Raw genomic sequence first — 177,247 nt, 5'->3', positions numbered from 1 at the left:
CCCCGGGGGGGGGCCCGCACCGAAGGCCGAAGCGCGAGCGGAGGACGGCGCAGCCGTTGCGGCCGTGACGGGGACGTGGCAGGGGTCGCCTCTCGGGCAGGCCGCGGGCGCGGCCTCTCCGGCGAACAGCTGCCAGGCCGGCGGGTCTTCCGGTGACGCTGCCCTCCACGCCTAACTACCCGTACCGCTCATCTTGATGGCAGGAACAGACGCGCATCCTCGGGGTCGAGCTGACCGCTGAGCCATGCCGCGAGGTGGGCCGGGCCGAGATGGCGCAGATCGTCGTTGAAATCGCCAAGCTGCGGCCGCAGCGCCAGAGCGAGAATCCCGGCCTCGCCGGCGCGCTGGCTGAGACGGTAGATGCCTTGGCGCCCGGCGGCGTCCGCGTCGGCCGCGATGTAGAGGCGGCGGCAGCCTGGCGGGAACGTCAGGCCGGCGAGGTGATTGGCGGAGGTGGCGGCGGCCACCGGCAAGGCCGGCATCACCGTCCTGAGCGAGGCCATCGTCTCAAACCCCTCGCCGGCGGCCATGACGGGAACAGGCTCCTCGGGCTGGTGGCCAAGCCAAATGGCGTTGCCCAGGAGATCCCCGAGCGAGCGGCGGGGATCGGCGAGCTGCGCCTTGCCGTTGCCCGCCGGGTCGAGCCAGGTGCGCTGCAGGCCGGTGATGCGCCCGTCGAGGCTGGTGACAGCGGCGATCAGCGCAGGCAGCGTCTGCGTCTCGCCGGTAGTGAGATCTCGATAGTAGCAGCCGGGATGGAAACGCAGGGCGCGCTCATGGGCGGAGAGCAGAATGCCACGGCCAACGAGATAGCGTTCCGCGAGCGTGCCGGCGATCGGCCGCGACATGGCGAAAAGGCGACGCGCGGCATCGGGCGAGCCGCGGGCCGCGGCGGGTTGACGCTCGGCGCCATGGCTTTGCGGCGGTGGCAGCGGCATGGCGAGGAAGCGACGTGCTTCGTCCGCGACTTTGCGGAAGTCGACGAGGCCGCAGCTTTCTCGGATGACATCGAGCAGATCGCCAAATTCGGACGTCGCCTCGTCGACCCATCGACCGGCCGGGCCCTTCGCGTTGGCCTTCAGCCGCACATGCATTGAGCGGCCGCGCGTGTTGCGGACATCGCCGACCATCCAGTGATTGCCGGAGCGATGGCCATTGGAAAGATACTCGCGGCACACCGCCTCGGCATGTTCACCAAGGCGGCGTGCCAGCTCGGAAGCTGAGCCGGCCATGACCGCCTCCTTCAAGCCGCTGCGGTACGAGCGGTGACCCCTACGATCGCATGGCGGTCGAGCAGCGAGGCGAGGATGACCGAGCCTTGCGCGGCTGTCGGAATGAACAGCCTCAGCTTCCAGGAGATGATTTCGGAGATCAGCCCCAGCGTCTTCAGCCGGGGGACGATGGCTTCGTTGAAGCCGACCAACTCGACACGGTAGTCGTTCATGACCCGGCTGCGGCGCAGGATCAGGCCGTCGGCAAGTTGCAGTCCGACTCGGCCTTCAACAAGCCCGGTCCAGGCATCTTCCGGCGCGAGCCTCGGCACGTCGTCGAGGCCCAGATTTCGGAACATGGTCGCGACCAGCGTCGGCGCTATGTGACGGCCGATGATGCGCTCGCCGGCATCGGTCTGGATGCGGTAGACCTGGCAATCATGGTCCGGCAGGCGCCGCCAGATCGGCAACAGCAGACCCGTCACGATGTGAAAGGTGCTGGTAGTGAACTCCGAGACGGCGGCGACTTCGGCCTGCCAGAACTCGCAAAACAGCTTTCGGTCGGTGGGCTGCCAATGGGTTTCGGCAAGGGCGTTCAGGCCGAAGCGCAGCTCGTCGGTCGGACGAAGCAGACGCATCCGATGCTCGACGGTGCCGTCGTCGAGCATAAGGCTCGCCGTCGGAAGCTGGATTGCGGCGCGGTTCGACCGCGTGTTGACGAGCAGGACCCCTTGCGGCTCCGCCCGGGCAATGGCCAGCGCATCGATAAGCCCGAGCGGCCTGACACGGTCCTTACGAGCAACGGTCAGCACATGCGACTGCGCGCCCGAGACCGGATGCGTGTAGACTGTGCGCCTGTCGGTGACGATGATGCTCTCCGCCGTGATCGTCTCCAGCCCCTTGTCGTAATTGCCGGCGGCGATCGCGCCTTCTATTTTTCCCGCCATCAGCTGCTCGAACACTTCGAACAAGAAATTCTGGGTCTCGATGCGCAGTGCCAGCAGCCGGTTGAGCCAGGTCGTGATCGGCGGCAGCTCGTCACGCAGGCCGCCTTCGTCGGTGGTCAGCGAAAGGCCGGTGACGGTCTCGAATGTAGAAAGAGAACAACCTTCGATCCTGCCCTGGTGGAGCAGCATATAGAATTGGCGAAGTGCGGCCCGCGCGTAGGGGCTTTCGAGATTGTCTTCTGCACGGAAGAGCCCTGCCCCGCCGGTCTGGCGCTGGCCGCGTGTGATCGCGCCGAGCGTGTCGAGCCGTCGCGCGATGGTCGACAGAAAGCGTTTTCCCGCCTTCACATTAGCGGCCATCGGCCGGAACAGCGGCGGTTGCTTCTGATTTGTGCGATGCGTCCGGCCGAGCCCCTGGATGGCATTGTCGGCGCGCCAGCCGGCCTCGAGCAAATAATGCTTGCGCAGCCTCTGGTTCTTCGCGCCGAGATCGGCATGGTAAGAACGGCCGGTGCCGCCGGCATCCGAAAAGATCAGCACGCGCTTGTCGTCGTCCATAAAACTCTGGGTCTCGGCGAGGTTGGCCGAGCCCGGACGGTTCTCAACGGCGAGCCGGTCCATGCCATCGCCGCCGGTCTTTTTGACGATGCGCCGCGAGCGGCCGGTCACCTCGGCGACGGCCTCGGTGCCGAAATGGTGGATGATCTGGTCGAGCGCACTGCCGACCGGCGGCAACAACGCGACCCTCTCGATCATGTCGTCGCGTCGGCGAACCGCTTCGCGGCATTGGACGGGATTGCCGTCCGCGTCATGCACCGGCCGCGAATAAACATTCCCTTCGGCGTCCGAATATTCCTCAAACAACTGGGTCGGGAAAGAGTGCATCAAATACCCGCCGACATATTCGCGTGGCGTGACGTCGACGTGGAGGTCCGACCATTCCTCGGTTGGGATTTCTGCAAGCCGGCGCTCCATCAGCGCCTCGCCGGTCGATACGATCTGCACCACGGCCGAGTGGCCACCGGCAAGGTCCTGTCCGATCGCACCGATCAGCGTCGGCGTCATCATCGAGGTGATGAGGTGGCTGAAGAAGCGCTGCTTGGTGCTCTCGAAGGCCGAGCGCGCCGCGGCCTTGGCGTTGCGGTTCAGCGTACCGGAATCGCTGGTGATGTTGGCCGCCTCGAGCGCGGCGGTCAGGTTGTTGTGGATCACCTGGAACGCATCTGCATAGGCGTTGTAGATGCGGATCTGTTCCTCGGTCAGCGCGTGCTCGAGTAGATTGTATTCGACACCGTCATAGGAGAGCGAGCGCGCCGTATAGAGGCCGAGGGATTTGAGATCGCGTGCCAGCACCTCCATGGCCGCGACGCCGCCGTCCTCGATCGCCGCGACGAACTCAGCGCGGTTGGCGAACGGAAAATCATCGCTGCCCCAAATGCCGAGCCGTTGCGCATAGGCAAGATTCTCGACGGCCGTCGCACCGGTGGCCGAGACATAGACGACGCGAGCGTCGGGCAGCGCATGCTGCAGGCGCAGGCCTGCTTTGCCCTGCTGCGAGGGTGAGACGTCGCCGCGTTCGCTTTTGCCGCCGGCGGCATTGGCCATGGCGTGGGCCTCGTCAAAAACGATGACGCCATCGAAAGCTTTCCTGGTCCCCGTCGCGCCTTCGGCGCTCCCCGCCTCTTGGCCGACCCAGTCGAGGATCTGGGCGATGCGGGATTTCTTGCCCTCGCGTTCCTGGGAGCGCAGGGTCGCGTAGGTCGTGAACAGGATGCCTTCGGCAAGACGAATTGACGTCCCCTGCCGATAGCGCGAGAGCGGCTGGACGAGGAGTTTTTCCTGGCCAAGCGCTGCCCAGTCGCGCTGAGCATCTTCGAGCAGCTTGTCCGACTTGGAAATCCAGATCGCGCGGCGACGGCCCTGCAGCCAGTTGTCGAGGATGATGCCGGCGACCTGGCGCCCCTTGCCGCAACCGGTTCCGTCGCCCAAAAACCATCCACGCCGGAAGCGGACCGCGGCCTCTGCACCTTCGGGCGCGGCTGAGACGACGTCAAAGGTCTCATCGACCGTCCAGGCGCCGGCGAGATGGCCGCTATGCGCCTCGCCGGCATAGATCACGCTTTCGAGCTGGGCGTCCGACAGCAGGCCATCGTCGATCGTCGCGTCAGGGAGAAGCGGCCGGTAAGACGGCTTCGGCGGCGCGACCGCGGCCATGGCGGCCGACTGGACCAGCGGTGTCGGATGCGGCTTGGCGCGGGGAATCTCGATCGACTGGAGCGCATAGGGTTCGTAGATCGCGTCGGTGAGCCGGCCGCCCTCCTCCGGCATCCAATCGCGCAGCTCATAGGCAAGCGGAGCGGCAGGCGTGCTTGCTAGGCCGGGCCGGGTGGGCTTTTCCCGGGCGACCTGACGGGCTGCTGGTCGAATGACCCGCGCGGCTGTCCCGACCGCGGCGATCGGTGCGGCTCTTGCCGCGGTTTGCGCGCCAATGCGCATGGCGGCATTGCGCAGGATGCCGTTGGACAGGGCGCCGATCGAGTCCAGGAAGCCGCCCGGTGTACGGGGCTGAAGATCGGTGATCCAGGAGAGCAGCGTTTCGACGTCAGCCGCCTTGCCCGGCGATCGGACGAAGCCGCTCGGGTCGGCGGCCGGCACCTTGTCGATGATCGTCAGTCGGGTTTCGGCGGTGGTGCCATGGCGGGCGTAGACACGGCCGTCGATCGCCGCGGTGAAGACGACTGTGCCCTGCTGCTGCAGCCGTTCGAAAGCCGGCCGCCACTTGGGGTTTTCCGGAGAGAGCCCGGTCCCGGTGATGGCGACGAGACGGCCGCCGGCGCGCATCCGCGCGAAGGCCGAAGACAAGTGTCGCCATGCCGCATCGGCGACATGGCCCTCGACATAGGCGCCGACGCTCAAGGGTGGATTCATCAGCACGACTGACGGCTCTATAGCCGCATCGAGATGATCGTGGATATGGGCGGCGTCATGCCGCGAGACCGCCACGCGCGGAAACAGCAGACCGAGCAGACCGGCCCGTGTCGCGGCAAGCTCGTTGAGGGCGAGCGAGGCCCGGGCGACCTCGGCATGGACGGCGAGCAGGCCGGTGCCGGCCGAGGGTTCGAGTACGTGGTCTGAAAAGGTGAGCCCTGCGGCGTGAGCCGTGACGAAGGCGAGCGGCAGCGGCGTCGACAACTGCTGCATGGCCTGGCTCTCGTCAGACCGTCGCGTGTGGGTGGGAAGAAGTTCGGCGATCCGCTTCATCATTGCCAGGGCCGCCCGCGGCGATGCTGATCGCGACAGGATCGCCGGTCCGAAGCTGCGCAGGAACAGCACCTGCGCAGCTTCAAGCGCTTCATAGGCGTCCTTCCAGACCCAGAACCCTTCCGCATCGCTGCCGCCGAAGCTGCCCGTCATGGCAACGCGGAGCGCGCTGGTAGTGATCGCGTTGCCTTGCTCGAGGAATGGCAGAAGCTGCATTGCCGCCTGGTAGATCGCCTGTCCGTTGTCGATGGCGGCCGGTGCGGGCGTGGCGAGTGGAGCGGCCGTCCGGGCGGCGGCCGATGTGGTCGAAACGATGTTCATGGAGATGTCCTTCGCGAAAGGTGAGCACGCCCCGCGCCGACACTCTCTCCGCGCCGGCTGGGCCGCACTCCTCCCGCTCCCCTCTCCCTCTGGCGCCGATCCGGGTTGCGCTCGGCGCAAAGCCATGGCTTGTATGCGCGCACAGGGATGCGGCGGCGACCTGGAGCTAGCGGAGGTGATGCGACGGTTTCGTATTGGAAGTGCGGTCTACGAGGAGGGAGCGCCTGATCTGCAGGCCGCACTGGCGAACGCCTATGCCCGCAGGGAGCGTCCGCTATGCTTGTGCCGCGAACCGGGCTGTCCGATGTATGTCGCCCGGATCGGTGCCCTGCATCTGATCAAGCGCATGCCGCTCAGCGGCAGCGAGCACGATCCGTCCTGCGAGTCACATGAACAGCCTTATGATCTGTCCGGGCTAGGCGCCTTGATGGGCAGCGCGATCCAGCTCGATCCGCAAAGCGGGATGGCGACGCTGAAGCTGGACTTCAGCCTGTCGAAGACGGGGAGCCGGGCAGCTTCCGTACCTGCTGGCGAAAACTCCGCCGGCGTAACCGCAGATCCCAGGAGGATGTCGCTGCGTGGCCTCCTTCACTACCTCTGGCACGAGGCCGAACTGACAATCTGGACATCGCGATGGGCCGGCAAGCGCCATTGGTGGAATGTCCGTTGGCATCTGGTCGAGGCAGCCGGTCAAATGACGGTGCGCGGCGGATCGCTGGCGGACATCCTGTTCGTGCCCGAGCCATTTCGCGCCGAGAACAAAGAAGCGATCGAGCAACGCCGCAACGCGGTTCTCGCTGCGGGGCTACCGCCGAAGTCCGGTCCACGGAAGTTGCTGGTGCTGGTCGGCGAGGTCAAGGAGATCGTGCCCGCAAGATCGGGTCAAAAACTTGTCGTCAGGCATTTACCCGGTTTTCCCTTCATCATCGACGATGCGTTGCATCGGCGTTTGCAGGCACGCTTCGAGAAGGAGCTGTCACTGTGGGAGGCGGATTCGACGTCACATCTGATAGTGATCGCGACTTTTGGACTGAACCGGGCCGGCCTCGCCATTGTCGAGGAGATCGCGTTGATGGTGGTGTCCGAGAACTGGATTCCTTATGAGACGGTCCCTGAGAAGAGGCTCGTCGATGGGCTGGCCCGTCTTCGCGAGAAGAGCGTGAAGGGATTGCGCTACGACCTGCAACCCGACCAGCCGATCGCTAACGCATTGCTCCAGAACAGGAACGAGCCGGTCGCGCTGTTTGTCGTCCCGGCCGGAGCGGACGAGAGCTTCGCAGCCTCGCTCGACGAAATGATCGCCGCGCGACCTGAGATCGGCGCCTGGGTGTGGCGAGTCGGCGAGGGTGATATGCCCCCGCTACCGCTTTGAGCGTCGTTGCTGGCGCTCCTCAGCAAAGTGTTTCGCATGCCACGCCATCACCGTCCCGATCCAGTTTCCGGCCCCACGGGCAGTTGTGCAGATACCATTGGGCCTCGTCGCACGAGCCGATCTGTGAGCAATACCGCCGCGGCTCGCACGAATAGCCGCTCTGGGCTACCAGCTTACGGCTGAAGATGCCGAGCGGCTGGCTCGACGGCGCAGTGCCATCGCCGTGCGATGCACGCCAGTCCCACGGCGCTTGAAAACTGCCGACCCATAATCCGACCTTAGCCGCTTGCGCCCTGGTCTGCTGCACCGCATAAACCCCGTGGCTGTAACGGGGCCAGTCCAGCGCCTGACCGTGCTCGACCATCCACGCCGCAACGCTGGCGCCGTCGGCGCGCCGGCAGTCGCCGACGAAGCGGTGATAGCGATCCCAGGTCACGAACGTGCACTGCACCGGCCTCGAGGCGGCCATGAAGCCGTCCAGCGCTTCGGCCGATCGGCGGCCGCACGGATATTCAAAGCCCTTGGCGTCGTCGCAATACTGCTTGCTCTCCGGCGCGTCGATGCCGTTGAAGCGGATGCGTTGGCCGTGGATCTCGATCGTGTCACCATCGATGACGGAGGCGACGCCGGTGATCGGCTGCGGCTTCGGTCCGATCCAGTTCGAAAGGTTGAGCTCGGGTAGACCGTCGCTGTGCTGCATGGCTGTCTGCGCGACCAAGGTTCCGGCCGCGGCGACCGTCACGAAGATCAGCCGTCGTGGCACGCTCGCCCACCGCAGAGCGCGCGAACGTCTGGCGCCGGTGCGATTGCGCCACTGGTCAGCCCGATTATTGTGCCGAGACCTGTCCACCCCCATCTCCCCGGCGGGAGAATGCTCCCAAATGTGCCGGAGGTCAGGCATCCGTTTCCAAGGGCTTGTGTCCTGACTGCTCGTGCCAAATGACTTGTCGAAGGTCGCGCCAGTCGACTGCCTGGCCACACACAGGGCATTTATGGAAATGGTCGCGCTCGTCGGTATGCTCTTTCCCATGCCGGCGGCCGATGATCGGCGGCCCCAAATCGGAAAGCTTGGTCACCCCCGGAGTTTCCTGGCCTCGCGCTCCAAAGTCTTGCGGTCGCTGCCGTGCTCGCCAATCAGTTCCCGAACCTGATCGGGCGTGATGCGGTGCTGCTTGGCGAAGTAGCGCACCTCATAGTCCTCGTCGGCGGACACGCGGTCGCGGTCCCGAAAATCGCGCTTGGTCTTGTCGTCTGTCATAGCTGTTCCTCCCGGTGGTGAGGGAGAACAGCGACGGGGCGGGAATGTTCCGGAGCCTGCCGGCGGGAGCCGGCTGTCGTTCATTCCTCCATTGATGCCGACCCTGGTGGAGAAGCCGCCCGAGGGTGAAGGGTGGATTCACGAAGTCAAATTCGACGGCTATCGATCCCAAATCGTCATCGACAGTCAGGGCGTACGCATTTTCACCCGCCGCGGGCTGGACTGGACGGCGAAGTACCGGGACCTGGTAAAAGCGGCCGGCGAGCTCGGCGTCGACAACGCCATCATCGATGGCGAAATCATCGTGCTCAACGACAAGGGCCTGTCCGACTTCGGCGAGTTGCGCAAGGCCATCACCCGGCGCCAACACGATCTCTATTTCGTCGCCTTCGATCTCCTGCATTTGAATGGCCACGATCTCCGCGACATGCCGGTGATCGATCGGCGCGAGGTCCTGCAGGCGATGATCCCAATGGGCGGTCGCATCCAGTTCAGCGAGGCGCTGCCAGGCACTGGCGCGGCCGTCTTTCACCTTGTCGAGCAGGCCGGGCTAGAAGGCGTCGTTTCGAAGCGTAAAAACAGCGTCTATCGCAGTGGCAACTCGACCGCTTGGCTGAAGGCCAAGGCATACAGTATTGACGAATACGAACTGCTTGGCGTCGAGCGGGAACCGGGCAAGCCGGCATTTGCTTTGATGGCCGAACGCGACACAGGCCGGTATGTCGGATCGGCTTTCATCACCCTAAATCGCGAGATGCGAGAACGGCTTTGGCAGCGTGTGCAGGAGCACGCCGGGTCGGCGCCGAAAGGTATGAAGCGTCCGGCGACACAATGGGTCAAGCCGGGGCTGATCGGACGTGTGAAGCACCTGCGTGGCGAGGAAGACCTCCGGCATGCTTCGCTGCAGGATTTTCGGGAGGAGGAGAGCCAGTAGAGGGCAGAGATGTGACTGAAGAGGCTATGGCTGCCGCGTTGGCCGCCAGGAATAGGGACGCCCAGATCATCGGTGTGCTGGACACCACCACCAAAGCCGATGCTGCGATCGACTGCTGCTCTTTGGGCGAAGCCATTCGGTTTGTCGCCAATGCTTCGATCTTGGGCTACGACGTCCGAGCCGCGATGGTTATCTACGGCGAACGAGGAACGCCGAGCCTCAGGGCCAGAGATTGCGAGCAGCTGTGGAAGAAATATGGGGAGGCTCTCCTACAACGATCTGAGTCAGACCTCAGTCCGAGCTAATTGACTCGAAGCTGACTTTTTTTGGGTGTATTTTCCGCTCGTCGTCCTAACGAGTAGAGGCACGCGGATGCTAGGGAGCGACGATTACACTTCGGTTCCGGAACAGCCGGCGGCCATGTTGCCATACGGCGTGGCGGATTCCGACGATCTGGCTGTCTTGGCGAAGGTATTCAACGACTACTGCGCAAAGTATCGGGTGGTCAACGAGCAGGACCGCGAAGCCATTGCGCTCAAGATCATGTGCCTTTTCAGGCGCGGCTTGATCGACCCTGACCAGCTATCGGCAGAACTGGAAAGGGTAGGCTAGCACCAGGCAACGCTAGCCATACTGGGCTGCCCGACCGGCAAATCCTGTGTCACCTCCATAGCTTGCCGGGCTGCTCAGCCTGTTGTTCCCAAGTGGCCGGCGCCCTCTCGTTGGGGAGAATTGCCTGAATAGACGCCGGCCTGGCGAACCGTGGTCCGCCATATATGCAGATCGGCTAATCTACCTCGAAAGGACATGGTGTGATCGCGTAAGGGCTAGAGCGCCTTGCCTGCCCGGATCATCGCCCTTGCAAGCGCAAGCTCAGTCTCGACCCTGGCGTTTTCCTTCTGAGTCATGTTGTCGGCCGCGATCAGCCGCCGCACAGAGCGCATTATCTCGCCGCGTGCCCAGCCGGCCGCTAACATGCAGTCGACGATCACCTGGAAACCCGGCTCCATTGCTTCCTGACAATCGACCTCGCGATCGGCGTACTCGCCCTCATGCCTTGGCGCGCTGATCATGCGTTGCCTCCCACACTGCTCTCATCGTCCAGCACATGCGGCACGGGCAGATAAGCATTCGCAACGAGCCACTCGCCGACGATCATCTCCACCAGGTCCGGTTTCGCCACTCCCATCTCAGCGGCGAGGCTGGTCAGCGCGTCGTCTGTTCTCGGGTCAAGACTGAGCCCGCCCACGTTCCTGAGCAGCAGCGCAGCCCTTCGCAGCAGTACCTGCAAATCGGGCCGCGACGTGTCTGCAATATGGTCTGCGGTGCTTTCCAGTTCCTGCACGAATTGATGGCGGGACATCGGCCATGCTCCCCTAGAGGAATTTCTCACCTTCGCCGCGATGCTCGAAACAGAACCAGTGCGACGCCTGCTTCGGCTTGGCGAAACCCCAACCTGCATCCTTGCTGCAGCCGTCGTGCTCGCAAACGTGATGCTGCACGCCGACCGACGTGGCGTAATCGGGCTTGGGCAGTCTGATTTCGTCGCTCATGAGCAATAGTGAACAAAATGGGAACAAAAGAGTCAAGAGACCCCTTGACCGTATGGGAATATGTTCTCAATTCGAATGCATGCCCGAGCAACCGGAAAAGTGGCCGCGAGGCGCCGCCTGGACCCTGACGCATGCCCATGACGCTGGGCAGGTGGCGGGCATCCGCTGCGCCCACTGCAACGTCACGCGCTATTATAAGCCGGCCGAGCTGCGGGAAGTGATCGGCAACGTCACGATCGACGAGGTGAGGGACAAGGTGCGCTGCCAACAGTGCAAGAGCCGGGAGTGGATGAGCGCACAGCTATTCCACCCAAGCGGCGAGCAAGCCCACACGATCCGCTATCGCCGCTTAGTGCAAATTCGCTGGGAGAAGCGCGTGATTTGGCGCGATGAGTGATGGCGGGATCCTTAGTCCCAATCCTGGTCAGGTGGGGCGGGTCGACGATTCCAGTTTCTAACGGCGCTTAATTCGTCGATGCAGACCGGATCCGATGCGCCGCAGTTTTCGCATCTGATCGCAACGCGGCCCAGCCGTCACATACGGCCTTACCTCCGAGCCCGTGCAAAACGGGCAAGGCTCCGTGGTCATCGCGTCGGACGCTTTTTGCCCGTGCTCTTGGACGATTTCGCCGAAGCCTTCCGGCCAAGCCCGCTCGCCTTCGCCAGCGACGACCGCTGCGCCGCGTAGTTCGGCGCCACCATCGGGTAGTCGGCCTTCAATCCCCACTTCGCCCGGTACTCGTCGGGCGTCAGCCCGTAGTGCACGTTGAGATGGCGCTTCAGCGACTTGAACTTCTTCCCGTCCTCAAGACAGACGATGTAATCCGGGAACACCGACCGCTTCGGGTTCACCGCGGGAGCCTGGGCCGGCTTCTCGGGTTCGGCGGCCTGCCCGATTTTCGCGAGCGACGAATTCACGCTTTCGATGAGATCCGGGAGAGATGCGACAGGTACGGGGTTGTTGCCGACGTAGGCAGAAACGATATCAGCAGTTAACTCTATCAGGTTGGTCGTCTCGTCGGCCAAGATGAATCTCCTTGTCGCAATTCCTCGCCGTAGTAGCTTTTGGTGACGAACTAATCAACTACACTGGTTGCTGAGATAAAACCCGACATGTCTGATGAGTGTCGGCACCCTCCATGTTCGACAAAGGACATATCCTGCATCGAGCGCCGTCATTCGCCGCCAGACAAATGCACCAGTCACTAACAGCCGGCGGCTTCCGATGACTGTGCACAAACCGACTGCGTCAATTGCAATCTCGGGCTTCTTGGGGGCAAATCTTGCCGATGGCGGCGGATGAGCTGGACGCGTTTGTTTTCCGGATGGCGGTCGAAAGCGTCCTGGCGCTTCCTCTTGGCTTCACGGAAAAAGTCGCGGAAATCGCCACCAGGAGCCACGGCGTGCTGCTTTTCGATTTGCGGATCGATGGCGACATGGAACTGCAGCGGATCGCCGCCATCCGGTATCCAAGCAACCAGACGGGCGTTCTGACGCTCGACAAGCGGGGCGCGGTGACCAACCATTGCTTGGTCAATGGCACGTTCTCCAGCTTTATCGCTCCTCTGAAGGACTGGAACACCCTGCCTCTGGCGAAGCAGGCCAGGACGAGTATCGCCGGCCAGACTGGCCTCTTCATCGGCGCGTTACGCGACGCCGGATACATCCCGCGCTGCAGTTCCTGATGGGAAGTGTGTTCAGCGACTGGTCTCCATCGCCGGCTGCCAACAACAGGACACGGGAATAGTCCGTATCCGGTCTGCCCTTGATGCGTGGCTCGCTCAATTCCGACGCAATCGGGCTGCGGACAGGAGTTCATCGATCTCGCGATCCGACAGATCGTCGAGCAGCTTGAGGGCAGCGCCGTCCCCCTTAGCGTTCACGAGAATGGTGCGCTTATGGCGACGATCGGCCGCCTCGGCTTCGGGAGGAGCATTGCCGGCGCCCCCCTTTAGGTTGGCAGGGTTAGCATTCCAGATTGCCTCGAGCTTCTCCTCGCGCGTCATGCTGTCGACCGCACCCGTCTCGTAGGCCGCGATGGCGGCCCGCATGACGTCCGGACTGTTTTTGTTTGAGAGGTCGCAGAAGCCGTGGAACCAGCGTTCGCGGCCGCGGATGCGGATCGAGAAGAAGACGCTGGTCACATATCCGGACTTATATTCGGACAGGCCGAACATCCCTGTGCGCTGGAAGAGCGGCGGCAGGAGCGCGAGCATGAAGCGATATTCGCTTTCAAGAATCTCGAACCATTCCCCGGCGTAGATGGCGCCGCAGAGAGCATCGACGCCGACATCGTTGCGGTGGCGGTTGAACAGTGAAAACATCTCTTCGCGGGTCGCGGCCCCATCGAAGACTTTTCGGAAGGTGGGATGGTCGGACATGCCAGATTTCCTTTGGGCACAAGCCTTCGGCTCCGGCGGGGTCGCTCCCGACGGCCGATAGGCTGTTGACGATGGCGTTTTGGCGGTTGCAACGAGCGTTGCGGCCGGTCAGGCGGCGCGGGACCGGGATGGATCATGATGACCTACGCCGGTGATGGCGCGGACGGCCGCGGCAAGGGCCGAAACATCGTCAAGCATGGCGAGCGCGACGAAGTGGTTTGGGCCGCCGGTGTAGTCCTTGCGGCCCTTGCAGGTCCGTATGAGAATGCCGTGACCAGAGGAAAGCCCGAACTGGCTGGCCTGGATATAGACGCGGGCGTGATGCAAGGTCACCTCGCCCGAGACAGCCACCCCGGCCATATTGGACCGCAGGTCGTAGCTGCCCGGCGGCAGGTTAAGTTCGGCGGCGAGCCTCCTCAGCCTTGAACGTGCCGTCGTGTGAAAGCGTCTTTTGTGCTGCTCGTCATAGGAGCAGCTCTTGTCCCACTGGAACATATCGACCTCCATGAAAGGAAAGCGCCCGGAATCGCTGTGGCGATCCCGGGCTTGTGAATTTTGGAACTGAGCCCGGCAGGGGTACCGGACCGATGCCGAGCGGGAGCCTTCTATTCGGCGGCCTGGAGGTGGTCCGTCTCCACGCCGTCGTTCGTCGCCGGCTCATCGGAGGACGGGTCCGCATCGCCGGCGAGGAAGGCCGGCAGTTCGGCTGTGTCGCCGTCGAGAGCCGCTTCGTCCGAGACGCCGCCGACGCCGGCATCGCCAGCCGCCTCACTGACCTCGAGGCGCAGCGGCTCGGGCAGCCAGTTCGATCCTTCGAGAAGACGGGCGGCTTCGCGGGCCATGATGTCCTTCTTCATGTGGTCGATCAGCTGCGCGGAATCCGCGCCACGGGCTTCGCGGACAGCCTGCAGGATCCTCGCCTTGGTAAGGCGCCCGAGGAACTCGACCGTGGGCGTCCAGCCGGCGTCGACCATATCGAATTGGAGCGAACGGCCGAGCACGTCGGCGTGCGCAAGCGCCTTCGATCGCCTGTTCCAGGGTTCCACCACGGCGTTGAGGGTCAGCGAGACGCAGTGCGCGAACAGCGCCTTGCGGCTTGCCTCGTCCAGGGTAAGAAGGAAGTCCCACAGGCGTTCCGCCTCATCGGGAAGATCGCGATCCCAGGCTTCGTGCCGCTCGGTGATTTCCTTTGCCCAGGACGTCTCGGCAAGGCCATCGACCTGGCCGAAGCTGCCGCTCTTCAGGCTGATCTCGAGGCAGGTGTCCTGCGCGAAGCGATAGAATACCTGCAGGACGAAGGCATGGAGTGCGGCGACGAAGGCGATGTCGACGTCACCGGCGAGCGCATTGCGGAGCGCCAGCGTCCGCTGCGCGGTCAGGTCGAAGACGAGCCGATCAGGCAGCGGCTTGATTGAGTCGTCCTCACCGTCATCACCAGAACCGTCGTTCACCGGTTTGCCGTTGACGACAACACCATCGCGTTCACCGTCAAACTGAGCTTCACCTTCGCCCTCGCCGATGTCGCCGGTCTCAGCCCGCGGCTCGTCCTCGGAGCGCACGAATCCGGGCTCGACCTGAAGCTCACCGTTTGCGGCAAGTGTTACGAACACACCGGCAATGGCCTTTTGTGCCGGGTCGTAGCTTCGAGGACGATCGTCGATCGCGTCGAGCTCGGCACCCAGCTGGTCGAGCTTCGCCTCGATTGCCTCGTCGGCTTCCTCGGCCGCGGCATAATCCGCGTCGAGCTTGTTGTATTCGGCTTTCAGCGCGTCGTGACGTTCAAGCTCCTCGGCGCTCAGCTCCTGCGCCTCGGCATAGATGCGCCGCATGCCGGAGCTGTGTCCGTAGGGAAAGCTGATCGCCGCCTCGACCCATTTCCAGCCTTCGGTGCGGATCGTCTCGGCATCCACCTTCAGCTTGTCGAAGACGAGCTGCTCGAGCAGAGCAGCATCCTGGAACCAGCCGCCGGAATCCTGCTCGAACAGGTCGCGAAGAATGACGCCGCCGGCTGCCTCATAGGCTTCCGCGCCCACATAGACGGCCCGGCGATCATCGGCCCGCACCGTGGTCTCGGTCAGCAGGCGCCTGATGTAATAGGGTTCCTGCATGTGCGAGCTGGAAACCCGGTTCCAAACCTGCTCCTGGCGCGCATGGTCGTCGGTGATCGAAAACGCCATGATCTGCTCGAGCCGGACCTCGTCCTTCTCGTAGAGGTCGAGCAGCTTCGGGGACACGGAGGCGAGCCTGAGGCGTTGCCTCACCGTCGCGGGCGATACGAAGAAGCGGGCGCCGATCTCGTCGGGATCGAGGCCCTGATCGCCGAGCGTCTTGAAGGCACGGAACTGGTCGAGCGGATGCAGGTCGGCGCGCCGCAGGTTTTCGGCGAGCGAATCCTCCTCGGCCGAGGTCTCCTGCCCTCTGTTGACGATGCAGGGGATCGGCTCGTTCTTCGCCAGCCGCTTCTGCTTGATGAGGATGCCCAACGCGAGATAGCGGCGGCCGCCGGCGGGCACTTCGAACGTGCCGGTCTCCTCGCCCTCGCCGTCAAGCACGGGACGGACGTTCAGGCTCTGGATAAGCTTTCGCCGTCCGACGTCTTCAGCCAGTTGCTCAATAGACACGCCGTCCTTGATGCGCCGGACATTCTTTTGCGACAGCATCAGCTTGTCATAGGGAATGTTCTCCGCGCCGTTCATCGCGATCTTCTGAATGGCCTTTGCCATGGTCAGCTTCTCCATGACGGGCGGCCCGGGGCCTCTCCCCGAACCTCCAAGCCCGTCACCGCCTCCCCTCCCCCCTCTGCCTCTCCCGGCTCGCGCCGGCGCCGGCTGCCTGCCGGTCGAGGTGACGCCCCCGGTTTGAAAAGCCATCGTCCCGGCACACGGCCCGTAACTGAAAAAGGAAAGAACGCCGTCCTCGTGCTCTCGAGGACGGCGCTGGCTTGACGGAGACGACAGACGCAAGACCGGCCCTCCAAGCCGGCATCGGAAGGATCAGGCGGCGAAATCGAGAAGCTTCTTGGCCTTGCCCTCCATGTCCAGGCGAACGTCCTGATGCGACTTGTCGCGCGCGACCCGCGTGATGCCCTGTACGAAGTCGAAAATCGATTCTGGCGGCCGCCCTTCCTCAAGCAGGACAGTATCGATGATCTTTGCGGTCTCGGACTTGGAGAAGCCGCGCTTGCGCAGGAAGCTCTGGCGATCTTCGTCGTCCCGAGCGACGATCCGTTGCCGTGCCGCCTTGATGCCGTTGACGAACGGCATGGGTGAGGAATCGGCGAACTGGATTAGGGCCGGCTCGGCTTCCAGGGCGAAACGCGAGGCCGCATACTTTGAATGGCGGATGGTGATTTCTTCGAAATCTTCCACGCCCCACAGATTTCGGTTCTGACACACCGCGCGCAGATAAAAGCTGGCGATCCCGAGGGTGCGGGATCCGACTTCGGAATTCCAGCAGTAGAAGCCGCGAAAATAGAGATCAGGTTCCCCGTTCGGCAGCCGACCGGCCTCGATCGGGTTCAGATCGTCGACTAGGAAAACGAAGACATCGCGATCAGACGCGTAGAGCGTCGTGGTGTCTCTGGAGATTTCGACGTTCGGATTGTAGATCCCCGTCGACCAGTCGAGCACACCGGGCACCTTCCAGCGCGTGTCGCCGGTGCCGTTGCCTGCGATCTTCTGAACGGCTGCGACCAATTCTGAGTCGAATATTCTGCCATAGTCCGGGCCAGTTACGGCCCGCAGCTCGAGGCGCCCGTTCTCAATCTCCAGCGTCTTCACCTGCTCGCCGCGGTGGTTAAGGAGACCATGCTGGAGGTTGATCGCCGCGAGCGGCGCCGGAAGCTGGCGCAAATAGGCGGACGGCGCGCCGACAAGGTTGGCGAGCTGGCCAAAGCTCCAATGCGTCGGCGCCACAGGGACAGGTGCATCGGGCAGCATTAGCCGCAGGCGCTCCGGATCGTCGCGGCTAGCCTCAACGCGAATGAGCTCACTTTCGACGATGCGCGTCTTGCTGCGTTCGGACCGGCGCTTCACCGCATTGTGGAGATCAGTGAGCGACAGGTAGCGTTCGTCCGCCGGTCGGTTGAACCATTCCGACGACACGCGGCCGATGCGCCGGCCGCGGCTGACGTCGACCCTATACCCGGCTTGATTGCTGCGCGTGGGCGTGTGGATTTCCATCTGTGTCATGCTATTAGCTCCGCGGCGAGCGCCGGAAGTCTCTCTCCCGGACCTCCGCCCGCCACCGCTAGCCCGCCCACCCTCTACCTCTGTTCGCCTCCGCGCCCGCTACAAGAGCCGCGGCAGCGCCCCCACCAGTCGATACCCCGGGAAGGCTGGTGCCCCCGGCGGAACGCTTGGCCGAAACGCCTCGTGTGGGCCAAGCACCGCTAACCCGCCGGGCCTACAGGCCATTGCTGGTGCATGTATGAATGACTGGTGTCATGGTACGCAGAGACGTACCGAGGTCGGATGAAAGTGTGATGGCATGTCGAACAGGTTCGTCCGACCCGTGGTCGTGCAGGTTGGCCGACATGAGCGTGAGCGCGTCATAGTTGACGTGAACGACGCCGCGACGATCTTGCTGCGAAGTTTCCCTCATCAGACGAAGAAGCGAAAACTGGCTATGGATGCATGTCTTCAAGTTCTACGCGGCGAAGCCCAGACACCAGTTGCCCGACGGGCCTTCGTTGCGGCGGCGTTAGAAGCGAGGATGCTACGCAGCGACTGAGTTCCTCGTGAAGCTTAGCTGGCTCCCATGTGACCACCGTCGCGGCCTTACCGACACTTTTGCAGCCTATAGCGACACCGACGACGAGCAGCGGCATCAGGTCTAATCGTCGTGGTGCACGGAAGCCTTGCTCTTCCGTCCAATTGGCAATTCAGGCTGCCCAGTTCGCTTAGCTGCGGTCGTTCTACGTCGCCCCCATTTGCTCGTCACCATGCTTTTGCGACGGTGTCCCGCATCTTGAAGACCGGGGGTTCCGAACGCATATTTTCCACCTGCGCCGGCCATGCTGATGGGCCAAGCGCAATGTCGACCAAGGTGGAGGATGTCATGAACGATAAGATTTTTGAGAGTCCCATCTTCGTCAAGGATGGACCGTTTACGATTGCGGAGATCGCTTCCATAGACGATGCGATTGATTTTCTCGACGAATGGCCGATCGAGCTGCAAGACGTCCTCCATGAGACGACCATGCGGGTCTGTCATTCGGCTCATGATGGCCGCCACCCGCTTTCGTCGGCCCGCGCTGCCTTTGTCGAATGGGCCAAGTCCACCAATATCCTGGAGGACATCGCTACGATCCCCGCTTGGATGACCGGACCGAAATCCGGCCCTGGGGGCGTTCTGGCGTAATACGCCGATGGCATCGTGTGAAAGTGAAAACAACAGCTCCCCCATCATTGAAGGCCAACCTTCAGGTCGCGCAATACTTTGGCAAGCCCGATCTCTGAGAGAAGCTCCCCGTGCGCCACCGCCCGAAGCTTCAGGATCGCACGATCGTAAACCGCCACATTTGTCTCCCCTTCAGCCGCGACGGATAAATGATCCCATCTGCCTTGGAGGGGTGCTCGTGAATGGCCAGCGACCAACGCCGCGCCAAGCTCTGCTTCGATCCGCGCGCGACGTCACTGGGGATTCCCATCCGCAAAGGCCCGTCGTCGCGCAGATCGACGAGAGATAGGGCCTTGGTCACCTCAATGGTGGCGTAGCTCCGGATGGTCAGGTCCCGTTCGTCGAGCAAAAGATCGTCGATGCGACCGTCACCCTGATCGCGCATCACCGCCTCGACGAAGCACACTTTCAGACTGCTGCCGAGGTAGACGACGCCGAAGCGATTGCCAGGCAGGCGGCGCCGAGGATCACTGAACCGGGTGGCGCTCCGAAGCCTAGCGGATCTTTGAATCGGGTGAAGAAGATGCGTCCAAACTGCGAACCAACGTCGACTGTCGCGATATCGAGCACGACAGTCGCGAACCCGGATGGAGGATCCAGCCCTGGCACTCAGACGAAAGCGCCGTCGGCAATGCTGTCGGCAACGGCGAGCGCCTCATCCGTTTTGCCGCGCCGCAACGCCTCGCGGCCGGTCATCCCATCGAGCTCGGGATGAGCCTGGACAAGAAAGCGATATACCGACCACGGGCCACCGCCGAGCCGCTCGAAGAGACGCGGCAGCGCCGCAAACGGCTTCCCGTCCTCGCCGATCTGCCAGGCCGGAAAGCGAAAGCCCCGCTTGGCGCCCTCCAGACCCAACACCTGGTGGTTTTGCCGCTTGGTATTGACCGTCATCCTGGTCGTGCCCAGCAATGCGGCAAACTGGTCAGCACTCAGCATGTCGTCGCCTACGAGGATTGTCGCGGCGCGGACTTTACCTCGCGCACGCGCTTCATCAAGTGCTGCAGCCAGATCGTCCGCACTGCCAGCGGGCTTCTCCAACGGAGACACGGCCGTGTCTCCTGTGGGGTCAACCTCAACGCGGAAACTTACCGTCCGCCCGGCCGCTTGGCTTTCTGCCATCGCCTTGCCATAGCCAGCCAACAACGCCTTCACGTTGCCCGGCTTTGCCGAAATGAGGTCAACAACATTGCGGGGCGCACGGAAAGTGACACCGGCCGCGCCCTTGGGCAGCGCTACGCCTGCTTTCGTGATGAATGCGGTGGTCAGCATTGCCTGGGCGGAACGTCCGGCCGGCCGTTTGGAACCGCGCTGACTCGATTTGCTTTTGACGTTGGCCATATCGCACCTTTGTAACCAATATGGTTCCATGCGCCAGTCTCGTCAAGTTCGTAAAACAGGGGCTGCGTGGCCAGTTGCATCCGACAATCGACGCGAAGCTGTTCAAACGACCCCCCAGGCGCGAAATCTTCCCCGGCCCGTCATCTCGCGCAAGCCGAGCTCGCTAATCAGATTGAGTGCCCCCTGCTTCGAGACCTTCAAGCGCGCCTGGATTATTCCCGTTGAGACGAGGGGGCGCGACAGAACCAGTTCGACAAGGTCGGGCAATCTGGAGCTTACTCGTCGCTCACGCAACCGCCGCTCCATCTGGCTCTTCGCCAGGACCAGACGGTCGTGCTCCCTCAATCCAGTCAGCGCCGCGTCCTGGATGGCGTCGACAAAAGCCAGCAATCGATCGTTACGCAACCGTGCCCGCCGACGCTCCCGCGGAATGTTTTTGGCCCCTGTATGCAGGCAGACGAGATGGCTGGCGCAGAGCCCTTCTTGCCGAAGCAGCGCAGCCACCAGCAGCGGTCCGAGCCAGGTGGCATGCTGCAGCACCTCGATTTCGAACCAGGCGTCGAGCAGGATCGCCGCGCGCAGAACCACCGGCAGCTGGCGCGTTGCGGCGAGCACGTCCTGCCACTCGGCGAGCCGTGCGTCCTCATCCCAGTCGAGATCGTAGACCAGACCCGGTCGGTCAGACTGCGACGCGGCCTCCCTGCGAGCTGGCACTCCCCCACCTTCCAGCACTTTGGAGGTTCGCTCGAGCACCGCGTCGATCGCCGCAAACTCCTCGCCCAGCGGATCTGGATCGTCCGCCTCCATGGACTCGTCAAGGCCGACTGCCAAAAGCGGCCCTCCGTCCCCTTCCCGACCATTCTCCGCCGGCGCCGCCAGGCTGCCCCGTCCCGTCAGCTGCCGCAGCCCTTCGCGGCCGAGCGCCCAGTCGGCGGCGCGGGCAAGAATCTGGCGGCGGGCGCGCAGCACGGCATGCGCGCGGGTGAGCTCGTGGGTGGGCGCGCGGACGTCCATGTGCGCGTCGTGCAGGACGAGGTCTTCCAGATGCACGAGCTCGCCCTCGAGCCAGAGCACTGCCGCCGCATCGGCAAAATTCTGCCGCTCGAGCCAGCCGTCTCGGACGGAAGAACGCGCCAGCCGCTCGTCGAGGCGCGCCAAAACCTCTGTCGCGCGGGCAACGGGCGCGAAAAGGCTCTCCAGAGGCAGTGCGGCGGCGTCATAAACCATTGATTTACCTTAACATGATTCGCGAGAGTCCAGCTATCTCGCAGTTAAGTTGACTCGCAGGGGGTCTGCCCTCGCGGCCTTCTCACTACCGATAAGTACCTCTTATCGATAGTGATTGTTTTTGAGGCGCAAATCGGCCAGAATCCATGCTGTGATGCCGAAGGAACCCACGGAATGCGGGCAATTCGAACGATTTCAAGCGCGGCTGACGTCCTGCGCCGCGCCGAGGCGCTCGATGCGCTGGATGCTGTGCTGCCGTTCGATCGCCGCGAATTCCTGGCCGAGCTCCTGTCGGACGACGACGTCGAGACGCTGCGGCACCTGGCGCGCGAAGGCATCGGCGAGAACTCGATGCGGGCGCTCGCCTCCGACCTCGCCTACCTTGAGGCATGGTGCCAGGCTGCCACGGCAAATCCCCTGCCCTGGCCGGCCCCGGAGGCGCTGTTGCTCAAATTCCTGGCGCACCATCTGTGGGATCCGGCCCGGCGCGAGACTGATCCGGCGCATGGCATGCCCGACGACGTGAGCGTGGCATTGACGCAGGCCGGCCTGCTGAGGAGCAGTGGACCCCACTCCCCCAGCACGGTGCGCCGGCGCCTGTCGAGCTGGTCGACCCTGACGCAATGGCGCGGGCTGCAGGGCAAGTTCAACGCGCCGCGGCTTCTCAATGCGACGAAACTCGCTGTGCGAGCGAGTTCCCGGCCGAGGCATAGAAAAAGCGCCAAGGCCGTCACGGTCGACGTGCTGAGCGCGCTGTTGAAGGCCTGCGCTGGCAACCGTCTCGTGGATGTGCGCGATCGAGCGCTGCTGATGGTCGCCTTCGCCTCCGGGGGCCGTCGCCGCAGTGAAGTTTCGTCGTTGCGCATCGACCAACTGGTCGAACAGGATCCTGTCCCGGCCGACCCGGACAATTCAGATACCGCCTCGCTGGCGTGCCTCAGTATCCATCTTGGCCGGACCAAGACCACTGAGGCCGATGACGGCGCGTCCGTCCTGCTGATAGGCAAGCCGGTATCGGCCTTGAAGGATTGGCTGGCGCGCGCAGCCATCACCGAAGGCGCCGTCTTTCGCCGCATCGACCGCTGGGGCCACCTCGAGCGCAGGCCGCTCACCCCGCAGGCCGTCAATCTGATCCTGAAACGGCGTATCCTCCAGGCAGGGCTCGATCCACGGGAGTTCAGCGCCCATGGCCTGCGTGCCGGATTTCTCACCGAGGCTGCACGGCGCGGCATCCCCCTGCCCGAAGCCATGCAGCAATCGCAACATCGTTCCGTGCAACAGGCCTCTCGCTATTACAACGACGCCGAGCGGCGGCATGGAAAGGCCGCGCGGCTGATCGTGTGAGGAGAAGAAAATACAGAATCGGCGAGCAGCCCCTCACCGCTCCCAGCCTTTCTTCTTCATGCTTTTGCGCAGCGCATCGCTGATTTCCACCGGTTCGACCCCGCCACCAACCGCATGATCGGTCCCCGGCTTCGCACCGGGACCGGCTGACTTGGCGTGCGCATCGAGCTTTTCGCGCAACAGTGCCATGACCATGGGCCACACGGAGAACTTCTGATCGCGCGCCCGCTCCGTCAGATTGCGAAGATAGCCACCACGACTGCCGATCCGATCGGACCGCTGCAGGATCGCCGCCACCGTAACGGCCGCCTTTTCCGGACCCATGACCTCGACCGCTTCCTGCCAGGCACTTGGGCTGATGCCCATGAACGGCCGAGCCTGTTCGGCCGCCGCCACAAAATCGCGCCAGGTCCGGATATGCCCGTCGCGGGCCAGCGTCAAAAGCTCGGGGCAGGCGTCCACCACCATGCCCAATGGCAAATCCCGGTTCGGCAAGGCGTGTACGTTGTCGATTTTGGCGTCAACGCCGCTCGCTTCATTCCTTTGTCTAAAGCCGTGTTCAGATTCATCGGTAGAAGAAACATCTGGGTTTGAATTTTGTATATGACGCTCAGATTGAGACTCATTGGCGTTCAGATTCTGGGAATTGATGAACGATTCCAGCGTCTGATGGACGTCGACCCAAAGGTCTTCCAGTTCGTTACAGATGGCTTCGACGACCGACCGCGCCGCCGTGCGCGGCAACCTGGCAATGACTGCCTCATAGCGGCGCTGGAAGCCATCCCAATTGCCAGGAGCGGCTTCGTTGATGCCGGCATCGATCATCTTGACGACGTCGCGCCGGCAGATCGTCAGGCGCTCCTTGGCCAGGCGATATGCCTTGTGCTCGGCCTTCAAATCGGCGGCCAAGGCCTTGAATTCCTCGGCGCGGGCCAGGATCGGCGAGAGATCGAAGCCGTAGGCCTGGTCGATTGCGCCGCCCTCCCCCTTGCGAGCGAACCGCTTGCCGTTCGGACTATCGCGCCGGATGACGAGACCTGTTTCGACCAGATTGGCCAGATGCCGCCTCAGCGTCGCCGGCGACATGCCGTTGGCACGACGGATGAGCTGCTCATTGGAGGGAAATACGATCAGACTGCCCTCGGCCGAGAGTTCGTCCGCGCGATGAAAAGATAGCAGCGCATTGAGGATCGCCAGCGCGCGATCGGTCGCGCCCAGCGCCTGCTTTGCCTCTCGGATATCCCGAAAGACCTCCCATTTCGAAGCACGTGCTTCCTGGTCGATCTGACTGGCCGTGACTTGGCTTGCAAGCAAGCCAAGCGTCATCGGCCGCCGCCCAAAGGGCGTCGTTACGGTATGCGTCCCCATTTTCCTTCCACCTATCGCTAGGCAAAAGAAATCAACTCGCCAATTCGGCGCCTGGACTCTTGACAGTGATTCGTGGATTTGCGATTCTCAGACTGCTTAGATCATGAGAGAGGCTTCCACGACGGCGACGTCTGGGGGCCTTTTTCTTTTGCGGTTCAGTGCTCCTTAGTCCGTTATCTTCTGGCGGAACTCGTCATAGAGCGCTTGCAGGCGCTCCCGCACGAAGCTGGCAAATTCCGGTTCGATGCGCTTGTCGAAGGCGAAGGTCATCTTCGCTTCGCTTTCGTTGATTGTGACCAGCCGAGATCCGTTGGCGGCGGTCCACACCGTCCGGTCCGGCTTCTTTGCCGCGGTCTTGACGAGGTCGTATATGGCCTGAAAGCGCTCATCGCTGGTACGCGCAGCGAATTCCGGCTCCTGGATAGCCTTCAGCGCCTTGGTCCGCTTGCCCTTTTCCTCCAGCAGTTCGGCAAGCTCGGCCCATTTCTGGCGTCCAACAGATTCCGCGGTGCCGATCGCCTCAATGATCTCGGCTGGCAGTCGCGCAACCAACGCAATCATTCTCGACAGCGCCGCCTTGTCGACGCCAAGTGAGGCCATGATGATGTCTCGCGAAAAGCCCTTGGCCTCAAGCTTCGCCGCGAAATAGCAGCGCTCGATGTAGGAGAGGTCGCTGCGACTGTTGTTTTCCTGCCCCTGGCTAACGACGAGCTGCTCGTCCGTCAGGTCCCTGACGACAGCGCGGACCAGGCGGCCGAGTTGCCTGACCGCGGCCAGTCTGCGATGGCCGTAGGCAACCTGGTAGTGCCCACCCTTCTCAGGATGCGGGCGCACCAGGATAGGTACCTGCTGTCCGTGCTCGCGGATCTGGTCGACGAGAGCCACTCGTCTTTCGTCGCTCACGCCCAGACGATCGACCACTATGGATTGATCTATGACGCTGGGATCGAGCTCGACGACCGCCTGCCCTTCCGAGAGCTTGCGTTCGATCTCCTCGGCCCGCTGAGCGCGTGAATTGATGTTCTCTAGCGATTGCGAGATGGCGCCGACCGGCCGGCCCGGCTGGAGCGGTCGGTCCAACCCCATTAGAGGCCGCACCAAAGCCGTCCTGGCGGCATCCGGAGGCGTTTGCTCACCAGTGGGTTCGGAGACTTCGAAGAGGTTCTTGCGGGCCATCGCTACTTACGCCCCCAGGTCTTGCGGATCAGTTCCTCGATCTCGCCGTTGACAAGGGTCAGGCTCTCAAGCGCTCGATCGTATGTTCCGCGCGTGAACTGCCCGCGCTCGACCTCGTAGAGGGTCTGCTTGGTCAACCCGGCGTCGGAGATCGCGGTGGACTTGAGCATGGCGTTTTCAAGGACCCGATTGCCAAAGATCGAGCGCATGAACCCGGCCATCTGGCTTTGCGGACCATCGTTCGGCTCGAACCGCGTGACCAGGTAACGCATCCAGTCATAGTCGGTGTTGCCGCCGGCGTTTTCCACGACCGAGAGCAAGTCCGAGGTCATGAGCAGGAACTGGGACATCGACATGACGTCAAGCATCTGGGGATGCACGGTGATGATGACGGCCGTGGCCGCGCACAGGGCCGACAGCGTCAGGAAGCCGAGTTGCGGCGGGCAGTCGATGACGACGACGTCGTACGCGCTTTCTACCTCGGCCAGGCATTCACCCAGGCGAGCGAAGAACATCGTGCCCGGCTGCCGACTGGACAAAACCTTCGGCGTCTCGTGCTCGAACTCCATCAGTTCGAGATTGCCTGGGATAAGGTGCAGGTTGGGCGTATAGGTCGAGCGCACGATCTCCAGGATGCTGCGGCATTCGGAATCGTAGCGGATCGCCCCGTAGATGGTCTCGTTGGCGCCGACATCGAGTTCAGGCTGGTGGCCGAACATGGCCGACAGGCTGGCCTGTGGATCGAGGTCGATGGCGAGCACCCGGTAGCCGCGAAGAGAGAGGAACTGGGCAAGGTGGGCAGCCGTCGTGGTCTTGGCGCTGCCGCCCTTGAAATTCATCACCGAGAGGATCTGAAGCTTCTCCCCTCCCCTGCGATGTCTGATGTATTTCCCAGGCCCTTTCGAATTCGCCTCGTCGAGCACCTGGCGGAGCCGATCAATATCTTCCACGGAATATAGTCGCCTACCGTTTGGCTGCGGTTGCGGACCATGTCCCTCGGAAACGATCTGTCGAAGATAACCTTCATGGATGCCGATGAAGTCAGCCGCCTCGCCCGGCGTGAACAGGCGCATGCCCTTTTGCGACGTCGGCGGGAATATTCTCGCCTGGTGCGCCTGCAGCTGTCTTGACAGTTCCGCGGCATCCGTGGCGATGAGTTCGCGGAGGCTTTCGCCCGCGGGACTGCTTTGGCTGACCTTGTCCAACACCGGCCTCTCCTGATCTGCGCATTTTGGCCAAGAGGCGACTGAAATGCGCTGATCAAGATGGACTGATTCTTGATGGCCGACAAACCCTTTTTGGTTAACGAAAGATTAACGCGGCAAAGCCGCTGAGCGAGTCTCCGTCCGCTTGCAAATTGTAAAGAATCAAAGCTGCGCACTACTATGTCGGCCAGGTATTGTTTTCATGGGACCGGCATACGGGTGCGTTGCAAGGCTCTTCAAGCCGCCCTTCCCCGTCGATAAGATCCCGTCGAGACCGCGAGTGCGTTTTCGGCTGCTGCGACCTACCCGGCGCTCAGCATGACGTGACTCGGATCGTTTGCTGTGGTTGTACGTGCAACACCTGTCCTGGTCGATCGCGGGAATTGCGCCACCGCCGCCGGCTCCTCGGAGGCATCCGCATCGGCCCTGAAGCGGTAAGGTGGTCTTCAGTTGTACGTGTGCAACTTCGACATTTGCCAACCGTGGAAGCATTTCAATGTGCGAGTGGGCATCCGTACCATTCTCGGTCTGGTGTGTTCCGCGACGCCAGGCGTCGATGCGTCGAATGCATGCGAACGCGCCTGCACCAGTTCCGACACGGTAACTCGGGGGCTCGGTTCGCGGTTGTGACGCGGCACGGATTGAGTTGGCGTCGACCAGGGAATAGCCGCCTGGTCGAGCGAATCAAATCGGCGATCCTGATACATCGCCCTTTCCCCGCTTCCATATCCGTCAGTTGCACGTGCACAACTAAAGGCTCGCGATTAGCCACTGGGAAGAGAGTTGCACATGTACAACCGAGCTCGCGATTTCTTGCTATCCTACCCAGGCTTCCCGCTGCCCAAAGTGCGCGTTTGTGCGAGCAGATGTTAACCTCAATGCCCCTCAAAGATCTCGCGTGGGCAATGGCGCCTTCTGTTTTCTGCCTGCGGGCGTAGACGGCCATGCGGGGCCCGATAATCCCCTCCAATCACGGAATACCGCTCTAATTATCCAGGCAGACTTGTGGAGCCGGGCGTCAGAGCCCGCTCGCCTTCGTGAGGTTTACTCTAAAGCGGTCCCTGCGGCGCTGATATTTGCGGGTCATCTCGGCCGAGGCATGCCCGAGCTGTTTTTGCACATAACGCTCGTCGACCTCGGCCGACGAAGCGAGGCCGGCGCGCAGCGAATGGCCGGCAAAGAGCTTTCTGCGCTCGCCTTCCGGCAGGTCGCCGCGCACGCCGGCGGCAAGCGCGGTCCGCTTGACGAGCCGCGCCACCTCCTGATCATTGAGCCGCTCGGCGCCGACGGCTTTGCCCTGGGCGGTGACACGCCGGAACAGCGGGCCGTGGCCGATGCGCGCGATCTTGAGCCAGTTCTCTAGCGCCACGACCGGACAGGTCGTGTCGGACGAGCCGCGGCCGATCTCGACCTCGCGCCAGCCGGTCTTGCCGCGCAGGCTGACCAATGCACCTTTGTCGAGGATTTCCACCCAGCCGCGGCCATCCTCGGTCTGGTCGCGGCCGACATCGAGCGCGACGATCTCGGAACGGCGCAGGCCGCCGGCGAAGCCGATGAGCAGCATGGCGCGGTCGCGCAGGCCGCGTAGCGTTCCGTGGTCAAGTGTCTCCAGCATGGCGATCAGATCCTCGGGAAGGATCGCTTCCTTCTGCCGGGGAGGGATGGCATGGCTATTGCGGATCCCGGCCATGACCGTGGCGATGTGGCGGTCCTTCCTGTCCAGCCGCTGGCCGCGCTGGGCAAAATTCCAGGAAAGCGAGGAGAGGCGGCGCTCGATGGTCGACACGGAATTGGGCTTCTTGTCACCGTTTCCTTTGCCGGATGCGCAAGCCGTGATGTAGAGGCCGACGATCTGTGGATCCGGCGGTAGCACCTCGATGCCCTGCCGTCGCGCCCAGGCGCAAAAATGCTTCCAGTCGGCGGCGTAGGCGCGACGGGTGTTGGCCGAACTCGCCGCCTCGACATAATCGCGCGCGCGATCGGCGAGGTGCTCGAGGTGGCCGGGCAACCGCTGTCGGTCGACAGGATTTGGCTCCGGCAGGGCAGGGGAGGGATCATTCCTGGCGGCCGTCAACCGCGCATTTGACCCTTCAGCGGTATCTCGGCCCATGGCGTGGACGATCTCCACGATATCAGGCAGGTCACCTTGTTCGGTCAATCGCGCGGATCCTCAACTGCTATTCGCAACATACCATGTCAGGGACGATTAGCTGGAACGTCTCATCCTCGAAGCCGAAATATGCCCTAAATCAGAAAAATCAGGCCGCGGCGGTGATGATGTTCAACGGCTTTCATTTTCGTTGAACATGGAGTATGCTCAACAAAACCGTATTTCGTTGAGCATCATGATCACGCGCCATTCACCGCTCGCTCATTCGGCCTACCACGATCTGCTGTCGTCTCTGCGCGACGAAGTCGCGGCGGAGATTCGCGGAACGCCGACGCGGATCGACCGCAACGGCCGCGTCTACTGGTACGACACCTACCGCGTCGGTTCGGACGTCAAGAAGACCTATATCGGAGAAGATGGCGAAGAACTTCGCCTTCGGATGCAACGCATCGAAGCACTGCGCGACGACCGCGATAATCGTCGCCGCAATCGCGCTCGACTGGTCCGCCTGCTGCGCGCGGAACGGTTCCTTGGCGTCGATGCAGCGACCGGCAGCCTTCTGCATGCATTCGCTTCCGCCGGAGTTTTCCGTCTCGGCGGGACGGTCGTGGGAACTCAAGCGTTCCGCCTCTACGAGGGCGAGCTCGGCGTCCGCTTCACCCTTGACCAGACTGCCCAAACGAACGACGTCGATATCGCCAGCTTCGAGCAACTCTCGATCGCCCTGGACGACAGTGTGTCGGCGCCGCTCGAACGGGTTCTCAAGGATTTCTCGTTCGAACCGGCGCCGACGCTGGACCCCGGTAAGACCTGGCGCTGGAAACAAACGCGGAGCGAGACGCTGGTCGAGTTCCTGACGCCGTCTTTCGCCGAGGAAGAGGGACTGCGTCCACTACCGGCGCTCGGCGTCCATGCCCAATCGCTACATCATCTCAACTATCTCCTGGCAGAGCCAATGCTGGCAGCCGTTACCTATCGCGACGGCGTGCTCGTGCAAATTCCGCGGCCGGAACGCTTCGCAATCCATAAGCTCATCGTTGCCGATCGTCGCCGCGACGGGCCAGACAGCCTAAAATCCATCAAGGACCGGCTGCAGGCCGAATTCCTGGTTGATGTGCTGGCTACGGACAGGCCGGACGACCTGCGCGAGGCTCTTGAGGACGCTCTGGCGCGCGGCAAGCGCTGGCGGGACAGGATTGCGGCCACCCTGAAGCGATCGCCATCGCTGCAGGCTGCCCTTGGCGACATGATGTGATAGCTGCCGCACCAGAAAATGCTTGGCGATGAACAAAATGCGCGTTCTCAATGAACGCGAATTCTCGTCGATCTGACGCCTGAACAAGCCCGTCCGCCGGTGAAAAACGAGCCACAGAGGCCATTTTCCCAAAACGAGCGATAAGGCAACATTATCATTCGTTTTATCGCGCCGACAGGCTGTGCGTTTTGATGCGAAGATCATGGCATAAAGCGCACCGGCATTTTACCCTCGAAAGCATGATTCGCCTCGATCCCGCGACCGCCAGCCCCGCCGCGCCGCCGACCGTTCCCGCCTGGGCACTCGCCGCCGGCGGCGCGTTGCAAGAGGCCGACGCCGCCTTCCAGGCCGGCGCCGCCTCGGCTTCGCTAGACATGCTTGCCCGCGCCCAGTCAGCGTGGGCCGGCGCGTGGCGCCAGCGGCTGGCACTCAACTGCGCGACCGCCAGCATGCGGCTCGCCGGCCGCGCCGAGGACGCGGCCGCCTTGCGCGATGCCTGGCACCTCTGCCCGGCCGGCGCCGATCCCGGTCCCGCCGGCGCCATTTTTGCCGCCTGGCGGCAGCTGGCGCTGCAGCCGCCCGTCGCCAGCGCCGATCGGCTTGCAAAGATCGTCGTCCAGCTTGGCCTCCATTGGGACGGCGCGGCTCTCGCTGACCTCTATACGGAGATCGAAGAAGTAGCGGCTTCGCGGCAGTCGGCGCCATTCGCCGCCGCGGCGATCGCCGCCCGCGTCGTCGCCATGCGCCCCGATGCCGAGCTTTTGGCCTGGTGGCTCGCCGACCTAGTGCTGGCGCGAAGCCTGCGCTGGCCGCGGCCGCTGCCGCTCCTGATGGCGCAGGCTTTTTCGCCGGCCTTCCGCGCCCAGGCTGGCGGCGGCAAGCGCATCCGACCGGGCGAAAAGAATTTTGAGCGGGCGGTCTGCGTCGCCCTGGTTCAGGCGGCGGCCGATGCCTGCCGGCTGGCCACCGAGCTGTCGCGCCGCGCCGAAAGACTCCTGGCGGTGGCGCCGAAACTGCGCGCCAAAGGCGCCGGCGACGTGATTTTTCTGCTCCTGAATGAAGATGCCGTCGCCGGATCGCTGGTGACAAAAAACCTGTCGCGCTTTGCGGCGCGGCGGCTGTTCGAGCGGCTTCAGCAGCTTGAGGCCGTGCGCGAGCTCTCCGGCCGTCCCACCTTCCGGCTGTTTGGGCTGTAGCGATGAGCCAAGCGTCCGTCCGCCGAAAGCCGAACGAGCAGCCGGCGCTGCTGGACACTGAGCTTGAGCACCTGCCGCCGGAATTGCGCTGGCGCGAGTGGATGGGCCGCGTCGAAGCGGTGATCTTTGCGGCCAGCGAGCCGGTACCGCGCGAAGTGCTCGCGCGGGTGGTGGGAAAAGACTGCAATCTCGAACTGGTCATCGATGACATTCGCGCCGAGCTCGCCGGCCGCCCCTACGAACTGGTGTCGGTCGCCGGCGGCTGGCAGCATCGGACCAAAAAGGTTTTTGGAGACGTCATCCACGCCGCGTTCGGGACAGCCGCGGGACAGGGGACAAAAGAACTGTCGCAGTCGGAGGCTCTTGTCCTCATGTGCATCGCTTATTTCCAGCCGATCACGCGTGGCGAGCTGTCGTCCTTCTTTGGCAAAGAGGTGTCGCGCGACCTGATCGGCGTGTTGCGCGCGCAGGACCTCATTGCCTCGGGGCCGCGCAGCCCGCAGCCGGGCGCGCCCTACACCTATGTGACGAGCAAGAATTTTCTGTCGCAGTTCGGGCTCGACACGTTGCGCCAGCTGCCGGATTTCGAGGCGCTCGAGGACGCCGGGCTGCTGTCGAAAGAAAAGCTGCTGGCCGGCGGTATTGGCTAACGGGGAGGGCGACATCGTTGAGGAGCTTGTGCCGTGAGCGGAGCGTTGTCACGTTGCGGCCACATGCAAAATGCAACGTAAGCGAACAGAGGCTTACGCTTTATAACGCACGGCTTGTCCTTCCTCATCGTCGTATCGGTTGCCTAGCGGCAGCTCTGCGCCGCAGGCTATCCGTTCGCGCCTCACTGCCATTGTCCCGAAAGCTGCTGGCCTGCTCTGGCGGCGGGGCCGCATTAGGGGGTTCTCACCTATCGCGCAACGCCGACGCGGACCCGAGAGCAAGGTATTTCAATCACGTGGACCGAGGTCGCGTCAGATGGACCTGGCGTCGGTGTAGGCGACGGCGGCAAGGTCGTCGCCGTTGTACTGCGACCAGGTCACGTCAATACCACTGGCAATCGCCCCCAGCCGCACTTTGAGGTTCTCGATCCTGCCTCCATCGTGCAGCACCCTGAGGGCATCGGCCAAAACCATCGTTGCTGCAGTCATCCCTACGAACGGCACCGCCACCGACTTTCCCGCGTGCTGGATCAGGCCGCAGGCCTGGCGCTTTAGGCGGCGGTACCCGGGGTTGGCTTCTGCCGCCTTCTCAATCGCCGCATTGATTGCTTGCTGTTCCGCGCCCGAGACCAACGGCCAAATATCGTCTGGGCGGCGGGCGTTCGGCCAGGTTCGCAGGCTAATTGAGTCGAAATTGGTCGCAGTCCCGCCAAGCCCGCTATCCACCACGCGGCCGAACCCTGCGCCGACCAACTGATGGCGCGCCTCGTTGTTGTCGAATCCGCTGAACGCGAGCGCGGGCTCATCGTCGCGCCTGCGAAGATGCTCATCGACATGGCGCTCGATCAAGCGCGTCTCGATGCCCATGTCCTCGAGCCAGCCTGCGCATACGCGCGTCTTCAGTTGACCGATGTGTCGACGACGGAAGAGGACGCCCGTCTCCGTGTTCGCGAGTTCGACTTTATCAAAATCGAGCAGATACAGCAGGAGATCCTGCGGTCGCGCGTAGGGCAGCGTTGAGATGGCCCACAGATATGCGTTGCCAAGATGCCCGAGGCCCAGAAGCCATGCCTTCCTCGGCAGAAAAGTGACACCGGGCCCGACGGCGTCCGGGTCAGTAGGCGAAAGGTCCGGTCGCCACAGCGACATCCCGATGACCCGCCGCCCGGCTTGCAGATCAAGGCGGGCGAAAGCGAGAAACACTTCCGATACCGACAGCGCTGCTGCAAGGACTGGCGCAAGGGAGCAGTGTTCCCGCTCCGCATACCGGCTCAACAACGATGCCGGTCCAGCAGCAGCGGCCCAGCCATCGAACGTGATGCGGGTCGCCAATCCGTCATGCATGGCATCGCCAATGAGGAGGACGTGCCCGGTGCTTCCGGCTTTCCAGCCGTTCTTGCCGACCTCGGCATTCAGCGCCTCGCGCAACGGGGGCTTTCCAACCACGCCGACGACGGCCACGGCATCCAACACCTTCTGTGGGGCCTCGATGCGCACTGCGCCCGGAAAGCAACGCACGGCGAGGCGGGCGGCTGTCAGTGCTGCCAACTGCAGCGAGCGTGAACCGGCGACGTCTTCGCCGAGACGAAGAGTGACGGTGAACCCACGCCGACGCGCAAGCACGTTTTCGGGATCGTCGCCATTGCGGTCGACCAGCAACTTGGAGATGCGCGAGATGCCCTGTGCCATTGCTGGCCTCCTACCAAAGCAAAAGACGGATGCGATCCGACAGTCCGTCCTTGTCGTGACGGCACCACCGGAAGCTGCCGAGGTACTGATGCACACCGACTCCCCGCGCCGTCCAAGGAGCCATGTGCGCGAAGTGCGGAAAGATGAGTGCGACATGACCGACTTCGGGGATCATTGGGTTGCGCTGGTCAGTCACGCTCTGCCCCGTGTTCTGGTTGCCGTGGGTGTGGCAGTCGGCGAGAACTTCGAGGCCGGTGTTCCGGCAGATTGCCCACAACGCGGCAAGGCCGTGGCCGTGAAACGTGATGATCCCGTGCTGGTAGGCGTTCGGGTCGAGGTCGTCATAGAACACGACCCGCTTCACCCTGCCGGTTGAACCATTCCATTTGCCTAACAGAAACGCTCCGCTTTCACGACGGCCTTGGCCGCGACTGCGCAGCCCGAGTACCAGCCACATCCAGGTCCACACGCTGATATTGATGCGTCTCGCGCCTGCGTTACTGGCCGATATAGTCTTCCCCCACCAGCAGCGTCTGAAATTCGTCGAGATAGTCAGTGATCGTGTTCCGGTCCTTCCATGCGAGGTGCGGTATGGTGGTGGTCCAGTCGCCGTGCGAGCTCAGGGTGAAGCGGTCGTAAGGGTGGTAAAAGGCCTTGCACAGGCCGGGCTCCCAGTCGGTCCGATAAACCTGGGCGAACCGCGATCCTGGCCGCCCCTTGGGGAACATGCCTTTCGGCAGCATGGTTTTTGCTACCGGGTCCCAGAAAGACCCGGTTGGAGAAACCGCCCGGTATCCGGCAACGTCGATCATGATGTGGTAGCGTGTCGGTGCGCCCGGACGTTCAGCCGCCTGAAGCCAGAAACAGGCACGCGGCCATGTCATCCCCTCCGGCAGAACCTCTTCCTCGGCAATGCCCCAGCGCCCGGCGAGGACGCCGGTACGAAACCCGGCGTCCTTAAGATCAATGTTGAACAGCTTCTGATCCGGCGTCATCTCGACCTCAGCCCTGAGGCGTCACTTCCTTGATGAGGTCAAACGACACCGCGCAAACCGGTGCAGTCGTCAGTTCGCCGATATGGGTATCGCCACGGGGCTGCGTCGTGGTGCCGGTGATCTGCAGCACGTACTCGGCAGCCGAAGCCGGATCGAGCTTGAACGCCTTGCGCGCCCAGTTCGTCAGCGTATTCACCGTCGTGGAGGGGGCAACCTTGCGGTGCTTAGTCTTCGCGCCGTAATTCACCTCCACTTTCACGCGCGTGCAGCGCGCCAAATGAACATGGCGGTGCTTGGTAAGGCCGAGTTCGCCGATCGACTTCTTCTTGTCGATGGCCTCGACCGTGTCCTCGGCATCCTCCGCTTCGATATCCTTCAGGACATCTTCGCTCTCGCCGACAAATACCGGCGCATCGGCAGACTCCTTGTCGCCAAGCCCCAGCCGCTCCAGCACGTCAGCTAGCTTATCCGTGTCTTCGACGGAGGCCACCACGGGATCGCGTCCGTGCGCATGAACAAAAATATCGAAAGCCATTTTGCTCTCCTTGGATTCGTCGCAGGGCCATCCCCACGGCGACAACCATAGCGTCGATTCCAAAATGCGTCAAATACAAACATTTATAATGTCTGTTATGCAAACAATGTTGGTGACGTTGACATTTTGTCGGTTTGCATTTAGAACAAGTCATGAACCACGATTGGGTATATCGAGAGATCGGCGGCCTGATCCGCCAGCGCCGCAAAAAGCAGAATCTGACGCAGGAAAAGCTTGCGCCGCTCGTCGGACTCTCAAGAACATCATTGGCAAACATCGAGAGCGGCAGGCAGAAGCTGCTGGTGCATCAACTCTTCGCCTTCGCCTCGGCGCTTGGCTTGGAGCCGCCCGACCTTCTGCCGAGGCCCGCAAGGCCGGTGGTTGGGCAGAACGACATGAAGTTCTCGCAGCAGCTCAGCGCGAGCCAGCGCGCACAACTCGCGCAGATGCTCGCGGACAAGCCAATAGTGCCAGCAGAGGGAGAGACAGGTGCCAAGCAGAACAAGCGCTGACCAGCCAGAAAAAGCGGCGGCGGCCGTTCTCGAAAGATTCAAACTGGGAGATACAGCGCCCATACCCGTCGACAAGATAGCCAAGGGCCTCGGCGCCCTTGTCCGATACTCGCCGCTCGATGACGAGCTTTCAGGGATGATCTACATCAAGGATGGGACGCCGATCATCGGGGTCAACGCACTCCACCATGTCAATCGGCAGCGGTTCACAATCGCCCATGAGTGCGGGCATCTCGAACTGCACCGCGAACTGTTGTCCAGCGAGGTTCACGTCGACAAGGAATATGAAGTGCCGCTGCTGGTGTTCAACCGCGATCACCGGTCCTCGCTCGGCACGCAGCCGATCGAAATCCAGGCCAACCGTTTCGCCGCGGCACTCCTGGTTCCGCATACGTTACTGCAAAAGACCCTCGATGGTCGCCTCGCCTCGGCGGACATAGACGACGAGAGCCCGCTGGACGAGCTGGCGCGAAAGTTCCGCGTCAGCAAATCGATGATGGAATACCGACTGAAGAGTTTGTCAGCGACGAATTGAGGTCTCATGGCCTTCGTATTCTACGACACCGAGACGACCGGGACGAACTGGCAGTTCGATCAGATATTGCAGTTCGCCGCGATCAAGACCGACCATGATCTGCATATCGTCGACGAGTTCCAGCTCCAGAGCCGGCTATTACCTCACGTCGTGCCAAGTCCGGAGGCCATGAAGGTCAACGGCCTCAAGCCCTCCCACCTGACCGACCCGTCACTGCCGTCGCACTACCAGATGATGCAGTCGATCAACTCCCGGCTTCGCGGCTGGGGCAGATCGATGTTCATGGGTTTCAACAATCTCGGGCTGGATGAAAATATCCTGCGCGCCGCCTTCTACAAGACGCTGCATCGCCCCTACCTGACGGTGATGGACGGCAATTCGCGAACCGATCTTCTGAAGCTCGCGCGCGCTGCCCACCTCCTTGCGCCGGGTGCTCTACGGCTCAATACCGGTGACTACGGAGCGCCTGTGTTCAAGCTTGGCGACCTCGCCCGTGCCAACGGATACAACAATCTCAACGCTCACAATGCCCGTGCAGATCTTGACGCGACCCTGCATGTCGCGCGCATTCTCATGAACGAGGCGCCCGCAGTCTGGAACGACTTTATGCGCTTCGCGCAGAAATCGGCAGTTCTTCAGCATATACACGACGAACAGATTTTCGGGCTGGCGGAGTTCTACAAGGGCAAGGCCTACACGTGGCTCGTGACCCGGATCGGGATATCAGTTCGCGACAGGAATATTCATTACGCCTTTGATCTCCAGTTCGATCCTGCAGAGTTTGCCGCGCTCTCGGACGAAGAGCTTGTCGAGCGGCTTGCCACCCTCCCGCGCCCGGTAAAGAAGCTCAAGGTGAATGGCTGCCCGGTCCTGTTCGCTGTTGAAGACGCACCAGCGGGCACCGAGGCGCGGGCACTAGATGATGCGGAGTTGGAGCTCAGAGTGCGACGCCTGCGCGATGATCCCGGTCTGACCGCCAGGCTGGTGGCTGCGAGAGATGCGTCTCTGCCGATCTACCCGCCATCGCCCCATGTCGAGCAGCAGATATTCGACGCCTTTACGGCCGATAATGATGTCGCCGTACTGGAGCAGTTCCACGCTGCTCCGTGGGAGAAACGCTACGCAATCCTATCCGCGCTTCAGGACGGACGGCTTTGTTTTCTTGGCGAAGAATTGATTTACTTGGAAAGTCCCGGTGCACTGAGCACCGAGCGGCGAGCCTTTCACGCAGTCCGCCATCGTAATCGGGTACTTGGCCTTGAGGCGCCTTGCCCGTGGCTGACGCTGCCGGCGGCGATAGAACTCGCTGACTCCATGATTGCCCTCGCAGGCCCTGGCGATTTGGCACATCTCCAGTCCCATCGGGCCCACCTTGTCGGCTGGCGTGACAGTCTAGCGTCCGTCGCGGCGTAGATTTACAACCATACCGCTATTCTGCTCAGTCACTAGGTGCTGGTCCGAGCCTCAGCCATATGTACCGACGCTAATAATGCCCATGCAATCTCTCCCGCCTAGTTGCGACGAGGTCAAATTGGCCTTGCGAGCTCTAGGTAGCGGCAAAGCGCATTGGCAAGCTGCATCTGGCGAGGTGTTCGGCACTCGGCTTGGAAAAGCATAGGCGACGACACCAGAACGCATACGCATTTCGCCCGGGACGTTGCCACATTCAAACGGTTGAGACTGTACAGGAACTCCATGCCGCGCGGCGCGTCGGCGGGACTTGAGGTCGCGGTGGAATAAATGGCGATCGGCGCCTCCTGCCCCTGAAACTTGTCCACCGTACCGACCCGGGCACCTGGCAGGCGCTTCTGGATCTCAAAAACCTGCGCATTGAAAGGCGCGATTATGAGGATGTCATCGAGAGTCAACGGGCGACTGGCCCCTTCGCGATCCGTCCAGCTAACGCCCGCCGCAATGACTTCGTTCACCAGGTCCGCGATCGCCTCAGCTTCTTCCGGCGAATTGCTCTGGTTGCCATTGTGCGCAACGGGCATCCATCGGAGGCCGGCGCCGGACATGGGTGTCTCGCCACCGATTAACTGGCTCCCTAGCCCTTCGCGCGGATGGAGTTCCCCTGCGTAGAAGAGCTCGGACGTGAAACCGCAGATGTCGGGGTGAAGCCGCCATGTTTCGTCGAGGAACAGGCCGCGATCTGGCGGGATGGTTTGGGCGCCATCGAGGATGTGGTGGAGGGCGGATACGTCGCACCCGTCAGGGTGGCTGCCCTGGATCGGCTGGTCGAGCTGCTGAGGATCACCCACGAGGACAAGCGTCTTCGCTGCCTGCGAGACGGCGAGCACGTTGGGGAGGGCCATCTGTGCCGCCTCGTCGACGAAGATCACATCGACCCCTTCAAATGCGTCGGGACGAGACCAGAGCCAGGCCGTCCCACCGCCAACGTTCACGTCGTGGCCCATGGCCGCGATTAGGTCTTCACTCCGGCGGGCAAACGTCAGCCGATGCTGTTGTTCGTCTTCTTCATCGGCCTTGTGACAGCACTGGAGATCGACGCCGAGACTGTCCGCTTCCTCAATGACCTTGTCGATGAGGTTCCGGATGACCTTGTGGCTGTTCGCGGTGATCCCGACTGTCTTGCCCTGTCGGACGAGGGCGCAGATCATTCGCGCTGCTGTAAAGGTCTTCCCAGCGCCCGGCGGTCCCTGCACGGGGAGGACGCCTTCGCCGAGATGCTCCGCCAGTCGTAACGCGGCATCAAGCGTGCTCTCTCCTGCCTCCCTCACAGAGTGGTCACCGATGGGAGGCGGGCGCCTTAACAGCAAATCTCGCGCCGCCTGGTACGGGCCGGGGCCTTCAACTCCGTTCGCCACGACATGTTCTCCGATGCGGAGGAGAGCCTCCGCAATGACCTCGGCGCCGACGACTTTATGCGCGAAAACTGCTTCAGGATGAACGGTGGCGGTGTCCTGGCGCTTCTTGATATCGACGGTCCGTTCTTCAAGCGAAATAGCTTCAACCTTTCCGAACTTGTCGCCGCCGCAATTGCGGAGGTCTTCGCCGCCGCGAAGTGAGGTCTCCTGCTTTGGGTAACTGTAGCGATGGATGGGCGCGCGAGCCGTTCCGCCGGCTTCCCCGACGAATGTAAGGCCTGACAGCCCCGCCCGCTCGTCGAGCAACTCTTCGGCGGACACCGCAGCAAGGCGAAAGAGCTCCCACCATGCAGCCTTGAGTTCCCGCCGATGCCAATCCAGCAGATTGGCCAGCAACCAACGCGCCTGCTGCTCTTCCGAGCGATCGGCAGGATCGTCGGGGATGCCTTGCAGAAGCTGCTCGATAACGGGAGCGATGCGCGCAAGCCAGGCAGCGACGTTCTCGTTCGGGGCACCATCATCACCGCCTGCGGGCCGTGGGACATCCACGCCGGCGGCGATGAATTCTGCCCGCCGATCCTCGAGCCATGAGCGGAGGGCGGCCGTCGAGAGGCAGTCGTCTTCATTGTAGCCGCGCACTGTCTCGAGGGTCGCTTCGCTGACGGATGCGACGTCGCCGAGCTCGAGATTGGCCTGGAAGTTCGTGAGCGCGCTGTTCGCGTCCGGCAGCGACACCTGCCTTGCGAAGCCATAGAAAGGTTCGAGACGCTTGATGGAGTAACTCTCGACGCTGGCACGAACGGCATGCCGAACGACTGAATAGAGGTCGACGAAGAGCTCCGCGCGCAGCATCCGGTCGATTTCGTCTTCTCGCGTGCCGTACTTTCCCATCAAGCGCTCGAGGGCTGCCTGCTCATAGGGCGCGTAATGGTAGATGTGCAGGTCCGGATACGTCTCCCAGCGCGCCATGACGAAATCGACGAACCGCTCGAACGCTTGCCTTTCTTCGGCGCGGCTTAACGCCCATTCGCCGCGGTAAACGCTTTGGCCCTGACCGTCGTTGAACAGGTAGCCAAAGAGGTATTCGAGGCCGTGCTCTCCCACGAATGGATCTCCTTCGAGGTCCAGGAAGATGTCGCCGGCGGAAGGTTCAGGCAGACGTGCGAGCCCGAACCCGGGTTCGATCTCAAGCATCTCGAATCTTCGCGCCCCGGTTTCCCGCGCCTCGACCTGTATGCGCGCCTGTTCCCGCACACGACCATACGAGCCGACCGACCCGCGTTCAGGACGCCAGGGAAAGGGAAGGGCGAGCGCTGCGATGCCAGCCATCGTCGAGGCGCCGTGCTGCGCGAATTCGTTGATCTGGACTTTCGTCACGCCGGCAATCAGGCAGGGGTGGTCGTCCTCCCGCCTCTTGCGATCGCAAGTGTCATGCCAGCGGCAAACGTCGCAGTGCGGGGTCGGGTCGGGATACGTGGCCGGAGCATTCTCTTGCTCCAGCGACTGCTCGAAGCGACGCTTCACCTGCCGATAGTAGGCTGCGTAGTCGGCGAAGCGGAACGTCTGCGGCATGAAGTCGGACCAAGGGGCGACTACATGCATATGATCCGGCGCAAGGCCTTGCGCGTGATCCAGCAGGTCCGAATAGAGGCAGAGCTGAAGCACCGTTCCGGCCTTCGTCTCCCGTGCGAGCTTCGTATCGAGCGCCTCATACGACCAGGCGCCGAGATTGCTTGGCTTCTCGACACGCCGCAGGACGTCGGCCCGGCCGCCCCAGCGGCCATGACGCAATGCGCCTTGCACGATGACCTCGGTGCCGGATGCCATCGACTGGAGGGTCGCTGCAACGGCCGTGTCAGAGATATCGACGCCGTCGATCCGCGTTGTCTCCAATCCGCTGTCGGTCAAATGCTGCACGAAGTTCCGTTCATGCACGGCTCCGCGCTCCCGGAGGACCTCCAGCTGCGGGTCCCAGTAGATTGGCTTTACGAGCTGTCCCTGTGCGACAGCTCGGTCAAGAACGCTCAGATGATGGCAACTTAGATGCCCTACCAAGTCGCTCGCACTAAGGCGCAGTTCGCCCGCAACTACCTGCATACCAGTGTCCCCCCATTTCTGCTGCCGCAGCCTATTTCCATTCGCTGCCGTTAATAAACTCTGCGGGAGAACTTTCGCCGTCTAGCGGCACCCGGCGCCGCAAGATAATGGGATGAGTGGTGCTCGCATGGCCGCCACGCAACCCTATTGTCCGGCTCTCTTTAGCGGCGATGACCAAGGAAGGTGCTCTTCGTCATCGAAGTTGTTTGCTGTGGGCGGCAATCTTTGTTCGAAGATTGTCCGATACCCGCAGACCATGCCATGATGTCAACGGAATATCCTGAGGGTCCGGGGGGACGACTATGGAATGGTTCCTGATCGGCGCGGCGTTGGTTGCGTGGCTGATCTATCTAGGACGCAAGCAAAGTCTCGCAGAAGAGGCGCCGCAGCGCTCACACCGATCTGTGCAGGACCGGTCTGCGCCGACGAGCGAACGGATTGCGTCGCCGCAGCAGCCTTGGCAGGACCCGCGATCTCATCCTGGCGGGCGTTTCACCGAAGGAAGCAATCAGTGGGAGCGGCGCCCGGTCACGCCCAGCATGCTCGCAGGCGATAGCGGTCGTCAGTCGAAGGCTCCGGCAAAATGGATAGCTTCCGGAGAAAGCGTTCGGGTGGCGGGAGTCTCAATCAACTCGGGCATGTTCTATCTCGGCGCGTCCTTCGCCGGAAAATCCGGTGCCGAGAACTGCCTGGTTGATCCAACATGCCACGTCGGCTCCGTAAGAGGTGATCCCGAAGGCAGGACGTTGCCCTACTGGCCATCATACCAATCGATCTCCCCCGGGGCGCGCCGGACGTATCTCGAATGGCTTGCAGGAAGCAGGAACGATCCTTCGATCGGCATAGGCTACGTCTTCATATTCTTCTATGGCCTCGAACGTCGTCTCTTCGTCGACGAGGCCAGGAACGAGGCGCCGGCGATGGCAGCGGAGGTCCGGCGCCTTCTTGCGCTCCATGGCGAGAACTACTCCTTCAAGGGCTACGTTTCGAAGTTCCTGGACGTGGCGGATTTGATGGCGAACCCGGATATCTCCCGGCCGGCACTCTCGCCAGATTTGAGGAGCGGCTACGAGATGCCGTTGTCCGTAAGGCTGCATCTCGGACGAAAGCTAGGTTCCAAGCTTCCTTTCGACAGCACTGATGCGCTTCTGTGGGTATTGTCCCTTCCGGACACGCAGCTCCGTAAGCCTGCAGCTAGATGCTTCGAGGAACTCGCCGAACTCTGGCATGTGCGGTTCGCGTCGCGGTATCCGGACGGGCTGAAGGTCAATTCGCCGAGGACGAAGATCAAAGTCGAATACCGGGCGGCGAGCGGAGGCTTCGGGGGCAGGGTGGACCTGTCGGATAGCGAGCTCGGACCGCTTCCCGACGTCGCTGCCCTTTCCGCGCCAATCGATGGACTGAGAGACCTTCTCAACGCGTGTACAGACGAGCTTGCCGCTTACAGCCGTCTTCTTGGAAAGAAACCTGAGGCCAAGGATACCGTTGAGGCCGCTTTCCTCTTGCCCAAGGAGATTCTGATGTCCGGCTCGAGGACCGGAGCCGCAGCGCTCAAGCGCGTTGACGATCTTTTTGGCGATCACAGGATCGCCGGGGTCAAGGTGACGCGGCTGGCGCAAGCCCTGGGAATGGAAATCCCGCCCAAGGGAAAACTCGGCGCAGTCCTATGCAACCAGATCGGCGCCTTGATGGACAAGCTGGATGTTGGCTTCGAGCCGGACCGCAGGTACGGCTCGCGCGGCTTGGAAGCCGACGGCTACATTCTGCTGTTCAAGGCGAAGGAAGGGGCTCCCGTGGACGGCGAGTTCTCCGCCTATGCTGCCGCCAGGGCGATGGTAGAGGTGGCGGCACTGGCGGCCGTTTCCGATGGAAAGGTCGAGCCCAGCGAATTCGAATCGATCAAGGCGGACATCCGTTCGTTTCCAGGCGTGGGAGGCGTCGAGCGCGGCAGGCTGATGGCGTACGCCAGCACGCTTCTCAGGGACCCGGCGGCGCAGCAATCCGCCATCAAGAAATTGGGCAGCATCGGTGCGGATGCCCGCGCCAGCGCCGTCCGATCGGCCACGTCGGCCGTCCTGGCGGATGGCCACGCGGCCCCTGACGAGGTGAAGTTCCTCGAGCGGCTGTACAAGGCGCTCGGCTACCCGGTGGAGGATCTGTATTCCGCCCTCCATCGCGGGTCGGTCGCGCTGGACGAGCCCGTCGCCGTCGCTCCGGAGACGCGTGCGATCGGCATTCCGATCCCGGCGCAGCCTCCTGCACCTCCCTCGGGCGGTGTCAGGATAGATCGCGGTCGCCTGGAGCGGATCAAATCGGAGACCACGGCCGTGTCGGAGCTTCTCGCGGGCATCTTCATCGAAGAGGAGCCGCCAGCCTCTCCCCCTCAAATCAGGGAACCTGTAGCTGCGGAAGGGAAGTTCGCCGGTCTCGATGGCGCTCACGCCAAATTGCTGAGCCTTCTGGCCGAGAGCGGCGAACTTGACCGGCAAGAGTTCGAAGACGAGGCACGGAAGCTTCGGCTGTTGCCCGACGGAGCGATCGAAACGATAAACGAATGGGGTTTCGACAGGTTCGACGAACCTATAGTCGATAGCGACGAGCGCGTTTCAGTCGGCGAGCATCTCAGGGACAAGCTGCAGCAAGCGAGGGTGGAAGCATGACGACCGTGACGACTATCAAGACGCGCGATCGCGACGCCATTCTGCAGGCGCTCGCCGCCGGAGTCGTCCCCAAGACGGGACTTCGTCATGTGCAGGTCGGCCGTGCCGCCGAGGTGGGAGCGTTGGTCCGGGATATCGACCGCATCTGCGACGGTGGCGCGGCGATCCGTTTCGTGATCGGCGAATACGGTGCCGGCAAGACCTTCTTCCTGAACCTCGTGCGCCTGGTCGCACTCGAGCGCAAATGCGTCACGATCCACGCCGACCTTGCGCCCGACCGCAGGATTCATGCGACGGCAGGCCAGGCGAGGGGACTCTATGCCGAAGCCGTCCGGAACATGGCGACGCGGACCCGGCCCGACGGCGGCGCACTGCCGAGCGTGGTCGAGCGCTTCGTGACGGACTGCATCCAGGAGGCGGGACAAGCGGGCGTGCCGGTCGAGAGCATCATCGACCAGCGTCTCGCGCACCTGCAGGAACACGTCGGCGGCTATGACTACGCGACGGTCCTGAAGGCGTACTGGAAAGGAAGCGAAGAGGGCGACGAGGTTCTCAAGGCCTCGGCCCTCCGGTGGCTGCGCGGGGAATACTCCACGAAGACGGAGGCGCGCCAGGCGCTTGGCGTCCGAAACATCATCGATGACGACAACCTCTATGATTCCCTCAAGCTGCTGGCAGCGTTCGTGAAGCTTGCAGGATACGCCGGGCTGTTCGTCGTCTTCGACGAAATGGTGAAGCCAGTCGCGCTCGACCTCATCGCCGACCATATGTTCGCGACGCTTCGCGGAGCGAACAACCTTGTATTCGCCGGGTCGCGCAGGCGCGTGGAGGCCCTGGCAGACAGGCTGCGGACGCGATCCGAAAATGGCGGTGTTCCGAACGAGTTCTTTCCCCATCATGGCAGCCTCTCGAAGGAATTGCGGGAGGAGCTCGAAGACAGGCTGAAGCAGTCCAACCTACCCACGACAGAGGTCGCGACGACGACGCTGGAACTCGGCATCGATATCGGATCCATCAAGTCCGTGGCCCAGGTTGGGGCGCCGCGGTCGCTCGCGTCGCTTCGCCAACGTCTGGGGCGCAGTGGCCGGCGGCGCGGCGTTCCTGCAATCCTTCGCGTGTATGTGCGAGAACGAAATCTTGGACAGGATTCCGACCCACTCGACCACCTGAGACTGGAGACGGTGCGTGCCGTTGCCGCGGTGCGCCTGCTCGTCGCCAAGTTCGTGGAACCACCATCCATCGTCGACGCCGTTGCGACCGTCGCGCTTCACCAGACTGTTTCCTTGATCGCTCAGGAGGGCGGACTACGCGCTGATCGTCTTTTCGAGACGATATGCTCGGCTGGCCCGCTTTCCGTGTTGGGAAAGGACGATTACATCGAGCTGCTGCGCGGCATGGCTTCGGCAGACAACCGGCTGCTGGAGCAGGCGCCGGATGGTACGGTCATGCTCGGCGAAATCGGGGAGCGGCTTACGGCTGGCCGCGACTTCTACGCCGTGTTTTCGACGGACGAGGAGTGGCGGATCGTCTGCGGCGGGCGGACGCTTGGCGCCATCCCGATCTCGAACCCGGTCGCCGTTGGAGTGGTAATCGCGTTCGCCGGGCAGCGCTGGCGCATCGCATCGGTGGACGACCGCAGCAAGGTGCTCGAGGTCGAGCGGCATCGGTCCGGAAAGATTCCTCAGTTCGACAACGTGATGAGCGAACCTGTACACGACAGGCTTTCGTCCGAGATGCGAGCGGTCCTGGAAGGTGACGACGTTCCAGCCTATCTCGACATGGCCGCCGCCGACTTCCTGGGGCAGGGGAGGGAAGCCTATCTGGAGCTCGGGCTGCAGCGGACCAGATTCCTGCCGGCGGGGAAGGATACGCACATCCTGACCTGGAGAGGTACCGAAGCCAATGCAGTTCTCGCCTTCACGTTGGTTTCGGCGGGCCTTGAATGCGCGGTGCACGACGTCGGCGTGACAGTTCTGGAGACTACGCCTTCAGAAGCCGAGGCGGTCCTTCGTCAAGTAGCTGAACGCCCACCGGATATTCAGTCCATTTCGGAGTTCGTCGAGAACCTCGAGACAGCGAGGTTCGACGGTATGGTCCCTGAACCACTCTTGAGAAGGCTGTGGGCCAAGGCGCGCGCGAACATAGGGAAAGAGATCGGCGCTGTCGCGACCGAACTACTCAATCCGCGAGGCTAAGCGGTGCTTGGAGAAGAAATTGTTGCAAAGCGAGGCAATCGGACCGCCGGGCAAATGCGGTTCAGCCGCACCCTAAACAGGAGGAATGACGCATGGCGAGGCAGCATTCAACGCCTCTGGTTATCTCCGGCGATGGAGCTTCGGTAGTGACTGCAAGGCTCCTCGAGCTTGGCCGAGGGGGACATGGCGTGACCGAGGCGGCGATCCAGGACCTCATTCATCGCTTTCCATCCTGCCTGCCCATCGCCGAGATCGATCCGTTATTCGCTAATCCGGTACCCATTTGCCGAGAGCTTTCGACGCCGGCTGGTCCAATCGACAACTTCATGGTCACGCCTACAGGCCTGCCAGTGCTCGCTGAGTGCAAGCTTTGGCGCAACCCAGAAGGCAGGCGGGAGGTAGTTGGGCAGATTCTCGACTATGCGAAGGAACTAGCGCTGTGGACCTCATCCGACCTGCAACGCGAGACCAGCCGAAGAGTAGGCAGAGAAGGAAATGTCCTCCTCGATCTGGTGCGGGCAGCAGGAAACGATGTGGACGAGATCAGCTTCAATGATGCGCTGACACTGAACCTGAGGCGAGGACGGTTCCTGCTCCTGATTGTAGGTGATGGTATTCGCGTCGGGGTAGAGACGATCGCGGAGTATCTACAAGGCCATTCCGGCCTTCATTTTACGTTGGGCCTCGTCGAAATGCCGATCTACGAGCTGGCAGACGGGACTCGGATCGTCGTGGCGCGTGTTCTCGCGAAGACGCAGACAATTGTGAGGAGCGTTATCGCCCTGCCGGATGGCCTCGCTCTGTCTGAGGACGAAGAAGAGGAATCCTCTGGTCCCGTCGAGACATCGGAAAGAAGAGCCGGGCGGGAGCGGCGCAACGCCATCAGGCAGAGCTTCTGGCAAGATTTCCTGTCGGGACTCCATCTCGACGATCCGGATCAGATGCGGCCGCCACCTGCCCTTGGCGGCCATATCGTCTTCAAGTTCGGAGCGCCCGGTGGTTCGAGTTGGTTGACGGTCTACCGTGATATGCGCGCCAACCGCGTCGGTCTGGACCTATCTTCCAACCGTAACTCTGTGGGCGAGCGCGCGTCGAAGGCCCTGGCCCCTCAGGCAGAGGAGTTGGCTGCGGAATTGGGTCCAGGGGTGACGATCGATTTTGCGGGCGACAGGCCAATCATTGCTCAGGACTACACCCGTGCAGGACCTGGAGAATCCAGAAGACCGGGCACGGGCCCTGAACTGGCTTCAGGAGCGGACAAACGCGTTTGTAAACGCACTTCGGCCGCGCATCCGATCGGCGCTTCGCGATTTAGTGGAGGAATGAATTTGGCCGCGCACTCACTGTAAATACCCATTGCACACCATCGCTGGCCCACCCCTCATACCGCACTGATAAAGCCAGCTGTGCGCTGAGCGACAGACGCTCAGAAAGGCATTCTGGTCGGTTGAAGTCGACGTCGATGGCGCTTGATCGGGCAAGTGCAGATGTTAGATATTGCACGAAGTAAGTCGTCGACTATTGAGAAAAGCCACCGACGTCATGCGCCGTAATGCCGCGCTAGCTCGGTAGTTGCGTTTCGTTCAGTAAAAATGGAGACCTGTGTCCGGTCATTAACAAGCCTTGGCGAATGGTTAATGGGTAGCCTTCGGTTGATCGTTCTTGTTTTGTCCGATGAATTTGGGTAAGGCGAACGGATAACTCTATTCGCTTACCAGCCTTGCAAGCTCCGGCTCGCGTATTTTAAGTAGAGTGAAATCGTATGTGTCGGGGGGCACTTTCATGTCGAGCGCCATAAAGAAAAAGACTGCTGCGAATATTTCTGTCTTGGACACGTTGAAACTACTGGATGGTGAGTTTCACGAGGTGGCCGAAGGCGTTGCCAAGGGCGAATATGCCCTCTGGCTTGGTTCCGGAATATCTCGCGAGCGCGTGCCCGATCTGCGCATCGTGGCGCGACGCGTCCTCGACTACCTGTCGAAAGAAGCGCGCGCAGAAGCTGATGACGGTCCGTTCAAGCGGGCACTTAGCAAGGCCTTGGACTACGCGCTCACTACTGCGGAAAAGGTCGGGGTCGATCAATCTGTTGAGCCCGCGCAGTGGCCTAATGTTGACACCATCGTCGACCGATTGGTCGGAAAATATGCGCTGCTTCTGGACCTGCGGATCGCAGGGAAACGGTCGGATCACTTGGTGTGGGACATCGTGGATGTTCGTAACACCTACGCCAACGACAATCTTGAGCCCGACTGCGAGCATATTGCGATTGCGGTGCTTGCACTTGAAGGAGTCATTCCGAAGGTGGCGTCGGCGAATTGGGATGGGTTGGTGGAAAAGGCCGCTGCGTCTATTACAAACGGAAATCAGGATATCGTCGCCATCATGGTGCGGGCCGATGATATTCCCGGCGCAAACGGCAGGACGCACCTTCACAAGTTTCATGGCTGCGCGGTTCGTGCTAAGCAAAGCGAGGAGCTGTACCGCGAGTACATCGTGGGAAGAGATCAGCAAATCACGGACTGGCCGAACGACCCGAAGTTCGCGCTGATGAAAAATCAACTCGACGGCATGAGCGTAACGTATCGCACGCTCATGATCGGGCTGTCAGCGCAAGACTCTAACATCAAGGATATTTTCTCGGCCGGGCGCGCGATGCTGAAACGCGCGTGGCCCGCTCATCCTCCTGCTTATGTTTTTGCCGGCGACGAATTGGGCGCTGAGCAGGGTACGATGATCAAGAGCGTCTATCAGGACGACTACGACAATCATCAAGAGGAAATCGAGAAAGGCGCGAAAATACCCGCGTATGGCAAGCCACTCCTGTCCGCGCTGGTATTAAGCGTGCTCAGTCAGAAGTTGGCTAGTTTCATTCGCCTTGCCAACGCACCGTTGCTCCTCGCGCCAGAGCGGAAGAGAATCGCCGACGGCGCGATGGAGATACGTGATCTGATCGCCGCGTTAGCGGGCGATAGCAGTGACGACAAGCGCAATTTCGTCAACGGGCTTGTCGCGGGCATCACACGCAATCTCGCGATGTTTAGAGGCGACAACCATGCTCTCGTCAACAGGGTATATGGGCCTGTTGGCACCGTTCCAATTGGCCAAATGGGGAACGATCCCAATCTTCAGAACTCCGGCATGCCGGAGCTGGCGATGTTTGTGGGAGCAGTCGGGCTAGGAACGGCAGTTGAGGGATGGACTCTAACGCAGCCTGTCGGTGGTCCAGATGTTGGAAGCTTCTCCATTTCGACGCCTGCGTCGGTTGCCCCGCAGAAGGTCTTCGTGGTTTCAAACAATGAAACAGTATCGAAGCTAGTCGGCGAGGGCGTTCTAGACGAGAGTGACACGAACACGATCGTCGCCGTTTGCTCCGCGCCAGTCCCTCGCCGCCAGACAAACCCGTCGGCGACCTACGGTCGGGCAGGTAAGGATGATGCCCCGTCGGGGTGCCGTGAATTCAGCTTCAAGAGTCTCGTGGAGAATGCCACCGGCGCTGACCATTTGCTGGCGCGCCTGAAAGAGGAGGCAACGCTGTGAGCTTATCGACACAAGCGCCTGTCGAGCGGATCGTTTCGATCCTAGAAGCATCGAATGCCTTTCGGCGCGTCCCCACACCGATCAAGATCGGCAATGTCCCATTCGACTTCGCCGCGGTGTTGATCGGCAAGGACAAGAATCCTGACTTGGTCGTAATTATCGACACGATCAACGAGGAGATTCAGCGAACGCGCCAGAAGATCGGCGGTCTCGGCCGCGCAATGGATGTGGTAGGCTCGCGTCGTCCGGTAACGGCGATTCTGACAGGACCGCGGCCTGATGAAAACACGCTAGAGTCGATCGCTCGCGTTTGCCGCGTTCTGCCAGTAGGCACACCTACGGGAACCAAGGACGACGAAGTGCTCGAAGACTGGCTTTCGGTTCTATTGCCGCTGCCGATCGCCCCACAATCGGGGATCGCGGCCGATCCGATTGGCGAAATAAAGAAGCTTCTGCCAACGACTCTGGATCATTCGCTCGCGGACGTCGTGCTGCAGGTTTCGCCGCGGGGCCCTAAGGCTGTCCAGCAGGAATTGAAGCGGAGGCTCACCGTTCCTTTCGCGATTGCGGCGAAGAAGCTCGGCGAGGACGAATGAGCAATCTCGATGATGCCCTCCAGCTATCTGTCACTGATTTCCGCAGTATCGCGGGAACGGTCACCGTTCAGCTCGACGCTCCGATTATTCTGATCCACGGGCCTAACGGGACCGGAAAGACTAGTTTGCTCTCCGCGCTTGAGTTGGCCCTTACCGGCGACATCAGGTCGATGCGCGACGACGACACGAACTTTGCTCGTCATATCGTTCATGAGGGCGCGAGCGAGGCTAAGGTCGCCCTCACGGGACGACACGCGCCGACGCCGGCGGTTGGCAATTTTGTCATCGGGGGCGGCGTTTTAACCGGAACTCCGTATCTGGATGCACGCGATCGGAAGTTTTTCGCCGAGCGATGCTATCTGGCCCAGTCGATGCTTGGGCGACTGCTTGACATCTACCAAAAGTCTAAGGTCGAAGATGGCGAAAGCGCGCTTACGCAGTTCGTCAAGGATTTGCTTGGATTAAACCAGCTAGATGCGCTGGTAGACGGTCTGCATGATGCTGGTCACAAAAGCCGAACCAAAACGCTCGTTCCGGAGTACCGGGCCTTCGAGACGAGGATCGAGCGGACGGCCCAGGACATCGTTCAGCTCACCTCAGAGCTTTCCGAGCTGAACCAAAGCCGGGCAACAGCTCTTGCCCCAATGAACGTTGCCCTCGCGGCACTCTTTCCGGGCGAGACGCCGGATACTTTTGACTTCGGAACCGTGGGCGATCGTCTTCGAGCTCTTTCGAGTGACAATGGTCTTGTCGAGGCAACGCGTCGCCTTACGGAGCTACGGTCGCTCGATAGCGCCTGGGCGAAGTTGCCAAAGGATGCGGAGGCCAGCGAGCGGACCGACGTGGAGGCCGCAGAACTTGCCGCTGTCCAGGCAGCCGATGGTTGGCGCGCCTCGACTGGCTTCCAACTCGAAGAAGTAATCGTATCCCTCCGCGCCACGTTCCCGGATTTGCCATCTTGGTCGTCAACCGATCCGGCATCGGCGGCCGAGACTGCCGGTCAGCGTGTCGCTAACGAATTGACTCGCATCAAAGGCCTGCTCGATAGGGACGACGCCGCCGGAAAACGCGAAGATGAACTGAACGAGTCGGTCTCGAAGGAAGAGGCGCGCGGTCAGCTTATTGACAGTCAGCTGGCGGGTGTCGCGAAGGACGCCGGTGACTTTGCGGGTGCGCTCGCCGCGCTCCTTCCGCACGTCCACACCGAGGACTGCCCGGTTTGTGGCCGCGATTTTTCACAGATATCGCCCACCGAGCCTCTTTCGGTTCACTTGCAAAAAACCATCGCGCAGTTGACCGCGGACGCAGGAAAACTGTCGGAACTGTCGAACGAAAAGTCGTCCTCCGGTGGTCGGTTGGCGCAGCTGCGTCGCGAACTTGGCTCGCTGAAATCGCAACGAATCGCGGACGATGCCAGAGCTTCCATGATAATGGTGCAAGCGAATATGTCGGAGGCGAAGGTAGCGTTGGACCGCTTGGCCACTTCGGCCGCGAGCGGCACGGCGCTGCTTACGCACGAGGCGTCATTACGCGGGCGGCTTGCCAGTTTCCGAGAGCGAGATCGCTCGGCGTCTGATCTACGCAACTCGCTTATTCGCATTGCCGACGAACTGGCGCGCCAAGACTTGGCCAACGAGCCATTCGACTCAATGCTTAAATCGTTGGTCGAGCAAGTTCAGGCCAATGTGACGCGCCTAAACGCGTTGCAGTCGCAAAAGTCGGTTGCGTTGCAATCATTGCAGACGGTTCTATCCATCGATCAACGTCGTGCAATTGTTTCGGGCGAGCTCTCAAAGGCACGCGACACGCTTGTCATACTGAAGGCGGCTGTTGCCGAGCTTGAGAAGCTCAAGGCGCAGGCAAAGATACTAGGGGAGACCGCTCAAAGTGCCCGAACGTCGATCGTGCGGCGTGTGTTCAACGACTCGCTCAACAAGTTGTGGCGCGACCTGTTCATCCGGCTTGCTCCGACTGAACCATTCGTGCCTGCATTCAAGGTTCCCGAAACGGATTCTAAGGATTTTGCCAAGCTCGAGACTGTGCACCGCAACGGCAAAAAGGGAGGCACGCCGGGCTCCATGCTCAGTGCTGGAAATCTGAACACCGCCGCGCTGACGCTGTTCCTCGCGTTGCATTTCTCGGTCGGTACGAGATTGCCATGGCTGGTACTGGATGATCCGGTGCAGAATATGGACGAGGTCCACATTGCACAGTTCGCGGCTTTGCTGAGAACGATTTCCCGCGCACACGGTACGAAAGTAGTCATAGCCGTGCATGAACGGACGCTCTTCGACTACCTGAAATTGGAGCTAAGTCCCGCATTTGAGAAGGACCGTCTTCTGGCGCTTGAGCTTCGTCGGACAGCGGGAGAATCCACCCGAATCGTGCCTGACCTAGTCACCTACTTGGTGGACGCTGTGGCGGCGTAGCAGACTGCAGCGAAAACTTATAACCGCTCGCACGTTGGAAGCGCAAACCGCGGACGCCTTGCTCCGGCGAAATGCGGCCGACCCGACGCTGCAGCCAGTGCCCAACGAACGTCGCGGCGCCAACTCGAGGTCGACGAAGGAACGGCCGCTCGACCCCATGCTGCCATCCGTTCTCGGCCCCAACCTTCACAGTGGTTGCCCGTCACCGAACTAAGCCACAGCTGCTGGCTTCGAAACACATAAGCCGCTACTCCATGTTCACGCTTCGTGCTTCGAAAGTCGCATTAAGGGCAATGTGGAACTGCTCAAGATCAGGCTTCGTTACCGCGATTGCAACCATGGCTGTGGCCAGCAGTACCTGCAAGGTGCTTCACAGGCCTGTGTGCGAGCGTGATCTTTGCCGACACCGAGAGCGCCCTTGACAGGGATATGACAAGGGCACCGTCAGCCTGTTGCATCGCGCAACCGGCCGCATTGAACCCGAACTTGACGACAGAGATCGCACAAAGGCGGCTTCATGCTGAACAGGTCATGGCGGCGGCCCCGAAGACTTCCGAACTAGAAGTTGAGGTTCGATCGAGACATCCTTGCGAACCTTGCGCCCGCCCTCAAGCTGTTCAGTGATGCAGCCTATCGCCTCTCTGGCGCTCAGCTCCAGCGGCTGCCGCACGGACGTAATCGTGGGCGCGAGCAATTCGCCGACGCTGATGCCGTCGATACCAACCACGGAAATCTGGTCGGGAACCGAGATTTGGCGCTCTTTCAACGCCTCGATCGCTCCGAGCGCGGTCATGTCGTTGAAGGTCACTATAGCGGTCGATTTCGGATGTTCGAGAAGAATGGTGTTCACGCCCGCTCTTCCCAGTTCCGCCAGTTCCTTGCCGGAGAACCTGGGAACGCCTTCTGATGCGTCAGGCATCACCAGATGGCAGTCTTCAAGTCCATGGCTAGCCACGGCCTCCAGGAAGCCTTCGGCCTTGGATCTGCGGCTGAAGGTCGTCGTGCTGAAATCGGCTATGTAGGCGATGCGGCGGTGCCCCAGCATCACCAGGTGGTCGACAGCAAGGCGGATCGCCTTCCGGTGATCGATCGACACGAAATCCACAGACGGAGGAAGCTGGTCCAACTGCTTTTCGTCGACGGCGACAACGCAGAGACCCATCTTCACGTAGCCGGCCAGTTCGTCGTTCGTCACCAGGGCTGACGAGCAAATTACCCCACGCACGCCCAGCGCAGATAGGCCGACCCAAAAATCCCGCTCGTTCGAGGCATCCTGCAACGTGTTGCAAAGGATAATCCGGAATCCCTGTTCCTTTGCGGCCTGCTCCATGGCCACCGCAAGCTCTCCGAAGAACGCGTTCGCCACAGTCGGGACGAGCAGGCCGATCATCGGTGTCTTGCCGGTCTTCAACTGAAGTGCCGCGTGGCTTGGAACATAGCCCAACTGTTTGATCGCCTGCTCTATCCGCTCCTTCGTCTCTGGGCGCATGTGATGAAGGCGGTTGTTGAAGAAATTTGAGATGCTGGTGGCGGATACGCCAGCCGTCCTTGCTACGTCCTGGATCGTGACTCTTCCCATGCCGCCTCCTGCACACACCATTTCGATCAGGGCAACTGATTTCATCGTCTGAGAGTGCGGTTCAACGATATATCAATATTCTGTTGACACCGACAGGTGGTTGTGTATCGATACACAAGAGGCCGCTGCAGAGACAGCTAAAGACGGCCGCGGACCTCAAAGGTTCAACCGCTAGAGGGAAAAACGATGAAAAACCAGCGTGATAGCCGGACGTCGCGTGTCCGCAGCTTGCTTGCCGTCCTGCCAGTCGTCCTGACGGCCGCGTTTTCGCTCACCTCAACAACTTCGGCGGCCAACGCCGAGGACAAGCAGCTAGTGTTCTACGAGGCGAGCCACGCCTGGCTCGGCCATCCTTTCTGGAACGTTCTCAACAAGGGAATGCACGACGCCGCCGACAAGTACGGCGTCAAAGTCGTCAGCCTTCAGGAAAACTCGCCACCGAATTCGGCCCAGCAGTCGGAGAAGATCGACCGCGCCATCGCCGCCGAGCCCGATGGTCTCATCGTTTCCCTCCCCGACGCCAAGGGCGTCCAAGCGAGCCTGAAGCGCGCGACTGAAAAGGGGATTCCGATCATCGCCATGAACGTGGGCGATACCCGTCCGGTCGGTGAGCGTATCCCTTACCTGTTCTACATCGGCGGCGACGAAAGACTGGGCGGCGAAAGGGCTGCGGAGTACATTCTCAGCCACAAGAAGCCGACGTCGGGCATCTGCGTGAATACCAACGCGGGCCAGTCAGGCCTGGTGGCGCGCTGCGAAGGCTTCACGGACACCTACAACAAGGCCGGCCTCAAGGCCGACACCATCGTGGTGCCGCCCGACAGTCCGACCCAGGCCGCCGAGCAGTTCCGCGCCTACCTGACCGCCAACCCCGACATCTCTTCCGTCTTCGTCGTGGATCCAACCTACACCATCGAGATCATGAAGGTGCTTCAGGAGGCCGGAAAGATCGACAGCGTCACCCTCTTTTCCTACGACATGTCGAACGACGTCATCAATGCGATCGAGAAGGGCCAGATTCTCGGCACAATCGACCAGCAGCAGTACCTTCAGGGCTACCTGGCGGTCGAGTTCCTCTATCTGAACAAGAAGTACGGGTTTACGCTCGCCCAAGACGTGCTGACTGGTCCGGCCATCATCGACAAGGACAATGTCGCGACCGTCAAGGCGAACGTCGCCGCCGGCTATCGGTGAGGCGAGAAGGGTGAGCGCGCTCCCCGCTCACCCTTCAATTCGGAGGAAAGTATGCAAACGTTGAAGACGACGGCTGTCGCACCCGATGTCGGGCCGCGGCCTGGCCACAAATTCCGCCGCTTGATCTCGCAAACGCCTTGGGTAGGTGCGGCCATTTCCGCCTTGGTCGTCTTCGTCATCTTCCTGACGGTGGCGCCTCATTTCAGCTCGGCGGAATCGCTGACTTCAGTGGCCATCGTGGCGGCTCAGCTCGGGATCGGGGCCGCGGGCGTGACACTGCTGATGATCGCCGGAGAATTCGACCTCTCCATCGGGTCGGTGCTTGCGCTGACGTCTATTATCGCTGCGTTCCTGACGTCGGTCGCGGGCGTGAGCGTTCCCGTCGCCCTATGCGGCGCGCTGGCAAGCGCAGTTCTTATCGGCCTGCTGCACGGCACGCTTGTGCTCTATGCGTCCATACCGTCGTTCATAGTGACGCTCGGCGGCCTCATGTTCTGGCGCGCCATGGTCTATCTGATCTCGGGCGGATATCCTGTTTCGGCGCCCGCCGATTCAGCCGTCCTGACGTGGATGTCCCAGCGTTTCGCGAACGGCCTCAGCATGGGGCTTCTGTGGTCGCTCGTCGTTCTCCTGATCGCGCACTGGGTCCTGACCAACACCAAGTTTGGCAACTGGATATATGCCACCGGAGGCAATGTCGCCGCCGCCCGGTTGAAGGGCGTGCCTATAAACCAGTTGAAACTGACCCTGTTCGTGATGACAGCGGTTTTGGCCTGCTTCTCCGGGCTTGTCCAACTCGGCCGTTTTGGAACCGTCGACGCCAACCGCGGCTCCGGCCTGGAACTCGAAGCCATCGCCGCGGCCGTCATCGGCGGCAGCAGCCTTCGCGGCGGTGTCGGCAGCGTGCTTGGGACCCTGCTCGGGTGCTTGACGATCGCGATGATCCGGCAAGGGCTTGCCCTGATAAACATGCCGCCGGCAGTCTACCAGGCACTGCTCGGCGCGCTGCTTGTTTCCGCAGTTCTTATCAACCGGGCGATCGAGAAGAGGAGCCGCTCATGAACTCGGCGGAGGTACTCCTCGACGTTCGCAACGTCGCAAAAAGCTACGGACATATCGAGGCAGTCAAGGACGTTTCCTTCGCTGTCGGCAAGGGCAAGGTGCTTGCCCTTCTGGGCGACAACGGCGCCGGGAAGTCCACCCTAATCAGCATGCTGAGCGGAGTGGTTTCGCCAGATCGTGGCAGCCTCCACTGGGAGGGCCGCCCGATCGACTTCCGTTCGCCGCAAGCCGCCCAGGACGCAGGCGTGGCGACGCTGTTCCAGAACCTTGCCCTCGTCGACGAGCTGAGCATCGCCAGGAACATGTTTCTTGGGCGCGAGGACTCCGTGACCAAGGGCTGGGGGCCGTTCAAACGTCTGGATCACGCAAAAATGCGGCGCGAAACTGAACAGGCCGCTATCTCGATGGGGCTTCGGCTGCGTAGCGCCGATGATCGTATCAGCGAACTTTCCGGTGGCCAGAGACAGAGCATCGCCATCAGTTGCGCGATCCACTTCAGCGCGAAGCTGATCATCCTGGACGAGCCGACCGCCGCGCTTTCCGTCCGTCAGCAGGAGCAGGTCCTGGACACGATCCGGGCGGTCCGGGACCGCGGGATTTCCGTAATCTTCATCACCCACAACGTGCACCACGTGCGGCCAGTCGCCGACGACATCGTCGTGCTTCGCAACGGCAGGTCGATCGCCGCCTTCGGGATCGACGAGGCGGATCCCGAACACGTCTCCGCGCTCATCCGAGGCAACGAGGAGCCGCGCCGGCATTAAGCGCGGCCAGCAAGGATCTGGAACATTGAGAGGATGGCCAGGGGAATATGCGTATGTCTGACCCAAGCCAAACTCTCGACCAGCTGACCATGGTCGTCCTTCAGAAGCGCTTCGAGGCGATCAACCGGGAAATGGCATATACGCTGGCCCGGACAGGCCGATCGGGAGTGCTGAACACCGCGCTCGATTTCTCGTGCACTATGACGGATGCCCGGCATCGCACTGTGAGCGCGGGGCAGGGTCTTCCCATACACACCGGCGCAGCCCATCTGGTGCCGAAGGCCGTTCGTGACCGATACGGTGACAACGTCCGCGAAGGCGACTGCTTCATCAACAACAGCAGCTACCTGGGCAATACACACTGCGCCGACGTGACGCTATGCGCTCCCGTCTTTTTCGACGGCAGGCTCATGTTCTTCTCGATCGCCCGCGCGCACCTCAGCGATATCGGGTTTCCGACCCCTACGACCTACGGATCCCTCTGCAGGGACTACTATGCCGAGGGTCTGACGCTTCCCTGCCTGAGAATCCAGGCCGACTATCGAGACAACTTCGAGCTGGTGGAACTCTGCAAGGCTAACATCCGCGCTCCCGAGCAGTTCTATGGCGACTACCTCGCGATGGTCGGAGCGGTGCGTACCGGGGAACGCCGGGCCCGGGAGATGTGTGAGCGGTCCGGCGTCGAGACGGTGCTGGCGTTCCTGGACCAGTATCAGGAATACGCGTCCATGATGGCGAAGAGCGCAATCTCGCGGCTGCCGGCGGCCACGTTAAGCAAGCGCGCGATGCACGACGGCGTCAGCGAGGGTTTCGAGAGCGGTTTGCCCATTTCGGCGACGATGACGGTGGACCCGACGGCCGGCGAGATCACGATCGACCTTACGGACAACATCGACTGCCTTCCGATCGGCCTGAACATGACCGAGGCGACCGTCACCGCCAGCTGCCTGACCGCAGTGCTCAACATGCTGGGACCCGACGTGCCCAGGGCATCGGGTTCGTTCGACCGGGTGCGGATCAAGATGCGCGAGAACTCCGCGATCGGACTGCCGAGGTTCCCCGCGGCGACCAGTTCGGCGACCACCAATCTCGCTCACATCCTGATCGATCACATCCAGGCTATGTTCGCCGAGGTCACCGACACGCGCGGCACCGCTTACGGGACCGTCGGAAATCCCGCCTCCGCTCCCTGCGTCAGCGGTTTCGATTCCCGGCGCCAGGCGCCCTTCGTGAACCAGATGGTGCTCGGATACTGGGGCGGCCCCGCACTCGCCGGCCACGACGGTTGGCTCACATACGGAAGCGGAACGACGCAAGGCATGCTCTCCCAGTCCTCGGTCGAGGTCATGGAGCAGCAGCAGCCTCTGATCATCGAGAAGCTCGAGCTCCGTCCGGACTCAGGAGGTGCCGGCGAGTGGGAAGGCGCGCAGGGCTGCGACTGCGTCATCCGGGTGAGAGACGACGCGGTGACCTTTTCGGTCAACAGCGGCGGCGAGCAGTTTCCACCGGCCGGAGTAGCAGGCGGGCTGCCAGGCGGACAGACCAGAACGTGGAAGCGAGACCTGTCAGGCGCGCTGAGCGAGCTCCCGATCTTTTTCGACGTCACCCTTCGTCCCGGTGAGCGCCTGATCGCCCACGGAAGCGGGGGCGGCGGCTTCGGTGATCCAGGCAAGCGATCGCGGGAAAAGATCGAGAAATCGATTTCGGAAGGTCTGCTGACCGAAGCCCACGCGGCAAGGCTTTACGGCTATGCCCGGGCCGACCCAACGGCGGGAAGCCGTCCCTGCTCGGGAGATGCACTATGAATCTCACCATCTCCGTGGATGTGGGCGGTACGTTCACCGACATCGTGGTGGACGACCACGGAGCGCTCCGCTTCTACAAGTCGCTCTCGAACCACGACGACATTCCGCAAGGGATAATGGACGGGATTCAATACGTCGCATCCGACCGCGGCACCAGCGTCAGGGATCTTCTGAAAGCTTGCGCGACGTTCTCGTGCGGCACGACGGCGGCCACAAACGCCATTCTCGAACGCCGCACTGCCAGGACCGTCCTGATCTGCACCACGGGGTTCCGCGACGTGCTGCGCATCCGGGAAGGAGGCCGGGAAAACAGCTATGAGATATTCGAGGACTATCCCGACCCGCTAATCCCGAGACAGCTGACGTTTGCCGTCTCGGAAAGGATCAATGCGGAAGGCGGCGTCGAACTCTCCCTGGACGATAGAGAGGTTCGAGAGGTTCTGGCGCGCGTCAAGAAGACCGAACCCGAAGCCGTCGCAGTCGCCTTGATGTGGTCGGTGATGAATCCTAGGCACGAGCTGCGGGTCGGCGAACTGATCTCCGAGACATTGCCGGGTGTTCCATTTAGCTTGTCGCATCAGGTCAATCCCGCCGTGGGCGAATACCGCCGGACGTCCGCCACAGCACTCGACGCTTCGTTGAAGCCAGTTATGAAGGACAGCATCGGCACCCTCGCTACCCGGCTTGCCGATGCCGGATTCGAGCGAACGCCGCTCTTCGTCTGCTCCAACGGAGGAAGAACTTCCGGTGAGGTCATCGTCGACAAGCCTGTTTTCCTGTGCCTGTCCGGCCCTTCCGCCGCCCCGGGCGCTGCGATCCGCCTTGTCGGACACGCCGGCCTGCGCGAGCGCAACGTGATCTCCATGGACCTCGGGGGGACGAGCCTCGACGTCTGCATGGCGATCGACGGCGCGGTCGCGATGCAACGACAAGGAACGATCGCGGGACATGTCTTCGGCGTACCCTCGGTCGATATTTCGACGATTGCCGCCGGCGGAGGCTCGATTGCGAGGGTCGACGCCGGAGGCTTCGTACACGTCGGGCCGCAAAGTGCAGGATCCAAGCCTGGACCGGCTTGCTATGGCTTGGGTGGGGAACGGCCGACGCTTACCGATGCCAATCTGGTTCGCGGCCTTCTCGAGCCGGGTCGGTTCGGGGGCGGCCACCTCACGCTCGACCGCCAACGGGCTGTGGCTGCGATTTCGAAGCATGTGGCCGATCCGCTGGGAATTGGCGTCGAGGATGCTGCCGCGATCATCTCAGCCGTCGCCGAGCAGAACATGGTGTCGGCCATTGAAGACATGACTATGCGCAAGGGATTTGACCCTCGCGACTTCGTCCTCGTCTCCGGTGGTGCGGCAGGCGGTTTGCATGCTGCCAATCTGGCCAAGGAACTCGGCATTCGTAAGGTTCTGATACCGCGTGCGGGCAGCGTCTTGAGCGCGTATGGCATCTCGACGGGCGACATCAAGTTCGATTTCGGCAGGATCGCCCACAGCCGAAGCGACGCTTTCGATTTTGGTCTTGTGAATTCGACGCTCGCCGCACTGGTGGCCGAAGGAACTGCGTTCCTCGATTCAATGGGTATCGACGATGACAGGCGGGAGCTCCTGCTCGCGGCCGAGTGCCGCTACAATGGACAGGTCTGGCAGATACCCGTGCCCGTCGGTAGGCAGAGCCTCGACGCGCAAGCTCTCACCGAACTCGTCCTGGATTTCCACCGCTTGCACGAGCGGCTCTACTCGGTTGCCTCGCCTGCCGAGCCGGTCGAGTTTCTCGAATGGCGCATCCAGGCGGTCGGTCGGGTGCAGGTGCGGGCGCCAACGGGCGCCGCGATGGCCAATTTCTCGCGCCGGGTTTCCACGAAGAGACAGGTCTATCTTTCGCAAAAAGGAGGGTGGTCCACGATCGCCGCCTTCGATGCCGGCACGCTGCCAGCCGGAAGCGAGTTGTCGGGGCCGGCCATCGTTTCAGATTTGCTCACGTCAAACTTCGTGCCCGCGGGCAGTCGAGCAAGCACTACAGCCGAGGGCGGGCTGCTGATCTCGTTTGACTGACTGAGGCCGCGGGATATCGACGCAACACGCCTGCGACAGTCATCGATATTGTAATATTCTGATATATTGCTAAATGTCCGCTGGCGCGCTGGAGCTGACAAAATGAACGTATGCATGGTAGGCCACGGCATGATGGGCACGTGGCATTCGGACAGCCTAAAGGACTTCGGCTGCACACTGCATACGCTTGTCGGCCGCGAAGCGCCTAAGACGGAAGCCTTCGCCGTCGACTATGAATATCGCAAGTGGACGACCGACTACTCCGCCGCCGTTTCCGATGACGAAATCGACATCATTATTATCGCGGGGCCTAGCGCCACCCATGCCTCGATGGCGATTCAGGCTCTCGAGGCGGGCAAGCACGTTCTGGTCGAGATTCCGCTGGCATTGAATTATCCGGACGCGCTCGAAGTGGTGGAACTCGCCGAGCGGCTGGGCCTCACTCTCGGCGTCGTCCATCCGATGCGTTTCAGGCGCGAGCACGTCGAACTGTGCAAGCGCGTTGGCGCAGGCGAGGAGAATGTACGTCATGTCCATTCCAGGCTCTTCCTTCATCGGCTGGAAAACGTAGGCTCCACAGGTCTGCATCGCAGTTGGACTGACAACCTGCTCTGGCACCATGGTGCGCACTTGGTCGACGTGGGGCTCTGGCTTGCAGGCGGAGGCGTTCCGCAGCGCGCGGCCGCGCGCATCACGCGCTCTTTCGCGATCATGCCGCCGCCTTTGCCCAAGACCGGCATCCCGATGGAACTGGCGGCGATGATCGAGACCGATCGGCAGCAGACGATAGTGTGTACCGGATCCTATCACTCGCAGGAAAGGATGTTCGACATCTTTGTCGTCACGGACCGGGAGGCTTATCGGCTCGATATCCTCAAGGGCACGCTGTCGCTGAGCGGCCGCGAGCAGCCCGTGCAGTCGGAAAAGGAAAACAATGCCCAAGTGAGCCGCGATTTCGTTTCGGCGGTTCGTGGCGGCAAGGCCCCGCTCGTCACCGGGCGGTCCGTCCTTCCGGCCATGAGCATTCTCCAATCCATTGAGGACGAGCAGGCCAAATGGTGGGACGCGCATCCCGATGCCGAGGCGCGCCAATGACACCGGAGCCGATCCTGGACGTCGTGCACAGCACTGTCGGCACGGACATGCCACGGGGCGCATGCGATTGCCATGTGCATGTTTTCGGGCCGCGCAAACAGTTTCCGCTGTGGAACGGACGCTCCTACACCCCCCCGCCGGCCCCGGTCGAGGCTCTTGCCGCCCACCAGGCGGCGTTGAATCTTGACCGCGTCATCGTCGTCCAGCCCAGCATTTACGGCACGGACAACACGTGCACTCTCGATGCCATTCGGATGATGGGTCCTGGCGCGCGCGGGGTGGCCGTCGTGGATCGTCATGCGAGCCCAAAGGGAATGGAGGAATTGGCCAGCGGGGGAATCGTGGGCATCCGTCTTAACCTCGCGGCTGGCTCCGTGTCCGAGTTGGATCGAATACGCGATGATGTCCGATGGGCATTCGCGCTGACGGAAAAGCTCGGCTGGCATGTGCAGATATTCACGGAGTTGGGCATCATCGCTGCTCTGGAAGCGGAATTGAAGCAAGCGCCCGTCCCGGTGGTCATCGACCATTTCGGCCGTGCCGATGCCGACAGGGGTTTGGATCAACCAGGCCTCGATACGCTCATCTCGCTTGTCTCGTCCGAGAAGGTCTACGTGAAGCTATCGGCGCCCTACCTAGTTTCGGCCGATCCCCAGTCGACCGCTGTCGGGCACTTGGTCCGCGCCTTCGTCAAAGCCAACCCCGACCGTCTTCTCTGGGGTTCGAACTGGCCCCATCCGGGCGGGGGCACGGGCGCGTCCAGCCCGCATGGAGTCACTCCTTTCCGCCCAGTCGACGACGCAAAGGCCCTCGACCGCATCGCCGCTTGGGTTGATAGTTCCGACGCCCTGAGAAGCATTCTGGTCCGAAATCCAGCGAAGCTGTTCGGCTTCGCTGACGAGGATGGCTTGAAATGAAAAAGGTTCCCAACACGCTGAGAAGCTCTCGGTGGTTCGCTCCGGACGACTTGAAGGGATTTGGCCACCGCTCCCGCATCATGCAGATGGGATATTCGGCAGATGACTGGGTGGGAAAACCCGTCATCGCGATCCTAAACACCTGGTCCGACATCAACCCGTGCCACGCGCACTTCAAAACTCGCGTCGAAGACGTGAAGAGAGGCGTTTTCCAGGCAGGCGGCTTCCCCATCGAACTTCCGGCGCTCTCGCTCTCCGAAAATTTCGTCAAGCCGACGACGATGCTCTACCGGAACATGCTCGCCATGGATACCGAAGAGCTGATCCGATCCCATCCGGTCGACGGGGTCGTCCTGATGGGCGGTTGCGACAAGACCACGCCTGGATTGATCATGGGGGCGATCAGTGCGGGGCTGCCGGCCATCTACGTGCCGGCCGGACCGATGTTGCGAGGCAACTGGAAGGGAAAGACGCTGGGCTCCGGTTCGGATGCATGGAAATTCTGGGACGAACGCCGCGCCGGGAATATCTCCGACAAGGATTGGCAGGATATCGAGGCCGGAATCGCCCGCAGTCACGGACACTGCATGACCATGGGAACGGCATCGACCATGACGGCGATCGCCGAAGCGATCGGAATGACTCTTCCGGCGGCCTCGTCTATCCCGGCCGCCGACGTCAACCACATTCGCATGTGCTCGGAGGCGGGGAGGCGGTGCGTGGATATGGTCTGGGAGGACCTGGTGCCCGCCAAGGTGCTCTCTCGCCAGGCGTTCGACAACGCGATCGTCGTCTCGATGGCAATGGGATGTTCGACCAATGCCGTGATCCATCTCATTGCGATGGCTCGACGCGCTGGGCACAATGTGACGCTCGACGACTTCGACAAGGCAAGCCGGGTTGTCCCGGTGATCGCCAATGTTCGCCCCAGCGGCGACACATACCTGATGGAGGACTTCTACTACGCTGGCGGACTGCCAGCCCTCATGAACCGTCTCGCCAGCCGGCTTTCCATGTCGGAGATGACCGTGAACGGGCAAACGGTGGGGGAAAACATCGCCGGTGCCGAGGTCTACAATCAAGACGTTATCCGGCCGCTCGACAACCCGATTTACCCCGAAGGGGCGCTGGCTGTCCTCAAGGGCAACCTTGCGGAGAACGGCGCCGTCATTAAACCGAGCGCATGCAGTCCACGATATCTTCGCCATACCGGGCCTGCGCTTGTCTTTGACGACTTCCCTTCGATGAAAGCGGTGATCGATAGCGACGACCTGGACGTCACCGCCGATCACGTGCTGATCCTTCGGAACGCCGGCCCGCAAGGTGGGCCCGGCATGCCCGAGTGGGGAATGCTGCCGATACCGAAGAAGCTCGTGAAGCAGGGCGTGCGCGACATGGTTCGCATATCCGACGCCAGGATGAGCGGGACGAGCTACGGGGCCTGCATCCTTCACGTCTCGCCGGAGGCCTTTGTAGGCGGAACGCTCGCCCTCGTCAGGACTGGCGACCTCGTCTCGATCGACGTTCCAAACCGCGAGATCAGGTTGGAGATATCCCCGGAGGAACTCGCGGATCGCCGGGCGGCGCTGAAGCCTCTGGCTCCCCGGTTTACCCGCGGGTACGGCGCCATGTTCTCCCAGCATATCCAGCAGGCGGACAAGGGTTGCGACTTCGACTTCTTGGAGACGAGCTACGGTGGGGTAACTGATGAGCCGGCGATATTCTAACGGCCGAGACATCGTCTTATCGGGGTGCCCGGCTACCGGATGTCCTCGACCGAAACGGCATCCGTGTCGAACATATGCGGGAAGCTGGTCTTCACGACCTTGATAGTAGGGAAGATGCTATCGATCTGAGCCTGGAACGCTTTCTCGGCACCGTCCTCGTCATGATTCTTGATCCGGTCGTAGATTTGACGGTGCTCGTCAAGCACGAGGTCGAATGTGTTTTCGGTCGGGAACGCATGCCGCCGGATTCGATCCAGTTGCCCGGTCGCCATATGAATTGTCTGCCAGGCATCGGGAAATCCGGCGCACCTGCAGACAAGGCTATGGAACTCGTTGTCGAGCGCGAAAAAAGCATCGACGTCCCGGCGCTTCGCGGCGGCCGATTGCTGGAAAAGCGAAAGCTCAAAGTCGGGTGCTATTTCGGTCGTGAAATTGCGGGCTGCAAGCCTCGTCAATCGCACTTCGAGCGTGTCGCGGACCATCTGACCCTGCAGGACCTGCCTCAGGACAATGCGGTTTACGAACGTTCCGCCTCCCGGCCTGATCACTACAAGATTCTGCGTGGCCAAGTTCAGAATTGCCTCACGGAGAGGTGTTCGTGAAATGCCCAGTTCGGCGCAAATCTCCTTTTCAACGAGCGGTGCCCCCGGAGGCAAATGCATCGATATGATCGCCTGTCGAATGAGCTCATAGACTTGATGGGTTTTCGGCAGGCTGTCGCTAAGAGCCCTCTTTGCAACGAATTTCTTGAATGAGTCCATGATTTGGTGTTCCGCCCGAAGAATGCGCGTCCGCTAGGTCCGACCGCATTGTCGAACCTATCTTTATTTTCAGACCGACCCTATGTGCCTGCCCGCCCGTTAGGTTGGCTGCCTCCGAGTCTTTATGGCGTCCACATACATAGCGACGAAGATTACCGCTCCGGTCACCAGCTGATAAATGTAGGGGTTGGCGCCGACTTGGTTGAGGCCGTTGAAAATCACCTGGAACGCGAGCGCGCCGAGCAATATCCCCGGTAGGATCTTGCCGCGCCCGCCAGAAAGGCTGATACCTCCCACGACAGCAACCGCGATAGCGTTAAACTCCAGCCCTCGACCAAGAAACCCCGTTATGGAACCGACTTGAATAAAGCTGGCGGATGCCGAAATCCCTGCGAACAGGCCGGACAGTACAAAGACCACGAAGCTGGTGAGACGCGTGTTGATTCCGATTCTATGCGATGTCTCCTCGCTGTTTCCCACGGCCGTAACGTGCCTGCCAAAAGCCGTGTGGAGATGGGCATAATGAACGACCACCAGCAGCAACGCCAGCAACAGCGTGTCGACGAATACCGGGCCCAATGTTGAGTTGCCCAGATTCTGAATGCTCGCGGGCAGCGGAATGACGCGCGCTTCTGTCAACATCAGCCCAATGCCGCGGAACGTGATCATGGTGCCCAAGGTGGTAATGAGCGAATTGATGCCCAGGACCGAGACGATGAAGCCGTTCAGCGCTCCCAGTAGGGAGGCAATTACGAGGATGAGGAAAAAGCCAAGGATTGGTCCAACTTGGCCGCCGTCCATCAAGAGGCCGCCGATCGAGCCTGCGAGGAACGCTATGGACCCGATCGAGATGTCGATCTTGCCGCTCATGATGACCAGAGCGATGCCTGTTGCGGCTGCGGTAACGGGCACCATGGCGTGAAGCATGGCGAAGGCGTTGCCGACCGTCGCGAAATTCGGTGCGGCGATCGAGAAGCCGACAATCACCGCCAGGAGAATGGCCCCAAATCCGAGGACGGGGAGCCGGCGCCTTCCCGTGAACTGGCTCGTCGATACTGTGGTCATTGGACGGTCTCCTGCGCATGGGCGACTGCAGGCCGAGCGGAAATCGATTCCATCAGCTCGTCCTTGGTCGCGGTGCCCGGCAATTCTTGCGTTATGCGGCCGCGGATGATGACGACGTAACGGTCCGCGACGCGCATGATCTCTTCCAGTTCCGAGGATATGAAGAGAATGGCCGCGCCTTCTTTCGCGAGCTCGACGCTGAGCTTGAGGATCTCGTCCTTCGCCCCGGTGTCGAGTCCGCGGGTTGGCTCGTCCAGTATGAAAAGTTCCGGCTTTAGCGGTAGCCAGCGTGCGAAGACGACTTTCTGCTGATTGCCCCCCGAGAGCGTTCCGACAGGCTGTTGCGGCGAACTTACCTTCACCCCGAGACGCTTGATGAGGGTTTCCGCCAAGGTCTTCTCGGCGTCGGTGTCGACGAGGCCCGATTTCGACTTCATTTTCTTCAGCTGCGGCAGCGAAATGTTTTCAGCCACGCTGAAGGGAAGGATCAGGCCCTCGCCCCGTCGGTCTTCGGTGACGAGCCCGGTGATCTTTCGAAGGTACTCAGGTTCGACGCGCCCGGAGCTTCCGTTGGCGGTTAGCTCCAAGTCGCCACGATCGATGGGATCGAGCCCCATGAGCGCGCGCACCAGTTCGCTTCGCCCGGAGCCGAGCAGGCCCCAGAGGCCGACGATTTCGCCAGGCCGAAGCGTCAGGTTTATGTCATCGAGAACGCGCTCGCGGGTCAGGTTGCGCACAGTCAGCCTGGCAGGAGCGCTGGTTCTGTATGGCTCCCTCAACCGCTCAGTAGCGGCAATCTCTCCGAGCATTTCGCGAAGCACGGTCGAGGGTGTCGTGTTCTCGATCTTGGTTGCCGAGACCGTACGCCCGTTCCTCATTACCGTGACTGCGTCACAGATCGTGAAGACTTCTTCGAGGAAATGCGTGATGTAGACGACGGCCGTCCCCATTGCCTTCAGCTTGCGCACGACGTCGAAAAGGCGCTCGCGCTCGGGGCGCGAAAGCGAAGAGGTGGGTTCGTCTAAGATGACGATCCTGGGGTTGGATTTCAGCGCCCGCGCAATCTCCAGCATTTGGCGGTCGCCTGTGCTTAGGGTTTCGACGGGCGTGTCCGGCGAGACGCTGCAGCCGACCAACTGGAGAAGCTCCTTGCACCGGGATCGCATGGTCTGGCGGTCGATCCTTCCGAACCGGGTCGGAAAGCGGTCGATGAACACGTTTTCGGCGGCGGTCATCGTGGGCAGCATCGTCAGTTCCTGGTGGACAAAAGCGATGCCATGGCTTGCCGCGTCGCGGGCGTGTCTCAGCGCGACGGCCTTGCCGTCGATTTCGATCGTCCCATCATCGACCGGGATGATGCCGCCGAGCGCGTTCATCATCGTGCTCTTGCCTGCGCCGTTGGCACCCATGAGCGCGTGGACTTCGCCTGGCATTACCGACAGATCACCTTCGGAAATGGCGACGGCGGAGCCGAAAGATTTGCGAATGCCCTTCATGGAGAGGCGTGCAAGTTCGCTCATGCCTTCCTCCTCAGTGCCTGATCGAGATAGACGAAAATGATGATCAGCACTCCCTTCAAGATAAGGCTCGCGAAGTAGGAGGCGCCCAGCTGGTTCATCGAATTGCTGATCAAGGTAACGAACAGCGCCCCGAGAACGGCATGGAGAGGATTGCCGATACCGCCGTAAATGCTGACCCTGCCGATCACGCAGGCGCTGATGATGTCCAGAAGCAGGCTATCGTTTCCAAGGTTGGCCGATGCAGATCCTAGCCTGGCAACCAGGAACACTCCGGTTATGGCGGCAAAACAGCCGGACAAGACGTAGGTCGACAGAACCAGGCGCTTCACGTCCATGCGGGCGATAAGGGCGGCTCGAGGATTCAGGCCTACAGCCTTTATCTGCCGTCCGTATGCGCCTTTTGCGATGATTGCCGTGGCGACCGCGGTGATCACCGCCGTGATCCATACCAGCATGGGGAGGTTTAGGAGGCGGAAGCGGATTACGTCGTCGAAGACGGGAGGGTAGCCCGAAACGCTTTGCGAGCCGGTTATCCATACGCTCGCTCCCCCGACTACGGTCATCGTCGCCAGGGTGACGACGAACGGTGCCATGCCGAAGTAGGCGACCGCCGCTCCGTTGAATGCGCCGAGCGCGGCTCCTATTGCCAGCATCATGATCGGACCCAGCATCGCTACTTGCGTCGTCTGCATCGCGATCACGCCGATGATGGCGCTGAATGCAAGAATGGCAGGCAGCGAAAGGTCGATCCCGCCACCGATCAACACAAAAGACATCCCCATTGCCAGCAGGCCCAATACCGAGGTCTGGACCAGGACATTGACGAGGTTGTTGACCCGGAAGAATGCCGGGGCGTTCATGTACATGTAGCCAAGGAGGACGATAGCGGCCAGCGCGACCAGCCCGAAGATAATCGTGTTCTCCTTGCGCACAGCGACGGCTTGCATCCTAAACTCTCCTCCGTGAGTCGCCGTTTTCCGGCTCGTTGCCCTTGTGTTCAAGCAAGTGGCCAATCATGTCGGCGGTGAAGCAGGCGCGACCTTCCGCGCCAGCTCCACCGCCGCCGCGATCAACCTCGCTTGAGGTTCGCCTTGGGAAAGCTGACGCCGATCGTGTAATTCATCTTGCCCCATATCGAGAGCGCGTAGACGTTGGCGCGCACGTCGGGGTTTACAGCGAGATTGTAGATCGCATCCCGAACTGTGAAACCGTAGTCCTCGACGAGCCAGTCGATCATCCAGATGTGTGCCTGCTTGAAGCCTTCTTCGATCGGTCGATACGAGTTCAGCTGGACGATCTCGGTCGGTGTCTCCACCCGGACGAACGGGGTCTTTTTCTTCTTGATGACTTCGCATTTCAGCGTGATTTCGCCGCGGCTCTCGTCACCCGTGCCGCCAAACTCGGTCGCCTGGGAAGCGTGCAGGTCGCCGCCATAGAGCAGGGCGCCTTCATGGGCCACCGGGAAGAAGACCCGGTGGCCTTTCCGGAACTCACGCGTATCCAGGTTTCCCCCCCACGCGCATTGCATGGTCACGGTGTCGGAGCCGGACGAAGGGCGGTCGGGAACGACGCCCAGCGTGCCGACCAGCGGCTGGAGGTTCCACTTGATATGGTCGTCGTAGACGCCGATCCCGTCCGAGGTCGTGCCGCTCGGCCCGGGCAAATGCTTGATGAACTTTGTGGACGGGCCGCGGGCCTCCGCGTACTTGAACGAATCCGCCAGAGGGCCGGTGGCAGGGTCGATCAGCACATATCCCTTGTCTTCGACGACGATGTCGACGATGTCCACGGCGAGGGTGTCTCCCTGTTCCGCGCCCTCCACGTAGACGGGACCGGCGCAAGGGTTGAATTGCTTGAGTCGATGCAACTCGCCAAGGACCTCCGGGGTCGGCAGGTCATCTTCGGATCTTATCCTGTTGCTCATCGAATTTTCGACTTGCAAGACGAAGGTTTCTCCCTGCTTGACGCGGAGTCTGGGCTCCTTGAGCGCCATTTCATATTCGAGGGCATCCTCGCGGTTTATTCGTTGCATCGTCGTTCTCCTTGTTCAGTTTTTCGAGCTTTCCCTACCGGAGGGCTATCGCCGTCAGACGAGGATCATTCCGCCGTCCATCATGAATGTCTGGCCTGTGAAGTAGTCGGATCCGCTGGAGGCCAGGAAGATTGCAAGGCCGGCGAAATCGGAAGGGACGCTGGCACGGCCAAGCAGGATGTTGGGCGTATAGCGAGCCATCCATTCTCCGATGTTTTTCGTCACGCCGCGCTCGAGCATCTCGCGTTCCATTTTGTCCCAGAGCGGCGTAACCACCACGCCTGGCGCGATGCCGTTCACCGTGATGCCGTTCGAGGCCAGTTCGCGGGCGGCGGCTTGCGTGAGGGAGATCACAGCGGCCTTGCTGGCGCAGTACGGAGCGATGTCGGCGTAGCCTTGCCGTCCGGCGATGGACGTCGTGTTGATGATCTTGCCACCCTTGCCTTGCTTGATCATCTGCTTGGCGACCTCCTGCATGCACATCAGGGTGCCGAGAGCATTCACTCGCATGATCATCTCGAAGTTGGCCTCGTCGACCTCGAGAAACGGCTGGGGATCGTTGATGCCTGCGTTGTTGAACAGGACGTTGATCTCTCCGTACGTGGAGAGCGCGTGCTCGACCAGACGCTTGATGTCTGACCGCTCGGCGACGTTGGCGGAGATCGCGGTCGCCTCATGGCCGGAGCTTCTCAGGTCGGCCGCGATCGCTTCCGCATGCTGCTCGTTGCGGCCGCTCACCACGACGCGCGCGCCCGCTTTCGCCAAGGAGCGCGCGATCCCTTCGCCAAGGCCCTGGGTGCTGCCCGTGACGATGCAGACTTCGCCGTTCAGGCTGTTGATGGGGTTCTCCATTGGTCCTCTCTTCAGTTGTCCCTTTTGATCAGGTCGGCGGCTTTCTCCGCGATCATGACGGACGGGGCGTTTGTGTTGCCCGAGGGGATCGACGGCATCACCGATGCGTCCACGATCCGAAGCCCCCCGACGCCACGCACCCGTAACGCTGTATCGACGACGGAGCCCAGGTCGACACCCATGCGGCAACTACTGGTCGGGTGAAGCAGGGACAGGCCGTGCGAACGGGCGAGATCGCAAAAACCCACCGCGTCCAAGCCGTCCAAATCGTTGACCAGAGAGCTCTCGATCAGCGCCCGCATGGGGGCAGCGGACGCGATGCGGCGTGCGATAGCAAGTCCGTTGACGACAGCATCCCTGTCCTCCGGCTCGCTGAAGAAATTGAACCGGATTTGTGGCGCCGCTGAGGGATCCGCAGAACGGATGTGGACGGACCCGGAGCCCTTTGGCCGCAAATGCTCCACCATGATGGTGAAGCCCGAGAAGGGCTGCGGTTTGAGGTGTTCGTCCGTGCACCAGGCCTGCAACGTGATGAGCAGGTCGGGACGGTCGATTTCAGGGCTGCTTCTCACATAAACATTCGCGAAGTTGCCGTTGCTTGCCATCTGGCCGCCGCGCGTAATCAGATACCTCGCCGACGCGAGGGCTTTCCGCCAGAAGCTGGACGCAAGATCGTTGACCGTGATTGCCCGGGTGCAGCGGAACTCCAACGGCACCCCGAAATGGTCCTTGAGATTTTCGCCGACGGCGGGCAGGTCCGTGACAACGGGCACGCCGAACTTGGAGAGAATCTCGGCGTTGCCGACCCCGGACAGTTCAAGGATCTTGGGGGAATTGAAGGTTCCGGCGCAGAGGATCGTCTCCCCTAGGCTTGCAGCGTAGAAGGGGGTCCGGTCCATGCGGTACTCGACCCCGACGGCGACCCGCTCACTGAACCGAATGCGAGTGACTTCGGCACTGGTGAGCACTTTGAGGTTCGCACGCTTGCCCGCCGACTTCAGATGGCCTGACGCTGAACTGCTGCGGCGTCCGTGCCGCGTGTTGACTTGCGCGTAGCCTGCGCCCTCTTGGGACGCGCCGTTGAAGTCGCGGTTGAGCGGCGACCCGGTCGAAATGGCGGCATCGATGAAAGCATCCGCTAACGGGTGGGCGCTGAGGTCGGAGACCCAGATCGGGCCGCCGATGCCGTGATATTCGTCGGCACCGCGCGCCTGATGTTCGGCCTTTTTGAAGTAGGGCAGAACATCAGCATAGCCCCAGCCTGCGCAGCCGGCGCTTTGCCAGGAATCGAAATCCTCCCTTTGGCCGCGGGTATAGATCATTCCGTTGATCGACCCAGTTCCGCCGAGAAGCTTGCCTCTCGGCTGATATGTCGTTCGTCCGCCCAACTCGGGCTCCGGCTCGCTCCGGTAGCACCAGTTGTGGCGGCGATCGGTGTAGAGCTTGCCGTAGCCCATTGGGATGTGGACCCATGGACTGGAATCCCGCGGGCCGGCTTCGATCAACAGGATCCGCTTGCGGGCATCTTCGGAAAGCCTGGCTGCAACGACGCTGCCGGAGGAGCCTGCTCCGATGACGATATAGTCAAACGTCTCCGTATTGACGCTGACGGTGTGATCCCGCGCCATGGCAGTCTTCCAAGAATGGTCAAATTCGAGTTGCTGGATGCCAGCGGGCAGCCGAAGGTTTCCGGCTGCCCGAGACAAGCGCTATTGGCGCGACCACAGGTCCGGCAGCGTGTCGATGTTTTCAGGCGTCGCGATACGCCCGACGATCGAGCAGTCTGGCGCGCACGCAGGCTTCTCGCCCTTGGCCAGTTGCAGGGCGACCTCGATGGCCTTCTTGGACAGGACGTTGGCGTCGTACGTCACGTCCACATCGATGTACTTTTTACGCAGCGCGTCGATGGCGATGGGCTGGACGTCGAGCGCCGCGATGTAGACATGCTTGGGATCTCCGGCAGGAGCCCAGCGCCCCGCGGCCTCGAGCGCCGACTGCACCGCCGAAAGCGCGAAGTCGCTTGCCATGAAGATGCAGTTTGCCTCTGGATGAGCCCGGAAGGCATTTGCCGTGCCCGACCGGAAAATCTCCGGATCCCAGTTCGTCGGAATAGTCTGCAGGGTCTCGATCTTGCCCTTCGTAGCAGCAAGCCATCCTTCGTGCCTGGTATGCCCGTTAACGTCGGTCAACGCGCCCTGCAGCTCGATGCATTGACCCTTGACCCCTTTCGAAGCGAGGAGATCGGAGAGCGCGTTGGCGGCAGCCGTAGCGTCCTTGTTGCCGTCGCCTCCCAGATGGGCGGTAGGCTGCACCGAGCCCGGAGGGTGGTCGAACGTCAGAAACGGAATATTTGCATCCTGGGCCGCCTTGATGGATGCGCCGATGGCGCCGCTGTCCGCCGCACGCGCCATGATGATATCGACGCCCTGGTTGATCAGGTCCTCGATGTTCGCCGCCTGACGGGTGGGATCGTTGTCCGCGACGTTGAAAATGAACTTGACGTTGAAGCCGGCCGCTTTGCCCTGCGCCGCGCCCTCGCTCTGGAGATACTTCTCCCAGGCGTAGACGATTGGCTCTTGCTTGCTGTTCCAGGAAAAGCCGATCGTCAGGTCCTTTGCATTGGCAATAGCGGGCGTTGCGACGATCCCGAGAACCGTCACCAATTGCAGCAGTTTTCTCATTGTTACCTCCGGATTGTGCCGACTGACGTCGAGCTGACCTCTGCCCATTTCTTCTTTTTATCGAGCGATATATCGATATATGAGTTTGGTCGAGTGTCAATGGCTTGATGCAGAAAAATTGGAAAAGTGTGGTCTTTTCGCGAAAAATCCGAGTCTACGGGCGCTTCAGCGAGCAGGGATACATATCGATATATCGCCAATTTCAGAGCGCGGACCCCTCGGGCCGACGAGGGCGGCGACGGTCGCTTCGGCACTTTCACCGATCATAGCCAGACTCTCCGCCAAGAACGCCCGAGTTCGCTCGGTGATGCTCCCGGCAAACGGCTCTAGTGGAAGCGCGGCTTGCCACTCTGCTAATGGCGATGATCGCCGCTAAGTTTGGATCGTTAGCGGGGGCTGAATCGAAAGGTCCCGGTAACCAACAACCAGGGTTGCATCTTCAAGGGACCTTGACACGCTCTCGAGCGCTCAGAGTTCTTTGGTGAGAAACTGCGCGCGGCCGTGGCCAAATGACCAATCGGCATCAGTGTTCTCCACGAAGGAGACCATTAGGTCAGACGGTAAGACTCCGCATTCCTGGTGAAGATGCCGGGAAAGGTCCGCGTAAAACGTACGCTTCTGCTCGACCGTTCGCGGGCGAGAAATGACCTCCACCATCACGAAGCGGTCCGTGCGGGGGATATCTAGGCCAGTGTCGAGGGCTATCATGGTGCCTGGGGGATGTTGATCGACGATCTGGTAGCGGTCTCTTTCGGGAACTTGGAAAGACTGGACCATCGAACGATGTGCGACGTCCAACAGCGCGATCAAGCCCTCCTGCGACCATCCCGAGTACACGTGGAATTTCACCAGAGGCATGGGAATGCTTCTCCGTTTCTTTTCAACCCAGCCTCGAAAACAGGGCTTCGGCGAATGTCCGCGGCTCTTCCCACATTGGGTAGTGGCCACATCCGTGCAGGATCTGAAGGTCGAACTTTGGGAACCACGTCCCGATCGTGTCGCGAAGCCTCTGCGGCACCGCACCAGGGTCCTTCTCGCCGACGATGACGCGGACAGGAACTTGCAGAGGTTCGATTTCATCCGCGAAACCGGGGCCTGTCCAGGAACTCATGTATGCTTCGAGCACGTCGGGCCTAGTCCCGGCCAGGCTGGTATCCCGCAGCTTCGTCAGCCACTCGTCCGAACGCGTCCCTCCAGTGTTGGCATCGATCAGGCGCTTCCTTGCGTCCGGGTCCTTGATTGCAGCGAGGAGCATTTGACGGCGCTGATCATCAATTCGCGCGCCTGAAGCCGGCACGGGAGCCACAAGGATAGCCGACGCGATCTTCGCCGGAATATCGACGACCAGCCTCTGCACCGACATTCCCGCCATGGAGTGGCCGATCACGTGGTATTTTGACCAGCCCAATCCGGCCGAACATGAAACGATATCGGCGGCGATCTGCTCGATCGTGAAGGGTCCCCCGGAGTCCCTACGGCTGCCGTACCCCCTGGCGTCAAGGAGGGCAAAGCTATAGCGGGCTGTATCGACCAGCGGCACGAACGGATCGAACAGGTTGTGGTCCCCCATCCATCCGGCCACGGCGACAATGCGCTCCGGGCCGCTTCCGACGACCTTCGCGGGTACGATCTCGGTTGCCATTGGCTCTTCCCTTTCAGTACGATGCGTTGATGCCAGGCTGTTTTTCATTGCCGGGCGCGGCGGCCACGTCCGCCTTGACGTTCGCCTCCCTGAATGCCTTCACGCTTGCCGCTGCAGCGCCCGCCAGCAGTCTCACGTCATTCGAAACGGTCACCATGTCGAAGCCCCACCGCGCGGCACGGGTGGCGTAGGCGGGCGAACCGCAATGCAACGCGGCGCGAATGCCGGCGCCGTGGGCTGCATCGAGGATCTTCTTGATGGACCCGACCATCTCCGGTTCCTCGCGATCGAAGCCCGTCGGATATCTCATGCCGGTCAGGCCCAGCGTGAGGTCCGCAGGACCAATGTAGACGCCATCCAAGCCTGGGGTTGAGACGATTTCGGCAAGGTTCTTAACGGCCTCCGCCGTCTCGATCATCGCGAAGCACAGAACCTGTGCGTTCGCCTCCTGGCCATAGTTGGCACCCGCCGAAATGACCGCACGAGAAGGACCGAAGCTTCGAACGCCATACGGCGGATAGCGGACGTAGGAGACGAGAGCTTCCGCCTCTGCCCGGGAGTTGACCATGGGACAGATCACACCGTACGCGCCGGCGTCGAGAGCCTTCATGATGGAAGCGGGATCGAGCCATGGCACCCGAACCAACGGCATAACGCCGCTTGCCCTCATTGCCTGAAGCATGGAAACGGCGGCTTGGTAGTCGACGATGCCGTGCTGGAGGTCGATGGTGATGCTGTCATAACCCTGCTCGGCCATGATCTCTGCCGAGAAGGCGTTGGCGATCGACAGCCATCCGTTCAGGACGCAGCGGCCGTCATTCCACACCGCGTGAAGATTGTTGGGTTTCATAGGTTTCGCTTTCCCAGGACACGACCATATTTGTGAAGCACGTCCGGATCGGGCTCAAAGCCGATACCCGGGGTATCCGATACCTTGATCATTTCGCCGTCGCGGATGCCCTCGACATCCGCCAGCCACGCGTCGGGCTGGACGAAGTTGTACTCGAGTGCCGTGATGCTCGGCCTGGCGGCCGCCACCTGGAGCGATGCGTAGAAGCCCGGACCAAAGTAAGGCGAGTGGGGCATCAATGTGGTGCCAGCCCTGTCAGCAAGATCGACGATTCGCAGGTATTCCGAAATGCCGCCAACCTTGCTCATGCTCGGTTGTAGGTAGTCCACCGCGCCCGCCCTCAAAGCCTGCTCGATCTGAAAGCTCGTGCACCAGTTTTCGCCGGCGGCGATATTAAGGCCCTTGCCGCGGAGCGAGGCCAAGGCAGCGAAGTCCTCGGGTGGATAGATGGGCTCCTCGAGCCAAGTCAGGGAGAGCGCTCTCAGCTCCGCGAGGTTCTTCGTGACGAAGTCCGTGGACCAGGCGCAGTTGACGTCGACGCAGATGTCGGTGTGGGGCCCCACGGTCTTTCTGCAGGCTGTAATTGCGGGCAAGGTTATCTCGTGCAGCTTGATCCGGTGAAAGCCTGCGGCCAGCACCTCCTTCGAGGCGTCGACCACCAGATCGTGCTCAGCATAGCGGACGAGGCTCGCATAGAAGGGTATTCGCGTTCGAACCTCGCGTCGGCCCGCAAGCAACTGGTAGAGCGGCTTGCCCGCCCGTTTGGCGGCGAGATCCCAAAGCGCGATGTCGACCCCTGAGATCGCGAAGATCGTGACGCCGTAGCGTCCGAACATGTGAAGCTGGCGTTGAGTCCTGGCGTTCCACGCCGCAATATCATCGATCTCGGCACCCACGAGCATCGGCAAGATCAGCCGATCCATAACGGACTTGGTCGCATCGATCAGCGAATACCCGAATCCCTCGCCCCAGCCGACATTGCCAAGTTCGTCCTCCAGGCGCACCAGAGCAAACTCCAGTGTCTTCCAGGCTGTGGGCATGATCCCGACTCCCGTTCCGCGCAAGGCGAACGGGATTTCGACGAGGACCACTTCGGCGGATGTTATCTTCATGCGTCAAACCCATCGGGCGGGGGGAGAGTAAGGGTGGCGAAATAGCCGCCGATGGACCTCGTCTCTTGGGGCGGGAGCTGCGCCAGCGAACGGAAATCGCGGGCGTGGTTGACCGCGGCTTGGCCTATGGGGCGATAGCCGAGGGCCTCCGCGCGGCAATTGTCAAAGATGGGCGACGGGCAGTTCGACACCCCGTAAACCGTCTCGCAGCCCAACGTTGGGTGCGTCATTCCGAGATCCACGAGCTTGACCATGTCTTCGGCCGAGAGCCAGATGCGCTCGCGTCGGCCGTCGACGATCTCTGGATCGGCATTCCCGATGCGGACGTTCAACACGCGGAGGCCGTAGCGGGAGGCGTACATCGCGCAGGCAGCCTCGCCGAAGATCTTGGATAGCCCGTAGTAGCCGTCTGGTGCGGGAGGCGCGGTGTGATCCAATGTTTCGTCCGCGCTGTGAAGCCCGACCGCATGGTGGCTGGATGCGAAGATGAAGCGCTCCACGTTGGCCCGATGGCAGGCTTCCAGCAGGTTCAGCACAACCCGGTAGTTTGCGTCCAGCGTCTGCTCGAAGGAGAGCGCCGGACCGACGGCCCCGGCAAGATGAAGAACGCCGTCCGCCCCCGCCACCAACTTGGAGCAAAACTTCGGATCCGTGAGGTCGCCCAGCAGGAACGTCTCGTCTCCCGCGGCTTGAAGGGATTGTCGAGCCGTGCTGCGCAGTATGTAGCCTTCGCGCAACAAGGGACGGAGGTCGCGCCCCATGTTGCCGGCTGCTCCTGTCAGCACGAGCGTTTTCTTTTGAGCCATCGGCGCTGCCTGTTCTGCTTCCGTTTCGACCTGTTATCTTAGTGGAGCAATTGCTGCAGGAACGCGCGGGTGCGCGCCTCGCGCGGTCTACTGAAGAACTCCTCCGGAGGCGCCGTCTCGACGATTTTTCCGTCGGACATGAACACCACCCGGTCGGCAACCTGGCGGGCAAAGCCCATCTCATGCGTCACGCAGATCATCGTCATGCCGCTTTCCGCCAAGGTCACCATTACGTCGAGAACTTCGCGGATCATTTCCGGATCGAGAGCGGAGGTTGGTTCGTCGAACAGCATTATCCGCGGCCTCATGGCCAGCGAACGCGCGATAGCCACGCGCTGCTGCTGGCCGCCGGAGAGTTCGCCTGGATATTTGTGCGCCTGCTCTGGGATGCGCACCTTTTCCAGAAATCCCATCGCGACGTCGTTGGCCTCTGCCCGAGACATCCGACGAACCGACCTCAGAGCCAGCGCGCAGTTCTCAAGGATGGTCTTGTGCGGAAAGAGGTTGAAGTGCTGGAACACCATTCCGACTTCCCTGCGGACGGCCTCGATCTGCTTGCGCTCGTGCGTGAGCTCGACCCCTTCAACCAGGATGCGGCCTTGCTGGTGTCTCTCAAGATGGTTGATGCAACGGATCATCGTCGATTTGCCGGATCCTGACGGCCCCGCGACGACGATCCTCTCTCCCTCGCGAACGCGAAAGCTGATGTCGGTTAGGACCTGATGGCTCCCGTACCACTTGGAGACGTTTTCGAACTCGACGGCGATGCCGTCGGCATTGCTGGCAACCATCGGAAGCTCCTTGTCAGGTTGCGGCGGCGATTGCAGGCTGGCGCGTCGGCGCGGGCCTGCGGCGGAGATGGCGCGTCAGATAGCGCTCAAGCACGCCCCACAGCCTGCGGATCGCCTCGACCATGATCAGGTAGAGGACTGCAGCCCAGATATAGACCTGGAAATCGAAAGACCGCGAGAATGCCAGCTTGGTCGCCTGCATAAGCTCGGGCACGGTGATGACGCTAGCGAGGGCCGATGCCTTGAGGGACAGGATCAGTTCGTTCCCGAGCGGCCGCAGCGCGATTATCATCGCCTGGGGCAGCAGGATGTGAAAGAATGTCGTCGATCGGCTTAGGCCGAGCGCGTTGGCCGCCTCCGCTTGCCCTGCGGGAAGGGCGCTGAGCGCCCCGCGCAGGATCTCGGCCTGGTAGGCGACCGTGTTCAGCGTGAATGCGAACAGGGCGCAAAAATAGGCGTCGCGGAAAAACCACCAGAGACCCAAACCGGTGAGCTCGGCCCGAATCTGGCCGGCTCCGAAATAGATCAGGAATATCTGCCCCAAGAGCGGCGTGCCTCTGAAGAAGGTGATGTAGGCTTGGGCGAAAAGCCTGAGCGGAACGAACGTCCCGTTTCGGGCAAGCGCCATGGGAAGCGCCAGGACCGCTCCGATCAGGGCCGACGTGAAAACGAGTTCGAGCGTGACGGCGAGGCCCCACAAGATCTTGGGCCCGTAGTTGGCGAGAAGATCGAAGTTCATGCCCGCCTCCTGACCATCCCGCGGTTGGATCGGGCCTCGAGGATGCTAACGACCCAAGAGGAGATCATCGAGATAACGAGGTAGATGAGGCATGCAACGGCATAGAAGAAGAGCGGCTGCTTTGTGTTTGCGACAGCCAGATTGGTCTGCCGCATCAGGTCCGAAAGCGCTATGATGGAGACTAGGGATGTGTCCTTGAGCAGCACGAACCACAGGTTGCCAAGGCCAGGCAGCGCCAACCTCCAAAGCTGAGGACCAATCACGGTCAGGAATGTCTGCCATCTCGAAAGGCCAAGCGCCGCCGCCGCTTCATGTTGCCCGTGAGGGACGGCCCGCAGAGCTCCGACAAAGGTCTCCGAAGCAAACGAGGCGAACACGATCCCCAGTGCGATCATGCCGGCGACGAAGCCGCTGAAATCTCCGAATGGCTGGCCAAACATCAGTTCCGAGAGGACCTGGAGGAGGGCGCCGCCGCCATAGTAGATCATGAACAGGGTGAGCAGTTCCGGCAGGGCGCGGAACGTCGTGGCAAACAGCGTTGCGGCTCCGCGAAACCATTTGTTCTGGCCATTGATAAGCAGCGCCAGGCCCAGCCCGAGCAGCAACCCGAACGGGAGTGTGGCGATGGCCAGCCTGATCGTCAGCGACAGGCCATCCAACAATTGCTGACCCCAGCCCTCGGGGCCGAAAGAAAGCAGGCGAACGAGTTCCACCGTCATCTCCTGGATAGGATATGCCCGGCCATCGCTGGCCGGGCATTCGAGTTGGCCGCCTCAGTAAATCGAGAACGGGAAATACTTGGCGTTGATGGTCTTGTAGGTGCCGTCGGCAAGGATCTCCTTCAACGCGGCATCAAGCTTGTCGCGCAGTTCCGGATCGTCCTTGCGGACGCCGACGCCCTTTCCGTGGCCGAACAGCGGGTCACGCAGGTCGTCGCCCACCAGTTCGCAACATGAACCGTCGGACGACTTTTTCAGCCAGGCATCCAGGAGAACCTTGTCGGAGAGGACGAGGTCGATGCGGCCGGCCGCCAGGTCGGCGCTTGCGTCATCGACGGTCGAGTAGGTCTTGATCGTGGAATCCTTGTATTTGGCCTCCAGGAAGTTCTGCTGGGTGGTGGACCCTTGCACGCCGATCGCTTTCCCCTTCAGTGCGGCCGGCGCGATGTCAGTGACCTTGGCCTCCTTCGGCGCCATGAACTTCGCCGGCGTGTCGTAATATTTCGCCGTGAAGTCGATCTTCTTTTTGCGCTCGTCGGTGATGTTCATGGAAGCCACGATCGCATCGTATTTGTGCGCAACGAGGCCCGGGATCATGCCGTCCCATTCCTGGGTCACGATCTCGCACTTGAGCTTTGCCTTCTCGCAAAGCGCATTGGCGATGTCGACATCGAACCCGGTGAGCTTGCCGCCGTCGACATAGTTGAACGGAGGATAGACGCCTTCGGTCGCGATCTTGATGCTGGTCAGGTCACCTGCATTTGCCGAGGTAATGAGAGTCAAGGCAACTGCGCTGGCGGTAAGCATAAGCGATATTTTCATTTTTATTGCCCTTTTGGAGGTTGTGGTGGCGCGGGATTTTCCGTCTTTTGTTGTTGCGCAGGTCGGCGACCTACGAGAGATCAGCCAGGACTTCGTCCAGGCCGGACAAGAAGAGGTCTGCGTTCTCGACGGTGAATGGCAGTGGAGGCCGGATTTTCAGCACGTGGCCGTACGAACTGGACGCACTTATCAACATGCGCTTTTCGCGGAGAGCGTTAACGACGGCCAACGAAAGCTTTCCGTTCGGCGTCTTGGTCTTTCGGTCGGCCACGAACTCCATGCCGAGGAATAGGCCGGCGCCGCGGACTTCGCCGATCGACTCATACTTCTGCTGAAGCCTCTTCATGCCGTCGACCATATGGCCGCCGACTTTAACGGCGTTCGCCATAAGGTTCTCGTCCTTGATGACGTCGAGAACCGCCTGGGCTGCCGCTATGGAGACCGTGTTCGCGCCGAAGGTGTTGAAGTAACGGATGTCGGTGCCGAAGCGCTCAAGAACTTCCGGCCTCGCGGCAACGCCGGCGATCGGCATGCCGTTGCCCATGGGCTTGCCCATGACCACCAGGTCCGGAACGATGCCGTGGCGCTGGAAGCCCCACCAGTGCGTCCCGGTGCGGCCGAAGCCGGGCTGCACCTCGTCGGCTATATAGAGGCCGCCTGCCGAGTGAACGACCTCCACCGTCCTTTTGAGGAAGCCTGGGGGATCGGTCAGGATGCCATCGGTGGAAAAGATGCCGTCCGCAATGAAGGCGGCGAATTTGATCCCGTACCGCTGCATACTCTTGATAGCGGCTGCCACCCGCTCCGCGAAAATTTCGCCGACGTCGCCGCCTTCGCGATACTCGTCGGGCGCATCGACGATATAGACGTGCTGGCCGATCGGAACGTTCGGCCCCATCGAAGGCGAGATCTCGGCAACAGCGGTCGTGAGCCCATGATAGGCGTTGGCGGTCACCACGATCCCCGTGCCGCCCGTGTAGTATCGCGAGATGCGTAATGCCAGATCGACGGCCTCGCTTCCTGTGCAGGTGTACATCACGTTGCCTATTTCTTCGGGATAAGTCTCCAGAAGATCGGCGGAGTATTTGAGGATCGATTCATGAAGGTAGCGGGTGTGGGTATTGAGGATCGCCGATTGCTTGGAGATCGCCTCGACCACGCGCGGATGGCAGTGGCCTACCGACGGGACGTTGTTGTAGACATCGAGATAAGCGTTGTTCTGGCTGTCGTAGAGCCAGACACCCTCTCCGCGCACGACGTGAACGGGATGCTCATAGAAGAGTTTGTATGAGGGACCGAGGAGGGATCGCCGGCGGGCAATAAGGGACTGCTCTTCCTTGGACAGACGATCGGCGGTGCTCGGGTCGAAGCCGTTGATCATATAGGCGGCGGCGGACGACGACATTTGGCTTTGCTCCTATAGGGACAGGGCGTGGGCGATCTGGCTGGTCGCCTGAGCGCGAGGGATTTGTGCGAGACGGTGGAATTGGCGCCACGCCAGCGGCGTGTTGCGCAGGATGTATTTGCGGTTTTCAGGAAAGCGCACGGCACGCCATTCGGTGATGGCGATGCGCATCACCATCCGCGCCACGATTGTCGGGAATAAGATGTCGATCTCCGTTGGCAGCAGCGGCCGTCGGCTATGAAAGCCCCTTAGAAAGTCGCACGCGTCAGCTAAGGGATTCTCGGTTTCGGTAAGTTGATAGGCGGCTGCGACCGCCACGTCGAAGACGACGGGAGTACGAACCATATCGCCGAAATCGATGATGCCGATGATCTTGTCGGTATCCACTGGATCGACGACGACGTTGTCGCTGTTCAAGTCGTTGTGGACGACCTGAGCGCGCAGATGCGAGACATTCGGCAGCACTTCGGCTCTGAAAAGATCGACCCAGCCCAGGAGTTCGGTCCGCCGCATCCCATCCTTGATGTCCTCGAACATCTCATCGAGGGAAAGGATGTTCTTCAGGTCCCATATCGAGGAGTGGCTTTCCGCAGGATGGCGGAAGTCCTCAAGGGCCGATTGGAGTCTGGCCAGCATCGCTCCAATGTTATGGCGCTGGGCTGGGGTCTGCGGTGTCTTTCTCTGCAGCAACCCCCTGGTAAACGTGACCAGCCGTACGGTCCTAGCATCGTCAGGCCCACGGTCGAGTGTGAATTCGGGGCTGCCTGCGAGGTTTGGCACAACCCGCTGCACAGGCATGCCGGGATCTGTTTTTTCGACATGCTGAAGGGCGGCGGTCTGCATGTTTGTTGCCGCCGGGTCTTCCTCCGGATTGACGACCTTCAACAGAAACTCGCGCCCCTGTCGATCGATAAGGTGGAAATTGCTGTCCTTCTCGCCGGACAGACGTTGCGCCTCCACCCTCAGCCCGTAGCAGCGTTCGGCAATCTCCACTGCCTCCTCGGTGCTCACGAGTTCTGGGCGCGCCTCGGGTGCGGGAGAGACCGTTGAGTGGGTCGCTCGGGGCATTCGATCAATTCCCTTATCGACAGTATGCCAGTATATTGGTATATGAATAGCAGTGAGGTCAAGAGGGAAAGGCCGAAAAGTCACCCAGATTTGAATCTGGAATGTTCCGGTGTATTGGTATATCGTTGAGGGAGGTACGTTCGCCGATTCCGGTCAGGAAATAGTATCGAAGAGGATGCCGTGGATCAAATAGCCCCGCTGTTCACCCCCGATCAGTTGGATGGTCGGACTTCCAAGTCCGCGCAGGTCTACGAGTTGATCCGCGGTGCAATCATTTCGCTGAAAATGCCGCCAGGCAGCGCGGTCGTCGAGAAGGATATCTGCGCTCAGTTGGGCATCTCGCGAACGCCGCTACGCGAGGCAATCCTCCAACTCGCAAAGGAAAACCTGGTAAAAATCGCGCCGAGCGATGGCACGTTCGTCAACAAGATCGTTCTCAAGGAGGTTCTGCAGGGGCAACTCGTGCGCGACACGGTCGAGTTCCGGCTGACACGGCTTGCAGCCCGGAACTTCAAGCCCGAATTCGAGAAGGACTTTGAGCTTGCATTGTTCAAGCAGAAGGCGGCAGCCAAGCGTCAGGATGTCGACGAGTTCTTTGCCCTCGACAATGAGTTTCATGCGCTTATCTGCACATGTGCCGGGTTTCCGGACGCCTGGTTGGCGATCCACAACTCCACAGGCCAGCTTGACCGTGTCAGACGTCAAGCCTTCCCTCTAGAGAGGCACTTTTCGACGGTCTTTGAAGAGCACTGCGAGATGTATGAAATGATCAAGCGGCATGACGAGGACGGCGTCGCGCGGGTTTTCCAGGTTCAGCTCGACAGCACCTTCCCCTCGATCGAAATATTGCGTGCCCAACGCCCCGACCTCCTGAGCGGGGATGCCGACGTCAGTATAGCGGATATCCGCTAGAGGATCGCGCGATCGAAACCAATCCCGCGTCCGTCAATCCCGGTCACCCACTCTGCAGCGACTTGTTTCACCTCCGATGAGGCGAATGTTGCCATCGAGTCGCAGCATTGCGACACAGTCGCAATTGCCTGCGCCAAGTTCCTCAAAGGCAACTTGGAAAACGCGCCGCTCAACGAGCTGTCGTACCGCCATCGGTGCTCAGCATGCTGCCAGTGGCGAAGGTTGCTTCAGCCGCTACGAAGATGATGAACCTGGCGATCTCTGCAGGGCTCGCAAATCTCTTTAGCGGTGTGCCCGAGATGAAATTGTCTCGAGCCTGCTCGCCGAACCAGCCCAGTTCGGAGTCCATCATGGGCGTGTCGACGGGCCCCGGGCAAACGCAATTTACTCGGACTGTTGGGGCGAACTCAAGTGCGAGCGCCTTGGTTTGCCAAACCTGCCTTGGACGCACAGTAGTGCGCATAGCACTCCAGTCCGTTGAACGAGAGGTCGGAACCGATGGCAACGATACTGCCGCTGCCTTGCTGCCGCATCCTCAAACCGCAATCACGCATGACGTAGAACGCGCCGGAAAGGTTTATGTCTATGTGCTGCCGCCACAACCGCGGGCTCAGGTCCTCGATACGCGCCGGCGTGATTATGCCTGCGGCGTGGATCACTATGTCTAAGCCATCCAGTGTGGACCACGCTTTGGAAATCGCGCTCGAGGCGCTTGTTTCGTCAGCAACATCGCATTGTATGCCAAGGAGTTTTCCCCGAGCCGAGATGCCATCTCGTCGACGATTCATATCCTGGCGCGGAGCCACCAGACCAGGTTGCCTGAACTCGTTGCTGACCATCACATGGTCGAACCCCTATTCGACAGCCTTTGCTGCAGACAGTGGGTTCCGCACTGCATGGCTGTCTTGATTCCCGCGCGCGATTGGCTCGGTTTCACAGGCGTGTCCTTTGAAGCGGCGTGACCGGCCAGGCACGCGCCGCCCGGCGTAGACAACAACCTCAGGAGGAGCCCACACCCGCCAGTCTCTCGATCGATTTGACGACAGCCGAATGATCCTCATTCCATTCATCCGCGGCCTTGTTCGAATTGAACAACTGCTGGCAAAGCGCGGTCGACGGCAGGCAAACGCCGACGCCCGCCGCCGCCTTGAGAGCCAGGTCCAGATCCTTCGAATGCAGCGCGATACGGAACCCCGGCGCGAAGGATCGCGAAATCATCCTTTCGCCATGGACTTCCAGGATGCGCGACGACGCGAAGCCGCCCAGCAGGGCCTTCCTCACTTTGGCGGGATCGACGCCCGAGCGGGTGGCCAGCGTCAAAGCCTCGCCCACGGCCTCGATGGTCAAGGCGACGATGATCTGATTGGCGATCTTGCAGGTCTGGCCAGCGCCATTCTTGTCGCCGACATGGGTGATGTTCTTGCCCATCGTCTCGAACAGCGGCAACGCCCGCCCGAAGGCTTGCGCCGGTCCTCCGACCATGATCGAAAGCGTGGCCGCCTTCGCGCCGACCTCCCCGCCCGAGACCGGCGCATCCAGATAGGCTGAGCCGAGATCCTCGACCTTGCGCGCGAAGTCCTCGGTTGCGGCGGGATCGATCGAGCTCATGTCGATCACCAGGCTCCCAGCTCTTAGCCTCTCGGACAGACCGTTTTTGCCAAAACAGACGCGATCGACGTCACTCGTCACCGGAAGCATGAGGATGACGACGTCACAGTGCTCGGCAACCTCGGCCGGCGAATGATTGACGATGAGACCTTTTGAAACCAGCTCCGGCGAAGGCGCCGTGCGGTTGACGCTAGTGTGCACCTCGTGGCCGGCGGCAAGCAAATGCCCGGCCATTGGAGCACCCATGACGCCGAGGCCAATGAACCCTATCTTCATGCTGTTTCTCCTTTTCGCTGCCGTCAGAGCGCGAATACGCCGCCCTGCAGGCGATTGACGACGTCGTCACGATCCGGTCTGGGATCCGAGGCGAGAATCTCCTCGCGGAAATCGTCAGCAGTGTCCTTAGGCCGGTAGCCGATGTGACGCGCGAGCGAGTTGTCCCAGAAGCTTGCCGCATTGTTGGAGGCGCCGTAGATGACCGTGTGGCGAACGCGCGGCGCGCTGAGCGAGCGCTCGACCAACTGGCACATGTCGTCGAACGACAGCCAGGTCAGAAGGTGCCGGCGCGTGCTCGGCTTCGGCTCGCACGACCCGATGCGAATGGAAACGGTCTCGAGCCCGTACTTGTCCCAGTAAAGCTGGGCGAGGTTTTCGCCGAAGGCCTTTGCCAAACCGTAGTTCGAGTCTGGCCTTTGCGGCACCGTCGTGCCGATGACATCGTTCTGATCGTAGAAGCCAATGGCATGAACCGAGCTCGCAAACACAACGCGCTTCACGCCGGCCAGGCGCGCTGCCTCGTAAAGGCTTTGGAAGCCGACGATGTTCACGCGGCAGATGGAAGCGAAGTCGGCGTCCTTGGAGAGCCCGCCAAAATGCACGATCGCATCGATGTCCCTGACGAGGTCCGCGGCCGCGGAGCTGTCGCCAAGATCGGCTTTGACGAGCTCCTCGTTGGGAGCGGCGTGGGCCAGGTCGACTATGTCGGTCGATCGCAGGAGCTTCACCTGGGGTGCCAACCGCTTGCGCAGGACACTTCCAAGCAGGCCCGCGGCGCCCGTCAGCAAAATCCGATCGTAATTCATCGGTCTACCTTCCTATTGTGTAAAAGCGTGATCGGCGCAGGAGCTTTCGCCGCTCAGCAGCCGTTCGAAGTTTGCGACATCGACGTTGCCGCCGGAGACGACGACGGCCACCGTCTTGCCTCGCAAGGCATTGTTGGTCTTGAGCACGGCCGCGAGAGCCGCCGCTCCGCTCGCCTCGGCGACAAGATTGAAGTGGCCGAACAGAACTTTGATCGCCTGTCTGACGTCGCTATCGCTGACGGTTGCAAAATCCGGCTTGATTGCGTTTGCCAGCGCAAAGGGCACCTCGCCGGGCCGCGGCGACATCAGTCCGTCGCAAAGGGTGCTTCGACCTGGTTCATTTGATATCCGTGAGCCGGCGGCCATGGACTTGGCAAAATCGTCGAATCCGTCAGGCTCCACACCGACGATGCGGCAGCCCGGGAAGCGCTGCCGCACCGCGACCGCGGTTCCCGCGAGCAGGCCGCCGCCGCTTATGGCGATGACCAGGGTATCGATGGGTATGTCCCGCGCCGTCGCATCCTGCGCGATTTCAAGGCCGACCGTACCTTGTCCTTCGACGATATGGCGATGATCAAAGGGCGGCACGAAGATCGCGCCGTCGGCGACCATCTGCGCGACACGTTGGTCGCGCTGTGCAAAGAAATCGGGCAGGATCTCGACCTCGGCGCCAAGGGCAAGCGTGCCTTCAACCTTGCGCGACGGGGCTGACGCAGGCATCAGGACATGCGCCCTTCTGCCGACGACACCAGCAGCATAGGCTAGCCCCTGCGCATGATTTCCCGATGAGTAGCCGACAAAGGCGCGGTTCACGGTGGATTGGCTCTGGAGAACGAAGTTCAGGGCGCCGCGCGCCTTGAAGGAGCCGGTCTTCTGCAGGCTTTCGGGCTTTACGACGAGGCGCAGGCCGAGCGAGGCGTTGAGGCTTTCGCTTTCAAGAAGCGGGGTGCGAGCAATGTGGGAAGCGATGCGCCTGTGCGCCGCCAGGATGTGCTCGAACCAACCTCCAAGATCCGTGGCCATGACCGATCTCGCTTCAGAGAAAGCGAGCGAGTTTGAAGGCGGACAGGTCGATTTCGCTCCTGCCGTCGTGAATGAGCTGCGCGACGGCCTCGCCGATACCAAGCGAGTGCTTGAAGCCATGTCCTGAGCACGCCGAAATCACGGTGACCCGGTCCATCCCGGGATGGCTGTCGATGATGAATCCGTTGTCGGGCGTGTTGGTATAGAAGCAGGTGGCGTTGTTCACGATGTCGGGTCTGGTACCGATCATGTTCGGCCCGACATGGTTGGCGTAGAACTCCTGCGACTCCCATTGCTCGGCCTTCGGGCCGATCGTCTCGTGATCGATGTCGGGCGTGTCACGGCTCGCGACCATCTTCACGCCCTCGGTGGGGTCGGTGACGGGGAAGCCGGTGAAATAGTCTTCCAGCTTGTCGGTGACGAACCAGATGAAGACCGGCATCTTGTCGGGCCCGAACGGCGCGAAATCGTCGGCGCCATACCAATGAATGGTCTGGCGGGTGACAGTCAGGATCCTGTCGAATGGCGTGCCGAGCAGGCCGCGGGTCCAGGCTCCTGCCGCGACAACCGCCCGCTTTGCCCTGACCTGGCCCGCGCTGGTGCGCACGACGACGCCGGCGCCGGTCTGCTCGATGCTCTCCACAATCGTGTCGGTAAGCACCTCGGCGCCCGCCGATTTCGCATGCGCGATCTGCGCCTCGATCAAGGCCTCCGGGAGCATGTACCCGGCATTCGGCTCGAGATAGCCGCGGTCGGTGTCCTTTATGGCTCGGAACTGTGGATAGCGCGCGCGCAACTGATCGGCATTCATGACCTCGTGCTCGATGCCGAAGCGCTGGGCCATCTCGATGCTGCTGGCCAGGAAGTCTTCAGCGCCGTGCAGCGGCGTGGAGCCGCTCATGGGCGAGCCGATAATCAGCGTCCCTGACTTCACCAGGAAAGTCTTTCCCCATTCCTTTTCGAAATCGGCAATGATCTGATGCGAGCGCATCGCCAGCGGGACGTAGGCCGGACCTTCGCCGACCGCTTCCCTGGTCACGCGCGTTCCGCCATGGCTCGAGCCCTTGGCGTGCGGAGGCACGAACCGGTCAATGCCAATGACGCGCTCGCCGCGTTTGGCGAGCTGATAGAGCGTTGACGCACCCATCGCGCCAAGACCTATGACGGCGACGTCGAAGTCATTCGAAGATAAAGCGGCGGCCATATCAATCGTGTCCCTGCGGGGGAGAGGGGCGTGCTCGAGGTGTGCGCACGCGGCCCGGCTACGCTGCTTTCAGCGCGCCGAAGGCGTTGTTGATGATTGCCCTCAATTCATCGTGCTCCGTTGCGGTCAGATCCGTGAGCGGCGCCCTGACCGGTCCCGGGTCGCGCCCGAGGACGCGCAGGCCAGCCTTGACGATCGAAACCGGGTAGCCACGCTTGCGGTTCCGCAGGTCGATCAGCGGATAGTAGAACCGGGTCAGGAGATCATCGACGCGGGCCGTGTCGCCTGCGCGAAGGGCCTTGTAGAACTCAAGGGCTCGCTCTGGCACGAAATTGTAGACCGCCGAAGAGTAGGTCGTCACCCCGGCCGCCAGATAGGCCTTCGCGTAGACCTCGGCCGTCGGCATGCCGCCAATATAGGTGAACCGGTCGCCGAGCGTGACACAGATGCGGGTCAAGAGCTCGATGTCGCCGTGACCATCCTTGAAGCCGATGAGGTTGGGGCAGGCATCTGCGAGCCGGGCAAGCGTCTTCGGCTGGAGAATGCAGTTGTCGCGCGCATAGACGACAACGCCGATGGAGACCGCGTCGCAGACAGCCTTGATGTGCTGGAAGAGCCCATCCTGCTCGGCGTTGATTAGGTACTGGGGCAACAGCAGGAGCGCGTCGGCGCCCGCCTTCTCGCAGCGCTGCGCGAGGTCCTTCGCGATCGGCGTCCCGTAGCCGCAACCGGCGATGATCGGGGTCTTGCCCGCAACCTGCTTTGCCGCCCTGACGGTCTCGACGACTTCATCCGGACTCAAAGAGAAAAACTCGCCGGTGCCGCCGGCCACGAACAGCGCCGCCGCCGGATAGGAGGAGAGCCATTCGATATGGCCGGAGAACTTGTCCAGATCGACTTGCGCGCCATCGGCCGTAAAAGGCGTGACGGGGAATGACAGCAGGCCGGAGCCTATCGTCGCCTTCAAACTTTCCAGATTACCAGCCATCGTCCACCTCAACAGTGATCATACCACATTGAGGAGATAATATCTCATTGCGACGGCGCGTCAAGCTCCTTGTCGCTCCTCGCCTGTGGTTTTCCCGCCTGGGCCAGCGCGCGATATCGCATCTGGCTGCCGCCGATGTGGCTCTTCATGGCCTCGCGGGCGCCATCGACGTCCTGGCGGCCGATGGCTTCGCAGATGGCGTGGTGCTCGCCTACGGACTTCTCCAGGTAATTGGGCGTGATCAGGGTTCCGCGCTTGCTGCCCTCCAGCGCTCGTCTGGGCAGGATGGAGAGGCCCAGCCGGTCGAAAAATTCGATGAAAGCCTGATTGTTGGTGGCTTCGGCGATCGCTCTGTGAAAGGCCCAATCAGAGTCCTCGGTCGGCTCGCCGTTCGACAGGGCGTTGCGAAAACGCTCGGCGGCATCCCAGATATTTGCCTCCTGGGCCCAGGATCTGCGCGCAGCAGCCAAGCCGGCCCCATGCACCTCCACGGCGAGGCGGAGCTCGAGAATATCCAGCATGGAGGCCGAGAAATGCAGGTTTCCGGCCGGCGTGGCGTCTTCTCCGGTCTTCTGCGACACAAACACGCCGACGCCGTGCTTGGCCTCCAGAAGACCGTCAGCCCGCAATGCTGCGACCGCCTCCCTTATCACCGTTCGGCTCACGCCGAATTCGAGGGCCAGAGCTTTTTCCGTCGGCAGCTTGTCGCCGACCTTGATCGAATCGTCCGAAATGCGCTCGCGAAGAGCTCTTTCGGTCTGCAAGGTAAGTGAGTTCTTTGGTTTGGCTCTCAAAGGATGCCCTCCAGTGGCATGATCGTTGCCTATCCCCGCATACCGGGTGCAGTCGCTACGCGCAAAGCGTCGAGCAGTGATACGATCTGTTGTGATCTTTCTGCGTTGCATCTGTGCGCATAATGTAGCTTCAACCCCACTTCGGTCAATAAGATCATAGGATGTTGACAAGAGATCATATCTCTGTCAGCTTTTGTCCGATCTTAGCCGCTCCACCGGGTGACGAAAGAGGTCCCGGCCAAAAAACTGGGAAGTGAGCGCTCAGATCGCAAAAACACGGAATCGGTTCCGGTCAAAAACAGGGCGTATGGACATGAAGAGCGATAAGGCCAGGGTGGGTGTCGATATCGGCGGCACGTTCACCGATGTGGCTATGGAACATCGCGGGCAGATGTTCTCGACGAAGGTGTTGACGAACTATGCCGCCCCGGAGGCCGCGATCATCGACGGCGTCAAGCTGGTGCTCGCCGACGCCGGAATCGGCTTCGACGAGATCGGAGCCATCATTCACGGAACGACCCTTGCGACCAATGCGCTGATCGAAAGGCGAGGGGCCAGAACCGCATTTATCACCACGGCGGGTTTTCGCGACGTCATCGAGATGCGGACGGAAAATCGCTTCGAACTCTACGATCTCAACATCGTGCTGCCGCCGGCGCTTATTCCGCGGCGCGACCGCTTCGTCGTCGACGAGCGCGTCGACGCGCACGGCGCGGTCCTGACGCCCCTGGATATCGCCCAGGTCGAGAGCCTCGCCGAAGACATCCGCAAGGGCGGCTATGAAAGCATCGCCGTCGGCCTCATGCATTCCTATGTCAACGGTGAGCACGAGCGTAAGATACGCGACATTCTGGTCGAGAAGCTGCCGGCGATCTCGGTGTCGCTCTCGTGCGAAGTGTCTCCGCAGATGCGCGAGTTCCAGCGCTTCAACACCGTCTGCTCCAACGCCTATGTAAAGCCTCTGATGGCTTCATATCTCAATCGCCTGGTCGACAAGCTCCGGCAGGTCGGGGCGCAATGCCCGATCTTCATGATCCACTCCGGCGGTGGCATCATCACGGTCGAGAGCGCGGCCGAATTTCCAGTCCGTCTCCTGGAATCCGGCCCCGCCGGCGGCGCGATCTTCGCGGCCGAGGTGGCTAAGCGCTATGGCCTCAATCGCGTTCTTTCCTATGACATGGGCGGGACCACCGCCAAGATCTGCTTGATCGACGACACGACGCCGAAAACAGCCAAGACGTTCGAGGTTGCCCGCACCTACCGCTTCAAGAAGGGCAGCGGCATGCCGATTTCGATACCCGTCATCGAGATGATCGAGATCGGCGCCGGCGGTGGCTCGATCGCGGCCGTCGACGCCATGAAGCAGATCAGGGTCGGTCCCCATAGCGCCGCATCGGAACCGGGGCCTGCCTGTTACGGCCGCGGTGGCGTTCGTCCGACCGTGACGGATGCCGATCTCATCCTTGGCCGGCTCGATCCCGACAGCTTCGCCGGCGGCACTATCAAGCTCAACACCGGCAATTCCCGCAACGCGCTGCTTGAGGACGTCGGCGAGAAGCTTGGCATCGACGAGAAGGCGGCTGCCTTCGGCGTCTCCGAGATCGTCGATGAGAGCATGGCCAACGCCGCGCGAATGCATGCGGTCGAGAACGGCAAGGAACTGGCCGAGTACAGCATGATCGCCTTCGGCGGCGCGGCTCCACTTCACGCCTCGCGGCTGTGCGAGAAGCTCGGCATGAGGGAACTCATCATTCCGCCGGGCGCGGGCGTGGGCTCGGCGATCGGGTTCCTCAGGGCCCCCATCGCCTTCGAGGCGGTGCGCAGCGCCTACATCCGCTTCGCACGCTTTGACGCGCGCAAAATCAATGCGGTGCTGAAGGAGCTCAAGGAAGAGGCGACGCGCTTCGTTCATTCGGCAGATCCGTCGGCCAAGATCGACATGGAGTGCACGGCCTACATCCGCTACGTCGGTCAGGGCTGGGAAATCCCCGTCGATATCGAAATCAGGAAATACACCGATGCGGACGCCGCCGCGCTTCGCCAGCGTTTCGAGGAGGTGTATGCCGTCCACTTCGGCCGCGCCATCGAGGGCCTCGACGCCGAGATCATCAGCTGGTCTTTGCGTGCCAGCTCACCGCTTCATTCTTCCGTGCCGGTCGCGCGCTCAAAAAAGGCCAAGGCCGCCCCGGTCGCGACGAAGCGCGACATCTTCGACGCCAGGGAAGGCAAATACGTCGCCGGCGCTATCGTCGAGCGCCACGTGTTGAGCGCCGGTGAGTTCGTCTCCGGCCCCGCCGCGATCACGGAGCGGGAGACGACCACCATCATCTCCTCGTCCTATGAAGCCATCGTGCAGCCGGACGGCTGCCTGCTTGTCGTCTCCAAAAGCGCGTAACGGGATCAAGATCATGCTGGAAAAACGTGACGCCATCGCCGAAATGCGGCTCCAGATCATGTGGAACCGCCTCATCTCCGTCGTCGAGGAACAGGCCATCACGCTCGTTCGCACGGCCTTCAGCACTAGCGTGCGCGAAGCCAGCGACCTCTCGGCCGGCGTCTTCAATAAGGCCGGGGAGATGGTCGCGCAGGCGGTGACTGGAACGCCTGGGCATGTGAATGCCATGGGCGAGGCGGTCGGCCATTTCATCGCCGCGATCGGCCGCGACAACCTCTTTGAAGGCGACGTCTACATCACCAACGATCCCTGGAAGGGGACGGGTCACCTTCACGACTTCACGGTCGTCAGCCCTTCCTTCCACAAGGGTGAGCTGATTGGCTTCTTTGCCTGCACTGCGCATGTCGTCGATGTCGGCGGGCGCGGCTTTGGTCCGGACGCCAACGAGGTCTACGAGGAGGGGATCTTCATCCCCATCATGAAATTCGCCGAGCGCGGCGTGGTCAACAAGGACCTCATCAACATCGTGCGCAACAATGTGCGCGAGGCCGATCAGGTCGTTGGCGACCTCTATTCGCTGGCCGCATGCAACGAGATCGGCCATAGGCGGCTGATCGAGATGCTGTCGGAGTTCGATCTGCCCGACATCGAGGACCTTGCCAGCTTCATCTTCCACAATTCCTACAACGCCACGGTCGAGCGGATCGCCGCGCTTCCGGCAGGGGTCTACACCAACGCGATGCGCGTCGACGGCTATGGCTCGCCGATCGATCTCGTTGTCAGGCTCGACGTGAAGTCGGACGAGATCCTGGCCGATTTCGAGGGCACGTCGCCACCAAGCCCGCTCGGCATCAATGTGCCGCTCATCTACGCCACAGCTTATGCCGCCTATGGCCTGAAGGTTGCGCTCGCCCCGGAGATCCCGAACAACGCGGCGTCGCTGCGTCCCTTCAAGGTGGTGGCGCCGCCCGATTGCATTCTCAATGCGCAGCGCCCGGCTCCCGTGGCGGTTCGCCATGTGCTCGGTCACTTCGTGCCGGACACCGTGCTTGGCGCGGTGCACAAGATGCTTCCCGATACCGTGCCGGCTGAAGGCGCTGGCGCGCTTTGGAATATCCATCTCAGCGCCAGGCCGACCGAGGGAAGGGCTGCCGACGGCATCTCGCTGCATCGCAGCGAAATCCTGATGTTCAATTCCGGCGGCAGCGGCGCAAGGCCGACCCTTGATGGCCTCAATGCCACGGCATTCCCCAGTGGCGTCCACAGCATGTCGGTGGAAGCAACGGAGCACGTCGGTCCGATCATCGTCTGGCGCAAGGAGCTTCGCAACGGGTCCGGCGGCGCCGGCCGCCAGCGCGGAGGCCTGGGTCAGGTCGTCGAGATCGCGGCGACTGAAGGGCACGAGTTCCATTTCAATGCCATGTTCGATCGCGTCGACAACGCTCCGCGCGGTCGCGAAGGAGGACAGGACGGTCTGGCAGGCCGCGCCTATCTCAACGATGGCACCAAGCTGCGCGCCAAAGGCCGCCAGTTCGTGCCCGCCGGACGAAGGCTGGTCATCGAACTTCCAGGAGGCGGTGGCTATGGCGCGCCCGAACTGCGACCCGGGGCAACTGTCGAGAGCGACCTGCTCGACGAGTACGTCGTCAAAGATTGAGATCAGGCAATGGCTGGCATAGATGAGATCGCCACGGAAATGGGTGGCTTTGAATTGGCCGCCACCTTTCGCGGCGTGCCGCCGGGCACCCGCTGGCTGCCCGCCTCGTCGATCGCGGCGCGGGACTGGCATCCCGCCGATGGCCGGATGAGCCTTCCGCTCCTGTCGCTCGATCTCAAGACCTATGCCGATAACAAGGCGACCATGCTCGATATTTGCCGGACCGTGTCGTGCGAGATCGCGCCGCATGCCAAAACGCCGATGTCGCCGGTCCTGGCGCGCGATCTGATAGCGAGCGGCGCGTGGGGGACATCCGTCGCCGATCTCCGCCAGGCCGAGGTCATGCTAGGTAATGGCATCGGCAGGGTTCTCATTGCCAACGAGATCGGCGGCGCGCATGCAGCCAAGCGGCTGGCGGCCTTGCTGAGTGGCTACAACGGTGCCGAGGTCTATCTGTTCGTCGATGCGCCAGAGCTGGTCGACAAGCTTGGACTGGAATGGAAGGCCGCGCCGGATCTGCCGGCCCTGAATCTGCTGATCGAAGTCGGATGCGGCCGCGGCGGGGTGACGTCCGATCGCCAGGTCAGTGAGATCATCGACGCGATCGCCGCTGCGGCGGAGCCCCGGCTGCAACTCGCGGGTATTGCCGCTTATGAAGGCACCGCGAACACAGCCGACGAGGAGCAGCTTCGGGCGAACCTCGACGATCTCTTCGCCCGCGTAAGGTCGGCGCTGGCGTCCGTGCGCAAGCATGTCGGGCCAGCCACCAGGCTCGTTCTTTCGATGGGTGGCTCCAGCCTCTTCGACCATGTGATCGTCGACTGCGCGCCTATCGTCCAGGAGGACGGCAACGCCTTCTTGCTCTTGAGGAGCGGCGCGTGCTTCTTCAGCGATCATGGACCGATCCGCGACCGCCTTCGCGCCATGGCTGCACGCGGGATGCTCGGGCTGGACCTCAGCGAGAAGATCGCGGCCTCGTTCAAGCCCGCGTTGCGGCTTTGGGCGGAGGTGCTTTCGGTTTGCAACGGTGGGACCGCCATCTGCGGTTTTGGCCTGCGCGATGTGGCGCACGATCAGGGCTTGCCGGTTCCGCTCGCACTTTGGCGCGACGGCGCAAGGATAGCCGACATCGCGGCAAGCGCGACCTTGGTCAAGCTGAACGACCAGCATGCCTTCATCCGCGCCGGGGAAGGCGCGTTCCAGATCGGCGACGTCGTCGAAGTCGGGGTGCGGCATCCGTGCACGACCATCGACAAGCACGACTTGATTTATGGACTGGACGAAACAGGCCGCGTGACCGCGGCGATGCGGACCTTCTTCGGCTGAAAGGCCGGGGCCAAGGTTCCTATGGGATTGCACAGATGACACAGACGATCGACGAACGGCTCAAGGATCTGGGACTGGAAGTCCCGGAGGTCACCGCCCCAACCGCCAACTATGTGCCGACAAGGCAGATGGCATCGACCCTTTATGTGTCCGGGCAGATTCCGAAGCTTGACGGGCAAGCGCAGTATGTCGGCAAAGTCGGCGACACCATCTCGCTCGAAGATGCCAAGGACGCGGCGCGCCTCTGCGCGCTGAACATGGTGGCTCAGCTCAAGGCGGCGCTGGGTGGCGATCTCGATCGCGTCGCCGGCTGCCTTCGCGTTCGCGGCTTCGTCAACGCCGTTCCCGACTTCAAGGCGCATGCCGCAGTCATGAACGGCGCCTCCGATCTGCTGGTGGAAATCTTCGGAGACAAGGGTCGCCACACAAGGACGGCCATCGGCGTGGGCTCGCTGCCGCAGGGCGTGGCCGTGGAGGTCGACGCCGACTTTGCGATCCTCGACTAGCCGCCAATTTCGATGTCAACGGCCAACAAAACTGAACACATAGGGGATGGCCACAATGGGATACCAGTTTGATTTCTCAGTCGTCTGGGAACAGTGGCCGCTGCTGTTGAATGGCACGCTGAGGGCGCTCTATTACACGGCGATCTCCGGGCTGCTCGCGCTGGTCCTCGGCATTGCCGTGATGGTAGCAAGGCGCAGCGAGATCAAGCCTGTCAGGCTCACCGCCAAGACCTTCATCGAGATCATCAGGAACACGCCGTTCCTGGTGCAGCTCTTCTTCATCTTCTTCGGCCTGCCCTCGATCGGCCTGAGGTTGTCGGTGACCACGGCCGCCATCTTGGCGCTGACGATCAACACCGCCGCCTACATCGCCGAGATCCTTCGCGGTGGCGTCGACAGCCTGCCGAAGGGCCAGATCGAGGCTGGCAAGGCGCTCGGCCTCAATCGCCGGCAGATATTCTTCGACATCATCCTGAAGCCGTCGGTCCGCTCGGTCTATCCGGGGCTGTGTAGCCAGTTCGTCCTGATGATGCTGACGTCCAGCGTCGTCGCTTCGATCTCCGCTCCCGAGCTCACCTACTCGGCGCAGATGATCGAGGCCCAGTCGTTCCGCAGTTTCGAGGTCTATTTCGTCGTGACCGGGATCTACCTCGTCCTGTCGCTCTGGATGTCGTCGCTGCTGCGCATCTTCGGCCGCGTCTATTTCTCCTACCCGACGAAGTGATGGGGGCGCGCGATGGTCAGAGAAATCACACCCAACGACATCTGGATCCTGCTGGAAGGTCTCAAGTGGACCATACTCCTGTCGGCGATCGCCTTCGCCGGCGGCGGAGTGGTGGGACTGATCGTCGCCTTGCTGCGCACCAGCCCGTCCAAGGTCCTGCGCACCATCAGTTATCTCTATATCGAGCTGTTCCAGGGCACGCCGCTGCTGATGCAGCTGTTCGTGATCTACTACGGCGTCGCCCTGGTGGGGCTCGACGTCAATGCCTGGGTTGCGGCGGCAATAGGCCTGACGGCGCATGCCAGCGCGTTTTTGGGCGAGATCTGGCGCGGCGGCATCGAAGCGGTTCCGCGCGGTCAGACCGAGGCCGCGCGCGCGCTCGGATTGTCCTACCGCCACCGCATGCTCGATATCGTCCTACCGCAGGCTTTCAGGATATCGCTGCCGGCGACCGTGGGCTTCCTCGTCGGCCTGATCAAGGGAACCTCGCTTGTCGCGATCGTCGGCTTCACGGAACTGACCCGCGCCGGGCAGATCATCTCCAACAACACCTTCCAGCCATTGATCGTCTTTGGACTGGTCGGCGCGATGTACTTCGCGCTGTGCTGGCCCCTTTCCGTCCTTAGCGACCGTCTCGAGAAGAGAATGTCCATGGGGGCGTAATCCCATCAGCGGCATCGGCACGCTGACCACTCAACCAAGCCGATAGTGCAATCAGAGGAGAACATCATGAGAAATTTGCAGAAACTGGGGCGTCGCAGCTTCCTTGCCGCAACGCTGGCGCTGAGCGCGTCGATTGCGTGGTCCGCCGGCGTTCGCCACGCGAATGCCGCGACCGTCGACGAGATCAAGCAGAAGGGCACCATCACCTTCGGCATCGTCACCGATCAGCCGCCGTTCAGCTTCATCAACGCAAACGGCGAGAACGAGGGCTATGACATCGACATCACCAAGCTGATGGCGAAAGAACTGGGTGTCAAAGTCGCTTACGTGCCGATCACCAGCGCCAACCGCATTCCGCAGCTTCTGACCGGCAAAGTGGACATGCTCATCTGCGTGATGGGCGTCTACCCGGATCGGGCAAAGGTCGTCCAGTATGTGGCCCCCTACGCATCGATCAACGCCGCGATCTACGGGCCGAAGGACAGTCCGCTTTCGAAAGTCGAGGAACTGTCGGGCCATTCGATCGCTGTCGAGAAGGGCAGTTCCATGGACAAGGCCGTCTCCGACGCGGCCCCCAAGGACGCCAATGTGCAGAAGTTCGATGACGCCTCCTCTGCGGTGCAGGCGCTATTGTCAGGGCAGGTCGAATATCTCGGCAGCTACAGCCATCAGTTCGGCGGCGTCGAGAAGGCCGCGCCCGGCAAATATGCCCAGAAGATCGTCCTGTCGACCGAGTATGAGGGCATCGCGGTGAGCCCGCAGTCCAAGGAGCTCGGCGAGTGGGCCGGCCAGTTCTGGGATAAGATCAAGAAGGACGGGACCCTGGACAAGCTCTACCAGGACCACTTCGGGACCAAGTTCCCCGACATGCCGGCCACGATGGATGGCATCACCTTTACCGCGAAGTAAGCTGGCCTAGGCGAGGCCCGTACCAAAAAAGGGAACCACGACAATGACTGACAAGACAATCGAAATGGTCGACGTCGACAAATGGTACGGGCCTCTGCACGTCCTCAAGAAAGTCAACCTGGAGGTGTCGCCGGGCGAGCATATCGTTCTGTGCGGCCCTTCCGGGTCCGGCAAGTCGACGCTGATCCGCTGCATCAACTACCTCGAGGTGACGCAGGGCGGGCGCATAACCGTCAACGGAACGGCACTCGGTTCCAAGGGGAGCAATGCCGATCACATCCGCAAGGACGTCGGCATGGTCTTCCAGCAGTTTAACCTCTTCCCGCACATGACCGTCGTCGAGAATTGCATGCTGGCGCCGAAACGCGTCAAACACATGGGTGACAAGGAAGCCCGTGAAGTCGCCATGCGGCTCTTGGATCGCGTCCACATCGCCGAGCAGGCCAACAAGTACCCCGCCCAGCTCTCGGGCGGGCAACAGCAACGCGTCGCGATCGCCCGGGCACTGTGCATGGGTCCGAAGGTCATGCTGTTCGACGAGCCGACTTCGGCCCTCGATCCGGAGATGGTGAAGGAGGTTCTCGACACCATGATATCGCTGGCCGAAGACGGCATCACGATGATCTGCGTCACCCATGAGATGGGGTTCGCCCGCGCGGTGGCTCACAGGGTGATCTTCATGGATGGCGGCCAGATAATCGAGAGCGCTCCCCCTAACGAGTTCTTCTCCAATCCGCAGCATCCCCGGGCCAAGGCTTTCCTCGGACAAATCCTGAACCACTGATCGGATCCCGTGGGCTGCTTCTGTCCCCAGTCAGGGCAGGTCTGAAGAGCCACCCGGGTGGAAGGGGTGCCGTCGCGCAGGACGAAGGACTCGTGCATTCCCACAGAGGTCCCGGTGCCGTCGAGTGACATCGACACTTTGTGCTGGGACTTCAAGGGGCAAAAACGAAACAGCCGTAACGCGATCCGCGCAAATCAATCAAAAGCCGCAGCCCAGCCATCGCGTCGCGGATCACTTCCAGCGATTTTCAATCCGTTGTCCTGGATCTTGATGATCTCCAGACTACAAGGACCTTCAAGTGTGCCGACTGTTTTTAAGGTATGGCCGCGGCTTTTTAGATCGTCCTTGACCCCTTCAGGCATCTGATTTTCAACTGTCAGGGTGTTCTGGCCAGCATGGGGCCAGTTTGCGCCTTGCCCACACTGATCACTTGACCACCGCGGCGCCTCGGCCACTGTCTGAGGATCCAAGCCGAGATCAATAAGCCCAACTATGGCTTGGAAATTCACCTGAACTTGGTTGTCGGCACCCGGTGTGCCGAGCACTCCTCTCACCTGGCCATCCTTCAGAAGGATAGGAGCATTCATTGTGTGGCGAACCTTTTTGCCTGGGACGAGTGCATTGGGGTGCCCGCTAGCCAAGTGCCAGCAGCACATCCGATTGTTCATCAAGATACCCGTCTGAGGAAGCATGACGCCCGATCCAAATGTCGCGTTGAGGCTTTGAATAGCCGACACCACCTGCCCCTCTCGATCGGCAATGCAGAAGTAAGTCGTTTCGGCTGGTTTCTCTGGCTCCGCGATCGGCCGATCGGTCGCCACATGCAGGTCGATCTGAGATACAAGGTCACCAAGCCGGTTCTGGTCCAGCAAATGACCGGGATCGAAATCTATGTAGCGGGGGTCGCCAGCGTACCTTTCCCGGTCCAGGAATGCCAACTTTTTAATCTCCACCATCAGATGGATAAGCGTGGCTGGATCATCGCGCGCTACCGACACATCACAAAGGTCGAGCATCGCCAATTGTTGCAACAGGGCAAAGCCTGTCGAAACGGATGGCGTCTGTAGGATTTCATACCCACGGTAGCGACCTTTGATCGACTCACGTGTGCAGGATTCTACGGCGGCCAGATCGTCCCGTGTCACTAGCGAACCCAAGGCATGCAGGTCCTGGGCAATAGCCCTCGCCAAGCGTCCGCGATAGAAACTCTCAAGGCCTTCTTCCGCAAGCGCTTCCAAGGTTTCCGCCAGGCGCGGGTTCATAATCCGCATGCCAATGTCCGGCACTCCCCCGTTCAGCAGATACCGCGACGAGGCAGAGCCTGCCGTTTCGAAACGCCATGCGTCTGTGCTTGCTGATCTTCGGTAGGTGTGGCCAACGGGCACACCGCGCCGCGCGAGTTGGACGGCTGGCGCGGCAAGCTCCTTGACAGACTTACGGCCGTGATTTGTGTGCATGGCGAAAAGCGCTGCAACGCTTCCCGGCGCGGAAATCGACATGGGGCCATTTTCCGGCAAACCCCGCGGATAAGCATCGGCTCGAGCTGCTAGCGGAGCACATCCCACCCCTTCGTAGACATATCCCTGCCCGTCGTGGACATGATAGAAGCCATCGCCACCGATGCCTGACATGAAGGGTTCGGCAACGCCAAGGCTCAGAGCTACCGCGAAGGCCGCATCAACCGCGTTTCCTCCGGACTTCAGAACATCCAGTCCGACTTGGGTTGCGGCAGGATGGTTTGTGGCCACGGCGGCGTTCCCCATGATAAGGGGCCGCCAGGTGCGGACTGAATTCACCGTACTTTCCCTCGACGCTCGCCAATATCCCAAAAAAGACCGGTCATGTTTCGCAACGCATCGCGCACGAGTGTTCCAAGGACATGTTCGTTCGGGGCATGCTGGCAGCAGCCGGCATAACTATGCGGAATCCAAATCGTCGGCAGGTTGAGTATCTCGGTAAAGGCATCATTGGGGAGCGACCCCGCAAGATTTGGTAGAATGTCTGGCCTCATTCCACTGGATGCGGCAATTGAATCGGCGACAAATTCCACCCAAGGATGGTTTAATGGGAAACGAGTGGCGGGAACCGCGTCTTCGCGCCGCCCAACGACTTGGACCGCCTCGTAGCCATTGTCGTCCAGGTGGCGCCGTAGTGCCGGCAGGATTTCGGCGGGGTCGGTTCCTACCACGTATCGAAGTTGGCAGGTGGCGACCGCGCTTCCGGCAATGGCATTCTGTGGCGAAGCGGGGCTGCCCGAAAGCATGCTCAGCACAGCAAAGCTGTTCCATCCAAACGCCCTTTCAATCGGTGTAAGGCCTTGCTCGCCCCAGCTATGGTCAACATCAGGGCCGCCTTCTGGGAGTGGCAGCGAGGCGATCGATGCGCGGAAGTCGTCGGTCAAGCTCTTCGGCCGCCATTCCGAAATTCTAATCTGCCCGCGCGCATCCGCGATGCTGGAAATTGCATGGGCCAGGATAATTGCAGGGTCGGCGAGCAATCCTCCAAAGTTTCCCGAATGGTAGGCGCGCTCGCGCAGGTTAACCCGCAAATCGAAATTGAAGGCTGCGCGTGATCCCAAGAACATGGTCGGAACATTGCTGCGGAGGCGAGGACCATCAGAAGCGATCAGGACGTCCGCCGAAAGTCGGTCTGCATTAGCCGTGAAGAATTCTCGCAGTCCAGGAGACCCTATCTCCTCCGAGGTCTCCATCACCAACTTGACGTTGAAGCCGAGACTTCCTTTTTGCTGTAAGACAGCAAATAGGGCCTTCAGATTGATCAGATGCTGTGCCTTGTTGTCGGCGGAGCCTCTACCGTAGATGCGGTCCCCCTCGACCGTTAGGAGATAGGGATCGAGACCCTCTCGCCAGGACCGCGTGTCGGGTGCGCAGACATCGCCGTGACCGTAGATCAGGATCGTACCGAACTCGGGGTTTTCGATCCGGCTCGCTAGCAAAATGGGAGAGCCGTCCGCCGTCGCTTCCATCGACGTGGTGAAACCGCATTGATCAACCAGTGGGACGATCATTTCAACAAGGTAGCGACGCAACTCTCCCGCGAAGGCAGGATCTTGGCTTTCGCTTCTAACGGCAACAAGACTGGCAAGATCGTCATTGAATCTATTGAGGAAATAATAGTCACTTTTAGCGATCGCCTGATCGCGGCCTCCTTGATCGAACGAATAGGTCATATTGGGATCCTGCGAAATTCTATCTGGTCGTCATGGGGCAATCATGGCCGTCAAGGTGCAGCGAAGCCAATCTCGAGCGTTGTTTGTTCGTCGAACTTCGGAACCTCCCAACCTTGCCCCGGCATGGCTGCCAAAAGCTCCTTCGTGTAAGGATGTTGAGGTTTTCCGAGCACCGTTTCCACCTTTCCCCGCTCGACAACCTCTCCCTTGTTCATGACGATAAGCTGGTCAGAGACCTGCGCAGCTACCCGCAGATCATGAGTGATGAAAATCATCGTGAGTCCCATTTTCTGTTTGATCTCCTGAAGGAGATTGAGCACGTCGCGCTGAACCGAAACGTCGAGAGCGGAAACGGCTTCGTCCGCGATCAGGATCTTCGGCTCCACCATCAACGCTCTTGCGATAGAGATGCGCTGTCGCTGTCCACCGGAGAATTGTGGAGGATAGCGGGTGAGCGCGTCCTGACTGAGACGCACAATCCGAAGCAATTCCCGCGCACGTTCGATCGCAGTCTTTTTCGAGACCCCGAAATTGGTCGGTCCTTCAATGAGCTGGTCGCATATCGTACGGCGTGGATTAAGCGAGCCATACGGGTCCTGGAAAACGATCTGAATATCTTTGCGGCGGCTGCGCAGTCCTTTCTTCGAAAGCGCCATAAGGTTTGCGCCGTCAACGATCACCTCGCCGGTATCAGGATCGGTTAGCCGCATCAGGCAACGTACAAGTGTCGATTTGCCGGAGCCGCTTTCTCCGACGATGCCAAGCGTTTCGCCTTTCTTGACCTCGAAACCGACATCGCGGACGGCCGCTATGGAAGACGACTTCCCGAAAAGGGTGGCTGCGGTGTGGAAGCTTTTCACGATCCCGGTCACCCTCATCGCGACGGGAAGGTTGTTCTCAAACGAAGCGCCTTCTTTTGTTCGACGCGGGACGGCGGAAATGAGCTGCCGTGTATAGGCATGTGTCGGTCGGTTCAGGACTTCATCGGCCGCACCTTGCTCGACAATCTTGCCGTGTTGCATGACCACAACCCTGTCGGCGATTTCCGCGACCACATCAAAGTCGTGCGTCACAAATACGATACCAGCGCCATGACGGCTCTTAAGGTCCTTGAAGAGGTGGAGGATTTGCGCCTGGGTCGTAACGTCCAAAGCCGTGGTAGGTTCGTCGGCGATCAGGACTGTCGGATCAAGGGCCAGTGCCATCGCTATGACAATGCGCTGCCGCTGCCCCCCGGAAAGCTGATGGGGGTACCTACCATATATCCGCTCCGGGTCGGGAAGTTTCACCTCCGCAAACAAGGCGAGCGTGCGTGCCCTTCTTTCGGCGCTTGCGAGTTGGGTGTGCTGCTGGAACACCTCAGAAACCTGATCGCCCACACTAAAGCAGGGATTGAGGGCGGTCATCGGCTCCTGGAAGATCATGGCAATCCGGTTACCACGTAGCTTGGCTAGCTCGCGCTCTTTTAAGGTCAGAAGGTCGACCTCGCCGAGAAGAATTTTGCCAGACGTCGGCGCGAGCGCCTTTGGTAGAAGGCCCATCGTCGCGAAGCTCGTCATGGACTTTCCAGAACCACTCTCACCCACAATGCAGACAATTTCCCGGGGACGAACGTCGAGGCTGAATGACTCGACCGCGTAGAAACGATCCCCTCCTCGCGGCAATGCGATACTCAAATTGCGGATCGACAGAACAGGTGAAGTCTGCTCGTCCATTAGTTTCTGCCCTCAGGCGTCGTGAGGTCGCGAATACCATCGCCGAACATGTTGATGGCAAGCACAAGGACGAAGAGCGCTGCACCCGGAATAGCGATGAGCCAACTGTTGAAAAGCAGCATTTCCTTGCCCTCCGAGATCATGAGGCCCCAAGACGGCGTTGGCGGCTGCACCCCCAGCCCCAAGAACGACAATGCTGACTCCAGGATTATCGCATGAGCCATTTCGATGGTGCAGATGACGATCAGGGCGTTGGCGATATTGGGAAGGATGTCCTTGATCAAGATGCGGGGCAGGGGGGCGCCGAGGACCTCGGCAGCAGCGATATATTCGTGATTTCTGACCTGCATCGTCGCGCTGCGGATAACTACTGCGGCACGATCCCACAAAAGCAGACCGAGCACGGTTGTAATGACGAACAGGGAGCCGCCGAAAAGCGATACGATTGCGAGTGAGACAAGCACCACCGGGAGTGCGAGTCTCACATTGATGATAAAGCGCACAACAGCATCGACGCGCCCGCCAAAATAGCCGGCAAGAATTCCGAGCGTCGTGCCGATCAGCGTTGATACCGAGGCAGCCGTAAAACCGATCATCAGCGAGACGCCGGCACCGTACAACAGGCGCGAAAAATAATCTCGACCGAGTGCGTCAGTGCCAAGCGGATGGTCCCACGAACCACCGAGGAAAACCGGAGGCCGTAATCGCATAACAAGGTTCTGTAAGTATGCATCGTGCGGGGCAATCAGGGGTGCGCTGATCGCAAGAATGACCAGCGTCAGGAGGATAGCCCCCGACAAGAGAAACCCGGGATGGTGTAAGGCGCGAACCACCATCAGTCGTCGCGGCGACGGAACGGCAACTGTCTCGGCTGGTATGGTCATGCCTTTCGAAGCCTCGGATCCAGCCATGCATTGAGTAGGTCGGCAACCAGCGTGAACACGATGTAAAACATGGAGAACACGAGAATGAGCGCCTGCATGGTCGGTATGTCGTTACGAGCGATTGATTGCCAGGCTAGGAGACCCGCCCCTTGCAGTGCGAACACCGACTCGACGATGATGGAGCCGCCAAGCATAAAACCCATCTGAACGGCAGCGAGGCTCACCACCGGTATCACGGCGTTGCGCAAGGCGTGCTTGAAGAGAATTTTTCGCGACGACAAACCCTTGGCCCTCGCCGTGCGTATGTAGTCCGAGGTCAGCACCTCCAGCATGCCGGCGCGCGTCAGCCGCATCAACGCTGGTGTTGCATAGTAGCCCAGCACGACGGTCGGCATCACGAAGCTTTTCCACGATGAGGCGCCGGATGCGGGAAGCCAACGCAGTTTGATGGCGAAAACTACGATCAGAATAAGACCGAACCAGAAACTGGGGATTGCCTGCCCTACCACAGCGAGGAAAAGAGACAGCCGATCGAAGAAGGAATTCGGCTTGACCGCGGCAACGATTCCGAGCGGAAGCGATAGGATGAGCGCGAATGTGATGCTCAGCAACCCCAGTAGCATCGTGACCCCAAGATGTTGGGCCAAGAGCTGGCTGACAGGCAGCTTGAAATAATAGCTGTAGCCGAGATCGCCTGTCATCGCGCGGCCGAGCCAATCGAAATATTGAACGACCACCGGGCGGTCGAAACCGTACTGAACTCTGATTTGCGCGATGTTGTCTGCACTCGCACCCTCGCCGGCGATCGCAATCGCGGGATCCCCTGAGAAATTGAGCATGAGGAAGGTGATGGCAGACACCGTTATCGCGACAAAGAACGCCATGGTCAGTCTGCCGACTATAAACCTTGTCATGTGGCGACCTTCCTTGTCATGAGATGGGTGAGCCGGCGAGGCGGCTCACTTTCTGGAACGGCTAGTTCCATGCCATGTCAAAGAAGCGAACAAGTTCGTCGGGCGTTGGATCGAACTTCAGATCTTTCGACAGCGCATAATTCACTGAGTAGGACCAGAGCGGAACGACATACGCCTGATCTGCGATCCGATTGAATGCCTTGGAGTAAGCGGCCTTGCGCTTCGCTTCATCGACGGTGGCTCCGGCGGTTTGCAGATCGCCGGCGACGTCCTTATCTTGTGCATAGTCCTGATTGCTGAGACCAAAGTAGATCGGTGTAATTGCTGCGACGTCTGCAATAGAGCTTGAGCCGTCAGTGAGGAAAGAGATCGGAACTTTTCCTTCGGTTCTTTTAGCGGTTAGCGCGGAATACTGAAGTACGCTGGTTTCCACATTGATGCCAACGGAAGCAAGATTGCTTACCATTGCCTCGGCTAACGGACGATCGCGGTAGACGCCCATCTCGGTTTTGAAGCCGTCTGGGTAGCCTGCCTCCTTTAGGAGCTCTTTCGCCTTGGTCGGGTTGTATTCATAACTCTGGACCTGGGTATCGCAGCCAAACTGTGCAGGATTGCAAAGGCTGTTGATGATTTCAGAGCCGCCCTGAAGAAGACCTTCCACGATCCCCTTGCGGTCAATTGCGTAATTGATTGCCTTGCGTACGCGGACATCCTTGAGCGGGCTTTGTTCCGATGTCCTACCTGCGGCATCAAGAGCCAGAAAGCCAACGCGAAGGCCTGGCCTGCTTGTGACATTGAATTCTCCGGCGCCGGCCAAATTCTTGGCGACGTCCGACGGAAATTGCCACATGAAGTCGAGATTACCGGACATAAGCTCGGCAAGCTGGGTGTTTACGTCGCGAATGGTCCGGATCTCGATCTTTTCGATGGCAGGCTTTGCCTTTGGGCCGTCGAAATAATTCGGATTCCGCTCCAACGTGTACCCTGATCCCGGCGTGACCGACGTTACCTTGTATGGGCCGGTGCCAACTGGCATGGCGGCCATGCCGGAAACGCCGGCTTTTTCGTAGTAATCCTTTGGATACATCGGGACGAAGCCGCTAAGGGCTGCCATCGCCATTGCATAGGGTTGAGCAAGATGTATCCGTACGGTGTAGGCATCGATCTTTTCCGCCGATTTCATCCATTTGACCCAGTCATACAGGACAATCTTGTTCGCGGGATCGACGATGTAATTGATGGTGAACACGACATCGTCGGCATCGAAAGCTTCCCCGTTGGAGAATTTGATGCCTCTGCGCAGCTTGAATTCAATCGTCTTGTCGTCTGGCCAAGACCACGATTCCGCGAGATCGCCCTTGAACTCGCCACTTGCTGGGTCTCGATACACAAGGCCGTCATATATTTGAAGACCAGTGATCAGCCCCTCGCGAGAGCTGTCGAAATAATAGTTCAATGTTCCGACTTCGCCATTTAACACAATGTGCGCGACGCCGTCATCCTTCCCCGCGTATGCCGGAACGTAAGCAGCGGTACTCAGCGTACCAGCAGCCAGCATCAAACCAACCCATTTCTCTCTCATGGCTTTCGTTCCTCCAGAGCATTTTTTGCGTTCGGACGCGCCCGTTTTTTTGCCGCGTCATTATCCCAAAATTTCGGAGACAATGCCGGTGCGTCTGTTTTGCTGATTGTCATAATGTATGACTGTCACAAATTGTGCACAAGGTCAATCCGATTGCATATCGCTTCTGAATAATTGTATTGGATCGCCGTCGGGGGGTAAAAATGGGCGGATGCCCCCGTGCGTTGGCGTGGTCAGGAATTTGAAGTGTCTGAGAAAGGCCGCATCCTGGATATGCGCGTCGAGAATCAGATGGGTCGTGCGAGGTCAGATGACAGAGGAAAAAGTCGCCAAGAGCACTGCGGGGAGGCTACGCGATGCTATCGAGAACGATATCCTGACTGGCGTGCTTGCGCCCGGTCAGCGTATTGATGAGCAGTCTCTTTCTAAGCGATTTGGCGTTTCTCGTACTCCAGTTCGCGAGGCGCTCGCTCAGTTGGCTTCAGACAGCCAGGTGGAGCTGCGACCCAATAAGGGAGCATTTGTTTCAGCCGTCCGGATCGATCGTTTGATCCAAATGTTTGAGGTTATGGGCGAGTTGGAAGGGATGGCGGGCCGACTCGCCGCTATGCGTCTCCGAATGGAGGACCGGGAGACCCTTCAACGAGCAATGGATCAATGCGTTCGCGCTGCGTCTAGCGGCGATACTGACGCCTACTACTACGAAAACGAGGAATTTCATCAAGCGATTTATGCGGCTAGCCACAATGGATTTCTGATCGAGCAATGCCAAATGTTGCAGAGAAGGCTAAGGCCTTATCGGCGCCTTCAACTACGCGCGGTCAATAGAATGCGCAGCTCTCTCGCTGAGCACCAGGTAATCGTCGAAGCGATTTTTGCTGGCGAAAGCTCGAAAGCCGAAACGGCGCTCAGAGCGCATGTCGTCATACAAGGTGAAAGGTTCCAGGATCTCGTTGCTTTCATGGCGGAAGCGGCCTCGCTAAATTAGCGGGTTGTTCTGAAATCACCATCAGCGGCCGTTTAGGATTTTCGGGGGCGTTCCTGCGAAAGGACTCCTGCTCGCGGCTTTCCGCGAATCGAATGGCTGCACGGCACGGCCTAGCAGCGGCCACCGCACATCGAGCACATCAAGCCTTTAAACGCGCGGCTTCTCAGCTTTCACAGATATAATGCAAAGCGTTTGACATTGTGTACGATTGACATGATATTGCATTTTATCATTTGAGAGATCGCTATGTTGGCAGACATGCCGAGTACGTCACCGTCATTCCTTGCAGCTCTTATCGAAAACGTTACGAACGGAAGCCGGCGGTTGTTGAGGCGGGCTAGTCACGCCAAAGCTCCTATCCCCTCGGTGGAACTGATAAGGATCGCGGAGGAATTGCTTTCGCGTCGTGGCGAGGCATCCGGCATCGCTCTCGCGGAGGAATTGCTGGCGGCCTATAAGTGGTCTTCGCCCCAGAAGCGCCTGGAGTTTCTCCTTGGATTGGCGAACGATTTTGGCCCCCACATCGAGAATCTGAGAACGGCGCTCGACCTGATCGAGAGCGATCCGTCGCCGGATCATCTATACGCACTCCATGCGGCTTCGGAACCTCGACGGCAGCAGTTGTTTAGGCGGATCAATCTCGCGGGAGGGGGCACCAAGTCACTCATTGCGATGAGAGAGGATCTTCTTAAGAATTTGCAGAAACATCCTGAACTCAAATGGGTAGACGCGGATTTTTCGCATCTCTTCGCATCGTGGTTCAACCGGGGTTTTTTGGTCCTGAAGCGGATCGACTGGGAAACACCGGCCAACATACTCGAAAAGATTATTCAGTACGAGGCGGTCCACGAAATCGCAGATTGGAATGACCTGAGGAACCGAGTGCAACCGCCAGACCGACGTTGTTATGCATTTTTTCATCCACAGTTAGTCGACGAACCGCTCATCTTCGTAGAAGTGGCGTTGACAATGGAGATGCCGCGGCACATTCAGCCCCTACTGCAGATTGAGCGGGAGTTCGTGCTGGAAAGAGATGCGACAACCGCCGTATTCTATTCGATTTCGAACACCCAGACGGGATTGAGGGGCGTCTCGTTCGGAAATTTCCTGATCAAGCAGGTCGTGCAAGACCTCAAAGCGGAATTGCCTAACCTCAAGCATTTCGCGACATTGTCGCCCGCTCCCCGTTTCTCCAAATGGCTGGCAACTCAGGCGGCCAGCGGTAGTAATCAGTGCGGCCCGCTGGATGCACTAGAGAACCCCACCTGGTCCGACGACAAGCAGGTGGTGGAGAACATCGGGCCTCACATAATGCGGATGGCCGCTCGCTATTACTTGGATTCACGAGATTCGAATGGGCGAACGATCGACCCTGTGGCTCAGTTTCATTTGAGCAATGGAGCACGGCTCGAAAGCATAAATATTCTCGGCGACCGCTCCGAAAAGGGTCTCGTGCAATCCCACGGCGTGATGGTCAACTACGTCTACCATCTCGCCGATATCGAGGCGAACCACGAGGCCTTCGCGGAGAGAGGCGAGATCGTCGCTGCACCGCACATTCGCAAGCTTCTCGAACCTTTGAAATAACCATCTCATCACTACCGGCTGAATGAGCCGCATACGACGCCTGTTGGAGTTGAAATGAACGGAAATCTCTTCTCTTATTTCCAGGGTCATATTTGCAATGCCGAGAGTGTTGCGATCGATGATACCAAAGGACGCGTCTACACCTATGAGGACCTGGTAAGACTTTCGGGGCAGATAGCAAACGTTCTCGTTGAGCGAGGGGTCCGCCCAGGCGACCGGGTAATGGTGCAGGTCGAAAAGTCTGTCATGGCGGTTTGTCTTTATCTGGCGACGCTCCGTGCCGGTGCTGTTTTCCTGCCCTTGAACACTGCCTACACATATTATGAGGTAAAGTACTTCGTTCTGGACGCTGAACCGGCTCTCTTCATCTGCGACCCTTCGCACGAACGATCGCTAGCGCAGATTGTTGGGCGGGTAGGCGCACAAATAGAGACGCTTGCTGCAGATGGACGGGGGAGCTTGTTTGAAGCCTCGAGTGTGGCGTCCTACGCGTTCCCGACGGTTATTCGGGAGGCGGACGACCTGGCGGCCATACTTTATACCTCGGGCACGACCGGACGATCGAAAGGTGCGATGCTCACGCATGGGAATTTGCTATCCAACGCGCTAACGCTTGTCGATGCATGGGCCTTTACGGAGCAGGACGTCCTCATTCACGCGCTCCCGATCTACCATACGCACGGCCTATTCGTGGCGATTAACGTCTCGCTTCTCTCCGGCGCGGCAATTCGGTTTCTCAGGAAATTCGACCCGGATCTCATCATCGACTTGATGAAGGAGGCAACGGTTCTAATGGGGGTGCCGACATTCTACGTGCGGCTCCTGCAGAGCCCCCGCCTCGATAGTGTCGTGTCTGGCATGCGGCTCTTTGTTTCGGGTTCGGCGCCTCTACTTGCGGAAACCCACGTCGAGTGGCAGCGCCGCACTGGCCACGCCATTCTCGAGCGCTATGGGATGACAGAAACCAACATGAATACGTCCAACCCCTACGATGGCCTACGTGTGGCCGGAACAGTCGGACCTCCTCTTCCAGGAGTGTCGATCAGGATCACCAATCCTGGCAACGGCGCCTCGGTTGGCAACGATGAAATCGGCATGATCGAGGTTAAAGGTCCGAATGTCTTCGCGGGATATTGGCGTTTGCCCGAGAAGACGGCAGCGGAAATGCGACCGGACGGATACTTCATCACTGGCGATCTTGGTAAGATTGACCAACGTGGGTACCTTCACATCTTGGGGCGCGATAAGGATCTCGTCATAACAGGGGGCTTTAACGTCTATCCCAAAGAAGTTGAAAAGGAGATTGATACACTCCCCGGCGTGGTTGAAAGCGCCGTTATTGCGGTGCCTCATCCAGATTTTGGGGAAGGCGTAACGGCGGTCGTTGTTCGCGGCCTAGGGGCGAATATCGCGGAGGACGATGTCCTGGCGGCGGTTCAAAATCGACTTGCTAAGTTCAAAATTCCCAAACGTATCGTCTTCATTGACGAACTGCCGAGAAACGCAATGGGGAAAGTCCAAAAAAATGTTCTTCGCGACAAGTTCAAAGATCTGTACCTAGATACTGCCGCAGTGTAGATTATTGGTGTCCTCTTATAAGCGCGGTGCTCACAATGACAGCTATCGCAGCGCTCAATTCGGCGCGGAAGTCGTTCCGGGATCCGCAACTTTGTTTCGACAATGGGCGCGTTCCTTCCTGACCATATCGTAGGATTCGATGTAGGCCATGCCTAGGAGGTATCCGACCAGATGCAATCGATGAGAGGCAGCTATCTGGTAAAGTTCATTTAGGCTGGCGCTAATATAGGCCAGTGCCTCGCCACGGTCTAAGGTCAGTTTTTTAGTTGGCATTTTGACGAACCCGTTCCCCACCCGTTTGACCACTCGGTCAGCTGAAGTGTGTCGTTATCAGTTCTGATGTTTGTTGCTGCAGGCGCCCACCGGTACGTCCATACCGATATCGAGGATGGGTGCGCTGTGAACAGGTATTTTCGCGATACTTTCCGAAAGAACCGGGTTTCCAGATGCTTGGCTGGCGATTCACAGTGCGGCTGGCCAACCCGATCGCGTGAGACGTCAAGCGTTCCCGTTATAAGGACATTTTTCGATGGTCTCCGAAGAGCACTGTGAAATGTACGAGATGATAAAGCGGCACGACGAGGACGGCGTCGCGCGCGTTTTCCAGCTTCAGCTCGACAGCACCTTTCCCTCGATCGAGATATTGCGGGCCCAACGCCCGGATCTCCTAAGTGGCGACGCTGAGGTCAGCGTTGCGGATATTTGATAGGCAGGCGTTTATCCGCACGGCTGCGTGCTGACTTGCGTATGTCCAATGTGTGCCTGTATAAAGCACATATTGAGGTCGCCATTGAATACCCGCTTTGCAGTTGCCACGCACATCCTGACCTTTCTCCAGTCACAAGAAGGTTCGCCCGCTTCGTCGGAGCTGATCGCGTTGAGTGTCAACACCAATCCGACGCTGATCCGCCGCCTCCTTTCGCAACTGGCCAAGGCTGGATTGACGACCTCTCAGATGGGAAGTGGCGGCGGCGCATTGCTGGCCCGAGCCGGTTCCTCGATCACGCTGCTCGACGTGCACAAGGCAATCGACGAAGACGTCGTTATTTTCCCGCTTCATCAGGAACCGAACCCTCAATGTCCGGTCGGCCGGCACATCAACAAGGTTCTGCAAGGTCATATCGCCGATATGGAACAGGCGATGGAGCGCGAGCTGGCGCGCACGACCTTAGCTGACCTTGCGAGCGATATTTCCACCATCAACTCAGCCGCTTGAGGGAAAATCTGATTTTTCGCGCGGCACCCCTTTGCGTAGATATGTAATAGATATAGATACACATTTGTCTGCGACAGAAATGGTTAAATATTATGGCAGCTCGATTCGCACGCCACCTCGTGCTTGCGACGGTGGCAATCCTTCCCCTCACAGGTGGGCTGAACCCTATCGCACGTCATGCAACGGAGACAAAAATGACCACACAAGAAATACAGGTCGTCGACCTCCTCAAGGCTATCGAAACCGGCGCGACCGAACCGGTCGGCGTGATCAATCCCGAGAAGTACATCCAGCATAATCTGGCTGCGGCAGACGGCTTGAAGGGTTTTGCAGAACTCCTTGCCGCTCTTCCCAAGGGGTCGGCCAAGGTGAATACCGTGCGAGTATTCCAGGACGGCGAGTTCGTTTTCGCCCACACCGACTACGATTTCTTTGGGCCGAAGGTCGGTTTTGACATCTTTCGCTTCGAACACGGCAAGATTGTCGAACACTGGGATAATCTTCAGGATACCGCAGGTCCCAATCCAAGTGGCCACACGATGGTCGATGGACCGACCGAGGCGAAGGACCTCGACAGGACGGAAACGAACAGGACTTTGGTTGCGGCTTTCGTTGACGACATTCTCGTTAACGGCCGCATGGAGAAGCTTTCTGGCTATTTCCACGGAGACAACTACACGCAGTATAACCCACAGATCGGCGACGGCCTCTCGGGGCTGGGTGCTGCCCTAAAGGCGATGGCCGAAGCGGGCATAACCATGAAGTACGACACGGTCCACAAGGTGCTGGGCAAGGGCGATTTTGTCCTCACTGTGAGCGAAGGCAAATTCGCTGGTAAGCCGACATCGTTTTATGACCTGTTCCGGGTTCAGAACGGCAAGATCGCCGACACGATCGAACCGATCCCCGCGAAGGCTGAATGGAAAAACCAGAACGGCAAGTTCTGACAGGTGGGGGGCGGCGCCTCCGCCTGCTCGACGCCTGTTGTTGGTTACTGGCCCAACCATCTGCCCATTGCCTGGGCAGCGGTCCGTTCGGATCACCGCAAGCCTTCGTCCTGCTCCGCAAACGACCTCGGAAAACGTTCGGTGTCGTACCGTCGTACCTACCGCACCTTGCAAATATTGCGATGAACGCGGAGGTGCGGAGGTCGTGCTGTAGCCCAGTTTGTGTGAGACCGTTTGAACGGAGAGGCCGTCCGCGAGCATGGCCGCCGCACGAGAGAGGCGCAGCCGTTGCCGCCATCGTGACGCTAGTACAGAACGACTTCCAATCGTGCGAAAGCATTCTGAGACGTCAGGCGGGAGATATCGCCTGCATCATCCTCGAGCTCCAATCGTGTGCGGGGGGATCGTTTACCTCGAGCACGAATTCGTCCGTCAATTGCTCGATCTCACAAGCGAACTCGGGATGTTGCTGATCTTTGATGAGATCATCACCTTGCGCGCGACCTTCGGGGCCTGCAAAGCAATTACGGCATCGACCCCGACCTGACCATATTCGGTAAGATAATCGGGGGCGGTGCCGATCGGAGTCGTCGGCGGTCAGCGGCGCGTTTTCCAAGTTCTCGAAGGACAACCAGGTCATGATGTCGGGAACGCACCACGGCCATCCACTCGCTTGTGCCGCTGGTCTGGCGACGATGGATGTCGTGGATCGTGGTGGCTATGAGTTGTTCAACCTCATGGCACAAAAGGTGAAGGGGGAACTGAACGGTTGGGCTGCGGCGAAGGGCCACCCGTTCATCATGTTCGGGGATTTCTCGGTTCTCGGCTATGCATTTACCAAGCACGCAGGAAAGACGAATCGCACCCACAGTGACTATTTGCGCAAAATTGATGATGAAAAGATGATGATTTATGTCTTAGAGATGGCCTCTCGTGGTTATTTTCCTGTTTCATCGTGGTAAAATCGGCCTGACACTTCCAATGACGGAGCAAGACATCAGGGGATACATCGAAACCACCAAACTGTTGCGGACTGATTGAACATTTGTTGGTGATACGGGATCAGCTTTTCAACTCGTCGCCCAAGTTGGGGATACTTGTCTCTTGCTGGGCACTCGGGCTCCAGGCTCGGTTGCGATCACGCCGGTTCTGTTTGTCCGATCAATCGACGCAGGCGGGGGATAAACGATGGAGTGAGCTGCGCGCTTGCTGCCTCCTTCTACCATCCGGTGGAACCGCGTCGCGGCTGCTACGTCAACATTTTCGGTCTGCTATTGTCGACTGGGCTGGCGCAGGCGACTCCCGCGGCCGTCTTCGCGAAGGGCTCCAGCTCCGGCCTACGAGATCGAATCGATACCCGCGTAAGGGAGTCGATGGCGAGCTCTGGCAGGAGCGATTCTTCCGTTCGGCGGACACAAGCGCGCGTCGATCGGAATGATGATCGAACTCCTCGCGGGCCGATGATCGGAGACCTCACCAGCAAAGCCTCTTTGGAGATCGACAAAAGGGATGGTGGTCCGCTTCTTGGCGGATATCTGATGATTGCGATAGACGCTGACTGGTTCTCAGCTGACAAAACCAACGTCAAAGACGCGGACAACTGGCTTGAGGGTCTCGCCCGCGACAATCCAGGTGTCCGTTTGCCGTCTTCACGTCGCTATCGCGCACGCGGCAAGACTGCTCAGGAAGGCCTCAGCATCTCTCGTGAAATGCAAGCTGAGCTTTTGGCTTGCTTGCCAACCCGAAGCCCTGAGTCGGGTTCGAAGTCGGCTTGATGTGTAGCCTGCAATTGGCTTCGCTCTCTAGGACGGAGCCATCTCCAACGGGAAAACCGCTTAGGCGGGTTGTGTCGCGAAGGCCGTATAGGCCGAATAGACCAGCCACCCGCAGTCGATCGGAAGCACGACACCCGTAATGGCGGACGCAGCCGGCGAGCACAGGAAGAAGATTGCCTCGCCTACGTCAGACGGCTCGACGAAGCGCGGAATGGCTGACTTCGAAATCACCATGTCCGGATTGCGTTCGCCACGGTTGATCCGCTCCCGCATAGCGGGCGTCATGGTGTAGCCGGGGGCGACGGCATTTACGCGGACGCCTTGGGGACCGAGTTCGGCGGCCATGATCTCGGTCAACGTCACCATGCTCGCCTTGCTGACGCCGTATGCGGGTTGCGGCGACGGGCGGAATGACGTCAGCGAGCAGAGGTTGATGATCGAACCGCTACCGATCTCGGCCATCCGTTCGCCAAAAGCGCGGCCGACCAGCAAGGAGCCGCGGACGTTGATGTCGATGATCCGGTCGAATTCCGCGATCTCCATTTTTGTCACGCGAACGGCATTTTGGAGAATTCCGCCGGAATTGACCAAGGACGCGACGGGTCCGTGGCTAGACCATATTTCGTCGGCGAATTTCGTTACCGCGGCCTCGTCTGAAACATCGAGGTGGCGATAGACAACGTCAGCCCCTGATTTGACCAGTTCGGCGGCAACCGACTTGCCTTGGGTATCGTTGATATCGGCCACTACGGCCCTCCAACCCCCGGCAACGAAGCGGCGCACGGTCGCCTCCCCGATTCCGCTTGCACCGCCCGTCACGACCACCACAGGCTTGATGTTGCAAGGCTGAGAAGACGCGCTCATGGCAAAACCCTTTTTCTTTTTTTGAGAGATGACGGGACCTGGCCGACATAAGGAGCGCAGCGTTCGATCCCGATGCGGACGGTCTCTTCGCCCGGCCTCGTCCACCAATCGAGTTCTGAAAAGATCTCGAGTTCGAAAACGCCTGCATAGCCGATGTCGTCCAACCAGCCTCGTATCCGCGGAATGTCGACCACGCCATCGCCGACCATGCCGCGATCGCGCATGTTGCGGGTGGGCACCAGCCAATCGCAGTAGTGGAAGGTAAGGATGCGCTTCGGACCAGCCCGACGCAGCTCCCGCTCGAAAGCGCTATCCCACCAACAATGATAGACGTCGGGGACAAGCCCTGCCGCCTCGTCGCCGAGTTCGTCGCAAAGGTCATTAGCTTCCCTGATGGAATTCAGCACCGATCGATCGCCGGCATACATCGGGTGAAGCGGCTCCAGGCCGAGTTTCACCCCAACTGAACGTGCGTGGGGCGCCAAGGTGTGCAGCGCGTCGCGTACCCTCGATCTCTGGCCTGCGATATCCTTGGAGTTCTTGGGCAGCCCTCCCACTACCATGACGACGCAAGGCGCGCCGATCGCCGCGGCGTTGTCGAGGATGCGTCGATTCTCGTCGATCGCAGCCTCGAAATCGGCCTCGGTGTCGGCGTTGAGCCAGGCACTGGTACAGAGCGACGCTACCCATAAGCCCGCATCGCGCAGGTGACGGGCAGTCTGTTGAACGCCATATTCGTCGAGATACTGGCGCCAGCAGGCTATTCCCCCGACGCCCTGCTTCGCGTAGCCGTCGATGGCTTCGGCCATCGACCATTTGTAGGTCGTTATCTGATTGATGGCGAAACGCGAAAGGTCAGCCATTTGCGGCTCCTTCAACTGGGACGACGCCATAGTGCTTTGCGGCGTATTCCGGCGTGATCTTTCCATCGTGCAGGTCGGCTTCCACCGCTGCCATGCTCCGCTCTTCAGGTGGGCCGTAGCCTCCGGCTCCGGCCTGCTCATGGCGGATCACCGTACCAGCGTGGACGGTGCGCGTTACCTTTCCCGGTAGTTCCTCTCGCCCACTGCTGTCCGGGTTCAGGATGTTGCGCGAGTTGGAGCCCGGCTTGCCGCCAAACAGGCCATACGGAGCGTGGTCTGTACGGTCGGCACGGACCTGCAGGATAGCTTCATCCGCAAGCAATCTGTACTGACGTGTAAGTCCCAGACCGCCCCGGTACTTTCCGGCTCCACAGGAATCGGCCCGCAGCGAGTATTCTTCCATGCGGATGGGGTAACGCGCTTCCAGGGTCTCGATAGGGAGGTTCGACATGTTTTGGGAGGGATTGGTCACCCCTTCGATGCCGTCCTGGTTGAATCGGCCGCCCCAGGCTCCGTTGATCATGTCGACCAGCACGAACGGCTGTCGGTCGGCGTCGTACCCGCCGATCGCGATCACGGTGTTGCCGCCTTCGCCAGCCGCCATCATTCGCTTCGGCGCGATCTGCGCGAGTGCGCCCATGACCGTGTCGACAACGCGGTAGCCAGTGAGAGCTCGCGCTGCGACGGGCGCAGGCATAAGCGGGTTGAGGATGGAACCCTCTGGCGCAGTCACGTCGATGCAGCGGTAGACGCCGGCGTTGTTGGGGACTTCGGCCTCAAGGGCGCAGCGAACGCTGAGGTAAGTCGCCGACTTGACGAATGACAAGGTCGAGTTGATCGCGCCGCGCACCTGGGGCGATGAACCGTCGAAATCGACCGCGAGATGGTCGCCCTTGACGGTGATCCGGCATTTGATCGGGATCGGCGCCAGATCGAAGCCGTCACCGTCTATGTAGTCGGTGAACTCGTAGTCTCCGTCTGGCCAACTGCTGATCGCGTTCCTCGTGAGCTTCTCGCCATAGTCGATGAGCTCGTCGAGATAGATGTTGAAGTCGTCGGCGCCGTATCGGTTGAACAGCTTCAACAGCTCGCGCTCGCCGATGTTGCACGTGGCGTATTGAGCCTCGAGGTCGCCGATCACCAGATCGGGTAGGCGGACATTCTTTTCGATGATAGTCAGAAGCGTGCGGTTCGGAACGCCGCGGTCGTAGAGCTTCATCGGCGCGATGCGGATGCCTTCCTGGAAGATCTCGGTGGAGTCGCTCGCATTGGACCCAGGAACGCGTCCTCCCACGTCGCAGTGATGAGCGACGACGATCGAGAAGCCCTGCAGTTCGTCTCGATGGAAGATCGGCTTGAACATGAAGATGTCTGGAAGGTGCATTCCCCCTTGGTAGGGGTCGTTGAGGACCACCACGTCTCCGGGATGCAGGTCACCCTTGAACTTCGCGAGGACCACTTCCATGGCATCCGGCACCGCCCCGAGGTGAAGGGCGACGGTCTTGGCCTGGGACATGATGCGCCCCTGTCGGTCGCACATTGTCACCGAGTAATCGAGCACGTCGCGCACGATCGGTGAGCGGGCTGTGCGCATCACAGCGTAGGCCATGTCGTCGACGATGGTGTCGAGTGCGCTCTTGATCACCGCGAAGGTGATGGGGTCGATTTTTCTTTCGTTCTTCGGAAAAGTCATGACGCGGGCTCCCATCCGTTCAGAGTGTGACGACGACATTGCCAGCGTCATCCAGCGCGGCACTAGCTTCGGGCGGGACGACGATCGTGGTGTCCACGCTCTGCAGGATCACGGGTCCAGAAATCGAGTCGCGCAATGCCGATCGATCGATCACCGGAGTGTCGATCCATCCGCTCTCGCGGCTGAAGTAGACGCGGCGGCAATTGGCCGCGGCATTTGCCGTGACGAGCTGCTCCGACTTGAGCGCGGTGAAGTCGAGGCTCTCTGCGCTTATCCCGCGGGCCCTAAGCCGCAGGTTTACGATGTCGACATCATCCGATGACGCGTACCCGTACATGGATCGATAAGCCCTCAGGAACGCCTCTCGGGTCGCCACGGGGTCGAAGGCCGTTGTATCGTCCAGCCCGATCTGCAGCTCGGAGTCCTGGCCTCTGTAGCGGAGGTCGAGTTCGAACTCCCACCCGATCTGATCGGCGCTATAGCCTTCCTCCGCCAGCGCCTCGGTCGCCTCCGCCTTCAGCCGCTCCACTGCCTCGGCGACGTTCCCCGGCTTGGCCTCATGCAGTGCGCCGGGCATGCTCTCGATCAAATAGCGTTCGACGGAGCCTGCAAGCATACCCATGGCGGTGAACACACCAGGGGCCCGCGGGAACAGCACGCGACGAATGCCGAGAGTGCGAGCGAGGTCGCATGCGTGAACGGGGCCCGACCCGCCGAAAGCAAGCAGCGTAAAATCGCGAGGATCGACGCCGCGCTCGACCGTAACAGCGCGAATGGCGCGAGCCATGTTGACGTTGACGATCTCACGGATACCGATCGCCGCCTCTTCGACGGTAAGGCCAAGCTGATCGCCGATATCACGGCGGATCGCCCCACGCGCGTCCTCTACATCGAGCTTGAGGCTGCCGCCGGCGAGCGTGTCGGGCAAGAACCCCAGCGCGACGTTAGCGTCGGTAACAGTCGGCCGTTCGCCTCCCTTGCCGTAGCAGGCGGGCCCCGGAAACGCACCGGCGGAGACAGGCCCGACATGCAGGAGGTTGCCGGAGTCCAGCCAGGCGATGGATCCTGCCCCGCTACCCACTTCCGCCACGTCGACAGTGGGCACGCGCATCAGATAGCCGCCGGCTTTGATGAACCGGCTGGGGGTCGAGATCCCCGCCCGAAACTCGTATTCGTTCGTGCGGGTAAGCTGGCCTTCGTGGATCAAGGACGCAGAGGCAGTGGTGCCGCCCATGTCGAACACCACCAGATCCTGCTCGCCGATCGAGCTTGCTAGGCGTCCGCCGCCGACGACGCCCGCCGAGCGGCCCGACGAGATGAAGAAGACTGGCTTCTCCTGCGCTAGCGCGGCCGTCGAGAGCCCCCCGTTCGAGTTGGACACCAGCAGCGGCGCCTTCACGCCTAGCCCGCGGAGGCCGTTCTCGAGACTGGTAAGATACCGCCGGAGCGCCGGTAAAACGTAGGCATTGACCGCCGTGGTCGACGTCCGCTCGTATTCACGGATCTCAGGCAGCACTGTGACGGATGCGGTGACCCAGATGGATGGGAAGGCTTTGCTGAACGCCTCCAGCGCGTTCCTCTCGTTTTCCGGATTCCGGTACGAGTTGAGAAAGCAGATCGCTACCGACTCGATGCCCTCGGCCTCGAAGTCGCGGCCGATCGCGATCACGTCTTCCACGTCCACGGGCTTCAGGATTTCGCCCGAGGCACTGACGCGTTCGTCGACTTCACGACGGTAGCGACGGGTGACCAGCGGTTCGGCCTTGGTCCAAGTGAGGTCGAACATCGAAGGCGTTCGCACGCGGCCGATCTCCAGAACGTCTCGAAAACCCTTGGTCGTGATCAGTCCGGTCTTGGCCCCGGCCTTCTGGAGTAGGGTGTTGGAGCCCACGGTGGTACCGTGGAGAACTTCCGTGACCGCACTTACGCCCAGGCCTGCCTGCTCGAGGATGAGCTGCGTGCCCGTCAGCACCGCGTCTTCTGGCGCCGCAGGGGTCGAAGACACCTTCGTGAAAAAGGTTTGTCCCTCACTGTCCAAAAGGACCAGGTCTGTAAAGGTGCCGCCGATGTCCACTCCAATCCGGCCATGCCTCATAGAACCATTCCTCCACAATAAGTCGATCTCATGTCGACAAAAGATATGCAGAAAAAACCTTACTCTGTCAACGTGAGTCTTGTTCAACTCGTGTCGACGTTGGTGGCAGTCGGGCGGAGCACTGCCGGGTCACTTGGCGTAAAAGCCGCCGTCGCCCTGGAGGGAATCGCGCCGGGGACTCTAGAATGGTCGCCGCGTTGGCGCGGCACTGCCGCTGCGGCCCACCAGGAAGTCGAAATCCAGACCTTTGTCTGCCTGCAGCACGTGATCGACGAACAGGCGCTCATAACCGCGTTTCGGGTTAGCTATCCCCGTGGGTTTGTCCGAACGGCGGCGCTCCAATTCATCTTCCGGTACCTCGAGGGTCAGCGACCCGGCTGTCACGTCAAGCGAGATCATGTCGCCATCGCGCACCAGCGAGAGCGGCCCGCCGATCGATGACTCCGGAGCCACGTGAAGAACGACCGTTCCATATGCGGTGCCACTCATGCGTCCGTCCGACACCCGGACCATGTCTGTCACGCCCTTGGCCAGCAAATGGGCAGGCAGGCGGATGTTGCCGAGTTCCGGCATCCCGGGATATCCCCTCGGACCGATACCCTTGAGCACCAGCACGCAGGTCTCGTCTATGTTCAAGGCCGGATCGTCAATTCGCTTGTCGAGGTCTTCTACCGACTCGAACACGACTGCGCGTCCGGTGTGCTTCAGCAAGTTCGGGCTGGCGGCCGACGGCTTGATCACCGCGCCACTGGGGGCAAGGTTTCCCTTGAGGACGCGAAGCGCGTTTTGCGGTTTGACAGGCCTGTCAAAGGGCGCGATGATCTCCTCGTCGAGCGTCGTCGCATCGCCAATGTCCTCGCGCAGCGACCTTCCGCTGACGGTAATCGCATCCAGATTCAGACGCTCGCCGAGCGAAGCTATGAGGGCAGGCAGTCCGCCCGCCGAGTAAAATTCCTCCACCAGGAACTTGCCATTGGGCACGATGTTGGCGAGGAGCGGGATCGAGCGGCAGTTCTCTTCGAAGTCCTCCAAGGTCAGCGGGATTTCAAGTCGGCCCGCCAAGGCAGTCAGATGGATGATCGCGTTGGTGCTGCCGCCGAGCGCAGCATTGACTCGGATTGCATTCTCCAGGGCGCGGCGGTCCACGACCTTTGAGAAGGTCAGATCTTCCCTCACCATCTCCACGATCCGGCGCCCCGACAGCTGTGCCGAGCCTTTGCGGCGTCCGTCTACCGCAGGGATAGCTGCCGATCCTGACAGGCTCAGGCCAAGCGCTTCCGCCAGGCATCCCATCGTCGTAGCAGTACCCATCGTGTTGCAATGGCCGTTGCTGCGCGACATTCCGTATTCGGAGTCCAGGAAAGCCTGCTTGGTCATCCGGCCCGCCTTGTACTCGCCATGCATCCGGAAGATGTCGGAGCCAGACCCGACCTGTCGTACGCCGACCTTGCCGTTGATCATGCCGCCACCGTGAACCACGATGGTGGGAAGATCGACGCTTGCGGCGCCCATCATGTAAGCGGGGGCGGTATTGTCGCAACCTGTGAGGAGCACGACGCCATCGAGGGGATTGGCGCGCAGGGTCGCTTCGAGCTCCATGCTCATCATGTTTCGAAACAGCATACCGCTCGGACGCATGATCGAGTCGCCGATAGACATCGTCGAGAAGATCAATGGGAAGCCGCCCGCCTCAAGAACGCCTTTCGCGACCCATTCCGCGAGGCCAGTCAGATGGGCATTGCAAGGGACCAGGTCGGAAGCCGAGTTGGCGATGCCGATCACTGGCTTGCCCTCGAACATGTCAGGCAGCGCACCTCGCGCCTTGAGGTGCGTCCGATGCTCGTAGCCAGTATTGTCGATGCGCTTGAACCAAGCTTCGCTACGCAGGGGGGGCTTCTCGCTAGCCATGACACTCTCCATCCCGCAGGGCCTGATCCGTAATGCGCGGCCGGAGGATTGGCCCTCTTTTCCTACCGGCTAAGTAACGTCTGAGAATTCCGCAATGCGGCAGCACCGCCGGGCGCTGCCGCATTGCCAGCCATTATTTGCCTTGGGAGGCCAGCTTGTCGACGTAGCCCTGCGCGATCTTGTCGATCTCGCCGATCGCGTTCTTCTCGGTGATGAAGTAGTTTAGGGCCTGGATGTCGGCGTAAGACGCGGAGCGGCGCAGACCGAAAGCGATGCCCTGCTTCGAGATCGCGGGGTTCGGCAAGAGCGTGGCCCAACGGTCCTTTGCAGTGGCCGCGAAGAGCGCGTTGCTGTCGCCGTCGTCCATTAGGATGTCGCCGCGATGCGAGGAGAGGGCGAGGCGGGTCGCGTCAATGTCGGGCAGCCGGAGGATCGTGGCGTTCTTGATCTGCGGCGTCAGCGTGCCGTCGATCGAAGTGCCCGACATGATGATGATCGTCGTCCCTGCCTTGTCGAGATCGGCTAGCGACTTCGGAGGCGTCGCGAACTTCGGGTTGGCTTTGTCATAGATGCCGCTGACCTGAAACTGGACGACAGGCTCGCTAAAGGCGATGGCCATGCCGCGCTTGGGGTTCTGGTTCAGGGCCATCGACATGTCCCAGCGGTTCGCCTGCAGGCCGGCTACGATGTTGTCCCAGGATGTCTCCACCATCTGCGCCTTCACGCCGAGGACATCGGCGAACTGCTTGCAAAGGTCGACGAACGTGCCGCTGAACTCCCCGGTTTGCGGATCGCGGATAACGTGAGGCGGCGCCACCGCGGCACCGCAGCGAAGCGTGCCGCTCTTCTGGATATCCTGCCAGTAGCCGGATTCGGAATCTGCCTTGGCGACAGACATCGCAGTTCCCGCGATGAACGCCGCGGCCATGATCGACTTAACGAGGTTCCCAATTTTCATTTCGCTACTCCCATTCTTTCGGCTGTTAGGTTGGTCTGCTGTTAGGGTAATTGGTCGGCTTGCAACATCGGTTGCCAGGTTGACGCGCCTCCTTTCTGCTCTTTGCAAGAGTGGACATTCCTTCCGGGCGCCGGTGCATCGGGCCTGCCCGGGCCGCTCCAATTGGCCTTAACGACGGCCGAAGAAGCGGCGGTTTTCCAAGCGTTCGCTATGACCGTGCCGAGCCTTATTTGCGAGCGGAAGGCTCATCCGTCAGCGCTCCGCCGATCGCCCAGTCGCTCCGATCGACATCTGCAAACACTACGTGCACTGCTTCAGGCTTGCAGTTCGCTATGCGAGCCATCTCGCGCGTAAACACTTCTGCCAGCTCTCGTTTCTGTTCCCGGCTGCGGCCAGCAAGCATTTCAATGCGCACGTTGGGCATCGCTTTCTCTCCCCGAGGGGCCGCAGCGCAAGGCGCTGTTCGCCTTATGCATATCTATTGTCGACAAACTATAGACATTAGGTCGCCGATGTCAATGGCATATTCGGCAGCGCGCAATCGTAGGAAGGGCAGCCTTTGGCCAAATGCCTTGGTTCCCCGTGCATTTAGTCCTTGCTGAATTTCGAAAGCGCGTCGACATTCCGCATGCAATATGTAGAATGAGGAGGTGATGTTTGACTTACGCGCTTCGGACAACGTGGTAGTTTGGCGACGCCTGGCCCGAGCAAAATCAAAGGCTTAGAATATGGATCAGAGCGTTCGCGGCAAGCGCAGCACCAAAGGAGCGCATGCCAAGGAGACGACTGCGAACGGCACTACTGATGACGGGCCGAAGAAGGAAACCGGCAGCAGCCGCGTCTACCTGCAGCTCCGCCAAGACATTCTGCGGGTTAAGATAAATCCTGGGGCAGCCTTGGATGAGGTCCGGCTTAGCGAGCGGTTCAACCTTTCTCGTTCGCCAATTCGTGAGGCGCTTGTGCGTCTTTCCAGCGAGGGCCTTGTTCAAATCTTGCCCAACCGAAGCACGATCGTCGCGCCGCTCGATATACAGGCGATACCCGATTTTCTCGACGCGCTCGACCTATTGCAGCGTGTCACCCATCGTTCAGCGGCTCATTTCCGAACCGAGAAAGACATCGAAACGTTGGTCGCCACCCAGCGGGGTTACGAAGAGGCCGCGGGGGTCAGCCTGGAGACCGGGGACTCGCTGCCGATGATTGAGGCCAACTATGCGTTCCACATGGCGGTCTCGCGGGCCGGACGAAACAGATATTTCACGGCTGCCTACCAGCGTCTTTTGGATGAGGGGCGCCGGATCCTCCACTTCCATTTCGAGTTCGAGCGACGAGGCACCACGGTCGAGAAACTGGCCCAAGGACACACGGACATCGTTGAGGCCATTGTCAGGCGCGATGCCGATGCAGCCGAACAGGCTGCACATCTCCACGCCGAACAGTTCAGAGGCCGCTTCGTTCAATACCTGAATCGCAGCGTCGCATCGGAAATGCGTCTCGCCAGAGAAGGCGACTAGCTGCAGCGTTTCTTCTCCTGGCGGCCGCCGATGCAGCCGCCAGCCGATTGATCCGCCTAGGCGTTGGCTCCGCAGGCCGCCGTTGCCATGATTTCAACCGTGAAATCAGGCGAACCCAATCGAGCTTCCACGCATGCTCGCGCCGGCGTGTTTCCCTTGGAGACCCAAGCGTCCCAAACAGCGTTCATTTCGTTGAACGTCGCAATGTCGGCCAGCCAGACGGTGGCCGAAAGGAGGCGGTCCTTCGAGGTTCCGATCTCCGCGAGCAAAGCATCAATGCGCGCAAGGATATCGAGCGTCTGCTCGTGAACCGAAGCGCCGCGGGCTCCGTGGGCAACCTGTCCGGCCAGGAAGGCAATTCCGTTGCAAATCACCGCTTGGCTCATGCGGGTGCCGATTTGATGGCGGGTGATGGGCATGACGAATCCTTTTTTTGGCCGGGGACAATCTCGGTGTTGTCGGTTCTCGCGGGAGCCTGTTCAGCGAAAATCAGGTGGCTAGACGCTCATCCGGAAAAGCAGACGCCTCTCAAGGACGTTCACCAGGCGGGTGAGAGTCCAGCCGATGACGAAATAGATGAGAGCAGCCGTGGTCAGAACCTCCACGGGTCTCGCGGTGATGTTCGATATGTTTTGAGCCGTATACATCAGCTCCACCACCCCGACGGCCGAGACGAGTGCGCTCTCCTTGAACAGGCTCACGAGGTTCGACATCAAGTTCGGAATCGCCCGGATGACGGCTTGCGGCGCCACGACAAACGTCGCCTGCGTAAATGCCGAAAGCCCCAGCGCCTTACAGGCGTCGTACTGGTCGCGGCCGATCGACTTCAACGCCGACCGAAAGGATTCGCTGGTGATTGCCGATGTGAAAAGCGTCAGGGCGATGAACGACGACAGGAAAGGTCCAAACTCCACGCCGAAAAGTAACGGAAAACAGAAGAATACCCAGAACAGCGTGATGAGGACGGGCGTTCCGCGCAAAATCTCGACGTACAGGGACGACAACCAACGGATTGGAACGAGGCTGGATTGCCTTCCAAGGCTGATCACGAAACCAAACAAGAGGCTCGCCAGCCCGCACAGGGCCGTCAGCTCGATCGAGTAGAGCAGGCCTCGGAGAAGTGCGTCGCGGTAAGTGACAAGGACGGAAAAATCCAGATCAGCCATTGCCGTCAAACCCTGCTCTGACGTTCGCTGCGGTGTTCGAAATATGCGGCTAGCCGGCCGAACGGCACGGCGATGACCAGGTAGAACGCCGCGAGAAACGTGAAGGTCTCAATCGGACGGTAGGTTTGCGTCGAGAGGAGTTTGCCCTGGTACATGAGGTCTGCGACGCCCACGAGCGCGACGAGCGAGCTCTGCTGGAAAATGCCGATCGCGTTGGTGATGAGCACAGGTGTCGCTGTCCGAAACGCTTGAGGCAAGATTACGTGGAAGATCCGTGTCCACGGATTTAGGCCAAGCGCGACGCAGGCATCCTTCTGCGCGCTAGGTATCGACTGGATTGCTGCGCGAAATGCCTCGCCGTTGAATGCCGTCTGGTTCATGCCCAGGATCAGGATGCCCATAAATACCGGCGACCAGAAAACATTGAACAGCATCGGAATGCAAAAGAAGAACCAAACGACCTGGACGAGCACCGGAGTGCACCGGAAAAAGTCTATGTACAGCCGGGCTATCCAGCGGACAGGCGCGATCGGCGCGTTCGCAAGGAACGCAAGCAGGAACCCGGCGACAAGCCCGATCACGTTCGCCCATAGCGTCAGCTGGAGCGTAACTACCAATCCTTGGACCAGCATCGGCCAGCTGTTGATCACATAGAAGAAATCGATGTTTTGCATGGTCGCCGTCTCCTTCAGTCGGCGTGCAAGACATTGTGAATGAAATCCCGCACCCTCGACGTCTTCGGAGAGGCAAAGAATTCTTCTGGCGGCGCGTCTTCCGCGATGACCCCGCCGGCGCAGAATATCACGCGTGTCGCGATCTTCTTCGCGAACCACATGTCGTGCGTGACGATCATCATCGGCATGCCGCCGTCGGCGAGTTCGGTGATCATGGCGATGACCTCGTTGACCAGTTCGGGGTCAAGAGCCGAGGTAACCTCGTCGAAGAGCATAAGCTTGGGATCCAACATCAGTGCGCGCGCGATCGCCACGCGCTGCTTCTGGCCACCAGAAAGGGCAGCCGGAAACGCCTTCGCTTTGGACTCGAGCCCGAAGCGCCGCAGCAGTTCGATAGCGCGCGCCTCGGCCTTTTCCCGATTGACGCCTCGAGACCTGATTGGGGCGAGCGTGAGGTTCCCGAGCACCGTCAGGTGAGGGAATAGCGTGTAGCTCTGAAACACCATGCCGATCTGCTTTTGGATGTCAGCGCTGATCTGCGTCTTGCGGGGTCCGCCGACGATGTACTTGGCGCCATCGATCGAAATGTTCCCGCCCTGGATCTGTTCCAGGCCCATGAGGCAGCGTAGAAGCGTGCTCTTGCCGCCGCCGCTTGGCCCGATCACCAGGATCCGGTCGCGGCGATTCATGTTCAGGTCGAGACCGTCGAGCACCTTGAGCGCCCCGTAGTTCTTCTGCAGGCCACGAACCGATACGAATGGTTGATCGCTCACTTGCAACTCCCAGCCTAGTCCCGACACGCGGGATGTTTTCGGAAGCAACTTTGATCGCTCCCGACCATTTCCCCGGCCGCTTTGAACAGCGGCCTTTCTTATGCGCCTGGCAAGTGCCAAGCAGGTACTCAGAGGGTTACCGACTTAATGTCTTCATTATGTCGACAAAGTCAAGAGCTTTGTGATGCTTGCTTGAAGATCGCTCAGAACAGCGCCTTCCACGCTGTCCACCGTAGCTTTCACGCGTCAACGTGCGGCACAAAGCCAGCGACCGCGCGTGCGCGCCCGCTGGCCAGCCCGTCCCCTCGCGTTGAAAAATTAGTCGGTAATAATGCGCAACGCTGGCCCCGCCGGACGGCGAAATCGCGGTCGAATGCCTGACGATCAAAGTCCGCTGGGTCGGTCCCAGAGGTTCAGCGATGTCCCAAGTCCCTTCTTTTGAGCGGTCTTATACAGCTCGAAACCCCAGCTTATGTCGAAGACAGCCATCCCGCACGCGATGAAGATCACGCGATCCTTCTTGCCCCGGCGGCCGGGCTTCTTGCCGTTGACCACGTCGCCCAGGCCAGTCGAGTCTTTGAGCGCCGGGAGCTTGCCGGCGTCGATCAGCCGATAGAACGGCCCACCGATCACGTTGCTGTAATAGGCGTCCTTGTTGCCGGAGCCGATAGCGTCCTCGACATAGGCTTCCTGCAGCGGGGTATGGTCGTAGACGATTCCACATTTAGTCAGGAACGACTCGTCCGCATTGACCGGGCCTGAGACCAGCAGGGTGGCCCCCTCCTTGATCCATTCGTCCTTGAAATGGAGTGGCTTGAGCCGCGAAGCCGCGATGGTGATGACGTCGGCGCCGCGGAAGCCTGCTTCGGCGTCGTCAACGCCCACCGCCTCAACTCCGTACTTCTCGGCTGCCCAACTGGCGAACTCGTTCGCCTTGTCAAGGAACAGGTCGAAGCAAACGACCTTTTTGACGTTGGAGAGCTGCGTCATGACGCCTGTGAAGCAGGCCTTGTTAATCGGGCCGCAACCGATCACGGAGACGGTCTCTGCGTCCTTGTTCGCGAGATGCTTCGCCGCGACGCCTGGCACGGCCCCGGTTCTTGCGGCGCTGAGGAGATTGGCCGACATCAGCGCGAGCGGGGCGCCTGTGTCTTTGTCGTTGAGCATCATGGTAAGGATCGACCGCGGCAATCCCTTTTCGGCGTTGGCGTGGTTCGATCCGTACCACTTGTTGCCACAGACATCGAAGCGCCCGCCGAGGTAACCAGGCATCGCCGCGAAGCGACGGTCCGGTCCGGCGACGGGCATGTTGGGAAACTCCGACGTCTTCGGGAAGACGATGTTCATCCCGTGATTGTTGTGATTTGCTCCGCCCATCAAATAGTCGCCTTTGCCGAGGAGGGCGAAGGTCTCTTCGCAAACCTCGACGCAGCGTTTTGCATCCAGGACGCCGGCTTCGATCATGTCGGGTTCAGAGAGGTAGAGGAAGTCGATTTTCGGATACATCTGGGCGACCCTTGTTTAGGTGAGTGAAGACTGTTCATGCGGCCGATGCGTCGCGGCCAAAACGCAGCAAGTTCGATATGTCGTAGAGGTGGCAGCCCGGGCTGCGCGCGTTTGCGCGCATCAGGAAATTCAACTTCTCGATACGCTCCCCCGAACGCGGCGCGCCATTCTTCTGGAACGGAACCTGCAGGCCCACGGAGAAGTCCATGACGACATCGTCGACGACCCCGCCGGACCGTCCTGACGGAACTGCGATTATTCCGTGCTTCTGGGCCAAGTAGTAGGCGTCCAGTGCCTCGGTGACCGTGCCTACCTGGTTGGGCTTCAGGACGAAACCGCCGATGGCGCGAGTTTCAAAGGCCTTCTGCAGCAGGCCGGCGTTGGTGACCGTCAGATCGTCACCAAGGATGATGGTCCGCGGAATCTCCTGGACCGCCTTTGGAAAGCCAGACCAATCATTCTCATCGAGCAGGTCTTCGATGAAGACGAGATCGAATGTTTCGGTCAGCGACCTGGCATATGCGATCAACTCGTCGGAGCTGATCCGCTTGCCCTTCAGCAAATAAGTCCGCGTCTGCGCATCGTATATTTCGCTCGAGGCGCAATCGAGAGCAAACGCGATCCGGCCAGTGTACCCGCAGGCATCGATCGCCTGTTGCATGAGTCCCAGGACTACCGCCGGATCGTCTGACGGGGCCGCGTAGCCATATGAGCTTGCGACGTGTGGCTTGTGACCGAGGTAGCTGGTCAGCACTTCGCCAAGTTTGCGGAAAACGGCCACGGCCATCTCGATTGCGAAGTCGACGCTGTCGGTGCCATACGGAACGATCAGAAATTCGTTGAACGCTTGCGTCAGTTGCTCGTAGCGGCCGCCGTTGACGATGTTGAAGCAAGGCACTGGCACGGTCTGGATGTTGCCGCCGGCGATGTAGTCGTAAAGAGGCACGTTTAGCGCGGCTGCCGCAGCGCGGAACGTCGCGATCGACACCGAATAGATGGTATTGCCCCCGAGGTTCCGCTTGTTCGGCGTGCCATCGAGTTGGATCATTCTGTGGTCGATCGCGCGCTGGTCGAAGACATTCATCCCCAATAAGGCCGGACCGATCACGTCGGTGGCTTTGTGCACCGCCTTGTGGACGCTGAGCCCCTCGTAGGTGGAAGGGTCGCCGTCGCGCAGGACGAAGGACTCGTGCATTCCCACCGAGGTACCGGTTGGCGCCGCGCCACGGCCGATCGCGCCACTTTCGGTGCAGACCTCGACTTCGACGGCGGGGCGGCACTTGCAGTCGATGATCTGCTGCGCCCTTACGGACGCAATCCCGTCTTGTCTATCGCTGGCCATGCTTCAAATCCGGAACGTAAAGGATGTTTAGGTCGCATAGGTTGGTGCCCGTGTTGCCCGTGAAGACCGTGGACTGAATGGCGTCGAGCGCCTCGAAGCAGCTATGCTCGCGCAATGCCTGATAGAGGTTGATGCCTTTGCCCTTCGCGGCCTTCAGGCAACTGGAGTCGGTGATGCCGCCGGCGACTTTAGTGGTGCCGTCCGTGCCTTCGCTGTCGATCGACAACAGGCAGGCGCCTGGGCTCTTGTCGGCTGCGATGGCGAAGCCCACAGCCATTTCCTGGCCTGGCCCGCCGTGCCCGTTGATCACGCTATCGTCCAGGATCTGCGTCGTGACTTCCCCGGAGCTCAGCAGCACGCAGGGAGCCCTCACGGGGTTTCCATACGTTTGAATCTCCCGGGCCAGGGAGGCGAAAAATGTGCCGGCGTCGCGGCTTTCACCCTCAAGGAAAGACGTTACGATGATGGCCGGAATCCCCATCTCCTCGCAGATCTCCTTGGCGTAGATGCAGGAGTCGGGCAGCGTGTTGAGAAGGAAGTACGTATTGTCCGGAAAGGCCTTGGGCGTCTCCGCTTCCGGTCCGGCGTTCATCAAGTAGTCGAAAACGCTTTTCGGCATGCGATCGGATAGATTGCGGTTGACGATCGTCGCGCGGGCATCGTCCAACGTCGTCGGATCGGGGCCCATCGGCGTGCTTTTGTAAGCGGTATAGGGAACGGCAACGTCGCCCGTCGCAGGCGACCCGACGCCGTCGCTGATGCCAAACCCAATCAGTTCAGCTCCGACGTCTTGGATGCGCTTTGCCAGCATGCCGCCGTTCAGAGCCGAGATGTGGCGACGCACGGCGTTGATCTCGAAGATGCCGGCACCCGACTTCAGCAGGACATTGGTTGCGTCTATTTCGTCCTGCAGCGAAATTCCGTCCCGGGGACAGGACATCAAGGCCGAGCTGCCGCCACTGATGACCACGATGAACAGATCGTCCGGGCCTGAGTGATCGATGATTTCGATCATCTTTCTCGACGCGCGAAGGCCTTCCTCGTTTGGAAGAGGATGCCCTCCTACGAACACTTCGGTTTTGTTGAAGCGGTCGGTCTCCTCCGCAACTTTCACGATCGCGATTCCGTGCGTCAGATGGTCGCCCAGCACGTGATCAACCGCCATGGCCATGTGGTTGCAGGCTTTCCCGGCGCCAAACAGGTACACGTTGCGCTTAAGCGACAGGTCCCAAGACCGCACGCCGATATGAAGCGTGTCGCCCTCCAGACGCATTAGCGTGCGGATGCGCTGGTAGCTGTCGAGCCGCTCGAGAGTGCGGTTGGCAATCTCCGCGACTATCCTTCGCGACGCAATCTCACCCCGTGACAGGATCTCTTCGAGGTTGCGAATTTTCGACATTGAGAACTCGGCTTTGGTTCGGTTAACGGGCGGCCGCTTGCACGTTGCGAGCTGCCGTAGCCGAGAGGACTAATGCCTCACTTATTGTCGATTGTCAAACAATCAATTGACCGACGATTGATTTTTGGATAGTCGAGAATCTGCGCCTGTCTAACCGGGGCATGGAATGTTATGTTGGAATCGACTGCTGCGCTGTCGGCAGCGTCGCGGCCATCTCGGCGCAGGGCTAGCCCTGATGGGTGGAACTCGTGAGGTCCCTCGGAGCGTCGCTCACCGGTCGTTTCCAAAAACCAGCGTGCGGGCTCGCAATTGGGGGCGCTTATGGATTCAGGCTCGGCATTCTCCGTGAAGAAAGTGCAGAAGCGCAGCACTGAAGCCCAGGCAGCCGATAGGCTGCGCGAGGCAATACTGGAGGGCGACATACCTCTTGGGTCGAGGCTCACCGAGATATTGATGTCCGAGCAGGTCGGAGTGTCGCGCGGCACGATTCGCACCGCCTTCCACCAGCTAGTGCAGGAAGGCCTTCTCGTGCAGGTGCCCTACACCGGATGGACCGTCATGACACTGAGTTCACACGATGCTTGGGAGCTCTATACCTTGAGAGCCAGCCTGGAGGCACTGGCTAGCCGGCTGGTCGCTCTACGTGTGAGGAACAACGATCCTGATGGGCGAGTGGCGGCAGCGCTGAGATCGGCTTACGAACGATTGAAGGCCGCCTGTGCAAAGCGCAACAATCATAGAGCCATCGCGCAGGAAGACATGAACCTTCATAAGTCGATCGTGGCCTTGGCCCAACATGGGCGACTGCGGGACCAGTATTCCCTGATCGAACATCAGGCCCGCATATACATTCGGTCCAGTGACGAGCTAGTCCAAGACCCGGCCGACATCCTTTCGCAGCACGCTCCGATCATCGACACGCTGCTCCGTGGCGATGAGAAGAGCGCTGTTGAAGCCGCCGCGGCTCACAATGAGCGGGAGGGCACCATTCTGTTTGAGCATTTGAAAAGGCTTGAACTGCAGGCGCGAGAAGCTGCTAGCCTCAAGTAGGTCGAGGGCGGACCAACTTAATGACCCGATCCGAGCGGCCATGAAGGACGCTGACCTTGACTCGCGACAGGATCGCTTCCCGAGTCTACCGACTCCGCAGGATCGAGATGACTAACGGGTGCCGAGCAGGAAAATGTGAATCCTGCGAGTTACGCATTCTTGGCGGGGAGTGCATGCACCGGATAGACTTCAGTCACGCCGGCAACGTGTCATGCTTTTCTTGCCAGGCCACGCCAACAGCGGACGTTGTTATTGAAGCCTGACAATGCGTCGTGTCGTAGCGAGGACCGGTATGGTCCTCTATTGCTATTGGACTATTGGCGCTCACTGGGGCGGTAATTTTGACGCCGACCAGGCGCTTTTTCGGCGATGATGGCGGCGGCTCTCATTGCCGGATCGCCCGGTATGCCGCGGAGGTTGCCTACGGTGCCCCTGGTCATATCCGAAGCCGATCCACGGCCTGTTAGCCCGCTGGTCACTTCATCCTCGATTCGGGCAACCGTCCCCTCGCGGCGCAGACGGTTAACCGCCTATATTCCGACCACGACAGCGCCTCCGCTGAGCCCGGCGCCCGCCGCCGCCAGCAGTAGTTTCTCGCCCGGCCGAAACGGCTCAGCCTGATTGGCGAGCGACAGCGACAGCGGGATCGTCGCGGCGGACGAGTTGCCGTAGTCGGTGATCGTCTTGACGACTGCATGGTCGGCAATGCCGAGGTTCCTGCCGACCGCGTCGAAAATCCGGGCGTTAGCCTGATGCGGCACGAACCGGTCGATGTCTTGCGGCTCTATTCGGGCTGCAGTGAGCGCGTCCCGCGAGCAGGCTGTCATCATCTCGACCGCCTTGGCGAACACCTCGCGGCCGTCGGTGATGGTCATCCGGGTCTCAGCGAGGTCGAGGTCGGCGTGGAAGGGCTTGTTGCTTCCGCCCGCCGGAATCTGGATCAGTCCGTAGCGAGAGCCGTCGGAATCCACCGATGCGCCGAGGATGCCCCGGTCGGGATCCTCGCAGGGACCGATCACCACGGCGCCGGCGGCGTCGGCGAACAGCACCGCGCTGGCGCGCTCGGCCGGGTTGATACGGCGGCTGAGGATGTTGGCGGCAATGACCAGGCTCGCCTTGCCGTGCAGGCGGGTGAAGCCGTCCGCGAACATCAGCGCATAGATGAAGCCGGCGCAGGCGCCGGTGAGATCGATCGCGCCGGCGCGGCCGAGCCCGAGCCGATGCGCGACCAGCGGCGCGCTCGGCGGCAAGAGGTGATCGGGCGTCGAGGTGGCAAGCAACAACAGGCCGATATCGCTCCGGTCGGTGCCGGCATCGGCCAGCGCCATGTCGCCGGCTTGCGTGGCAAGGCCCGACAGCGTGTCTCCTTCCGTGGCCCAGAAGCGCGACCGTATCCCGGTGCGCCGCTCGATCCAGCCGGGCTCGAGCCCGAGACGGTTTTCGATCTCCGGGTTCTCGACCTTGCGCGCCGGCGCATGATGGCCGAACCCGAGGATGCGCGACGATCGGCTCAATGCTTCGCGCCGAAGCGTTCGCCGGCCTCCTCAATGGCGTGATAGAGACCATCCAGCTCCTCGCCGGTGATGCAGTAGGGCGGCAGGAGATACAGCACATTGCCGAGCGGACGCACGAGCAGTCCGCGCTCGAGGAAAAAAGCGCGCAGCTTCGGCCCGATCTCGGCCAGATAGCCGGCGGAGCCGGTGCGCAGATCGAGGGCCGCAATCGTGCCGGTAACCCGGCTGTCAGTGAAGCGAGGGTTGTCGCGAAAACGCCGAAGCCCAGCAGCCTGTTTTGCTCCCAGGGCCGCGACCCGCTCAGCCACCGGCTCGTCATGCCAGATCTCGACATTGGCGAGTGCCGCCGCGCAGGCGATCGGATTGGCGGTGTAGGAACTCGAGTGGAAGAAGGTCTTCTTGCGGTCCGTCGAATAGTGGGCCTGGAAAATGGCATCGGTCGCAAGCGTTGCGGCCAGCGGGACAACGCCGCCCGTCAGCCCCTTCGAGGTGCACAGTATGTCCGGAGAGATCGCTGCCTGCTCACAGCCGAACATGGTCCCGGTGCGACCCCAGCCGGTCATCACTTCGTCGGCTATCAACAGCGTGCCGGAGGCCTGTGCGATCTTTTTCAACTCGGCCAGAACCCAGGCCGGATACATCAGCATGCCGCCGGCGCCGAGCACCAGCGGCTCGACGATCAGCGCGGCCGCGCGCCGGTCGCGACAGCGGCCTCGAACCGATCGAGCGTCTCCTGCTCTCGCCCGGTGGCCGGGAACGGGATGGTGTCGACCTCGAACAGCAGCGGCTCGTAGGCAGCGTTGAACACGCCGCGGGCGCCGACGCTCATCGTGCCGATCGTGTCGCCATGATAGCTGTGCTCCATGACGACGATGCGCGAGCGCGGCGCGTCGATGTTGCGGAAATAGCCGAGCGCCATCTTCAGCGCGACCTCGACGGAGGTTGAGCCGCTGTCGGAGTAGAACACCCAGTCGAGGCCGGGCGGCGCGAGGCCGACAAGCGCCTTGGCCAGCCGTTCGGCCGGCTCGTGGGTGAAGCCGGCGAAGATGATCTGGTCGAGGCTCGCAGCGGCCGTCTCGATCGCCTTGACGATGCGGGGATGGCGGTGGCCGTGGGTGACGACCCACCAGGAAGAAATGGCATCCAGGATGCGCGTGCCGTCGGCCTTGGGGAGGTAGGCGCCTTCGGTCCGGACGATCTCGGGGATGGCGAACTCGAGCGCGTGCTGCGTGAAGGGATGCCACACACTGGACTGCGACATCATTCGCCTCCCGCGATCGCTGTGAGGTCGAAGCCGGCAATCATCGCTTCCCGCAGCGTCCCACTCGTCAGCGGATCGAGCAGCGGCAGCCTGCCAAGCTGGCGAACGCCGCTGAATTCCACGATTGTTCTTTGCGTATCGGCCACCTCGTCGCCGATGAACGCAATGCCGATGAGCGGGATGGAACGGGCCCTGAGCGCCTCGATCGACAAGAGGGTGTGGTTGATCGTGCCGAGCTTGGTACGGGCGCACAGGATGACCGGTACCCGCCACTGAGCGAATATGTCGATGAACTTGGTGCGCCGGTTGAGCGGCACCATCAGTCCGCCGGCACCTTCGATGACGATCGGGCCCGGCAGGTCCGGAAGCGACAGCTCTGCGACGTCTATCGCGACGCCGTCGAGTTCGGCTGAACGATGTGGCGACAGCGGCTCCTTCAGCCGATAGACTTCGGGCAGCACGCGCCCCGGCGGCAGGCCGGCGAGCCGTTCCACGACCTGGCTGTCGGTTTCGCCGTCGAGGCCCGATTGCACCGGCTTCCAGTAGAAGCCGTCGAGCAGGCCGGCCAATCCCGCCGAAAACACCGTCTTGCCGATGCCGGTATCGGTTCCGGTGATGACGATGCGCTTGGTCATGCCGAGGCCAACACCTCGACGAGCGCCTCGACCATGGCCGAAATGTCGGCTTCCTCGACGTTGAGCGTCAGCGAGATGCGCAGGCGCGACGTGCCCTCGGGAACCGTCGGCGGGCGAATGCCGCGTATGTCGAAACCGCGGGCCTGCAGCGCCGCCGACACCGCCATGGTGCGCCTGTTGTCGCCGATGACGAAGGGCTGGATCTGCGAGCCGCTAGGGGCCACGCCGCAGCGCTCGGCCAATCGGCGGCCCGCGAAGGCAACGCGGTCCTGCAGCTGGGCACGGCGTTGGGGCTCGTCGGACAGCAATGCAATCGCCTCGCGCGCTGCCACGGCCATCAGCGGCGAAGGGGCGGTGGAATAGATGAAGGGCCGGCAGCGGTTGACGAGATAGTCGCACAGCAGTCCCGGCCGGGTGACGAGCGCACCGGCCGCGCCGAGCGCCTTGCCGCAGTGTGGAGCGCGACGATGTTGTCGCGACCCTCGAAAGCGGCGGCAAGGCCGCGGCCGTCGGGCCCCCAGACGCCGGTGGCATGCGCCTCGTCGAGGACGATGAAGGCCTCGTGCCGGTCGGCAAGCGCGACCAGGTCCTCCATCGGCGCGCGGTCGCCGTCCATGCTGTAGAGGCTTTCGACCACGATCCAGACGCGCCCGGTGCCGCCTTCGGCGCGCCAGCGCGTGATTGCATCCTCGAAGGCATCGACGTCGTTGTGCACGGCGAGCTTGAACTCGGCGCGGCCAGCGCGGGCCCCCTCATGCATGCTGGCATGAGCCAATTCGTCGAGGACCAAAAGGTCACCCTTCTGCGGCAGGGCGGTCAGCAGGGCGAAATTGGCGATGTAGCCGGTGCCGAAGAACAGCGCGCGGTCGGCTCTGAAGAACGCCGCCGCGTCCGCCTCCAGTGCCTCGTGTTCCGGCGCGTTGCCGCGCAGCAGCCGAGATCCGGTCGCGCCGACCGGGGTGCCCCGCGCGATCGCCGCCGTAACCGCGTCGCCAAGCCTTCTCGAGGCGGCGAGGCCGAGGTAGTCGTTCGACGAGAAATCGAGACCGGAGCGCGGCGACAGTGTCCGCAACCGGTCCTTGCGCGCCAGTCCCTGCAAGGTCGCGTCATAGCGGGCAAGCGGTGCCCCGTTCATAGCGCCTCGAGTTCCATAGGCTCGATGCCGAGGCGGCGGAACAGCAGGCTATCCTTGTCCTCGCCGGGATTGTCCGCAGTCAGCAGCGTGTCGCCGACGAAGATCGAGTTGGCGCCGGCAAAGAAGCACAGCGCTTGCATCTCGTCGGTCATGGCGGTGCGCCCGGCCGAAAGCCGAACATGCGATTTCGGCATCATGATGCGCGCCAGCGCGATCACGCGCACGAACACGATCGGCTCGATCGGCCTGGCATCGGCAAGCGGGGTGCCGGCGATCGGGATGAGGATGTTGATCGGCACGCTTTCTGGATGTTTCGGCAGGTTGGCCAATGTCACCAGCATGTCGATCCGGTCCACCGGCTCTTCACCCATCCCGACAATGCCGCCGCAGCAGACCTTGATGCCGCTGTCGCGGACATTGGCCAGTGTGTCCAGCCGGTCGGCAAACGTCCGGGTCGAGATGATCTCTGAGTAGTAGCGCTCGGAGGTGTCGAGTTGTGGTTGTAGTAGTCGAGGCCGGCCTCCTTCAGCCGCTGCGCCTGGCCGAGGTCGAGCATGCCGAGCGTCATGCAGGTCTCCATGCCCAGCGCCTTGACGCCCTCGACCATCGCCACGACCGCATCCATGTCGCGCCCCTTGGGATTTCGCCAGGCGGCGCCCATGCAATAGCGGGTGGCGCCGGCGTCGCGTGCCTTGGTCGCCTCGGCGATGACGCGCCTGACCTCCATCAGCTTCGACGCCTTCAACCCGCTTTCGTGGTGCGCCGACTGGCTGCAATAGCCGCAATCCTCCGGACAGCCGCCCGTCTTGATGCTGAGAAGCCGGCTGAGCTGGACCTTGTTTGGATCGAAGTTCTGGCGGTGAATGGTCTGCGCCTGGAAGAGGAGGTCGTTGAAGGGCAAGTCGTGGATGGCCTGGGCCACCTCTCGGGTCCATTGAGGCGATGTCATGTTGAACGGCCCAACGGCTGCGTTCAGGCAGAGTTCCGCGTTCATGCCACATCCATTTTCAAAGTTTAGGCGTCAGCCGCGAGAGAACAAGCATGGAAGCCTGTCATGATCTGCCCACCAGTGCCGGCACGGGGAGAGCGTTGCGGGCCTCATCGAGTATGGAAAAGCTGTAGCCCCCCTCGGCATTGCTCTCGACCGAATAGGTCAATCGGTCAACAATGCGATTGTCCTTGTCGAACGTTAGCACACGCGGCTTGAGCGCGGTCAGCTTTGCCTCGTCGAGATAGGCGGAGTTGCAGATGATGACCTGATCGCCTGGCTGGCACGTACGCGCCGCGGCGCCGTTGAGGATGCAGCAACGCGATCCACGTTCGCCGAGGATGACATAGGTCGAGATCCGTGCGCCCGAATTCTTGTTCCAGATCTCCACGAATTCCATCGGCAGGATGCCTGCCTCCTCGCAATGGTCCGGATCGAGCGTGATCGAGCCATGGTAGTCGAGATTGGCCTCGGTGACGTAGATGCCGTGCAGCTTGCCGGCGACGATTTTACGCATGCCTCTCCTCCAAACAGTCTCTTCCACGTCGCATACCTTCTGGGGTGCAGGCGGCGATGGTTGCCTTCGATCAGCCAAGCCCGATCTGAACTCGACTGTATTTGGCCCTTAGTTCAAAAGGTTGTTCTTGTTGACATTGACGGCGACATCCAAGCCTATGTCGAGGACCGGCGCGCTATGCGTGATCCAACCGACCGAAATCAAGTCGACTCCGGTCGCGGCAATCGCTGGTGCGGTCTGCACGGTTACCCCACCGGACGCCTCGGTGATTGCGCGGCCGCCGACCATCGCTACTGCCTGGGTCAGCTGCTCGACAGACATATTGTCCAGCAGCACCGCGTCAACCCCTGTCGCCAGCGCGATATCGAGCTGTTCAAGCGTGTCGACCTCGACCTCGATCTTTACCATGTGACCTGCGGTCGCCCGCGCTCGCTCTATCGCCGTGCGGACATCGCCGACGGTGGCAATGTGGTTGTCCTTAATGAGCATGGCGTCATCGAGCCCGAAGCGGTGGTTGGCGCCACCGCCGGCGCGCACCGCGTACTTTTCCAGCGCGCGCAGGCCGGGCGTTGTCTTTCGCGTGCACACGATCTTTGCTTTCTGCCCGCGCACCGCTTCGACGATTTCGGCTGTTGCCGTTGCAATGCCGCTGAGATGGCACAGGAAATTGAGCGCTGTGCGCTCGGCCGCGAGCATCCCGCGCGCCGGTCCACTCACCGTTGCGATGGTTTCGCCCGCCATGACCTTGCTCCCGTCGCAGCGCGCGAAACGCATGTCGATCGATTGATCTACAAGCAGGAAAGCGTAAGCCACGAGATCAAGGCCGGCCAGAACGCCGGACTGTCGTGTCCTGAAGGCGAAAGTGGACTTGTGGTCGAGGGGTACAATCGCATCGCTCGTAAGATCGCCGGCTTTGCCCAAGTCCTCCAGAAGAGCGCTGCGCACGATCGGTTCGATCGCGATCCCGGTCAGTGGTGGAAGTGATGTCATGAGGCACTCCGTTCGGCGAGCCGCGGGCTAAGCGTGGCCGCAAATTTCGTTGCTGTCGCAAGCGTCAAGCGGGAAGATCGGGTGTCCGCGTTGCGTGTGGGGAAATCCGAGCGGTAATGAGCTCCTCGGCTTTCTTCACGCCGAAGTGCGGCAACCGCGATCATCAGCGCGACCAAAGCAGGATCTGAGGCGGCCGAGTTGCCAGCCGCTATTGGCAGCAGCGCTGACACCGTTTCGGCTAACAACTCGCCGTGCCGGATGACACCGAGGCTCTCCGAGACCACCTGTCTAATGGAGGAGGGGTCGGGCGGCGGTGGCACGGTCGTAACAAGCATTGGCCACTGCCAGCCGGCAGGAGCAGCCGCCACTGTTTCGGCGACCCAGAGGGCGGTTGCCACCGCTTCAGTCAGCGAGTTGCTGGCCAGCCGATTGGCGCCGTGGAAACCCGTACATGCAACCTCGCCGCATGCCCATAGGCCGCTCACCGAGCTGCGGCCTTCGGCATCAACGGCCACGCCGCCCATGTGATAGTGGACTGCCGGACGTACCGGGATTGGTTCGACAGCAGGATCGATTCCCACCTCTTGGCATAGACGGGTGATACTGGGAAAGCGCTTGGGAAGGGTCGGACCGAGACAATGCCGGGCATCAAGAAACACCCGACTTCCCTTCGCAAGCTGTTGCCATATGGCCCGCGTCACGACATCGCGCGATGCGAGTTCGCCGCCAGGCGTATCGGCAAGGAAGCGCTGACCGTGTTCATTGACCAGTACCGCCCCCTCGCCGCGGACGGCTTCACTTATCAGAGGCATCGGCCGCCGTGAGATGTCGAGCGCGGTCGGATGGAACTGGACAAATTCGAGGTCCGCCAGTTCTGCACCGGCACAGGCAGCGAGCGCCAAGCCATGGCCGAAGGAGCCGGTCGGATTTGTCGTGTCCCTGAACAGGGCGCCGATGCCGCCGGTCGCAAGCACCACGCGACGCGTCGGAAATATTACCGCACCCGCGTTAGCGACCGCGAGCACACCGGCGATTGCACCATTTTCGACGAGAAGCCGGCGCGCGTCCATGCCCTCAAGGATTGTGATCGAAGGGGTACGCCGCGCGACAGTGGCGAGCGCCCGGACAAGCTCGCGGCCAGTGGCGTCCCCGGCCGCGTGGACAATCCGGCGGCGGGAATGCGCCGCCTCGAGCCCAAGCCGCAGCGCCCCGTCCGATGTGCGATCGAAGGCGACGCCCAGATGGACCAGATTGCCGATGGCTCGGTATGTCCCCTCGACCACCCTCCTGGCCATGGCTTCGTCGCAAAGCCCGTCGCCGGCAGCAAGTGTGTCGGCAAGATGCAGCTCCGGACTATCATCGCCGCCTACACTCGCGGCCAGCCCGCCTTGGGCAAGTGCGCTGGAAGCTTCGCTTCCCAGTGGCGTCCGGGAAAGAAGGACCACCGGTTGCGGCGCCAGATGAAGCGCGCACATCAGGCCGGCAATGCCGGCGCCGACGATGACCGGCGCACCGCCGATGTCGCGGATATGCTGGGTCATACGACGAGCATCCGCTCCACCACGCGGCGCGCCCGGTCAGTGACGTCAGGATCGATGGTGACGACATAGCGGTCTTGTTCGAGTGCAGCGCGGATGTTGGCGAGCGTGATGCGCTTCATGTGCGGGCAGAGATTGCACGGCCGCACGAACTCGACTTCGGGGTGCTCGACGGCGACGTTGTCGCTCATCGAACATTCGGTCATCAGTACGACCCGCGCGGGCTTGTGCCGTCCGACATAGTCGGACATCGCCGCGGTCGAGCCGGCGAAATCCGCGACCGCCACAACCTCGGGCGGACACTCCGGATGGGCAAGCACGGTGACGCCAGGATAGGCATCGCGCAGTTCGCGAATGTCGGCTGGGCCAAAACGCTCATGCACCTCGCAGTGTCCCTGCCAGGCGATTATCTCGACCTCCGTCTGCGCCGCGATATTCCCGGCCAGATATTCGTCGGGCAGCATGATGACGCGCGGCGCACCCAGCGATTCCACAACTGCCAGCGCATTGCCGGAGGTGCAGCAAATGTCAGATTCGGCCTTCACGGCAGCGGATGTGTTCACGTAGGTGACGACCGGCACGCCAGGATAGCGCTGCCGCATGAGCCGAACGTCGTCAGCTGTGATCGAGTCGGCCAGCGAGCACCCGGCGCCGAGATCGGGAATAAGGACTGTCTTGTCCGGATTGAGGAGCTTGGCCGTCTCGGCCATGAAATGCACGCCGGCGAGCACGATGACATCCGCATCGACCGTCATGGCTTTGCGCGCAAGAGCCAGGCTGTCGCCGACAATGTCGGCCACGCAGTGGAAGATCTCAGGCGTCTGGTAGTTATGAGCCAGAATGACTGCGTTGCGCTCGCGCTTAAGCGCCAGGATAGCCTCTACGTCATGGCTGAAGGCTGCCCATTCCGCTGGCGGAATGACGCGCCAGACGCGCCGATACAAAGACGCGGCTGAAGGCAACGCCCCGCTCATGGCCCCTCCAATTATAATCTATTTGACTATAAGGGGCATATATCCCGGTTGACTATAAGCATGTCAACCCCGGGCGAGCGGCAATTTTGTGCCCGCCGCGGCTGTCTCGTCCAGGACGGCATGGCGGAATCGATAGAGCTTGGCGGGCCGTCCACCCGTGTCCACAGACGTCTCGCCCGTCTCCTCGACCAGCTCCTGCTGTTCAATCAGCCGGCGGAAATTGGGCTTGTTGATGAGCCGACCGGCCAAGGCTTCCACGGCTCGTTGTAACTGTAGCAGCGTGAAGACAGGTGGCATCAGCTCGAAGACGACCGGCCGATATTTGATCTTCGAGCGCAAGCGGGCAATGCCTGTCGCCAGGATGCGGCGGTGGTCGGCAATCATGGCAATCCCGAGGATTGCGGCAAAAGCGCTCGAACGTCCATCGCGGGTCGCCTCTGCCACCAGGCCAGCTTCGTAAAGCAATTCGTAGCGCTGAAGCGCCAGCTCTTCGTTCCAGGAGTAGTTTTCGAAGCCGAAGGCAATGGCCGCCCGCCTTTGTCGCTCGCGGCGCGTGGAGGCCTCCTCGGCGTCGGCCGCCCAGGCAAGCAGACGAGGCTTCACGATATCTGCCAGCACCTTCGGCGTGCCGGCGCGATGATCCTCCCACGGAAAATATTCGTACCAGCTGCGCCACCCGCGGCCGGACGAGCCGGCGGCCCGTTCTTTTTGGGTCAAAGCCAGATAGCTGATCGAAATAACGCGCTGCTGATGCCCGTCATCAATGCGGTCGCGATCCGCGAATGTATAGAGTTGCTCGATGTAGCCAAGCGGATGGCCGGTCTGCTCCTCGACCCATGCCCTCAACCCGGACTGCAGCGATCGATGCTCAAGCGCGAACGGCCCCGACGGCAGGGAACGCGCTTGCCCGATAGTGAGCGCGGCCGGTTCGCCGTCATTGACGGCTACAACCACGGCAATCAGCTCCGCCTCGACTTCTTTAGCCTTAGCGGGGGCGCTAGCGTTGCGTGTTCCTTTTGCCCGGACGTCCATGATGCCTGAATAGGTTGGGCAGAGCTTCCAGTGCGAAGCATCTCAATCGATTTAAGCAGCGTGGAGTAGCACATTTTGGGTGTCAACACGGCACGCTCCGTCATCAGCTTAGCCTTTCGATCTATACAAAATTGTGCCAAATGCGACGCCAGCGGGCATGACGCTAGGGAAGCAAATTCAAAGTCGGGCCATGAGATCGAAACGCTGCAAGGCGGTGGCCGTCGATGTTCTATGAAAGCTCGCTTGTCCCTTAAGGGTCATCACTTATGGATGGACCATTGCCAGCCCCGGCGTCCCGGCCAACCCTCGGCCGAGCGAGTCCAAAAAGGAGGATTTGAGCGCATTGGCCACCAAAGCGGCTGTGCGGCCACCTGTGCCGGCGCTATGCAGCTGTTTCACTGATCGGCTCTGGGTAGGTGCCTTGCGTGATGCTTGAGGGATTCGATCATTGTTTTGACCGACGGCCGCCGGTTCTCTCCATTTCGGATTGCGAGCAGGATTCCGCGTCCCAGGGGTGGCGACAGCGGGACAGCGGCGAGCCCGCTATGATTAACGAGCGTGCGAATCTGGGGAACGACCGCAATAGCGCACCCGTGAGCGACCATTGCCCAAGTGACGTCAGTTTCATCAAATCTAGCAACAATGCGTGGCTGGAATCCTTTCTCGTTACACATTGCGAGCAAGGCATCGGAGAAGGTGTTTGGACGCGTGTCGATAGCCCAACACTCGTCCTTCAGATCATAAATGCTAATGGCCCTTTTCTGAGCTAACGCATGGTCGCGCCTGACGATGGCGACCAACTGATCTTGATAGATTGGAAAAGTCTCCAGGTTCGGTGCGTCCTTGGACTGTTTCAGGGTTATGTCGTCGACGACCGCTATGTCACATTGCCAACTGCGCAACGCGGCTAATGCGGCCAATGGCTCCAATTCAATGGCGGAGACGACTAACGCGGGGTACTCGAGTTGCATTTGCCTGATCGCCGGTGGCAGCAAACTGGCGCCGATCGAAGGGAAGGACGCAATCGACAATTGACCAGCCACCTGCGCCCTGATGGCGGCGAGATCGGTTTTCGCCTCTTCCATGACAGCCAGTATGCGTTCGGCATGCTGGACCAGCACGTTTCCCGCGGGCGTGATTGACACCCCTCGGCCCCGCCTCTCGACCAGCGCTGCGCCGACCTCTTCCTCTAGTAACGAAATCTGCTGCGAGACCGCCGACGGTGATATCCGAAGGATCTCGGAAACAGCCGCCATCGTCCCTCGGACAGCCAGCTCGCGCAGCGTCTTCAATCTCTGAATGTCCATGAAGTTGCTCAAGCCGTTCTCCGTAGAATCGTCACTTTTTCTAATCAAATGCCTAAAATCATTTAACTAGACTGAAGTGTCGGTGTCAAACTAGGATCGGTTCGTCGGCTGCCGAGCGCACATAAAAATTTCGTCAGCGCAGCTCCGATCGATCGCAAAGGGGAACTCGATGAAACTTCTCATTTCCGCTGCACTCGCAGCGTTCGCGACCGTAGCCTCCCTACCTTCGCAGGCGGGGGTGCTGGATACGGTAAAGCAACGGGGAACGCTCAATTGTGGCACCGACAACACGGCGCCTGGTTTCGGCTATCTCAATACCAAGACCGGCAAGATGGAAGGTTTGGACGTAGACTTCTGTCGCGCTGTGGCTGCCGGCGTCCTCGGCGACGCCAACAAGGTCAATTTTGTGACTGTCACGGACAAAAGCCGGTTCACGGCGCTGCAGACGGGACAAGTCGACGTTGTGTTTGCCCACACAACGGTCTACCCCGTCCGGGAATCGGCGATTGCCATCGATTTCCTGCCAATGAATTTCTGGGACGGCGGCGGCATCATGGTGAAAGCCTCATCGAAGGTGGCGAAAATCGACGATCTCGCAGGTGCCAGCTTCTGCACGACGCAAGGGTCCGCCACCGAGGCGATCATCGCCGACCTTCTGAAGAAGAAGGGCTGGAAGAGTCAGGTGCTGACCTACGAGAATCTCGAGAAGCTGTTCGGCGCCCTCAGCAGCGGGCGGTGTGACGCCATGGTGACCGACAAGTCGGCGCTGGCCTCGTGGCGCGGCAACTCGAACAAACCCGACGACTTTGTCATCCTCCCAGATATCCTGGCGAAATCGCCCTTTGCCGGCTTTGTGGTCGCTAACGATTCGCGCTGGAGGAATGCCCTGCGCTGGATAGTCTTCGCGACGATTGAAGCCGAAGATGTTGGCATCACATCCGACAAGGTCGACACAGAGGCCAAGTCGGCCGACCCAGGCATCCAGAAGTTCCTCGGTGTGAACGGAACGATCGGCGCCGACTTCGGTCTGCCGGCGGATTTCGTTGCCCAAGTCCTCAAGCAGGTCGGAAACTACGGCGAGATCTATGATCGCAACCTGGGCCCGAAAACGCCCAACTATCTCGACCGCAAGGGCACGCCAAATGCGCTCTCGCGTGACGGCGGGGCGATGATCTCGCCGCCGTGGTGGTGAAGTCGATGAGCGGCCCGGCAGGGCTGGGCCGCTCCATTCCCTTGACCTTTTCCGCTCGAAGGCTTCCGATGGATACGATGGTGCATCGTGCGGTTTCCGAAAGACCGGAACGACGCGCACTTAAGGCACGTGCGTTTCGTAGAAATCTTGTGCAGGCCGCGATCATTGCTGCGGTTGCGGCCTTGATGATCGGCTTGGGTTACGCAATCCGGTCCAGCCTGGCCGCAAGAGGAATTGCCTTCAGTTTCGGCTATCTCGCCTCGGGCGCCGGATTCGAGATCAGTGAAGGTTACGCCGTTGCCATAAGCACGCCTCTCGGCCTCGTGCCGTTCTCCTCTGGCATGACCAACGCGCAGGCGCTCACAGTTGGCCTTTTCAATACCTTGAAAGTCGCCATTTTGGCGATCGTGGTAGCTACCGCGCTCGGAACGCTGCTCGGTGTGGGACGTTTGTCGACGAATTGGCTGGTAAGGCAGCTCTGTTTCTATTTCGTCGAGTTCGTCAGGAACACCCCGCTGCTCATACAACTGACATTCTGGTACATCGCTGTCGTCCTGCAGTTTCCTCCAATTTCCGCTGCGGCCGGGTTTCCGGGAGTGATATTAAGCCAGCAAGGTATCTGGCTGCCCTCGATCGCAGCGACAGATACGGCCACGGGACCCGGGATCATCATCTTTCTTCTGGCTCTGGTGCTCGGCGTCCTGTCCGCTTTCATTTCCGGGGGCAAACGACGCTGGGTGATTGTCGGCTTGTCGGCCATCCTGCTGCTGGGTGCCGTGATTGTTGGGGGTTTCCCATTCACCATCGACATCCCCGAAGCCGGCCGCTTCCGGGCGAGCGGCGGCACGATGCTTTCACCTGAGTTCACGGCGATTCTGATCGGTATTGTCGTCAACAGCTCAGCATATCTTGGCGAGATTGTGCGCGGCGCTATTGAAAGCCTGCCGCGCGGGCAATGGGAGGCGGCGCGCTCGCTCGGGCTCGCCAGGAACGACATCATAAAGGACATCGTCCTTCCCCAGGTGTTTCGCGTGATCCTCCCATCGTTTGGAAACCAATATATCGGTCTTGCCAAGAACACCTCTCTTGGGATCGCGATCGGATTTCCGGACTTGTTCAACGTCTACGGCACGGTGGCCAATCAAACTGGCCGAAGCCTCGAAGGCATAATCGTCGTTACGCTCATCTATCTTCTGATCAGCCTTGGGATAAGCGCGACCATCAATCGGCTCAATGCCAGGATACAGATCCCGGGGGCTCGCTGATGGGTATCGAAAACGCGGTCAAGCGTCTGAAGGTCAATCTCTTCGCCACCCCCTTCGATACGCTTCTCACGGCACTGGTGGTGCCCACGCTTTTTTGGGGCATCTGGACATTTTGCGCGTGGCTTCTCGCGGTCGCCCAGTGGCACGTCATTGGGCAGAGCGCAAAGGTTCTGATGGTCGGAGTATTCCCGGCCGCGGAGCTGTGGCGCGTATGGGTTGCCGCCTTCCTGTTCGCCGTCGCGATGGGCCTTTTGGTGTCGTCCATCATACCCATGAGGGGATTGCGTGCCGCTAGCACCGTCATTGGGATCCTGGCCGTGACTGCGCTGGCGTTGCAGGTGTCTTGGTCCGCGGGCATCAACACCTTCCTCGTTGGCAGCTCACTTGAATGTGCATGGCTTTTAGGACAAACCCTCCCGCGTGTGCGCAAGCTGGCCGGCGGCCTCTCGTTGGGCGCACTGGGGCTCGCGCTCTACCTTCTTGTGCCGGCGGGGCCGGCGACATGGGGCGGCTTTCTGCTGTCGGTGCTGCTTACCGCCATTTCCGCGGCGCTGACCATACCGATCGGAGCTGCCCTGGCGTTTGGTCGTCAAAGCAAGATCGGAAGTATTAGGATCCTCTGCACTGCATACATCGAGTTCATGCGGGCCGTTCCGCTCATTCTGGTGGTCTATTTCATCTGGATCGCATTTCCTCTCCTTCTCCCCTCCGTGCCGGTCCCAGATGTCCTGCGGGGACTGATCGGCTTCGTGATTTTCTATTCCGCGTTCGCGGCCGAATATATCCGCAGCGGCTTGCAGGCGGTCCCCCGCGGGCAGGTCGAGGCCTCCGAGGCCCTTGGACTGAGTTCCTGGGACATCAAAATCCGGATCGTCGGTCCGCAGGCCATGCGTGTGGCCCTCCCTGGCATGGTTGGCAACGTCCTTGACATCTTCAACTACGCCCCCCTTGTTTTCATCATTGGCCTTGCAGATTTTCTACGTGTCGGACAAATGATATTGGCTGACCCTCAGAACAGCGACAAAGTCTACGAGGTGTATACATTCTTGTTCATTGTCTGCTTTCTCGTTGGCAGCGCAGTTACCTATTTCGCCAGACACTTGGAAGCGCACCTTTCTAAGGGAATCTCAAATGAAGGCCGATAGCACAGCGGCGAAGGGCACCGAGATCGTCAAATTCGATCAGCTGAACAAGTACTATGGACATTTCCATGTGCTGAAGGAGGTGAGCTTATCTGTTGCCAGGGGGGAAGTCATGGTCGTCATCGGCCCAAGCGGTTCGGGCAAGTCGACTCTGATCCGTTGTGTGAATGGCCTGGAACAATATCAGGACGGTAGCCTGATCGTAGACGGTTACCGAATGCCCGTTGAGGAAGAAAGGGCGGTTGGAGACGACAAGAACCTCCAACAGATTCGGAAGGGCGTTGGCATGGTCTTCCAGCAATTCAACCTGTTTCCCCATATGACCGTGCTGGAAAACGTAGCGCTGGCGCCAATCCGAGTGCGAAAGCTCTCCAAGGACGCCGCGTACGCAAACGCACGGCGTTTGCTCGATCGTGTCGGTCTATCAGACCAAGCCCATAAGTATCCTGCCGCACTTTCAGGTGGCCAGCAACAGCGCGTCGCCATCGCCCGCTCATTGGCAATGGATCCCCATGTGATGCTTTTTGACGAGCCGACGTCCGCGCTTGATCCTGAGATGGTCGGAGAGGTTCTGGACGTTATGCGCGAGTTGGCGGTCGACGGAATGACCATGATGATCGTCACGCATGAAATGGGCTTCGCCCGTGAAGTCGCCGACAGGGTCGTCTACATCGATGGCGGCAGAATTGCGGAGATCGGGTATCCCGAGACTTTCTTCCAGAATCCTCAGCATGACCGGGCCAGGGCGTTCCTTTCTCGTGTCCTGAAACACTAGTCAGTGCCAGCAATGTCCATTCAAATTGAACGTCTTTATCCCTCCCAGACGACCCATCGCGATCGCTTGTTGCGGGCTGCCGTGCAGCTCTTTCGGCACGAGCCAAATCTTCTGGAAGCCTTCTCATATGATCCGAGGGGCCTCGAGGATGACGCCGCCCTCCTTGCGCATGTGCTTGCGGGGTGCATCCCACCGGGAGGTGGCCGGCAGGTGGTCTTCGCCGCCGCGCGTGACGTTTTCTCTCACGATGAGCGCGCCTTCGAGGACGCGGTTTCTGACATCTATGCCACCGCCAACAAGGACCTTGATCCGGGTGGAGAGATCGCAACGCTCCATTTTGCCAACGGTTTGCATGTCTTGCTGTCCTACAGGGTGTGCCGCTCACTGCATCGCGCCAAGCGGATATCGTTGGCGCTTGCCGTGAAGGGCCATACGGGCCGTGCTTTTGGCTGTGACATCAGGCCCGAGGCGGAATTCGGTCGAGGGTTGTGGTTCGATCACGGTCTGGGCATCGTCATCGGCCAAACTGCTGTCATCGAGGATGACGTTTCCATCTGGCACGGCGTAACTCTGGGCAGCAACTTCAGGGGCCGAGAGGGCAAGCGTCATCCGACCGTGAAGCGAGGCGCTGTCATTGGTGCCGGCGCCAGCATTTTGGGCGACATCACCATAGGGGAGGGCGCTGTGGTGGCGGCAGGGGCCGTGGTCACCAAGGATGTCCCGGCCGGTCAAACCGCGGCAGGCGTCCCGGCCCAATTGAAGTCGCGCTCGCCACATTCATTTTCAGGCTTCAGCCTCGGCCCAGGAGACCATCCATGACCAACGTCCTGGGGATCGACCATCCGATCGTCTGCGTTCAAGACCTGTCATCGCTGCGTGATACATACGGCGCCCTTGGCTTCAACGTCACGCCAATCGGCAAGCATCCCTGGGGTACTTCGACCTGCGCAATGTTGTTCAAAAACTCTCTTCTGGAGTTGATGAGCATCTATGACACGGCTCTGCTCGACAGCTACCCTGCCGGGGACTTCCGGTTCGGCCGCTTCATCGCCAACTCAATCAAGGAGCGGGACGGAATTGCGTTGACAGCGTTGTACAGCGACGACGCCGAGCGCGACGAGCAAACCGTTCTCAGCCGCGGCGGGGTCTGCCAAGGGACGATCGAATTCGGACGCGATGTCGTCCTGGCGGACGGCACCAACGACCGCACAAAGACAACCCTGAAGATATTTGCCTCACGCGATTACCCGCGACTGTCCAATTTCGGCTGCCGGCAGCACAAGCGCAACCTTATCGAGTTTCCACAATGGATGGACCATGCGAATTCTGCGTACGGCTTCCTCTCGGTCTGCATCCTTGCTGAGCGGCATCATCAGGATGGAGTGAAGCGCTGGCTAGGCACGCTCCACGGAACAGATCGCATCCTGCCAATCGACGGCGGATTTGAAGTGCCCACCGGCAATGGCAAATTCCTGGTCCTGGATCGCAACGGTGCAGCCAAGCGCTATGGAGACTTGCCGGCCTCGATTGCGGCTCCGGCCGAACCATATGAATTCGCGGTGGACCTGAAAGTTCGATCTCGAGCAAAACTGTTTGATCAGCTTGCCAAAAGTGAGCTCGTGCCACGAGAGGTCAACGGTATGATTCTCTTGCCGCAAGCCGACCGCTTGGGCGGCGTTATGCTGTCGTTTAGCGAGGCTTGACCGAGCAACCCGCCGCCCTGTGTGCGCTGTTCCCCCGGCCTAGGCTTTTCGCCGCAGGTCGTCGCTCGAGATAAAGCGCCAAGTTGCCGTTCTCGACCTCGAGATCGACGAAGACAAGCTCGGGGCCTACGACACGGATGGTCGCCGCCAAATTCCACCATTGCGGGCCGATGGCGGTTACGCTGCGCCCCTTGTTCGCCACGCCTTGTGTGCAGAGGATCAGCGGTCCGCCTAAGTCCCGTGATAATTGCGGGCGACTAAAGCACGTCGCCTTTTAAAGGATTCGGGGATTCCCTGATTGACGGTTTGATGATTCATTGCGGTGGAAGGGAGAACCGTGATGGGCAAGCCGTTAGCGATGGCGTTGCGTAAGCGTGTTGCGGCGTTTGTGGATGAGGGCAACAGCAACCGTGAGGCGTCGCGTCATTTCCGGGTTTCGCCGAAGTTCGTGAAAGATCTGATGAAGCTGCGCGCCGAGAGGGGTTCGCTTGAGCCGCGCCGGCAAGGCCATGGCACGGGGGGCGGCAAGCTGGCCGCTCACGCCGACTTCGTGCGCCAGCGGATGGCCGAGAATGGCGATCTGACGCTCGACGAGCTGTGCGTGGAACTGGATGGGCGCGGCGTTACGGTGCACCGGTCGAATGTCGCGCGTTTGCTTCACCGGCTGTGCCTCAGTCACAAAAAAAGACACTCCGGGCGAGCGAGCAGGAGCGTCCCGACATCCGGCAGGCGCGCGAGCATTGGAGGTGGCGGCGCAAACCGTTCTTCGACAAGGCCTTGACGCGCCTCGTCTTCATTGACGAGACCTCGACCAACACACGGCTGACCAAGCGAACCGGCTGGGCGCCCAAGAGCGAACGCTACCGAACATCAGCACCATTCGGCGGCCGGAAGACGCAGACCTTCATCGCCGGCTTGAGATGCCATGCCATGATCGCGCCTTGGATCGTCGATGCGCCGATGAACAGGGCGCGTTTCGAACTCTATGTCGAGACCCAGCTCGCACCCGAACTCAAGCCGGGCGACGTCGTCATCCTCGACAATGTCGCCTTCCACAAGAGCGAGCGGGGCGGCCGAACTGGTGCGCCAGCGCGGTGCCTGGCTGCTGCCGCTGCCGGCCTAATCGCCAGATCTCAATCCAATCGAAATGGCCTTCTCGAAGCTCAAGGCGCTGCTCAGAAAGAAGGCCGCACGATCCTTCGACGCTTTATGCAACGCGCTCAAGGACATATGCGACCTGTTCGACCCAATATAGTGCAGAGACTTCTTCAAAGCTGCCGGATATGAGGCCAATTAAACGCGACCTGCTTTAGGCGATTTTTTCGGCTGAGACGGTCCTGCGGTGAGCCAGTCAAGGGAGGATATCCCTGATTGGCATGTAAGCGCGTCAGTTCCGCGCAAGGCGTCTACCGCTGCGCCAACTATCTGATCGCCGGCGTTGGCTCACCGGACCCAAACAGGTGCAACGCCGTCGTCTCAACCCACTCCGCAGCGCTCGGATTTGCGAATTTGAAGGTCGGTTACCTCGTTCCGCGATCCTCTGATGAAGTCTGCCTTTTGCGATCTAGAATGGATACCGGGTGCCGGTTTCCGGCGAGGTCTCCGCTGTTTCCACCCAGACGCTCTTGGTTTGAGTATATTGCATGAGCCCTTCGTAGCCACTAGAACGGCCATATCCGCTGTTCTTGAACCCGCCGAAGGGTGTCATGACACTGATCGAACGATAACCGTTGATCCAGAAAGTGCCGGCCTGGATCTTGCTGGCGACGCGATGGGCGCGACCAACGTTCTGCGTCCAGACTCCTCCCGCCAAACCGTAGTGTGAAGCGTTGGCGATCGCGATCGCTTCTTCTTCCTCTTCGAACGGCGTAATGCCGAGAACAGGCCCGAAAACCTCCTCGTGGCCGACTTCGATCTGATCGTTGAGGCCGCTAATCAGGGTCGGAGCGTAGTACATACCGCCTGGCTGGTTCACCAATGCCAGCTCAGAGCCTCCGGCGAGCACTTCTGCACCTGCCGTCTTGGCCTCGTCGACCATGCGCTTGATCTGATTTAGCTGCGTCTTGTTGTTAATCGGCCCGACAAGAGTTCGCTGGTCGAGCGGGTGTCCCACGGGAATCTGCGGGGTGACTTCGGCTAGGTGGCCCACAATCTTGTCGTAGACGCGCCTTTGAACCAGCAAACGCGAGCCAGCCGTGCATGCCTGGCCTGCATTCTGGAATATGGCACGTTGCGCGCCTAACACCGCAATCCTGGAATCCGCATCGTCGAAGACAATGTTCGCGGACTTTCCGCCCAGCTCCAAAATGCATGGTATGATACGTTTAGCCGCCAATGAGGCGATGATGCTGCCGGTTCTGGTGGATCCGACGAAAACAACCATGCGGGTGTTCTGATCAAGAATCGCTGGTGCCGCCGTGCTTTCACCAAGACCGGCCAGAACGTTGACCAGGCCGCGTGGGAGACCACCCTCTTCCAAAAGCCTTGCCAGGATAATGGAGGTGGCTGGCGTCAGCTCGGACGGCTTGAGAACAACCGAATTTCCAGACGCTAGTGCGGGGGCAATCTGCCAGCCTCCGGTCGAAAGCGGTGCGTTCCAAGGCGTCATTTGAACCACGACGCCATATGGGGCCCTGATTACATAGTTGAGTTGAGTCGTTGGTACCGGAATGACTGTGCCTTCCAGCTTGTCGCACCATCCTGCGAAGTACTCAAACATCTGCGCGACGGCTTCGATCTCATTGACCGTGCTTGTAAGCGGTCGGCCGGAGGTCAAAGCTTCGAACTGCGCCACGGCTGCGGCCTTAGTGCGAAGATGCCGCCCGGCTGCATGCATTTTTCGACCGCGATCGCTGGCCGTCATCGCCCACCAGGCCCTCTGAGCACGCGCCGCGGCTTCGCATGCGGCAGCGGCAACTGCAGGCCCCGCGTCCCGATATTTCGCGTACGCAGTTCCCGAAGCCGGCTCGACAAGCTCAATGTAGTTGCCTTTTCCTGGCATGATGTGCCCGTCGACATAGCTTCCGATCTCGAGTCCGGAGCCAAAGAATTCTGTGGTCAGTCTGGCGAACAGATCCTCGTTGAGTGGATCGGCTTTAAAGTCTTCAAGGATTGTCATGACACGAGCTCACTTGGATGGGTGGAATTGTGTGATCTTGTTGAAATCTGCGTCATCGGCCACAGATGGTTTGCTCTGCTCCCAGATTGAAGCCACATCGGTCAGCACGGGCAGGTTTCCCTTTGCACGCAGGAGTTGGTCCGCGAGTGCAACATCTTTGCGCATCAGACGCATGGTGAAACCGGAGTCAAACTTGTCACTCAGGATCCATTTCGGATAGTTCAGTTCGGTCGCGCTATTGCGTGCAGTTCCCGCATTCAGGGCCGAAATCAGATCCGCCGGCGCCAAGCCAAGATATTCGCCAAGCTCCACGATCTCGGAGGCCACGACCATGTTGGCTGCGCCTAGCAGGTTATTGAGCAGCTTAGTCGCATGGCCACTGCCAATCGGCCCCATGTGGACGATCTTGCCAGCAATTCTCGATAGCAAGTCGCGAACTCGATCGAGATGGCTTGCTTGGCCTCCAACCATCATTCCAAGCGTACCGGCTCGGGCGCCAAAGAAGCCACCGCTCACGGGAGCATCGAGCAGATGGATACCCGCCGGCTCGAGCTTTGCAGCCAGCTCCTTTGTGACCAGCGGATCGGAAGTAGTGGTGTCAATGACGAACAGCTCGCGACCGAGATTTTCGTCTGGCAGACCGTCCAAGGTCAACTTGACGTCGTTGGCGGTCGGCAGCGACAGCACCACGACGTCAACCTGCTTGATAACGGCAAGTGAGTCCTGCGCCGTTTGAATGCCCGCTTCTGCGGCCCGATCCAAAGTGGCTTGGCTAACGTCCGTTCCGATGACCGTTAGGCCGGTCTCGGCGAAGCGCTCCGCCATCGCCATTCCCATCCGCCCTAGACCAACAACTCCCACTTGTGACGTCATGCTCGCGATTTCCTATTGAGGTGATTAGGAAAACTACGAGTTGGCGCGTCGCCGACAAGCTCAAAAGCGGCATGCGACCGTTGCTGAAGTCAGTACACTCCATCCCAGCTGGGAAGCTCAACATCAGGCTGTAAACGGGAATGCCAGCTCAAGTGCGGCCAGGAGCGCCTTGGCCGCTGGAGGCAAATGCCGCTCGTGCCGGATAAACATGCTCGTACGTGTGCGCATGACGATATCGTCTTCTATCGGGATTGCGCGAACCATCCCACGCAGAACTTCGGCTTTGCAGCTGAATTCCGGCAGAAACGTCGCCCCCACACCCGAGGCGGCGTATTGGACGAGTCCCTGGACTGGGCCGACGGTGAGACTAGGAGATAGCTCGAGTTCAGCCTCACGGAAAGCTCGCGTGACCGCCTGCCTGATCCCAGCGGTGAGTGGCGGCAGTGCCAAAGGCAAATCGCAGATCGACCGCAGATCGACTGTCTCGCGTGTTGCCAACGGGTGGTTCGTGGAAACGATCAGGCGCAGCGGTTGTTCGATTGCGTATACCACCTCGATCCCGACCTCCGAGATCGTCCCAAATACGATACCGATGTCGGCCTCGTCCTCGATCACGGTGTTTATGATCTCATCAGCATTGCCGGCCAGAATCTCGATCTGTATGTCAGGGTACTTCTGCAGGAAATTTGTGAGCGTCGGGGCGATCAAGCCTTCGACAAACCCGCTGCCTGCCGCGATCGTAACAGACCCCCGTTTCAATCCTTGTAGCTCGCTGATTGTCTCGTACAACAAGGCGTCACGAACTCTCGATTCCTGCAGGTACCGATAGACGTATTGTCCAGCTTCGGTGAGCTTGATACCGCGCGCCTGCCGGATGATCAGCTCAACACCGAACTCGTATTCTAACTGGGCAACCTTGCGGCTGACTGCGGATGGAGCAATGCGCAAATGCTCCGACGCCGCGCGAATGGAGCCTAATTGAGCGACGCGGAAGAAATAATCGAGGCTTTGACGTGTGGTCGATCTGATCACTTGCAGCGGCCGGGCTCGGTGCGTTAGTCGGCTCCTACCACATTTTCACGGCCGTCGTAACAGCGCCTATCAAATCCTCCGAAGTCGAAAGTCGAGGGAAGGGCCGAGCACTCCCACCCAACCATCTCTTTTTGGCAACGGTCAGATGCCTGAATTCTGACTTGTCGTCCGACGACGCCGCTGGTTGACTCCACCGAACAGGAAAATGGGAGGTGGAACGTGATAAAAAGACGCACAATGTTGAACGCCATAGCGCTTAGCGCTACGCTTTCATGCAGCTTCGTTCTGGGCAGTTCCGAAGTTTTAGCTGACTACAAGCCCCCCATTCTTGGGGTTGTTGCTATAGACCTGCAAAATTCCTTCTTCGTGGATATGAAGAAGGCAGGCGATGTGGCGGAGAAAGACTACAAAGTCAAAGCTATCTGGCAGAGCGCAGAGGGGAGTCTTGAGAAGGAAGTTTCACTCGTAGAGAATTTCATAGCACAAAAAGTGGACGTGATCCTGGTCGATCCTCTCGACAAGAATGCGCTCATGCCGGTGATCAACAAGGCCACCGATGCAGGCATCCCCGTCATTACCATGGGCAACAAAGTCGAGGGAAAAGCGAACTACAGCACAATCTACCCGGATGCGCAGACCTGGCCGACGGTCGCCCGGGCGCTCGCACAGTCGATCGATGGAGAGGGCAAGATTGCCCTGCTTATCGGGGCGCGTGGAAGCTGGACATCGGATAACCGCGAGAAAGCGTTTACCGAAACGATCAAAAACGAGTTCCCGAAGATTCAGATCGTCGGCATTCAGCCAACCAACTGGGATGCGGCAAAATCCGCCGACGCAGTGCAAAGCTGGTTGGCCGCCAATCCAGACCTCAAGGCAATAGTGTGCCTGTCCGACTATCTCTGCTATCCGGCGCAGTCGATAGCTGATGCGGCTGGCGCCAAGCTCAAATATGCCGGCTGGGATGGTGACTCGGGGATGGCCGATTCACTTAACTCCGGCGCCACGGTCATTGACGGCCTGACCGGGGCGCCGCGCGTGGGGTATTGGAACATTGCGCTCGCGGCACGCATCGCGCGAGGTGAAAAGTTTGATCGCACCCTCTACCTGCCGGTGAAGTACATTACCTCGAAGCAAACTGCCGATACCCTAGCCGCCAAGGGGCTCAAGTTCGACTATATCACGCCGGACAAAGCCGCAGAGGAACTCGGTCAGTATTCACAGCAGCTTGGGCCAAACGCTCCAGCTTCTGCGATGAGCTCGCACTGACCGGACTAACAGTGGCGACCTCGTCAAAGATGAAGGATATGGGACACGTCAATCGCTTTGGCGTGTCTCAATTTTCCTCCGACAGCGCATCCTCGCTGCTGGCATTGGCAATCCTGGCTGTTATTGCAGCTCTAGCGATCGTCATTCCCGGCTTTCTATCCGTCGGCAACCTTTTGACGATCGGTCAACAGACCGCCGTCATCGCGATATGTGCCTTTCCCATGACGGCGCTGATCATTGCCAGAGGCATTGATCTCTCGATCGGTGCGAACTTGGCACTAAGCGGCATCGTCGCGGCTCTCACCTTACACGCTACACAGTCCGGGGCTGCGTCGATCCTGGCTGCCTTGCTCTGCGGCAGTGCACTGGGCGCTGCAAACGGGTTTTTCGTCGGATTTGCGCGCGTCGCACCGTTCATGGCCACGCTCGCCACAATGGCCATGATGCGAGGTGCAACCCTTGTGCTGTCTGGAGCAGACAGCATCCCTGTCGCCAATCAAGCTCTCATCTGGCCAGGTTCCTCAATCATCTTTGGGGTGCCAACGCCTCTTGCGATGGCACTACTGGCGGCGGTCGCCTGGAGCCTGTTCATGAGCCGGACCTTGTTGGGCCGCTGGATTTTTGCCGTCGGCGGCAATCAGAATGCGGCGGCCGCCTCTCTCGTACCGGTTAGGCGCGTCCATTTGGTAGTGTACTTGCTGGCCGGCCTGTCCGCGGGCATATGCGCGGTCGTTACCATCGGCCGGCTTGGCTCCGGGCAGCCGTTGGCTGGAATGGGCCTCGAATTCGATGCTATCACCGCAGCCATGATTGGGGGCGCTTCCTTGGCTGGTGGGCAGGGAGCCATGTTCCCCACTCTCCTCGGCGCCACTCTCCTGGGCGTGATCTCTGCAGGCTTGTCGTTTCTTCAGGTGCCACTTGAAGCAACATACATTGTCAAGGCCGCGCTCCTGTTGGCTTCAGCGTTGCTGACGACGGAGACCCTTTCCTTCCCGAAAATCTTGGGTTGGGGTCAATCAACCAAAGCGTCAGGCCAGGCTCCCGGCTTAAAGCGGACGCTGTCTGTTAATGGTCTTTCCAAATCCTACGGCAGTTTCCGAGCGCTGGACAACGCCACCCTTGAGATCCATGGCGGACGCGTGCTGGCACTGGTGGGCGAAAATGGAGCAGGCAAGTCGACCCTCGTAAAGTGTCTGACCGGGATTCAACGGGCGGACTCCGGGTCCATCGCGCTCAATGGTGCAGAGATAACCGTGAACGGCAGCAGGGATGCTCGGCTGGCGGGGATAACCGCAATCCACCAGCATTTTAGCTTGTTGCCCGATCTCACGATTGCCGAGAACCTGTTTCTAGGCCAGCCACGCACCAGGTACGGCTTCCTTGCCAGGCGTGACATGAACACCCGCGCTCGTAGCGCTCTTAAGGCTCTCGGCCTAGATTTCGATCCCGAGACACGCCTCGATCAACTGAATGTCGGGCAACGCCAGTTGGTCGAGATTGCAAAAGCGTTGGAGGCCCACGCCTGGGTCATCATCATGGATGAACCCACGTCGGCACTTTCCGTTCGGGAGCGAGACAGGCTCTTCAGCTTAGTCTCCGATCTGAAGGCCAAGGGGTGCGCGATCGTTTACATCTCGCACAAGCTGGAAGAGGTCTTTAGCCTCTGCGACGATGTCGTCATTCTTCGCGACGGCGAAGTGGTAGCAAGCGGCGAAATATCGAATTTCACGCCTGCCAGTCTTGTCGAAGGTATGGTCGGCCGCAAACTTGAGAACGTGTTTCCTCACGACGAGGTGCAGCGCGGGGATCTCATCCTGAGCGCGCAAATAGCCGAAGCCGGGCTTCTGCAAGATGTGACTGTCGATTTGTATGCTGGTGAGATCGTCGGCGTCTGCGGCTTGATGGGCAGCGGCCGAACCGAGTTGCTACGAGCCCTGGCTGGCCTTACGCCAGAGGCGAAAGGCCAAATTACGGTGAGTAGAAAGCCCATTGCGTTCGGGGATCTCCGCCAAGCCTATCAAAACGGAATCGTCTACTTGCCTGAAGACCGGCATGCCGAGGGCTTTGTCCCGCAGATGACTGTTGCAGATAACCTCGGCCTGGTTTGGATGACCCATGGCGGTGGGCTTGTTTCGCCGCCGCGCATCAGGCAACTGGCGACAAAAAAGATCGCGGAGCTACTGATCAAGCCCCCGCGTCCCGAGGCGAAGGCCCGGGAACTTTCCGGCGGAAACCAACAAAAGGTCGTGTTAGGCAAATGGTTGGCTGGCCAGCCAAAGGTCCTCTTGCTCGACGAACCGACCAACGGCGTCGATGTCGGCGCAAAGTCGGAAATTCACCGGCTGATTTCCAGATATAAGTCCCAAGGCGCGGCGATCCTGCTCGTGTCCAGCGAGCTTCCGGAAGTGCTTGGGGTTTCAGACAGGATTCTCGTCATGTCGAATGGCCGCATTGCGGCCGAGCTCCCGCGCGGGTGCAGCGAGAACGAGGTCATGTCGATTGCCTTCCAACTGGGTGGTGCGTCGACATGATTGCAGCTTCAGCAACCTATCGCCAGATCTTGTCCCGCTTGCTTGGCTGGTCGCCAGCCGTCTTGCTGGCGATAGTCGTCATCGTCGGTATCATCATCAACCCGGCCCTAATATCGGGGGCCAACCTGGCGGCAGTGGCAAGCCAGTCAATACCAATCTTCCTGATCGCGCTGGCCGCAGGCTTGGTCCTGATATCGGGGAGCATCGACCTGTCGGCCGGACTTACTGTGGCCTTGGTCAGCGTCGTTGTCGGCTTCGGCTTGAACCTGGGCTGGCCGTCTGTTCCCGCTCTGTTGCTGGGACTGGCTGCAGCGACGGCTGTCGGCTTTTGGAACGGCCTGATTGCAGGTTTTGTGCGCCTGCCGGCATTCGTGGCAACGCTGGCAACCGCCATTGCACTGCAGGGAATAAACATCTTCCTCTCGCCCGGCATCATCATCATCAAGGACCCGGTCCTCAAGGCCCTTGGAAGAGGCGCGGTTCTCGGCTTTCCGTTTCTCTATATCGTCGCAGCGATCGCGGCACTGACAGCGTATTTGCTGCTGCATCAGTCACGTTTCGGACTGAAGACCTATGCGGTTGGTTCCAGCCGGGAAAACGCCGTGCTGGCAGGATTGGCGGTCGAGCGCCATCAGTTCATGGTTTTTATAGCGAGCTCAGTCATCTGCTTTGTTGCTTCGGTGGTGATGATCTCTCGGACCCTGGTGGTAACTCCAAACGTCGGGGGCATGCCTCTTCTTCTGGACGGTATCGCTGCCGCCGTCATTGGAGGAACAAGCATTTTTGGTGGCAAGGGCACCGTTTTTGGAATCGCCTGCGGAGCCCTCATCATTGGCCTGGTAACGCATCTACTGCGTACCACCGGGGTGGACCCCTCGAGTCTGGACCTGTTCAAGGGTCTCCTAATCGCCTTCGCACTTCTCCTCGAGGTCGGTCTGGCTGCGATGCGATCATACCTGAAAACTGTCTAGCCGGGAGAACAACAATGACCTCGCCGATCGTCGACCCTCATCAGCATTTTTGGCACTTGTCCCTCGCACGCCACCACTGGTTAATCGGACCGGTCCGCGACAGGGTGTTCGGCGACTACTCGGCGATCCAACGGAATTATCTGCTCGGCGACTATCTTGAGGACACGAAAAACCAAAATGTGGTGAAATCCGTTCACATCGAAGCAGAGTTCGATGAGACGGAGCCAGTCGAAGAGACGCGCTGGCTACAGGCCCATGCGGACAAACATGGCTTTCCGCATGGCATCGTCGGCAATGCCGACCTGGCTGCTGCCGATGCCGGCGATGTTCTAGACCAGCACATGCAATACGGGAACTTCCGCGGTATCAGGCACACGCTTTGCTATGACCCGGATCCGAGAAAGAGCTTCTCAAAGCATCCAGATATCATCAATAGCGTGGAATTCAGAGCCGGATTCCAGCAGTTGGAAAACCGGGCGCTGTCATTTGATCTGGCAGCCTATTATCATCAGGCTGAGGACTCGTTCCAACTCGCGAAACGCTTCGCAAACACCCAGTTCATCGTCAACCATGCCGGCTTTCCGTTGGACAAGAGTGCGGAAGGCCTAATCAACTGGCGCGCGGCGATGAAGCGGCTGGCCGGTGCACCGAACATCGCGACCAAAATCTCCGGATTCGGTGTGTCCGACCCGAATTGGACACTTGAGAGCATCCGGCCGCTGGTATTGCACCTGATCGATTGCTTTGGTATCGAACGATGCATGTTTGCAAGCAACTTCCCCGTCGACAAGCTGTTCAAGACGTACGACGAGATCTTCAGTTGCTTCAAAGATATCGTGAACGACTTCTCAGCCGGCGACAAGAAGAGATTGTTTCACGACAACGCCGTTAGGTTGTACAAAATATAGCAACTTACCGCTGTACTAATAACGCACACGATTGGCTTCCGACCGGCGCGGAACAAGAGACAAAGCGCAATCGGGCTGGCCCAGTTCGTCGCATTTCCAACGGTATCTATCTCATTCGAGACCGGCTGGAGAGACAAGGGGCCAGCTGTCACATCCCGCACCACGCCACGGGAACCAAGGTGAATCTTCTCGAGTGGGGCCCGGCACTTGCGAATCGCCATGTCCGGCCTTTGGTACTGGAAGAGCAGGGCTTTGCCCTCAGGGGTTCAGCCTCTCTGGGCGAGCAACCTACTTTCGAATAACTGACGACAACACAAATGCCGTCAGGGTATCCCGCACGCCCGGCAACTCTGATAGCTGTTGCCAGATTTGGCGAATGCGATCGGCTTCTGGCGACTCGACTCTCACCAGCAGGTCGAAATCACCTGTCATCACGTCGCAAGAAACAATCTCTGGAATCTTTTTCAGCGCATGGATGACGTCGCCGCCTCTCATGCGGTCATGGCGATAAACGAACATCAGCGCGGTGGTGATGTGCTGCTCATTCCCGCCTTCACCGGTGACAATCGTGTAGCCCTTTATGAAACCCTCTCGTTCGAGCCGCTCGATTCGAACTCGAACCGCATTGCGGGACAAATTTACTTTGGCCGATAGCTCGGCGTGGGAAATGCGCGCGTTGGTCCTCAACTCACTGAGGATCTGTTCATCCGTACGGTCGAGGAGATACTTCATGGTGTGTTTGAGCCAGCCGATCAGGCCATGACTTCTAGCTGCATTGACCCATAAGCCAATATGGCGGCTCCGGGGAGGCGGCTTTTGTTGTGATCGCTTGCATATCGCCTGGCTGCTGACGCCAGTACAAAGCCGGGGAGGGCCGCTTTCTCGGTGTCCATAAGTGTCCTGACGCTCTGATACCCGGCAAGGATGGCACTGGTCTTGTTTCTATCCAACTCTCCATTCGGCTGGCTCGCCCAACCGACAAGCACGTCCGCAATCTCGGAAACAAGGACGTCATCGTGGCGTAGCCTGAAGTTTATCACGCCGCTGACCACGTCACCGAGGAAGAAGACATTCTGGTGAACCAGCGCCCCATGCACAGCGCCGGTCGGCAACTGCGCTTCCTGCGTTTTAGGACTGCGTTGCAGGATTGTATGAACGAGTGCCATCACCTGACCAAGGCTTCCGCATCTGGCAAGTGTAGGCACATTTGTCGACGAACCCGATACGAAACTTACGATTGCGACCAGTCGGCCAGCAGCATGAAGAGTGGCAAGGCCGTCTGTCGTGCGCATCGGCTTGGGACATGGAACGCCGTTTTCATGCAGCGTCTCCATGGTCGCGAAGGCTCGTTCCAAGTCCAGCGGTTCGGCGCCGTTCTCGAAAAGAGTTACGATGAACTCGTCCTGTTTGGTTCGGAACAGGTAAGTGGTTTCCCGATCGCCATCCGCTATCCCAACGACAGAGGACAACGAGGTCATACCGTAGGCCGATGCGATAAAGTCGCGGTCCTTGTCTGTCAGCGCGGTAAATACAGCCACGTTCGCCTCCCGTTAAGCTGAAGAGGCTTGCGAGAAACCCGCAAACTCGGCACAGTTGCCGAAAATTTGCTCAACCTGATCGGGAAGCAGAACCCCCTCTTCTTCCACGATCTGGCGCAGGTTCCTCATCCCTGCCAAGGCCCGTTTGGACAGCTCCGCCGCTTTGCTGTAGCCGATAAGCTTCGCCAAGGGCGTAGCAAGAGCAAGGGACCGGTCAAGCAGGTCTCTGCAACGATCCACGTCGACTTCGATCCCGTCCACGCAACGCTGCTTGAAAATCTCCATCCCTCTCGTCAACATCCGCATGGATTGGAGAATGTTCAAGACGATCACTGGCTCCATCGCGTTTAACTGCAGCTGACCCGCGCTGGCGGCGAGCGTCACGGTAAGATCATTGCCAATTACCTGGAAGCTGAGCTGGTTCACCATCTCAGGGATAACAGGATTGATCTTGCCGGGCATGATCGAAGAGCCTGCCTGGACGGGCGGCAAGCGGACTTCCCCCAGGCCGCCAAGCGGTCCGCTGCTCAGCAGGCGCAGGTCGTTGCAGATCTTTGTGAGCTTGACAGCAATGCGCTTCAGCATGCCTGAAAAGGAAACGAAACCGCCGGTGTCCGACGTTGCCTCAATGAAATTGCGCGCGGCAACAAGCTCGATGCCGGAAATCTGTGAAAGATGACCGCAGGCAATTCTTGGGAACCCGCGAGGCACATTGATCGACGTGCCAATGGCCGACCCTCCGAGATTGATTTCCAACAACAGTCTCGATGCCGACTGAAGCTGGATGATGTCCTCGTCGATGAGCTCGGCAAAGGCCTCGAACTCCTGACCGGCCGTCATCGGCACGGCGTCCTGAAGCTGCGTGCGACCGACCTTCACAGAATTTCCGTATCGAGCTGCTTTTGTTCGAAAGGCGTCGCGCAGGCTGGCCTGTGCCGATACCAGCCCGTCGCAAGCTCGCAATACCGTGAGGCGGATCGCGGTTGGATAGACATCGTTCGTCGACTGGGACAGGTTGACGTCATCATTGGGGTGCAGTTTTGCATAGTCGCCAACGGCGGCGCCAAGTTTGATCAACGCCAGGTTCGCCACGACCTCGTTCACATTCATATTTGTGGACGTGCCTGCTCCGCCCTGCATCATGTCTACTGGGAAATTCTCGTCGATTTCCCTGAGCTCCACAAGGTCGTCACAAGCGTCTGATATCGCTTGCGCCTTCTCGGACGAGAGCAGTCCGAGCTCCGTGTTTGCGAGTGCAGCAGCCTTTTTCACCATGGCCATGGACTGGATGAGCTCGGGAAAATCCCTCAGGCGCAATCCCGACACATCAAAGTTCTGTTCCGCGCGACGGGTATGTACGCCGTAGAGGACGTTGCCAGGGATAGCGATCGGTCCGATCAGGTCCGATTCGATGCGTTCGACGATCATTGTTCCCCTCTTAGGACAGGATTCCGGCGTAACGCATAGCCTCATCGATTGCCGCCTGGACCGAGGGACTAACTGTGACAAGTGGCAGTCGCAAGTCATCGCGCATCCGACCAAGGCGCTGCAGGGCATATTTGGGCCCGGCAGGGTTGGTCTCCAGGAAAAGGGCCCGGTGGAGGGGCATCAGGCGATCTTGCAGCTCCAAGGCAGCGGCAAAGTCAAAATTCAGGCATGCTTTCTGAAAGTCCGCACAAAGGCGGGGAGCGACATTTGCCGTGACCGAGATGCAGCCATGTCCGCCATGAGCCATGTAGCCCAGGGCGGCCCCGTCCTCGCCAGTGAGAAGATTAAATTCTCTTCCGCAGGCCATCCGTTCCAGAGACGGGCGCAAGATGTTGCCGGTCGCGTCCTTGACGCCCGACACATTTCGGCATTCCTTGAAAATGCGCGCCAGCGTTTCGACCTGGATATCGATGACGCTTCGCCCGGGAATGTTGTAGACGATGATTGGAACCGTCGCCTCGGCATCGATAGCCTTGAAGTGCTGATAGATGCCTTCCTGCGTGGGTTTGTTGTAGTAGGGTGACACGATTAGCAGCCCGTCGGCGCCAGCCTGTTGCGCGTGACGCACAAAGTCGATCGCCTCGGCCGTACTGTTTGAGCCGGCCCCCGCAATCACCGGGACCCGGCCCTTGGCTGTCTCGATAGTAATCTCGACAACCTTCTTATGCTCGGCGTGGCTGAGGGTAGGGCTCTCGCCTGTGGTTCCGCAGGGAACCAAGCCGGAGGATCCCTCCTTGATCTGCCACTCGACGTGGGTGCGCAGGGCAACCTCATCGACACGACCCTCAGCGAACGGCGTAACTAGCGCGGTAATGGAACCTTTGAACATATAAATACCTCTGGGTGCGGTAAGGGGAATTAGCTGAAGGCTGTCGTCACCGCCTCAAACGGTTGATACACACGACCTTGGGCTGCGACATGTCTTCATAAGCAAACCGCACGCCCTCGCGACCCATGCTGCCATACTTGAAACCCCCAAATGGCATCGCATCGAAGCGGTAGTCCGAGGAGTCGTTGATCATGACGCCGCCGGCCTCGATCTTATCGGCAGCCTCGAGAGCTCCATCGAGGTCATTGGTGAAAATGCCGGCGTGGAGGCTGTACTCGGGGCCATTTGCAAGGACGATCGCGTCGCTGAGCTCATCGAAGGGCTCAAGAATGACGATCGGGGCGAACACCTCTTCAATCCACGCATCGCAAGACGCGGGGACGCTCTCCAGGACTGTCGGCGGGTAAAGGTTGCCGGCGGGCTCGTGGCCGCAAAGCAGTGTCGAGCCAGCGGCGAGAGCGCGGTTGACCATCGCGGCGGCTCGACCGACGGCCTTGCTCGATATCATCGGGCCGACGTCGGTATCCGCGTCCAGGGGATTGCCAGTCTTGAGTTTCTTTGTTGCAGCTACGAACTCCGTCCTGAAACGATGGTAGATAGGACGCTGAACCAGGATTCTTTGCGTGCCAATGCAATTTTGGCCGGCTGCCCAGTAGGCCCCTGATACGCAACTTTCGACAGCAGCGTCAAAGTCGCAATTCTCCATCACGATGACGGGCGCATTGCCGCCCAGATCCATCGCAAGTTTCTTGATGCCCGCGGCCTTTGCAATTGCCTCGCCGGTGGCGAAGCCGCCGGTGAAGGAGATCATGCGGACGTGCTTTGCTGAAACGAGAGCTTCCCCGAGCTCGGGTCCGCCAACCGCAACCGTCACGATTTCCTCGGGAAGGCCGCACTCGAGAAGAACCTCGACAAGTTTGATCGCCGAAAGGGGGGTGAGCTCGGAAGGTTTCAAAATCACTGCGTTCCCGGCGGCTATTGCCGGACCGAGTTTGTGAGCAACGAGGTTGAGAGGGTCGTTGTAAGGCGTGATGGCGGCGATGATGCCAAGTGGCTCTCTTGTGTACCAGCCCTTCCGGCACTCCGAGCCGGCGTAGGAGTCGAACGGAATAACCTCGCCAGCATTACGCCTCGCCTCATCGGTGGAGAGTTTCAGAGTGTTGACGCACCGGGTCGTCTCTTTGCGCGCCTGAGTGATCGTCTTGCCGGCTTCCCTTACGATGAGGAGCGCGAATTCCTCCTTTGCGGCTTCGATTGCAGCGGCGGCCTTTTCCAGGATTGTGGCCCGTTGGTGTCGTGGAAGATCTCTCGCAATCTGCGCACCGCGGCTTGCTCGTTCCAAAAGCGTGTGTATGCCTGCAGCGCAGGTCTCAGAGACTGTTCCGACAACCGAACCGTCAAACGGATTGCTGACGACAATTTCCCCGGCGCCCGTCGTCTTGCCAAGCGCACGATTGTACATCACGCGGCCTCCTTGGTGATGCCAGACGTGGCGGCGGCATGAATGGCAACGATGTCGGAAAGAAGCGCGTATGCGGTCTCGATCCGGCCGGCGCCGGGTCCTGTGATCGTTACAGCGCCTAGCAGCTCGGTGTTCAGCGAAACGGCGTTGGTCGCCCCACTGACCGATGCCAGCCGATGCTCCAGTGCAAGCCGCTTCGGCGCGACACTGCCTGTTACCTTTCCGTCCTCCGCCCGGACAGCAGATCCGATCAACTTCCAGCGGCTGTGTGCCTTTGCAGCAGCCTCAATCTCGGAAGGCGAGAGATCGGAAATGCCCTTGCACGTCACGTCCTCCGGCTTCAGGTTCGCCCCTAGCAACTCGTTCGCCAGAATGACCACCTTGAGGCGCACGTCGAAGCCCTCGACGTCGGCAGTGGGGTCGGCTTCGGCATAGCCGAGTTCCTGTGCCTCCTTGACCGCAGCAGCAAAGTCTAGGCCGCTTTCCATGCGGCCGAGGACGAAGTTGGATGTTCCGTTCAGAATTCCCTCGAAGCCCTTTACTTCAGCACCTGCAAGGGTCTTCTCCGCCATCCGGATGACCGGGGTTCCGCTCATGACCGAACCTTCGTATTCGAAACGAACTCCGTTTGCCTTTGCCAGGGCCTTTAGTTCCCGCACTGCAATAGCCACCGGGCCTTTGTTCGTGGTGACGACATGCCGGCCGGTCTGCAGTGCCCAACGGCAATGGGAAACGGCGGGTTCACCGTCCTTCGGATTGGTGAAGGTCGCCTCGACGACTATGTCTGCGGGCGCCGTCTTGATGATCGTCTCATTGTCAGCCTCGGAACTCCCGCCCGAAAGCTGCCCAAAACCGCCTTTTGCGAAATTGGCTTCGACCAGTGTCTTGGCATCAAGGCCGTTGGGAGAAATGACCGAACCCAGATAGAGGTCGCTGACCGCTACGATATTCAATCGAAACCCCAAGTCGCGCTCCCACAGATGGTTCTTGGTGGCGATGAGCTCGGCCAGAGCGCGATTAACGCCGCCGAAGCCGATTAGAGCAATATTGTAGATTGTCATGGCGGTCCTCCAGTGAAGGTCTAGGTACCGCAATTGTGAGATGCGGATCGCTCAGCCGGAACGGCGCAAACGGACCAAACAGTTGAGCATTTTGCTCAATCGACCGCCGACCTGCGCCTCATGAGGGCGGTGTCTGTTGAGAGCCGTTCTTCCAGCTCTTCTGTATGAGGCCGCGACCGTGATCTTGACGCGCACTCATGCGGAAAGTGAGTTGCGAACCTGGGGGCTCAAACTTCGTGAGAAACTCGGTTTCAAGCGAGCCGCTGTCGCCGTCGCCCGGAAGCTGGCGGTCATATGCATGATACTTGATCTTCGAACGCAATCGCGCGATCCCCGTCGCCAGGATACGCCCATGGTCAGCTATCATTGAAGTTCCGGGTATTGGAAGGGATGCGCTCTGCTGGGACCGCCGCGTCGCCTCTTCGACCAGGGCTGCCTCATAGAGAAGTTCGTAACGTTGCAGGACGAGTTCCTCGTTCCAGTCGCAGCCGCCAAAGCCAAACGCGATTGCCGCACGCTGCCGACGCTCGCGCCTCACTGGGACGTGGGTGGCCTCCTCAGCCCAGGCCAACAGACGTGGCTGAAGAACGTTCTCGACCACCGCAGGCGCCCCGGAGCGATGATCCTCGCAAGGGAAGTAGTCGTACCAGCTCCGCCAGACAGGCGGGGAAGCGCCAATGGCGTCTTCGGCGCGTGTGAGCGCAAGATAGCTGATCGAGATGACCCGCGGCTCGCGCTGCTCATCGGCTCGATCACGGTCAGCGAACGTATACACTGCTCGATATAGCCAAGCTGATGACCCGTTTGATGTTCCACCCAGACCCGTAAGCCAGATTGGAGGGAGCGATGGCCGAGCTCGAATGGGCCTGACGGCAGCGTGTCCGTGCCGCCGACTGTGAGAACGCTTGGCTTGCCACTGTTTATGGCCACTACGACCGCGATCAGGTCGACTTTAGCATCAGTGGCCGTGCCTGGGGACTCGACTTTCCGCATCGATTTTCTCTGGTCGCTCATATTCCTCACGTACGGGCGAAGCCCAGATATCAGCAGCTGAATCGATTGAATTCAGGCTATTACGATTACGTATCAACGTCACTCATCGGTCTCATCTAGCCCTTCGGAAAACACGATAGCTATGCCAAATACGACGCTCTCGGTCTGTGCCCTGAGGAAGGAAACACAAACTGGGCCATTGCTTGAAAGGTTGACCTGGCTCAAGGTCGAAGTTGAAACGCGCAACTCCCGGAATGGGTGGCGCGCCTAGTTCGTGTGGCTTGTTTTGCGGGCGGCATTGATGCCTTGAGCGGGCGCGGTAGCGTCTTGCGTAGTGTGTTGCCCGGTTGGCTATGATCGTGCCCACTGGGGTGGTGTAGCTGACGGCATTGGTTCGCCGAGCTGTCCGGCGTGGGCCGGGCTGATCAGCGCGCCACGGCTGGCAAGCTGATGAGGGGATCATCACTCATCTGGCTGATTGTCTCAAGGGTCATATAGCGGGCCCGCTGGACGGCCCACTCATCATTCTGTTCGAGCAGCAGCGCCCCGACGAGGCGCACGATCGCATCGTCGTTCGGGAAGATTCCGACGACCTCGGTGCGTCGCTTGATCTCGCCGTTGAGACGCTCGATCGGATTCGTCGAGTGGAGCTTGGCGCGATGTTCCTTCGGGAAGGTCATATAGGCCAGCACGTCGGGCTCGGCGTCATCCATGATTGTCGCCAGCTTCGGGACCTTGGGCCGGGTCTGATCAGCCACGGCGCGCCATTGGGTGCTCGCGGCCTCGGGCGTTTCCTGGGCGAAGGCGGTGGCGATGAAGGCCGAGACGACGCGTCGCCCGCTCTTGCCGGCGTGCGACAGCACGTTCCTCATGAAGTGAACGCGGCAGCGCTGCCATGTGGCTGAGAGCACCTTGGTCACCGCGGCCTTCAGACCCTCATGGGCATCGGAGACGACGAGCTTGACCCCGCGCGACCGCGCCGGGTGAGCTTGCGCAGGAACTCCGTCCAGATCGGCTCGGCCTCCGAGGTGCCGATCTCCATGCCGAGCACCTCACGCCGGCCGTCGCTGTTCACGCCCACTGCGATGATGACGGCGACCGAGACCATGCGGCCGCCGCGGCGCACCTTGAGATAAGTCGCATCGATCCAAAGATACGGCCAATCACCCTCGATCGGCCGTTCGAGGAAGGCTTTCACCTTGCCGTCGATCTCTTCGCACAGCCGCGACACCTGGCTCTTGGAGATGCCGCTCATGCCCATTGCCTTAACCAGGTCGTCGACCGAGCGGGTCGAGATGCCTTGCACGTAGGCCTCCTGGATGACGGCCGTCAGCGCCTTCTCAGCCATGCGGCGAGGCTCCAGGAAGCTGGGGAAGTAGGAGCCCTTCCTCAGCTTGGGGATGCGCAGCTCGACCGTTCCGGTCTCGGGTCTCCCAGTCCCTGTCGCGGTAGCCATTGCGCTGGGTGGTCCGCAGCGGGGTCTTCTCGCCATAGCCGGCGCCCGTGGCGGCACCTACTTCCAGCTCCATCAGCCGCTCGGCGGCAAAGCCGATCATCTCGCGCAGCAGATCCGCATCGGGGGTCTTCTCCACGAGCGCGCGCAGGTTCATCATGTCGTCGGTCATCGGTGGTTCCTTCCGAAATGGGTTGGCGTCAACAACCAAACCCTACCGGAAAGCGCCGATGACCACCGACAGGCCGCTCGCTCGCTACAGCGCTACTAACGGCGCGCTCGCGAGCGGCTTCATAACCCTCACCTACACCACCTGATGGGACACGACCTTGGCTATCCCCCAAATGGTCGCGAGGGGTTCAACCGAGTGAAGCCAACCCCATTCGCAACCATTCATCACCAACACGCATCGTCGCGATGTTATGAAGGGCGCAGGTAGGAAGGGCGCAAATGCACTACCTGAGCGATCCAGCAGTTGCATAGGAATCGCTTCGATTGGTATCGCCGCTGCCTCGTTAGTACGGTAGGTGGCTAAATTGCTGTGCGTTGCCAAGTTTCGCGCGATGGCCTAGCTACGAGTGGTAGAAAACGATGAAGTACAATCAGCTCGAAGCATTCTACCAGGTCATGCTGACCGGCAGCATTTCACAGGCTGCGAAGAACCTGGGCCGTACGCAGCCTGCTGTCAGCATGACGATAGGCGGTCTCGAAGACCTATTGGCCGTCAAACTATTCGACCGGCATGCCGGTCGAATAACGCCGAGAGCTGAAGCGAAGGTCTTGTTCGAACAAATAAACCCCGTGATGCAGCAGCTTCGCGAAATTCGCGGTCGGTTCAACCGACTGGACGCGTTTCCAGTGCCGCGGATTTCCATCATAGCGTCCAGTAACCTGGCGACTCACCTTGTGCCTCACGCGATCACAAAACTCGCGGCGAGTGGACAGGAATTCAGGGTCATGAACGGCTCGTCTGACTCCATTGTGCTGGAGATGGAGAACCAGAGACATGACATCGCGATAACCGATCTGGGCATCAGAGAGATTCCGTTGGGATCCCCTCTTTTCGATTCCGAGGTCTTTCATGTTCCGGTCTGCGCAATTTACCCTAAGGGGCTTGTCGCGAATCGAGGTTCAAGCCTTTCTCTGCAGGATTTGGCCGGACTTGAGATCTGCTCTCTGTACGAGGAAAACCTAGCGGCACAGGCTGTGAGGGCGAAGCTCGGTTCGCCGAGGGTAGAGTTCGGAAGCTTTTTTCCGATGGCCTGCTACGCGGTCCTTGGTGGCAGCGTCGCGATTGCCGATGCTATCACGTGCAGCACGCTTCTAGCTCTGACTCGCAACACCCTGCCCGCGGAATGCCGGGCGCTCGAAGGTATCGAGCCCTCGCCATACTACCTGATGCGGACGCGGTACCGGCCATGGTCCCACATGGCGGATCAGAGCTACGAGGCCCTGCGCGTGGAGCTCAGCAAGCACCAGACCTTTGAAGCCACGGCTTCTGACGCTTAGGTTGTCGAGGTGCGGGAGGAATTTGGTCTCGCCATAAGAATTGCTTATGCGGGTATCAAGATTTCGATTTTGCTCTTATGATCAGCAACGCGCATGTTCAGGTCTCCCTTGCTAGAGGAACCTCCAATGCGCGTCACCAACATCCGTGCCTATCATATCCCCACGGGCGGCGTGCGCCCGGTTCTGGTTGAGGTAGAGACCGACGAGGGCATCACCGGATGGGGTGAGGCGGCGGTCGCTTATGGTCTAGGCGCTCGGGCAGCCGTTGGCATGATATCGGACTACGCTCACCGGGTGATTGGCGCCGATCCGCGTTACCCACGGCACGTCTATCACCATCTCTACGACAATTCATTCTGGACCAAGGGCGGCGGCGCGATCTCGTTTGCAGCTATCAGTGCGATCGACCAGGCCCTGTGGGATATCAAGGGCAAGGCTGCCGGGATGCCAGTCTACGAATTCTTCGGTGGTTCCTTCGAGCCGAAGGCTCAGGTCTATGCCAACGGGTGGAACTACCACTGCAACGATGCCGTCGAATGGGCCAAGGCTGCTGAGCGGCCTTTGAAGGACGGTTACAGGATTTTGAAAAGTTATCCTCTGGCTACGCAGCAACCTGGCCGGACGCTGACACATGTTCAGCGCCGTATGCTGTCGCCAGAGGAGTTCACACGCGCCGTCGATCGCATTCGCAACCTGAAGGAAGTCGTGGGTGATCAAGCGGAGTTGATGATCGACCTGTCCGGTGGCCTCAGCAATGACCAGCTGCTGCGCATCCTCGATCTCTGTGAAGAATTGAAGGTCATGTGGGTCGAGGAGCCCCTTGATGCGTTCAATCTGGCTGGTCTCAAGAACCTTGCCGGGCGTTTCCGCTTTCCGATTGCCGCCGGCGAGCGCGTCTACACACGCAATGGATTCCGCAACCTTTTGGACACCGGTGCGATCGATGTGGTGATGCCGGATGTCGGCAACTGCGGCGGCGTCTTCGAACTCGTTCAGATCGCAGCCATGGCCGAGGCCTACAACGCGCGTGTATCGCCTCACAACTGCGCGTCTACGCTTTGCACTGCGGCTTCGCTCCAGGTCTGGGCGGCGTGCGCCAATTCGATGCCGCTCGAGATCTATCCGTATCTTCCCCAGTCGGACGGGTATGTGCAGGTTCTTGCTAATGCTCCAGAGGATCGCATCAAGGACGGTTATCTCGAAGTCCTGTCAGAACCGGGTCTTGGCGCCACGGTCGAGGCAAAGCGGTTGGAACCCTACAGGCTGTTCGACTATCGCTCGAGCAACTAGGCGATGTCGCATAGGCAGGAGCTGGAGAACCCGACGACCAATTAGCTGACTAACATGCGTTCAAAAATGGCGGCATGGGAGAGATCGACCTATCGCTTGAGCGATAGGCGACGCCGACGGAGCAACCCCCCAGGAAACTCTCAGGCAAAGGTGACCATGCCGTTGAACGATCTGGAGAGAGGCGCGGAAGGCGCCCACCGAAGGGGAACGCCGAACGGGCCACGCCTGCGCGGTTAAGCTCTCAGGTATAGCGACAGATTGGGGAAGAGCCGCGGGATCGAACCCGCACCCATCCTATCGCGGAGAGCGCAATGCCCCATATAGCTGTCATCGGTGCCGGTATCACCGGCGTCACCACTGCCTATGCCCTGTTGGAACGTAGCTACTCGGTTACCGTCATCGAGCGGCAACGCTATGCGGCCATGGAGACCTCGTTCGCCAATGGAGGTCAGCTCTCCGCAAGCAATGCCGAGGTCTGGAACCACTGGTCGACCATGCTCAAGGGCATCAAGTGGATGATGCGCCGTGACGCGCCCCTGCTCATGAATCCGGCGCCCACGTGGCACAAATATTCATGGCTGGCCGAATTCGTTTCCAACATAGCGAACTACCGTCAGAACACCGTCAAGACCACACAGCTGGCGATCGAGGCACGCAAGCACCTGTTTGCCATCGCCGAACGCGAGAAGATCGACTTCAACCACGTCTGTCGCGGCATTTTGCACGTCTACTGGGACAAATCGAGTTTTCAGCACGCGCTCAAGGTGAATTCCATGCTCGTCGAGGGGGGCCTTGACCGCCGACCCGTAACGGCATCGGAAATCAAGTCGATCGAACCGGCGCTGCACGGCAGCTTCCATGCAGGTTTCTACACCCCTTCGGATTCAACGGGCGACATCCACAAGTTCACCTCCGGCCTCGCCAAGGCCTGCGAGCGGCGAGGAGCGAATTTCGTCTTCGATGCCACAGTCGAAAGCATTGTGCGCGATGGGAAGTTCCGTATCGGTTACACTCGCAATGGTCTGGACGGCCCGTCGGAGGAAATTGACGTTGATGGCATCGTCGTCTGCGCCGGACTTGCCAGTCGCCATTTCGCGAAGATCCTTGGCGACCGCGTCAACGTATATCCAGTGAAGGGCTATTCGATCACGGTGGATCTTGAGGACGACGGCAGCCAGGGGGCCGCACCTTGGGTCAGTCTTCTCGACGATCGAGCCAAGATCGTCACCAGCCGTCTCGGGCCAGACCGCTTCCGCGTAGCGGGAACGGCCGAGTTCAACGGCGCAAACCGCGATATCCGCAATGATCGTGTCGCCCCGCTGGTGGAGTGGATGCGTACGCTTTTTCCAGCGGTTGACACTCACAAGGTCGTGCCTTGGGCGGGCTTGAGGCCGATGATGCCAAACATGATGCCGAGGATCGGGAAGGGACGTCAGCCGGGAGTGTTCTACAACACCGGCCATGGTCATCTGGGCTGGACGCTTTCGGCCGTGACCGCCCAGATGGTTGCCGAAAGCGTCTCTGCTCAGTTCAACGCCGGTGCCGCTGCGGCTTGATCCAAGGGGCCTCCGTCATGGACGCAATGAGCCGATTTGAAACTAGCGTGGCCCTTTACGGCCTTAGAGTGGCCCGGGAGCTCCATGACTTTGTGGCCGAGGAGGCCGCGCCTGGCACCGGCATCGACGCCGAACAATTCTGGACCGGTTTTTCGGCCATCGTGCATGAGCTGGCGCCGAAGAACCGGGCGCTGCTCGCCAAGCGCGACGCCATGCAGGAGAAGCTCGACGGCTGGTACCGCGCCAACGGCGCACCGATCGACAAGGAGGGCTACAAGGGCTTCCTGAAGGAGATCGGCTATTTGGTGTCGGAAGGGCCGGCCTTCAGCGTCTCGACCGACCATGTCGACCCCGAGATCGCCATCGTCGCCGGGCCGCAGCTGGTCGTGCCGGTGATGAACGCGCGCTATGCGCTCAACGCCGCCAATGCCCGCTGGGGCTCGCTCTATGACGCGCTTTACGGCACCGACGCCATTCCCGAGACGGGCGGCGCCGAGAAGGGCAAAGGTTTTAACCCCACGCGCGGCGCCAAGGTGATCGCCTGGGCCAGGGATTTCCTCGACCAGTCGGTGCCGCTGACCACCGGCAAATGGGCCGGCATCAACGGGCTCTCGGTGGCGAACGGCGCGCTGAAGGTGGGCGAGGGCGCCGGCGCCACCACGCTCGCCGATCCAAAACAGTTCGTCGGCTATCGCGGCGACGCCGCCACGCCGGAGGCCGTGCTTTTAGTGAAGAACGGCCTGCACATCGAGATCGTCATCGACCGCGCCAACCAGATCGGCAAGACCGATCCGGCCGGCATCGCCGATGTCATCCTCGAAGCCGCTCTGACCACCATCCAGGACTGCGAGGATTCGGTCGCCGCCGTGGATGCCGAGGACAAGGTCGTCGTCTACCGCAACTGGCTCGGTCTGATGAAGGGCGATCTGGCGGAAGAGATTACCAAGGGCGGCAAGACCTTTGTCCGCAGGCTCAACCCGGATCGCCGCTACACGGCGCCGAATGGCGGGCAGCTGCTGCTGCCCGGCCGCTCACTGATGCTGGTGAGAAACGTCGGCCACCTGATGACCAACCCCGCGATTATCGACCGCGACGGGCATGAGGTGCCGGAAGGCATCATGGACGCGGCATTGACCGCGCTGATCGCGCTGCACGATGTCGGCGAGAACGGCCGCCGCGCCAATTCCCGCGCCGGCTCGATGTATGTGGTGAAGCCGAAGATGCACGGGCCGGAAGAGGTCGCCTTCGCCGTCGAGATTTTTGGCCGCGTCGAGGCCCTGCTCGGCATGGCGAAAAACACCATCAAGATGGGCATCATGGATGAGGAGCGGCGCACCACCGTCAACCTCAAGGAAGCGATCCGCGCCTCCAAAGAACGCGTGGTGTTCATCAACACCGGCTTCCTCGACCGCACCGGCGACGAGATCCACACCTCGATGGAAGCCGGCCCGATGATCCGCAA

Annotated in this window: 155 protein-coding genes, 7 pseudogenes and 1 riboswitch; of the genes and pseudogenes, 67 read left to right on the top strand and 95 right to left on the bottom strand. The window is 60.5% G+C overall.

The window, feature by feature from the left end; translation table 11 throughout:
• Positions 1-188: 188 nt before the first annotated feature.
• Both P9217_RS27930 and P9217_RS27925 read right to left on the bottom strand, forming a co-directional pair.
• Complete coding sequence (locus P9217_RS27930; protein ID WP_278055704.1) at positions 189-1,232, bottom strand: toprim domain-containing protein; 1,044 nt, start codon at positions 1,230-1,232, stop codon at positions 189-191.
• An 11-nt stretch (positions 1,233-1,243) separates the two neighbouring features.
• The gene (locus tag P9217_RS27925; protein WP_278055702.1) at positions 1,244-5,740 is read right to left on the bottom strand and encodes a strawberry notch family protein; all 4,497 of its coding nucleotides are present in this window, start codon (positions 5,738-5,740) and stop codon (positions 1,244-1,246) included.
• Positions 5,741-5,918: 178 nt separating this feature from the next.
• On the opposite strand from P9217_RS27925, the gene P9217_RS27920 reads away from it, so the two are divergent.
• Positions 5,919-7,112, top strand: coding sequence for a DUF1173 domain-containing protein (locus tag P9217_RS27920; RefSeq protein ID WP_278055853.1), 1,194 nt, complete (start codon positions 5,919-5,921; stop codon positions 7,110-7,112).
• Positions 7,113-7,131: 19 nt separating this feature from the next.
• On the opposite strand, the gene P9217_RS27915 is transcribed toward P9217_RS27920, so the two are convergent.
• The 3 genes from P9217_RS27915 to P9217_RS27905 form a co-directional block, all read right to left on the bottom strand.
• The gene (locus P9217_RS27915; RefSeq protein ID WP_278055700.1) at positions 7,132-7,875 is read right to left on the bottom strand and encodes an excalibur calcium-binding domain-containing protein; all 744 of its coding nucleotides are present in this window, start codon (positions 7,873-7,875) and stop codon (positions 7,132-7,134) included.
• Positions 7,876-8,005: 130 nt separating this feature from the next.
• Positions 8,006-8,188: a hypothetical protein gene (locus P9217_RS27910; RefSeq protein ID WP_278055698.1), complete on the bottom strand. Its 183-nt coding sequence runs from the start codon at positions 8,186-8,188 to the stop codon at positions 8,006-8,008.
• Positions 8,185-8,370: a DUF3606 domain-containing protein gene (locus P9217_RS27905; protein WP_278055696.1), complete on the bottom strand. Its 186-nt coding sequence runs from the start codon at positions 8,368-8,370 to the stop codon at positions 8,185-8,187. Before P9217_RS27905 ends, P9217_RS27910 begins: the two co-directional genes overlap by 4 nt.
• 94 nt (positions 8,371-8,464) lie before the next feature.
• Between P9217_RS27905 and P9217_RS27900 the strand changes: the two genes are divergently transcribed.
• The 3 genes from P9217_RS27900 to P9217_RS27890 all read left to right on the top strand — a co-directional run bounded on the left by P9217_RS27900 (position 8,465) and on the right by P9217_RS27890 (position 9,916).
• A complete protein-coding gene (locus P9217_RS27900; RefSeq protein WP_278055852.1) occupies positions 8,465-9,304 on the top strand; it encodes an ATP-dependent DNA ligase in 840 nt (279 codons plus the stop codon).
• A 26-nt stretch (positions 9,305-9,330) separates the two neighbouring features.
• Positions 9,331-9,609 carry a hypothetical protein gene (locus P9217_RS27895; RefSeq protein ID WP_278055694.1) on the top strand — a complete coding sequence of 93 codons (279 nt, stop codon included), beginning with the start codon at positions 9,331-9,333 and terminating at the stop codon, positions 9,607-9,609.
• 67 nt (positions 9,610-9,676) lie between these two features.
• Positions 9,677-9,916: a hypothetical protein gene (locus P9217_RS27890; protein WP_278088150.1), complete on the top strand. Its 240-nt coding sequence runs from the start codon at positions 9,677-9,679 to the stop codon at positions 9,914-9,916.
• A 215-nt stretch (positions 9,917-10,131) separates the two neighbouring features.
• Here P9217_RS27890 and P9217_RS27885 read toward each other — a convergent pair whose 3' ends face one another.
• The 3 genes from P9217_RS27885 to P9217_RS27875 are packed head-to-tail and all read right to left on the bottom strand — an operon-like array spanning position 10,132 to position 10,857.
• Entirely contained in the window at positions 10,132-10,377 is a 246-nt protein-coding gene (locus P9217_RS27885; protein ID WP_278055691.1) for a hypothetical protein, read from the bottom strand.
• A complete protein-coding gene (locus tag P9217_RS27880; RefSeq protein WP_278055689.1) occupies positions 10,374-10,667 on the bottom strand; it encodes a hypothetical protein in 294 nt (97 codons plus the stop codon). The genes P9217_RS27885 and P9217_RS27880 overlap by 4 nt, the downstream gene beginning before the upstream one ends.
• Before the next feature lie 13 nt (positions 10,668-10,680).
• Positions 10,681-10,857 (bottom strand): hypothetical protein, encoded by a 177-nt coding sequence (locus P9217_RS27875; RefSeq protein WP_278055687.1) that lies wholly within the window; start codon positions 10,855-10,857, stop codon positions 10,681-10,683.
• Positions 10,858-10,936: 79 nt separating this feature from the next.
• Between P9217_RS27875 and P9217_RS27870 the strand changes: the two genes are divergently transcribed.
• Positions 10,937-11,254, top strand: a complete 318-nt coding sequence (locus P9217_RS27870; protein WP_278055686.1) for a hypothetical protein — start codon at positions 10,937-10,939, stop codon at positions 11,252-11,254.
• A gap of 188 nt (positions 11,255-11,442) precedes the next feature.
• Here P9217_RS27870 and P9217_RS27865 read toward each other — a convergent pair whose 3' ends face one another.
• Positions 11,443-11,883, bottom strand: coding sequence for a MucR family transcriptional regulator (locus P9217_RS27865; RefSeq protein WP_278055685.1), 441 nt, complete (start codon positions 11,881-11,883; stop codon positions 11,443-11,445).
• A 263-nt stretch (positions 11,884-12,146) separates the two neighbouring features.
• Between P9217_RS27865 and P9217_RS27860 the strand changes: the two genes are divergently transcribed.
• Entirely contained in the window at positions 12,147-12,542 is a 396-nt protein-coding gene (locus tag P9217_RS27860) for a hypothetical protein (RefSeq protein ID WP_278055850.1), read from the top strand.
• A 96-nt stretch (positions 12,543-12,638) separates the two neighbouring features.
• On the opposite strand, the gene P9217_RS27855 is transcribed toward P9217_RS27860, so the two are convergent.
• The 4 genes from P9217_RS27855 to P9217_RS27840 form a co-directional block, all read right to left on the bottom strand.
• Positions 12,639-13,238 (bottom strand): DUF1419 domain-containing protein, encoded by a 600-nt coding sequence (locus P9217_RS27855; RefSeq protein WP_278055684.1) that lies wholly within the window; start codon positions 13,236-13,238, stop codon positions 12,639-12,641.
• 108 nt (positions 13,239-13,346) lie between these two features.
• The gene (locus P9217_RS27850; protein WP_278055683.1) at positions 13,347-13,733 is read right to left on the bottom strand and encodes a hypothetical protein; all 387 of its coding nucleotides are present in this window, start codon (positions 13,731-13,733) and stop codon (positions 13,347-13,349) included.
• A 110-nt stretch (positions 13,734-13,843) separates the two neighbouring features.
• Positions 13,844-15,961, bottom strand: coding sequence for a ParB/RepB/Spo0J family partition protein (locus P9217_RS27845; RefSeq protein WP_278055682.1), 2,118 nt, complete (start codon positions 15,959-15,961; stop codon positions 13,844-13,846).
• 270 nt (positions 15,962-16,231) lie between these two features.
• Positions 16,232-17,428: a DUF932 domain-containing protein gene (locus P9217_RS27840; protein WP_278055680.1), complete on the bottom strand. Its 1,197-nt coding sequence runs from the start codon at positions 17,426-17,428 to the stop codon at positions 16,232-16,234.
• A gap of 298 nt (positions 17,429-17,726) precedes the next feature.
• On the opposite strand from P9217_RS27840, the gene P9217_RS27835 reads away from it, so the two are divergent.
• Positions 17,727-17,969, top strand: coding sequence for a DUF982 domain-containing protein (locus tag P9217_RS27835; RefSeq protein WP_278055678.1), 243 nt, complete (start codon positions 17,727-17,729; stop codon positions 17,967-17,969).
• Positions 17,970-18,296: 327 nt separating this feature from the next.
• Positions 18,297-18,599 (top strand): DUF982 domain-containing protein, encoded by a 303-nt coding sequence (locus P9217_RS27830; RefSeq protein WP_278055676.1) that lies wholly within the window; start codon positions 18,297-18,299, stop codon positions 18,597-18,599.
• 130 nt (positions 18,600-18,729) lie between these two features.
• Here the strand turns inward: P9217_RS27830 and P9217_RS27825 are convergent, their stop codons facing one another.
• The 3 genes from P9217_RS27825 to P9217_RS27815 all read right to left on the bottom strand — a co-directional run bounded on the left by P9217_RS27825 (position 18,730) and on the right by P9217_RS27815 (position 21,206).
• A complete protein-coding gene (locus tag P9217_RS27825) occupies positions 18,730-19,092 on the bottom strand; it encodes an RES family NAD+ phosphorylase (protein WP_278055848.1) in 363 nt (120 codons plus the stop codon).
• A gap of 155 nt (positions 19,093-19,247) precedes the next feature.
• A complete protein-coding gene (locus P9217_RS27820) occupies positions 19,248-19,979 on the bottom strand; it encodes an XRE family transcriptional regulator (protein ID WP_278055675.1) in 732 nt (243 codons plus the stop codon).
• 102 nt (positions 19,980-20,081) lie between these two features.
• The gene (locus P9217_RS27815; protein WP_278055673.1) at positions 20,082-21,206 is read right to left on the bottom strand and encodes an RHE_PE00001 family protein; all 1,125 of its coding nucleotides are present in this window, start codon (positions 21,204-21,206) and stop codon (positions 20,082-20,084) included.
• A 174-nt stretch (positions 21,207-21,380) separates the two neighbouring features.
• Between P9217_RS27815 and P9217_RS27810 the strand changes: the two genes are divergently transcribed.
• Positions 21,381-22,550 (top strand): site-specific integrase, encoded by a 1,170-nt coding sequence (locus tag P9217_RS27810; RefSeq protein ID WP_278055671.1) that lies wholly within the window; start codon positions 21,381-21,383, stop codon positions 22,548-22,550.
• Between the two features lie 33 nt (positions 22,551-22,583).
• Here P9217_RS27810 and repC read toward each other — a convergent pair whose 3' ends face one another.
• From repC to P9217_RS27790, 4 genes are all read right to left on the bottom strand, one after another.
• Entirely contained in the window at positions 22,584-23,918 is a 1,335-nt protein-coding gene (repC, locus tag P9217_RS27805; protein WP_278055669.1) for a plasmid replication protein RepC, read from the bottom strand.
• 165 nt (positions 23,919-24,083) lie between these two features.
• The gene (gene repB, locus P9217_RS27800) at positions 24,084-25,094 is read right to left on the bottom strand and encodes a plasmid partitioning protein RepB (RefSeq protein ID WP_278055667.1); all 1,011 of its coding nucleotides are present in this window, start codon (positions 25,092-25,094) and stop codon (positions 24,084-24,086) included.
• A gap of 2 nt (positions 25,095-25,096) precedes the next feature.
• Positions 25,097-26,299, bottom strand: coding sequence for a plasmid partitioning protein RepA (repA, locus tag P9217_RS27795; protein ID WP_278055666.1), 1,203 nt, complete (start codon positions 26,297-26,299; stop codon positions 25,097-25,099).
• Between the two features lie 1,018 nt (positions 26,300-27,317).
• Positions 27,318-28,409 carry a site-specific integrase gene (locus P9217_RS27790; protein ID WP_278055846.1) on the bottom strand — a complete coding sequence of 364 codons (1,092 nt, stop codon included), beginning with the start codon at positions 28,407-28,409 and terminating at the stop codon, positions 27,318-27,320.
• Positions 28,410-28,605: 196 nt separating this feature from the next.
• Between P9217_RS27790 and P9217_RS27785 the strand changes: the two genes are divergently transcribed.
• The 3 genes from P9217_RS27785 to P9217_RS27775 all read left to right on the top strand — a co-directional run bounded on the left by P9217_RS27785 (position 28,606) and on the right by P9217_RS27775 (position 31,510).
• On the top strand, positions 28,606-29,664 hold the full coding sequence (locus P9217_RS27785) for a GSU2403 family nucleotidyltransferase fold protein (RefSeq protein ID WP_278055844.1): 1,059 nt from the start codon (positions 28,606-28,608) through the stop codon (positions 29,662-29,664).
• A 239-nt stretch (positions 29,665-29,903) separates the two neighbouring features.
• The gene (locus P9217_RS27780) at positions 29,904-30,860 is read left to right on the top strand and encodes a DUF1403 family protein (RefSeq protein WP_278055665.1); all 957 of its coding nucleotides are present in this window, start codon (positions 29,904-29,906) and stop codon (positions 30,858-30,860) included.
• A 2-nt stretch (positions 30,861-30,862) separates the two neighbouring features.
• Positions 30,863-31,510, top strand: coding sequence for an SMC-Scp complex subunit ScpB (locus P9217_RS27775; protein WP_278055664.1), 648 nt, complete (start codon positions 30,863-30,865; stop codon positions 31,508-31,510).
• A gap of 312 nt (positions 31,511-31,822) precedes the next feature.
• On the opposite strand, the gene P9217_RS27770 is transcribed toward P9217_RS27775, so the two are convergent.
• The 4 genes from P9217_RS27770 to P9217_RS27755 form a co-directional block, all read right to left on the bottom strand.
• Positions 31,823-33,199, bottom strand: coding sequence for a hypothetical protein (locus P9217_RS27770; protein WP_278055663.1), 1,377 nt, complete (start codon positions 33,197-33,199; stop codon positions 31,823-31,825).
• A gap of 10 nt (positions 33,200-33,209) precedes the next feature.
• The gene (locus tag P9217_RS27765) at positions 33,210-33,551 is read right to left on the bottom strand and encodes a hypothetical protein (protein WP_278088324.1); all 342 of its coding nucleotides are present in this window, start codon (positions 33,549-33,551) and stop codon (positions 33,210-33,212) included.
• Between the two features lie 145 nt (positions 33,552-33,696).
• Positions 33,697-34,194: a hypothetical protein gene (locus P9217_RS27760; RefSeq protein WP_278055660.1), complete on the bottom strand. Its 498-nt coding sequence runs from the start codon at positions 34,192-34,194 to the stop codon at positions 33,697-33,699.
• 7 nt (positions 34,195-34,201) lie between these two features.
• Positions 34,202-34,729, bottom strand: a complete 528-nt coding sequence (locus tag P9217_RS27755; RefSeq protein WP_278055659.1) for a hypothetical protein — start codon at positions 34,727-34,729, stop codon at positions 34,202-34,204.
• A 152-nt stretch (positions 34,730-34,881) separates the two neighbouring features.
• On the opposite strand from P9217_RS27755, the gene P9217_RS27750 reads away from it, so the two are divergent.
• From P9217_RS27750 to P9217_RS27740, 3 genes are read left to right on the top strand one after another with little or no spacing between them, the layout of a single operon-like run.
• Positions 34,882-35,241, top strand: coding sequence for a helix-turn-helix transcriptional regulator (locus P9217_RS27750; protein WP_278055658.1), 360 nt, complete (start codon positions 34,882-34,884; stop codon positions 35,239-35,241).
• Positions 35,219-35,776 (top strand): ImmA/IrrE family metallo-endopeptidase, encoded by a 558-nt coding sequence (locus P9217_RS27745; protein WP_278055656.1) that lies wholly within the window; start codon positions 35,219-35,221, stop codon positions 35,774-35,776. Before P9217_RS27750 ends, P9217_RS27745 begins: the two co-directional genes overlap by 23 nt.
• A 6-nt stretch (positions 35,777-35,782) precedes the next feature.
• Positions 35,783-37,189 (top strand): exonuclease domain-containing protein, encoded by a 1,407-nt coding sequence (locus P9217_RS27740; RefSeq protein WP_278055655.1) that lies wholly within the window; start codon positions 35,783-35,785, stop codon positions 37,187-37,189.
• A 113-nt stretch (positions 37,190-37,302) separates the two neighbouring features.
• Here the strand turns inward: P9217_RS27740 and P9217_RS27735 are convergent, their stop codons facing one another.
• A complete protein-coding gene (locus P9217_RS27735) occupies positions 37,303-40,701 on the bottom strand; it encodes a TM0106 family RecB-like putative nuclease (RefSeq protein ID WP_278055654.1) in 3,399 nt (1,132 codons plus the stop codon).
• 302 nt (positions 40,702-41,003) lie between these two features.
• Here P9217_RS27735 and P9217_RS27730 point away from each other — a divergent pair, with 302 nt between their 5' ends.
• From P9217_RS27730 to P9217_RS27700, 7 genes and pseudogenes are all read left to right on the top strand, one after another.
• Positions 41,004-43,361, top strand: a complete 2,358-nt coding sequence (locus P9217_RS27730) for a TerB N-terminal domain-containing protein (protein WP_336618917.1) — start codon at positions 41,004-41,006, stop codon at positions 43,359-43,361.
• Positions 43,358-44,095, top strand: a pseudogene (locus P9217_RS27725) (BREX system ATP-binding domain-containing protein); the annotation flags it as partial. The gene P9217_RS27730 and the pseudogene P9217_RS27725, both read left to right, overlap by 4 nt.
• Entirely contained in the window at positions 44,090-45,556 is a 1,467-nt protein-coding gene (locus P9217_RS27720; protein WP_336618919.1) for a helicase-related protein, read from the top strand. The pseudogene P9217_RS27725 and the gene P9217_RS27720, both read left to right, overlap by 6 nt.
• 188 nt (positions 45,557-45,744) lie before the next feature.
• A complete protein-coding gene (locus tag P9217_RS27715) occupies positions 45,745-46,905 on the top strand; it encodes a hypothetical protein (RefSeq protein ID WP_278055650.1) in 1,161 nt (386 codons plus the stop codon).
• A 433-nt stretch (positions 46,906-47,338) separates the two neighbouring features.
• Complete coding sequence (locus P9217_RS27710; RefSeq protein ID WP_278055649.1) at positions 47,339-49,093, top strand: SIR2 family protein; 1,755 nt, start codon at positions 47,339-47,341, stop codon at positions 49,091-49,093.
• Entirely contained in the window at positions 49,090-49,689 is a 600-nt protein-coding gene (locus tag P9217_RS27705) for a hypothetical protein (RefSeq protein ID WP_278055647.1), read from the top strand. Before P9217_RS27710 ends, P9217_RS27705 begins: the two co-directional genes overlap by 4 nt.
• Positions 49,686-52,118, top strand: coding sequence for an AAA family ATPase (locus P9217_RS27700; protein WP_278055645.1), 2,433 nt, complete (start codon positions 49,686-49,688; stop codon positions 52,116-52,118). The genes P9217_RS27705 and P9217_RS27700 overlap by 4 nt, the downstream gene beginning before the upstream one ends.
• A 529-nt stretch (positions 52,119-52,647) precedes the next feature.
• Here P9217_RS27700 and P9217_RS27695 read toward each other — a convergent pair.
• Complete coding sequence (locus tag P9217_RS27695; protein WP_278055644.1) at positions 52,648-53,697, bottom strand: LacI family DNA-binding transcriptional regulator; 1,050 nt, start codon at positions 53,695-53,697, stop codon at positions 52,648-52,650.
• A gap of 186 nt (positions 53,698-53,883) precedes the next feature.
• Here P9217_RS27695 and P9217_RS27690 point away from each other — a divergent pair, with 186 nt between their 5' ends.
• From P9217_RS27690 to araD, 8 genes are all read left to right on the top strand, one after another.
• The gene (locus tag P9217_RS27690; protein ID WP_278055643.1) at positions 53,884-54,891 is read left to right on the top strand and encodes a sugar ABC transporter substrate-binding protein; all 1,008 of its coding nucleotides are present in this window, start codon (positions 53,884-53,886) and stop codon (positions 54,889-54,891) included.
• Positions 54,892-55,053: 162 nt separating this feature from the next.
• Positions 55,054-55,953 carry an ABC transporter permease gene (locus tag P9217_RS27685; RefSeq protein WP_278055641.1) on the top strand — a complete coding sequence of 300 codons (900 nt, stop codon included), beginning with the start codon at positions 55,054-55,056 and terminating at the stop codon, positions 55,951-55,953.
• Positions 55,950-56,717, top strand: a complete 768-nt coding sequence (locus tag P9217_RS27680) for an ATP-binding cassette domain-containing protein (protein ID WP_278055639.1) — start codon at positions 55,950-55,952, stop codon at positions 56,715-56,717. Before P9217_RS27685 ends, P9217_RS27680 begins: the two co-directional genes overlap by 4 nt.
• Positions 56,718-56,770: 53 nt before the next feature.
• The gene (locus P9217_RS27675; RefSeq protein WP_278055638.1) at positions 56,771-58,522 is read left to right on the top strand and encodes a hydantoinase B/oxoprolinase family protein; all 1,752 of its coding nucleotides are present in this window, start codon (positions 56,771-56,773) and stop codon (positions 58,520-58,522) included.
• A complete protein-coding gene (locus P9217_RS27670; protein ID WP_278055637.1) occupies positions 58,519-60,579 on the top strand; it encodes a hydantoinase/oxoprolinase family protein in 2,061 nt (686 codons plus the stop codon). The genes P9217_RS27675 and P9217_RS27670 overlap by 4 nt, the downstream gene beginning before the upstream one ends.
• Positions 60,580-60,645: 66 nt before the next feature.
• Positions 60,646-61,674: a Gfo/Idh/MocA family oxidoreductase gene (locus tag P9217_RS27665; protein ID WP_278088323.1), complete on the top strand. Its 1,029-nt coding sequence runs from the start codon at positions 60,646-60,648 to the stop codon at positions 61,672-61,674.
• A complete protein-coding gene (locus P9217_RS27660) occupies positions 61,671-62,591 on the top strand; it encodes an amidohydrolase family protein (protein WP_278055633.1) in 921 nt (306 codons plus the stop codon). The genes P9217_RS27665 and P9217_RS27660 overlap by 4 nt, the downstream gene beginning before the upstream one ends.
• A complete protein-coding gene (gene araD / locus P9217_RS27655; RefSeq protein ID WP_278055632.1) occupies positions 62,588-64,318 on the top strand; it encodes an L-arabinonate dehydratase in 1,731 nt (576 codons plus the stop codon). The genes P9217_RS27660 and araD overlap by 4 nt, the downstream gene beginning before the upstream one ends.
• 32 nt (positions 64,319-64,350) lie before the next feature.
• Here araD and P9217_RS27650 read toward each other — a convergent pair whose 3' ends face one another.
• The 19 genes from P9217_RS27650 to P9217_RS27560 all read right to left on the bottom strand — a co-directional run bounded on the left by P9217_RS27650 (position 64,351) and on the right by P9217_RS27560 (position 83,126).
• The gene (locus tag P9217_RS27650) at positions 64,351-65,079 is read right to left on the bottom strand and encodes a GntR family transcriptional regulator (RefSeq protein ID WP_278055631.1); all 729 of its coding nucleotides are present in this window, start codon (positions 65,077-65,079) and stop codon (positions 64,351-64,353) included.
• A gap of 99 nt (positions 65,080-65,178) precedes the next feature.
• Positions 65,179-66,144 (bottom strand): ABC transporter permease, encoded by a 966-nt coding sequence (locus P9217_RS27645; RefSeq protein WP_278055629.1) that lies wholly within the window; start codon positions 66,142-66,144, stop codon positions 65,179-65,181.
• Positions 66,141-67,664: a sugar ABC transporter ATP-binding protein gene (locus P9217_RS27640; protein ID WP_278055627.1), complete on the bottom strand. Its 1,524-nt coding sequence runs from the start codon at positions 67,662-67,664 to the stop codon at positions 66,141-66,143. The genes P9217_RS27645 and P9217_RS27640 overlap by 4 nt, the downstream gene beginning before the upstream one ends.
• A complete protein-coding gene (locus P9217_RS27635) occupies positions 67,661-68,611 on the bottom strand; it encodes an ABC transporter permease (protein WP_278055625.1) in 951 nt (316 codons plus the stop codon). The genes P9217_RS27640 and P9217_RS27635 overlap by 4 nt, the downstream gene beginning before the upstream one ends.
• Positions 68,612-68,733: 122 nt before the next feature.
• Complete coding sequence (locus P9217_RS27630) at positions 68,734-69,696, bottom strand: acetamidase/formamidase family protein (RefSeq protein ID WP_278055624.1); 963 nt, start codon at positions 69,694-69,696, stop codon at positions 68,734-68,736.
• A 54-nt stretch (positions 69,697-69,750) separates the two neighbouring features.
• Positions 69,751-70,548, bottom strand: a complete 798-nt coding sequence (locus P9217_RS27625) for a glucose 1-dehydrogenase (protein WP_278055622.1) — start codon at positions 70,546-70,548, stop codon at positions 69,751-69,753.
• Between the two features lie 11 nt (positions 70,549-70,559).
• Positions 70,560-72,176: a GMC family oxidoreductase N-terminal domain-containing protein gene (locus tag P9217_RS27620; RefSeq protein WP_278055620.1), complete on the bottom strand. Its 1,617-nt coding sequence runs from the start codon at positions 72,174-72,176 to the stop codon at positions 70,560-70,562.
• A gap of 81 nt (positions 72,177-72,257) precedes the next feature.
• A complete protein-coding gene (locus P9217_RS27615; RefSeq protein ID WP_278055618.1) occupies positions 72,258-73,229 on the bottom strand; it encodes a sugar ABC transporter substrate-binding protein in 972 nt (323 codons plus the stop codon).
• A gap of 468 nt (positions 73,230-73,697) precedes the next feature.
• Positions 73,698-74,087, bottom strand: coding sequence for a tautomerase family protein (locus P9217_RS27610; RefSeq protein WP_278055617.1), 390 nt, complete (start codon positions 74,085-74,087; stop codon positions 73,698-73,700).
• A 22-nt stretch (positions 74,088-74,109) separates the two neighbouring features.
• Complete coding sequence (locus tag P9217_RS27605; RefSeq protein ID WP_278055615.1) at positions 74,110-74,871, bottom strand: alpha/beta hydrolase; 762 nt, start codon at positions 74,869-74,871, stop codon at positions 74,110-74,112.
• Positions 74,872-74,884: 13 nt separating this feature from the next.
• The gene (locus tag P9217_RS27600) at positions 74,885-75,721 is read right to left on the bottom strand and encodes an aldolase/citrate lyase family protein (protein WP_278055614.1); all 837 of its coding nucleotides are present in this window, start codon (positions 75,719-75,721) and stop codon (positions 74,885-74,887) included.
• The gene (locus tag P9217_RS27595; RefSeq protein WP_278055612.1) at positions 75,718-76,833 is read right to left on the bottom strand and encodes a mandelate racemase/muconate lactonizing enzyme family protein; all 1,116 of its coding nucleotides are present in this window, start codon (positions 76,831-76,833) and stop codon (positions 75,718-75,720) included. Before P9217_RS27595 ends, P9217_RS27600 begins: the two co-directional genes overlap by 4 nt.
• Positions 76,830-77,639 carry an NAD-dependent epimerase/dehydratase family protein gene (locus P9217_RS27590; RefSeq protein ID WP_278055611.1) on the bottom strand — a complete coding sequence of 270 codons (810 nt, stop codon included), beginning with the start codon at positions 77,637-77,639 and terminating at the stop codon, positions 76,830-76,832. Before P9217_RS27590 ends, P9217_RS27595 begins: the two co-directional genes overlap by 4 nt.
• Positions 77,640-77,677: 38 nt before the next feature.
• Positions 77,678-78,430, bottom strand: a complete 753-nt coding sequence (locus P9217_RS27585) for an amino acid ABC transporter ATP-binding protein (RefSeq protein ID WP_278055609.1) — start codon at positions 78,428-78,430, stop codon at positions 77,678-77,680.
• 13 nt (positions 78,431-78,443) lie between these two features.
• Positions 78,444-79,169: an ABC transporter permease gene (locus P9217_RS27580; RefSeq protein WP_278055608.1), complete on the bottom strand. Its 726-nt coding sequence runs from the start codon at positions 79,167-79,169 to the stop codon at positions 78,444-78,446.
• On the bottom strand, positions 79,166-79,888 hold the full coding sequence (locus P9217_RS27575) for an ABC transporter permease subunit (protein WP_278055607.1): 723 nt from the start codon (positions 79,886-79,888) through the stop codon (positions 79,166-79,168). Before P9217_RS27575 ends, P9217_RS27580 begins: the two co-directional genes overlap by 4 nt.
• A 54-nt stretch (positions 79,889-79,942) precedes the next feature.
• Positions 79,943-80,710: a transporter substrate-binding domain-containing protein gene (locus tag P9217_RS27570; protein WP_278055606.1), complete on the bottom strand. Its 768-nt coding sequence runs from the start codon at positions 80,708-80,710 to the stop codon at positions 79,943-79,945.
• Between the two features lie 70 nt (positions 80,711-80,780).
• A complete protein-coding gene (locus P9217_RS27565; protein WP_278088322.1) occupies positions 80,781-82,115 on the bottom strand; it encodes an aminotransferase class III-fold pyridoxal phosphate-dependent enzyme in 1,335 nt (444 codons plus the stop codon).
• A gap of 12 nt (positions 82,116-82,127) precedes the next feature.
• Positions 82,128-83,126, bottom strand: coding sequence for a phosphotransferase (locus P9217_RS27560; protein WP_278055603.1), 999 nt, complete (start codon positions 83,124-83,126; stop codon positions 82,128-82,130).
• Between the two features lie 237 nt (positions 83,127-83,363).
• On the opposite strand from P9217_RS27560, the gene P9217_RS27555 reads away from it, so the two are divergent.
• Positions 83,364-84,095, top strand: a complete 732-nt coding sequence (locus P9217_RS27555) for a GntR family transcriptional regulator (RefSeq protein ID WP_278055602.1) — start codon at positions 83,364-83,366, stop codon at positions 84,093-84,095.
• Between the two features lie 169 nt (positions 84,096-84,264).
• Here the strand turns inward: P9217_RS27555 and P9217_RS27550 are convergent, their stop codons facing one another.
• From P9217_RS27550 to P9217_RS27515, 8 genes are all read right to left on the bottom strand, one after another.
• A complete protein-coding gene (locus P9217_RS27550; protein ID WP_278055601.1) occupies positions 84,265-84,558 on the bottom strand; it encodes an SDR family oxidoreductase in 294 nt (97 codons plus the stop codon).
• A complete protein-coding gene (locus P9217_RS27545) occupies positions 84,503-84,934 on the bottom strand; it encodes an SDR family oxidoreductase (RefSeq protein WP_278055599.1) in 432 nt (143 codons plus the stop codon). The genes P9217_RS27550 and P9217_RS27545 overlap by 56 nt, the downstream gene beginning before the upstream one ends.
• Positions 84,935-85,094: 160 nt before the next feature.
• Positions 85,095-85,979: a 2-hydroxy-3-oxopropionate reductase gene (locus tag P9217_RS27540; protein ID WP_278055597.1), complete on the bottom strand. Its 885-nt coding sequence runs from the start codon at positions 85,977-85,979 to the stop codon at positions 85,095-85,097.
• Between the two features lie 23 nt (positions 85,980-86,002).
• Positions 86,003-86,785, bottom strand: coding sequence for an NAD(P)-dependent oxidoreductase (locus P9217_RS27535; RefSeq protein ID WP_278055596.1), 783 nt, complete (start codon positions 86,783-86,785; stop codon positions 86,003-86,005).
• A gap of 12 nt (positions 86,786-86,797) precedes the next feature.
• On the bottom strand, positions 86,798-87,808 hold the full coding sequence (locus P9217_RS27530) for a threonine/serine dehydratase (protein ID WP_278055594.1): 1,011 nt from the start codon (positions 87,806-87,808) through the stop codon (positions 86,798-86,800).
• 13 nt (positions 87,809-87,821) lie between these two features.
• A complete protein-coding gene (gene solA, locus P9217_RS27525; RefSeq protein WP_278055593.1) occupies positions 87,822-89,012 on the bottom strand; it encodes an N-methyl-L-tryptophan oxidase in 1,191 nt (396 codons plus the stop codon).
• A gap of 58 nt (positions 89,013-89,070) precedes the next feature.
• Positions 89,071-90,000: a 5-dehydro-4-deoxyglucarate dehydratase gene (gene kdgD, locus P9217_RS27520; protein ID WP_278055592.1), complete on the bottom strand. Its 930-nt coding sequence runs from the start codon at positions 89,998-90,000 to the stop codon at positions 89,071-89,073.
• 44 nt (positions 90,001-90,044) lie between these two features.
• Positions 90,045-90,905 carry a FadR/GntR family transcriptional regulator gene (locus P9217_RS27515; RefSeq protein WP_278055591.1) on the bottom strand — a complete coding sequence of 287 codons (861 nt, stop codon included), beginning with the start codon at positions 90,903-90,905 and terminating at the stop codon, positions 90,045-90,047.
• Between the two features lie 202 nt (positions 90,906-91,107).
• On the opposite strand from P9217_RS27515, the gene P9217_RS27510 reads away from it, so the two are divergent.
• The 8 genes from P9217_RS27510 (at position 91,108) to P9217_RS27475 (ending at position 99,758) form a co-directional block, all read left to right on the top strand.
• On the top strand, positions 91,108-93,189 hold the full coding sequence (locus P9217_RS27510) for a hydantoinase/oxoprolinase family protein (RefSeq protein ID WP_278055590.1): 2,082 nt from the start codon (positions 91,108-91,110) through the stop codon (positions 93,187-93,189).
• A gap of 13 nt (positions 93,190-93,202) precedes the next feature.
• Positions 93,203-94,846 carry a hydantoinase B/oxoprolinase family protein gene (locus P9217_RS27505; protein WP_278055588.1) on the top strand — a complete coding sequence of 548 codons (1,644 nt, stop codon included), beginning with the start codon at positions 93,203-93,205 and terminating at the stop codon, positions 94,844-94,846.
• A 9-nt stretch (positions 94,847-94,855) separates the two neighbouring features.
• On the top strand, positions 94,856-96,172 hold the full coding sequence (locus tag P9217_RS27500; RefSeq protein WP_278055587.1) for an alanine racemase: 1,317 nt from the start codon (positions 94,856-94,858) through the stop codon (positions 96,170-96,172).
• A 35-nt stretch (positions 96,173-96,207) separates the two neighbouring features.
• The gene (locus P9217_RS27495; protein ID WP_278055586.1) at positions 96,208-96,678 is read left to right on the top strand and encodes a RidA family protein; all 471 of its coding nucleotides are present in this window, start codon (positions 96,208-96,210) and stop codon (positions 96,676-96,678) included.
• Positions 96,679-96,733: 55 nt separating this feature from the next.
• On the top strand, positions 96,734-97,402 hold the full coding sequence (locus P9217_RS27490) for an amino acid ABC transporter permease (RefSeq protein WP_278055584.1): 669 nt from the start codon (positions 96,734-96,736) through the stop codon (positions 97,400-97,402).
• Positions 97,403-97,414: 12 nt separating this feature from the next.
• Positions 97,415-98,065, top strand: coding sequence for an amino acid ABC transporter permease (locus tag P9217_RS27485; protein WP_278055582.1), 651 nt, complete (start codon positions 97,415-97,417; stop codon positions 98,063-98,065).
• Between the two features lie 66 nt (positions 98,066-98,131).
• Positions 98,132-98,974, top strand: coding sequence for a transporter substrate-binding domain-containing protein (locus tag P9217_RS27480; protein WP_278055580.1), 843 nt, complete (start codon positions 98,132-98,134; stop codon positions 98,972-98,974).
• Positions 98,975-99,017: 43 nt separating this feature from the next.
• Positions 99,018-99,758 (top strand): amino acid ABC transporter ATP-binding protein, encoded by a 741-nt coding sequence (locus P9217_RS27475; RefSeq protein ID WP_278055579.1) that lies wholly within the window; start codon positions 99,018-99,020, stop codon positions 99,756-99,758.
• Between the two features lie 194 nt (positions 99,759-99,952).
• On the opposite strand, the gene P9217_RS27470 is transcribed toward P9217_RS27475, so the two are convergent.
• From P9217_RS27470 to P9217_RS27445, 6 genes are all read right to left on the bottom strand, one after another.
• Positions 99,953-101,554, bottom strand: coding sequence for a gamma-glutamyltransferase family protein (locus P9217_RS27470; protein ID WP_278055577.1), 1,602 nt, complete (start codon positions 101,552-101,554; stop codon positions 99,953-99,955).
• Positions 101,551-102,948, bottom strand: a complete 1,398-nt coding sequence (locus tag P9217_RS27465; protein ID WP_278055576.1) for a M20 family metallopeptidase — start codon at positions 102,946-102,948, stop codon at positions 101,551-101,553. The genes P9217_RS27470 and P9217_RS27465 overlap by 4 nt, the downstream gene beginning before the upstream one ends.
• Before the next feature lie 50 nt (positions 102,949-102,998).
• Positions 102,999-104,663: an ABC transporter ATP-binding protein gene (locus P9217_RS27460; protein ID WP_278055575.1), complete on the bottom strand. Its 1,665-nt coding sequence runs from the start codon at positions 104,661-104,663 to the stop codon at positions 102,999-103,001.
• Positions 104,663-105,547, bottom strand: a complete 885-nt coding sequence (locus tag P9217_RS27455; protein ID WP_278055574.1) for an ABC transporter permease — start codon at positions 105,545-105,547, stop codon at positions 104,663-104,665. The genes P9217_RS27460 and P9217_RS27455 overlap by 1 nt, the downstream gene beginning before the upstream one ends.
• The gene (locus P9217_RS27450; RefSeq protein WP_278055573.1) at positions 105,544-106,461 is read right to left on the bottom strand and encodes an ABC transporter permease; all 918 of its coding nucleotides are present in this window, start codon (positions 106,459-106,461) and stop codon (positions 105,544-105,546) included. The genes P9217_RS27455 and P9217_RS27450 overlap by 4 nt, the downstream gene beginning before the upstream one ends.
• A 61-nt stretch (positions 106,462-106,522) precedes the next feature.
• A complete protein-coding gene (locus P9217_RS27445; RefSeq protein WP_278055572.1) occupies positions 106,523-108,043 on the bottom strand; it encodes an ABC transporter substrate-binding protein in 1,521 nt (506 codons plus the stop codon).
• A 310-nt stretch (positions 108,044-108,353) separates the two neighbouring features.
• Here P9217_RS27445 and P9217_RS27440 point away from each other — a divergent pair, with 310 nt between their 5' ends.
• From P9217_RS27440 to P9217_RS27405, 8 genes are all read left to right on the top strand, one after another.
• A complete protein-coding gene (locus P9217_RS27440; protein WP_278055570.1) occupies positions 108,354-109,031 on the top strand; it encodes a GntR family transcriptional regulator in 678 nt (225 codons plus the stop codon).
• Positions 109,032-109,277: 246 nt separating this feature from the next.
• Positions 109,278-110,618: a malonyl-CoA decarboxylase gene (locus tag P9217_RS27435; RefSeq protein ID WP_278055568.1), complete on the top strand. Its 1,341-nt coding sequence runs from the start codon at positions 109,278-109,280 to the stop codon at positions 110,616-110,618.
• A 54-nt stretch (positions 110,619-110,672) separates the two neighbouring features.
• Positions 110,673-112,196 (top strand): malonyl-CoA synthase, encoded by a 1,524-nt coding sequence (locus P9217_RS27430; protein WP_278055567.1) that lies wholly within the window; start codon positions 110,673-110,675, stop codon positions 112,194-112,196.
• Between the two features lie 529 nt (positions 112,197-112,725).
• Positions 112,726-112,902 (top strand): hypothetical protein, encoded by a 177-nt coding sequence (locus tag P9217_RS27425; RefSeq protein WP_278055566.1) that lies wholly within the window; start codon positions 112,726-112,728, stop codon positions 112,900-112,902.
• A gap of 84 nt (positions 112,903-112,986) precedes the next feature.
• Complete coding sequence (locus tag P9217_RS27420) at positions 112,987-113,412, top strand: Rrf2 family transcriptional regulator (protein WP_278055564.1); 426 nt, start codon at positions 112,987-112,989, stop codon at positions 113,410-113,412.
• Positions 113,413-113,606: 194 nt separating this feature from the next.
• On the top strand, positions 113,607-114,359 hold the full coding sequence (locus P9217_RS27415) for a nuclear transport factor 2 family protein (RefSeq protein ID WP_278055562.1): 753 nt from the start codon (positions 113,607-113,609) through the stop codon (positions 114,357-114,359).
• Between the two features lie 638 nt (positions 114,360-114,997).
• Positions 114,998-115,321, top strand: coding sequence for a hypothetical protein (locus P9217_RS27410; RefSeq protein ID WP_278055560.1), 324 nt, complete (start codon positions 114,998-115,000; stop codon positions 115,319-115,321).
• A 498-nt stretch (positions 115,322-115,819) separates the two neighbouring features.
• Positions 115,820-116,134 carry a hypothetical protein gene (locus P9217_RS27405; RefSeq protein WP_278055558.1) on the top strand — a complete coding sequence of 105 codons (315 nt, stop codon included), beginning with the start codon at positions 115,820-115,822 and terminating at the stop codon, positions 116,132-116,134.
• Between the two features lie 60 nt (positions 116,135-116,194).
• On the opposite strand, the gene P9217_RS27400 is transcribed toward P9217_RS27405, so the two are convergent.
• From P9217_RS27400 to P9217_RS27370, 7 genes are all read right to left on the bottom strand, one after another.
• Positions 116,195-116,998: an SDR family oxidoreductase gene (locus P9217_RS27400; RefSeq protein WP_278055556.1), complete on the bottom strand. Its 804-nt coding sequence runs from the start codon at positions 116,996-116,998 to the stop codon at positions 116,195-116,197.
• Entirely contained in the window at positions 116,995-117,876 is an 882-nt protein-coding gene (locus P9217_RS27395) for a sugar phosphate isomerase/epimerase family protein (RefSeq protein WP_347404377.1), read from the bottom strand. The genes P9217_RS27400 and P9217_RS27395 overlap by 4 nt, the downstream gene beginning before the upstream one ends.
• Entirely contained in the window at positions 117,854-119,554 is a 1,701-nt protein-coding gene (locus tag P9217_RS27390; protein WP_278055553.1) for a hydantoinase B/oxoprolinase family protein, read from the bottom strand. The genes P9217_RS27395 and P9217_RS27390 overlap by 23 nt, the downstream gene beginning before the upstream one ends.
• A 19-nt stretch (positions 119,555-119,573) precedes the next feature.
• On the bottom strand, positions 119,574-121,628 hold the full coding sequence (locus tag P9217_RS27385; RefSeq protein ID WP_336618916.1) for a hydantoinase/oxoprolinase family protein: 2,055 nt from the start codon (positions 121,626-121,628) through the stop codon (positions 119,574-119,576).
• Positions 121,629-121,829: 201 nt separating this feature from the next.
• Positions 121,830-123,557 (bottom strand): dihydroxy-acid dehydratase, encoded by a 1,728-nt coding sequence (locus tag P9217_RS27380; RefSeq protein ID WP_278055549.1) that lies wholly within the window; start codon positions 123,555-123,557, stop codon positions 121,830-121,832.
• A gap of 133 nt (positions 123,558-123,690) precedes the next feature.
• The gene (locus P9217_RS27375; RefSeq protein ID WP_278055547.1) at positions 123,691-124,515 is read right to left on the bottom strand and encodes a transporter substrate-binding domain-containing protein; all 825 of its coding nucleotides are present in this window, start codon (positions 124,513-124,515) and stop codon (positions 123,691-123,693) included.
• A gap of 226 nt (positions 124,516-124,741) precedes the next feature.
• Positions 124,742-124,939 carry a tautomerase family protein gene (locus P9217_RS27370; protein WP_278055546.1) on the bottom strand — a complete coding sequence of 66 codons (198 nt, stop codon included), beginning with the start codon at positions 124,937-124,939 and terminating at the stop codon, positions 124,742-124,744.
• A 304-nt stretch (positions 124,940-125,243) separates the two neighbouring features.
• Here P9217_RS27370 and P9217_RS27365 point away from each other — a divergent pair, with 304 nt between their 5' ends.
• A complete protein-coding gene (locus tag P9217_RS27365) occupies positions 125,244-126,029 on the top strand; it encodes a GntR family transcriptional regulator (protein ID WP_278055544.1) in 786 nt (261 codons plus the stop codon).
• 56 nt (positions 126,030-126,085) lie between these two features.
• Here P9217_RS27365 and P9217_RS27360 read toward each other — a convergent pair whose 3' ends face one another.
• The 7 genes from P9217_RS27360 to P9217_RS27330 all read right to left on the bottom strand — a co-directional run bounded on the left by P9217_RS27360 (position 126,086) and on the right by P9217_RS27330 (position 132,889).
• The gene (locus P9217_RS27360; protein WP_278055543.1) at positions 126,086-126,448 is read right to left on the bottom strand and encodes a RidA family protein; all 363 of its coding nucleotides are present in this window, start codon (positions 126,446-126,448) and stop codon (positions 126,086-126,088) included.
• A gap of 78 nt (positions 126,449-126,526) precedes the next feature.
• The gene (locus tag P9217_RS27355) at positions 126,527-127,195 is read right to left on the bottom strand and encodes an amino acid ABC transporter permease (RefSeq protein WP_278055542.1); all 669 of its coding nucleotides are present in this window, start codon (positions 127,193-127,195) and stop codon (positions 126,527-126,529) included.
• Between the two features lie 5 nt (positions 127,196-127,200).
• Entirely contained in the window at positions 127,201-127,869 is a 669-nt protein-coding gene (locus P9217_RS27350) for an amino acid ABC transporter permease (protein WP_278055541.1), read from the bottom strand.
• A 14-nt stretch (positions 127,870-127,883) separates the two neighbouring features.
• Positions 127,884-128,642, bottom strand: a complete 759-nt coding sequence (locus tag P9217_RS27345) for an amino acid ABC transporter ATP-binding protein (protein WP_278055840.1) — start codon at positions 128,640-128,642, stop codon at positions 127,884-127,886.
• A gap of 384 nt (positions 128,643-129,026) precedes the next feature.
• Positions 129,027-130,148: a tyramine oxidase subunit B gene (locus P9217_RS27340; RefSeq protein ID WP_278055540.1), complete on the bottom strand. Its 1,122-nt coding sequence runs from the start codon at positions 130,146-130,148 to the stop codon at positions 129,027-129,029.
• Between the two features lie 34 nt (positions 130,149-130,182).
• A complete protein-coding gene (locus P9217_RS27335; protein WP_278055539.1) occupies positions 130,183-131,490 on the bottom strand; it encodes an enolase in 1,308 nt (435 codons plus the stop codon).
• On the bottom strand, positions 131,477-132,889 hold the full coding sequence (locus tag P9217_RS27330) for a DUF4147 domain-containing protein (RefSeq protein ID WP_278055538.1): 1,413 nt from the start codon (positions 132,887-132,889) through the stop codon (positions 131,477-131,479). The genes P9217_RS27335 and P9217_RS27330 overlap by 14 nt, the downstream gene beginning before the upstream one ends.
• Positions 132,890-133,210: 321 nt before the next feature.
• Between P9217_RS27330 and P9217_RS27325 the strand changes: the two genes are divergently transcribed.
• The gene (locus P9217_RS27325; RefSeq protein WP_278055537.1) at positions 133,211-133,939 is read left to right on the top strand and encodes a GntR family transcriptional regulator; all 729 of its coding nucleotides are present in this window, start codon (positions 133,211-133,213) and stop codon (positions 133,937-133,939) included.
• 530 nt (positions 133,940-134,469) lie between these two features.
• Here the strand turns inward: P9217_RS27325 and P9217_RS27320 are convergent.
• The 11 genes and pseudogenes from P9217_RS27320 to P9217_RS27270 form a co-directional block, all read right to left on the bottom strand.
• Positions 134,470-135,453 (bottom strand): beta-ketoacyl-ACP synthase III, encoded by a 984-nt coding sequence (locus P9217_RS27320; RefSeq protein WP_278055536.1) that lies wholly within the window; start codon positions 135,451-135,453, stop codon positions 134,470-134,472.
• Positions 135,450-136,714 (bottom strand): annotated as a pseudogene (locus tag P9217_RS27315) (adenosylmethionine--8-amino-7-oxononanoate transaminase). The gene P9217_RS27320 and the pseudogene P9217_RS27315 overlap by 4 nt, the downstream one beginning before the upstream one ends.
• On the bottom strand, positions 136,714-137,349 hold the full coding sequence (bioD, locus tag P9217_RS27310) for a dethiobiotin synthase (protein ID WP_278055535.1): 636 nt from the start codon (positions 137,347-137,349) through the stop codon (positions 136,714-136,716). Before bioD ends, P9217_RS27315 begins: the two are co-directional and overlap by 1 nt.
• A pseudogene (locus P9217_RS27305) lies at positions 137,346-138,484 on the bottom strand (8-amino-7-oxononanoate synthase). Before P9217_RS27305 ends, bioD begins: the two are co-directional and overlap by 4 nt.
• Positions 138,481-139,478 (bottom strand): annotated as a pseudogene (gene bioB / locus P9217_RS27300) (biotin synthase BioB). Before bioB ends, P9217_RS27305 begins: the two co-directional pseudogenes overlap by 4 nt.
• A 58-nt stretch (positions 139,479-139,536) precedes the next feature.
• Positions 139,537-139,989 carry an aspartate 1-decarboxylase gene (gene panD / locus P9217_RS27295; RefSeq protein ID WP_199651266.1) on the bottom strand — a complete coding sequence of 151 codons (453 nt, stop codon included), beginning with the start codon at positions 139,987-139,989 and terminating at the stop codon, positions 139,537-139,539.
• A gap of 108 nt (positions 139,990-140,097) precedes the next feature.
• Positions 140,098-140,979, bottom strand: a complete 882-nt coding sequence (gene nadC, locus P9217_RS27290; protein WP_278055533.1) for a carboxylating nicotinate-nucleotide diphosphorylase — start codon at positions 140,977-140,979, stop codon at positions 140,098-140,100.
• Positions 140,976-142,520 (bottom strand): L-aspartate oxidase, encoded by a 1,545-nt coding sequence (locus tag P9217_RS27285; RefSeq protein WP_278055532.1) that lies wholly within the window; start codon positions 142,518-142,520, stop codon positions 140,976-140,978. Before P9217_RS27285 ends, nadC begins: the two co-directional genes overlap by 4 nt.
• Positions 142,517-143,491 carry a quinolinate synthase NadA gene (gene nadA, locus P9217_RS27280; protein ID WP_278055531.1) on the bottom strand — a complete coding sequence of 325 codons (975 nt, stop codon included), beginning with the start codon at positions 143,489-143,491 and terminating at the stop codon, positions 142,517-142,519. Before nadA ends, P9217_RS27285 begins: the two co-directional genes overlap by 4 nt.
• A 63-nt stretch (positions 143,492-143,554) precedes the next feature.
• Positions 143,555-144,523: a hypothetical protein gene (locus P9217_RS27275; RefSeq protein WP_278055530.1), complete on the bottom strand. Its 969-nt coding sequence runs from the start codon at positions 144,521-144,523 to the stop codon at positions 143,555-143,557.
• 395 nt (positions 144,524-144,918) lie between these two features.
• Positions 144,919-145,842, bottom strand: coding sequence for a LysR substrate-binding domain-containing protein (locus P9217_RS27270; RefSeq protein WP_278055529.1), 924 nt, complete (start codon positions 145,840-145,842; stop codon positions 144,919-144,921).
• A gap of 157 nt (positions 145,843-145,999) precedes the next feature.
• Between P9217_RS27270 and P9217_RS27265 the strand changes: the two genes are divergently transcribed.
• The 8 genes from P9217_RS27265 to P9217_RS27230 all read left to right on the top strand — a co-directional run bounded on the left by P9217_RS27265 (position 146,000) and on the right by P9217_RS27230 (position 153,194).
• Positions 146,000-147,022 carry a transporter substrate-binding domain-containing protein gene (locus P9217_RS27265; RefSeq protein WP_278055528.1) on the top strand — a complete coding sequence of 341 codons (1,023 nt, stop codon included), beginning with the start codon at positions 146,000-146,002 and terminating at the stop codon, positions 147,020-147,022.
• Between the two features lie 5 nt (positions 147,023-147,027).
• On the top strand, positions 147,028-148,287 hold the full coding sequence (locus tag P9217_RS27260; RefSeq protein ID WP_278055527.1) for an ABC transporter permease subunit: 1,260 nt from the start codon (positions 147,028-147,030) through the stop codon (positions 148,285-148,287).
• Entirely contained in the window at positions 148,287-149,432 is a 1,146-nt protein-coding gene (locus P9217_RS27255; RefSeq protein ID WP_278055526.1) for an amino acid ABC transporter permease, read from the top strand. Before P9217_RS27260 ends, P9217_RS27255 begins: the two co-directional genes overlap by 1 nt.
• Positions 149,419-150,204, top strand: a complete 786-nt coding sequence (locus tag P9217_RS27250; RefSeq protein WP_278055524.1) for an amino acid ABC transporter ATP-binding protein — start codon at positions 149,419-149,421, stop codon at positions 150,202-150,204. The genes P9217_RS27255 and P9217_RS27250 overlap by 14 nt, the downstream gene beginning before the upstream one ends.
• Positions 150,205-150,216: 12 nt before the next feature.
• Entirely contained in the window at positions 150,217-151,023 is an 807-nt protein-coding gene (gene epsC, locus P9217_RS27245; RefSeq protein WP_278055523.1) for a serine O-acetyltransferase EpsC, read from the top strand.
• Positions 151,020-151,907, top strand: coding sequence for a VOC family protein (locus P9217_RS27240; RefSeq protein ID WP_278055522.1), 888 nt, complete (start codon positions 151,020-151,022; stop codon positions 151,905-151,907). The genes epsC and P9217_RS27240 overlap by 4 nt, the downstream gene beginning before the upstream one ends.
• 340 nt (positions 151,908-152,247) lie before the next feature.
• A complete protein-coding gene (locus P9217_RS27235; RefSeq protein ID WP_278055521.1) occupies positions 152,248-152,688 on the top strand; it encodes a transposase in 441 nt (146 codons plus the stop codon).
• A complete protein-coding gene (locus tag P9217_RS27230; RefSeq protein WP_278055519.1) occupies positions 152,574-153,194 on the top strand; it encodes a transposase in 621 nt (206 codons plus the stop codon). Before P9217_RS27235 ends, P9217_RS27230 begins: the two co-directional genes overlap by 115 nt.
• Positions 153,195-153,471: 277 nt before the next feature.
• On the opposite strand, the gene P9217_RS27225 is transcribed toward P9217_RS27230, so the two are convergent.
• From P9217_RS27225 to P9217_RS27215, 3 genes are all read right to left on the bottom strand, one after another.
• Positions 153,472-155,025: an aldehyde dehydrogenase family protein gene (locus P9217_RS27225; protein ID WP_278055517.1), complete on the bottom strand. Its 1,554-nt coding sequence runs from the start codon at positions 155,023-155,025 to the stop codon at positions 153,472-153,474.
• A 9-nt stretch (positions 155,026-155,034) separates the two neighbouring features.
• On the bottom strand, positions 155,035-155,898 hold the full coding sequence (locus P9217_RS27220) for an NAD(P)-dependent oxidoreductase (RefSeq protein WP_278055515.1): 864 nt from the start codon (positions 155,896-155,898) through the stop codon (positions 155,035-155,037).
• A gap of 123 nt (positions 155,899-156,021) precedes the next feature.
• Positions 156,022-156,930: a LysR family transcriptional regulator gene (locus P9217_RS27215; protein WP_278055513.1), complete on the bottom strand. Its 909-nt coding sequence runs from the start codon at positions 156,928-156,930 to the stop codon at positions 156,022-156,024.
• Positions 156,931-157,167: 237 nt separating this feature from the next.
• Between P9217_RS27215 and P9217_RS27210 the strand changes: the two genes are divergently transcribed.
• From P9217_RS27210 to P9217_RS27195, 4 genes are read left to right on the top strand one after another with little or no spacing between them, the layout of a single operon-like run.
• Entirely contained in the window at positions 157,168-158,196 is a 1,029-nt protein-coding gene (locus P9217_RS27210) for a sugar ABC transporter substrate-binding protein (RefSeq protein ID WP_278055511.1), read from the top strand.
• A 29-nt stretch (positions 158,197-158,225) separates the two neighbouring features.
• Positions 158,226-160,727, top strand: coding sequence for an ATP-binding cassette domain-containing protein (locus tag P9217_RS27205; RefSeq protein ID WP_278055509.1), 2,502 nt, complete (start codon positions 158,226-158,228; stop codon positions 160,725-160,727).
• Entirely contained in the window at positions 160,724-161,698 is a 975-nt protein-coding gene (locus P9217_RS27200; RefSeq protein ID WP_278055508.1) for an ABC transporter permease, read from the top strand. Before P9217_RS27205 ends, P9217_RS27200 begins: the two co-directional genes overlap by 4 nt.
• Positions 161,699-161,712: 14 nt before the next feature.
• Positions 161,713-162,606, top strand: coding sequence for an amidohydrolase family protein (locus P9217_RS27195; RefSeq protein ID WP_278055506.1), 894 nt, complete (start codon positions 161,713-161,715; stop codon positions 162,604-162,606).
• 288 nt (positions 162,607-162,894) lie between these two features.
• Here the strand turns inward: P9217_RS27195 and P9217_RS27190 are convergent, their stop codons facing one another.
• From P9217_RS27190 to P9217_RS27165, 6 genes are read right to left on the bottom strand one after another with little or no spacing between them, the layout of a single operon-like run.
• Positions 162,895-163,338 carry an Lrp/AsnC family transcriptional regulator gene (locus tag P9217_RS27190; protein ID WP_278055504.1) on the bottom strand — a complete coding sequence of 148 codons (444 nt, stop codon included), beginning with the start codon at positions 163,336-163,338 and terminating at the stop codon, positions 162,895-162,897.
• Positions 163,339-163,358: 20 nt separating this feature from the next.
• Complete coding sequence (locus P9217_RS27185; RefSeq protein WP_278055502.1) at positions 163,359-164,144, bottom strand: phosphotransferase; 786 nt, start codon at positions 164,142-164,144, stop codon at positions 163,359-163,361.
• 12 nt (positions 164,145-164,156) lie between these two features.
• Positions 164,157-165,572, bottom strand: a complete 1,416-nt coding sequence (locus P9217_RS27180) for an aspartate ammonia-lyase (RefSeq protein WP_278055500.1) — start codon at positions 165,570-165,572, stop codon at positions 164,157-164,159.
• A 10-nt stretch (positions 165,573-165,582) separates the two neighbouring features.
• Positions 165,583-166,461, bottom strand: a complete 879-nt coding sequence (dapA, locus tag P9217_RS27175; protein WP_278055498.1) for a 4-hydroxy-tetrahydrodipicolinate synthase — start codon at positions 166,459-166,461, stop codon at positions 165,583-165,585.
• A gap of 46 nt (positions 166,462-166,507) precedes the next feature.
• Positions 166,508-167,923 carry an aldehyde dehydrogenase family protein gene (locus P9217_RS27170; RefSeq protein WP_278055496.1) on the bottom strand — a complete coding sequence of 472 codons (1,416 nt, stop codon included), beginning with the start codon at positions 167,921-167,923 and terminating at the stop codon, positions 166,508-166,510.
• Positions 167,923-168,984, bottom strand: coding sequence for a homoserine dehydrogenase (locus tag P9217_RS27165; RefSeq protein ID WP_278055494.1), 1,062 nt, complete (start codon positions 168,982-168,984; stop codon positions 167,923-167,925). The genes P9217_RS27170 and P9217_RS27165 overlap by 1 nt, the downstream gene beginning before the upstream one ends.
• A 157-nt stretch (positions 168,985-169,141) precedes the next feature.
• Between P9217_RS27165 and P9217_RS27160 the strand changes: the two are divergent.
• Positions 169,142-169,354: pseudogene (locus tag P9217_RS27160) on the top strand (IS110 family transposase); the annotation flags it as partial.
• Here the strand turns inward: P9217_RS27160 and P9217_RS27155 are convergent.
• Positions 169,286-169,977 (bottom strand): annotated as a pseudogene (locus P9217_RS27155) (hypothetical protein); the annotation flags it as partial. The pseudogenes P9217_RS27160 and P9217_RS27155 overlap by 69 nt on opposite strands.
• Positions 169,978-170,402: 425 nt before the next feature.
• Positions 170,403-171,602, bottom strand: a pseudogene (locus tag P9217_RS27150) (IS256 family transposase).
• Between the two features lie 22 nt (positions 171,603-171,624).
• On the opposite strand from P9217_RS27150, the gene P9217_RS27145 reads away from it, so the two are divergent.
• The 5 genes from P9217_RS27145 to P9217_RS27125 all read left to right on the top strand — a co-directional run.
• Entirely contained in the window at positions 171,625-171,747 is a 123-nt protein-coding gene (locus P9217_RS27145; RefSeq protein WP_278088148.1) for a hypothetical protein, read from the top strand.
• 274 nt (positions 171,748-172,021) lie between these two features.
• On the top strand, positions 172,022-172,939 hold the full coding sequence (locus P9217_RS27140) for a LysR family transcriptional regulator (RefSeq protein WP_278055493.1): 918 nt from the start codon (positions 172,022-172,024) through the stop codon (positions 172,937-172,939).
• Between the two features lie 126 nt (positions 172,940-173,065).
• Positions 173,066-174,229 carry a mandelate racemase/muconate lactonizing enzyme family protein gene (locus P9217_RS27135; RefSeq protein ID WP_278055491.1) on the top strand — a complete coding sequence of 388 codons (1,164 nt, stop codon included), beginning with the start codon at positions 173,066-173,068 and terminating at the stop codon, positions 174,227-174,229.
• Between the two features lie 161 nt (positions 174,230-174,390).
• Positions 174,391-174,496, top strand: a riboswitch (glycine riboswitch).
• A gap of 44 nt (positions 174,497-174,540) precedes the next feature.
• The gene (locus tag P9217_RS27130; protein ID WP_278055488.1) at positions 174,541-175,785 is read left to right on the top strand and encodes a D-amino acid dehydrogenase; all 1,245 of its coding nucleotides are present in this window, start codon (positions 174,541-174,543) and stop codon (positions 175,783-175,785) included.
• Positions 175,786-175,802: 17 nt separating this feature from the next.
• On the top strand, positions 175,803-177,247 hold a 1,445-nt coding region (locus P9217_RS27125; protein WP_278055487.1), incomplete at its 3' end, for a malate synthase G.

Source organism: Mesorhizobium sp. WSM4989, assembly GCF_029625795.1.
Classification (GTDB): Bacteria; Pseudomonadota; Alphaproteobacteria; order Rhizobiales; family Rhizobiaceae; genus Mesorhizobium.
The sequence above is the reverse complement of the archived record's forward strand: the minus strand, read 5'-3'. Positions and strand labels throughout refer to the sequence as shown.

Coding starts and splice junctions, on each gene's coding strand:
- P9217_RS27930 (WP_278055704.1), bottom strand. CDS start 1,232: ATGGCCGGCTCAGCTTCCGAGCTGGCACGCCGCCTTGGTGAACATGCC.
- P9217_RS27925 (WP_278055702.1), bottom strand. CDS start 5,740: ATGAACATCGTTTCGACCACATCGGCCGCCGCCCGGACGGCCGCTCCA.
- P9217_RS27920 (WP_278055853.1), top strand. CDS start 5,919: ATGCGACGGTTTCGTATTGGAAGTGCGGTCTACGAGGAGGGAGCGCCT.
- P9217_RS27905 (WP_278055696.1), bottom strand. CDS start 8,370: ATGACAGACGACAAGACCAAGCGCGATTTTCGGGACCGCGACCGCGTG.
- P9217_RS27900 (WP_278055852.1), top strand. CDS start 8,465: ATGCCGACCCTGGTGGAGAAGCCGCCCGAGGGTGAAGGGTGGATTCAC.
- P9217_RS27895 (WP_278055694.1), top strand. CDS start 9,331: ATGGCTGCCGCGTTGGCCGCCAGGAATAGGGACGCCCAGATCATCGGT.
- P9217_RS27890 (WP_278088150.1), top strand. CDS start 9,677: ATGCTAGGGAGCGACGATTACACTTCGGTTCCGGAACAGCCGGCGGCC.
- P9217_RS27885 (WP_278055691.1), bottom strand. CDS start 10,377: ATGATCAGCGCGCCAAGGCATGAGGGCGAGTACGCCGATCGCGAGGTC.
- P9217_RS27880 (WP_278055689.1), bottom strand. CDS start 10,667: ATGTCCCGCCATCAATTCGTGCAGGAACTGGAAAGCACCGCAGACCAT.
- P9217_RS27875 (WP_278055687.1), bottom strand. CDS start 10,857: ATGAGCGACGAAATCAGACTGCCCAAGCCCGATTACGCCACGTCGGTC.
- P9217_RS27870 (WP_278055686.1), top strand. CDS start 10,937: ATGCCCGAGCAACCGGAAAAGTGGCCGCGAGGCGCCGCCTGGACCCTG.
- P9217_RS27860 (WP_278055850.1), top strand. CDS start 12,147: ATGGCGGCGGATGAGCTGGACGCGTTTGTTTTCCGGATGGCGGTCGAA.
- P9217_RS27855 (WP_278055684.1), bottom strand. CDS start 13,238: ATGTCCGACCATCCCACCTTCCGAAAAGTCTTCGATGGGGCCGCGACC.
- P9217_RS27850 (WP_278055683.1), bottom strand. CDS start 13,733: ATGTTCCAGTGGGACAAGAGCTGCTCCTATGACGAGCAGCACAAAAGA.
- P9217_RS27845 (WP_278055682.1), bottom strand. CDS start 15,961: ATGGCAAAGGCCATTCAGAAGATCGCGATGAACGGCGCGGAGAACATT.
- P9217_RS27840 (WP_278055680.1), bottom strand. CDS start 17,428: ATGACACAGATGGAAATCCACACGCCCACGCGCAGCAATCAAGCCGGG.
- P9217_RS27835 (WP_278055678.1), top strand. CDS start 17,727: ATGTCGAACAGGTTCGTCCGACCCGTGGTCGTGCAGGTTGGCCGACAT.
- P9217_RS27830 (WP_278055676.1), top strand. CDS start 18,297: ATGAACGATAAGATTTTTGAGAGTCCCATCTTCGTCAAGGATGGACCG.
- P9217_RS27820 (WP_278055675.1), bottom strand. CDS start 19,979: ATGGCCAACGTCAAAAGCAAATCGAGTCAGCGCGGTTCCAAACGGCCG.
- P9217_RS27815 (WP_278055673.1), bottom strand. CDS start 21,206: ATGGTTTATGACGCCGCCGCACTGCCTCTGGAGAGCCTTTTCGCGCCC.
- P9217_RS27810 (WP_278055671.1), top strand. CDS start 21,381: ATGCGGGCAATTCGAACGATTTCAAGCGCGGCTGACGTCCTGCGCCGC.
- repC (WP_278055669.1), bottom strand. CDS start 23,918: ATGGGGACGCATACCGTAACGACGCCCTTTGGGCGGCGGCCGATGACG.
- repB (WP_278055667.1), bottom strand. CDS start 25,094: ATGGCCCGCAAGAACCTCTTCGAAGTCTCCGAACCCACTGGTGAGCAA.
- P9217_RS27790 (WP_278055846.1), bottom strand. CDS start 28,409: ATGGGCCGAGATACCGCTGAAGGGTCAAATGCGCGGTTGACGGCCGCC.
- P9217_RS27785 (WP_278055844.1), top strand. CDS start 28,606: ATGGAGTATGCTCAACAAAACCGTATTTCGTTGAGCATCATGATCACG.
- P9217_RS27780 (WP_278055665.1), top strand. CDS start 29,904: ATGATTCGCCTCGATCCCGCGACCGCCAGCCCCGCCGCGCCGCCGACC.
- P9217_RS27775 (WP_278055664.1), top strand. CDS start 30,863: ATGAGCCAAGCGTCCGTCCGCCGAAAGCCGAACGAGCAGCCGGCGCTG.
- P9217_RS27770 (WP_278055663.1), bottom strand. CDS start 33,199: ATGGCACAGGGCATCTCGCGCATCTCCAAGTTGCTGGTCGACCGCAAT.
- P9217_RS27760 (WP_278055660.1), bottom strand. CDS start 34,194: ATGACGCCGGATCAGAAGCTGTTCAACATTGATCTTAAGGACGCCGGG.
- P9217_RS27755 (WP_278055659.1), bottom strand. CDS start 34,729: ATGGCTTTCGATATTTTTGTTCATGCGCACGGACGCGATCCCGTGGTG.
- P9217_RS27750 (WP_278055658.1), top strand. CDS start 34,882: ATGAACCACGATTGGGTATATCGAGAGATCGGCGGCCTGATCCGCCAG.
- P9217_RS27740 (WP_278055655.1), top strand. CDS start 35,783: ATGGCCTTCGTATTCTACGACACCGAGACGACCGGGACGAACTGGCAG.
- P9217_RS27735 (WP_278055654.1), bottom strand. CDS start 40,701: ATGCAGGTAGTTGCGGGCGAACTGCGCCTTAGTGCGAGCGACTTGGTA.
- P9217_RS27730 (WP_336618917.1), top strand. CDS start 41,004: ATGGAATGGTTCCTGATCGGCGCGGCGTTGGTTGCGTGGCTGATCTAT.
- P9217_RS27720 (WP_336618919.1), top strand. CDS start 44,090: ATGGTGAAGCCAGTCGCGCTCGACCTCATCGCCGACCATATGTTCGCG.
- P9217_RS27710 (WP_278055649.1), top strand. CDS start 47,339: ATGTCGAGCGCCATAAAGAAAAAGACTGCTGCGAATATTTCTGTCTTG.
- P9217_RS27700 (WP_278055645.1), top strand. CDS start 49,686: ATGAGCAATCTCGATGATGCCCTCCAGCTATCTGTCACTGATTTCCGC.
- P9217_RS27695 (WP_278055644.1), bottom strand. CDS start 53,697: ATGGGAAGAGTCACGATCCAGGACGTAGCAAGGACGGCTGGCGTATCC.
- P9217_RS27690 (WP_278055643.1), top strand. CDS start 53,884: ATGAAAAACCAGCGTGATAGCCGGACGTCGCGTGTCCGCAGCTTGCTT.
- P9217_RS27680 (WP_278055639.1), top strand. CDS start 55,950: ATGAACTCGGCGGAGGTACTCCTCGACGTTCGCAACGTCGCAAAAAGC.
- P9217_RS27675 (WP_278055638.1), top strand. CDS start 56,771: ATGTCTGACCCAAGCCAAACTCTCGACCAGCTGACCATGGTCGTCCTT.
- P9217_RS27670 (WP_278055637.1), top strand. CDS start 58,519: ATGAATCTCACCATCTCCGTGGATGTGGGCGGTACGTTCACCGACATC.
- P9217_RS27660 (WP_278055633.1), top strand. CDS start 61,671: ATGACACCGGAGCCGATCCTGGACGTCGTGCACAGCACTGTCGGCACG.
- araD (WP_278055632.1), top strand. CDS start 62,588: ATGAAAAAGGTTCCCAACACGCTGAGAAGCTCTCGGTGGTTCGCTCCG.
- P9217_RS27650 (WP_278055631.1), bottom strand. CDS start 65,079: ATGGACTCATTCAAGAAATTCGTTGCAAAGAGGGCTCTTAGCGACAGC.
- P9217_RS27645 (WP_278055629.1), bottom strand. CDS start 66,144: ATGACCACAGTATCGACGAGCCAGTTCACGGGAAGGCGCCGGCTCCCC.
- P9217_RS27640 (WP_278055627.1), bottom strand. CDS start 67,664: ATGAGCGAACTTGCACGCCTCTCCATGAAGGGCATTCGCAAATCTTTC.
- P9217_RS27635 (WP_278055625.1), bottom strand. CDS start 68,611: ATGCAAGCCGTCGCTGTGCGCAAGGAGAACACGATTATCTTCGGGCTG.
- P9217_RS27630 (WP_278055624.1), bottom strand. CDS start 69,696: ATGCAACGAATAAACCGCGAGGATGCCCTCGAATATGAAATGGCGCTC.
- P9217_RS27625 (WP_278055622.1), bottom strand. CDS start 70,548: ATGGAGAACCCCATCAACAGCCTGAACGGCGAAGTCTGCATCGTCACG.
- P9217_RS27620 (WP_278055620.1), bottom strand. CDS start 72,176: ATGGCGCGGGATCACACCGTCAGCGTCAATACGGAGACGTTTGACTAT.
- P9217_RS27615 (WP_278055618.1), bottom strand. CDS start 73,229: ATGAGAAAACTGCTGCAATTGGTGACGGTTCTCGGGATCGTCGCAACG.
- P9217_RS27610 (WP_278055617.1), bottom strand. CDS start 74,087: ATGCCTCTGGTGAAATTCCACGTGTACTCGGGATGGTCGCAGGAGGGC.
- P9217_RS27605 (WP_278055615.1), bottom strand. CDS start 74,871: ATGGCAACCGAGATCGTACCCGCGAAGGTCGTCGGAAGCGGCCCGGAG.
- P9217_RS27600 (WP_278055614.1), bottom strand. CDS start 75,721: ATGAAACCCAACAATCTTCACGCGGTGTGGAATGACGGCCGCTGCGTC.
- P9217_RS27595 (WP_278055612.1), bottom strand. CDS start 76,833: ATGAAGATAACATCCGCCGAAGTGGTCCTCGTCGAAATCCCGTTCGCC.
- P9217_RS27590 (WP_278055611.1), bottom strand. CDS start 77,639: ATGGCTCAAAAGAAAACGCTCGTGCTGACAGGAGCAGCCGGCAACATG.
- P9217_RS27585 (WP_278055609.1), bottom strand. CDS start 78,430: ATGGTTGCCAGCAATGCCGACGGCATCGCCGTCGAGTTCGAAAACGTC.
- P9217_RS27580 (WP_278055608.1), bottom strand. CDS start 79,169: ATGAACTTCGATCTTCTCGCCAACTACGGGCCCAAGATCTTGTGGGGC.
- P9217_RS27575 (WP_278055607.1), bottom strand. CDS start 79,888: ATGACGGTGGAACTCGTTCGCCTGCTTTCTTTCGGCCCCGAGGGCTGG.
- P9217_RS27570 (WP_278055606.1), bottom strand. CDS start 80,710: ATGAAAATATCGCTTATGCTTACCGCCAGCGCAGTTGCCTTGACTCTC.
- P9217_RS27565 (WP_278088322.1), bottom strand. CDS start 82,115: ATGTCGTCGTCCGCCGCCGCCTATATGATCAACGGCTTCGACCCGAGC.
- P9217_RS27550 (WP_278055601.1), bottom strand. CDS start 84,558: ATGCGCACTACTGTGCGTCCAAGGCAGGTTTGGCAAACCAAGGCGCTC.
- P9217_RS27545 (WP_278055599.1), bottom strand. CDS start 84,934: ATGGTCAGCAACGAGTTCAGGCAACCTGGTCTGGTGGCTCCGCGCCAG.
- P9217_RS27540 (WP_278055597.1), bottom strand. CDS start 85,979: ATGAAGATAGGGTTCATTGGCCTCGGCGTCATGGGTGCTCCAATGGCC.
- P9217_RS27535 (WP_278055596.1), bottom strand. CDS start 86,785: ATGAATTACGATCGGATTTTGCTGACGGGCGCCGCGGGCCTGCTTGGA.
- P9217_RS27530 (WP_278055594.1), bottom strand. CDS start 87,808: ATGGCCACGGATCTTGGAGGTTGGTTCGAGCACATCCTGGCGGCGCAC.
- solA (WP_278055593.1), bottom strand. CDS start 89,012: ATGGCCGCCGCTTTATCTTCGAATGACTTCGACGTCGCCGTCATAGGT.
- kdgD (WP_278055592.1), bottom strand. CDS start 90,000: ATGGCTGGTAATCTGGAAAGTTTGAAGGCGACGATAGGCTCCGGCCTG.
- P9217_RS27515 (WP_278055591.1), bottom strand. CDS start 90,905: ATGCAACGCAGAAAGATCACAACAGATCGTATCACTGCTCGACGCTTT.
- P9217_RS27510 (WP_278055590.1), top strand. CDS start 91,108: ATGAAGAGCGATAAGGCCAGGGTGGGTGTCGATATCGGCGGCACGTTC.
- P9217_RS27505 (WP_278055588.1), top strand. CDS start 93,203: ATGCTGGAAAAACGTGACGCCATCGCCGAAATGCGGCTCCAGATCATG.
- P9217_RS27500 (WP_278055587.1), top strand. CDS start 94,856: ATGGCTGGCATAGATGAGATCGCCACGGAAATGGGTGGCTTTGAATTG.
- P9217_RS27495 (WP_278055586.1), top strand. CDS start 96,208: ATGACACAGACGATCGACGAACGGCTCAAGGATCTGGGACTGGAAGTC.
- P9217_RS27490 (WP_278055584.1), top strand. CDS start 96,734: ATGGGATACCAGTTTGATTTCTCAGTCGTCTGGGAACAGTGGCCGCTG.
- P9217_RS27485 (WP_278055582.1), top strand. CDS start 97,415: ATGGTCAGAGAAATCACACCCAACGACATCTGGATCCTGCTGGAAGGT.
- P9217_RS27480 (WP_278055580.1), top strand. CDS start 98,132: ATGAGAAATTTGCAGAAACTGGGGCGTCGCAGCTTCCTTGCCGCAACG.
- P9217_RS27475 (WP_278055579.1), top strand. CDS start 99,018: ATGACTGACAAGACAATCGAAATGGTCGACGTCGACAAATGGTACGGG.
- P9217_RS27465 (WP_278055576.1), bottom strand. CDS start 102,948: ATGACCTATTCGTTCGATCAAGGAGGCCGCGATCAGGCGATCGCTAAA.
- P9217_RS27460 (WP_278055575.1), bottom strand. CDS start 104,663: ATGGACGAGCAGACTTCACCTGTTCTGTCGATCCGCAATTTGAGTATC.
- P9217_RS27455 (WP_278055574.1), bottom strand. CDS start 105,547: ATGACCATACCAGCCGAGACAGTTGCCGTTCCGTCGCCGCGACGACTG.
- P9217_RS27450 (WP_278055573.1), bottom strand. CDS start 106,461: ATGACAAGGTTTATAGTCGGCAGACTGACCATGGCGTTCTTTGTCGCG.
- P9217_RS27445 (WP_278055572.1), bottom strand. CDS start 108,043: ATGAGAGAGAAATGGGTTGGTTTGATGCTGGCTGCTGGTACGCTGAGT.
- P9217_RS27440 (WP_278055570.1), top strand. CDS start 108,354: ATGACAGAGGAAAAAGTCGCCAAGAGCACTGCGGGGAGGCTACGCGAT.
- P9217_RS27435 (WP_278055568.1), top strand. CDS start 109,278: ATGTTGGCAGACATGCCGAGTACGTCACCGTCATTCCTTGCAGCTCTT.
- P9217_RS27430 (WP_278055567.1), top strand. CDS start 110,673: ATGAACGGAAATCTCTTCTCTTATTTCCAGGGTCATATTTGCAATGCC.
- P9217_RS27425 (WP_278055566.1), top strand. CDS start 112,726: ATGGTCTCCGAAGAGCACTGTGAAATGTACGAGATGATAAAGCGGCAC.
- P9217_RS27415 (WP_278055562.1), top strand. CDS start 113,607: ATGACCACACAAGAAATACAGGTCGTCGACCTCCTCAAGGCTATCGAA.
- P9217_RS27410 (WP_278055560.1), top strand. CDS start 114,998: ATGATGTCGGGAACGCACCACGGCCATCCACTCGCTTGTGCCGCTGGT.
- P9217_RS27405 (WP_278055558.1), top strand. CDS start 115,820: ATGATCGGAGACCTCACCAGCAAAGCCTCTTTGGAGATCGACAAAAGG.
- P9217_RS27400 (WP_278055556.1), bottom strand. CDS start 116,998: ATGAGCGCGTCTTCTCAGCCTTGCAACATCAAGCCTGTGGTGGTCGTG.
- P9217_RS27390 (WP_278055553.1), bottom strand. CDS start 119,554: ATGACTTTTCCGAAGAACGAAAGAAAAATCGACCCCATCACCTTCGCG.
- P9217_RS27380 (WP_278055549.1), bottom strand. CDS start 123,557: ATGGCTAGCGAGAAGCCCCCCCTGCGTAGCGAAGCTTGGTTCAAGCGC.
- P9217_RS27375 (WP_278055547.1), bottom strand. CDS start 124,515: ATGAAAATTGGGAACCTCGTTAAGTCGATCATGGCCGCGGCGTTCATC.
- P9217_RS27370 (WP_278055546.1), bottom strand. CDS start 124,939: ATGCCCAACGTGCGCATTGAAATGCTTGCTGGCCGCAGCCGGGAACAG.
- P9217_RS27365 (WP_278055544.1), top strand. CDS start 125,244: ATGGATCAGAGCGTTCGCGGCAAGCGCAGCACCAAAGGAGCGCATGCC.
- P9217_RS27360 (WP_278055543.1), bottom strand. CDS start 126,448: ATGCCCATCACCCGCCATCAAATCGGCACCCGCATGAGCCAAGCGGTG.
- P9217_RS27355 (WP_278055542.1), bottom strand. CDS start 127,195: ATGGCTGATCTGGATTTTTCCGTCCTTGTCACTTACCGCGACGCACTT.
- P9217_RS27350 (WP_278055541.1), bottom strand. CDS start 127,869: ATGCAAAACATCGATTTCTTCTATGTGATCAACAGCTGGCCGATGCTG.
- P9217_RS27340 (WP_278055540.1), bottom strand. CDS start 130,148: ATGTATCCGAAAATCGACTTCCTCTACCTCTCTGAACCCGACATGATC.
- P9217_RS27335 (WP_278055539.1), bottom strand. CDS start 131,490: ATGGCCAGCGATAGACAAGACGGGATTGCGTCCGTAAGGGCGCAGCAG.
- P9217_RS27330 (WP_278055538.1), bottom strand. CDS start 132,889: ATGTCGAAAATTCGCAACCTCGAAGAGATCCTGTCACGGGGTGAGATT.
- P9217_RS27325 (WP_278055537.1), top strand. CDS start 133,211: ATGGATTCAGGCTCGGCATTCTCCGTGAAGAAAGTGCAGAAGCGCAGC.
- bioD (WP_278055535.1), bottom strand. CDS start 137,349: ATGACCAAGCGCATCGTCATCACCGGAACCGATACCGGCATCGGCAAG.
- panD (WP_199651266.1), bottom strand. CDS start 139,989: ATGCGTAAAATCGTCGCCGGCAAGCTGCACGGCATCTACGTCACCGAG.
- nadC (WP_278055533.1), bottom strand. CDS start 140,979: ATGACATCACTTCCACCACTGACCGGGATCGCGATCGAACCGATCGTG.
- P9217_RS27285 (WP_278055532.1), bottom strand. CDS start 142,520: ATGACCCAGCATATCCGCGACATCGGCGGTGCGCCGGTCATCGTCGGC.
- nadA (WP_278055531.1), bottom strand. CDS start 143,491: ATGAGCGGGGCGTTGCCTTCAGCCGCGTCTTTGTATCGGCGCGTCTGG.
- P9217_RS27275 (WP_278055530.1), bottom strand. CDS start 144,523: ATGGACGTCCGGGCAAAAGGAACACGCAACGCTAGCGCCCCCGCTAAG.
- P9217_RS27265 (WP_278055528.1), top strand. CDS start 146,000: ATGAAACTTCTCATTTCCGCTGCACTCGCAGCGTTCGCGACCGTAGCC.
- P9217_RS27260 (WP_278055527.1), top strand. CDS start 147,028: ATGAGCGGCCCGGCAGGGCTGGGCCGCTCCATTCCCTTGACCTTTTCC.
- P9217_RS27255 (WP_278055526.1), top strand. CDS start 148,287: ATGGGTATCGAAAACGCGGTCAAGCGTCTGAAGGTCAATCTCTTCGCC.
- P9217_RS27250 (WP_278055524.1), top strand. CDS start 149,419: ATGAAGGCCGATAGCACAGCGGCGAAGGGCACCGAGATCGTCAAATTC.
- epsC (WP_278055523.1), top strand. CDS start 150,217: ATGTCCATTCAAATTGAACGTCTTTATCCCTCCCAGACGACCCATCGC.
- P9217_RS27240 (WP_278055522.1), top strand. CDS start 151,020: ATGACCAACGTCCTGGGGATCGACCATCCGATCGTCTGCGTTCAAGAC.
- P9217_RS27235 (WP_278055521.1), top strand. CDS start 152,248: ATGGGCAAGCCGTTAGCGATGGCGTTGCGTAAGCGTGTTGCGGCGTTT.
- P9217_RS27225 (WP_278055517.1), bottom strand. CDS start 155,025: ATGACAATCCTTGAAGACTTTAAAGCCGATCCACTCAACGAGGATCTG.
- P9217_RS27220 (WP_278055515.1), bottom strand. CDS start 155,898: ATGACGTCACAAGTGGGAGTTGTTGGTCTAGGGCGGATGGGAATGGCG.
- P9217_RS27210 (WP_278055511.1), top strand. CDS start 157,168: ATGTTGAACGCCATAGCGCTTAGCGCTACGCTTTCATGCAGCTTCGTT.
- P9217_RS27205 (WP_278055509.1), top strand. CDS start 158,226: ATGAAGGATATGGGACACGTCAATCGCTTTGGCGTGTCTCAATTTTCC.
- P9217_RS27200 (WP_278055508.1), top strand. CDS start 160,724: ATGATTGCAGCTTCAGCAACCTATCGCCAGATCTTGTCCCGCTTGCTT.
- P9217_RS27195 (WP_278055506.1), top strand. CDS start 161,713: ATGACCTCGCCGATCGTCGACCCTCATCAGCATTTTTGGCACTTGTCC.
- P9217_RS27190 (WP_278055504.1), bottom strand. CDS start 163,338: ATGAAGTATCTCCTCGACCGTACGGATGAACAGATCCTCAGTGAGTTG.
- P9217_RS27180 (WP_278055500.1), bottom strand. CDS start 165,572: ATGATCGTCGAACGCATCGAATCGGACCTGATCGGACCGATCGCTATC.
- dapA (WP_278055498.1), bottom strand. CDS start 166,461: ATGTTCAAAGGTTCCATTACCGCGCTAGTTACGCCGTTCGCTGAGGGT.
- P9217_RS27170 (WP_278055496.1), bottom strand. CDS start 167,923: ATGTACAATCGTGCGCTTGGCAAGACGACGGGCGCCGGGGAAATTGTC.
- P9217_RS27165 (WP_278055494.1), bottom strand. CDS start 168,984: ATGACAATCTACAATATTGCTCTAATCGGCTTCGGCGGCGTTAATCGC.
- P9217_RS27140 (WP_278055493.1), top strand. CDS start 172,022: ATGAAGTACAATCAGCTCGAAGCATTCTACCAGGTCATGCTGACCGGC.
- P9217_RS27135 (WP_278055491.1), top strand. CDS start 173,066: ATGCGCGTCACCAACATCCGTGCCTATCATATCCCCACGGGCGGCGTG.
- P9217_RS27130 (WP_278055488.1), top strand. CDS start 174,541: ATGCCCCATATAGCTGTCATCGGTGCCGGTATCACCGGCGTCACCACT.